This is a genomic window from Pseudomonas sp. HY7a-MNA-CIBAN-0227, assembly GCF_040310325.1.
Taxonomy (GTDB): domain Bacteria; phylum Pseudomonadota; class Gammaproteobacteria; order Pseudomonadales; family Pseudomonadaceae; genus Aquipseudomonas.
Genome location: NZ_JBEOPT010000004.1, coordinates 171,529 through 402,214, shown reverse-complemented (window position 1 = coordinate 402,214; position 230,686 = coordinate 171,529). Strand labels below are relative to the sequence as shown.

Sequence of the window (230,686 nt, the reverse complement as noted above, 5' to 3'; positions counted from 1 at the left end):
GCAATTGGCCGGGCAACAGGTGCTGAACGTCGGTTATTGGGTGTTTTGTCTGAGGCATGCGTCTTCAAGCTCCGATGTCTGGCAGAATTATACGCATCTAACCTGCGGTTTCTCTTGTTCATGCCTGCTATTACTTCCGATCTGCCCGCCCTCGCCCAATCGATCAAAGACTGGGGCCAGGAGCTTGGTTTTCAACAAGTTGGCATCAGCGGCCTGGACCTGGCCGAGGCAGAGCAGCACCTGCAACGCTGGCTCGACGCTGGCTACCACGGCGAGATGGACTACATGGGCGCCCATGGCAGCAAGCGCTCCCACCCCGAAGAGCTGGTGCCCGGCACCTTGCGCGTGGTGTCCCTGCGCATGGATTACCTGCCCGGCGACACCCACATGGCGCATCTACTGGCCCAACCTGAAAAAGCCTATGTCTCCCGCTACGCCCTGGGCCGCGACTACCACAAGCTGATCCGCAAACGCGTCCAGCAACTGGCGGACAGGATTCAGGCGCAGATCGGCCCGTTCGGCTTTCGCGCCTTTGTCGACAGCGCCCCGGTGCTGGAAAAAGCCATTGCTGAACAAGCCGGGCTGGGCTGGATCGGCAAAAACACCTTGGTGCTCAATCGCAAGGCCGGCAGTTACTTCTTCTTGAGCGAACTGTTTGTCGACCTGCCATTGCCGGTCGACCCACCCCACGCCACCGAACACTGCGGTCGCTGCACCGCCTGCCTGGACATCTGCCCTACCAATGCCTTCGTCGGGCCATACGTGCTGGACGCCCGGCGCTGTATTTCCTACCTGACCATCGAGCTGAAAACCGCGATCCCCGAAGACCTGCGCCCCTTGATCGGCAACCGGGTGTTTGGCTGCGATGACTGTCAGATCGTTTGCCCGTGGAATCGTTTCGCACGATCCACAGCCGAAGGCGATTTCAAGCCTCGGCACAATCTGGATAACGCAGAACTGGCCGAACTATTCATGTGGGATGAGGATAAATTTCTCAGCAACACCGAAGGTTCACCCCTGCGCCGCGCCGGTTATGAGCGTTGGCTGCGCAATCTGGCCGTGGGCCTGGGCAATGCGCCTTCTAGCATTCCGGTGTTGGAAGCCTTGAAGGCGCGCCGAGAATACCCTTCGGAGTTGGTGCGCGAACATGTGGAGTGGGCGCTGAAGCAACACGCCGAGCGTCAATGTTCGTCGCTGTAGACGAACTTGGGCATTTCCCAGCGAAAACGGATCGCCAGCAGGCGCAATAGAAAGCCACTGAACAGGGTCAGCAGGATCGCTTGTTCACTGGGCAGTTGCAGGTAGATGCACAGCATGTAGCACCAGGCTGCGAGGAACGACACGCTGGCATACAACTCCCGCCGGAAAATCAGCGGGATGTCGTTGCAGAAGATATCCCGCAGGATGCCGCCGAATACGCCAGTGATCACACCGCTGACCGACGCCACCAACATACCGTGGCCCATTTCCAGGGCGGTCATGCAGCCGATAAGGGTGAACGCCACCAGCCCCACGGCATCCAGCGCCAGGAACAGCGAGCGCAGGTGGCGCATCAGCGGGGCAATGAAGATCGTCACCAGGGCGGCGGCAGAGGTCAGCACCAGGTATTCCGGGTGCTTGACCCAGGTCAGTGGGTAGTGGCCAAGCAACACGTCGCGCACCGAACCACCGCCGAGCGCCGTCACGCAGGCGATCAATACCACGCCAAACCAATCCATGCCACGCCGACCGGCAGACAACGCGCCGGTCATGGCTTCAGCGGTGATGGCGATGAGATAGAGCATCAGCAGCATAAGGGCGATCCTTACAAATTGTGGCGAGGGGGCTTGCCCCCGTTGGGGTGCGAAGCAGCCCCTTTATATATAAAGGCATCGAGGTTTTTCAGGTAGACCGGGATGTCAGGCTTCAGGGCCGCTTCGCAGCCCAACGAGGGCAAGCCACCTCGCCACAACAGCTCACCCGCCCAAATCAGAACTTGATGAAATGCTTGCGGTAATGCTGCAGCTCGGCAATCGACTCGCGAATATCATCCAGCGCCAGGTGGGTGCTGCCTTTGTGGAAGCTGTCCTTCACCTCCGGCGCCCAGCGCGCCGCCAGCTCTTTCAAGGTCGACACATCCAGGTTGCGGTAGTGAAAGTAGCTTTCCAGCGCCTTCATGTGGGTATAAAGAAAACGTCGGTCCTGACAAATGCTATTACCGCAGATCGGCGACTTGCCCTTGGGCACCCATTTTTCCAGAAAGGTGATGGTTTGCGCTTCGGCCTCGGCCATGCTGATACGGCTCTCGCGCACTCGCTGGGTCAGGCCCGTGCCGCCGTGGGTGCGGGTGTTCCACTCATCCATCGTGGCGAGGACTTCGTCGCTGTGGTGGATGGCGATCACCGGGCCTTCAGCCAAGGTATTGAGGTTGCTGTCCGTGACGATGGTCGCCATCTCAATGATGACGTCGGTGTCAGGGTTCAGACCGGTCATTTCCAGATCGATCCAAATCAGGTTCTGTGGGTTTTGCATGTCTTGGTTCCTTGGCACCTTGGCGTAGCTGCGCAGTTTAGCAGGCGAGGCATGCTAGACTCGCGACCGTTTTACCTAACCTTTGCATTATCGACACGGAACACCAATGGCCAAACGCCAGCTCAACCGTCGCCAAAACTGGCGCATCGAAAAGATTCAGGGCGAACGCGCTGCCCGCGCCGCCAAACGTGAATCCTCCGCCGTGGAAGCGCTTGAGGGTGGCGACCTTGGCCCCGAGCAAACGGGCCTGGTGATCGCGCACTTCGGTGTGCAGGTCGAGGTCGAGGCCCAGGACGGCGAACAAGCTGGCAATGTGTTCCGTTGCCACTTGCGCGCCAACCTGCCGGCGTTGGTGACCGGCGACCAAGTGGTCTGGCGTGCCGGCAACCAAGGCATCGGTGTGATCGTGGCGCAACTGCCGCGCACCACCGAACTGCGCCGCCCGGACAGCCGTGGCCAGCTCAAGCCGGTGGCGGCTAACGTCGACATGATCGTCATTGTCTTCGCGCCACTGCCCGAGCCCCATGCCAACCTGATCGACCGCTACCTGGTAGCCGCCGAACATGCGGGCATTCGGCCGTTGCTGCTGCTGAACAAATTCGACCTGATCGACGAGCAGAACGCCCCGGCGCTCAATGCGTTGCTGGCGGTCTACCGCACCCTGGGTTACCCGGTGTTGGAAGTCTCGGCCCATCACGGCAACGGCATGGAGTTGCTCCAGGAGCAGTTGGACGGGCGCATCAGTGTGTTCGTCGGCCAGTCGGGCGTCGGCAAGTCGTCGCTGGTCAACAGCCTGCTGCCGGAAGTCGAAGCCCGTGTCGGCCCGCTGTCGGAGCTGTCCGGCCAGGGTACTCACACCACCACCACCGCGCGGTTGTTCCACTTCCCAGGTGGCGGTGAGCTGATCGACTCCCCAGGGATTCGTGAATTCGGCCTGGGCCACGTCAGCCGCGCCGATGTCGAAGCGGGCTTTATCGAGTTCAACGACTTGATCGGCACCTGCCGCTTTCGCGACTGCAAGCACGACCGCGAGCCGGGCTGCGCTCTGCTCAAGGCCCTGGAAGACGGTCGCGTGCAACAGCAGCGGATGAACAGCTATCGCTCGATCATCGCCAGCTTGCCCGAAACCAGTTACTGACTGGTCGATGCAACATTGTGGTGAGGGGCTTGCCCCCTCGCCACAATTGCGCCCTGCTTATGACCCCGTAGCCGGCTGAGTCGGGTCTTTCACCCCACCGTCATCAAACAGGTTCAGCTTCTGCCGCAACTCATGGGCCGGTAATGGCTGCTGTTCTGGTGGCAGTGCATTCGGGTCCACCGGCACTTCCCCTGGCGCACCCTCACCTTGAGTCGGCACCGCCGGTTGAGGCGCACTTTGCTCACCTTCAATCGCACGCTGGGCCTTTTTGGTCAGCACGACGATATCGATTCGGCGGTTGACCGGGTTGAACGGGTCCTTGGCATCAAACAGTGCAGAGGAAGCAAAACCCACTACCCGTGCCACTTGCGCGTCCGGGTAGCTACCCGCGATCAAGGCACGACGTGCAGCGTTGGCACGGTTGGCCGACAACTCCCAGTTACCAAAATCACCCAGGCCCGAATAAGGTTTGGCATCGGTATGACCACTGACGCTGATCTTGTTCGGCACCGCTTTGATGGTGTCGGCCATGGCCAGCAGAATATCTTCGAAATACGGCTTCAAGCGCGCACTGCCTGAGTCGAACATCGGCCGATTCGCGGCGTCCATGATCTGGATGCGCAAGCCATCCGGAGTGATCTGGAACAGGATCTGGTCCTTGAATTTTTGCAGTTGCGGATTCTCATCGACCTTGTTCTGCAGTTCTTGCAGCAGCAATTCCAGGCGTTCCTGCTCGACCTGTTCGGCCATACTTTCGACGGTTTCACGCTCGATGGGAATATTTTCCTGGGGCGACTCGGTCTTCACTTCCGGGTTGATGGTGCGCTCGGGCGCCAGTTGCGGCGAGCCGCCCAGGTCGATCACAAAAGGTGTGCCGCTCTCGGAAAACCCGATGGGGTCCTTGAAGTAACCGGCGATGGCGATCTTCTGTTCCGGCGTGGCGGTGGACATCAGCCACAGCACCAGGAAGAACGCCATCATTGCCGTGGCAAAGTCAGCGAAGGCGATTTTCCAGGCGCCGCCGTGGTGCCCGGCAGCGAAGCGCTTGACGCGCTTGATGATGATCGGCTGGTTGTTTTCCATGACTTAGCGACCGCGAACCGCTTGTTCCAGCTCGGCAAAGCTCGGACGGTGCTTGGGATAGAGCACTTTGCGGCCGAATTCCACTGCCAGTGACGGCGGCATGCCGGAGGCCGAAGCCACCAGGGAAGCCTTGATCGCCTCGTAAAGATTGATCTCTTCCTTGGCGTCATGGGCCAGGGAGGTGGCCAGCGGACCAAAGAAACCGTAGGCCGCGAGAATACCGAAGAAGGTACCGACCAGGGCCGCACCTACGTGCATGCCGATGGCCGCCTGGTCGCCCTCGCCGAGGGAGGCCATGGTCACCACGATCCCGAGTACCGCTGCCACAATACCGAAACCGGGCATGCCGTCGGCGATGCCAGTCACCGCATGGGAGGGGTGCTCAAGCTCTTCCTTCAAGCTGAACAACTCCATGTCGAACAGGCCTTCCAGCTCATGGGGGGCCATGTTGCCGGAGGACATGATGCGCAGGTAATCGCAGATGTAGGCGGTCATACGCTCATCCTTGAGTACGGCCGGGTACTTGGCGAAAATCGGGCTCGCTGCCGCGTCCTCGATGTCGCCTTCAATGGCCATCATGCCTTCGCGGCGGCTCTTGTTGAGGATCTCGTAGACCAGGCCCAGCACTTCCAGGTAGAAGGTGTGGGAGAAGCGCGAGCTGAACATGCCCAACGACTTCTTGATCACGTGCATGGTCATGTAGCCAGGGTTGGCCTGCAGGAATGCACCAAACGCCGCACCACCGATGATCAGCACTTCGAAAGGCTGGATCAGCGCCGCAATTTTACCGTGGGACAGGACGTATCCGCCGAGCACGCTCGCGATGACGACGATGATGCCGATAATTTTAGCCATAGGGGATGAGTACTTGCGCCGTCGGGTTCATGGACATATTCAGAAGATCTAAAAACTCTTCTTCTACTTATCGGCAAAACTGCGCCAGACTATAGCCCGTTAAGGCGAAAAGCCAGTTCGGCCCGCTCTGGGCGTGTTGACCGCAAGTGATGATCGCGCCCCAATCATGGCAAATGAAACGACAGTCCCAACCTCAAGACCCAACACCATTTCTGGCTGGATAAAGCGCCTGGATGAGGTTCTGCTGCCCGTCCCACAAGCCAGCTATGACGCGGTATGCAAAGCCATCGGCGACAACCGCCGATCGTTGCGAGATATTGCAGATCTGATGCAAAACAGCCCCGCGCTGGTGCTCAGTATGATGCGCGAAGCCAACAACCATGCTCACGGCAGCCTTGCAGAGCCTGCGGAAAACCTTGAGGTGGCGATCAACCGCCTCGGTTTAAAACGCACCGAAGAACTGCTCGCCCGCCTGCCTTCAGTCCCCCTCAATGAAATCCCCGTGGCGCTGCGCCAACTGCAACTGGTCAGCCAGCACGCCTCGCAACAAGCCAGCGGCCTGTTTGCCAGTCGCCTGGCACGGCTATGGCAAGACATCCATTGGGGCAGCCTGTTGTTTCTTTCGCCGCTGTGGCCAATGGCGATTGCCTATCCCAAGCTGCTGGAGGAGTGGGAACTACGAGTGATCCACAAAGGCCAATCGGCACGCAAGGTCGAGCAGGAGTTGTTTGGCGTACGCCTGCTGGATTTGTGCCTGGGACTGACCGAGGCCTGGCGCCTGCCGATCTGGGTCTCCCAGGGCTATCACTTGTTGCAGAATGAACGTCGCCTACTGATCAAGGCGCTGCGCATCGCCCGCAATGAAGATCCGCTGCGTCAACAGCAACAGCTCGATGACGATCCGGCGCTGCGGCGCTGGCTGAACCAGCCGGCCAACACCGTGCTGCTGGCCAACGGCATGGCCCTGGCAGCGCAAGAGTCCTGGAGCTGCCCGCACACCCGGCGCTGGCAATACTTGACCGCGCTGTACCTGCAACACCCCTTGGGCGAGGTACAGCAGCAGGTTCACCAACAAGCAGTGATCAGCGCCCGCAATACGCTGGCGGCCGATCTTTGGCACCCGGCACTTGCGCTGATCTGGCCGTGGAACGTGCAACGGGTCCATCGCGGCCTGCTGCCGGCACCGCCGCCGACCGCCGAAGCCCTGGCTGTTTGGCGCAAACACTGCAGCGAATTGCTGGTGGAGCCGAATCGTTTTGCCAACGCCATGCACCTGACCACCTGCGCCAAGGAGGCCCTGGTGGCCAGCGGTATGCAACGGGTCATGCTGCTGATGGCCGACCGTACCTTGAGCACCTTGCGCGTGCATCAGGTCGACGGCCTGCCCAAGGACGCTGCCCACATGAGCCTGGACGTCGCGCAAAGCACGCTGTTGCAGCGCTTGCTGGAGAAGTCCGCCCAGGTGCGCCTGACGCCCGACAACCATGTACAGTTCTCGGCACTGCTACCCGCCTCGTTGCGCCGCCTGTTTATCGGCGAGCACCTGCTGTTGCGCTCCCTGAGTTGCAATGGACGGGTGGCGATGCTGATGATTGCCGACCAGGGCGGCGGGCCGTTCTCGGAAACCACCGTACAAGCCTTCGGCAAAACCGCTCAATGCATTGAGAAGGCCCTGCACAGCTTTACCAACCGCAGCGCTTGATGCTTGCGCTACAATCGCCCTCCTTTACAGCCCTAAACTTGTGCCCAGGAGACCTCACATGCCTGACTTCTCTGGCTTGCCGCTGGTGATCGAGCCCAGCGACCTGCTCGGTCGCCTCGACGCAGAAACCCTGATTCTGGTGGACCTCACCAGCGCCGAACGCTACGCCACCGGGCATATCCCCGGCGCACGATTCGTCGATCCCAAACGCACCCAACTGGGCCAACTGCCTGCTCCAGGCTTGCTGCCAGCCAAAGCCGCCCTGGAAACGCTGTTCGGTGAACTGGGCCATACGCCGGGCGCCACCTACGTGGTCTATGACGACGAAGGCGGCGGCTGGGCCGGGCGTTTTATCTGGCTGCTCGATGTTATCGGCCACAAGAAGTATCACTACCTCGACGGCGGCCTGCTGGCGTGGCTGGATGAAAAACAGCCTGTTTCCACCAACGTGCTGGCCAGTGCCGGCGGCCCGGTCAGCCTGACGCTGCACGACGAGCCCACCGCCACCCGCGAATACTTGCAAAGTCGTCTGGGCTCCGCCGACCTGGGCATCTGGGATGCCCGTGGCCCGCTGGAGTATTCGGGAGAGAAAGTCCTCGCCGCCAAGGCCGGGCACATCCCCGGCGCGGTGAACTTCGAATGGACCGCTGGCATGGACAAGGCGCGCAACCTGCGCATCCGTCGCGACATGCCGCAGATCCTCGAAGACCTCGGACTTACCCGCGACAAAGAAATCATCACCCACTGCCAGACTCACCACCGTTCTGGCTTCACCTATCTGGTGGCCAAGGCGCTCGGTTATCCGCGAGTCAAAGGTTATGCCGGTTCCTGGGGCGAATGGGGCAACCACCCCGACACCCCCGTTGAGATTTAAGATTTTAAGGACAGTTAATGAAAAAGCGTTTGTTTATCCTCAGCCAGTACCTGCTGCCCCACCACCTGCTGTCACGGCTGGCCGGCTGCATTGCCGAATGCCGCGTGCGCTGGTTCAAGAATGCCTTCACCACCTGGTTCGCCAAGCGCTATCAAGTGGATATGTCCCAGGCCTTGGTGGAGGACGTGACCGCTTACGAGCACTTCAATGCCTTCTTCACCCGCGCCTTGAAAGACGGCGCACGCCCACTGGATCAAACCCCGGGCGCGGTACTGAGCCCGGCCGATGGTGCGGTCAGCCAACTCGGCCCGATTGAGCACGGCCGGGTGTTCCAGGCCAAGGGCCACAGTTTCAGCGTACTGGAATTGCTCGGGGGTGATGCCGCTGTAGCCGCGCCGTTCATGGGCGGCGACTTCGCCACTGTTTATCTGTCGCCGAAGGACTACCACCGGGTGCACATGCCATTGGCCGGCACCCTACGGGAAATGGTCTACATCCCGGGCCGAATCTTCTCGGTGAACCAAACCACGGCAGAAAATGTGCCGGAACTGTTTGCCCGTAACGAGCGTGTTGCCTGCATATTCGACACCGAACGCGGCCCGATGGCCGTGGTTCTGGTAGGCGCGATGATTGTGGCGTCGATTGAAACAGTCTGGGCCGGGCTGGTCACGCCGCCGAAACGTGAGCTGAAAACCGTGCGTTACGACGAAGCGGCACGCGCACCGATTTATCTGGAAAAAGGTGCAGAACTGGGACGCTTCAAGCTGGGTTCGACCGCCATCGTGCTGTTTGGGCCGGATCAGGTGAAATGGTCGGAAGAATTGCTGGCGGGTTCGCCGGTGCAGATGGGTCAAGGCATGGGCTTACCAAAGGCCTGATCGACGCACTACTTGTAGGAGCGAGCAAGGACTAGATACCCCTCGCTCCTACAGTTGTTTTGCGGGGCTAGAGCTGACCGTCGCGGTCACGGAAGCCCAACAGGTACAACACTCCATCCAGCCCCAACGTCGAAATCGCCTGCTTGGCCGATTGCTTGACTAGTGGTTTAGCACGAAACGCCACGCCCAACCCGGCAATCGCCAGCATCGGCAAGTCATTGGCGCCGTCACCGACCGCAATGGTCTGCTCCAGACGCAAACCTTCCTTGTGTGCCAACTCCCGCAGCAGATCGGCTTTACGCTGGGCGTCGACAATCGGCTCCACCGCCACGCCAGTCACCTTGCCGTCCACCACTTCCAGCTCGTTGGCGAACACGTAGTCGATGCCCAGCTTGGCCTGCAATTGCTTGGCGAAGTAGGTGAAGCCACCCGACAGGATGGCGGTCTTGTAGCCCAGGCGTTTGAGTTCGGCGAACAGAGTTTCGGCACCTTCGGTCAGGCGCAGCGACGCACCGATGGAGTCCAGCACGCTGACGTCCAGGCCTTTAAGCAACGCCAGGCGCTCCTTGAAACTAGCACGGAAATCCAGCTCGCCGGACATGGCACGCTCGGTAATGGCCGAGACTTGCTCACCCACGCCAGCAGCCTTGGCCAGTTCGTCGATGACTTCGGCTTCAATTAGCGTGGAGTCCATGTCGAACACCGCCAACCGGCGGTTGCGTCGAAACAGCGAATCTTCCTGGAAGGCGATGTCGACGTTCAGTTCCTGGGCGACGCTCAGAAACTCAGCGCGCAAGGCCTGAGGGTCCGCCGGCTCACCGCGTACGGAAAACTCGATGCAGCCCTTGCCCTGGTCGGCCGGCGTGTCCAACGGCATACGCCCCGACAGACGGTCGATATGGTCGATGTTCAAACCGTATTGAGCGGTGATCGAGCTGACGCGTTGCAATTGCTCAGCCGTCACCTTGCGGGTCAGCAGAGTGACGATATGGCGCTTTTTGCCCTGACCGGCGACCCACTGGCGGTAATCCTCTTCGGACACCGGGGTGAAACGCACCTGCTGATCGAGCTTGTAGGCCGTAAACAGGATGTCCTTGAGCACCGACGACGCTTGCTCGGTACTCGGAATCTCCACCAGGATGCCAAACGACAAAGTGTCGTGGATCACCGCCTGGCCGATGTCGAGAATGTTCACACCACCCTGGGCCAGAACACCGGTAATGGCTGCGGTGAGACCCGGACGGTCCTCACCTGTGATGTTTATCAGGACAATTTCGCGCAAAGCGCACCCCCGAGGTGGAAAAAACCGCATTCTACCCACTTTCAGTGACCATCGGGCACAGCCAGCGCTTTGCCGGTCTTGGGCCTGTCGCTATACTGCGCGTCAACTTCACGGACTAAAGAGCCGAGCTTAAGTGAACCGGCCCACGCCAGTAAAAACCGATAACTTCTTCCTGCTGATCTTCCGGGCACTGCGCCATCGCCGTGTACCGATCGCATTACGCATCGCCAGCCATAACGTGATCCTGGTCGCCCTGGCTCTGGTGATCTACGCCTGCGTGATGGGATTGCAATTCAAGCAGGCCATGCACGAGCAAGCCGACGCTCTGGGCGAAAGCTTGACCACCCAGACCGCCACCTCGGCGACCGAGCTGTTGGTGTCCAACGACATCCTCAGCCTCAACGTGCTGCTCAATAATCTGACCAAGAACCCGCTGGTGGCCCACGCGGCTATCTACAGCGTAGACAACCGGATCATGGCCGAAGCCGGGCAACGCCCGAAAAACGGCCTATTGGGTGAAGCCGAAGGCTTGTACCAGAGCAATATCACCTTTCAGGACGTGAAGGCCGGCCAACTGCGCATCAGCCTGGACATGCAGCAGTTCCAGCAGCCGATGACCATCAGCCTGCAAAGCATGGGCATTTTGAGTGCGATCCTGCTGGCCCTGTCCCTGGCCTTGAGCCTGCGCCTGGGGCGGAATATCTCCACACCCCTGATGCAACTGCGCATTTGGCTGCGGGACATCGACGAACACACCCCGGCCACCGACCGCCAGGATGAAATTGGCGACCTCGCCCGCCAGTTGCACACCAGCTTCGCCCCGGAACCAGTAGTGCCCGAGGTTGAACCAGAGCCTGAGTACGACGACACCGACTACGAAGAAGACAAACCTGCCTTTGGGCGCGACCCTGACTTCGACGAACGCGCGCCGGTGGCCGGGCTCAAGCCGGTATCCCGCCAGACGATCAAGGCAGAAGAAGACGACGAACTGGATGATGAAGACCCGTTCGCCGATCTTCGCGACCAGTCGCAATCAGCGCAGGTAGTCGCACCCAAGCCGGCACCCGCGCAAAACACCGAGCCGCAACACAGCGCCGTACTGGCCGTGCAACTGGGCGCGCAGGATCAACTACGTCGCTTGCCGCGCGCGCGCCTGACCGAACTGCTGGAGCGTTACCGCGACTGCCTCGACCAGGCGGCATCGCTGTACCAGAGCGAACTGCACACCCTGAACGACGGCAGTACCTTGATGCTGTTCCACAGTGAAGACAGCGGCGAAGACTACCTGACCAACGCCATCTGCTGCGGCGAGCTGCTGCGAGCCCTGGGCCATGCACTGCAAATCGAAGTCGCCGACAGCGGCATCACCTTGCAGCTGCAACTGGGGCTGACGGTGGGTGACGACCTGTATGGCATGAGCCAGATTGATCTGCTGCTGACCGAAATCGCCCAGGATGCGCTGGCCTTGTCGCAACACAGCCGCAACTTGCTGCTGGTGGAACGCAAGATCAGTGATGACGCCCTGATCCGCCAACGTGCGCGGATCAGGCCCATCGCCAGCCCAGAGGGCGCCAGTTGTGTGGAGCGCTTGATGGAGCCGTATCCATCGATGCTGGAGCGGCAGTTGGCGCGAATGCATGAGAGGCGGGCGAAGAGCTAAACCCCACTCCTGTGGCGAGCGGGCTTGCCCGCGTTGGGGCGCGAAGCGGCCCTGAAAGCCACTACGGTCTTCCTGGAAAGCTGCGATAACCTTTATCGGGGCTGCTGCGCAGTACAATGCGGGCAAGCCCACTCGCCACAACAGCAACTTTCGCCATAAATACCCCACATACAACAAGGCCCGCTATCAGCGGGCCTTGTCTTGTCTGCGTTCAATTCAGAACCTGAACACTTCCATGTCGGTGCGAATCGGCGAGGCCATCGGGATTTTCGGCTTGTCCTGCACGGCCGGCTTGGCAGGTGCCGGGGCCGACTTGCGCGGTGCTTCGGCGACAGCTGGCTGATTGGCCAACGGCCTGAGTGCTACCGACAACTGCTCAGCCAGACGCTGCAACAACACACCCTGGGCCTGAACCTGGGAGGCGGTGCTGCCGACGTGTTCTTCCTGCAGATGCACGATACGGTTATCCCGCACCTGGCCGCGACGGTCGATCAAGCGCCACTGCGCATCGAGGATTGCCGGTTGCGAAACACCAGAATCCAGGCGCGTGATGGTCAGCAATACCTGCACATCCGGGGCAAAACCTGTGGGGGCAGGTGACAGCACCACCCGCTGACTGTCCAGATGACCGGCTACCTGGCGCAGCATCAACTGATTGATGTCCGATGACAGGCTACCCGCCCAGCGACCATCTGTGGAGCCTTGCAGGCTGCCATCGTTCTGACGTTGCAGCAGGGTCTCGCGTTGCAGGTAGTCAGCCACGACGACCGGGCCGAGCAATACCGCCATACCAGCACTTTGTGCAGGCTGGGCTGGGCTTCCACTGTCCAACTGATACAGCGACACAGGTTGGTGTGTGCTGCAACCCGCCAGGCCCAAAAGGCCAGCAAGCAACAAAATAAAAGGAAGGCGCGGAGCAGTCATCATCCCATCCAAGTGGCGGCCACAAGGCAAACCACAATGTAATACCTAAAAATAACCTGTACGCGCTCAGCCACGCCGGCGCTGGAAAGGCCATATCATCCGTGAATATGCGCCATGACTCCAGCGCGAAAGCGTCGATCTACGGGTTAAATCGTAGATCGAGTGCTCTATATCGCCTTAAGCGGGCGTTTCCACCAGCAATGCGTCCACTCGCTGGAAGCCGCGGGGCAATTTGTTTCCGCGACGGCCGCGCTCGCCCTTGTAGTGTTCCAGGTCGTCAGGGCGCAATGACAGCGTGCGCTTGCCGGCCTGCAGCACCAGGGTAGAGCCTTCCGGGATCACTGCAATATCGGTCACGTACTCTTCGCGACTGGCCACACGCTCACCGGGAATACCGATAATTTTGTTGCCCTTGCCTTTACCCAACTGTGGCAGATCGCTGATCTTGAAGATCAGCAACCGGCCTTCGGTGGTCACCGATGCCAGCCAATTACCTTCACGGTCACTGACCGGGCGCGGCAGGATCACCTTGGCGTTGTTCGGTAAGCTCAGCAAAGCCTTGCCAGCCTTGTTCTTGGCCTGCAGGTCTTCACCCTTGACCACGAATCCATAACCGGCGTCGGAGGCAATGACGTACAGCGAATCATCTTCCGGCACCAACACGCATTCGAAATTCGCCCCTGGCGGCGGCGTCAGACGCCCAGTCAACGGCTCGCCCTGCCCCCGCGCCGAAGGCAAGGTATGAGCCGGTACCGAATAACTGCGACCGGTGGAGTCGATAAACACCGCAAACTGATTGGAACGCCCGGCTGCAGAGGTCTTGAACCCGTCGCCAGCCTTATAGGACAAACCAGTGGCGTCAATATCATGCCCCTTGGCTGAACGAACCCAACCCTTTTCCGACAGAACGACGGTAATTTTCTCGTTGGGCAGCAACTCGGTTTCGGTCAGGGCCTTGGCTTCGGCACGCTGGACAATTGGCGAGCGGCGGTCATCGCCATAGGTTTCGGCGTCTTTTATCAGCTCTGTACGCACCAGCTTCTTCAACTTGGCTTCGCTGCCCAGCAAGGCCTGCAGCTTGGCTTGTTCCTTGAGCAGCGCGTCCTGTTCGTCCCGCAGCTTCATCTCTTCCAGTCGCGCCAACTGACGCAAGCGGGTGTCGAGGATGTAGTCAGCCTGCATCTCGCTCAACTCGAAACGCGCGATCAGCTCGGCCTTCGGATGCTCGGCGGTGCGGATGATATGAATGACTTCATCCAGGTTGAGGTAGGCAATCAGCAAACCGTCCAACAGATGCAGGCGACGCTCGACCTTGTCCAGCCGGTATTGCAGGCGGCGGCGCACGGTCTGCACGCGGAACTCCAGCCATTCCACCAGCAGCGCCCGCAGGTTCTTGAGCTGTGGCTTGCCGTCCAGACCGATGATATTGATGTTGACCCGGTAGCTGGATTCCAACTCGGTGCTGGCAAACAGGTGCTGCATCAGCACTTCGTGGTCAACCCGGTTGTTGGTCGGGATGATCACGATGCGGCATGGGTTTTCGTGGTCGGACTCGTCACGCAGGTCAGCGACTTGCGGCAGCTTCGACGGTTTGGACTGCATCAGCGCGGCGATCTGCTCCAGCACCTTGGCGCCGGACACCTGGTGCGGCAGTGCGGTGACAATAATGTCGCCGTCTTCGATGTGGTACACGGCGCGCATGCGCACCGACCCCTTACCGGTTTCGTACATTTTCAGCAGGTCGGCGCGCGGCGTGATGATTTCCGCTTCGGTCGGGTAGTCTGGGCCCTGGATATGTTCGCAAAGCTGCTCGACCGTGGCCTTGGGTTCATCCAGCAAGCGCACGCAGGCGGTGGCGACTTCCCGCAGGTTGTGCGGCGGCACGTCGGTGGCCATACCCACAGCGATGCCGGTGGTGCCATTGAGCAGGATATTCGGCAAACGCGCTGGCAACACCAGCGGCTCATCGAGGGTTCCGTCGAAGTTCGGGCCCCAGTTGGCAGTGCCCTGGCCCAGCTCGCTGAGCAGCACTTCGGAATAGCGCGACAGCCGCGCTTCGGTATAACGCATGGCAGCGAAGGACTTGGGGTCATCCGGCGCACCCCAGTTGCCCTGGCCGTCTACCAGGGTGTAGCGGTAGCTGAACGGCTGGGCCATCAGCACCATGGCTTCGTAGCACGCCGAGTCGCCGTGGGGGTGGAACTTGCCGAGCACGTCACCGACGGTACGCGCCGACTTCTTGTGCTTGGAGTCGGCGTCCAGGCCCAACTCACTCATGGCGTAGATAATGCGCCGCTGTACAGGCTTCAGGCCGTCGCCGATATGCGGCAAGGCACGGTCCATGATCACGTACATGGAGTAGTTGAGGTAGGCATTTTCGGTGAAGTCAGCCAGCGACCGGCGTTCTACGCCATCTAAGCTGTCTGCAAGGATGTCACTCATGCGGGCCTCATCATTGTTTGGTCTGGCGCAGCAGCAAGGTGCCGCCACGCTGGGTAAATTCAAGTTGTTTCAATGCGCTCATGCCCAACAACACTTGCTCGCCACCCAGCCCCGGCGCCACCAGTGCGCGGACGTCCCGCAGGACGATATCGCCCAACTGCAGGCGATCGAGGTGGGTGCGATAGCCCTGGCTGCGACCGTTGGCAGTGCTCAAGGTCACCGACAAGCCCCGCTTCAACCCCAAGCGCTCAGCCAGTTCGGCCGGCACCGCCACATCAGTGGCGCCGGTGTCGAGCATGAAATTCACCGGCTGGCCGTTGATCTGACCGCTGGCAACGAAATGCCCCTGGCCGTTGCCGACCAGTTTCACTTCTATATAACCCTCATGTTGCTCGGAGGTGACCACGGCATTGGGGTTTTCCTGACGCGCTTCCCACTGCCCAAAAAACCGTGTCGCCAAAAACAGCCCGGCACCCCAGGCCACAAACATCAACACACGTCCGGCACGCTTGCCGGGGGGCTGCTGGCTCATGGCTTGGCACTCCAGCCACCGACAGGGGCGGAAAAACGATAGACCATCGGCCTCTTTTCACCATCGGCGCGGGCGCCGAAATTATTGTCGATGCCAACCCATGCGCCGTCGGCGTCCACCAACAAAGCCTCCGCCAAGCCATAGGCCTGTGCATAACGCCGACTCGGCGTGAGGGCTTCGTCGGCAAACGACCAGCACAACTCGACCTGGGCGGTCACCGCATCCCGGCGGCAGATCTGGAACGCATTGCGCTCCAGGGTAAACAGCTTGCCATTGAACAGCGCCAGGTCGGCAAAGTCCTTAGACACCGCCTTGGCACCCGGGAACTGAGCCGGTTGCATTTCCTGGCCGGCCTCGCTCAACAACACACAAGGCCCATCACAATCCCAAAGGCTTTGCGGGCGCTTGATCGAGATCAAACCCCGGCGCTCACGCTCGGCCGCCAGCCAGATCTGATTGCCTTCGGGGTTAACCGCCAGGCCTTCGAACAACGCATTGAAGTGCAGCAACATACCGCTGGCGCGGGCTTCACGAACCATGCCAGGGGCGATTTTCAACCATTCGGAGGCGCCGCTCGCAGGTACTTGCAGCACCGCCGCATGGGCTTCGCTGACAATGTAGCGATTGCCGGCGGCATCGCAGCTAATGCCTTCAAAATCCAGGTCGCCACCGCGAATGAACGACACGGCCTTGGTACGTGAGCGCAGGCCCCAGGGCAATCCAGATTCGGGCACTGGCGGTACGTCGATCTTTACCGTTTCGGCCTGCCAGACATCGGCGCGGGTATCGAGCCGGTAGATTTGCTCATCGTCGCGATCGGATACCGTCCACAACTCCTGGCCGCACAAGGCCAGGCCCGACAGGTTACCGCCGCGCATGCCCTCCACCGGGTGTTCGGACAACAGTTTGAGCTCAGCCACAGGCGCCGCGACCACCATCGTTGCCGCCAACCCGCTCAACAACAGTATCGCCAGGGCGAAACCGCTGCGCATCAGCCCAGTACCTCGGCGAGGTTGCCCTTGGACTCCAGCCAGCTCTTGCGGTCCGGCGCGCGTTTCTTCGCCAGCAGCATGTCCATCATTTCCGACGTGGCAGCGAAGTCTTCCAGGGTCAACTGCACCAGGCGCCGGGTATTGGGGTCCATGGTGGTTTCCCGCAGTTGCGGCGGGTTCATTTCACCCAAGCCCTTGAATCGGGTGACCTGTGGTTTGCCGCGTTTTTTCTCGGCCACCAGGCGATCAAGGATGCCATCGCGCTCAGATTCGTCCAGCGCGTAGAAAATCTCCTTACCCTGGTCGATGCGGTACAGCGGCGGCATGGCGACATAGATGTGACCGGCATCCACCAGCGGGCGGAAATGCTGGACGAACAGCGCACACAGCAGCGTGGCGATGTGCAGGCCGTCGGAGTCGGCATCGGCGAGGATGCAGATCTTGCCATAGCGCAGTTGGGCAATGTCCGCCGAGCCAGGATCGACACCGATGGCCACGGCAATGTTGTGTACTTCCTGGCTGGCCAGCACTTCGCTGCCGTCGACTTCCCAGGTGTTGAGGATCTTGCCCCGCAGCGGCAGGATCGCCTGGAACTCCTTGTCCCGCGCCTGCTTGGCCGAACCGCCGGCGGAATCACCTTCCACCAGGAACAGCTCGGAACGCATAGGGTCTTGCCCGGCACAATCAGCCAGTTTGCCGGGCAGTGCCGGCCCCTGGGTGATGCGCTTGCGTTCGACCTTTTTGCTGGCCTTGAGACGACGGCCCGCGTTGTTGATCGCCAGTTCCGCCAGGGCCAGGCCCAGTTCCGGGTGCTCGTTGAGCCACAGGCTGAAGGCGTCCTTGACCACACCAGAGACAAACGCTGCGGCTTCACGGGACGACAGACGCTCCTTGGTTTGGCCGGAGAATTGCGGCTCCTGCATTTTCATCGACAGGACGAAAGCGATCCGCTCCCAGACGTCTTCTGGTGCCAGCTTCACGCCCCGCGGCAACAGGCTGCGGTATTCGCAGAACTCGCGCATGGCATCCAGCAGGCCTTGGCGCAAACCATTGACGTGGGTGCCGCCTTGAGCGGTAGGGATCAGGTTGACGTAGCTTTCCTGAACGCTGTCACCGCCTTCGGGCAACCACAGCAAGGCCCAATCCACGGCCTCTTTATTACCAGACAGGCTGCCGCAGAACGGCTCGTTGGGCAGGCGTTCGAACTCGCAGACCGAATCTTCCAGGTAGGAGCGCAGGCCGTCTTCGTAGTGCCACTCGATTTTCTCGCCGGTGCCTTTGTCTTCGAAGCTGACCAGCAGGCCCGGGCACAGAACAGCCTTGGCCTTGAGTACGTGCTTGAGGCGGCTGATAGAGAATTTGGGTGAATCGAAGTATTTCGGGTCCGGAACGAAGTACACGCTGGTCCCGGTGTTGCGCTTGCCGACGGTGCCGATCACTTCCAGGTCGGTGGCCTTGTAGCCATCGGCGAAGGTCATCTGGTATTCGTTGCCGTCGCGCTTGACCTTGACCCGTACGTGATGGGACAGGGCGTTGACCACGGAAATGCCCACACCGTGCAAGCCGCCGGAGAACTGGTAGTTTTTGTTGGAGAACTTGCCGCCAGCATGGAGCTTGGTGAGGATCAGCTCGACGCCCGACACTCCCTCTTCCGGGTGAATGTCCACCGGCATGCCGCGACCATCGTCGCTGACTTCCAGGGAGTGGTCGGCGTGGAGGATGACTTGTACCGACTTGGCGTGCCCGGCCAAGGCTTCGTCGACGCTGTTGTCGATGACTTCCTGGGCAAGGTGGTTCGGCCGACTGGTGTCGGTGTACATACCGGGACGTTTGCGCACCGGGTCGAGGCCCGAGAGGACTTCGATGGCGTCGGCGTTATAAGAGCTAGCGCTGGGAGTGGCCATGGGGTCTCGTAGTGAGTCGTTCGATTAAAAAGTAACCTGCGATTTCAAAGTGCTAAAAAATCGAAGGATTGATACTGATCTGCGCCAATGCCGGCAAAACTCAACAGCGCCGGCAACTGTTGGGCAAAACCCTGGTAACCATGGTCGCCACCGGCCTGGATGCGCAAGGCACAGGCCCGGTAATACTGCTGGGCGTGGCGATAATCCAGAGTTTCGTCGCCGGTCTGCAACCACACCTGATAACGCTGGGCATCCTGGGGCGCCGGGACTTCCAGCTCGGCCAGGGCCGCCACGTGATCGTGGGTCAGTTCCCAGCTCTCATCGGTGTAGAGGTTCTTCTGGGTGCCCAGGTAACCGTCGAACATCCGATGCGGGCTGACGGCCGGGTTGACCAGCAAGGCGTTGAGGCCATGGCGTTCGGCAAGATGGGTTGCATAGTAGCCGCCGAGTGAGCTGCCGACCAGCAGTGGCCGCCCCAGCTCGCTGATCGCCTGCTCCAGCTGGGCGATAGCCTGGCGGGGGTGGTGATGCAGGGCCGGTACCCGCAGCTGATCAGCCAGACCGAGGCTGCCCATTACGGTGATCAGTTGGCTGGCCTTGTTGGACGCAGGCGCGCTATTGAAGCCGTGGATATACAAGATCGAAGCGGGCATGCCAGGCTCTCCATGCTTCAGCCAAAGAGACGCAGTTTACAGGGAAACCTCAGTAGCCGTTGCTACCGTAATCCACCTGAAACTCAAAGCCTTCGACGCGTTCAACGCCGGTTTCAAGCCGTCCGTCGGCATGCAGGCGCAACCAGCGATAGCCTGGCGCCTCTTCGCTGACCTTGAAGTCCTCGCTGCCGGGAGCGAATTGGATACAGGTGGACGGCGACGCCAGCAAGCGCACGCCATTGCGTTCGCGGTCGATTTCCTGATGCACATGACCCCAAAGCAGCGCCTTCACCTGAGGGAAACGGTCCAGCACGGCAAACAGTGCCTCGGGATTACGCAGCCCGATGGGCTCCATCCACGCGCAGCCGATGGACACCGGGTGATGGTGCAAGCACACCAGGTGATGGCGGCTCGGCGCTTCACTCAAGGATCGCGCCAGCAATTGCAGCTGCCGATCCTGCAAGTAACCCGGCACGGAGCCCGGCACCGCCGAGTCCAGCAAGGTGACTCGCCAGTTGCCCACATCCACCACCGGCTCCAGCAACGCGCTGTTCACCGTTGCCTGCAGCATGATGTGCGGCTCGTCGTGATTGCCTGGAATCCAGCGCGCCGGCGCCGAAACCTGCCGGGTCATGTCGCGAAACTGTTGGTAAGACTCCAGTGTGCCGTCCTGGGACAGGTCACCGGTAGCCAGCAACAGATCAATCTGCGGTTGTTGAGCCCGCACCAGGTCGATCACCCGTTGCAGACTGTCGCGGCTGTTCATGCCCAGCAGCGTACTATCGGCCTCGGCAAACAGATGGCTGTCGGACAACTGCACCAGCAACGCCGAAGCGTCAGGATTCAAGGCGGATACGCTCGGCAAGGCGTTCTCCCAGGGCGTGATCACAGGAATGGACATTTGGCGCAATTATGCTGGGGCAGGACACAAAGAGGAAACCCGTGAATAGGGCGCAGTTCACATCTACCGAACGACTTCAAACTCATGGCCCAGGGCTAGGCAGTGGCTCAACCATTCACCGAGGAACACATTGAGCTGTGCTTTCTCATCGGGCTGGTGCATGAACACATTAGGGTAAGGATAGATGCTGCGAAAGCGCCGCGCATGCTCGGCACTGACCACTTCGGCCATTCGCGCATCGTGATACACCTGAACTTCCAGTTGCGGCACCGGCAACCACGGCAGGCTGTGTTCCTGGCGCACCCGCAGGGTGGTGGTGTACGGGCAGGTCAGCAGCACTTCCAGGGCCAGCACGCCGAGCATCTGGTCGCCGTGGGTCACGGCAATGCGCCGCGCCTCGGGGGCGTGACGCATGTCCGGGAGCAGCCGCATCAGCCGTGCATAGTTGGCCTCGCAAGCTGCTTGCAACCCGACCAGGTCAACTCGATAACGTTCTCGTGCCTTTACTGCCATAACCCCCTCACTTCTGCGCGATTAAGCGCAAGCCATTGCAGGGCGATAATGCTGGCTGCATTGGAAATTTTGCCGTCACGTACCGCTTGCAAAGCGTCTTCGAAGGCCCAGACAGTGACGCGGATGTCCTCTGCTTCTTCTTCAAGCCCGTGGACGCCACCGGCCCCAGCACTCTCGCAACGTCCCAGGAACAGGTGAACGTATTCGGTGCTGCCACCCGGCGACGGGAAATATTTAGTGATCGGCCACAGCGCGGAGAAGGTCAACCCAGCTTCCTCCTCGGCTTCGCGGTGCGCAACCTCCTCCGGTTGCTCGTCCTTGTCGATCAGGCCGGCAACCATCTCCACCAGCCACGGGTTGTTGGTCCGACCCATGGCGCCGACACGAAATTGCTCGATCAGTACCACTTCATCGCGCTGCGGATCGTAAGGCAGCACGCACACCGCATCATGACGGACGAAGACTTCACGGCTGATCACCCGGCTCATGCCACCCTCGAATAGCTCATGGCGCAGTTGCACGTGATCAAGCTTGTAGAAGCCCTGGTAGGCATTGTCGCGCTGAACGATCTCTATCTTGCTCGGCGTCGATTTCGCAATGTCCGTCATATCAACCCTCGTTTATAGCCGTGCGGTTTCGAGGCTAGCCTCGGCATCGCGCCATCCTAACGCGCTCGCGCCTATGGGTGCAGCCCCTTTCCGGTTGCCGGGATAGACGGCTGGCGTCAAACTCACTGTATTCAGCTTAGTGGCGAACTGACTGCAATGTTGGCAGTCGAAGCCCCATATCTTTCGCTCTTCTCCGATTTATGAAGGACGCACATGTCGCTTTTAAAAGTCGCCTCCGTGGCCTGTATTGCATTGACCCTCGGCGCTTGCCAGAGCCTGTTCCAGCCCAGCTATCGCGCGCCACTGGAAACCACTCGTGACGCCTCTGAGCAAACCCAACCCGGTTGCGCCACTGCCGACTGCCCGCTGGTGAACATCGACACGGTGCATTTCGCCAAAGAGCCCAAGTTGGATGGATTGATCGAGCAGCGTTTACTGGAGATGACCCGCACCACGCCGGGCGCAGCGCTGCCAACGACCCTTGCGGCCTATCGTGAGCAGTTCCTGCGCACATCCGGCCCACGCAACAGCATGTATTTGCAAGCCAAGGTACGGGAGCAGCATGACGGCTTGGTGATCATCGAGTTGTCCAGTTACCTGGACACCGGCGGCGCCCATGGCGACCCGGGCCGTGGGTTTATCAACTACTCGCGCCAGCAGCAGAAAGCCTTGACCCTGCCGGACATGCTGTTACCCGGCAAGGAAGAGGCGTTCTGGAAGGCCGCACAAGTGGCCCACAACAGCTGGCTGATCAGCACCCGCCTGGGCCTGGAACCGGACTACGTGAAAACCTGGCCATTCCAGAAAACCCCGAACGTGGCGCTGACCTATGGTGGCGTAATCCTCAAGTACCCCACCACCACCATCGCCCCATACGCCATGGGCCATGTCGAACTGCAAATCCCCTACTCGCGCCTGGATGACATCATCAAGCCCGAACTGGTGCCCGTGCGCCACTGAAGGCCCGGCCGAGGATAAATTGCAGCAGCCCTGCCAGCACCAGCGCTGGCAGGGTGGCGCCGATGTCTGGATAGAGATTGGCCAGCAAGTGATAGGTGCTGATACCGCCGAGCCAAGCCAGCAGCGCCGGCCAACGCAGGCTTGCAACCGCCGCTGAGCCTCGGCGACGCAAGATGAAGTGATCCACCAGCACCACGCCAAACAGCGGCGCGAATACCGAGCCGATCAACAGCAGGAAGTTCTGGTACTGGGCCAGCGGCGCGAAGCAGGCGATCAGCGTGCAGATGACGCCGATGGCCAACGCCAGGTGCTCGACTTTCAAGCGCAACAGAATCCCGCTGGACACCGCCGCCGAGTGAATATCAGCGAAGGCATTTTCCGATTCATCCAGAAGAATCAGCAACAGCGGAATCCCCAGGCCTGCCCCGGCCAAGGCCAGCAACAAGGCGTTTACTTCACCACTCGGTGCGAACGCCAGGGTGTAGGCCACGCCCAGGCTCATCAGCCAGAAGTTACCGATAAAAAAGCCCAGGGCCGTACCGCCAAAGACATTTTTCGCCCGCTTGCCGAAACGCGAGTAATCGGCGATCAGCGGCAGCCAGGACAACGGCATGGCGATGGCAATATCAAAGCCCACGGCAAACGGCAGCGAACCGTCGCCGACCTGGGCCCAAAGTGTGGCCAGGTCAGCTTTGGCGAACAGGTTCCAGGTCAGCCACAGGCAGGCGGCCAACAGTAGCCAGATGCCCCACTTGCGCAGGATCTGCCGCACGAAGGTCAGCGGACCGCAGACGGCCAGCAAGGTGGCGAGCCCGCCAAAGAATAGAGTCCAGAGCAACGGGCTAGCCAACAGGCTGCCTTCGCTGAACGCCCGAGTGCCTAACAGACTCGCAGCATCGCGCATCACGATAATTTCAAACGAGCCCCAGCCGATCAGCTGTAGCAGGTTCAACAGCGCCGGAAGGCTTGCGCCTTTTGTGCCCAGGCTGAGTTTGAGAGCGGCCATGGAGGACAGGCCGGTGTCGCTGCCGATCACGCCGACGGCGGCCAGCAACAGCACGCCAACCAGAGTGCCGAGGAAAATGGCCAGCAGCGAACCGGACAATCCCAGGCCCGGCGCCAACAGCGCGCCAGTTTGCAGAACCATCAGGCCGATGCCGAGGGAGAACCATAGGGAAAAGAGATCGCGGGCACCGAAGACGCGCTTGTCAGCCGGCACTGCGATGTCTGGGGAATAGGTGCTGGGTTGAATGCTCAAGGGTGTTATCTCAGAGGGATGATAGCTACAAGCTGCAAGCCTTAAGCTGCAAGCAAAAACGGGTTTGCACCTGCTTCTAACTTGCAGCTTGGCGCTTAAACCTTTTTGTACAGCTGACTACCTTCCTGCTTGAACCGCTCCGCCTGCTCCGCCAACCCTTTGGCGACATCCACATCCACTGCCTCGATCAGTTGGTTAGCTGCGTACTCACGCACTTCCTGGGTGATCTTCATCGAGCAGAATTTCGGCCCACACATCGAGCAGAAATGCGCGACCTTGGCCGAATCCTTCGGCAGGGTTTCATCGTGGTACGAACGCGCGGTGTCCGGGTCCAGGCCCAGGTTGAACTGGTCTTCCCAGCGGAACTCGAAGCGCGCCTTGCTCAACGCGTTATCGCGGATCTGCGCTCCCGGATGCCCCTTGGCCAAGTCCGCCGCGTGGGCCGCGATCTTGTAGGTGATGATCCCTGTCTTGACGTCATCCTTGTTCGGCAAACCCAGGTGTTCCTTGGGCGTGACGTAGCAGAGCATGGCGCAACCGAACCAGCCGATCATCGCCGCACCAATGCCGGAGGTGATGTGGTCATAACCCGGTGCAATGTCGGTGGTCAGCGGGCCGAGGGTGTAGAACGGCGCCTCGTCGCAGCACTCCAGCTGCTTGTCCATGTTCTCCTTGATCAGTTGCATCGGCACGTGGCCGGGGCCTTCGATCATGGTTTGCACGTCGTGCTTCCAGGCGATCTTGGTCAGCTCGCCTAGGGTTTCCAGCTCGCCAAATTGCGCGGCGTCGTTGGCGTCGGCAATCGAGCCCGGACGCAGGCCATCCCCGAGGGAGAAGCTGACGTCGTAGGCCTTCATGATTTCGCAGATTTCGTCGAAATGGGTGTAGGTGAAGTTCTCTTTGTGGTGGGCCAGACACCACTTGGCCATGATCGAACCGCCACGGGAAACAATGCCAGTAACGCGTTTGGCGGTCAGCGGTACATAGCGCAACAAGACGCCTGCGTGGATGGTGAAGTAGTCGACGCCCTGCTCGGCCTGTTCGATCAGGGTGTCGCGAAACAGCTCCCAGGTCAGGTCTTCAGCCGCGCCGCCGACTTTTTCCAGGGCCTGGTAGATCGGCACAGTACCGATCGGCACCGGCGAGTTGCGGATGATCCACTCGCGGGTTTCGTGGATGTGCTTGCCGGTGGACAGGTCCATCACCGTGTCCGAACCCCAGCGAATGCCCCAGGTCAATTTCGCCACTTCTTCTTCGATTGACGAACCCAGAGCGCTGTTGCCGATGTTGCCGTTGATCTTCACCAGGAAGTTACGGCCGATGATCATCGGTTCCAGTTCAGTGTGATTGATGTTCGCCGGAATAATTGCCCGGCCACGGGCGATTTCTTCGCACACAAATTCAGGTGTGATGATTTTCGGCACGCTGGCGCCGAAGCTGTGGCCGGCGTGTTGCTGGTCCAAAAGGCCTGCGGCACGGGCTTCTTCCAGCTTCATGTTTTCGCGGATGGCGACGTATTCCATCTCGGCGGTGATGATGCCTTGGCGGGCGTAGTGCATCTGCGTGACATTGGCCCCGGCCTTGGCCCGGCGCGGGTTCTTCACGTGGGCGAAGCGCAGGGCAGTCAGCTCGGCATCGCTCAGGCGCTGCTGGCCGAAGTTGGAACTCAGGCCGGCCAGGCGCTCGGTGTCGCCACGGGATTCGATCCACGGTGAGCGCACGTCGCACAGGCCTTTGCGCACATCGATGATGACGTTGGGGTCGGTGTAGGGGCCGGAGGTGTCGTAGACCACCACGGGGGCATTGATTTCGCCGCCGAGGTCGGTGGGGGTCACGTCGAGGCTGACTTCGCGCATCGGCACGCGAATGTCCGGGCGTGTGCCCTGGACGTAGATTTTTTGCGAGCGGGTAAACGGCTGTACTGATTGCTGATCGACCTTGGCCGATTCACTCAAATGCACGGTGTTTTTTAGTTTTGTACTCATCACGGGCTCTCCAGACACATCCAGGCAGTGGATTTTTGTCGGAGTGAACCTGTGACGGATGGGCGCACTGTAAATAAGTGCTGTGCTTGGCGCACGAGGGCTGTTCGATTGTCGAACAACATCCCGGACGAAGCACAAGAGGACTCGCCGGGTGACGAGAAATCTTGTTCCCTACGCAGGCGCTAACCTGATCAGGTTCAACGGGATCCGGTATTTACCGATCTCAGCCTCATAGCAAGGCACCCCGACAAGAACGCGGCCAGTCTAGACCATGGAGCAGGCAAATTACCAATAGCGGTGCATTCAGCGTGATGAATGGCGCAATTACAGGATTGTTGCGTGGTGTTGCGACCACTACACTCGGCTACTGTCTCAACGCCTTGACGCTGCGAATCGCTCGTCGTAGCCTTGGGCTCAAAATTATCGCCGTAATATTTACTCTAGGGATCGCCTCATGCTGCGCAAACTCTCACTGGCTCTTGCCGTGTCTTGTGCGACCAATGGAATGGTCTGGGCAGCTGAAGCGCCCTTGTCGACCAAAACCGACCTGGTCAGCGTCTATCAGGAAGCAGTGGACAACAACGCCGACCTGGCCGCCGCCCGCGCCCAATACGGCGCGCAGAAAGAAGTGGTGCCCCAGGCCCGTGCCGGTTTGCTGCCGAACCTGTCGGCCGGCGCCGACATCAATAATGTGCGCACCCAGATCGACCAGCCTGCGACCACCGCCAATCGCGATGCCCACTCCTGGCGGGCAACCCTAAGTCAGCCGCTGTTCCGTGCCGACCGCTGGTTCCAGCTGCAAGCCGCCGAAGCGGTCAACGAACAGGCGGCGCTGCAACTCTCGGCCACCGAACAGAACCTGATCCTGCAAAGCGCCGAAAACTACTTCGCCGTGCTGCGGGCCCAGGACAACCTGGCCTCGACCAAGGCCGAAGAAGCCGCCTTCAAACGTCAACTGGACCAGTCCAACGAGCGCTTCGATGTCGGCCTGTCGGACAAGACCGACGTGCTGCAATCCCAGGCCAGCTACGACACGGCGCGGGCCAACCGGATTCTGGCCCAGCGCCAGGTGGACGACGCCTTTGAAGCGCTGATCACCCTGACCAACCGTCAGTACAACGCCATTCAGGGCATCGTCCATACGCTGCCGGTGTTACCGCCGCTGCCCAACGACGCCAAAGCCTGGGTCGACACCGCAGGCCGACAGAACCTGAATTTGCTGGCCAGCAACTATGCAGTCACCGCCGCTGAAGAAACCCTCAAGCAACGCAAGGCCGGCCACGCGCCGACCCTCGATGCCGTGGCGCAATACGAGAAGGGTGACAACGACGCCCTGGGCCTGAGCAACCCAAACAACCTGCCGACTGCCTACGGCGGCGATGTCTCGCAACGCACCATCGGCCTGCGCCTGAGCATCCCGTTGTACAGCGGCGGCCTCACCAGCTCGCAAGTGCGCGAATCCTATTCGCGCCTTGGCCAGACCGAGCAACAACGCGAAGGCCTGCGCCGCCAGGTAGTAGAAAACACCCGCAACCTGCACCGTGCGGTGAACACCGATGTGGAGCAGGTACAGGCACGCCGCCAGTCGATCATCTCCAACCAGAGCGCGGTGCAAGCTACGGAAATCGGTTACCAGGTGGGCACGCGCAATATCGTTGATGTGCTGGATGCCCAGCGCCAGCTGTACACCTCGGTGCGCAACTACAACAACAGCCGCTATGACTACATCCTCGACAACCTGCGCCTGAAACAGGCGGCAGGGACGTTGAATCCGGGGGACTTGCAGGACCTGGCGCGGTATCTGAAGGCTGACTACAACCCGGACAAGGACTTCTTGCCGCCGGATCTGGCCAAGGCGGCTGCCGAGCAATTGAAGGCTAATCCCGGTTATTGAGCAACTGCCCCTGGAGCGAGCTTGCTCGCGAAGAACTTAAGGACGCCGCGTTTATTCAGACTGAACGCGTAATCGTTAACGTTTATCGCGAGCAAACTCGCTCCTGCAAGGTCAGCGATTGATCAGTCGATCAAGCCCATCGAGCAACCGCTTCAAAGCCCCTTGGTTAGCCTGCATCACCTTGAGTCCCGCTTCCGCCATCCTCTGTGAATCTCGCGGCAACTCAAACAGCCGCTGCACCGCCACCGCCAAACCGTCGGCATCATCCACTTCCTGCAACGCTCCGGCCTCGCGCATCATTGCCCCGATTTCAAGGAAGTTGAACAGGTGCGGGCCACAGATCACAGGCTTGCCCAGCGCCGCCGGTTCCAGCAGATTGTGGCCGCCGTTGGGCATCAGGCTACCGCCGACAAAAGCGCTATCGGCCAACGCGTAAAGAAACAGCAACTCCCCCATGGTGTCGCCGAGCAACACTGAAGTGGCTGCCGTAACAGGCTGATCGCTGGAGCGACGCACCGTGGCTAAGCCTTGCTGCTGGCACAACTCGAACATCGCGTTGAAGCGCTCCGGATGGCGCGGCACCAGGATCAGCAGCGCATCGGGGTGGCTGGCAAGCAATTGGCGATGGGCGGCGAGCACCACTTCATCCTCGCCTTCGTGGGTACTGGCGGCAATCCATACCGGGCGCTCGCTGGTTTGCCATTGCTGGCGCAGTTCTGCGGCGCGAAATAACAGCTGTGGATCGATGGTCAGGTCAAACTTGATCGAGCCGGTGACTTCGACGGTTTGCGGCCGCGCGCCGAGGCTGCGAAAGCGCTCGGCCTCGGTTTCGGTCTGTACGGCGAACAGGCTCATTTCTGCCAGCATCGGCGCAGTCAACTTGGCGAATCGCCCGTAGCCCTTGGCCGAACGGGCCGATAGCCGCGCATTGGCCAATGCCACGGGGATACCGCGCTTGGCACACTGGTGGATATGGTTGGGCCACAACTCGGTTTCCATGATGACTGCCAGCTTGGGCTGGACCCGATCCAGAAACCGCTTTGCGGCGCACGGCAAGTCATAGGGAAGATAGCAATGCTGGATGCGCGGCTCATTGGCAAACAGTGCCTGGATCCGCTCGGAACCGGTGGGCGTCATGCAGGTGACGGTGATCGGCAGCTGTGGATAACGTTGCAGCAGGCCACGGATCATTGGCGCAGCGGCGATGCTCTCGCCCACCGACACCGCGTGCACCCAGATCCCACCGGGTTGCATCGCCGGCAACCCATAGGAAAAGCGTTCACTGACGCGCTTGGCATAGGCCGGGGCCTTGCGCGCCCGCAGCCAAAGACGTAAAGCCACCAACGGCAGCGCCAGGTAAAACAGACAGCTGTAGAGAGTTCTATTCATGGCGGCGGAGTTTATCGGCTTTTTCAGTCGATCGCCTGCAAGCACTCGGTAAAACGTTCGGCGAGAAAGCGTGCGGCGGGGCCAAGGGGCTCGTCGCGGCGCCATACAAGCTCCACAACCAGCGCCGGAGGGGTCCATTCGCCGTCCAGTTCGACCATCTGGTCCTGATACGTCGGATACTGCACCACATGCCGGGGTAGCCAGGCCCAACCCAGGCCACGCACCAGCCATTCGGCGAGGACGTAGAAGCTGTCGGCGCGCCACACTTGAGGACTTGCGGCCTCACTGCCGGGGTAGACACTGGTTTGCGTGGACATCAGCAACTGGCGAAACTGCGCCAGATGCTGGCAAAGCACATGCTTTTGCGTCGCCAGAGGATGTCCGACGCCGCATACAGTGACCATTTCCACGCGGCCTACTACTCGCCGCTCAAGGGCTTCGGGGATTTGGTCGTGGTAGAACAGCAGACCCAGATCCGCCTTGCGCTCAACCAACTTTCGCGCCACGTCACCTTGGGCGACGCTGGACAATTGCACTTCCAGGTTGGGAAATTTTCCCGCCAGGATTTCAAGGCTATCCAGTACCGGTTGATAGAGCATGGCCTCGTCCTGAGCCAGGCGCAGGCACGCTTCTTCCCCGCGCATTAACGACATGGCACGACCATTGAGGCGTTCGCACTGGCGCAACACTTCCCGCGCTTCTTCAAGCAACACCGTTCCGGCTTCGGTCAACCGGGGCTGGCGACCACTGCTGCGATCGAACAGACTGACCCCCAGGTCCGCCTCCAACAGCGCAATCCCATTACTCACCGCCGATTGCGCCTTGCGCTGGTCACGCGCCACCGCCGAAAACGAACGCTGCTCGGCAACGCTGACAAACAGACGCATCTGTTCCAGGCTCCACTGCACACTCATGGCTTAACCCATCTTCAATTCAGATAGGTAATGACTTTACCCCATCTGAAGAGTCTCTAGAATGCCGACCTCATCAAACAAGCCACACACCGAGGATTTACCCATGAACGTCGCCTACTACTATCTGGCCATTGCCATTTGCTCGGAAGTGATCGCTACTGTTTCCATGAAAGCCATCAAGGGCTTCAGCACACCGATCCCGCTGCTGCTAGTGATCGTCGGTTACAGCGTGGCGTTCTGGATGCTGACGCTTGTAGTGCGCACCGTGCCGGTGGGCGTGGCCTATGCGGTGTGGGCCGGGATGGGTATTGTCATGGTCAGCATCGCCGCGCTGTTTATCTACGGGCAGAAACTCGACATTCCGGCGATGCTGGGGATGGCGCTAATTGTACTGGGGGTGGTGGTGATTCAATTGTTTTCGAAAACGGCGGGGCACTGATCTTTCACTTGAGGCTCAAGTGGGTTCGAAATTCGCAGCCTCGTTTCACTCGATAGCTCCTGCGACAGGTCTGCCATTAGAGAGCGTGTTGCATTGATCCCGGGCAAAGATCCATTTCATGAGTCTGTATACTGAGCCTCTTGTCTTGAACACTGAGGTTGCCCCATGCCATCCGTTATTTCCACCGACGTTCTGATTGTCGGCGCCGGAGTTGCCGGCCTCTGGCTCAATGCGCGCCTGCGCAGCCAGGGCTTTTCCACGGTACTGGTGGAGAATGCCACCCTCGGCGGCGGGCAAAGTGTGAAGTCCCAGGGGATTATTCATGGCGGGGCCAAGTACGCCTTGCACGGTGTCCTGACCGGCGCCTCCGAAGCCATCGCCGACATGCCCCGCCGCTGGGGCGAAGCTCTCGCGGGAAATGGCGAGCTGGACCTGTCCGGCGTGCGCCTGCTGTCCCAGGCCCACTATCTATGGTCTCCCGGCACCCTGGCCGGCAATCTCACCAGTTTCTTCGCCAGCAAGGCGGTGCGTGGTCGCGTCAATCAGGTCAAGGGCGACGACCTGCCGCCGGCGCTGCAAGACCGCCGCTTCAAGGGCAAGGTCTATCGCCTGGCCGAGTTGGTGGTGGATGTGCCGAGCCTGATCGAACGCCTGGCGCAATTGGCCGGCGACGGCTTGCTCGCCGGGCAGCAGATCGAACCACTGCTGGAAAATGACGCATTGGTTGGCTTGAAGGTCGATGGCCGCGAAATCCGCGCCCAGCGCATCGTCCTCAGTGCTGGCGCCGGCACCGCCGATCTACTGAGCGCACTGGGACTGAGCCAGCCGGCCATGCAATGCCGCCCGCTGCACATGATCATCGCCAAGGGCCCCGGCCTTAAGCCGCTGTACGCCCACTGCCTGGGCGCCGGCACCAAGCCGCGCGTCACCGTGACCACTCACCCGGCGGCCGATGGCAATTGGGTCTGGTACATAGGCGGTGATATTGCCGAGGCCGAAGGCGTGGCTCGCACGCCCGCCGAACAGATTGCCACTGCGCAAAAAGATCTGGCCCATCTGTTGCCCTGGATCGACATGAGCCAGACCCAATGGGCCACCTTGCGCGTGGACCGCGCCGAACCCTTGCAATCGGGTCTGACCCGGCCGGACAGCGCCTTCCTTGCCGAGCAGGATCGACTGCTGGTGGGCTGGCCGACCAAGCTGGCCCTGGCGCCGGACTTCGCCGATCGCGTGATCGAGGCACTGGACCGTGACGGCATCAAGCCCGGCCCAGCGCAAACACTGCCCGACCTACCGAAACCGACCATCGCCCAACCCGCCTGGGAGCAACTGTTGCCATGACCCTGCCGACCCTGCATGACCTTCACCGCCCGCTGGGCAGCACTGGCCTGCTGGTGTCGCCGCTGGGTCTGGGTACCGTCAAGCTGGGCCGTGACCAAGGCGTGAAATACCCCAACGGCTTTCAAATTCCGAACGACGACGAGGCGCGAATGCTGCTGCGCCAGGCGCGGGAACTGGGCATTAACCTGATCGACACCGCGCCCGCCTACGGGCGCAGCGAAGAGCGCCTGGGGCCGCTGTTACGCGGCCAGCGCCAGGAGTGGGTGATTGTCAGCAAGGTCGGTGAAGAGTTCACCGATGGCGTGTCCAGCCATGACTTCAGCGCCGCCCACACCCGCCTTTCCGTGGAACGTAGCCTGCAACGATTGGAAACGGATTTTATCGATCTGGTACTGGTGCATTCCGACGGCAATGACCTGCACATCCTCAACGACTGTGAGGTCTACCAGACCCTGGCAGACCTCAAGCGCGAGGGCAAGATTCGCGGTTTCGGCTTCTCCGGCAAAACCGTCGAAGGTGGCGTGAAGGCTCTGGAACAGGGTGATTGCGCCATGGTCACCTACAACCTGAACGAACAGGGCGAAAAAGCCGTGATCGATTATGCCGCCGCCCACGGCAAAGGCATCCTGGTAAAAAAGGCCCTGGCCAGTGGTCACGCCTGCCTTGAATCGGGAATGGATCCAATTCACGCCAGTTTCATCTTGTTGTTTGCGCAAACCGGCGTGGCCAGTGCTATTGTCGGGACCATCAATCCGCTGCACCTCGCCCATAACGTGGCGACCGCTGCCAAGGTCATTCGCCAACTCTGATGCCGCCGACGCGGCCGACCCCGACGCAAGGAGGAGCCGACATGCCGCGAACGCTCATAAGAAAAAACCCCAGCAACTTTAAAACACTGCCACTGTTCGTCGAAGCCACCCCCGAAGGCTTGAGTTACCAGAGCGTGGGCATGCCGCTCAACTTCGCCCAGACCCTGCAACGACGCAAGCCGGTGGACGTAGCAGACGCCGAGCGCTTCTCCCTGGAGCTGGCCAACCTTGGCGTGTCGGTACGCCTGACGCTGCATTGGCAGAATCGCAATTACTGGGTGCTGGTGCGCCAGCGTCGGCAGGATCGCGGCGACGTGGTGCTCAAACTGATCTCCGGCTATGTCCCGGCCCACGAACTGAACCTGCCGCTGCACACCGCCATCCAGGAAATCGCCGAAGAATGCCTGCTGGAAACCCCGGAAGGCTGGCTCGGCGGCCGCTTCAACGACACCTGGCTGCCGGCGCCCTACTCATCCGCCCTGCATTACCGCGAAGCGCTGCCGTTTCGCCTCTCGCCCTTGTCCGGCGCCGCCCGCCCAGTGCGTTGCGCCAATATGCAGCTGATCGAACGCCCACAGGCCTATGTGCATCTGCCCACGGCCTCGCTGCAATTGATTTATGACCTGCGCCTGGAAGTGCCGAAAGAGGCCAAGTCCCTGAGCCTGTTTCATGTTGATGAGCGCCTGGAAGGTGATCAACTGGTGGCCCGCCTGGACCGCCAACGCCCCGACCTGTACCTGATGCCCCTCAAGGATGGCCAGCCCTGCGCCGAGCTGTATACCTTGAAAAAGGATCAGCTTTACCCGGCCAGTACGCGGGGTTTGTACCTGGCAGAGAGCTTCGCCCAGCAGGAAGGTTGGCTGGTGCGCGAGGAACGGATCAGGTGGAAGGATTGGCTCAGGCAGCAGGGGCTGAGTGCGCCGGAGAAAGAGTCGAAGCTGAAACAGCTGACTGGCAGGGCGCGGCAGATTTTGCGCAAAATCGTGCCGAAAAAGGCAAACCGGTAACAGGACTACCGAGGTAATGCTATCGCAGCATAGGTATCGACACATCTTGAAGGCAGGAACCGCCGTAGCAGCTACGTCGGCCGCACCACCGCTCTCAGATCAGCCCAGCACCGAGTCACACCTGACGCAGCCCGCCGGGGCTCGACAGCTACGAAAATAGCGGGGCGGCACGATGCATAGATACCCATGGCTATCGCAGGCAAGCCCCACACTAAACCCCTATCAGTTGTTGCGGATCTTCTCGACAATCGCCGTGGTCGAACTGTTTTCCACCAGCCCCAACACTTTGACCTTCCCGCCATAGGCGCTGACGATATCGGCACCGACCACCTGGTCGACCGAGTAATCGCCGCCCTTGACCAGCACGTCCGGCTTGACCTGGGCCAGCAGGCTCTCCGGGGTGCCCTCGGCAAAGCTGATCACCCAGTCCACCGCTCCCAACCCGGCCAGAACCGCCATGCGCCGGTCGACGCTGTTGATCGGCCGACCCGGCCCTTTCAGGCGGCTGACTGATGCATCATCGTTGACCGCAACGATCAAACGATCGCCCTGGGCTCGCGCCTGCTCAAGATAGGTCACATGACCGGCGTGCAGGATGTCAAAGCAACCATTGGTGAAGACGATGCTCTCGTTATGGGCTCGGGCGTCATCAATGGCCAGCAGCAATTGCTCAAGGCTCAACACGCCCCGCTCCGAACCTTCCTCACGCTGGATCGCACGGCGCAGTTCCGGGGCGCTGATGGCCGCGGTACCCAGCTTGCCGACCACGATGCCGGCGGCCAGGTTGGCCAGGGCCACTGCATGGGGCAATTCTTCGCCAGCCGCGATAGCCGCGGCCAAGGTGGAAATCACCGTATCTCCGGCACCGGTGACGTCGAATACTTCACGGGCCCGCGCCGGCAAGTGCATGGCCGGATGGCCGGGGCGCAATAAGGTCATGCCGTGCTCGCCACGGGTCACCAACAAGGCGCCCAGGTCGAGGTCGGCCATGAGGCTGGCACCCTTGGTCACCAACTCGTGCTCATCGGCGCAACCGCCGACGATGGTTTCAAATTCGCTGAGGTTCGGCGTGATCAGGCTGGCGCCTCGATAAATCGAGAAGTCCTTGCCCTTGGGATCGGCCAGCACCGGGATGCCACGGGCCTTGGCGGCCTGGATCAGCATCTGGTGGTTCTTCAGCGCGCCTTTGCCGTAGTCGGATAGCACCAATACCTTGATGCCTTCCAGCAACTCGTCGACCTGCTCACTGAGGGCCAGGGCGTCGGTGGCGAAGGGTTCTTCGAAATCGATACGCAGCAATTGCTGGTGACGACTCATGACCCGCAGCTTGACGATGGTCGGCTGATGGGCAATGCGCTGGAATAGCGCACGCACGCCGGCACCGCGCAGGCTGTTGGCCAGGCTGTCGGCGGCTTCGTCGTCGCCGGTCACACCCACGAGGGAGGCCGGGGCACCGAGCGCAGCAATGTTGAGGGCGACGTTGGCAGCGCCACCTGGGCGGTCTTCGATTTGCTCGACCTTGACTACCGGTACCGGTGCCTCAGGGGAAATCCGTGAGGTACCGCCATGCCAGTAACGGTCGAGCATGACATCGCCGACCACCAAGACAGGGGCTTGATCGAATCGCGGCATGGACAACTTCATGGAGCAACCCACATACAAAATGAACAGGGGCGCGATATTAGCACAGGGTTGTCAAAGGCTTGTGGGGGTCTGCACAGAAGATGTTGCTGATAGAAATGGGCTTAGCCTGGCCCTCACAGGGCCAGGCACAACCACTGGTTCAGGTGATATTCGCCGAAACCGGCGCATCCAGGCCCATGGCATGCAGGCGCGCGTAGTAGCCGTTCTGGGCCAATAGTTCGCTATGGGTGCCGCGCTCGACGATCCGGCCATCATCCATCACCAGGATCAGGTCGGCTTTTTCGATGGTCGACAGGCGGTGAGCAATCACCAGGGTCGTACGGCCCTGCATGACCTTGTCCAGGGCAGCCTGGATATGCCGCTCGGACTCGGTGTCCAGCGCCGAAGTTGCCTCGTCGAGAATCAGCAACGGCGCGTTCTTGAGCAATGCCCGGGCAATCGCCAGGCGCTGGCGTTGGCCACCGGACAGCAGCACACCGTTTTCGCCGATATGGGTATCGAAGCCCTTGGGCAACTGATCGATGAAGTCCTTGGCATAGGCATCGGCCGCGGCAGCTTCAACCGCTTCCCGTGGCGCCCCGGCCAGATCACCGTAGGCAATGTTGTTGGTCACAGTGTCGCTGAACAGGGTCACGTGCTGGGTCACCTGGGCGATATGCCGGCGCAGGTTGAGCAGGCGATAGTCCTCGATCTCCACACCGTCCAGCAGGATCTCGCCACTTTCATGATGGTAGAAGCGCGGGATCAGGCTGGCCAGGGTCGACTTGCCGCTGCCCGAACGCCCCACTAGCGCGACCATCTGCCCAGGCTCAGCAGTAAACGTGATGTCCTTGAGAACATGACGATCGGTGCCCGGATACGTGAAGTTCAGGTTGCGCACTTCCAGGCGACCGCTGACCGCCTCACGCTCAATAGTGCCGCGATCGATTTCAGCGTCTTCATCCAGCTGTTCGAAGATGCTCTCGGCACCGGCCACGCCTTTCTGGATGGTCGAGCTGACTTCCGACAGTTGGCGAATCGGCTTGGGCAACAGGCCAGCCAACGTAATATAGGCGACCATGTCACCGGCCGAGGCATCACCACGAAGATAAAGGACCAGGAACATCAGCACGGCCATGGCGGTGTAGATCACCAGTTGCAGTGCCGGGGTGTAGATCGCGCCGGTACGGGTCATGCGCAATTGCTTGTTGGTGTTGCTCAGGCTGGCCTTCTGGAAGCGCTTCTGCTCGTAGACCTCACCGCCGAAGCTGCGCACCACACGGTAGCCCTGGATGGTTTCCGAGGCTACGTGGGTGACGTCGCCCATCGCCACCTGAATCTTCTTGCTCTGCTTGCGAAATTTCTTGCTCGCCGTGCTGACCATCACCGCAATCAGCGGCAGGATGGCGATCATCACCAGCGTCAGGCGCCAGTTCATATAAAGCAGCGAGGCGAACAGGAAGATCACCGTCATGCCTTCGCGAATCACCACCTTGATGGCATCGGTAGCAGCGCCCGTGACCATCGTCACGTTGAAGGTGATGCGCGAAATCAGGTGCCCGGAGTTGTGATTGTCGAAATAACGGTTGGGCAAGGTCAGCAGGTTGTTGAACAACTGCACCCGCAGGTCGTGAACCAGCCCCAGGGAAACCTTGGCCAGAAAATAGTTACCCAGGAACGAGCCAAGGCCCTGCCAGGCGGCGATCAGGATGATCAGCAGCGGCACTGCCTGCAGCAGTTGCAGGTCACGCAGGAAGGGGACGCTGGGAAACAGCACCGCTTCAGGGTTGGACAGGCCGTCGACAAAGTACTTGAGGATGTACCCCAGCATGGGCTGGGTCGAGGCGAAAATCAGAAAGCCGACGATACTCAGCGCGAACAAGCCGACATAGGGCTTAACATAGCTGAGCAGGCGGAAGTATATTTTCAAGCTCGAAGGGCTTGCGCTCGGACTAGAGTCGGTCATATCACGCGGCGGTTTTGAAAAAGGAGGCTGACTTTAGCACAGCTTCTCTGTTGTACTTGCACCCGGCATTAGCCTAGGCCCGGTTCGCCCCGGCACGCGACATTATTTAGCCACTACTTTAAGATGGTCGGCTTTCTCTATTCCGGAATGGCTTTTCTGTATGCACTCCAAGCGTCTCACCTATGGCTCAAATCGCGTATTTGACTTTCTGTGCCTATGGATCTTGCCTATTGGCTTATTGCTCCTCTTGAGCGCCCTGTTCTTCGTCACCAATCGAAATATCTTACACAAGTTTTATTACGGTCTGTTCAGCGCGCCAACACTGCTGCTCCTGTGCCTGCGCCCGAGTGAACTCAAGCAGGTTTTCAGGGAGCCCCTGGCGATTGCCTTCGCGATGTTCTCAGCCTGGGCATTGATCAGTTTGCTCTGGAGCCCGGAACATCATCCCGATACCGATCTGTTCAAACGCCCTCTGCATACCTTCATGCTGTTTGCCGGCTGCGGCCTGCTGCTGCACTACCGCAATGAACTGTTCAAACCGATCTTCTTCAGTGCAGCAGTGATTGCACTGGTGGTCAGCGCCCTCAACCTGGTGGCATTCGCTAAAGGCTTTGAGCCTGGGATGCGGATGGTCGGCGGCATGGGTGCCCTGGACAATCCACTGCTCAGTTCTCATCTCTTCGGTTTTTTCAGCGTCTACTGGCTGTTCGTTTGCGCCACCAGCAAGCGCCTGCAAGTGCTGTGGTTCGCAGCGCCGGCGCTGGCGATCATGGTTGCCGCAGTCCTGGCCACGGGTTCCAGAACACCACTGGTAGCGTTGGTGCTGTCGGTGCTCTGGCTCAGCTTTACCGCCCGCAACCGGCGCTCGGCACTAATGATTACCGGATTGGCACTGGCCGCAGCAGCCATTTTGCTGTTCTTCCCCGAACAGATTACCCAGCGCGGCTCCTCCTTCCGTTTCGAGTTATGGGGCATGTCGCTGCAACGGATCGCCGAGCACCCATGGATCGGCCACAGCTACGATTCGGAGCTGTACCTGACGCTCGCCGATGGTTATCAACTACGCGAGCCTCACAACTTTGCCCTCGGAGTGCTCTATTACGTCGGCATCATCGGCTTTATTCCGTGGGCCTTCATGCTCGGCTGGGGATTGTATAAAGGCCTCAAGGAACGCGCCCAGCCGCTGTTCATCCTCGCCTCAACCCTGCTGGTCTATGGCATCGGTGCTGGCCTGACCGAAGGGGGCGGCATCCTCTCGCGACCCAAGGAACATTGGTTCCTGCTATGGGTTCCCCTGGCGTTGATCGCCGGCCTGAGCATCGCCCAGCGCCGCCGCAGCCTGTTGCGCATGCCAGTGCACACCCTCAAGCCCCAGGCTTTCGATCAACTGTGCAGCAATGCCCACGTGATTGAAGCCGATGGCCTTGGCCCCAAAGTCCTGCGCCTGGTAGACGGCAGCTTCCTCAAGGTCTTCCGGCCCCGCCGCTGGTACACCTCCGGCAGCTTCAATCCGTATTCCGAACGTTTTGCCAGCAACAGTGAGCAACTGCGGATGCTGGGTATTCCGACCCCCGAGATCCTCAATCTGTATCGCTTGCGTGATGGCAGCAGCGCTGTCACTTACCAGCCGCTGCCCGGCCTGACACTGCGTCAGGCCCTGCAAAGCCTGGACAGCAGCCTGCGCGAATCGCTGATTGAGCGCTTTGGTCGATTCATGGCCCAGCTGCACGAGCGCGGCGTGTACTTCCGCTCCCTGCACCTAGGCAATGTGCTGTTGATGGACGACGGTGAGTTCGGTCTGATTGACCTGGCAGACATGCGCATCCTGCCGTCCTCCCTGAGCAATACCCTCAGGCAGCGCAACCTGCGGCATATGCAACGCTATCCACAGGATCGCAACTGGTTGTTCGAGGTGCATTTCGAACAGTTGGCCAAAGGCTATTCGTCAGTCGCAAGCCCCGCCGCCACGGCAAAAATCCGCGAGCAAGTGCTGAGCCTCTCACAACCAGCCGCATAAAAAAGGCGACTATCACTCACTGATACTCGCCTTCTTCAACAGCCTTCTTGCCTGGCCACTCAGTTCCTGAGTGGCGCCAGGTACAGCCGCACCAACCCACGTAAAGTCTTGCGCCCCCAGAACTTCAACGGGATCTGCTTGAGGACCTCCCGCGCCAGCGGACGGTCGCGGTCGGCGGTCTTGAGGAACATTGAATTCAGGAAGTTGTAACGCACCTGGTCGTAGGCGGGATGATCGCTGAACAAACCGTAGGTCTTGAGGATGTTCTGGATCATGTACCGATGGTTCTTGTACGTATTAGTGGCGTGCTGGCGATAGCGCGCCATCACCACGTTCAGCACGTCGATGGTGTAGCCGGCGTGAGTGATCTTCAGTTCGATCAGCAAGTCTTCCAGCGGGATCAGTGGATCAAAGCCTCCCACCTGCTCCAGCGCTTCACGGCGAATCATCAAGGTCGGTGCAGGCGGGAACGGCTTGCGGTCCAGGAACAGGTCATCAAAATCCAGGCTGCGAAACGGCAAGTCGCGGCGCTGCTTCTTTTCCGGGTACGGCTTGCCGTCACCATCGATCAATTCAATATTGCCGGCGCAGATCCCGACCTTCGGCTTGCCCTCCATGTAGGCAACCTGGGTAGCGATGCGCTCTGGCAGCATGATGTCATCGGAACCGAAAGGCGCAACAAGGCTGCCCTTGGCGCGGGCGATGGCGCCATTGAGGGTGTTGGTCAGGCCCTGGTTCTGCTGTACCTGGAAATCAAAACCGTGCTCGGCCTGCAGACGCTGGATCAGCTCGACGCTGTTGTCCTTGGAGCCGTCGTCGACCACCAGCAACTCGATGTTCGGATACGTTTGGCCGAGCACACTGAGGATGCTCTGTTCGATATACGCAGCGTGGTTGTAGGACGCGATGATCACCGTGACCAGAGGTTGTTGCTGACTCATGCTTTACCTACTTCTCGCAGACCGGTTTCGATCAGGTCCAGATATTTGTGCTGGAACTCGGCCAGGGTGTGGTTTGCTTCCAGGTAGCGGAACACTTGTTCGCCCTTGGCCCGCAACTGTTCGTCGCTCATGGCCAGGTAAGTGTCCAGCGCCGCCGCCAACTGCTCGACATTGCCCGGATCATGGGACAGGCCACCAGCACCTTCCACCAGCGGCAACATGGCCGGACCGTTGGAAGCAATGATCGGCAAGTGCCCGCTCATGCCTTCCAGCAGTGCCAGGCCCAGGCCTTCGAACAGCGACGGCATGGTCCAGATGTCAAAGCCTCGCACATACTTCATGCCATCTTCACGAAAGCCCAGCAGGTGCGCGCGACCAGTCAGGCCGAGACGTTCGATGTCGACACGCAGATCCGCTTCGGCGCGGCCGGAACCGATGATGCCCACCTGAGCCTCAGGATATTTGTCCTTGAGAGAGGCAAAGGCTTGCAGCAAATGGGTGTGGCCCTTGATCGGCACCAAGCGGCCCAAGGCGCCAATCATCCGTGCATCCAGCGGCAAGCCCAGGGCTTTGCGCGCCTCATCACGAGGCAACTGCAAGGCTTCGGCCTGGGGGATGTCGATGGCATTGGTGACAAAGGTGGTGTTTTCACGGGTGAACCCACAGTTGAGGTCCACCAGGTAATCCCTGACCGCTGCCGACACGCCAACAAACCGCCAGGCCGGGCTGACCCAACTCTGGGTCTGGCGCCGACGGTAGCCACGGGCGTATTCACCAAAACCGTGGGAGATGCCGATGCACAGCGGGATCTTCAACCAGCGGTTGAGGGACAGCATCATGTTCACCGACTTGAAACGGTTACAGATGACCACGTCGAATTTTTGTTCGCGGCAATACTTGTAGATCTGCCACATGGCGCCGAAACGGATGCCCTTGAGCGATTTTTCCGGCAGCTCGAAGTAGTGGGAGTGCTCCGCCACGCTCAGAGGCTGGCCGGGTAACGGACGACCACTGAGGTACCCCGATGTCACCTCGAAACGTTCAACCGGCAACGATTTGACGATCTGCTCACCGAGGTCGGCGAAGTCATTGGTCTTGACGTTGTAGTCCGGCTGTAACTGCAAAACCTTGTAACGAGGCTTCATAACTCTCCATGCTGCAATCGGGCTGCGGGCACGCGGCCCGACGAAAAAGGGTTTGGCAAGCGGCTCTCCACTTGCCCTCAATAAGGTCTCAGTCCTGCTTCAGGACCCACAGCAATTCATGGCGACGCACGGCCTTGCGGAAGAACTCGTTCTCTCCGTAAGGCGATGGACCGCGGCCCGCCAGCATTTGCTGCAACAGGCGACGCAATCGGCGCTTGAACGGCGCGCGCGGTTGCAGGTCGTGCATCATGCCCAGGGCCATGGCCTTGTCCTGCTGCTGGCTCAAAGTAAGCTGCAAGCTGCAAGGTACAAGCTCAAGCGCTGAATCAAAACGTGGCGGCAGGGCTACGCCGGCACCGGAGTCGCCCATCGGCCAGCGGTCGTTATCATGCAGGTGATTGGCGTAGCCGAGCAACGTCGTGGGCTGCCAGGCCAGGCCTTGCAAGGCTTCAAGGATCGCCGCGTGAGCGCAGATATGATCCGGGTGCGGATCCAGCAGCGGCGTCGGCAACACAATCACCTCCGGGCGAGCCTTGAGCAACAGCGCCCGCAAGTCGGCAATCAGGTTGCTCCAGGTCGGTGCGCCATCCACATCGCCAGGCAGCGCCAGGGAATTGAATTGGCGGAACAACCGCGTATCGTCCAATTGTGCTTCGCGGGAGTCTTGGGGCTGGTCCGGCGCGGCCTGCATGGCCGACAGCTGCATACAGAAGTACCCCAATTGCACGCAGTGCGCCTCGGGAACACCCGCCCAACGGGGCACAGTGACGCTGTCCCAGGCGCGCAATCGGCCTTTGATACGCGCAGCGTCCGCCTTGGGCAGGCCCATCTGTTGATAGTGCTGGGCCTCAATTTCGCCGGCAGTGAGGGTGACAACCCAGCTTTCATCAGCCTGGCTGTACAGGCTGAATGCGGCCAACTCGGCATCGTCGGCGTGGGGTGCGATGACCATCACCCGCTGCCGACGGTAGTCCGGCTGGCGGAACAGCCACAGCGTCGGCTGTCCCTTGAGACGACAGAAGCGCCCGCGCAAACGCAAAGTTCCGCTCGCCAGCGCCTCTGCCGAACCCGTGAGGTTGAGGTAACGCACACCGGCCACGCCACGCTCGAAGACTTGCCGGTCAGGCGTTTGCGCACCGAGCAACTCCACCGCAGGATCGAAAAACCGTCCAAGCCAATGGCTTTTGAGCTGTACGCCCAGGATCAAGGTTTCATCGCCCGCCAACTCGACTGGAGAATCCAACACCAGCCGCCCCGCATCCAGGCGCACGCCCGGCTGCTCGCTACTGGCCGCAAAGGCGTATTGATAGTCATCGCTGGGCAAGTAGAAAAGATGATCGGCAAACCAGGCTTCATGGGCCGCCCACACCACCACCGCCAGAATCAGCGGCAGCCACCAGGCCACCAGAACGCCTGCGGCTATCAACACCAGCAAGCCAAGCAACAGCGCAATGCGCTTGTTGCGGCGATGGCGCTTGAGCAGTTGTTGCTTGCGACTCATACGCTGAACACCGGCACCGGGTTACACCAGCGCTCCTTGTATTCGCGGTCGGCGCGACCGAAGGAGAAGCGCAGCGGCTTGTCACTGGCCCGCGCCTGTTCCCAGGCGCTTTGCGTGTTGAGGAAACTCAGCACGCTACCAGGGCTGAATGCCTTGGTTTCGGGATCAACACCGCCATTGACGTATTCGGCGCTGACCCACTCCGGGGCCTGCACCTGATACACCAACTGCACAGCAATCGGTGCGTCGTTGAGAAACAGTACCGAGCCTAAGAGGAACTCCTTGAGCAGTTCCAGCACCTCGGCCAGGCGCTCGGCACCGGCTGCCGGAAAACCCCAGCGGCGCTGGAACAGATCGCAATAGATCGCCGCCAGCTCAGTGCTGGAAAACTCGCTGACCGCCCGCACCACGCCGCCCGCTTCTTCCAGCAAACGCAGTTCGCGGCGCTGGTTGTAGCGAAACTTCTTCGACAGGTCTTCAGGGGTACGCGCCATGGCCAACTGCTCGGCCTGGGGCTTGAGGGTGCTGACGCGCCCATCGTTCAGGGCCGACAGGTAGCGGGCACGATGGCGCAACGGCAATTGCGCATCAGCGGCAATCGGCAGAATGATCTCAGCGTTGCCCAGGTCGAACAGGCCTTTTTTGCCTTTGCGCTTGAGCACGTCCTTGGACAGGGCCAGGTCGCGCCCCCAGGTGGCAATCGCCCCCTTGAGTTCACCGTCCTGCTCCCAGCCCAGGTAACGCACCGGAATCTGCGCCAGGTTCGCCAGCCGCTCGACAACCTGCGGATGAGTCGCCACGCTGCCGCCGAAACGCTGCCAGGCCTGGGCGTAAACCTCGGCCTCGACAGGCGTCCAGCCACGTTCACGCCAGCCCTGGAAGCGGTTCAGCATTTAAACCACAGCGTCATAAGGGTCCACGCCGTCCTTGACCACGAGGATGTCTTCCATGATCAGGTACTCAAGGTCGGAACCGAAGAACATGTTCAGCGCATCGGTGGGCGAGCAAATCATCGCTTCGCCACGACGGTTGAGCGAGGTGTTCAGGGACACGCCGTTGCCGGTCAACACTTCAAGCTCTTTCATCATGTCGTAGTAGCGCGGGTTGTATTCGCGCTTGAGCACCTGGGCGCGGGAGGTGCCATCTTCATGGACCACTTCCGGCACGCGGGTTTTCCACTCATCCGACACTTCAAAGGTGAAGGTCATGAACGGCGCCGGGTGATCGACCTTGATCATCTGTGGGGCGACGGTGTCGAGCATCGACGGGCAGAAAGGCCTCCAACGCTCGCGGAACTTGATCTGGTGGTTGATCCGGTCAGCCACGCCGGTGGCGCTTGGGCAACCGATGATCGAACGACCGCCGAGGGCACGCGGACCAAACTCCATGCGGCCCTGGAACCAGGCCACCGGGTTGCCGTCGACCATGATTTTGGCGATGCGTTTCGGGGTGTTTTCGATCTGGCGCCACTTAGGCTTGCTCGGGTGCTTGGCGCAGGCGGCGATCACGTCTTCGTTGCTATAGGACGGGCCGAGAAAGACGTGTTCCATCTTCTCCACCGGTACACCACGGGCGTTGGACACATAGGCGGCCGCACCGACGGCGGTGCCGGCATCGCCGGACGCCGGCTGCACGAACAGCTCCTTGACGTCATCGCGGGCAATGATCTTCTGGTTCAACTTGACGTTCAGCGCACAGCCGCCGGCGTAGGCCAGCTTGCCGGTCTCCTTGAGGATGTCGCCCAGGTAATGGTCGATCATCTGCAAGGACAGTTTCTCGAACAACGCTTGCATGCTGGCGGCGTAATGGATGTAAGGCTCGTCGGCAATATCGCCTTCGCGCTTTGGACCCAGCCACTCGATCAGTTTTGGCGAGAAGTAGAAACCCTTGCCCTTTTCTTTATAGCGGCGCAGGCCGATGACGTTGGCGTAGTCGGTGTTGATCACCAGTTCGCCGTTTTCAAAGGAGGCCAGGCGCGAGAAGTCGTATTTGCTGGCATCGCCATACGGCGCCATGCCCATGACCTTGAACTCACCGTCGAGCATCTCGAAACCGAGGAACTCGGTGATCGCGCCGTACAGGCCGCCCAGGGAATCCGGATCGTAGAATTCCTTGATCTTGTGGATCTTGCCGTTTTCGCCGTAGCCGAAGAACGTAGTGGCGTACTCACCCTTGCCGTCGATCCCGAGGATCGCCGTCTTCTCCTGGAAACCGGAGCAGTGATAGGCGCTGGAGGCGTGAGCCAAGTGGTGTTCGACCGGTTCGATCTTGATTTTCTTCGGATCGAAGCCCAGTTGCTCCAGGCACCAGACGATCTTGTTGCGATAGCGCTTGTAGCGACGGTTGCCCATCAGGATCGCGTCAAGGGCGCGGTCCGGGGCATACCAGTAACGCTTGGCGTAGTGCCAGCGGGCCTCGCCGAACAGGCTGATCGGGGCGAAAGGAATCGCCACCACATCAACGTCGCAAGGCTTGATGCCGGCCTGTTCCAGGCAGAACTTCGCCGACTCATAGGGCATGCGGTTCTTTGCATGTTTGTCGCGTACGAAGCGCTCTTCTTCAGCGGCCGCGATCAGCTTGCCGTCGATATACAAGGCTGCGGAAGGATCATGACTAAGGGCGCCGGACAGGCCAAGAATCGTCAATGCCACAGGGGTCTAGCCTCTTTTAGTCTGCATGCAGGCGCGTGCGCCTGAAAAAAGTGTGCCCCTCGCCTAAGCGAGAAACAGCTAAAGGGCGAGATTATAGCGTAAAGACGTGCCGGGATGATCTAGCGTTTATGGCGACCGGTTGTCACTGCGGGACCAGCGGAAGATCTCGACGCAAGCAGGCCTTTTGGCGTACGACTTATGAAGCACTTCTTTAGACATAAGTGGGGAGGGTTAGCCAAAGGATGGACGATTAGACTGCAGCCTCTTCATGAACGACCTGGCCGCCAATAAATACTGATGTTGCCATCGGCACCCTGCCGATAAATCGTATAAGGCAATACAACTGTATCGACAATGCCCGACACCGTTATATCCACCAGTACCAGCGGCACCAATATTCCAGTGGGATCTGGCGCTGCGTGCAGCGCGCAAAAATCAAAGGCCACGCCGCTGTAAACACGAGGAATCGACTGACAATAGGTTTTTACTTTTCTGAGCTCACGTGCCGCGGCGGCGTCTTCGCGCAGCACTGTGTTGACTGTCCCGCATCCGTTCAAGACCAGCGAGGCAGCGATAAGTGCAGCAGTCATTTTTATCATTAAGGTAAGCCCTCCAAATCGTCAGCCACACTAACATCGGCCTTATTCGCTACCCAGACCCTGAGCACCATCACGCCACGTAGGAATATTCCGAAATGGCAAAAGCTGGCTGAATCGTTAAACTCGCGCACTTTTGCGTGCCCCGGACCCTGGCTTACTCATGAACACACCCGTCCCCTCCCGCTTTGTCCTGTTGTTGCCTGGCCTGCTGGGCCTGTGCAGCGCCGCCCTGGCAGACGGTGCACCGCTGATCCTCGACCCGAGTGTCGTCACCGGCTCACGCAGCGCCAGCCCCAGCTTCGATCTACCGTATTCGGTGGACAGCATCAGCCGCGAGCAGATCAGCGACGGCCAACTGGGCATCAACGCCTCCGAAGTCCTGTCGCGAGTGCCAGGGCTGGTGGTGCAGAACCGCCAGAACTACGCCCAGGACTTGCAGATTTCTTCCCGCGGCTTCGGTGCTCGCTCGGCGTTTGGCGTGCGCGGCATCAAGCTGATTGCCGACGGCATCCCCGCCAGCACCCCGGACGGCCAGGGCCAGGCCGCCACCTTCAACCTCGACACCGCCGAGCGTATCGAGGTACTGCGCGGCCCGGCAGCAACGCTGTATGGCAGCAACGCCGGCGGAGTGATCCAGATGTTCTCCCGTGACGGCGAAGGCCCACCGCGCATCGGCGCCGAAACCCTGTTCGGCAGCGATGGCCTGAACAAGAACCACCTCACCGCCGAAGGCGCGGTGGACGGCGCCGGATTCGTCCTCGACGCCTCGCGCATGGACACCAACGGCTACCGCGACCACAGCAGCGCCCGCCGCGACCAGACCTTCGCCAAGCTCAACTTCGAGCCCGATGAAGACAGCAAAATGGCGCTTATCTACAGCAGCCTGGAGCAGAACGGCACTCAGGACCCGCTGGGGCAAACCTGGGACGCGTACAAGGCCGACCCGCGCTCGGTGAGCAGCAATGCGCTGCAGTACAACACCCGCAAGAGTATCGATCACCAGCAGTTGGGGATGAATTACGAACGGTATTTCGGTGGCGCTACCTTGCAGGCCACTGCCTATACCGGGCGGCGGAGTGTGATTCAGTATTTGTCGATTCCGAAGTTCACGAATACGGGAGAACTTAACCCCGCCAACGAACGTGGTGGCGGGGTGGTGCAATTCGACCGAAAGTTCTACGGCGGCGGCGTGCGCTGGATGCAACCCATCGATAGCGCACCCGGCGAGTTGATGATCATCGCAGGCCTGGACTTCGACCAGAGCGAAGACAGCCGCCACGGCTATCAAAACTACAGCGGTACCACCCTGGGCGTGAAAGGCCAACTGCGCCGCGATGAAATCGATACCGCCCGCAGCCTCGACCCTTACATCCAGACCAACTGGGCCATCGACAACTGGACCCTGCAAGCCGGGCTGCGCCACAGCACCATGGAACTGGACGTCGACGACCAGTTCCTGAGCAAAGGCGATTCCAGCGGTAACAAGACCTACCAGAAAAACACGCCATCGATGAGCGTGATGTACGCCTTCACCCCCGACCTGCACGGCTATGTCAGCGCTGGCAAGGGTTTCGAGACGCCCACTCAGGCGGAGTTGGCGTATGCGCCGGGCAATATCGAAGGCTTCAACTTCGGCCTGAAACCGTCCGAAAGCACTCAATATGAAGTGGGATTGAAGGCGCAGTTGAACAGCAGCACGCGAATCAATGCTGCCGTTTTCCAAATCACCACCGAGGATGAACTGGTGGTACAAGCATCCAAGGATGGCCGTACCAGCTACCAGAACGCTGGCCGTACCTTGCGCCGAGGCTTTGAACTGGGCATCGAAAGCCAGCTTAGCGAACAGTGGAGCACCAACATCGCCTACACCCGCCTGCAGGCCACTTACGACAGCGACTTCGGCGGCGGCGCAAAAGCAGTGGACAAAGGTAACTACCTGCCCGGCGTGCCACAAACCACACTCTTCGCCGAACTGAACTGGAAACCCCGAGATTGGGTGAGCACCGCCATCGAGGGCATGTACCGCAGCAAGGTCTACGTCGAAGACACCAACCAGCAACGCGCCGCGCCGGGCTACAGCGTGTTCAACTGGCGTGCGCGGTTTGAGCAGAAGGTCGAGCACTGGGCCTTTCACCAAACCTTGCGACTGGATAACTTGCTCGATCGCCAGTATGTCGGATCGGTAATTGTCGGGGATGGCAATGATCGCTATTACGAAGCGGCGCCAGGAAGGTCGTGGTTTGCGGGGGCGGGGGCTGAATACCAGTTCTGATCCAGTCTTGCGGTGCTCAATCTGGCGTCATCGTGGCCTAGGTATCTACGCAATTTCTCGTAGCAAGCTGTGGAAGATGTGTAGATACCTATGCCCATCGCGAGCTTACCCGCGATGGGATTCAAGCAGCGCCAACAATCTCCCTGGGCAACCGCTGATCAATCACCCGATACAACGCGCTGCTCTCGGGCCAGTTGCGGATAAACCGCGCACGATCCTTGGCATACGCCTGGGCGAAGCTGCCAATCGAGCCGTGCTGACACATCGAATCCAGGTCAATCAACGCCCAACGATCCCCATGCCAGAACAGGTTGTGCCCCTTGAAATCCCCATGACTGATGCGCTCGCGGATCAACTCGCCGAACAGATGCTCCAACGCCAGCAACTCGGCTTCGGGCGCGTCACCGCTTTCAACATAGGGGGCAAAATGCTCAATGATGTCCGGCCCCGGCAGGTATTCGGTAATCAGGTAGGCGCGGCTGCGCAACCAGAAAAAGCGCTTTTCCAGAAGCGCCAACGGTTTGGGCGTAGCAATCCCCAGAAACGCCAGGCGATTGCCTTCGCGCCAGGAATGCCAGGCCCGGCTCGGCCGCCAGAAGCGCTTGAGCCAATGGGCGAAGCCTTTGATGTTGTAGCGCTTGATCACCAGCGGCCGGCCGGCAACCTCAACTTTGGCCACACTGGCCGCACCGCCGGTCTTGTACAGATGACCCTGGTCGAGCAAAGCATCGGCCTGCTCCAGCACCGGCAACATCGCCGCTTCTTCTTCGCGACGGATCGCGCGCAAGGAAAAAGGCCCGCGCAACACACTAAACAGCGTGCATTCGCGACCAACCTTGCCGAGGAAGTCCTTCAAGCGCCAGACGCTGACTTTATGCACCTGCTTTTGCAGGGCTTCCAGCGGCAAGGCGTGTTCGCCGTTGCTCAGCAGGTAATGCACCAACAGCTCTTCGGTAAACGGTTCGAGGTTTTTCGGCAATTGCGCGAAAAACACCCCGAGGTTTTCCAGTACCCGGTTGCGCGACAGCGGCTTGCCCGCTTGTTCGACGCAGATCCCGGCACCATCAATCAGGTATAGCTTGCCGTCCTGGCGCAGCAAGTTGTCCAGGTGCAGGTCTTCCTGCCACAAGCCCTTGGCGTGCATCGCAGCAATCGCGACCAGCGCTTGGGCCAGAACCGTTTGTTGCTCATCAGCCAACGGCGGTAAGGCTTCGACGCCATGCCAGGCGTCAGCCAGGCTCTCGGCACCCTCCAGGAGCTCGAACAGCAACCAGCCGCCCTCGCCTTCTTGCAGCCCATCGGCCAGCAACAGCGGGGTGGTCAGCCCTTGCTCAGCAAGCAGGCGCACACCCTTGAGTTCACGCTGAAAATGCCGGGCGGCCTTGCTGCCGACCAATAGCTTGGCCAGTACCGGCCGGCTGCGCCAGATCGCCGCACCCACATAGCGCTGGCCCGGTAACACCCGCAGCAGGCTCAACAGTTGCAACTGCCCAGGGCCCGCCGCATCGGCCAGTTCCACACTCAGGGGTAAGCTGGGGGTGCGACCGACACTTTTCAGTTCGGACAAACGCATCAACGGGTCTCCTTGTGACTGCGGCGAGCCGCCAGGCGCTGGGCCCAAGTATCGACCAGCAAACTATCTTCAGGCTGATCGAGATACGCCGCCAACAATTGGCGAACCTGATCTTGTGACCATTGTGGTGCCCGGCGCAACAGCGGCTCCAGGTCCTTGACCCGATCCCGCCAGCCAAACAACAGCGGCCGGGTTTTCTCCAGGTCGATCAACTGCGCGGCATAACCGTCGCCCGTGGCCTGGAGGAAAATATGCTTGGGATAAAAACAGCCGTGAACCTGGCCGACGCTGTGCAGTTGCCGCGCCAATTGGCCGCAGGCCTGCAAGATTGCCCGCTGCTGGTCGTCGCTCAGTGCAGACCATTGTTCCAGCAACGAATCCAGGTCATTCCAGCCATCCAGGGCGCGGGTCAGCAACATCGCCCGATGTTCGCCAGCAACTTTACGCTCGCCAAAAAAGGCCGCCTGTAACGCCGGAATGCCCAACCGCCGATAGCGGCTGATATTACGAAACTCTCGGGCAAAGCTCGGTTCGCCAAAAGGCCGCTGCAAGGTGCGCGTCAGGTAGTTGCTCTGGCGCTTGAGGTAGTAACCGTGACCTTCCAGCTCCAGGCGAAACACGCTACTCCAGCCGCCACGGCTGGTGTTGGGCTCGTCCACTGCGTCCAGTTGTTTGGCCCACAGCGCGTCAAAAGTGCCGAGACCGTTGCGCTCAAGTAGCGCGCGATCTTCAGCCGCCAGGAAGTCACTCATTCGCGGCCCTCGAAAAATTTCACCACATGGCGAATTCTCTGTTTGTCCGACGCACTCAAGTGCTTGCTCTGACGATACTGCATGTAAAACCGCAGGCGCTGAGTGGCCGACAAGTGATACTTGGCGACCTTGTCCAGGCACGCCAGATCCTTGGTGATCCGGTACTTGAGCCAGAAGCCACGCCAGAAAGCGCCGTTGGGACAGTCGATCAGGTACAGGGTTTGCTGGTCGTCGATCAGCAGGTTGCGCCACTTCAAATCGTTGTGGGTAAAGCAGTGGTCGTGCATGGTCCGGGTGTATTCGGCGAGCTGGCGGCTGACCTTGTCGACCCAGACAGGGTCCGACAATTGCGGGTCATTGCGTTCGGCCAACGCCGACAAGTCTTCAGTCTCGGGCAACTCGCGGGTGATCATCGCCCCGCGGTCATAGGCTATGCCTTTGCGTTCCAGACCCCAGGCGATCACGTCAGCGGTGGGAATGCCCCACTTGGCGAAGCGCTTGAGGTTCTGCCACTCGGACTTGACCCGCGGCCTGCCCAGGTAGCGACGCAGGCCCTTGCCGGCGCCGACGTAACGCTTGACGTAATAATTGACCCCGCCGCGCTCGACACGAATGACTTCGGACAGCGGATCGTGGGTCAGCCGCTCACCTTGCAGGGCGAACACCGCGTCGAGGCTACCAAAATCATCCGCCAGGGCGGCGTAAGCGGGTTCCAGGTTCCAACCCGCCATCAGAGCGCATCCCCATAACGTTGTTTACGGGCGTAGAGCTTGGCCGCCTTGCCTTCCAGCCAGTCCAGCAAGGCCGCTTCTTCAGCCAGGATCTGGCGCAGCGGTTGCTGGAAATAGCCCTTGAGGAAGCGAAATTTGTCACGCTGGGTCAGGCCGATATCCAATGCCGAGAAGTACAGCGCCGCCAGGTCCTTGTTGCGCCAGCGCAGCGGGATCTTCGGGCGTACCTGGGCACGGTGCAGGTCGATCACCGAGAGTTTGAAATCGTCGGCCACCAGCGGCTTGTCGGTGTGCAGCAGGAAATGGCAGATGTAGCAGTCACGGTGATTGACCCCGCCGCGATGCATCATGCCGGTCATGCGGGCCACTTCGGCGATCAGCGCGTGCTTGATAACAGGTACGGGCGGCTGCTTGAGCCAGTCCATGCTCAGGTCTTCGAGGCTGACGGTAGGCGCCAGCTCTTCGGTGACGATAAATGAGTGTTGGTCTGCCGGGTTGCTGCCCTTCTCGCCGTAAGCCACGGCGGTCATGGTCGGCACGCCGACTTCCTGCAGGCGCTGGATCGCCAGCCATTCCTGGCCCGCGCCCAATACCGGCAACTTGGCGGTGATCAGGTTCTTGAGGATTTCGACCCAGCCGATCCCCCGATGGACTTTCACAAAAAAACCGTGGCCGTCCACTTCCGTACGCAAGGTACGGCGGGCATCGAGTTCACGGTACACCTGGCCGTCCAGCTTCTCGACTTCGGCGAACGCATCGCGTCCGGCCCACAAGGTTTTGAACGGTTCGGCAAGAATCAACTTCATCGGTTTGGCTCCGCCAGAATCAGGTCCGCAGCGTACTGCGGCATGCTATAGAGGTCGGCCGTCTCAGCGAAGACCAGGCCATTGCAGCTCCAGGCCGCGCGCGCTGCATTGTCGTCGAGCATATCGACCAGGTACTGGTTGAGCTGGGCCTGCTCGAACGGTTCGTCCAACACCCGGCCACTCTGGGCCTTGTCGATGTAGAAGGCGTAACCACAGACCTTGCTCACCAGTACCGGGAGGCCGGCGACCACCGCTTCGATCAGCACCATGCCGGCCGCCTCGTTGTAGGCCGGGTGGATCAACAGGTCCGCCCCCAGCAGGAAACGCGGGATATCGCTGCGCCCCTTGAAGAACTGCACCTGATCACCCAAGCCCAGCGCGGCACTCTGCAATTGGAATACTTTGGGGTCGTCCTGGCCGATTACAAATAGCCGGGTGCGTTTCTTCAAAGCGCACGGCAGTGCGGCCACGGCCTTGAGGCTGCGATCAACACCCTTGGTCTTGAAGCCCGAACCGATTTGCACCAGCAGCAGGTCATCTTCAGCCAGACCGAATTCGCGGCGAAACTCGGCACGAATCTCGGCGGCGTTGGGCGGTGCACGACGGTCACGACTGATGCCTGGCGGCAAGAAGTGAAAGCGGCTGGCCGGAGTGCCGTAATACTTGCTGAACAACGCCTGCTGATGCTCGGAGAGCACCATGACTTGGGTCTTGGCGTCCTTGTCGAACACCGCCCGCTCGTATTCGGCAAAGTGCTTATAGCGGCCGAACCAGCGGTACATCGGGTTGCGCAGGGTTTGCGCCTTGTCTTCAAAGACTCCGTCGGCGGCGAAGTACACGTCCAGCCCCGGCATCTTGTTGAAACCCACCACACGGTCCACCGGGCGCTTGGCCAGGTCGGCCTGAATCCAAGCGTAGAGTTTTTCGTTACGACGATGGTTGAACAGCGCCTTGACCGGCGCCACCAGCACTTCGAAACCCGGCGGCACGTCGCCTTCCCAGATCAGGGTGTAAACACGAATCTTGTGGCCACGCTGCTGGCACTCCAGGGCAATGCGCATGAAGTCGCGCTGCAGGCCACCAAAGGGGAAATACTTGTAGAGGACAAAAGCCAGTTGCATCAGTGTTCCTCAGCCAGTAACAACGTGCTTAACCGATTTGCCACACGCTCAGGGTTCAAGCGAGTAAAGCACAGCGGCCACTCGCGCTTGATATCAAACCGGTGCTGATCTTCGGCAGTCGGTTGATAGGTGCATTTCTTTTGCAGGCACGGCGCGCAAGGGAAGTCGCTGCCCAAATGGATCTGCGCCTTACCGTAGGCGCCTGTCAGGCCTGGATTGGTGGGACCGAACAGGGAAATAGTCGGCACGTCCAGGGCGGCGGCCAAATGGCCGAGGCCGGTATCGACGGCGACACAGGCCTTGGCGCCCGCCAGTACTCGCGCCACCCCCGCCAGGTTCAGCTTGGGCAGCACTTCGGCGTTCTTCAGGCCTTGGGCCAGGCGTTCGGCGCGAGCCTTTTCGGCGGCGTTGCCCCAAGGCAGCTTCACGTCCACGCCCAGGCTACCCATACGCTCGGCCAGTTCGCGCCAATAGACTTCGGGCCAATGTTTGGTGTCCCAGGTGGTGCCATGAAGCAGCAGCACAAACGGCTTCTTCGGCGGCAAACCCAGCAGTTTGTCGACGCTCAGGCCGTAATCTCCCAGCCCCTTGGGCAGGTCATAACCCAAGGCCACGGCGAATAGTTGGCGCAAGCGCTCCACCGCGTGTTGCCCACGGGCCACGGCCAGACGGCGGGAGTAGAAATGCGCCGCGATGGGTTCACGGGCCGACTGCTTGTCGAAACCGGCCACCGGGGCGCGCACGTAGCGGGACAACCAGGCGCTTTTCAGCAGGCCCTGAGCGTCGATCACCAAGTCGTATTTGGTCGACTGGATTTGCTGCTTGAAGCGCCGCCATTCGCCGCTCTTGATGGTCTGCCAGATGTTCTTGCGCCAGCGGCGAATCGCCACAGCAATCACCTTGTCCACCGCCGGATGCCAGGTAGGGATTTCGGCGAAACCTTCTTCCACTACCCAGTCAAAGCGAATCCCCGGAATCGCCCGGGCCGCGTCGGTCAACGCCGGCAAGGCATGAATCACATCGCCCAGGGATGAGGTCTTGATCACCAGTACCCGCAACTCAGCGAACCTCGACCACAGTGCCCTGCAACCGCTGCAAGGCGTCGGCCACAGGCTGCGGCAGCAACTGGCGCAAGCAGTTGTAGTGGCCAAAACGGCAGGTACGGTCAAAGCACGGGCTGCAATCCAGACCCAGCCGCACCACTTCGACCTTGTCGGCCAACGGCGGGGTGAAATCCGGGGAAGTGGAGCCGTACACCGCTACCAGCGGGCGATTCAACGCAGCAGCAACGTGCATCAGGCCGGAATCGTTGGACACCACCGAATCGGCGCAGGACAACAGGTCGATGGCCTCGGCCAGGGACGTGTCGCCGCTGAGGTTGACCGCTTCTTCGCGCAGTCCCGGAATCAAACGCTGACGAATGTCTTCACCCACCGAGTGATCATTTTTCGAGCCGAACAGCCAGACTTGCCAACCTTCGCGAATTTTTATCTCGGCGACCTTGGCGTAGTGCTCCGACGGCCAGCGCTTGGACTCGCCAAACTCGGCGCCAGGGCACAGCGCCAGCACCGGCCGGTCTAGTGTCAAGCCGAATTTGGCCAGGGCCGCGTCGCGGGTAACCGGATCGATTTGCAGGCTGGGGCGCGGGTACGGCGTCGGCAACTCGGCACCGGGCGCGTAGGCCAGGGCCATAAAACGCTCGATCATCAGCGGGTAACGCGCCTTGTCGAGCTTGCGCACGTCGTTGAGCAAGCCGTAACGGAACTCGCCGCGCCAGCCGGTGCGCTTGGGGATGCCGGCGAAGAATGGCACCAACGCCGATTTCATCGAATTGGGCAGCAGGATCGCCTGGTCGTACTGGCCAGCCAGGGACTTGCCGATGCGTCGACGGGTCGCAAGCTCCAGGGCGCCATGGCCGAGCGGAAAGCTCAAGGCCTGACGCACCTCGGGCATACGCTCCAGAATCGGCCGGCTCCACTCGGGGGCGAGCACGTCGATTTCGCAGTCGGGATGACGTTGTTTCAGGCACTGGAACAGTGTCTGCGCCATCACCATGTCACCGACCCAACTGGGCCCAACGATCAGAATATTCATGTAGTTTCCACAAACGATACGGGGAGGCTCATGCCTCCCCGCCTCGATAGTCTGTGCGGGAATGGCACACCCAGCTCCCACATTAAAAAATGTCCCACATTAAAGTTGTTTCAGCTTAACCCCAGTTCCTTCCAGATTCGCTTCACCTGGCGCCGTTCGTCCGCGAACTGGTCACCGCTGACCACCCCGGCCTCATTCTGCAAAGCCTGACGATGAGCGACGGAACGGTAGGCCTTATAGACCTCACGCAGCAGATGGGCATCGGCGGCGGCCATTAGCCCGACCTGCTCCAGGCCTTCCAGGATGCGGATATTGTCGGTGTAGCGTAGCAACGAAGGATGTTGCGCAGACCACGCCAAAGCCGCGTATTGCACCATAAATTCAATATCGACGATACCTCCGGCGTCCTGCTTGAGGTCGAACGAGGCCGTGGGCTCGAAGGCATTGGCCCCGGTGCCGGCCGCCGTGGACCTGGTTCCCAGATTGTCACGCATCTTGGCGCGCATCTCACTGACCTCCTGGCGTAGCTTCGCCAGGTCCTGCGCACGCCCCAATACCTGGGCCCGCACTTGCTCAAAAGCACGACCAACGTCCTGGCTGCCCACCAATACCCGCGCCCGCACCAGAGCCTGATGCTCCCAGGTCCAGGCTTCATTTTCCTGATAACGGGCAAACGCCCCCAGGGAACTGACCAACAGACCGGAAGCGCCTGACGGTCGCAGGCGCATATCCACTTCGTACAGTTGCCCGGAGTTGGTCTGGGTGGTCAGCAGATGAATGATTCGCTGGCCCAATCGGGTAAAAAACTGCGCACCGTCGATGGGTTTGGCGCCGTCGGTTTCGGCTTGCGGGTCACCGTCGTGAATAAACACCAGGTCCAGGTCCGAACCATGCCCCAGTTCGATACCACCCACTTTCCCATAACCGACAATGATGAACCCAGGATCGCACAGGGTGCCGTCCACACGCTGCGGCGAACCGTGGCGAGCGACGGTCTGGCGCCAGGCCAGGGCCAGCACTTGTTCGAGAATCGCTTCGGCGAGCCAGGTCAGGTAGTCACTTACTTTCATCAATGGCAGGCTGCCAGCGATTTCCGAGGCGGCGACCCGTAGGCGGTGGGCCAGCTTGAAATTGCGCAGGGCTTCCATCTGCTGCTCAAGGTCGTCTTCGGGGATCCGCGTCAGGCGCTCGCGCAGTTCGGCAGCCAGTTCCGGCGCCAGAGGCGGCTTGAACAGGCGGCCTTCGTTGAGCAATTCGTCCAGCAGCAACGGGAAGCGGGTGATCTGCTCGGCGATCCACGGGCTGGCAGCGCACAGGGTCAACAGCCTACGCAAGGCGCCAGGGTTTTCCGTCAGCAGTACTAGATACGCGGAACGCCGTGCCACCGCTTCAACCAACGGCAACACGCGTTCCAGCACCAGGTCCGGGCTGGCATGTTCGACCGACTGGGCCAGCAAACGCGGGATAAATGCGTCGAGACGCTCACGGCTCAGACGCTGCATGGCGCGCAATTGCGGGCTGCCGCGCAGTCCGGCCAAGGCCCTCAATGCCTTGGGTCCGTCGACAAAACCGCCTTCGTGCAACTGACGGCAAGCGGCTTCTTCGTCCTGGGACTCTTCCCACAGCGGCAACCACTCTCCGCCCACCACCAGTTCGCTTTCCTCGCCCTCCTCTTCATCCGGATCGGCGATGACTTGGCGAAAGTGCCAGTCCACCCGACCGCGCCAGTACATCAGCCGCTCATGGAACGCCGTCCAGTCCGGGAAGCCCATCATGAAGGCAATCCGCGCCTGATCCTCTAAGCCGTCCGGAAGCATTTGCGTCTGCCGGTCGGCAATCGCCTGGATCGCGTGTTCGGTGTAGCGCAGGAATTCGTAGCCATTGCGCAACTCGGCGACCACCGCCGGCGGAAGGTAACCCTGCCCTTCCAGGGTGCCAAGCACCTTTAACAGTGGGCGCTGCTGCAGGCTCAAATCGCGACCGCCATGGATAAGCTGGAACGCCTGGGCGATAAATTCCACTTCACGAATACCACCAGAGCCCAGCTTGATGTTCTCGGCCATGCCCTTGCGCCGCACTTCCTGCTGAATCAGCTGCTTCATGGTGCGCAGCGCTTCGATGGCGGAAAAATCCAGGTAACGGCGGTAGACAAACGGTCGCAGCATGTCGAGCAGTTGCGCGCCGGCCACCTGATCCCCGGCCACCACCCGCGCCTTGATCATGGCGTAGCGCTCCCAGTCACGGCCCTGGTCCTGGTAGTACTGCTCCAATGCATTGAAGCTGAGCACCAGCGCCCCGGATGAACCGTAGGGCCGCAGGCGCATGTCGACGCGAAATACAAAGCCGTCGACCGTCATCGGGTCAAGGGCCTTGATCAGCTTCTGGCCCAGGCGGATGAAGAACTCCTGGTTGTCCAGGGAGCGCTTGACGCCTACGGTCTCGCCGCCTTCCGGATAGGCAAAGATCAAGTCGATGTCCGACGACAGGTTCAACTCCACCGCGCCGAGCTTGCCCATGCCGAGAATGACCATCGGCTGCGGCTCGCCGCTACGTCGGCCGGTGGGTGTGCCGAACTGGACACAATGGCGCTGGTACAGCCATTGATAGGCCTGGTCGATGCTGGCGTCGGCCATGTCTGACAAATCGCGGCAGGTCTGGACCAGGTCCGCCTGTCGGGTCAGGTCGCGCCAGATGATCCGTACTTGCTGGCGAGTGCGCTGGCGGCGCAGGCAGCGACCCAGCTCATCTTCTGTTTCGGCTTGTTGCACAGCACCCGCGATCTGCCCGCACAGCTCATCGGGTGCAAAACCGCGATCCAGCTCGCCCCAGGCCACCAGTTCCAACAACATCACAGGGTCACGAACGCTCTGTTCACTGACAAAATCACTAGCGGCGCAGACCCGGGCGAAGTCGGCCCAACGTTGCGGCGTCCAGTCGGACAGACCATGGTCGTCGTCCAGTTGCGCCACGGCGGCGCGCAACGATTGCTCGGCACGACTGACAAACGGCAAAAGAATGGCTGGCAGTTCAGCCAGCATTGGAAGGCTCATGGTCTATCCTTGATCGGCATGTGAAAGGCCTGTTGCGGTGATAGCAAGAACCACGCTCGGTGAAGGACTGTCGAACAAAAGTTAGAAATAGCTGAAAACTTTTCGTTTTTGGCAGTCAACATCAATTCTTCACCTTTTCTTGTTCGCAAAAGACCCACAATAACGATTATTCTCACCAACCAGAAGGAGCCAACAGCTCACTCTTCTGTAGTTTTACTACTCGTATATACATTCGAAAGGCTGAAATGGCCGACGATTTGTAGTAAAACTACACAACGCCGGAACAATCTCCGGTCATCCAAGAATTTATGTCGTCTGCCCACAAGGCCAGTCGCAAACTCAGGCAACCGATTCTGGAAGCCTTTCCGCCCTGGAGCAAGCCATGCAAGACCTCGATCCCGTCGAAACCCAGGAATGGCTGGACGCCCTGGAATCGGTTCTCGACAAAGAAGGCGAAGACCGTGCTCACTACCTGATGACCCGTATGGGCGAACTCGCGACCCGCAGCGGCTCGCAACTGCCCTACGCCATCACCACACCGTACCGCAACACCATCCCCGTTACCCACGAAGCACGCATGCCTGGCGACCTGTTCATGGAACGCCGCATTCGCTCGCTGGTACGCTGGAACGCGATGGCCATGGTAATGCGCACGAACTTGAAAGATTCTGACCTGGGCGGTCACATCTCCAGCTTCGCCTCCAGCGCAACCCTGTATGACATCGGCTTCAACTACTTCTTCCAGGCCCCGGCCGAAGAACACGGCGGCGACCTGATCTACTTCCAGGGCCACACCTCGCCAGGCGTTTACGCCCGCGCGTTCATGGAAGGTCGCATCACCGAAGAACAAATGAACAACTTCCGCCAGGAAGTCGACGGTCATGGCCTGTCGTCCTATCCGCACCCTTGGCTGATGCCCGATTTCTGGCAGTTCCCGACTGTATCCATGGGGCTGGGCCCGATCCAGGCGATCTACCAGGCGCGTTTCATGAAGTACCTGGAAGCCCGTGGCTTCATCCCGGAGGGCAAGCAAAAAGTCTGGTGTTTCCTGGGCGACGGCGAGTGCGACGAGCCGGAATCCCTGGGCGCGATCTCCCTGGCTGGCCGCGAAAAGCTGGACAACCTGATCTTCGTCATCAACTGCAACCTGCAGCGCCTCGACGGCCCGGTTCGCGGCAACGGCAAGATCATCCAGGAACTCGAAGGTGTGTTCCGTGGAGCTCAGTGGAACGTCACCAAAGTCATCTGGGGCCGTTTCTGGGACCCACTGCTGGCCAAGGACGTCGACGGTATCCTGCAACGCCGGATGGACGAAGTCATCGACGGCGAGTACCAGAACTACAAGGCCAAAGACGGCGCGTTTGTTCGCGAACACTTCTTCAACACGCCTGAACTCAAGGCGATGGTTGCCGACCTGTCCGACGACGAGATCTGGAAGCTCAACCGTGGTGGCCACGACCCGTACAAGGTCTACGCGGCGTACCACGAAGCGGTCAACCACAAAGAACAACCTACCGTCATCCTGGCCAAGACCATCAAGGGTTATGGCACTGGCGCCGGCGAAGCGAAAAACACCGCGCACAACACCAAGAAGGTTGATGTTGAAAGCCTGAAGCTGTTCCGCGATCGTTTCGACATCCCGGTCAAGGACGAAGAGCTGGAAAACCTGCCGTTCTTCAAACCTGAAGAAGGCAGCGCCGAAGCCCGCTACCTGAGCGAGCGCCGCACTGCACTGGGCGGTTTCGTGCCACAGCGTCGCGCCAAAAGCATCAGCATTCCGACGCCACCACTGGAGACCCTCAAGGCGATCCTGGACGGCTCGGGCGACCGTGAAATCTCCACCACCATGGCCTTCGTGCGAATTCTCGCGCAACTGGTCAAGGACAAGGAAATCGGCCCGCGTATCGTCCCGATCATCCCGGACGAAGCTCGTACCTTCGGTATGGAAGGCATGTTCCGCCAGTTGGGCATCTACTCCTCCGTCGGCCAGCTCTACGAGCCAGTCGATAAAGACCAGGTGATGTTCTACCGCGAAGACAAGAAGGGCCAGATTCTCGAAGAAGGCATCAACGAAGCAGGCGCCATGAGCTCCTTCATCGCTGCCGGTACTTCGTACTCCAGCCACAACCAGCCGATGCTGCCGTTCTACATCTTCTACTCGATGTTCGGTTTCCAGCGTATCGGCGACCTGGCCTGGGCTGCTGGCGACAGCCGTACCCGTGGCTTCCTGATCGGCGGCACCGCTGGCCGGACCACGCTGAACGGCGAAGGCCTGCAACACGAAGACGGTCACAGCCACATCCTGGCGGGCACCATCCCGAACTGCCGCACCTTTGATCCAACCTACGGCTATGAGCTGGCGGTGATCATCCAGGACGGCATGAAGAAGATGACCGAAGAGCAACAGGACGTCTTCTACTACATCACCGTGATGAACGAGTCCTACCAGCAGCCAGCCATGCCGGCCGGTGTCGAGGAAGGCATCATCAAAGGCATGTACCTGCTCGAAGAAGACACCAAGGAAGCGGCGCACCACGTGCAGCTGATGGGCTCCGGCACCATCCTGCGTGAAGTCCGTGAAGCGGCGAAAATCCTGCGTGAAGAGTTCAACATCGGCGCGGACGTGTGGAGCGTTACCAGCTTCAACGAACTGCGTCGCGATGGCCTGGCCGTGGAGCGCAGCAACCGTCTGCACCCAGGTCAGAAGCCTGTGCTGAGCTACGTAGAAGAGTGCCTGACTGGCCGTAAGGGTCCGGTTATCGCCTCCACCGACTACATGAAACTGTTTGCTGAACAAATTCGCCAGTGGGTCCCGTCCAAGGAATTCAAAGTCCTGGGCACCGACGGTTTCGGCCGCAGTGACAGCCGCAAGAAGCTGCGTCACTTCTTCGAAGTTGACCGTCATTTCGTGGTGTTGGCAGCCCTGGAAGCCTTGGCTGACCGTGGTGATATCGAACCTAAGGTGGTGGCTGAAGCTATCGTCAAGTTCGGGATCAACCCGGAAAAACGCAACCCACTGGACTGCTGAGGAGATTTTCTGTGAGCGAACTCATTCGCGTACCTGACATCGGCAGCGGTGAAGGGGAAGTAATTGAACTGTTTGTGAAGGTCGGCGACCGTATCGAAGCCGACCAGAGCATCCTGACCCTGGAATCGGACAAGGCGAGCATGGAAATCCCTGCTCCCAAGGCCGGCGTGGTCAAAAGCCTGAAAGTGAAGCTGGGCGACCGCCTGAAAGAAGGCGACGAACTGCTGGAACTGGAAGTCGAGGGTGCCGCTGCCGCGGCGCCTGAGGCTCCTGCTGCGGCCCCGGCTGCCGCCGAGAAGCCTGCCGCTGTTGCCGAGGCCCCAGCGGCCCCGGCCCCGGCCGCCGCCACAGTCCAGGACATTCATGTTCCGGACATCGGCTCGTCGGGCAAGGCCAAGATCATCGAGCTGCTGGTCAAGGTCGGCGACACCGTCGAAGCCGACCAGTCGCTGATCACCCTGGAATCCGACAAGGCCAGCATGGAAATCCCATCGCCGGCTGCCGGCGTGGTGGAAAGCATTGGCGTCAAGCTGGATGACGAAGTCGGCACGGGTGACTTCATCCTCAAGCTGAAAGTCCAGGGTGCTGCTGCACCTGCTGAAAAAGCTCCTGCCGCCGCGGCCGCACCAGCCGCCAAGGCTGAGGCGACCCCGGCCGCCGCTCCAGCGCCTGCTGCAAAAGCCGAGGCCGCACCGGCCCCTGCTGCTGCGCCTGCGCCAAGCGGTGCCAAGGTTCATGCCGGCCCTGCCGTGCGCCAACTGGCCCGTGAGTTCGGCGTCGAGTTGAACGCGGTAACGGCCAGCGGCCCCCACGGTCGTGTGCTCAAGGAAGACGTGCAGGTCTACGTCAAATCCATGATGCAGAAGGCCAAGGAGGCTCCGGCCGCAGGCGCTACCGGCGGTGCTGGTATTCCGCCGATCCCGGTTGTGGACTTCAGCCGCTTCGGCGAAACCGAAGAAGTGCCGATGACCCGCCTGATGCAAATCGGCGCGTCGAGCCTGCACCGCAGCTGGCTGAACATTCCGCACGTGACTCAGTTCGACCAGGCCGACATTACCGACCTGGAAGCTTTCCGCATCGCGCAGAAAGCCGTGGCCGAAAAAGCCGGCGTCAAACTGACCATCCTGCCACTGCTGCTCAAGTCCTGCGCGCACCTGCTCAAGGAACTACCGGACTTCAACAGCTCGCTGGCACCTAGCGGCAAGGCGATCATTCGCAAGAAGTACGTGAACATCGGCTTCGCGGTCGATACCCCGGACGGCCTGTTGGTGCCTGTGATCAAGAACGTTGATCAGAAGAACCTGCTGCAACTGGCTGCCGAAGCCGCTACGCTGGCTGCCAAGGCCCGTGACAAGAAGCTCACCGCAGACGACATGCAAGGCGCTTGCTTCACCATCTCCAGCCTCGGGCACATTGGCGGCACTGGCTTCACGCCAATCGTCAACGCACCGGAAGTCGCGATCCTCGGCGTTTCCAAGGCCACCATCCAGCCTGTGTGGGACGGCAAAGCCTTCCAGCCCAAGCTGATGTTGCCACTGTCGTTGTCCTACGATCACCGTGTGATCAACGGCGCCGCTGCTGCTCGCTTCACCAAGCGTCTGAGCGACCTGCTGGCGGACATCCGCACCATCCTGCTTTAAGCCACAACGGGCCCTCCTCTGATAGGGAAGGCCTGGTTTCAAGGTTTTCCGAGCGCCACGCTCGTACCTCAACCCCGCCAATTTGGCGGGGCTTTTTTTGCCTGTTTTTTGTAATCCTATTGGAGCTGCCGCGCAGCCCAACGGGGGCGATACGCAGATCCGGCAAACCCCCTCACCACAAACCACCCATCACCCCAATTGCAGAAATCCCCCGCCCTGCCGATAACGCACTTATAGCACTTAGCCTTCATCCTCTCTTGTCAGTCCGTGCTGCATGATGCAACCTTGCCGCAGACAGCAGTAAAGAGGGCGTGAGCCCGGCGCAATGCGCATTTTTCCAAGCGAGTTCCCCCATGAAAAGCCAACCCGATGTCGCCCGAACGGCGGCCGAGGTAGTGACGCAATTACCGGTGCCTTCGCGCCTCGGTATGCTGCGTTTCGAGCGGCTAAATGAGGCAAGCTGGGCACTCTTGTACCTTGATCCCAATTGCGAAAAACAGTTCGGCCTCCCGGCGATGGAACTGTGCTCCCTGATCGGCTCGCCCTACGCCAGCCTGATGGAGCCCCAGGCCCGCTATCAGTTGCATGACGCGATTCAACAGCAACTGACGGCCAGCCCCCATTACCTGGTGCGCTACACCCTGCACACCAGCCACGGCCCCTTGAACCTGCTGGAACTGGGCGAAGCCTACAAACAGCACAATCGCCACCTATTGCGCGGCTACCTGATGGTGGTGGACGGCCTGTTCAGCAACCTGACACCGATGCCCGCCGCCGACCTGGAAGACCAAAACAGCCGTTTGCAGATCGCCCTGGAACTCAACCAACGCACGCAACAGGAACAACTGCAACACCTGGAACGGGTGCGCGCCCAGCAGGAACTGATCCTGCTGTTGGCCCGCCAGCGCTACAGCACCAACAATTCCCTGCAAGAAGCCGCTGAACTGATCACCCGCAGCGCCTGCGATATTTATCAGATCGACTGTGCCAGCATCTGGAACCTGGAAGACCAGCATCTGGTGCCGATCTCCGCCTTCCACCGCGCCGATCAGCAACACCACCTGCCCATGCCCATCGACGCCAGCGGCTTCCCGGATTACCTGGAAGCCCTGCAAACCAGCCGCGCAATTGATGCCGGCAATGCCATGCGCGACCCGCGCACACGGGAGATGGCCGAGAGTCTGCGCCCGCGGGATATCCACGCCATGCTCGACGCCAGTATCCGCATCGATGGCCAAGTGGTGGGCGTATTGTGCCTGGAGCAAAGCGGCACCACCCGAGCCTGGCAGGCTGACGAGATTGCTTTTGCCGGCGAGTTGGCCGACCAGTTCGCCCAGGTGATCAACAACCACAACCGTCGCACCGCCACCAGCGCCCTGCATTTGTTCCAGCGGGCCGTGGAGCAAAGTGCCAACGCATTTCTGCTGGTCAATTGCGATGGCGTGGTGGAGTACGTCAACCCCAGCTTTACGGCGATCACCCAGTACAGCTCCGAAGAAGTCCACGGCCACAAGCTGTCGGAACTGCCGGCCCTGGAGAATCTCAGTGCGCTGTTGTTCGACGCACGATCGAGCCTGGCCAAGAGCAACAGCTGGCAAGGCGAATTCAAGAGCCGACGCAAAAACCTCGAGCCCTACTGGGGGCAGTTGTCGATCTCCAGGGTCTATGGCGACAATCGCGAGCTGACCCACTACATCGGCATCTACGAAGATATCACCCAAACCAAGCTGGCCCAGCAGCGCATCGAGCGTCTGGCCTATACCGACAACCTCACCAACCTGGGCAACCGTCCGGCGTTCATCCGCAACCTCGACGAACGCTTTGCCCGGGACAGCGACACTCCCATCAGCCTGCTGCTGGTGGACATCGACAACTTCAAGCGAATCAACGACAGCCTCGGCCACCAGACCGGCGACAAGCTGCTGATCAGCCTGGCCCGGCGCCTGCGCAACAGCCTGAGCACCGGCGGCAGCCTGGCGCGGTTCGCCAGCAACGAGTTCGCGGTGCTGCTGGACAATACCGACCTTGAGGTCGGCCAGCAGGTGGCATTCCAGTTGCTGATGACCCTCGACAAGCCGATGTTTGTCGACAACCAACTGATCAGCGTCACCGGCTCCGTGGGCCTGGCCTGCGCCCCGCTGCACGGCCGCGACCCGCAAACCCTGATGCGCAACGCAGGCCTGGCGCTGCACAAGGCCAAGGCCAATGGCAAACATCAGGTCCAGGTGTTCACCGAAGCGCTGAACGCCGAGGCCAGCTACAAACTGTTCGTGGAAAACAACCTGCGCCGCGCCCTGACCCAGAACGAGTTGGACGTGTTCTACCAGCCAAAACTGTGCCTGCGCAGCGGCCGCCTGTTGGGGATGGAAGCGCTGTTGCGCTGGAATCACCCGGAAAAAGGCATGATCCGACCGGATCAGTTCATCAGTGTGGCCGAAGAAACCGGGCTGATCATCCCCATCGGCAAGTGGATCGCCCGCCAGGCCTGCCGCATGAGCAAACGACTGAGCGCCGCCGGCATGGGCAACCTGCAGGTAGCGATCAACCTGTCACCCAAGCAGTTCTCCGACCCTGACCTGGTGGCCTCAATTGCCGCCATCCTCAAGGAAGAACAGCTGCCTGCCAATTTGCTGGAGCTGGAGCTGACCGAAGGCCTGCTGCTGGAGGCCACCGAAGACACGCGCCTGCAATTGGACCAGCTGAAGAGTTTCGGCCTGACCCTGGCCATGGACGATTTCGGTACCGGCTACTCGTCGCTCAGCTACTTGAAAAAATTCCCCATCGATATCATCAAGATCGATCGCAGCTTTATCCATGAGATCCCGGACAACCAGGACGATATGGAAATCACCTCAGCGGTGATCGCCATGGCCCATAACCTCAAGCTCAAGGTCGTCGCCGAAGGCATCGAAACCGCCGAGCAACTGGCGTTCCTGCGCCGCCATCGCTGCGACGTCGGCCAGGGCTACCTGTTCGACCGGCCCATCCCCGGTTCCGAGTTGCTGGAAAGACTTAAACGCTATCCTCGCGGGCCAATCGCCTGACAGCGCTGTAACACTCGGGCACACTGGCGGTCTGAATTACTCTGTTAACTCAATCTGACTGAGAGGACTGAACATGGTCTTGCGCTCGGAAATCCTGGTGAACAAAAACGTGCTTCCCACTCAAGAACAAGCTCTGCCTGGCCGTGAAACCCCAATGACCTTGCCCGAGACGCACTTCGTCAATGGCAACCCGCTGCTGGGCCCATTCCTGGACGATGTAGGCTTCGCGATCTTCGGCCTGGGCTGTTTCTGGGGCGCGGAACGCCGTTTCTGGCAGCACGAAGGCGTGGTCAGCACGGTGGCCGGCTATGCTGGCGGCTACACGCCGAACCCGACCTATGAAGAAGTCTGCTCGGGCCTGACCGGCCACAGCGAAGTGGTACTGGTGGTATATGACCAGGCCAAGATCAAGTACGAAGACCTGCTGAAAATGTTTTGGGAACTGCACAACCCAACCCAGGGCATGCGCCAGGGCAATGACATCGGCAGCCAGTATCGTTCCGTGATCTACGCCACTACGCCTGAGCAGTTGGACGCAGCGAAGGCCAGTGCACAGGCTTATCAGAACGAGCTGAGCAAGGCTGGCCTGGGCACAATCACCACGGAAATCGAAGAGGCTCCGACAGTCTACTTCGCCGAGGCGTATCACCAGCAGTACCTGGCAAAAAATCCGGCCGGCTACTGCGGGATTGGCGGCACAGGCGTGACTTGTCCGATCTGAAGATCGGAGCTGCAAGTTTTAAGCTTCAAGCTGCAAGTAAGAGCAGGAACGCGCTTCTTGCAGCTTGAAGCTTTCATTCAGCAATGAGCCAATCCATCTGCCACCCACCCTGGGTTTGCCCAAGTTGCTTGGACAGCCATGGCAGCAGCTCTCGCAATTCTTCCTCCAGCCCCCACGGCGGATTCGCAATCGCCAAGCCCGAGCCGTTCAGGGTATTGGGCGTGTCCAACGGATGCACCAGTAATTCCACCCGCAGCAACTTCGGCGCCCCGGTGCCCGCCAGGTCCTGGTAGAAGCGGCGCAACATGCGCTGGTCCTTGATCGGGTACCAGATCGCCGCGACGGTCTGACGCATACGGCCAATAGCTTCCTTGAGGGAGGCGGCACAGCGCTGCATCTCGTCGAGTTTTTCGAACGGCGGATCAATCAACATCAATGCACGTTTTTCCGGCACCGGCAGCAGTGCCCGCGGTACATGCCAGCCTTCGCCCAGGTGCACCTTGACCCGACGATCACCCTTCATGTTGTCCTTGAGCAACACACCGTCTTCGGGGTGTTTTTCATTGAGCAGCACGCGATCCTGCGGGCGAGTCAGGCGCCGCGCCAGCTCCGGCGAGCCTGGGTAGTAGCGCAACTGGCCATCCGGGTTCATTTCGTGCAGCACGCGCATGTAGTCGGCTGTCAGCGGCGGCAGGTCCGTCGCGTCCCATAGCCGGGCGATGCCTTCCAGGTATTCACCGGTGCGGTTGGCCTGGTCGCCCTGAAGGTCGTACAGACCAATTCCGGCGTGGGTATCAAGATAGGCAAACGGCTGCTCCTTGCGCGACATCAGGGCGATGAGGCGGGTCAAGGTCAGGTGTTTGAAGACATCGGCGTGGTTGCCGGCGTGAAAGGCGTGACGATAATTCATGGTTGCTCCTGCGCAGGGGGCGAAGTTTACCTTTTACGCGGGCAAAGGTGCAGGGTTGCGCGCCAGGTGGTGCTTATATCGCAAACACAGGCGCATCTCTGAAAACAATCTAAATACAGCGCGGCAGCGCGCTTATTGTGGCGAGCCGGCTTGCCCGCGTTAGGCTGCGCAGTAGCCCCCAGTACATAAACCATTTCCAAGGAGGTCAACAACGCTCATGAAAGACGCCACTATCGCCCTGCACCACGGCTTCAAGTCGGACCCGACCACCAAGGCCGTTGCCGTGCCGATCTACCAGAACGTCGCCTTCGAATTCGATAACGCCCAGCACGGCGCCGACCTGTTCAACCTGGATGTTCCCGGCAACATCTACACGCGGATCATGAACCCCACCAATGACGTGCTGGAACAACGCATGGCAGCCCTGGAAGGCGGGATTGCTGCCTTGGCCGTATCGGCTGGCAGCGCGGCGATTCATTATGCGATCCAGACCCTGACCCGCGCCGGCGACAACATTGTCACCACTCCACAGCTTTACGGCGGCACCTATACCCTGTTCGCCCACCTGCTACCGAGTTTCGGTGTCGACGTGCGCTTTGCCCGAGACGATTCGGCCGAGGCCATCGCCGAGCTGATCGATGACAACACCAAGCTGGTGTACTGCGAAAGTATCGGCAACCCGGCGGGCAATATCATCGACATCGAAGCCCTGGCCGACGTCGCCCACGCCCGTGGTGTACCGCTGATGGTGGACAACACCGTGGCTACGCCGATCCTGTGCAAGCCGATCCAGTTCGGCGCCGACATCGTCGTGCACTCGGTGACCAAATACGTTGGCGGCCACGGCAACTCCTTGGGTGGCGTGATCGTCGACAGCGGCACTTTTCCCTGGACGAAATATCCGGAAAAATTCCCCGGCCTGAACCAACCGGAGCCGGCCTATCACGGCGTGGTCTACACCGAAAAATTCGGCCCGGCGGCGTTTATCGCCCGCGCCCGTACCGTACCGCTGCGCAACACCGGTGCGGCATTGGCACCGATGAACGCCTTCTTGCTGCTGCAAGGCCTGGAAACCCTGGCGCTGCGCATGGAGCGCCATACCGAGAACGCGCTGAAGGTTGCGCAGTTCCTGCAAGGTCATGCGCAGGTCGAGTGGGTCAGCTACGCCGGCCTGCCGGATCACCCACACCATCATCTGGCACAGAAATACATGCAGGGCAAACCTTCGGCGATTCTGTCCTTCGGCTTGAAGGGCGGCTTTGATGCCGGCGTGCGCTTCTACGATGCGCTGCAAATTTTCAAGCGCCTGGTGAACATCGGCGACGCCAAGTCCCTGGCTTGCCATCCTGCCTCCACGACCCATCGGCAGATGAATGAGCAGGAACAGGCCAAGGCCGGCGTCAGACCAGAAATGATTCGCCTGTCGGTGGGTATTGAAGCTATTGAAGACCTGATCGAGGACTTGCAGCAGTCGCTCAATGCCTGATCAACCCAGCTCGGCGGTGAGGTAGGCGGCCAACGCCCGCTGATCACCGCCAGGCTTGCGCACAAAATACGCGACCTTGTGCTTCAAGGTCGTGATCGCGAACGCCTGATGCAGGTCCGGTCGCTCCTCTTCCAGCCATTGCAGCAGGTTGTCCACCAGAGGAGCGGTCGAATGCTCGCCCAACTGCTTGAGAACCTGTGGCGGAACCTCCCACCAAGGGCTGGTCCCCACAGCGCCTGCCAATGCTCCGGCAACTGCATGGTGTTGACCATTGATCCAATACCGCCCGAATACGGGAATCACCCCACCCGCCTCAGGCCCGAGCGCCTCCAGGACAGGCAGTAGATACGTCCCGTCCCAAAAGCGAAAAAACACCACCTGCCCCTCTGGCAACAGCACCTTGGTCAGGCTGCGCAGATGATCGACAACGGTTTGTAAAGGGCAGGACGATACGCCCAGCCAGCCCCAGTCGCCGGCCTCGCATTCAGCGACCCAATCAAGAAAGGGACTGTCAGCGACAACCACCGCGACATAGGGCATGACCTCCTCCCACGCCCCATACTCGCTGTTGGCCCAGACGGAACTGGGCAAGCCGCCGCCGGCCAGCCGCCAGGCCTCAACCGGTTTGCATTGGCTGGCATTGCCCAATATGGCGAACAACTGCTCACCGGCCTGCAAAGGTTCGCGGGCCAGCCAATCACGAGGGCTGGTCATAAAGAGGCTCCGCTCAACGGCGCGCCACGATACGGCGGGGAGTTGCACACGCCGCTCTTGCAGCGCTCGCACTCCTCACAAAACGGCGCGCGGCGCTTGAGGCTCACTACCTGTGCCACGCTCAACGGCGCCGCCAGGACGGCCAACAAAGCCTTCTGGACACCTGGCAGCAATGGCGCAGTCACCACCCCTGCCTGGGGCGCACCGCCAATCTGAATCGGCGAGCTGCTGAAAATCCCGCCCGCCGACACCGTAATCCACTGGCCTCCCGCTTGCAGGGTCACGCTGGCGCCCCCGTCGACGACAATCTGCTGCCCGGCACTCAAGTGAATCTTCTGCCCCGCCTGCAGCGAGTGACTGGCCAGTTGCACCTGCTGTGCCCCGGCAATCACCAGATGATCATCCTGCTTGAGTTCAGTCAGGCGATTGCCATGGGTAATGCGCTGTTCCTCACCGTGCAGCTCATGGCGCGATTGGCCACTGACCTTCACGCTGCGCCGGTTATCCACTTGCAGGCGCTGATCGTGCAACACGTGCTGGGTCCAGTCGCGCTGGGCACGCAGGTAGATTTCCTCGGCGCCCTTGCGGTCTTCGATGCGCAGTTCGTTGTAGCCACCGCCACCGGGGCTGCTTTGGCTACGGAAGATGCTGCGGGTTTGGTCTGCCGGCAGATCTAGGGGCACCAGCGTCGCCGCGTTGGCCAGACAGCCAACCACCAGCGGCATATCGGCATCACCATTGATGAAACCGACCAACACCTCCATGCCCACCCGAGGGATCAACACTGCGCCGTAATGCTCATGAGCCCAACCGCTGGCAACCCGCAGCCAACAGCTTGAATGCTCGTCGTATGCACCGCCTCGGTCCCAGGCCAACTGCACCTTGACCCGACCGTATTCATCGCAGTGAATTTCACTGTCCACAGGCCCGGTGACTACCGCGTTCTGGTACCCGCAGATCGGCGCACGAGGTGCCGGCAGAGGCGCACGAAATGGCACATCCCAAGGCGTGGCGGTGAATTGGTTGCGATAACCCTGACACCAACCATCATCCGCCGTATCGGTAACAGACTCCTCCAACACCTGGGGTTGCTTACCCTCATGGGTCACCTGCGTCACCAGCCACAAATCATTCCACTCCTGGCGAGGGTGCCCTGCCAGTTTGAGAAACTGGCCGCTCACCAGCGACGATTGATCACCACTACCATGAGCCAGCCAATAGTCGCTGCGGTGACGCTCCAGGGCGCGTTTCGCCAGGTATTTGCCGTGGGGACGATCGGTAAAGTGGCCTGGATAATCGTGATCTTCCAGAGAAGGAAGCTGCTCACCGAGGACTTCGCTTTCCAGCTCCAGACGCGGTTTTCGAAAGTTGTAATCGCGCAGGTTCACACCCGTTGTCCGGGTCTCCAGACGCACCGAAAAGCGGTTGATCACCGGTGTATCAGCCACCATCCCGGAACCGGGCGCGTATTGGGTTGGCTGGTCACCTTGGGCAAACACAGTCTGGTCATCACCAAACACCAACAGGTGGCCCTCTGGGCGGTGCTGGAAGTGATAGTGAATTCCCGACTCGGCACACAGCCTCTGAACAAACGCCAAGTCGGTTTCATCGAACTGCACGCAGTACTCACGCTCGGGATAAACACCCCCCACCCGGAACTCAAAGGCATCGCTCTGAATCCCCTGCCCCTCCAGCACCAGCGCGATGATCTGTGGCACGCGCTTGTGCTGGAAAATACGCTGGTGGCTGCTGTGTTTCAGATAGGTCAACTGCGGCACCAGGCTGATCTGATAGCGGGTCAGCCGACGGCCCGCGTCACCTTGAGCAACCCGGTAGAGCAGACCATGAATGCCATGCCCCTGAGCGTCGAAGCCAAGGAAAGCCTGACGATGCAGCAGGCTTTCCAGATCAAGGTCTGGCTGTTCGCTGACCAGCTCCAGATCAAAGCAGTAGGGCTGGCTGATGGCTTCCTCCCCTCTGAATTCGAGGACCTTGAGGTCGCTGGGTACACCATCGAGGGTCAGGGTAAAGGCACTTTGATTGGCAGGAGCGAACATCCGGTGTTTCTCTGCGAGTGATAGGCGAGGGATTCTGCACCAGCCATTTACCGAACTGAACGCGCGGCGAGCAATTCAGTAAATCCCTACACTGCGAGCGCCTGAGTCCTCGGATCACCCGCCTGAATCACGCCCATAAAAAACGGCCCGCCATCCAAAGAATGTGGGCCGTTTTTAATTCAGCGGGCAATCAATGCCCCACCAGAACCATTACTTGTTGAGTTTGAAATCCTTCTCGGCCGCATCAAAGCGCTCAACCATGCCAGCACTCGGCGCGCCCATCTTGCTCACGAAGTAGATCGCCAGGCTGGCGAAGATAAAGCCTGGGATGATTTCGTACAGGCCGAGCAACTCAAAGTGCTTCCAGACGATCACGGTGATCGCGCCGACCAGGATACCGGCCAGTGCGCCGTCGCGGGTCATGCCTTTCCACAGGACCGAGATCAGCACCACAGGACCGAACGCAGCGCCGAAACCGGCCCAGGCGTAGCTAACCAGGCCCAGTACACGGTTTTCCGGGTTGGCGGCCATGGCGATGGCGATCAACGCAACCAGCAGCACCATTGCACGACCGACCCACACCAGCTCAACCTGGGAAGCGTTCTTGCGCAGGAAAGTTTTGTAGAAGTCTTCGGTCAGGGCGCTGGAGCACACCAGCAACTGGCAGCTCAAGGTGCTCATCACGGCAGCCAGGATGGCCGACAGCAGCACGCCAGCGATCCATGGGTTGAACAGCAGCTTGGCCAGTTCGATGAACACCCGCTCAGGATTCTCGGTCACGGGACCGGCGACTTCCGGGTGTGCCGAGAAGTAGGCGATACCGAAGAAGCCCACCGCCACGGTGCCGCCCAGGCACAGGATCATCCAGGTCATGGAGATGCGTCGGGCATTGGCAATCGACTTCACCGAATCCGCCGCCATGAAACGCGCCAGGATGTGCGGTTGGCCGAAGTAACCCAGGCCCCAGCCCATCAGCGAGATGACGCCGATGAAGGTGGTGTTTTTCAGCATGTTGAAGTTGTCAGGGTTCTGCGCTTCAATCGCCAGGAACGTGGTATCGACGCCGCCGGTGGCCAGCAGCACGATGACCGGCGTCAGCAACAGCGCGAAGATCATCAGCGTGGCTTGTACGGTGTCAGTCCAGCTCACTGCCAGGAAGCCGCCGACAAAGGTGTAGGCGATGGTCGCAGCAGCACCGGCCCACAGCGCGGTCTCGTAGGACATGCCGAAGGTGCTTTCGAACAGGCGGGCACCGGCAACGATGCCGGAAGCGCAGTAAATGGTGAAGAACACCAGGATCACCACCGCAGAGATGATGCGCAGCAGACCACTTTTATCTTCGAAACGGCTGGAGAAGTAATCCGGCAGCGTCAGCGCGTCGCAGTTGTGCTCGGTCTGTACCCGCAGGCGACCGGCGACAAACAGCCAGTTTAGGTAGGCACCGACGATCAGGCCGATGGCGATCCAGCTTTCCGACAGGCCGGACATATAGATCGCGCCGGGCAAGCCCATCAGCAACCAGCCGCTCATGTCCGAGGCACCGGCCGAGAGCGCGGTAACCACGCTGCCGAGGCTGCGACCGCCAAGAATGTAATCGGAAAGGTTGTTGGTGGAGCGATAGGCCATGAGGCCGATCAGCACCATTGCCGCGATGTAGATCACAAACGTGATCAAGGTGGGATTACTTACACTCATTGAGTTACGCCCTGGCATTGTTTTTATGTAGCGGCGGTCTGTCAGGACGGCTACCAACGATTTAGGTTGGTAGACGAAGCTGCATGCCGCGCATTTATGACTGACGTTTCCCCAGGAAAGCCATCAGCCGATGAACCGAACTTTACAGCTGGTTGCACCTTGGCCGCGAATGCTATTCAACAAAGCAAATAAGGTGCAACCAGTTTTTTGAGAATAAGTTGCACCTCGCTGTTTTTTTCGGCAAACGGCTTGTTCTTGCTCCTTTTCGGAGTAAAAACAGCAAAATCCAGAAGCAAATGCACCAACAAAAGCCGATTTGGTCGAGTTGAGATTTTTTCCTGACGAGCAGCGCTCTTTTCCGAGAAAAAAGGGTTGCACCCGGTTGCACCTCTTTCAGCGCGAAGCTAATCTTGCCGCCAGCTAATGCCGCGCAGTAGTGGCACCCATGAGGATAAAAATATGGCTACGACCACCCTTGGGGTCAAACTTGATGACCCAACCCGCGAACGCCTCAAGGCCGCCGCGACCTCCATTGATCGCACGCCGCACTGGCTGATCAAGCAGGCAATTTTCAATTACCTGGAGAAACTTGAGGGTGGTGCAACCCTGAATGAGCTCAATGGCTTGAGCAGCAAGGACGCCGACGATGCCGGTGAGGTCCAGAACGACCACGCCCATCAGTGCTTCCTGGAGTTCGCCGAGAGCATCCTGCCGCAATCGGTACTGCGCGCCTCGATCACCGCCGCTTACCGCCGCCCTGAGCCGGAAGTGGTGCCGATGCTGATCGAGCAGGCTCGCCTGCCGCTGCAAATGGCTGAAGCCACCAACAAGCTGGCCGCCTCGATTGCCGAGAAACTGCGCAATCAGAAGAGCGCAGGCGGCCGGGCCGGTATCGTGCAAGGCCTGCTGCAAGAATTCTCCCTGTCGTCCCAGGAAGGCGTGGCACTGATGTGCCTGGCCGAAGCGCTGCTGCGCATCCCGGACAAAGGCACTCGCGATGCACTGATCCGCGACAAGATCAGCACCGGCAACTGGCAGCCGCACTTGGGCAACAGCCCGTCGTTGTTCGTCAACGCTGCCACTTGGGGCCTGCTGCTAACCGGCAAACTGGTCGCCACCCACAACGAAACAGGCCTGACTTCGTCCTTGAGCCGCATTATCGGCAAGAGCGGCGAGCCGATGATCCGCAAGGGCGTCGATATGGCCATGCGCCTGATGGGCGAGCAGTTCGTCACCGGCGAAACCATCGCCGAAGCCCTGGCCAACGCCAGCAAGTTCGAAGCCAAAGGCTTCCGTTATTCCTACGACATGCTCGGTGAAGCAGCACTCACCGAACACGACGCGCAGAAGTACCTGGCCTCGTACGAACAAGCCATCCACTCGATCGGCAAAGCCTCCCACGGTCGCGGGATTTATGAAGGCCCGGGCATCTCCATCAAGCTTTCGGCACTGCACCCTCGCTACAGCCGCGCCCAATACGAGCGCGTGATGGACGAACTGTACCCGCGCCTGCTGTCCCTGACCCTGCTGGCCAAGCAATACGACATTGGCCTGAACATCGATGCCGAAGAAGCCGACCGCCTGGAGCTGTCGCTCGACCTGCTGGAACGCCTGTGCTTCGAGCCGCAACTGACCGGCTGGAACGGCATCGGCTTTGTGATCCAGGCTTATCAGAAACGTTGCCCGTATGTGATCGACTACGTGATCGACCTAGCTCGTCGCAGCCGTCATCGCCTGATGATCCGCCTGGTAAAAGGCGCGTACTGGGACAGCGAAATCAAGCGTGCCCAAGTGGAAGGCCTGGAAGGCTACCCGGTATACACCCGCAAGGTGTACACCGACGTTTCCTACATTGCCTGCGCACGCAAACTGCTGTCGGTACCGGAAGTCATCTACCCGCAGTTCGCCACCCACAACGCCCACACCCTATCGGCGATCTACCATCTTGCCGGTCAGAACTATTACCCCGGCCAGTACGAGTTCCAATGCCTGCACGGCATGGGTGAACCGCTGTACGAACAAGTTGTAGGCAAAGTTTCAGAAGGCAAGTTGAACCGTCCGTGCCGCGTGTACGCACCGGTCGGTACTCACGAAACACTGTTGGCGTACCTGGTGCGTCGCCTACTGGAAAACGGCGCGAACACTTCGTTCGTCAACCAGATTGCCGATCAGTCCATCTCGATTCAGGCGCTGGTGGCCGATCCAGTGGCCAGCATCGAGCGGATGGCGACGCAGGAAGGCGGCCTCGGTCTGCCGCACCCGCGTATCCCGCTGCCGCGTGACCTGTATGGTGCCGAGCGCGCCAACTCCGCGGGCATCGACCTGGCCAACGAACACCGTCTGGCGTCGCTGTCCTGCGCCCTGCTGGCTTCCGCGCATAACAACTGGAAAGCCGCACCGATGCTCGGTTGCCCGTCGAGCAACGAAGCTGCTGCTCCGGTGCTGAACCCGTCCGATCACCGTGACGTGGTCGGCCACGTGCAGGAAGCGACCGTCGAAGACGTCGACAACGCCATCCAGTGTGCCCTGAAGGCCGCGCCGATCTGGCAGGCCACTCCGCCCGCCGAACGCGCCGCGATCCTTGAGCGTGCCGCCGACTTGATGGAAGGCGAAATCCAGCCGCTGATGGGCCTGCTGGCCCGCGAAGCCGGCAAGACCTTCGCCAACGCCATCGCCGAAGTGCGCGAAGCCGTGGATTTCCTGCGTTACTACGCGGTGCAGGCACGCAACGATTTCACCAACGATGCCCACCGCCCATTGGGCCCAGTGGTCTGCATCAGCCCGTGGAACTTCCCGCTGGCGATTTTCAGTGGCCAAGTGGCTGCCGCATTGGCCGCCGGCAACCCGGTACTGGCCAAGCCTGCGGAACAAACGCCGCTGGTCGCCGCCCAGGCCGTGCGCCTGTTGTTGGAAGCCGGTATCCCGCAAGGCGTGCTGCAACTGCTGCCGGGCCAGGGCGAAACCGTCGGTGCCCGCCTGGTGGGTGATGATCGCGTCAAGGGCGTGATGTTCACCGGCTCCACCGAAGTCGCGCGCTTGTTGCAACGCAATGTCGCTGGTCGCCTGGATGCCCAGGGCCGTCCGATTCCGCTGATCGCCGAAACCGGTGGTCAGAACGCAATGATCGTCGACTCCTCGGCGCTGACTGAACAAGTGGTCATCGACGTGGTGTCCTCGGCCTTCGACAGTGCCGGTCAACGCTGCTCGGCCCTGCGCGTACTGTGCTTGCAGGAAGATTCGGCAGATCGCGTGATCGAAATGCTCAAAGGCGCGATGGCTGAATGCCGCCTCGGCAACCCTGAGCGCCTATCCGTAGATATCGGCCCGGTGATCGACGCCGAAGCCAAGGCTGGCATCGAGAAGCATATCCAGGCCATGCGCGACAAAGGTCGCACCGTGTACCAGGTAGCGATTGCCGACGGCGAAGAAGTCAAACGCGGCACCTTCGTGATGCCAACCCTGATCGAACTGGAAAGCTTCGACGAGCTGCAACGGGAGATTTTCGGCCCGGTGCTGCACGTGGTGCGCTACAAGCGCAAAGAGATCGACCAACTGATCGCACAGATCAATGCGTCCGGCTACGGCCTGACCCTGGGCGTGCACACCCGTATCGACGAGACCATCGCCAAGGTGATCGACAACGTCCATGCCGGTAACGTCTACGTCAACCGCAACATCGTCGGTGCAGTGGTCGGCGTGCAGCCATTTGGCGGCGAAGGTTTGTCGGGTACGGGACCGAAGGCTGGTGGCCCGCTGTACCTGTACCGTCTGTTGTCGACTCGCCCTACGGACGCGATCGAGCAATCCTTCGTTCGTGGGGATGCACTGGCCGCACCGGATGTTCGCCTGCGCGATGCCATGAGCAAGCCTTTGAGCGCCCTGCAAGCCTGGGCTGACAGCAGCAAACTGGTGGAACTGAGCGCGTTGTGCGTGCAGTTCGCTACGCAATCGCAAAGCGGTATCACCCGCCTGCTAGCTGGCCCGACCGGCGAGCGCAACAGCTACGCCATCCTGCCCCGTGAGCACGTATTGTGCCTGGCGGAAGTGGAAGGCGATTTGCTAACACAACTGGCTGCCGTGCTGGCTGTAGGCAGCTCGGCGGTGTGGCCGGAAGCTGAATTGACCAAGGCACTGTTCGCACGTTTGCCGAAGGAAATTCAAGCGAAGATCAAGCTGGTGGCCGACTGGACCAAGGACGAAACCGTGTTCGATGCCGTCCTGCATCACGGCGACTGCGACCAACTACGCGGGGTTTGCCAGCAAGTGGCCAAGCGGGGCGGGGCGATTGTCGGGGTTCATGGCTTGTCTTCGGGCGAAACCGGGATTGCCCTGGAGCGCCTGGTGATTGAGCGGGCGTTGAGTGTTAACACCGCGGCGGCGGGCGGTAACGCCAGCTTGATGACTATCGGTTAAATAAAGTGCTTGTTGTAGCGAGCGGGCTTGCCCGCGTTGGAGCGCGAAGCGCTCCAAAAACCAGCCATCGAGATCTACCTGAAAACACTCGGTGACTGGTTTTGGGGCTGCTACGCAGCCCAACGCGGGCAAGCCCGCTCGCCACAACGACCCACTCACTATACTGATGTAATCATCGCCTCGTTCTGCCCCTCCATCACCCACATCAATCTTGCTATCCAGCCTCTATTTGCGCACTTAGACTCGGCCCATTCCCACACAGGTAAGCCGCCATGTCCGAGATGCTGCTCAGTTCCCGCAATCTGGCTTTCGAGCTGTACGAAGTCCTCGATGCCGAGGGCCTGACCCAGCGTGAGCGGTTTGCCGAACACAACCGCGAAACCTTCGACGCCGCCATCGGCACCGCCCGCAGCATTGCCGAGAAGTTCTTCGCCCCGCACAACCGCAAGGGTGACGAGAACGAGCCGCGCTATGAGAACGGTCAGGCGATTCTGATTCCCGAAGTGAAATCGGCCGTCGATGCTTTCCTCGAAGCAGGCTTTCTCAACGCCGCCCGCAGTTTCGAAGCCGGTGGCATGCAGTTGCCAACCTTGCTGTCCCAGGCCTGTTTCGCCCACTTCCAGTCGGCCAATGCCGCCTCGACCTCGTATCCATTCCTGACCATGGGCGCAGCCAACCTGATCGAAAGCTTCGGCACCGAGGAGCAGAAACAACGCTTCCTGCAACCCATGATCGAGGGCCGTTTCTTCGGCACCATGGCCTTGACCGAGCCCCACGCCGGCTCATCGCTATCGGATATCCGCACCCGCGCGGAGCCTGTGGCTGACGGCACTTACCGACTCAAGGGCAATAAGATCTTTATCTCCGGCGGCGATCACCCACTGTCGGAAAACATCGTACATATGGTGCTGGCCAAGCTGCCAGACGCGCCAGCCGGAGTGAAGGGTATTTCGCTGTTTATCGTGCCCAAATTCCTGGTCAACGACGACGGCAGCCTGGGCAAACGCAATGACGTGCTGCTGGCCGGGCTGTTCCACAAGATGGGCTGGCGCGGCACCACGTCCACAGCACTGAATTTCGGCGATAACGGCGACTGTGTCGGCTATCTGGTGGGCAAACCCCATCAAGGTCTAAGCTGCATGTTCCAGATGATGAACGAAGCGCGAATCGGTGTCGGCATGGGCGCGGTGATGCTCGGTTACGCCGGCTACCTGTATTCACTGGAGTACGCCCGCGAGCGTCCGCAAGGCCGCCTGCCGGACAGTAAAGACCCGAACACCGCGCCGGTCTCGATCATCCAGCACGCCGATATCAAGCGCATGCTGCTGACGCAAAAGGCTTACGTGGAGGGCGCCTTCGACCTGGGCCTGTACGCGGCGCGGCTGTTTGATGACACCACCACCCTGGCAACCGAAACGGAGCGCAAGCAGGCCCATGAGCTGCTGGACCTGCTGACGCCCATCGTCAAATCGTGGCCATCGGAGTTTTGCCTGAAGGCCAACGAACTGGCGATCCAGATACTCGGCGGCCATGGCTACACCCGTGAGTACCCGGTGGAACAGTACTACCGCGATAACCGCCTGAACCCGATCCATGAAGGTACCCATGGCATTCAGTCCCTGGATTTGCTCGGGCGCAAACTGGCGCAAAACGGCGGCGCGGGTTTGAAGCAACTGATTCGCCTGATCGCCGAGACCGGCGCCAGGACGCAGAAATATCCGTCACTCACAGCCCTGCGCGAACCTTTGGAGCAACTGGTGACGCGCCTGCAGAGCGTTACCCTCGGGTTGTTGACCGACCTCGCCCAGGGCAAGGTCAACAGTAGCCTGGCGAACTCGGCGCTGTACCTGAAAGTATTCGGGCATACGGTGATCGGCTGGCGCTGGCTGGAACAGGCGATTCGTGCCGAGGAAGGACTGGAGAAGGGCAATGCAGCGGATATCGCCTTCTATAAAGGCAAGCTGCAAGCGGCCCGGTACTTCCTGACATGGGAAGTACCGGGCTGCCATCATGAACTGGCGATTCTTGAGGCACGGGATGATACGTGCCTGGGTATGCAGGATGAGTGGTTCTAACCGGGCAAATCAGGGTTGCCCGATGGCCTTGGAAATCACCTCGACCGTGGCGCTGACTTGCTCTTGGTAACGGTCGAGTGCCTGCTGGTGACCCTTTTGCATTTCGATCTGCTCGGCGCACAGGTTCAACGCCGCCAGCACCAGTAATTTGTCACCGATCAGGGTCGGGTACTTTTTCTTGGTGGTGGCCAATGACGCCTTGAGCATCGTCACGGCGCTCATCAGGGTGCTGCCTTCCCCGTCAGGTGCCTTGATCGAATAATCCTCACCGAGAATCGAAACGACCTTTATCCCCTCGGCGCCCTGATTCATGCGCTGACAGGACCTGCGCTCACACGCTCAACCAACGCTTGAATACGCGCGGCGGCGGCGCCCTGCTTTTCTTCCTGTTCCATCAGATTCAGTTGCAGACTGTCGTTCTCATCCTTGATGCGGGCCATTTCTGCCTTGAGGCTTTCATTGGTGCCCAGCAGGTCTTGGTTCTGCTGTACGAGGTCACTGACAAGTTGTTCCAGCTGGCTGAGGGATGCTTCTAACATTTTGATTTCTCGGGCTTTTTAAAAGGGCGGTGACGATAAAGAAAATTCACCTTGGAAGCCAGGGATATCCTGGCGCGGGGCCTTGATTATACGGGTCAAGCCACGCTTTGGAGCCTTAGTGACTGCTTTTGTACCATCTGGTTCCTGAATCCACTCCAACACCCCTCAACTGCGACAAAAACGCACACCCCATCAAGACTTTAGTCGTATGACCGATAGGTCATGGACAACCCGTCTCAAAGCGCGCCGATCGCGCTTTACCCAGGATCACAGCATGTCTCTTCGTAATATGAATATCGCTCCGCGAGCGTTTCTCGGCTTCGCGCTCATTGGTGCGCTCATGTTGTTTCTCGGTGTATTCGCCCTGAACCAGATGAGCAAGATTCGCGCGGTGACCGAAGACATCACCTTGAACAGCGTGCCAAGCATCCGAGCCCTGGATGAGTTCACTCAGTTGACCCTGCGTTTGCGGGTGCTGTCCTACCGCTTGCTGACCAATCGCGAACCGGATGTGCAGCAAAAGACCCTGGAAGCCTTTGAACTGCGCAATCAGCAGATCCGTACTGCCCAGGGTGCCTACGAAAAACTGATTGAGGGCAGCGAAGAGCGTGCGGCGTACGATGAATACATACGCCTGCTGGGGCAGTACCGCCAGATTGAAGAACGGATGAAGAGCCTGTCCCGGACCAATCAGGTAGAAGAGTTGAGCGCACTGCTCAACACCGAGCTGCTGAGCAACTCCGAACAGGTCAATACCGTCCTGACCCGCCTGCTGGACATCAACAACAGGATGGCCATCGACAGCAACCTGCAGGCCGAAGACCAATATGATTCGGCCTTCAACCTAGTGGTAGCCCTGTTGCTCCTGGCCACCACGCTAACCATGCTGTTCGCCTGGCTGTTGACCCGCAGCATCACTCAGCCAATTGCCCAGGCCTTGAGCGCCGCCGAAGACATCGCCGAAGGCAACCTGACGCGACCAATCAAGGTCGATGGCGACGACGAAGCCGGACGCTTGCTGCTCGCCATGTCGAAGATGCAGGAAAAATTGCGCGACACCTTGCAGCGTATTTCCGGCTCGGCCACCCAGTTGGCCTCCGCAGCTGAAGAACTGAATGCCGTCACCGATGAAAGCGCCCGTGGCCTGACCCAGCAGAACAATGAAATCGAACAGGCCGCCACCGCCGTCAACGAAATGACCAGCGCCGTCGAAGAAGTGGCCCGCAATGCGGTGAGCACTTCCGAGGCCTCGAAAAATGCCACGTCCTCCGCCGGTGATGGCCGTGACCTGGTGCAGGAAACCGTCAGTGCCATCGAGCGCATGAGCAGCGATGTGCAGGCAACCGCCATATTGATTGGCAACCTGGCGGAAGAATCCCGGGATATCGGTAAGGTGCTGGACGTCATTCGTGGCCTCGCCGACCAGACCAACCTGCTGGCATTGAACGCAGCGATTGAAGCCGCCCGCGCCGGGGAAGCCGGCCGTGGGTTTGCTGTGGTCGCCGATGAAGTGCGCGCCCTGGCCCATCGCACCCAGCAGTCCACCAGCGAAATCGAGCGTATGATCGGCAGCATTCAGTCTGGCACCGAGCATGCGGTGGATTCGATGCGCAACAGCACCGAACGCGCCGAGTCGACGCTGAACATCGCCAAAGGCGCGGGGATGTCCCTGGACACCATCAACACCGCCATCGTCGAGATCAACGAACGTAACCTGGTGATCGCCAGCGCTGCCGAAGAACAGGCGCAGGTGGCCCGTGAGGTAGATCGCAATCTGGTGAACATTCGTGATTTATCGGTGCAATCGGCTACGGGCGCCAGCCAGACCAGTGCGGCGAGCAGTGAGCTGTCGCGTTTGGCGGTGGATCTGAATGGGATGGTGGGGCGGTTCCGCCTTTAATTGAACTGAACACCCACCCTCAAAACCTTTTTGACAGCGCAGCAATTCAACAGGTTAGAATCACTGGCACGCAGACTGCATGGTCAGTTTGCGCCCAGTTTTTCTTGCTTATGGAGTACTGCCTTTGAATGCGACGACCATCAACAGCCTGTTCTTGATCGGCGCGTTGCTGGTAGGTGCGAGCATTCTGGTGAGTTCTCTTTCGTCCCGCCTGGGTATCCCGATCCTGGTGATCATCCTGGCCGTGGGCATGCTCGCCGGCGTCGATGGCGGCGGCATCATCTTCGATAACTACCCGACCGCCTATCTGGTGGGCAACCTGGCCCTGGCAGTAATCCTGCTGGACGGCGGCTTGCGCACAAGGGTGGCGAGTTTTCGTGTGGCACTGTGGCCGGCCTTGTCGCTGGCGACAGTGGGGGTGTTGATTACCACCGGCCTCACCGGGATGGCCGCCGCTTGGCTGTTCGACCTCAACATCATCCAGGGCCTGCTGATCGGCGCCATCGTCGGCTCAACGGATGCGGCAGCAGTGTTCTCACTGCTGGGCGGCAAGGGCCTGAACGAACGGGTCACCGCCAGCCTGGAAATCGAATCCGGCAGCAACGACCCGATGGCGGTGTTTCTCACCGTAACCCTGATCGACATGCTCGCCAGCGGCCAGACCGGTTTGCACTGGAGCCTGCTGGGCCACCTGATCCGCGAGTTCGGCATTGGCGGCATAATCGGCCTGGGTGGTGGCTGGCTGATGCTGCAGATGGTCAACCGGATCAACCTGGCCAACGGCCTGTACCCAATCCTGGTGATTGCCGGCGGCCTGTTTATCTTCGCCATGACCAACGCCCTGCACGGCAGCGGCTTCCTCGCCGTGTACCTATGCGGCCTAGTGATCGGCAATCGTCCGGTGCGCAGCCGTCATGGCATCCTGCATATGCTCGACGGCATGGCCTGGCTGGCGCAGATCGGCATGTTCCTGGTGCTGGGCCTGCTGGTCACGCCCCATGACTTGCTACCCATCGCCCTGCCGGCCCTGGGCCTGGCGCTGTGGATGATCCTCTTTGCACGGCCGCTGTCGGTGATGGTCGGCCTGCTGCCGTTCAAGGCCTTCCATGATCGCGAGAAAGCCTTTATCGCCTGGGTTGGCCTGCGCGGGGCGGTGCCGATCATTTTGGCGGTGTTCCCGCTGATGGCCGGCCTGCCCCACGCCCAGCTGTACTTCAATCTGGCGTTCTTTATCGTTCTGGTGTCGTTGCTGGTGCAGGGCACCAGCCTGCCGTGGGTCGCCAAGTTGCTGAAAGTGACGGTACCGCCGGAGCCTGCGCCTATTTCCCGGGCAGCCCTGGAAGTGCACGTCACCAGCGAGTGGGAGCTGTTCGTCTACCGTCTCGGTGCGGAGAAATGGTGCATCGGGGCCGCCCTTCGCGAGCTGAAAATGCCCGAAGGTACGCGCATCGCCGCGCTGTTTCGCGGCCAACAACTGCTCCATCCGTCGGGTAGTACGGTGCTGGAAGTCGACGATTTGCTCTGCGTGATCGGCCATGAACACAACCTCGCGGCCCTCGGCAAACTGTTCAGCCAAGCACCGCAACGGGGCCTGGACCTACGCTTCTTCGGCGACTTCGTATTGGAAGGCGACGCCCAGCTGGGCGCGGTTTCGGCACTGTACGGGCTCAAGCTTGAAGGCATCGATCCGGACATGCCGCTGAGCCGCTTCATCACCCAGAAAGTCGGTGGCGCGCCGGTAGTGGGTGACCAGGTGGAGTGGAACAACACCATTTGGACCGTCGCAGTGATGGACGGGAACAAGATCGGCAAAGTCGGCGTCAGATTCCCCGAAGGAAGTCGCACGGGTCCCGGACTCTTCCTCTAAACTCTGCCTGTAAATTTCGGTGCGATGACGCGCATTCGACGTCAGGACACCCCTTATTTTTCACCTAGCTCGACCGGTATCCATGACAACCCTGCGCACTTTTTTAGCTACCGCCCTGTTTGGCTTAAGCCTTTGTGTCAGCGCCGTACACGCCGCCGACCCACCCAGCGTCGACGCTGTCCAGCAAACCCTGGACAAGCTGCCTGACCGCAAGTTGCCCGATGCGGACATGAAGGCCCTGCAAGCGATCCTGCAGCAAACCCTGACGCTGCTCGGCAACAAGCAGGATTACGAGCAGCGCCTGGCCGACCTCAAACGCCAGTTGGCAGACGCCCCGCGCCAGACCACGGAAAACCAGCGCGAGCTGATCCGGCTCAAGGCCACCAAGGTAATTCCGGTCGCCCAGCGTTATGCCACCTTGCCCATCCCGCAACTCGAACAACTGCTGGTGCAGCGCACCACCCAGCAAGGCGACCTGCAAAAGGACCTGGCCGACGCCAACAGCCTGACCATCGCCGCCCAGACTCGCCCCGAGCGCGCCCAGACCGAAATCAGCAGCAGCCAGACGCGCATCCAGCAAATCAACACCATCCTCAAGGCAGGCAAGGACAACGGCAAAAGCCTCAGCGGCGACCAGCGCAATCAGCTGAACGCCGAACTGGCGGCCCTCAACGCCTTGATCCCCCTGCGTCGCCAGGAACTGGCGGGCAACAGCCAATTGCAGGACCTGGGCAACAGCCAGCAGGACCTGGTCCAGGAAAAGACCGCGCGCCTGGAGCAGGAAATCCAGGACCTGCAAACCCTGATCAACCAGAAACGTCTGGCCCAGTCCCAGGAAACCGTCACCCAACAGTCCATCGAAGCGCAGAAGTCCGGCGGCAGCAGCTTGCTGGCGACCGAAAGCTCGGCCAACCTGAAGCTGTCCGACTACCTGCTCAAGAGCACTGACCGCCTCAATGAACTGACCCAGCAGAACCTGCAAATCAAGCAGCAACTGGATACCGTGACCCAAAGCGACTCGGCACTGGATGAGCAGATCAACGTGCTCAAGGGCAGCCTGTTACTGTCGAAGATTCTCTATAAGCAGAAGCAGGCATTACCGCGCCTGAAGGTCGACCGCGACCTGGCGGACGACATCGCCAACATTCGTCTGTATCAGTTTGAGGTCAACCAGCAGCGCGAGTTGATCAACCCGCCCAGCGCCTACGTCGACAACCTGCTGGCGACCCAGCCGGCCGACCAGGTCACCCCGCAACTGCGCCGCACCCTGCTGGAACTGGCCATCACCCGCGCCGACCTGCTGGAACGGCTGAACCGCGAACTGAGCGCCGCCCTCAACGAATCCATCACCCTGCAACTGAACCAGAAGCAGCTGTTCAGCACCGCTTCCAGCCTGCGGGCGACCCTCGACGAACAGATGTTCTGGATCCCCAGCAACAAGCCGCTAGACGTCGAATGGCTGGAAACCGTGCCCAAGCGCCTGGAAAAACAAGTCACCACCCTGCCCTGGGCCTCCAGCATCAGCGAGCTCTACGACGGCCTGACCCAGCGCCCACTGCTGTTCCTGCCGCTGCTGCTGTTGATCGGCGCGCTGCTGTGGCGACGCAGCCACCTGTACGACCGACTGAAAAAGTTCCACCTGGACATCGGCCACTTCAAGCGTGACAGCCAATGGCACACGCCGATGGCGATCCTGGTGAATATCCTGCTGGCAATGCCCGTGGCGCTAGCCTTGGCGCTATGCGGCTATGCCCTGCAAATCGACGCCCGCGGGCAAAACGCCAACCTTGGCGTGGCCCTGTTGCAGATCGCCCAGGCGTGGCTGGTGTTCTACACCGCCTATCGGATCCTGGCGCCGGGCGGCGTGGCCGAGCTACATTTCCGCTGGGAAAAACCCCAGGTTGAATTCCTCCAAGGCTGGATTCGCAAGCTGGGGCTGGTGGTACTGGCGCTGGTGGCCGTGGTGGCCATCGCCGAGCATCAACCGGCGGCGCTGGCTGACGATGTGCTGGGCATCGCCGTGGTACTGACCTGCTACGCGCTGATGGCGTGGCTGCTCAGTCGCCTGCTGCTCAACAGCCCGACCCATGAGAAAGCCTCGCTGTTTCGCAAGGTCGTCGGCGTGCTATTTACCGCACTGCCCGTCGCGCTGTTTATCGCCGTGTGCTTCGGTTACTACTACACCGCCCTCAAGCTCAGCGACCGCCTGATCAACACCCTGTACCTGCTGATGTTTTGGCTGGTGATCGAAGCCACCTTCGTCCGTGGCCTGGGGGTTGCCGCGCGGCGCCTGGCCTATTCACGCGCCTTGGCCAAACGCCAGGCCGCCAAGGAAGCTGGTGACGGCGACGTGGTGATCGAGGAGCCGACCCTGGACATCGAACAGGTCAATGAACAGTCGATGCGACTGATCCGTCTGGCCCTGCTCGGCGGCTTTATCGCCGCGCTGTACTGGGTCTGGTCCGACCTGATCTCGGTGTTTTCCTACCTCGACAACATCACCCTCTACGAATACACCAGCGGCACCGGCGCCAATATCAGCATGGTGCCCATCAGCATCGGCGACTTGTTGGGGGCATCGATCATCATCGGCATCACCTTCGCCCTGGCGCGCAACCTGCCAGGGCTGCTGGAAGTGTTGGTGCTGTCCAAGCTGGACCTGGCCCAGGGCAGCGCCTACGCCACCACCACCCTGCTGTCCTACGTGATTGCCGGTATCGGTTTTGTCTCAACCCTGTCCACCCTTGGGGTGAGCTGGGACAAGTTGCAATGGCTGGTGGCGGCACTGTCGGTGGGCCTGGGCTTCGGCATGCAGGAGATCTTCGCCAACTTCATCTCCGGCATCATGATCCTGTTCGAACGCCCGGTGCGCATCGGCGACACCATCACCATCGGCAACCTGTCGGGCACGGTGAGCAAAATCCGCATCCGCGCCACCACCATCACCGACTTCGACCGCAAAGACATCATTGTCCCGAACAAGACCTTTATCACCGGGCAACTGATCAACTGGTCGCTGACCGACACCATCACCCGGGTCACCCTGAAACTGGGCGTGGACTACGGCTCCGATCTGGATCTGGTGAAAGAACTGCTGCTCAAGGCCGCCAGGGAAAACCCGCGGGTACTGAAGGAACCGGAACCCCTCGTGTACTTCCTGAATTTCGGTGAAAGCACCCTCGACCACGAGTTGCGCATGCACGTGCGTGACCTGGGGGACCGCAACCCGGTGCTCGATGAGGTCAACCGCTTTATCAACCGCGAGTTCAAGAAGCAGCACATCAACATCTCATTCAGGCAGATGGAGGTTTACCTGAAAAACCTCCACGGCCAGGAATACAAGCTGGTGCCGGTGGAAGACGACAACAAGACCATCCTGGCGCCCGTCAGCGACCAGGACGCGCCCAAGCCAACACTCGGCAAAGTTGAAGATGCGCCGCAACCGCCAACCAGTAAACTCGACTAACCGTGCTATCCCCAGCAGAATGCTCGGACATTCTGCTGGAGATGGCCGTTGAAAGCTCTCGACGAACTGACCTTCGACAACCGCTTCGCCCGTCTGGGCGACGGCTTCTCGACCCATGTGCTGCCCGAGCCCATCGACGAGCCGCGCTTGGTCGTGGCGAGCAAGGCCGCCATGGCCCTGCTCGACCTTGACCCCACTATTGCCGAAACCCCGGTGTTCGCCGAACTGTTCAGCGGCCACAAGCTATGGGCCGAGGCGGAACCACGGGCGATGGTCTATTCCGGGCATCAATTTGGCTCCTACAACCCACAACTGGGGGATGGACGGGGCCTGCTGCTTGGCGAGGTCTACAACGAAGCCGGCGAACACTGGGACTTGCACCTCAAGGGCGCCGGGCAGACGCCTTACTCGCGCATGGGCGATGGCCGCGCAGTATTACGCTCGTCGATTCGTGAGTTTCTTGCCTCTGAAGCGCTGCACGCCCTGGGCATTGCCAGTAGCCGCGCCCTGTGCGTGATCGGCTCTACCACCCCGGTATGGCGCGAGAAACAGGAGCGCGCCGCCATGGTTCTGCGCCTGGCGCCGAGCCATGTACGCTTCGGGCATTTCGAATATTTCTACTACACCAAGAAGCCCGAGCTGCAGAAGCAATTGGCTGAACACGTTTTGTCGCTGCACTTCCCCAAGTGCCAGGAACAGCCCGAGCCGTATCTGGCGATGTTCCGCGAGATTGTCGAGCGCAACGCCGAGTTGATCGCCAAGTGGCAGGCCTACGGCTTCTGTCATGGGGTGATGAACACCGACAACATGTCGATCCTTGGCATCACCTTCGACTTCGGACCGTTCGCATTTCTGGATGATTTCGACGCGCAGTTCATCTGCAACCATTCCGACGACCAGGGGCGTTACTCGTTCAGCAATCAAGTGCCGATTGGCCAGTGGAACCTCAGTGCATTGGCCCAGGCATTGACGCCGTTTATCAGCGTCGACGCCTTGCGGGAAACCCTTGGCCTGTACCTGCCGCTGTACCAGGCCCACTACCTGGACCTGATGCGACGTCGACTAGGCTTTACCTGCCCCGAAGAGGATGACCAGACATTGGTGGAGCGCCTGCTGCAACTGATGCAAGGCAGTGGCGTTGACTACACCTTGTTCTTCCGCCGACTGGGGGATGAATCCGCTGCGCTGGCCGTGGCGCGGTTACGGGATGACTTCATGGACCTCAAGGGCTTTGATGCATGGGCTGATCTGTACAAGGCTCGTGTTGCGCGGGAAGCCAATGGCGGTGAAGAACAGCGGCGTGAGCGGATGCACGCAGTGAACCCGCTGTATATCCTGCGCAACTACCTGGCGCAGAAGGCCATCGAGGCTGCTGAATCAGGGGACTACACCGAAGTTCGCCGGCTGCATGAGGTGCTGAGCAAGCCCTTTGAAGAGCAGCCGGGGATGGAGCAATACGCGCAACGACCACCGGATTGGGGCAAGCATTTGGAGATCAGTTGCTCTTCATAACTTCGACTTAATTGACATCCTCACCCAGCGCATGCGTCATTGATACCGCACCTTGATAAAGCCCATGCCTGACTCCAAATAGAACCCAGTGGCCATTTCTACGGAGCCCACCATGTCCGATCCTCTCGTAATCCCCTGCCCGCATTGCAACGGCCTCAACCGCATCCCCAACGAACGCCTGGGCGATGCGCCGAAGTGCGGGCGTTGCAAACAAGCGGTGTTGCTGAGCAAGCCCTTTGAGCTGAAACAGGGCGACTACGCCAACCAGATCAAGGGCGATTTGCCGCTGCTGGTGGATGTGTGGGCCGACTGGTGCGGGCCGTGCAAGTCGTTTGCGCCGGTGTTTGAACAGGCTGCCGGGCAGTTGACGGGAAAATGCCGATTGGCCAAGCTCGATAGCGAGGCCAATCAGCAGCTTTGCGCTCAGCTGGGTATTCGCTCGATTCCCAGTTTGATTTTGTTCAAAAATGGTCGGGAAGTGGCGCGTCAGAGCGGAGCGTTTCCGTTGCCGCAGTTGATGAGTTGGTTGCGCAGTCAGGGCGTGTAGCCCTATTTCAAACCCTGCTCGGTCAGTGTGGGAGCCGGCGGTGCGACGCTTCGACTTGCCCGCGGTGAGCAGGCAAGCAACCTCCCACACTGTTTTATGTCGTCTGCGCGATCAGGCGTTTTCCAGCAGGTTATGCAACGCCACAAACTGCTGCGTCAGCTTATGCCGTGGGTCCAGGTGGATCAGCGGCATATTCGCCTGATGAGACTCACGCATGCGTACCGAGCTGCCCAAGTACACCGGCAATACTGGCAAGCCTTCGGCAATCAACTCATCCAGCATCTGCTGCGGCAGGCTCGCCCGAGCCTGGAACTGGTTGACCACAATCCCTTCCACCTCAAGGCCTTCGTTGTGGTCTTCCTTCAACTCTTCGATTTCTGCCAGAAGACCATACAGCGCCTGACGGGAGAAGCTGTCGCAATCGAAGGGGATCAGCACGCGATCGGCGGCAATCAGCGCAGAAACCGCATAAAAATTCAGCGCCGGCGGGGTATCGAGGTAGATCCGATCGTAATCCTCACTCAACTCATCCAGCAGCTTTCGCAGCTTGTTGATCTTGTGTTTGGCTTCAAGCTTGGGCTGCAAGTCCGCCAGTTCCGCCGTGGCGGTGATCACGTGCAGGTTGTCGAAAGGGGTTTCGTAGATATCCACCTTGCCTTTCTTCGAAAACGGCCCGGAGGACAGGGTTTGCTTGAAGAAATCGGCAATGCCCATGGGGATATCTTCGCCGGTCAGTCCGGTGAGGTACTGGGTCGAGTTAGCTTGGGCATCGAGGTCGACCAACAGGGTTCGATAACCTTCACTGGCGCTGACCGCCGCCAGGTTGCAGGCAATACTGGACTTGCCCACACCGCCTTTCTGATTGAACACCACACGCCGCATGACAAAACCTCCATGTATCAATTAATGCCCGAGTGTAGTGGGCAAAAGCGCCCGTTAGCTACCTTGATCATCCATGCACTACAGCATCGCAGACGGGATCACACACTAAGCGTATTGCGTCACGGCTGTTCGAAAAGGAAAGGTCCGACAAGTCAGGACACCCCCTCATCATCGACAATTCATAAGTCTTTTCAGTAAATCTGTAATGCCCCATGAACAATTCTTTACCAACGTTTGCTAGAACCCCACAGCACCGGGATAATGCGCGCCACTCGGCCATTGCGCCATGTCCCGGTTTTGCGGGCCAATTTCTGCACAAGGAAGCCCGCAGGGGCGGGATATATTCTCAGTGATCAACTTCAACATCGCCCAATGGCGCGCCTGGGCCCCCGGGCTCGACAGCGTGGACAACTGGCGCGCATGGTGCCAGGACCCGGTGTTGCTCGCCCCCAGCGATGCCGCGCCCGATGTGTCGTTCCTGCCCGCCATGCAACGCCGCCGCCTGAGCCGCCTGGCGCGCATGGCTTTCAGCGTCGGCTGGCCCTTGGCGCAAGGCCTGCAAGACTTGCCGCTGGTGTTTGTTTCCCGTCACGGCGAAACCCCGCGCACCCTCGATATTCTCAGCGACCTGGCCAATGACCAACCCTTGTCGCCCACCCAGTTCAGCCTGTCGGTGCACAACGCGGTGATTGGCCTGTGGTCGATCCTGCGCAATGAAACCAGTGAGATGACGGCCCTCGCCGCCGCAGGCGATGGGCTGGAACACGGCATGCTGGAAGCCGCAGCCCTGCTCAACGAAGGCGCACCGGCGGTTCTGCTGGTGATCACCGAAGAGCAGCCGCCTGAGGCTTACGCCAGCTGGATCGACGACGTGCCATTTCCTTATGCCCTCGGCCTGCTGCTGACCCCAGGCGACGAATGGCAGCTGGAGCTACTGCCCGCCACGGTCCAATCCACCACAACGCCTCTCACAAAAGCTCAGTGGCCCCACGCCCTGAACCTGCTGCGCACCCTGCTCACCGAACAGGGCGCCTGCCAACATGCCTGGAAAAACCGAGTATGGAGCTGGCAATGCAAGCGATGACCGGCAAGCCCCGGGATGCCTATTACTGGCGGCTGTTCGCGACGGCGGCCAGCTTTACCCTGTTTGGCGTCGGCGGCCTGTGCCTGCGATTGTTGGTGTTTCCGCTGCTCAGTTGCTTGCCGGGGGACGCTCAACAACATCGCCGGCGTGCCCGCCACACCATTAGTTGGCTGTTCTGGTTCTTTATTCGCCTGATGCATCGTTTGGGCATTCTCACCTACAGCGTCGAAGGCGCCGAGAACCTGGGCCGCCCTGGCCAGATGATCATCGCCAACCACCCGTCGCTGATCGACGTGGTGTTCCTGATCGGCCTTATGCGCCAGACCAACTGCGTGGTCAAACAAAGCCTGTGGCAAAACCCGTTCACTCGCGGGCCGGTGCGCGACGCCGGCTACATCAGCAATGACGGCAGCGCCGACATGCTCGATGCCGCCGCAGGCGCCCTGCGGGAAGGCCAGACCCTGATCATCTTTCCCGAAGGCACCCGCACTTCGCCGGGCCAGATGCCGGCCTTTCATCGCGGGGGTGCCGCCATTGCCCTGCGGGGTGCGACAATCATCACCCCTGTGGTGATCAAGGTCAGCCCCACCACCCTGACCAAGGCCGAACCCTGGTATCGCATCCCTAAACGCCGTTTCCACTTCAGTTTGCGGGTGGGTGCCGATATAGAACCACAGACGTTTGCCGCACAGGGCCCCGCGCCCCAGGCTTCACGCAAGCTCAACGATTACCTACATCAGTATTTTATTAAGGAGCTCGCCGAAGATGAGCGACCAACACAGCCTTGAGCACGACATAAAAACGCTGATCATCGAGGCCCTGGGCCTTGAAGACATCAGCGTGGACGACATTGGCGACGAGCAAACCCTGTTCGGCGAAGGACTGGGCCTGGATTCGGTCGACGCCCTGGAGTTGGGCCTGGCGATCCAGAAAAAGTACGGTATCAAGATTGATGCCGACGCCAAGGACACTCGCAATCACTTCACCAACGTGGCCAGCCTCGCGGCGTTCGTCACGGCCAGACAGGCAGCTTGAGACCGGACCATGCAAACTCGTGACGATATCTTCAACACCCTGCGCGATGCCTTGGTGGAACTGTTTGAACTGGAACCTGAACGCGTCACCCTGGACGCCAACCTGTATCAGGACCTGGAAATCGACAGCATCGATGCGGTCGACCTGATCGACCATATCAAGCGCCAGACCGGCAAGAAAATAGCCGCCGAAGAGTTCAAGGCCGTGCGTACCGTAAGCGACGTGGTCGAGGCGGTCTACCGCCTGGTTCAACCGGCCGCATGAGCCGGCTGATCGGCCTTGGCCTGTTGCTGGCGGGGCTGCTGTACCCTTTTGCGGTGTATTTCGGCACGGAGCATTTTGCACCGTGGCAATTCGGCCTGCTGTTGGCCAGCCTGTGGTTGCTGCGGGCGCTGACGGGCGCACGCAACCCGGGCGCACGATGGATGGCCGTCGTCGCGATTGTGTTCTGCCTGTTGCTGGCCTGGTTCGACAACCCGAAACTGTTGCGCTGGTACCCGAGCCTCGTCAGCGGCTTCATGCTGGCGCTGTTTGGCTTGAGCCTGAAATATGGGCCGCCGATGGTCGAGCGCCTGGCACGCATGAGCGAGCCGCAATTACCTGAGAACGCAATTGTGTATACCCGCCAAGTCACAGTGGTGTGGAGTGTATTTTTCCTGGGTAACGGCCTGCTGGCCGCTGCCCTTACGCTGTGGGCGCCGCTGAGTTGGTGGACGTTGTACAACGGGCTGATCGCTTACGGGCTGATGGGGCTGTTGTTTGCCGTGGAATGGCTGATACGACAAAGGGTTCGAGGCCGCGTATGAATTGGTTGAATCTTGAGCACTTGCTGCTTGAGCCTGTTGCCCAGCGCCCGGTCACTGCCGAGCCTGATCTGAATCACGCACAGTTATGCGAGCAAGCCCTGAGCCTGGCTGCCGGGCTGCAAGCTCGTGGCATCCAGCGTTTAGCCGTGCACCTGGAAGACGCAAGCCTGCTGGCGATTGCTCTCTTGGGAGCCTGGCGCGCCGGGGTCAGTGTATTGCTGCCCGCCGACCTGCAACCCCAGACCCGCCAACGCTCGGCCGATGCCGTCGACGCTTGGCTGACCGAGGCTGCGGATCTGGACGCGCTTTACCAAGCCCCCCTTAGCGCCGCTGCACTGGACCTGGACACGTGCAGCCTGAGCTTGTGTACCTCCGGCTCCAGCGGCGAGCCCAAGCGCATCAACAAAACCCTGCGCCAACTGACCAATGAGGTCCAGGCGCTGGAATCCCTCTGGGGTGCCGGCTTGGGCGAGGCCTGCATCATCGCCAGCGTCGCCACCCAGCACATCTACGGTTTACTGTTCCGAGTGTTGTGGCCGCTGTGCGCCGGGCGAACCTTCGTGCGTCAACAGTTGGCATTCCCGGAAGACTTGCAGCGGGTCAGCCGCCAGCATCCGCACTTTGCCTGGGTCGCCAGCCCGGCGTTGCTCAAGCGCATGGGCGATAACCTCGACTGGCCGGCCTTGAGCGCGGTCAAGCGGGTTTTCTCCTCCGGCGGAGCCCTGCCTTTTGATGCGGCCAGCATCCTGCAACAACGCTTGCAGCAATGGCCAACGGAAATCCTCGGTAGCTCGGAAACCGGCGGCATCGCCTGGCGCCAGGGTCAAACCCTGTGGCAGCCGTTTACCGATGTGCAGTTGAGCCAAGATGCCAACGGCGCCTTGCGCATCGCCTCGCCATACCTGCCAGCCGGCCATATCGAACACACCGCCGACGCCGCGAGGATCCACGCCGACGGCCGCTTCGAACTGCTGGGCCGCCTGGACCGGATCGTCAAGCTGGAAGAAAAACGTATCTCCCTGCCGATGCTGGAACAGGCGTTGATGGACCACCCCTGGGTGACTGAAACCCGCCTGGGCGTGGTCCAGGAAAACCGCGCCTCCCTCGGCGCCCTGGTGGTGCTCAGCGCACAAGGGCTGCATGCCTTGCGCAATCAAGGCCGGCGCACCGTCACCCAAACCCTGCGCCAGCACCTGAGCCAACACTGCGAAGCCCTGGCCCTGCCGCGCCGCTGGCGGTTGCTGCGGCAATTACCGTTCAACTCCCAGGGCAAGTTGCCCCAGGCCGATGTGGAAACCTTGCTGCTGGCACCCCGGCCCAAGACACCGCAAGTACTGGAAAAAGTCGAAACCGACGGTGAGTGGACCCTGCAACTGGCGATCCCGCCGGACTTGGCCTACTTCAGCGGCCACTTCCCGCAAACCCCGGTGCTGCCAGGCGTTGTCCAGGTAGATTGGGCCCTGAGCCTGGGCCAGCAATTGCTCGACCTGCCAAAAAAATTCGTCGGGATGGAAGTGCTCAAGTTCCAGCAACTGGTCCGGCCTGATGACCGGATCGAACTGCACCTGCGCTTCGATCAGCAACGCGGCAAGTTGTACTTTACCTACCGCAATGACACCGCCGCCTGCTCCAGTGGCCGAATTCTCCTGGAGCCCGACCTTGCATAACCCCTGCGCCCTGATCCCGGTCTACAACCATGAAGCCGCCGTGCCCGCCGTGGTCCGTACCCTGCTAGCCAGCGGCCTGCCGTGCCTGCTGGTGGACGATGGCAGCAGCCCGGCCTGCGCTGCCGTGCTGGCGCAGTTGGCGACCCTCGACAATGTCTCCCTGGTCACCTTGCCCGCCAATCAAGGCAAGGGCGGCGCGGTGATGATCGGCTTCCGTGAGGCGGCGCGCCTGGGCTTCACCCATGCGCTGCAAGTAGACGCCGACGGCCAGCATGACCTGCGGGAAGTCGGCACCTTTCTCGACGCCTCGCGCACCCACCCGCGCGCGCTGATCTGTGGCTACCCCGAATACGACGACAGCGTACCCAAGGGCCGTCTGTACGGCCGCTACCTGACCCATGTGTGGGTGTGGATCAACAGCCTGTCGCTGGAGATTCGCGACTCGATGTGTGGCTTTCGCGTGTACCCGCTGGCGCCGGTGCTGGCGCTGATGGACTCGGCCAGGATCGGCAAGCGCATGGATTTCGACTCCGATATCCTGGTGCGCCTGTCATGGCGCAACCAGCCAATGCGCTGGCTGCCCACCAAAGTGCACTACCCCGCCGATGGTCTGTCGCACTTTCGCATGTTCCACGACAACGCCCTGATTTCGTCCATGCACACCCGGTTGTTCTTCGGCATGCTGGTGCGCGCGCCGATGATCCTATGGCGGCGGTGGCAGGCATGACCCAGGGCAGCAAACACTGGGCCGACCGTGAAGAGCGCGGCAGTTTCTGGCTGATGAAACTCACCGCGTTCGGCGCCAAGGTACTCGGGCGCCGAGCATTGGCTCCGGCTCTCTACGGTATAGTCCTGTACTTCTTCCTGTTCGGCCGCACCGCCCGCCAGAGCGCCTGGCAATACCAGCAGCGCCTGGCCGACTGGAGCGGGCGTGACGACTTGCGCCCCACGCGTCGACGGGTATTCGGCCAGTTCATGGCCTTCGCCGACGCCTTGCTGGACAAGCTCGACGTATGGAACGGCAAGCTGCGCCTGGAACAGATCGAGATCATCGACCCGGCCCAACTGCGCCAACAACTACGCGGCGAACGCGGGCAGATGTTGGTGGGCGCGCATCTGGGCAACCTGGAAGTGTGCCGGGCCCTCGCCGAACTGGGCGAAAAAGTCACCATGAACGTGCTGGTGCACACCAAGCACGCCGAGCGTTTCAACCGCCTGCTGGGCGAAGCCGGGGCGACCAATCTGCGGCTGATCCAGGTCAGCGAGCTGGACCCGGCGATCATGCTCCTACTCAGCCAGCGCCTGGACGACGGCGAGTGGCTGGCGATTGCTGGCGACCGTGTGCCGCTGCATGGCGGGCGCACGGCGCGGGTGGATTTCCTCGGCCATAACGCCGCCTTCCCCCAGGGCCCGTGGCTGTTGGCCGGATTGCTGAAATGCCCGGTCAACCTGCTGATGTGCCTGAAACACCAGGGGCGCTATCGCTTGATCATCGAGCCCTTCGCCCAACTGATCGAATGGAAACGCAGCGACCGCCAGCAGGTGATCGCGTTATGGACCGCCCGGTACGCCGAACGCCTGGGCCAGTTCTGCCTGGAAGCGCCCCAACAATGGTTCAACTTTTACCCTTTCTGGAAGACCGATGACGACGCATCTTGAGCCGGTAACCTTCGGCGAACTCCCTTTGCGCATCGAAGACGTGCTGGCCCTCGCCAACCGTCAGGCGCCGACTCGCCTGCAAGACGATGCCGAGTACCGCCAGCGCATCGCCAAAGGCGCGCAGTTCCTCGACTCCCTGCTGGACAAGGAAGGCGTGATCTACGGCGTCACCACCGGCTACGGCGATTCCTGCGTGGTAGCGGTGCCGCTGGAGCATGTCGAAGCGCTGCCCCGTCACCTCTACACCTTCCACGGCTGTGGCCTGGGCAAGTTGCTGGATGCGCAAGCAACCCGTGCGGTGCTGGCGGCGCGTTTGCAGTCGCTGTGCCACGGCGTTTCCGGGGTGCGCGTCGAGCTGCTGGAACGTCTACACGCCTTTCTCGAACACGACGTGCTGCCACTGATTCCGGAAGAAGGTTCGGTGGGCGCCAGCGGTGATCTGACACCGCTGTCCTACGTCGCCGCGACCTTGTCCGGCGAGCGTGAAGTGATGTTCCGTGGCGAGCGCCGCCAGGCTGCCGATGTACACCGCGAACTGGGCTGGGAGCCGCTGGTGCTGCGCCCCAAAGAAGCCCTGGCATTGATGAACGGCACGGCAGTCATGACCGGCCTCGCCTGCCTGGCCTTCGCCCGCGCCGATTACCTGCTGCAACTGGCCACGCGCATCACCGCGCTGAACGTGGTGGCGCTGCAAGGCAACCCGGAGCACTTCGACGAACGCCTGTTCGCCGCCAAGCCGCACCCCGGCCAAATGCAAGTCGCCGCCTGGTTGCGCAAGGACCTGGCCATCGACGCGCCAACCGCGCCGTTGCACCGCTTGCAAGACCGCTATTCCCTGCGCTGCGCACCCCACGTTTTGGGCGTGCTGGCCGACAGCCTGAACTGGCTGCGCTCATTTATCGAGATCGAACTCAACAGCGCCAACGACAACCCGATCATCGACGCCGAAGCCGAACGCGTGCTGCACGGCGGGCATTTCTATGGCGGGCATATCGCCTTTGCCATGGACAGCCTCAAGACACTGGTCGCCAACGTCGCCGACCTGCTGGACCGTCAGCTCGCGCTGCTGGTAGACGTGCGTTACAACCATGGTCTGCCGAGCAATCTGTCCGGTGCCCCTGCTGACCGCGCGATGATCAACCATGGTTTCAAGGCCGTGCAGATTGGCACCAGCGCCTGGACCGCCGAAGCGCTGAAAAACACCATGCCTGCCAGCGTGTTCTCGCGTTCCACCGAGTGCCACAACCAGGACAAGGTGAGCATGGGCACCATCGCCGCCCGCGATGCCATCCGTGTGTTGGAGCTGACCGAACAGGTCGCCGCCGCCACCTTGCTCGCCGCCAACCAGGGCGTGTGGCTGCGGGCCCAGGCCGAAGATGCCCGGCCGCTACCACCAGCGCTGGCCGCCATGCATGAAGAACTTGCCAAGGATTTCCCGCCCGTGATCGAAGACCGCGCCCTAGAAGGTGAACTGCGCCTGTGCCTACAACGCATCGCCGAGCAACACTGGAGGCTGCATGCGTAGCCAGGGCGTATTGCACAGCGACACCGAAATCCTCGTGCCGTTTTTCGACATCGACACCATGAACGTGGTCTGGCACGGCCATTACGTCAAATACCTGGAAGTCGCCCGCTGCGCCTTGCTGGACAAGATCGGCCACAACTACACGGCCATGCTTGAGTCGGGCTACGCTTGGCCGGTAATCGATATGCAGCTGCGCTATGTACGCGGCGCCACCTTTGGCCAGACCATCAATGTGCGCGCCAGCCTGGTGGAGTGGGAGAGCCGCTTGAAGGTCAATTACCTGATCAGCGACGTCACCACCGGCGAACGCCTGACCCGCGCCAGCACCGTGCAAGTGGCAGTGGAGATTGCCAGTCGCGAGATGCAACTGGCGTCGCCGACAGTGTTTGTCGAAGCCGTCGAAAGGGCCCTGAAATGATCTCTCCGTTTTCTGTAGGAGCGAGCTTGCTCGCGAAGGTCGTCAACGATAACGCTGGCATCCTGTTTAAACGCGGTGCCTTGGCGTTTTTCGCGAGCAAGCTCGCTCCTGCAGGAGTGGTGGTGTGTGTGCTGTTGGGGATTCCTGGCTTGGCCCACGCCTTCGACCTGCAACAGCTCAGCGATCAACTGGCAAAGCCCTCTGTGATCCACGGCAACTTCCTCCAGGAAAAACACCTGCGCGCCCTGCCACAGCCTCTGACCAGCAAGGGCTCCTTTGTTCTGGCCAAGGACCACGGTTTGCTTTGGCTGCTGAAAACCCCTCTGCAACAGGACTACCGCATCAGCGCCCAAGGCATTGCCAGGCGCGATGCCAACGGCTGGCAGCCGCTGCCCAACAAGAGCGCCGGGGCCGAGCAGAATCGTTTGTTCCTCGCCGTGTTACAGGGCGACAGCAGCGGCTTGCAGCGCGACTTCGAGTTGCAACTGCAAGGCGAGGCCACACAGTGGAAGCTAACGCTGATTCCGCGCTCGTTATTGCTCAAGCAGGTATTCACCCAGATCAATATCGACGGCGGCGACCTGGTGCAAAAAATCGAACTACTGGAAACCCAGGGCGACAGCACCGTACTGCGCATGCAGGACAGCACCAGCACGCAATCTTTGAGCGACGCGGAGCAACACGACTTTGCCCAGTGAGCGCTGGCTACCGCGCCTGTTCCTGATCCTGCTGGTGGCCGTGTTGGCCCTGGCCGGCTGGCAATGGCGCCAGGGTGCGCCACTGTCGGCCAACCTCATGGAACTGGTGCCCGGCACCGCGCCGGATGCATTGGAGCTGCGCGCCGAACAACGCATGCAGGAGCCACTGAACCGCGAAATGCTGGTGCTGGTGGGCCATGCCGACCGCCAGCAGGCGGTGGCCATGGCCCAACAACTGGGCGCGCGTTGGCAAGCCAGCAGCCTGTTTGAAAAGGTCCAATGGAACCTCCAGGCAGATCTGCCGGCCTTGCGTCAGCAGTTGCTGCAAGGGCGCCTGGCGATGCTCTCGGCCAAGGACCGCGAGCAACTGATCGAGCAGCCACACGCCTTTATTCAGCAACGGGTGCAGGCGCTGTTCGATCCCTTTACCGGTTTCAGCCTGGTGCCGAGCCAGGACGATTGGCTCGGCCTCACCGGACGCATCCAGAACAGCCAGCCGCAACACGGTTCGGTACAGTTGGATATTGGCAGCGGCGCGTTGATCGCCGATGCCGACGGCAAAAGCTGGGTGCTGCTGCGGGCGCGCACCAACGGCAATGCCTTCGACATGAAGTTGCCGCTTCAAGTGGCCGACTTGCTCCAATCCAGCCGCGAACAGGCCAGTAAGCAAGGCGTGCAATTGCTTGCTGCCAGCGGCCTGCTGTACGCGGCCAATGGTCAGCAGCAGGCAACCCGGGAGATGACCTGGGTCGGCGGCGGCGCCACCGTTGGCATCCTTTTGCTGTTGCTGCTGGCGTTCCGCCGCTGGCGGGTATTGTTGGCGTTTGTACCGGTGCTGGTGGGCATGCTGTTTGGTGCGGTGGCCTGTGTCGCGCTGTTCGGCCATATGCATGTGATGACCCTGGTGCTGGGGTCGAGCCTGATTGGCGTGGCGGTGGATTACCCGCTGCATTACCTGTCCAAGAGCTGGAGCCTGCAACCCTGGCGCAGTTGGCCAGCGTTGCGCCTGACCTTGCCGGGTTTGAGCCTGAGCCTGGCCACCAGTTGCATCGGTTACCTGGCGCTGGCCTGGACGCCATTCCCGGCCCTGACCCAGATCGCCGTGTTCTCCGCCGCTGGGCTGGTGGGTGCGTACCTGTCGGCGGTGTGCCTGTTGCCGGCCTTGCTCAAGGGCATGGATCTGCGCCCGGCCCAGTGGCCGCTGCGAATTGCCGAGTTTCTGCTGGGGGTGCGTGAGTCGTTGCTCAAGCGCCTGCCGAGCCCGGTGTTGCTGGTGTTGGTGTTGCTGTTTTGCGCCGGTGGTTTATGGCAGCTGAACAGCAAAAACGATATTCGCCAATGGATCGGCGCGCCGCCGCAATTACTGGAGGAAGCCCAGGCCATTGCGCGGATTACCGGCTATCAACCCACCAGCCAATTCTTCCTGGTGCGTGCGAACAATCAGCAGCAACTGCTGGAGCGTCAGACGGCGCTGAGCCAGCGTCTGGATCAACTGGTGAACATGGATAAGCTTCAGGGTTATCTGGCGCTCAATCAGTTGGTCAACCAGCCAAGCGAGCAACAACAAGTGCGCGAAGCCCTGAACAAGCTGCCGCAATTCTGGCAACCGCTGCTGGACCTAGGCGTACCGGCCAGCGCCCTGCAAGCGGAACTGGCGCAACTGCAAGCCCTGCCCACCGAAGACATCGACGCGGCGCTGATCGGCCCTCTGGCGCAGCCCTGGCGTACGCTGTGGCTCGGTGCAACCGACGATGGCGTGGCAGCCATGGTCAGCCTGCAAGGCCTGAACAACTCGGCGTTGCTGCGGGTGCAGGCCCTGGACTTACCCGGCGTGCAACTGGTGGACCGCCTCGACGACTTGAACCAGGTTTTCGCCGCCACTCAAATCAGCGCTGCCGAATTGAAATTGATGTCCTGCGTGCTGATCGTGTTGCTGCTGATCCTGCCTTTCGGCTTCGGTGGCGCCTTGCGCATTGTTGCCCTGCCGCTGCTCGCTGCGCTGTGCAGCCTGGCCAGCCTCGGTTGGCTGGGGCAACCGCTGACCCTGTTCAGCCTGTTTGGCCTGCTGCTGGTGACCGCCATCAGCGTCGACTACGCGATCCTGATGCGCGAGCAGATCGGCGGCGCCGCCGTGAGCCTGTTGGGCACGCTGTTGGCGGCCGTCACCACGTGGCTGTCATTCGGCCTGCTGGCGATTTCCAGCACGCCAGCGGTGAGTAACTTCGGCCTGTCGGTAAGCCTGGGCCTGGCGTTCAGTTTTATGCTGGCGCCGTGGGCCGGGCGTCAGGAACATGCGCAATGATGACCACCAACACCTTTGAATTGAATTTGATGATTGCCCAACCGGCAAGGAGCCACAGTGTCCACAGTTGAAATGGAACGTCGCCAGGTGGTGGTGATTGGTGCCGGTCCGTCCGGCGCCATTGCTGCCGCTCTGCTTAAACGTAACGGGCATGATGTGTTGATCATCGAGCGCCAGCACTTCCCGCGCTTTTCCATCGGCGAAAGCCTGTTGTCCCACTGCATCGACTTTATCGAAGAAGCTGGCATGCTCGACGCGGTCAACGCTGCCGGTTTCCAGGTGAAAACCGGTGCCGCGTTTGCCTGGGGCGAGCGCTACAGCGCCTTTGATTTTGGCGACACCTTCAGCAACGGCAAACCCACCACCTTCCAGGTGCAGCGCGGCGAGTTCGACAAGCTGCTGGCGGATCAAGCGGCGTTGCAGGGCGTGGAAATTCGTTACGGCCAGACCCTCGTCGGCGTCGACTTTGCCGCAGGCAACCGTTACCTGCACATACGCCGGGAGAACGGCAGCGAGTACCACCTCAAGGCCTGTTTCGTACTGGACGCCAGCGGTTACGGCCGCGTCCTGCCGCGCCTGTTGGACCTGGAGGCGCCGTCGAACTTCCCGTTACGCCAGGCGGTATTTACCCATGTCGAGGACCGTATCGAACATCCGGGCTTCGACCGCAGCAAGATCCTCGTCACCACACACCCGACCAAGCGCGATATCTGGTTCTGGACCATCCCGTTCAGCAACGGCCGTTGCTCGGTAGGCGTGGTGGCGGCCAAGGAGCATTTCGACGGCCGCGATGCAGACCTCGACGCTTGCTTGCGCAGCTTTATCGACGAAACCCCAAGCCTGTCCACAGTGCTGAAAAACGCGGTGTGGGATACCGAGGCCAGGACCATCGGCGGCTATTCGGCCAACGTCAAAGCCTTGCATGGTCCAGGCTTTGCTTTGCTGGGTAACGCGGCGGAATTCCTCGACCCGGTATTTTCCTCCGGCGTGACCATCGCCATGCGGTCGGCGAGCATGGCCGCCGGTTTGCTGCACCGACAATTGCAAGGCGAAACGGTCGACTGGCAAAGCGAGTTTGCCGAGCCGTTGAAGCGTGGAGTCGACACCTTCCGTTGCTACGTCGAGGGCTGGTACGCGGGAACGTTCCAGGATGTGATTTTCCATCCCACCAGCTCACCGGACATTCGTCGGATGATCAGTTCGATCCTCGCCGGATATGCCTGGGATGAGCGCAACCCGTTTGTCAGCGAGCCCAAGCGCCGGCTGCGGATGCTCTCGCAAATCTGCGCGGGAGATGGGGTATGAGCAGCCAATACCTGAGCAAAAACTACGTCGAGGAAACCAGGTTCGGCTTCTGGTTCCTGCGTAGCCACACCTGGCAGCACCATGTGCTGCGGGTAGCAATCAACGACCTGCGCAGTTTGTTCAGCGACCCGTTGCCGGTTGCGCCGGTGCTGCTGGATGCCGGTTGTGGCCAGGGCAAGTCGTTCCAGTATTTGCAGCAAGTGTTCGCCCCCGAGCGCCTGATCGGTCTGGACGCTGATCCCCACAGCCTGGACTTGAGCCGTGCTGAAGCGACGCGCCAGGGCCTCGCCATCGAGTTGATCGGCAGCGACTGCGCAACGCTGGATGTGGCCGATGCCAGTGTCGATATTCTGTTCTGTCACCAGACTTTCCATCACCTGGTGGAGCAGCAGCGCGCACTGAGCGAGTTCTATCGAGTGCTCAAGCCCGGCGGTTATTTGCTGTTTGCCGAGTCCACCGAAGCGTACATCGACACGTGGGTCATTCGCTGGCTGTTCCGCCATCCGATGCATGTGCAGAAAAGCGCTGCCGAGTACCTGGAGATGATTCGCGAACAGGGCTTCGAGTTCGAGCTGAAAAACGTTTCCTATCCGTACCTGTGGTGGAGCCGCTCCACGGATTTCGGCTTGCTGGAACGCTGGGGACTGCGCCGGGCCAAGCCGTTCGGCGAGCGGGAAGAAACCCTGGTTAACGTGGTCGCGCGCAAACCCCTCGCGGGCCCCGAGCAATGATCCGTGCGCTGCTGATGGGCTGTGTTTTATTGCTGAGCGCTTGCGCCAGCCAGCCGCCGTTGCCGGCGAAGAATCCGACCCTGACCTTGCCCCTGCAATTGCATGTAGAGCGCGAGCAGAACGGCCAGCGTCAGGATTGGCTGCTGGTGATCCAGCGTGAAGACGGCGCGATTCGCTGGTCGATGATGGACCCGCTGGGCATTCCCCAGGCCCGGCAAAAGCTGATCGACGGCGCCTGGCAGGCGGACGGTTTGCTGCCGCCCAACCCTCAGGCGCGGGAGTTGTTTGCCGCGTTGCTGTTTGCCCTGACCCCGGCAAATGAAGTGCCCGGCAACTATCCTGGCGCCCGTGAGTTCGACGATATCAGGGTGCTCAAGCCCCATTGGCAGATCATTTACCAATCGCCTCAGGTGTTCACCGTGAACCTGCCCGGCCAGGACCTGAACTACCACATCACCCCGCTGGAGGCTGCCCCATGACCGCCTACCTCAATGCCCTCGGCGTGATCTGCGCCTTGGGCCGTGGCAAGGGTGAAGTCAGCCGCAACCTGTTTGCCGCAGACTGCTCCGGCATGCGCGCGGAAAGTGGCTGGGTGCCCGAGCGCATACTGCCGGTGGCCGGCGTACACGGTGAACTGGCGACGATCCCACCAGAACTGGGCCAGCAGAGCAGCCGTAATAACCAACTGCTGCTGGAAGCCGCGTTGCAGATCTTTGATGAGATCCAACAGGCGATCGAGACTTTTGGTGCGGCGCGCATCGGCATCGTTCTCGGCACCAGCACTTCGGGTATCGACGAAGCCAGCCACGGCATCGCTCATTACCTGCGGGACAAGCAGTTCCCCAGCGACTACGACTACCAGCAACAGGAACTCAGCGCCCCGGCCAACTTCCTCACGGACTGGCTGCAACTGAGCGGCCCGGCCTACGTCATTTCTACCGCCTGCACTTCCAGCGCCCGCGCATTGATGAGTGCCCAGCGCCTGCTGGACCTGGGCATGTGCGATGCGGTGTTGTGCGGTGGCGTCGACAGCCTGTGCAAGCTGACCCTCAATGGTTTTTCATCCCTGGAAGCGGTGTCGGCGCAGCGCTGCAATCCGTTCTCGGTGAACCGCAATGGCATCAACATCGGTGAGGCGGCGGTGCTGTTCCTGATGAGCAAGACCCCGGCGCCCATCGCCCTGCTGGGCAGCGGCGCCAGTTGCGATGCCCACCATATTTCCGCACCGGAGCCCACCGGCAAAGGTGCGCTGCAGGCGATGAGCAAGGCCTTGGCCAGCGCGAAACTGCAACCCAAGCAGATCGGCTACCTGAACCTGCACGGCACCGCGACCCAGCATAACGACGCCATGGAAAGCCTGGCCGTGGCCAGCCTGTTCCCCTTTGGGGTGGCCTGTTCCTCGACCAAACCCATGAGCGGCCATACCCTGGGCGCCGCGGGTGCGCTGGAAGCAGCGTTCTGCTGGCTGAGCCTGTGCGCCGAGAACACCGCCCGCGCCTTGCCGCCTCACATTTGGGACGGTCAGGCCGACCCGGCGCTGCCCGCTTTAAAGTGGGTCGAGCCTGGTGACACCCTGGAAAAACGCTGCCTGATGAGTAACTCCTTCGCCTTCGGCGGCAACAACGTCAGCCTGATTATCGGAGACGCCCCATGATCGATTGGCCGCTCGCCGAACTGCTGCCTCACGCCGGTGACATGATCCTGATCGATCAGGTCCTGGCGTTCGATGAAGAACAAATTCATACCCGCCTCACCGTCACACCAGGCGGCCTGTTCAACCTGGACGACGGCAGCCTGCCCGCCTGGGTTGGCGTCGAACTGATGGCGCAAAGCGTCGCCGCCTGGGCCGGTTGCCGCGCCCGGCAGAACGGTGATGAAGTCGGCTTGGGATTTCTCTTGGGCACCCGAAAATTTGAATGCAATGTGGAGCGTTTTCCGGCTGGCAGCGAACTGACCATCCACGGCCTGTGCTCCCTGGAAGATGACAACGGCATGGGTGTGTTCGAATGCCACCTCACCGGGCCCGGTATCCAGGCCAGTGCGCGCCTGAACGTATTTCGACCGCCACAGGCGGCTACTTATTTAGCTGAATCCGAAGGAGTCCCTTCATGACTGAATCCATACTGGTCACCGGCTCCAGCCGTGGCATCGGCCGCGCCATTGCCCTGCGCCTGGCAAAGGCCGGCCATGACATTGTGCTGCATTGCCGAAGCGGCCGGGCCGAGGCTGACACCGTCCGAGACGAAATCGAGACCTTGGGCCGCAATGCTCGGGTGCTGCAATTCGACGTATCGGATCGCGCCAGCTGCAAGGCGACTCTGGAAGCAGACGTGGAAGAACATGGCGCCTACTACGGCGTCGTGCTGAATGCCGGGCTGACTCGTGATGGCGCGTTTCCCGCCCTGTCGGAAGACGACTGGGACGTGGTGATGCGCACCAATCTCGACGGTTTCTATAACGTGCTGCACCCGGTGATGATGCCGATGATTCGTCGACGCGCAGCGGGGCGGATTGTTTGCATCACGTCGGTTTCCGGGTTGATCGGCAATCGCGGCCAGGTCAACTACAGCGCCTCGAAAGCCGGGTTGATCGGTGCCGCCAAGGCATTGGCCATCGAACTGGGCAAGCGCAAGATCACCGTCAACTGCGTGGCCCCTGGGCTGATTGACACAGCGATGCTCGACGAAAACGTGCCACTGGAAGAACTGATGAAGATGATCCCGGCCCAGCGCATGGGCACCCCGGAAGAAGTCGCCGGCGCAGTGAATTTTCTGATGTCGGCCGAGGCGAGTTACATCACCCGTCAGGTGCTGGCCGTCAACGGAGGCCTGTGTTGATGAAGCGTGTGGTCGTCACCGGCATGGCCGGCATCACGTCCCTGGGTAGGGATTGGGACAGCATCGCGGCGAACTTTCGTGCCAAGCGCAGCGGTATTCGGCGCATGGATGAGTGGGATCGGTTTACCGAGTTGAATACACGGCTGGCGGGGCCGATCGATGATTTCGTGGTGCCGGCCCACTGGACTCGCAAGCAGCTGCGCAGCATGGGCCGGGTCTCGCGCCTGGCGGTGTGGGCAGCGGAACAGGCGTTGCAGGACGCCGGTTTGCTGGGCGACGAGTCGATCAAGGACGGTCGCATGGGTGTGGCTTGCGGCTCATCCACCGGCAGCACCGATGAGATCAAGGCCTTCGGCAATATGCTGCTCAACTCGGTGGCGCAAGGGCTGAATGCCAACTCCTACGTGCGGATGATGCCCCACACCACCGCGGCGAATATCAGCATTTTTTTCGGCCTTACCGGGCGCCTGATTCCCACGTCCAGCGCCTGCACCAGCGGCAGCCAGGGCATCGGCTACGCCTATGAAGCCATCAAGTTCGGCCGCCTGCCGCTGATGCTCGCCGGCGGCGCCGAAGAGCTGTGCCCCACCGAAGCCATGGTGTTCGATGCGCTCTACGCCACCAGCCTGAAAAACGACGCTCCGCAAACCAGCCCGCGTCCTTATGACAGTGGACGCGACGGCCTGGTGATCGGCGAAGGCGGCGGCATGCTGGTACTTGAAGAGCTGGAACACGCCTTGGCACGCGGTGCACACATCCACGCCGAAGTGGTGGGTTTTGGCAGCAACGCCGACGGCCAGCACACCACCCGTCCCGAACAGGTCACCATGCGCCGGGCAATGGAACTGGCGCTGGAAGATGCCGGCCTGGCACCTGACGCCATCGGCTATGTGAACGGCCACGGCACGGCCACGGAACAGGGCGATATCGCCGAAACCCAGGCCACCAGCAACCTGTTCGGCAGCCGCATGCCCATCAGTTCGCAGAAGAGTTTCCTCGGCCACACCCTGGGCGCCTGTGGTGCGCTGGAATCCTGGTTCAGCATCGAAATGATGAATCACGACCTGTACGTGCCCACCTTCAACCTCGATGAAGTGGACCCACGCTGCGGCGAACTGGATTACCTGCGCGGCGAGTTCCGCGAAATGCACAACGACTACGTGATGAACAACAACTTTGCCTTTGGCGGCGTTAACACTTCGCTGATCTTTCGCCGCTGGCAGTAAGCTTTTTTAACTGATTGGAGAAACGGAATGTCTTCCCTGTTACGTGCCACCCTCATCGCCCTGGCCCTGCTGACCGCCGCTGGCTGCACCAGCAAGCCGGTGCTCAACACCCAGACCGACATCCCGGCCAACGTCCAGGCCAGCGACGAAAAGGTCAAACAGGCGATCCTCGCGGCCCTGGAGAAACGCGAATGGACCGTGCAGCGCGCTGATCCGCAACTGATCCAGGCCGAGATCACCGTACGCAACCAGTACCACGCTGAAATCGATATCCGCTACACCCGCACCAGCTACGCCATCACCTACCGCGACAGCCGCGACCTGGGCTACAAGAACGGCAAGATCCATCGCAACTACAACCGTTGGATCAGCATGCTGGATCGGGACATCCTGGCCGGCTTGCGCGCCAATGGGGTGACGGGTGTGAGTGGCAGCAACACGAGCCCGGCAGCGCAGCTGTTCAAGGAGACCGGGACTTCGAAGCAGAATTGAGGCATTTGCTACTTGCCCCTTGAAACGACAAAGGGCGCCTTTCGGCGCCCTCTTCACAAACAGGTTGGCTTGTCATCGCCGCTTCCTGCCTGGCTCTACGATGGCTGGTTGCCCAGGATCCTCAGAGTCTCACAAGCCCCTTTCGGGAACCCGGCCAGTATGCCTGAAAACAGGTAATCGGCAATTGGTGTCATATCGCCGCTCGTCACGTCTGACACTCATCACAACCCCAACGCACTGCGCACCGCCGCTTTCACTGCCAAGAATTGTTCACTGGTAAGTTCGGCTATTTTGTAAATGCGTTTTCCATGCCGATCTTTGCTCTTGATCCGATCAAGCCTGCCTAGATTAACGGTAGCGACGATATCGCATTTCGCCCAACAGACCGGACTCGCTCCTTGCAAATGGCTTTCCAACTGAAAATGGTGCTCAAGCACCGTTCGCGGTTCCGTGGTGCTCAAGGGCACCACTGTTACCAACAACTTATTGGTCCTGTGCTTGCGTATCACAATGACAGGCCTGACCTTGATGATCTCCGGAGCTTCATAGCCCCGAAAATCACAAATCAGCACACTGCCTTCTTTAGGCTGGTAGAGAAGTGCCATCCATGTCACTCGCTTAAAAAGAAGCGATTCTGCGTAAATCCACAACAAACTACTAAGACGGTTCCGTTACTTGAGATGTGATCGTCGCTACACCACTGCCTTACGCCTCAGCAACTCAACAAACGCCTTGGCCATGGGCGATGGCTGGCCCTTGCGCTGTACCAGCCACACCGCCGTCACCGCTTCCTGATCAAGCAGGGTGCGGTAGACCACGCCATCAATACGGATGCGCTGATAGGACGCAGGCAGTACCGAGACGCCCAGGCCGGCGGCGACCAAACCGATGATGGTCATGGCCTCCCCCGCTTCCTGGGCGAAGTGCGGGCTGAAGCCGGCGTCGCGGGCCAGGTTAAGTAACTGGGCGTACAAACCACTGCCATAGGTGCGCGGGAAAAATACAAAAGGCTCGTCTGCCAATTGCGCCAGATGCAAACCGCGCTCGCTACCGTCCACCAGCGGGTGACCTGCGTTAAGTACAGCCACCAGCGGCTCACGCATCAACTCCACAACGCTCAAGGAGTCCGGCAACGGCAACGGCCGCATCAACCCAACCTGGATCGACTCGTCCACCAGCGACTCAGCCACCTCGGTACTGCTCATTTCCTGCAAGCTCAGATGCACCGCCGGGAAGGCCTGGCGAAAGGCGAATATTGCCTGTGGGATGCTGGAGTTGAACGGCGCAGAAGAGGTGAAGCCGATCTTCAGTTCGCCCAACTCCCCCAGTTGCGCACGACGCGCCACGTCCGCCGCTTTACCGACCTGGGCCAGCACCAATCGCGCCTCTTGCAGGAACAGTCGACCCGCTTCGCTCAGTTCGACCCGGCGATTGGTACGTTCAAATAAACGAGCGCCAATCTCTTGTTCCAACGCTTGGATCTGCTGGCTCAGCGGCGGCTGCGAGATGCCCAGCACCTGAGCCGCGCGGCCGAAATGGAGCTCTTCGGCAACGGCAATGAAGTAACGCAGATGGCGCAATTCCATGGAAACCCTATTAGGTCGTAAAAGCTATCAAACAGGTCGAACAATATATTGGAAAGAATCATTAGGCAGCTATATTCTTTTTCCCATTGCCAGCCCTGGCTGCTTTTCCGCCCCGAGGTCCCGCGTGAAATCTGCTGTCGCCCCACTTGCTCAAGAAGTCCCGCCCACCGCCCTGGATGAGGTGGTGGCGCAGCTCAATGAGCAGTACATCGAAAAAGGCACGCCGATGTTCATGCGCACAGTGCTGGCGCTGTTTTCCGGCGGCTTCGCCACCTTCGCCTTGCTCTATTGCGTGCAGCCGATGATGCCCGCGCTGTCCCACGAGTTTTCCATCAATGCCGCGCAGAGCAGCCTGATTCTTTCGGTAGCCACCGGCATGCTGGCCTTTGGTTTGCTGATTACCGGTCCGATTTCCGACACCCTTGGGCGCAAGCGAGTGATGGTTGCCGCGCTATTCTGCGCCGCACTGTGCACCATCGCCAGCGGCCTGATGCCCACTTGGGAGGGTATTTTGCTGATGCGGGCTTTGGTGGGCCTGTCCTTAAGTGGCCTGGCCGCCGTGGCGATGACCTACCTGAGCGAAGAAATACATCCACAACACATCGGCCTGGCCATGGGCTTGTACATCGGTGGCAACGCCATTGGCGGCATGAGCGGGCGCTTGATCATTGGTGTACTGATCGACTTCGTCAGTTGGCACACGGCGATGTTGATCATCGGCGCCCTGGCGCTGATCGCGGCCACGGTGTTCTGGAAAATCCTCCCCGAGTCGCGCAACTTCCGCGCCAGCACCCTGAACCCGCGCAGCCTGCTGGACGGCTTCACCATGCACTTCAAGGACGCCGGCCTGCCGTGGCTATTCCTTGAAGCCTTCCTGTTGATGGGCGCGTTCGTGACGATGTTCAACTACATCGGCTATCGCTTGCTGGCAGATCCGTATGACTTGAGCCAAGCCGTAGTGGGCCTGCTGTCGCTGGTGTACCTGTCGGGCATCTATAGCTCGGCAAAAATCGGTTCACTGGCCGACCGCCTGGGCCGTCGGCGGGTGCTCTGGGCCACCATCGTGCTGATGCTCGCCGGCATCACCCTGACGCTGTTTACCCCGCTGGTGCTGGTGATCGTCGGCATGTTGATGTTCACGTTTGGTTTCTTCGGCGCCCACTCGGTGGCCAGCAGCTGGATCGGCCGGCGCGCGCTGAAAGCCAAGGGCCAGGCCTCGTCGTTGTACCTGTTCAGTTATTACGCCGGGTCGAGCATTGCCGGGACGGCGGGTGGGATTTTCTGGCACTACGCGGGGTGGAGCGGGATCGGCGGCTTTATCACCAGCCTACTGGTGATTGCTTTGCTGGTGGCATTGCACCTGAGCAAACTGCCGGCAAAAAACGAAAAGGGCCGCTAAGCGGCCCTGTGGAGATGTGTGTCAGTGGTCAGTTGATAATTTCCACACGGTCAACATCGATCTCACGGCTCATCAGGCCCTTGTCGACCTCACCGGTCAGCTTGACTTGGGTCTTCTCATTGAAGGGAACGGGTGGCAGGTCCTCATCATCGATTTCCACAGCAATGGTACCGGTGGTGTCCTTGAACTCGTACTTCTCGTGGTCTTTGAGGCGACTGACGATATGACCTTGCAATACCACAGGCGTATCGTCGGATGCAGCTTGGGCGCCAGCAACAGTGACCACCGATTGCGCACCGGGGCCAGTGTAACCAGCACCCGCCAGGGCAGCGGTGCTAAACAAGGGGGCCAACAGGAGAGCTAAGTAACGGGTTTTCATGGGAGTGATCCAATTTGGGTTTCGATGGGGTCAGCATAAACACCGTGCCTGAATTGAAACTTAATGCAAAACGCCCGGCACAGGCCGGGCGTTATTTGTTATCGCAACCTGGTTACTCGTGATATTGCGCCGACAACTCATGCACCGCCCGCATGAATGCGCCAGCGTGCTCCGGGTCAACTTCCGGCGTAATCCCGTGACCAAGGTTGAACACATGGCCGCTGCCTTTGCCGTAGCTGGCGAGGATGCGGCCAACTTCGGTGCGGATCGCTTCCGGCTTGGCGTACAGCACAGTCGGGTCCATGTTGCCTTGCAGCGCCACTTGGCCGCCCACGCGACGGCGGGCTTCGCCGATGTCACAGGTCCAGTCCAGGCCCAGTGCGTCCGCGCCAACATCAGCGATGCTTTCCAGCCACAGGCCGCCGCCCTTGGTGAACAGGATCACCGGCACCTTGCGACCTTCATGTTCGCGGATCAGGCCGCTGACGATTTTGCGCATATAGGCCAGGGAGAACTCCTGGTACGCCGCCGCCGACAGGTTGCCACCCCATGTGTCAAAGATCTGCACCGCTTGGGCGCCTGCCATGATCTGGGCGTTGAGGTAGGAGGTGACCGACTGAGCCAGCTTGTCCAGCAACAGATGCATAGCTTGCGGGTTGTCGTAGAGCATGGCCTTGGTCTTGCGGAAGTCTTTCGACGAGCCGCCTTCGACCATGTAGGTGGCCAGGGTCCACGGGCTGCCGGAGAAGCCGATCAGCGGCACGCGGCCGTTCAGCTCACGGCGAATGGTGCTGACCGCGTCCATGACGTAGCCCAGGTCCTTGTGAGGATCGGGGATCGGCAGGGCTTCGATGTCGGCCAGGGTGCTGACGACTTTCTTGAAACGCGGGCCTTCGCCGGTTTCAAAGTACAGGCCTTGGCCCATGGCGTCAGGGATGGTCAGGATATCGGAGAAGAGGATGGCCGCATCCAGTTGTGGATAACGGTCCAGCGGCTGCATGGTGACTTCGCAGGCGAACTCCGGGTTCATGCACAGGCTCATGAAGTCGCCGGCTTTGGCGCGGCTGGCGCGGTACTCCGGCAGGTAGCGACCGGCTTGACGCATCATCCACACAGGGGTGACGTCAACAGGTTGCTTGAGCAGGGCACGAAGGAAACGGTCGTTCTTGAGGGCAGTCATGTCGGCATCCGCATAAAAAGTGCGGGCATTTTCTCAGAGCGCGACGTAAAAGGCACGGTATGCGCCGTGCCTTTTGTCTATCGGGTCAATTAGTCGCAGAGGAACAGCTGCAAGTTATAAGCTGCAAGCCGCAAGCACCGTGGCTTTGAGCTTGCAGCTAATAGCTTGAAACTTGCAGCTGGCGTCGTCAGACGCCCAGGTAATCCAGGATCCCTTCAGCGGCAGTGCGGCCTTCGAAGATCGCCGTCACCACCAGGTCAGAACCGCGAACCATATCGCCACCGGCGAAGATTTTCGGGTTGCTGGTCTGGTGTTTGTACTGGGCTTGTTCCGGAGCCACGACGCGGCCCTGGCTGTCGGTCTGGATGCTGAACTGCTCAAACCAAGACGCCGGGCTTGGACGGAAGCCGAAGGCGATGACCACGGCGTCAGCCGGGATGATCTCTTCGGAACCCGGGATCGGCTCGGGGCTGCGACGGCCACGGGCATCCGGTTCGCCGAGACGAGTCTCGACCACTTTCACGCCTTCGACGCGATCTTCACCCACAATGGCGATCGGCTGGCGGTTGTAGAGGAATTTCACGCCTTCTTCCTTGGCGTTCTTCACCTCTTTGCGCGAGCCCGGCATGTTGGCTTCGTCACGACGATAAGCACAGGTCACCGACTTGGCGCCCTGGCGAATCGAGGTACGGTTGCAGTCCATCGCCGTGTCGCCACCGCCCAGTACCACGACCTTTTTGCCTTTCATGTCGACGAAGTCTTCCGGCGACTTTTCAAAGCCCAGGTTGCGGTTGACGTTGGCGATCAGGAAGTCCAAAGCGTCGTAGACGCCCGGCAGGTCCTCACCGGCAAAGCCGCCCTTCATGTAGGTGTAGGTGCCCATGCCCATGAACACGGCATCGTATTCTTCGAGCAGTTGCTCCATGGTCACGTCTTTGCCGATCTCGGTGTTGAGACGGAACTCGATGCCCATGCCGGTGAACACTTCGCGACGGTGGCTCAGCACGGTCTTTTCCAGCTTGAATTCAGGGATGCCAAAGGTCAGCAGGCCACCGATTTCCGGGTTCTTATCGAACACCACCGGAGTCACGCCGCCACGCACCAGTACATCGGCACAGCCCAACCCCGCAGGCCCGGCACCGATGATCGCCACACGTTTGCCGGTGGGTTTGACCTTGGACATGTCCGGGCGCCAGCCCATGGCGAACGCGGTGTCGGTGATGTACTTCTCCACCGAACCGATGGTCACCGCCCCAAAACCGTCGTTGAGGGTGCAGGCACCCTCGCACAGACGATCCTGTGGGCACACCCGGCCGCAGACTTCCGGCAAGGTGTTGGTCTGGTGGGACAGCTCGGCGGCGGCGAGGATGTTGCCCTCAGCCACCAATTTGAGCCAGTTGGGAATGAAGTTGTGCACAGGGCACTTCCATTCGCAATACGGGTTACCGCAACCCAGGCAGCGGTGGGCCTGGTCGGCCGAGTGCTGGGGTTTGAAGGGTTCGTAGATTTCCACGAACTCTTTCTTGCGTTGACGCAACAGTTTCTTCTTCGGATCTTTGCGCCCGACATCGATGAACTGGAAGTCGTTATTCAGACGTTCAGCCATGTTAAAACCTCATCAAACTCTTCAGGCGCATATCACTGCGGGTTGGCACGGGTGCTGGAAAGCAACGATTTCAGGTTGGCAGCCTTGGGCTTGACCAGCCAGAAACGACGCAGGTAGTCATCAAGGTTTTCAGCGAGGTTACGGCCCCATTCGCTGTTGGTTTCCTCGACGTATTCGTCCAGCACATGCTGCAAGTGGTTGCGATAGGATTCCATCGCTTCGCCGCTGATCCGCTGGATGTCCACCAGTTCGTGGTTGACCTTGTCGACGAAGGTGTTGTCCTGGTCCAACACGTAGGCGAAACCGCCGGTCATGCCCGAACCGAAGTTGTAGCCGGTCTTGCCCAGAACGGCGACAAAACCACCGGTCATGTACTCGCAGCAGTGATCGCCAGTGCCTTCCACCACGGTGTGAGCACCGGAGTTACGCACCGCGAATCGCTCGCCGGCAGTACCCGCTGCGAACAGTTTGCCGCCGGTCGCGCCATACAGGCAGGTGTTACCGATGATGGCACTGTCCTGCGTCTTGTAGACGCTGCCCACCGGCGGAACGATCACCAGCTTACCGCCGGTCATGCCCTTGCCCACGTAGTCGTTGGCGTCGCCTTCCAGGTACATGTTCAGGCCGCCGGCGTTCCAAACGCCGAAGCTCTGGCCAGCGGTGCCTTTGAAGCGGAAGGTGATCGGCGCCTTGGCCATGCCCTGGTTGCCGTGTTTACGGGCGATTTCACCGGAGATCCGCGCACCGATGGAACGGTCACAGTTGCAGATATCCAGGACAAATTCGCCGCCGCTGGCATCGTTGATCGACGAAGTAGCCATCTCGACCATCTTCTCGGCCAACAGGCCTTTGTCGAACGGCGGGTTGCGTTCCACCTGGCAGAACTGTGGTTTGTCGGCCGGAATGTGATCGCTGCCCAACAGCGGCGTCAGGTCCAGGTGTTGCTGCTTGGCGGTCTGGCCTTCGAGGATTTCCAACAGATCAGTACGGCCGATCAGCTCTTCGAGAGTGCGCACGCCCAGCTTAGCCAACCACTCACGGGTTTCTTCGGCGACGTAGGTGAAGAAATTCACCACCATGTCGACGGTGCCGATGTAGTGATCCTTGCGCAGCTTCTCATTCTGGGTAGCGACGCCGGTGGCGCAGTTGTTCAGGTGGCAGATGCGCAGGTATTTACAGCCCAGGGCGATCATCGGTGCGGTGCCGAAGCCGAAGCTTTCAGCGCCGAGGATTGCGGCCTTGATCACGTCGAGGCCGGTTTTCAGGCCACCGTCGGTTTGCACCCGAACCTTGCCGCGCAGGTCGTTGCCACGCAGGGTTTGGTGAGTTTCGGCAAGCCCCAGTTCCCATGGCGCGCCAGCGTACTTGATGGAGGTCAGCGGCGATGCGCCGGTGCCGCCATCGTAGCCGGAGATGGTGATCAAGTCGGCATAGGCCTTGGCCACACCGGCGGCGATAGTACCGACGCCGGCTTCTGCTACCAGCTTCACCGAGACCAGGGCCTTGGGGTTGACTTGTTTCAAGTCGAAAATCAGCTGCGACAAATCCTCGATGGAGTAGATGTCGTGGTGCGGCGGTGGCGAAATCAGGGTCACGCCAGGCACTGCGTAACGCAGCTTGGCGATCAGGCCGTTGACCTTGCCGCCTGGCAACTGGCCGCCCTCGCCTGGCTTGGCGCCTTGGGCAACCTTGATTTGCAGCACTTCGGCGTTGACCAGGTATTCCGGGGTCACACCGAAACGGCCAGTAGCCACCTGCTTGATTTTCGAGCTCTTGATGGTGCCGTAACGCGCTGGGTCTTCACCACCTTCACCGGAGTTGGAACGCGCACCCAGGCGGTTCATGGCTTCGGCCAGGGCTTCGTGAGCCTCAGGCGACAAGGCGCCCAGGGAAATACCGGCGGAGTCAAAACGCTTGAGGATCGATTCCAGAGGCTCGATCTCGCTGATGGCCAGTGGCGTGTCCAGGGTTTTCACCTTGAACATATCGCGGATCATCGACACCGGGCGGTTATCCACCAGCGCAGTGTATTCCTTGAACTTGGCGTAGTCGCCTTGCTGCACAGCGGCTTGCAAGGTGCTGACCACATCCGGGTTGTAGGCGTGATATTCGCCACCGTGGACGAACTTCAGCAGGCCGCCTTGCTGGATCGGCTTGCGCGCGCTCCAGGCTTCGGCTGCCAGGGCTTTCTGTTCGGCTTCGATGTCGACGAAACGCGCACCCTTGATGCGGCTCGGCACACCACGGAAGCTCATGTCGCAGACTTCTTCCGACAGGCCGATGGCTTCGAACAACTGAGCACCGCGATAAGACGTGATGGTGGAGATGCCCATCTTCGACAGGATCTTCAGCAGGCCCTTGGTGATGCCTTTACGGTAGTTCTTGAACACCTCATAGAGGTCGCCCAGCACTTCACCGGTACGGATCAGGTCGCCCAGCACTTCGTACGCGAGGAACGGGTAGACCGCCGAGGCGCCGAAACCGATCAACACCGCGAAGTGGTGCGGGTCGCGGGCGGTGGCGGTTTCCACGAGGATATTGGAGTCGCAACGCAGGCCTTTTTCAGTCAGGCGGTGATGCACCGCGCCGGTGGCCAGGGAAGCGTGGATCGGCAACTTGCCCGGGGCGATATGACGGTCGGTCAGCACGATCTGGGTACGACCAGCGCGCGCGGCTTCTTCAGCCTGATCGGCGACGTTACGCACCGCAGCTTCCAGGCCGATGCTCTCGTCGTAGTTCAGGTCGATGATCTGCCGGTCGAAGCCTGGACGCTCCAGGGTCATCAACGAACGCCACTTGGCCGGGGAAATGACCGGCGAGCTGAGGATCACGCGGGAGGCGTGCTCTGGCGATTCCTGGAAGATATTGCGCTCGGCGCCGAGGCAGATTTCCAGGGACATGACAATGGCTTCACGCAGCGGGTCGATCGGTGGGTTGGTCACCTGGGCGAACTGCTGGCGGAAATAGTCATACGGCGTGCGCACACGCTGGGACAGCACGGCCATTGGCGTGTCGTCACCCATGGAGCCGACGGCTTCGTAGCCTTGCTCGCCCAGTGGGCGCAGCACCTGGTCGCGCTCTTCGAACGTGACCTGGTACATCTTCATGTACTGCTTGAGTTGGTCGACGTCGTAGAAAGCCGAGCCGTGGTCGTTGTCTTCCATGGTCGCCTGAATGCGCAGAGCGTTCTTGCGCAGCCATTGCTTATACGGATGACGGGACTTCAAGCGGTTGTCGATGGCGTCGGTGTCGAGAACCTGCCCGGTTTCAGTGTCCACAGCCAGGATCTGCCCAGGGCCTACGCGGCCCTTGGCGATGACGTCTTCGGGCTGGTAATTCCAGACGCCGACTTCCGAAGCCAGGGTGATAAAGCCGTTGGTGGTGGTGACCCAACGCGCCGGGCGTAGACCGTTACGGTCCAGCAGGCACACCGCGTAGCGGCCATCAGTCATCACGACACCCGCCGGGCCGTCCCACGGCTCCATGTGCATGGAGTTGTACTCATAGAACGCCCGAAGATCGGGGTCCATGGTCTCGACGTTCTGCCACGCAGGCGGAATGATCATGCGCACGCCACGGAACAGATCGATGCCGCCAGTGACCATCAGTTCCAGCATGTTGTCCATGCTGGAGGAGTCGGAACCCACGCGGTTGACCAGCGGGCCCAGCTCTTCGAGGTCCATCAAATCGTTGGCGAACTTGGTGCGACGGGCTACTGCCCAGTTGCGGTTACCGGTGATGGTGTTGATCTCGCCGTTATGGGCGAGGAACCGGAATGGCTGGGCCAGCGGCCATTTCGGCAGGGTGTTGGTGGAGAAGCGCTGATGGAACACGCAGATTGCGGTTTGCAGGCGCTCGTCGCTCAGGTCTGGATAGAAGGCGGTCAAATCCGCCGGCATCATCAGGCCTTTATAAATAATGGTCTTGTGGGAAAAGCTGCAGATGTAGTGGTCAGTGTCGGCAGCGTTGGCTACGGACGAACGACGACGGGAAGTGAACAGCTTGATCGCCATGTCCTGATCGCTGAAACCGTCGCCGGAGATGAACACTTGTTCGATCTGCGGCAGACGTTCCAGGGCCAGGCGGCCGAGGACGCTGGTGTCGATGGGCACTTTGCGCCAGCCAACGAGTTGCAGGCCGGCAGCCAGGATCTCGCGGTTCATGTTCTCGCGAGCAGCTTGGGCTTTTACCGGGTCCTGATTAAAAAACACCATGCCCACGGCGTACTGCTTGGGCAAGTCGGCACCGAAATGCTCCTTGGCGATTGCGCGCAGGAACTGGTCGGGCTTTTGAATCAGCAAGCCGCAACCGTCACCGGTCTTGCCGTCGGCGTTGATCCCACCGCGGTGGGTCATGCAGGTCAGGGCCTCGATGGCCGTTTGCAGAAGGGTATGACTGGGCTCGCCCTGCATATGGGCAATCAGGCCGAAACCGCAGTTATCCTTGAATTCATCGGGTTGGTACAGACCTGCTTTCATAGACACTTTCTCACCAGGCTGCCTCTTTGATCGAGGCAAATTTCTTTTCAATTCAACCCGTTACCTTCCACGCCGGACGTACGCCGGCTTTGCGGGGGAAAAAGGGAGGTCATTGTACACACCGACACAGACGCTCACAAATTTAGCGACGAAATGTCGCAAATCTATGTCGCATTTATGAAAGGTTTAAAGCGATATGCTGTGCTAGTCAAAACTTTTTTAATTCTGACCGCTACGACTCAAAAGCGACGTGCGCAGACACCACAAAGCGCGCGGCCTGGAAGGCAGCACGCACTTGCGGTTTTTTTGAGGTGCCGGGAGAGGCGGCCTGGGTAAGGCCGCCGAATCTTCAGCGAGTTGCTGCCAGTTCCTGTTGGACGCTGGCGACAGTACGAGGCCAAGGTTTACCAGCCTGAACCTTCGCTGGCAAGGCCTTGATAGCGGTTACAGCTGCATCACGGCTGGCGAAGTTGCCGTAGGTGATCACGTAAAGTGGCTTGCCGTTAAGGTCTTTCTTGAAATAACGGTACTCGCCGCCCTGCTCCTTGACGAAGTTTTGCGCGCTGGCTTCGGAGCTGGTGCCGAGGATCTGCACCACGTAGTTCTTGGCCGGCTGGCTGGTGTACCAGCTGCTGCCAGCGGAGGCCTTGGCTACGGTCGCAGGCTTGGCAACTGGTGCTGGTTTAGCAACTGGCGCCGGGGCAGGCTTGGCGGTCGCCACCTGGACAGGTGCAGGCGCCGGCTTGGCTACTGGAGCCGGAACAGGCGCGGGGCTCGGTGCTACGCCAGCGGGTGGCGCGGTGGTGGTAACAGTCGGCGGAGTGGCGCTGGAGCCTTCCACTGGCACGCCGTCGTCGCCTTCGGAGATGGCGCCAGCTTCTTCCGCCAACGGGCCACGCATGACCGGCTGGCCGACCATCGGCAGGTTGGTAGGCTGGCCGGAGCCGGAAAATTCAACGGCTGGCGCGCCGTTAGTGGTTGGTTTGCCCAATGGCAGCTGTGCCTGTTCGGCAGGCGCGGTTGTCGGTGCCTTGCTGCGGCCTGGAATCAACCAGGCAGCGGCGACGGCAACCACGACAACAGCGGAAATTGCCAATACGTGTTTCTTCGGCATGGTGAACCCCATCTTTGGACGCTTTACCGCTGAGCGGCTGGCAATCATGGCTTCGATCATGGCATCCCGGGCGACCTGGTTGATGGTGCCAGGCCAGCCGTCGGAGCTTTCGTGAATATCAGAGATCTGCGAAGCGGAAAAAAGTTCGATTCCCTGCCCGGCACCTTCAAGACGCTGGGCCAGGTATTCGCGGGTTTCTTCTTCTTCGTAAGGCTGCAGTTCGATGACATGGAAGCGCTCTTCCTCACCGCTCAACTGCTCCAGATCGGCAATCAGCGACGACTCACCGAACAGGAACACATGAGGACGACCTTCAGGCGTACCGGCCGCCAGGGCCAGCAACGCTTCAAGGGCGGATTCGTCGAGCTGCTCGGCATCATCCACCAGCAGGTAGACTTCCTGGCCGGTCAGACCCAGTTGTACCACTTGCTTGAGGATCGCCGTCGGCTCGGCATTGGACACGTCCAGGGCCTGGGCGACCTGGCGCAGCACGCCCGCCGCATCACCGGCGCCACGGGCTGACACCACCACGCTCTGCACTGACTGCTTGTTGGTGCTGGCCACCAGCGCCTGACGCAACAAGGTCTTGCCACTGCCCAACGGGCCCGTGACCACCAGCAGCAGCTGGCTGTAACGCGCCAGGTGGTGCAACTGCCCCAACACCGGCTTGCGTTGGGCAGGGAAGAATTTGAAACCAGGCACCCGTGGAGCAAAAGGGTCGTGATTTAACTGGTAATGGCCAAGAAACGCCTCGTCAGCATGCAAACTAGTCATCGGGATCTTATTAACCTTTAAGCTGAGCCAGGGCGCGGTAGTCCGCTCCCAGCGTGGCCTGTAAAATCTCTTTCGGATAATCGTCGGTCACTACCGCTTCGCCCATTCGGCGCAACAGCACCAGACGCAGACGACCGTCGATCACTTTCTTGTCTATCGCCATGTGTTCGAGAAAATCAGCTTCAGTCATCACCTCGGGAGGAATGACCGGCAACCCGGCGCGCTGGAACAGGCGAATACCGCGATCACGCTCCTGGCTGCTGATCCAGCCCAGGCGTTGCGACATCTCCAATGCCATCACTGTGCCGGCCGCTACGGCCTCTCCATGCAACCACACACCATAGCCCATGTGCGTTTCGATCGCATGGCCGAAGGTGTGACCCAGGTTCAACGTGGCCCGTACACCGGACTCGCGCTCGTCGGCATTGACCACCAGCGCCTTGGCAGCGCACGAGCGGGAAATGGCTTCGGTCAGCGCGACCTGGTCCAGGTCGCGCAGGGCGTCGACATGTTCTTCCAACCAGGTCAGGAACGGCTCGTCGCAGATCAACCCGTACTTGATGACTTCCGCCAGGCCCGCCGACAGCTCACGGGGTGGCAGGGTATTGAGGGTAGCGGTATCGATCAGCACCACGTTGGGCTGATAGAACGCACCGACCATGTTCTTGCCCAGAGGGTGATTGATGCCGGTCTTGCCGCCCACCGACGAATCGACCTGGGACAGCAGCGTGGTCGGCACCTGGATAAAGTCCACGCCGCGCTGGTAACAGGCCGCCGCGAAACCGGCCATGTCGCCGATAACCCCGCCGCCTAGGGCAACCACGGTGGTGCGACGATCATGACGGGCAGTGAGCAGGCCGTCGAAGATCAGTTGCAGGGTTTCCCAGGTCTTGAACGCTTCGCCATCGGGCAGAATCACCGAAATAACCGAATACGCCTCAAGGCTGCGACTCAGACGCTCAAGATAAAGCGGCGCAACCGTCTCGTTGGAGATAATCGCCACTTGTCGCCCGGCAATATGCGGTGCGAACAATTCGGGCTGGTCCAACAAACCTTCGCCAATATGGATCGGGTAGCTGCGCTCGCCAAGATCGACCTTAAGTGTCTGCATGTGTCCCCGCGTTGAAGATGGAAGCAGGCGTCTTGCCCTACATTAACGTTTGTCGGCAACGTAGCGATCTGACGCTGCCTGATGGCTCTACGCCACAACTCAGACGGTCATGACGCGCCGCCGAGGATAGCGCATTTCGCGCCTGGCTTTAACGGGGCGACAGTTGCTGCAAGCGCTCAAGAATGTCGAGAACCACCATTCGTGGCGGCCGCTCATCGGTTTCCACCACCAGATCGGCGATTTCCCGATATAGCGGATCGCGCAGCGTCAGCAAGTCCCGCAGGGTTTTCGCCGGATCGGCCGTACGCAACAGCGGGCGATTGCGATCGCGAGCGGTTCGACCGACCTGCTGCTCGACAGACGCATGCAAATAGACGACTCGACCACCGGCATGCAGTGCCCGGCGATTTTCATCGCGCATCACCGCGCCGCCGCCCGTAGCCAATACCACGCCATCGCAGCCACACAGCTCGGCAATCATCGCCTGCTCGCGGTCGCGAAAGCCCAATTCGCCTTCCTTATCGAAGATCCACGGGATATTGGCGCCCGTGCGCAATTCAATTTCCTTATCGGAGTCTTTGAATGGCAGGCGCAGCTCTTTGGCCAGCAAACGGCCGATGGTGCTTTTTCCAGCCCCCATCGGTCCAACAAGAATCAAATTTCGCACAGAATCAACGACTCACAGCAATCGCCTGGTTATTCATAATACGCGGAGTCAGGAATACCAGCAGCTCGGATTTTTTCTCCGAAACCACATCCCGCCGGAAAAGGCGGCCAAGATACGGCACATCGCCCAAAAATGGCACTTTATCTACCACTTTGCTTTGGGTATTGGAGAAAACGCCGCCAATCACGATGGTCTCGCCATCCCTGACCAACACCTTGGCATTGACCTCGTTTTTCTTGATGGGCGGCACGTCGTTAAGTTTGTTCAGGTAGTCAGGCTCATCCTTGGTAACCCTGACCTCCATGATCACCCAGTCGTCCGGGGTGATTTGCGGTGTTACTTCCAGGGACAGCGAGGCCTCCTTGAACGACACGGAGGTGGCACCCTCGGACGTGGACTCCTGGTAAGGAATCTCGGTACCCTTGAGGATTCGGGCGGTTTCCTTGTCGGAAGTGACCACCTTGGGCTGCGAGACGATCTCTCCGTTGCCGGTTTTCTCCATGGCCGTCAGCTCCAGGTCCAGCAGCACATTGTCGGTAATAAAGGCGATGCCCAGGCCGGCTGTACCGTTGACCGCACCCAAGTCGACAAAAGGCGAACTGGACGAGTTCTCGGGTTGCTCGCCCTCACCCGATGGCGCTTTGTTGATACCGCCGCCACTCCAGTTGCCCTTGTTCTGGATCAAACCACCCCAGCGCACCCCCAGGCTTTTGTCGTAGTCGACATTGGCTTCGACGATCCGCGCCTCGATCATCACCTGGCGCACCGGGATATCCAGTTGCGCGACGATACGACGCAGCTCGTCCAGGCGCTCCTGCGTCTGATAGACGAGAATATTATTGGTCCGATCATCCACCACCACCGAGCCGCGCTCATTGCTCCCACCCTCAAGGCCAGCCGCTGACTGGAACAGCTTGGCCAGTTCAGCCGCCTTGGCGTAATTGACTTGCAGCAACTCGCGACGCAACGGTGCCAGCTCGGTCAACTGCTGGCGCGATTCCAGCGCCAGCAACTCCCGCGCAGCCAGTTCATCGGCAGGCGCGACCAGTAACACATTGTCTTTCAGGCGCTTGTCTAGCCCCTTGGTTTGCAGCACCAGATCCAGGGCCTGATCCCAGGGCACATCCTTGAGGCGCAGGGTAATCGAGCCCTGCACCTCATCACTGGCCACCAGGTTGAGGCCGGCAAAGTCGGCAATCAGTTGCAGGACGGCTCGGACCTCGATGTTCTGGAAGTTGAGAGATAACTTATCGCCGCTGAACGCGCTGCGCTCGGTACTGAGGGGCGCACCACCGGGAGGTGGCAAGTGAATCAGGTCGACCCGATTGGGCACAGCCTTGACCATCGGTGCTGCGAACGCTATCCATAGCGCCACACCGAAGGACGAAAAAGTCCTTTTCATTATTTGAATTCCGTTATGAATGCACGTTCAAGGCAAGGGTTCGCGAGCGTTCCAGCCACGCGCCCTCACCATCAGGAAAGAGTTCGACGATCTCGACTTGATCCTCATGGATGGCCATCACCCGCCCATGGTCCCAACCCAGGTAATCACCGACTGCCAGACGGTGTACCCCCGCAGCGCCCCGCAGCAGGGCAAAGGTCTGCGCTCCACTGGACAGTGTGCCAACCATCTCAAACTCATCGATGGCAAAGCCTTCAAGAAAGTGCCGAGGGCGGTCAGAGTCTGGCTTCAGCCCCGGCCGGCCCGATGGACGACTGACAGGCTGGACCTCATTTGGCAGCTGGAAAGGATCGCGCAGTAACGCTGGATCGTAGACAAAGCGCGGCACCACGACAGCAACCACAGGCTCCTCGACCAGCGCTGGTACCTGCTGACGAATCGCGTGCAAACGGGCTTCCAGCGCTTGCACATCGGTACCATTGCCGCACCCGGCCAGCGACCCCAGGCAAAGGAACCAGCACACACCATTGAGGCACCTCATGGCGATGCCCCCTGGTCGTTGTAGCGATAGGTCTTGGCGAGCAGGTTCAAGCGCAGCGGCGAGTCGTCTTGCACATCGGCAGGCCTGATGACGAAATCGTGCAAGGTAACGATTCGCGACAGCCCCGACACACTACTGACGAAGGTCGCCAGGTCGTGATAAGCCCCGATGAGGCTGATCTGCATCGGCAGTTCGATGTAAAGCGGCTGAACTTGCTCATCCAATAGCCTGATTTCCTCGAGTACTAATCCGCCAGTCAGGCCCAGCCGGGTGATGTCTTCAAGTAGACCAGGCACCTCGGTAGCTGTCGGCAACCGGTGCAGTTGCTCAGCGAAGGCACCCCGCATGACCTCAAGCTGGCGGGCATAGGCCTCCAGATTGGCGGCCGGGCCGACCTTATCGGCAAATTGCTGCTGCAAGGTCACTTCCCGGGCTTCCTGTCGATGCAACTGCTCGCGCGACGCGCTCAAGTAGAGGCTGTCACCCAACATCAGCAACAGGCAGGCGAACGCAACACCCAGCAGAATCTTGCGGGGCAAGGGCCAATGGGCGGCGTTATGGTACAGCGTGGAAAATTCGAGGGTTGTCAGCCTTGGCAGGCTCGACGACAGGCTCATTGCCCCGCCTCGCCGGACTCTCCATGGCCAACCATCAACTGAAAAGCACTGCCGGCCTCTTCGGCCCGTACATGTCGCAAGCTGGGAGTTTGCAGTCCATTGGAGGACTCCAGGCTGCGCATCAAGCGGGCGACGTCATGATTGGATGCTGCAGTTGCGCTGATCTCGACCGAGGTCCCACTCACAGTTATTTCTCGCAACCGCACCCCATCCGGCACAGCACGGGCCAGTTGGTCGAACAGTTGCCCGCCCGCAGAGCGATCACCCTGCAGATCCTCCACGACCTTCATCCGCTCCATCAACTGCCGCCGTTGCTCGCGCAGTTCGTCGATAGTCTTGATCCGCGAATCAAGCACCGTGACTACCTTGCTCAAGTGGTTGTTACGAGCCACCTGCCGATCGATCGCCTGACCGATAATACGATCCGCCAACCACACCGTAGCTAGCGCAATAAGAGCGCTCACCAGCAAAAACACCAAAAAGTATTTGCGCCGCCGCTCAGCCTGTTCTTCGCGCCAGGGCAAAAGGTTGATTCTTGTCATCAATCGAAACTCCTGAGGGCCAAACCGCAAGCGACCCGCAATCTCTGGGCATCAGCAGCCCATTGTGTACCATTGATCCAACTGCCCGGCGTGATGCTGGCAACGACCTGATCGGATGCACGCTCCAGCGCAAACGCCTCGACATCGACTATTTGCGTCGCCAACCCCGCCAGGGCCAGCACCGCCTCACGGGCCTCGACCTGCTCCTTGAGGCAAGCGGCGAGCAGCACATTGATACGCCCCGCCCCCCTGATCGAGGGGCCCTTGACCTGAAAGTCGATTGCCACCTCCTCCAGCGGATAGGGAATGTACTGATCCGCGTCCAGCCGCAGTCGACGCGCAATCTCGTCATCGTCGAGCCCCGCGTCCATCTCCACCAGCCGGGTAATGACCGACGGCCCCGCCACCGCAACGGCTGCCTTCCTGACAGACGTCTGCGACTGGAACAGTGCCTTGGAAAGCGCCTGCCCGACAACCTCCAGATCAACAATATTGCTGTCGATCACTGCATGGCCCGGCAAAGACTGGGTGGCGTAGGTTCGTACTGTGTAACCGACGCTTGAGCGAGCCAATTCCACCAGTCTCACCTGCGCATCATTGATGTCGATACCGAGAACGGTATCGGTTTTTCGCCTGAAAAATCCCTTTACCATAAAACTCCCTAAAGCTTTCCCTGTCTCAGGGCTGGCTACTGCCTGAATTGACGCATTCGGTCGGTTTGATTGAGAGGCGCCCATGACGCCCCAAGCTGAAAAATGCTTTAATGCCCAGCGTTTTTTCCCGCTTTTTATTTGCAGGTCGGGGCGACCCATCGTTTGCCGTGCATGCCCCGACACCTAACTCATTCTTTTCTCTGGAAATCCAAAAGCCTTGATTCGTCTGCTGAAGTTTTTCGGGTACTCCATTGTCGCCATCGTCTGCGGGCTGCTGCTCGTTCTCAGCGGGGCCTATCTCTACCTTAGTCCGGGATTGCCCTCCGTAGAGACCCTGAGAAGTATCCAGTTGCAGATTCCTTTGCGGGTCTACAGCAGCGATGAAAAACTGATCGCGGAGTTCGGCGAAATGCGCCGCACCCCGATCCTTTTCGCCGATATTCCACCCAACTTCATCAACGCCCTTTTGTCGGCCGAAGACGATAACTTCGCCAATCACTATGGCGTGGACCCCGGCAGCCTGGTCCGTGCAGCCACGCAACTGGTAAAAAGTGGTCACATTCAGTCTGGCGGCAGCACCATCACCATGCAGGTGGCGAAGAACTTCTTCCTCACCAGCGAACGCAGTTTTTCCCGCAAGGCCACGGAAATCCTCCTGGCGCTGCAGATCGAACGACAGCTGACCAAGGATGAAATCCTGGAGCTGTACGTCAACAAAATCTATCTGGGCAACCGCGCCTACGGTATCGAAGCGGCGTCACAGGTGTATTACGGCAAGTCGATTCGTGACGCCAGCCTGGCGCAGATGGCAATGATTGCCGGTTTGCCGAAAGCCCCTTCACGCTTCAACCCCCTGGCCAACCCGGCGCGCAGCAAAGAGCGTCGCGATTGGATCCTGGGGCGGATGTACAAGCTGGGCAAGATCGACCAGAGCGCCTATGAAACGGCCGTGGCCGAACAACTGAACGCCAGCTATCACGTGCCGACGCCCGAAGTGAGTGCGCCGTACATTGCCGAGATGGCCCGTGCCGAGATGGTCGGCCGTTATGGCAGCGAGGCCTACACCGAAGGTTTCCGCGTTACCACGACCATTGCGAGCAACTTGCAGGAAGTGGCGAATACCGCCGTCCATGAAGGCCTGATCACCTATGACCAGCGCCATGGCTATCGCGGCCCCGAATCACGCCTGCCGGGCAAGACCCTCAGCGCCTGGACCCTAGAACTGGGTAAACAGCGCGCAATCAGCGGCCTTGAGCCAGCCATCGTCACCCAGGTGAAGAAGGATGGCGTGCAGGTGCTGACCCGCACCGGCGAAGAACACGTGGCCTGGGACAGCATGAAATGGGCACGTCCGTTCCTCAACACCAACAGCATGGGCCCGATGCCCAAGCAGCCGTCGGATGTGGCTCAAGTCGGCGACCTGATCCGCGTGCAGCGCCAGAAGGACGACAGTCTGAAATTCAGCCAGGTCCCGGTGGCACAAGGCGCCCTGGTATCGCTGGACCCACAGAACGGCGCCATCCGCGCCCTGGTCGGCGGTTTTGCCTTCGAACAAAGCAACTACAACCGTGCCACCCAGGCCAAGCGCCAACCGGGCTCCAGCTTCAAGCCGTTCGTCTACAGCGCCGCACTGGACAATGGCTATACCGCCGCCAGTTTGGTCAACGACGCGCCAATCGTGTTTGTCGATGAGTACATGGACAAGGTCTGGCGACCGAAGAACGACACCAACACCTTCCTTGGCCCGATCCGGGTTCGTGAGGCGCTGTACAAGTCACGCAACCTGGTGTCGATCCGCTTGCTGCAAGCGATGGGCGTCGACCGTACCATCGACTACATCAGCAAGTTCGGCTTCAACAAGCAGGACCTGCCGCGCAACCTGTCCCTGGCTTTGGGTACGGCTACCCTCACACCGATGGAAGTCGCCACCGGCTGGAGCACCTTTGCCAACGGCGGCTACAAGATCACGCCGTACCTGATCGACAAGATCGAAAGCCGCAACGGCGAGACGCTGTTCGTCGCCAACCCGCCGAGCGTGCCCAATGGCGTCGCCGCGACGGCTGGTTTGGCAGCGCCAGCCAACGGCGGTATCACCATCGAACCGATGCCGGGCGAAGTCCCAACAGGCGCTGCGCCTGCCCCGCAAACACCGGCAGTGGCCGAGCGCATCGTCGACGGCCGCACCACCTACATCCTCAACAGTATGCTGGAAGATGTGATCAAGCGCGGCACTGGCCGCCGAGCCCTGGCCCTTGGCCGCACGGACCTGGCAGGCAAGACCGGCACCACCAACGAGTCCAAGGATGCCTGGTTCTCCGGCTACAACGCCGACTACATCACCACAGTCTGGACCGGTTACGACCAGCCGGAAAGCCTGGGCCGTCGCGAGTTCGGCGGCACCGTTGCGCTGCCAATCTGGATGAGCTACATGGGCGCAGCCCTCAAGGACAAGCCAGCCCACACCCAGGCCGAGCCGGAAGGCATTCTTAGCCTGCGGATAGACCCGATCAGTGGCCGCGCCGCTGTGCCGGGCACACCGAATGCGTACTTCGAACTATTCAAGAGCGAAGACACGCCACCATCGGTCAATGAGCTGGGCAATGGCACCGCACCAGGCAGCCCGCTGCCGGCGGATGAGGCGGCGCCGATCGACTTATTCTAAGTACCGGCTCTCGGACAGATGAGACCTGTGTGGGAGCTGGCTTGCCTGCGATGCAGACAGCGCGGTGCTTCAGACATACCGAGCTGATGCCATCGCGGGCAAGCCTGGCTCCCACAGGGTTTACCTGAACATCGAAACAGCATTTGAGCCACACAACAAAAAGCCCCGACTCTTGCGAGTCGGGGCTTTTTGTTGGTGCGCTACAACGGCTTAGCCGTTGAACACATCATCCACGCTCTTGAGCGGGTAGTTTTTCGGATACGGCAGAGTCGCCACACCGGTCGCGATCGCGGCCTTGGCCACGGCGTCGGAGATCACGGTGATCAGGCGGGCATCCATTGGTTTCGGGATGATGTACTCACGACCGAACTCCAACTTGATACCGCCGTAGGCGTCGCACACTTCCTGAGGCACCGGCAACTTGGCCAGTTCACGCAGGGCGTTGGCGGCAGCCACTTTCATTTCTTCGTTGATGCGCTTGGCGCGAACGTCCAGGGCACCACGGAAGATGAACGGGAAGCCCAATACGTTGTTGACCTGGTTCGGATAGTCCGAACGACCGGTGGCCATGATCACGTCGTCGCGGGTGGCGTGAGCCAAGGCCGGGGCGATTTCTGGGTCCGGGTTGGAGCAGGCGAACACGATCGGGTTAGCCGCCATCAGCTTCAGGCCTTCGGCGCTCAGCAGGTTCGGGCCGGACAGGCCGACGAATACGTCAGCGCCGTTCAGGGCGTCGTCCAGGGTACGTTTCTCGGACGGATGGGCGAACATCGCCTTGTACTGGTTCAGGTCGGTACGCTCGGACTGGATCACGCCCTTGCTGTCGACCATGTAGATATTTTCCAGCTTGGCACCCATGCTCACGATCAACTTCATGCACGAGATAGCTGCAGCGCCAGCGCCCAGGCAGACGATCTTGGCGTCAGCGAGGTTTTTGCCAACGATTTCCAGCGCGTTGATCATGCCGGCTGCGGTCACGATCGCAGTGCCATGCTGGTCATCGTGGAATACCGGGATGTCGCACTGCTCGATCAGCGCCTTTTCGATTTCAAAGCACTCAGGTGCCTTGATGTCTTCCAGGTTGATGCCACCGAAGGTGATGGAGATGCGCTTGACGGTGTCGATGAAGGCTTGCGGGCTTTCGGCATCGACTTCGATGTCGAACACGTCGATACCGGCGAAACGCTTGAACAGCACGCCCTTGCCTTCCATCACCGGCTTGGAAGCCAATGGGCCGAGGTTACCCAGGCCGAGAATCGCGGTGCCATCAGAAATGACTGCAACCAGATTACCCTTGCCGGTGTATTTGTAGGCCAGTTCAGGATCGCGGGCGATTTCACGCACGGGCTCGGCTACACCGGGGCTGTACGCCAGCGACAGGTCGCGGGCAGTAGCAGTGGCTTTGGTGAGTTCGACACTCAGCTTTCCTGGACGAGGAAAGGCATGATATTCGAGAGCGGCAGTTTTCAAATCAGACATATCGGCATTCCGCTTTTTACTGTTGGACGACGGACCGCCGAGGATACGCGTGTCGCAAAGCCCCTACAAGACTGGGCGGTCACGGGTGTCAAGGGCCCAGCCCTACAACTTTCGGCCAAGAGCCACGGGACACAAGGGCTTAACTGTTCACAATCATACGAAAAAATGTCTACAATTTTTTCTTATTGTGCCAGTTGCAGCATGGCGGGGTCGGTCAATGGCAGGAGCCAGCGGGCCTGGCCGTTTTTCAGGCCGCCACGGCGGGAACGATCCAACACCCAGCCACGGACTTCGATCTGCTGGCCCTGAAGGCGCTTGAGCAGAGCACTGTCAAATTGGCCCGTCAGATTGGGTGCAACGCGCAATACCATGGAGCCCTGCAATTCGATCCAGATTCCGCCACGATTGCGCTCGATCTTGCTCACCCGGCCGCTGACCACTGCGAAACCGGAACGCTCGATCGCTGAGGCTTTCTGCACCGGCGACTGACGCCATAGCCCCAGGCGGGCCTGTCGGGCACTGCGTTCGGCCGCCTGCTGGCAGGCGACCAGATCAACATTAGGTGCGACGGCCACCTGAAAACCCAAGCCTTCGGCGAGCAGTTGCGCCTCCATGTTCGCGCCATTGGCACCATAGAGGTGAGCCAGGGTGCGCCCGTAGTGATCTTTGCTCTCCTGGCCGAGCACCAGGCTAACCCGACCGGCGCTGGCATCTACCAGACCTTGTAAACGCTGACGCGCGGCCACTGCGAAGGGTTCGTCGGAACGACCTTTCTTGCCGGTTTCCGGCGCGTTGACACCGATCATGCGCACGCTGCGGCCGTCTTTGAGCCGAACCGTGTCGCCATCGACCACCCGCTGTACCTCGAAGGTACCGAGAGCCGCCGGCGCGGGGCAAAATACCTCGGCCTGAACGGGCGCCAGCCAAATCGCAGACACAAAAAAGGCGCCCGCAAGGGACGCCTTTTTTATCAACGAGGAGAAGCCCGGCAGGCTTTCCACGTCGTTTGCCTTACTCTGCTGCTGGAGCAGGAGCAACTTTAGCAGCGCCGAAAGCACCGAAACGGGTCTTGAACTTGTCAACACGGCCGCCAATATCCAGAGTCTTCTGCTTACCGGTGTAGAACGGGTGGCACTCGTTGCACACGTCGATTGGCAGAGCTTTGCCGAAGGTCGAACGAGTTTCGAACTTGTTACCGCAGCTGCAGGTAACGTCGATGGCAACGTAATTTGGATGAATATCGGCTTTCATGGTGTATTCCTCAGGCTAGCGTGCCGCCAGTCAACACTATTGTTGAATACCGCACGTAATTAGGCCGCGGATTCTACCAGACCTTTTTAAACGCGCAAGCGGCACCATAAGTCGTTTTCCATCAGAAAGGCCCCTTTCATCAGAAAACCGTGCCATACCCAACACCCTACTCGTCTGCTAGGCTCGCGCCCTTCTTCACCGCCTGTCATATGAGAACCCCCGCGTGCCCGACGCCATTTTGCGCCTCGCCCTGCCCTCGCCCCTGCGCCGCCTGTTCGACTACCGCGCACCTACCGGCGTGCTGCGGTCGCAGCTGCAACCGGGGATGCGCGTGCGGGTGCCATTTGGTCGGCGAGAGATGATCGGCATTCTGGTGGAAGTCGCCGACCACAGCGAAGTACCGGCGGAAAAACTCAAGGCCGCTCTGGCCATGCTGGACGCCACCCCGCCGCTACCACCCTCATTGTTCAAGCTGTGCCTGTGGACTTCCCAGTATTACCAGCACAGCTTGGGCGACACTCTCAGTTGGGCATTGCCGGTGCTGTTGCGCCAGGGCGAACTGGCCGAGGCCCGCCAGGAACGGTTCTGGTCAATGACACCCGGCGCACGCCTGGACGACCCGCGCATCGCCCGCGCCCCACGCCAGCGCGAGGCCCTGGCGACCCTGGCCCAGCACCCACACGGCGTCGCCCATCAGTTACTGAGCAAGCTGCTGTTAAGTAAGGACAGCCTGGACTTGCTGCTGGCCAAGGGTTTGGTCCAAGTAGCAATTCGCAAGCACGCCCCCGGCGAACGCCATGAACACTGGCTGGCCCAGCCGGAACTGCCGCTAAACCCGGAACAGCGCACCGCCTATGAAGCCATTCGTGCAGGATTCGACAGTTTCCATGCCTTCCTGCTGGCAGGCGTCACCGGCAGCGGCAAGACCGAAGTCTATTTGCAACTGATCCGCGAAACCCTGGAAGCCGGTAAACAGGCACTCGTGCTGATCCCCGAGATCAACCTCGGCCCGCAAACCCTGGCGCGTTTCGAGCAGCGCTTCAATGCGCGCATCGCCCTGGTGCACTCGGCGGTCAACGACCGCGAGCGCCTGGAGTCGTGGTTGGCGGCAAGGGATGGCGAGGCCGACATTATTATCGGCACCCGTTCGGCGCTATTCACCCCGATGAAGAATCCCGGGCTGATCATCATCGACGAAGAACACGACGGCTCCTATAAACAGCAGGAAGGTTTGCGCTATCACGCCCGCGACCTGGCCCTGGTGCGAGCGCGCCAGGAGAACATTCCGATTGTGCTGGGCTCGGCCACGCCATCCCTGGAAAGCCTGCACAACGCCTACACCGGGCGTTATGGCCTGCTGCGCCTGAATGAGCGGGCCGGTAGCGCCAAGCAGCCGCGCTTCCTGCGCCTGGATGTGAAAAGTCGTCCGCTGGACAGCGGGATTTCCGGGCCGATGCAGCAAGCCATCGGCCAGACCCTCGCCGCTGGCCAGCAGGTGCTGGTGTTCCTCAATCGCCGAGGCTTTGCGCCGACCTTGCTGTGCCACGACTGCGGCTGGATGTCCGAGTGCAACCGCTGCGATGCGCGCATGACCGTGCACCAACGTTCCGGCGAGTTGCGCTGCCATCACTGCGGCCATGTCGAACGCGTTCCGCGCAATTGCCCGCAGTGCGGCAAAGTCGACCTGCGTCCTGTTGGCGCAGGCACCGAGCGGGCTGAGGAACGCCTGGGGATTCTGTTTCCGGACTATCCGGTGCTGCGCGTCGACCGCGACAGTACGTCGCGCAAGGACGCGATGAATCAGCTGTTCGCCACTATCCAGAAGGGCCAGCCGTGCATTCTTGTGGGTACGCAGATGCTTGCCAAAGGGCACCACTTTCCACGGGTGACCTTGGTGTCGATCCTGGATGCCGATGGCGGGCTGTTTTCCGGGGATTTTCGTGCCAGCGAGCGCATGGCCCAGCTGATCGTCCAGGTCGCCGGGCGTGCCGGGCGTGCTGAGGAGCCGGGTAAAGTGATCATCCAGACCCACCTGGCCGACCATCCGCTGCTGATTCAACTGACCGAACAAGGCTATTTCGCGTTTGCCGAACAGGCCTTGAGCGAACGCCGCTGCGCCGGGCTGCCGCCGTTTTCCCATTTGGCCTTGCTGCGGGCTGAAGCCCATAAACCTGGGCAGGCCGAGGGTTTTCTCGATGAAGCGTGCTGCCTGGCTGAACGTTTGCTCGGTGAGCTGGGGTTGACCGGCATTGAATTACTGGGCCCCGTGCCAGCCCCGATGGAACGCCGCGCCGGTCGCTATCGCGCGCAGCTACTCTTGCAGGCTAACGCCCGCGCGCCGTTGCATCGTTTATTAAGCAGTTGGCTGCTGGCCCTGGAGCAAATGCCCAGCGGGCGGCAAGTACGTTGGTCGCTGGATGTGGACCCGGTAGATTTGTACTAACCCCCTTGCAGGAGCAAGCTTACTCCTTGGGGGTTGGGTTCTCCCGATAGAGCCTGAAGGTCCGCCAACCTGTCTGAGCGGTTGGCAAGCACGCCCTCGCAACGGATAATGTCCAGTTTTTCCACCTGCGCATCGCGCGCCGCTGCTTGCGGTCGAAAGAGAACACCATGAAAGACGCCATCCGCCAGTTGATCCAACAAGCCCTCACCCAACTCGTCAACGAAGGTGTTTTACCTGAAGGCCTGACGCCGGCGATTCAGGTGGAAAACTCCCGAGACAAGACCCACGGTGACTTCGCCAGCAACATCGCCATGATGCTGGCCAAGCCGGCCGGCCTGAAGCCTCGCGACCTGGCGGAAAAAATCATCGCCGCGCTGCCAGCCGACCCGCAAGTCAGCAAGGCCGAAATCGCCGGCCCCGGCTTTATCAATATTTTCCAGAACACCCAAGCCCTGGCTTCGCGCCTGGATGCGAGCCTTGCCGACGCCAAAATCGGCGTGCGCAAGGCTGGTCCCGTGCAGCGTGTGGTCGTCGACCTGTCGGCACCGAACCTCGCCAAGGAAATGCACGTCGGCCACTTGCGCTCGACCATCATTGGCGACGGCGTGTCACGGGTTCTGGAGTTTCTCGGCGACACCGTGATTCGCCAGAACCACGTAGGCGACTGGGGCACCCAGTTCGGCATGCTGATGGCGTACCTGCAGGAAAACCCAATCACCAGCAACGAGCTGGCCGATCTGGAAAACTTTTACCGTGCCGCCAAAAAGCGCTTCGACGAATCCGAAGAATTCGCCGACCGCGCCCGTGGCCTGGTGGTCAAGCTGCAGGCCGGCGACAAGGAATGCCTGGAACTGTGGGCACGCTTTCGCGATATCTCCCTGTCCCACTGCCAGGAAATCTACGAGCGGCTGAACGTCAAGCTGACCATGGCCGACGTGATGGGCGAAAGCGCCTATAACGACGACTTGATCAACGTGGTCAACGACCTCAAGGCCAAGGGCCTGCTGGTGGAAAGCAACGGCGCCCAGTGCGTATTCCTCGACGATTTCAAGACCGCCGACGGCGAGCCGCTGCCGGTAATCATCGTCAAGGCCGATGGCGGCTATCTCTACGCCACCACCGACCTGGCGGCCGTGCGCTACCGCAGCGGTGTTCTGAAGGCTGATCGTGCCCTGTATTTCGTCGACCAGCGCCAGGCCCTGCACTTCCAGCAAGTGTTCGAAGTGGCCCGCCTGGCCGGGTTCGTCACCCACCCGATGCACATGGAGCACATGGGCTTCGGCACCATGAACGGCGCCGATGGCCGTCCGTTCAAGACCCGCGATGGCGGCACCGTGAAGCTGATCGACCTGCTGAACGAAGCCCAGGAACGCGCCTACACCCTGGTGAAGGAAAAGAACCCGGAGCTGGCCGAAGCCGACCTGCGTAACATCGCCAAGGTCGTCGGCATTGGCGCGGTGAAATACGCCGATCTGTCCAAGCACCGCACCAGCGACTACAGCTTTAACTTCGAGTTGATGCTCAACTTCGAAGGCAACACCGCGCCGTACCTGCTGTATGCCTACACTCGGGTCGCCGGTGTGTTTCGCAAGCTGGGCAAGGACTTCAGCGAAGTCGAAGGCCAGATCAACCTGCAGGCGCCTCAGGAACATGAGCTGGCCACCAAGCTCGCTCAATTTGGCGAAGTGCTCAACAACGTCGGCGAGAAAGGCACGCCGCATATGCTCTGCACTTACCTGTACGAAGTTGCAGGGCTGTTCTCCAGTTTCTACGAGAACTGCCCGATCCTGAGCGCAGACGACGAAGCCCAAAAGCAAAGCCGCTTGCGCCTCGCCGCACTGGCTGGACGGACCCTCAAGCAAGGCCTGGAACTGTTGGGCCTGGAAACTCTGGAGCGTATGTAAGTTGGCTGCCAAGAAAAAACCTGCACCCAAGCGTGGCGCCAGCCGCTACCAGGCACCGGCAAAGAAACCGATTCCGGGCTGGATGTGGCTGGCCATCGGCCTGACGGTCGGTGCGTTTATTGTGTTTCTGATGAAGCTGGAGCCGGGCCAGGGCGATGACGTCAAACGGGTCAAGCAGGAGCAACAGAAGGCCAGCAGGATCGCCGAAGCGAACAAGACACCGCCCAGCCCTACTGCGCCAGTGAAGCCTAAATATGACTTCTACACCCTGCTGCCGGAATCGGAAGTGATTGTTCCGCAAGACGCCGTACCGGAAAAAACCCTGCCTACGCCACAAGTTCCAGTAACCCCGGCCGAAGCGGCGAAGATCGACACCGCACGGGCCCAGGCTGCTCTGGCGGGGATCACTCCGCCACCGCCGCCACCGGTCGCTACCACCAAGGCAGCGCCAGTGACCAAGTTCTTCCTGCAGGCGGGTTCATTCCCCAAGCAGGCGGATGCTGATCGTGTGCGGGCGCAAATTATTCTGCTCGGGCAGGCGGTGACAGTGGAATCGGGAACGGTGAAGGATGCGACCTGGTATCGCGTACTGGTAGGTCCGTTCAGCAACCGTGAACAGTTGACCGTGGCTCAGAAACAGCTGGCCGGCGCAGGGTTTAGCAACCTGTTGTTACAGCAACGCCAAAGCCGCTGATCGGAACGCCGATCCTATGGCGAACACCTATTGTGGCGAGGCGGCAAGCCCGCTCGCCACAAGTCCTACGGTTGAAATACTCCCCGCCACCCCCATATGAGTTCCATCAGGGCATTTTCGCCCCGCTGCGTGGAGACTCTCCCCTTGACCACCATCGTTTCAGTTCGCCGCCACGGCAAAGTCGTCATGGGCGGCGACGGCCAGGTTTCCCTTGGCAATACCGTGATGAAAGGCAACGCGAAAAAAGTACGTCGCCTGTACCACGGCCAGGTCATCGCAGGCTTTGCCGGCGCCACCGCTGACGCCTTCACCCTTTTCGAGCGTTTCGAAGGCCAGCTGGAAAAACACCAGGGCCATCTGGTCCGTGCTGCCGTCGAGCTTGCCAAGGAATGGCGCACCGACCGTTCCCTGAGCCGCCTGGAAGCCATGCTCGCCGTCGCCAACAAGGACGCGTCCTTGATCATCACCGGCAACGGCGATGTGGTAGAACCGGAAGACGGCCTGATCGCCATGGGCTCCGGTGGCGGCTACGCCCAGGCCGCAGCCAGCGCACTGTTGAAAAAAACCGATCTGTCGGCCCGTGAAATCGTTGAAACGGCCCTCGGTATCGCTGGCGATATCTGCGTCTTTACCAACCATAACTTCACCATTGAGGAGCAGGACCTCGCCGAATAAGCCGCTGGCTTTTCAGGCTTGAGGACCGTCAATTATTATGTCCATGACTCCCCGCGAAATCGTCCATGAACTCAATCGCCATATCATCGGCCAGGACGATGCCAAGCGCGCCGTTGCCATCGCCCTGCGTAACCGCTGGCGCCGGATGCAACTGCCCGAAGAACTACGCGTTGAAGTAACCCCCAAGAACATCCTGATGATCGGCCCTACAGGTGTCGGTAAAACCGAAATCGCCCGTCGCCTGGCCAAATTGGCCAACGCGCCGTTCATCAAGGTCGAAGCGACCAAGTTCACCGAAGTCGGCTATGTGGGCCGTGACGTCGAGTCGATCATTCGTGATCTGGCCGACGCTGCCCTGAAACTGCTGCGCGAACAGGAAATGACCAAGGTCAGCCACCGCGCCGAAGACGCCGCCGAAGAACGCATCCTCGACGCTCTGCTGCCACCGGCACGCATGGGCTTCAACGAAGATGCCGCGCCAAGCCAGGACTCCAACACCCGCCAGCTGTTCCGCAAGCGTCTGCGTGAAGGCCAGTTGGACGACAAGGAAATCGAGATAGAAGTCGCCGAAATCTCCGGCGTCGACATCTCCGCGCCGCCTGGCATGGAAGAAATGACCAACCAGCTGCAAAACCTGTTCGCCAACATGGGCAAGGGCAAGAAGAAAAGCCGCAAGCTCAAGGTCAAGGACGCGCTGAAACTGGTGCGTGACGAAGAAGCTGGGCGCCTGGTCAACGAGGAGGAACTCAAGGCCAAGGCTCTGGAAGCGGTCGAACAGCACGGCATCGTGTTTATCGACGAGATCGATAAAGTCGCCAAGCGCGGTAACTCCGGTGGCGTCGACGTTTCCCGTGAAGGCGTACAGCGCGATTTGCTGCCGCTGATCGAAGGCTGCACCGTCAACACCAAGCTGGGCATGGTCAAGACCGACCACATTCTGTTTATCGCTTCCGGCGCGTTCCACCTGAGCAAACCAAGCGACCTGGTGCCGGAGCTGCAAGGCCGCCTGCCGATTCGCGTAGAACTCAAGGCGCTGACCCCGGGCGACTTCGAGCGCATTCTCAGCGAGCCGCACGCATCGCTGACCGAGCAATACCGCGAGCTGCTGAAAACCGAAGGCCTGGCCATCGAGTTTTTGCCGGACGGTATCAAGCGCCTGGCGGAGATCGCCTGGCAGGTCAACGAGAAGACCGAGAACATCGGTGCCCGCCGCCTGCACACTTTGCTTGAGCGTTTGCTTGAGGAAGTATCCTTCAGTGCCGGCGACATAGCGGGCACCCAGAATGGCGAGGCCATCAAGATCGACGCCGACTACGTCAACGGCCACCTTGGCGAATTGGCGCAGAACGAAGATCTGTCTCGTTACATTCTGTAAGCTTCAAGCGGCAAGCTATAAGCTGTAAGTTGATTGTGTTCAACTTGCGGCTTGTAGCTTAAAGCTTACCGCCCAAGGCGTTCCCATGACCAAACTACCTACCTCCATCAACCTGCACAAAGCCTCCAAGACCCTGTCCCTGACCTACGGTCCGGATGAGGTCTATCACCTGCCCGCCGAATTACTGCGAGTACATTCGCCTTCCGCCGAGGTCCAGGGCCACGGCAAACCGATCCTGCAATTTGGCAAGCTCAATGTCGGCTTGAGCAAGATTGAACCTGCCGGCCAGTACGCACTGAAATTGACCTTCGACGACGGTCATGACAGCGGACTGTTCACTTGGGATTACCTCTACCAGCTCGCCGTGCGCCAGGATGATCTGTGGACCGAATATCTTGCCGAACTCAAAGTCGCCGGAAAAACCCGCGACCCGAGTCAGTCAGTCGTCAGACTAATGCTCTAGCCCGCACCTCCTGCTCATTAGTGGGCATTTTCTAATTCCATCTGCTTGAATGCCCTGTCTCAGGGTCAGCGATTGGCCTGCTTGCGAAAAAAATTAAACTCGGGTAACCAATGTAACTGGCAAGTTCCCTGCATTTGATGATGCGGTATTAACGGTGACCCGAGCAGCAGTACCAGGCTTGTGTTGTGTGCCGAGAATGGGTGCACAGCGGTACCCGGTACTCGTCTTTCGGACAATGGAGCGTCGTAGATGAGTAACAAGAATAACGATGACTTGAAACGCCAGGCCTCGGAAAACACCTTGGGGCTGAACCCGATCATCGCCTTGCGTAAAAAGGATTTACTGGCTTCTGCTCGAATGGTGCTGACCCAGGCCATCAAGCAACCGTTGCACAGCGTCAAGCACGTCGCCCACTTTGGCGCCGAGTTAAAGAACGTGGTATTTGGCAAATCCGAGCTTGCGCCCGAGAGCGACGACCGTCGATTCAACGACCCGGCGTGGAGCCAGAACCCACTCTACAAACGTTATCTGCAAACCTACCTGGCGTGGCGCAAGGAACTGCACGACTGGATCGGCGACAGCAACCTATCGGAGCAGGACATCAGCCGCGGCCACTTCGTCATCAACCTGATGACCGAAGCCATGGCCCCGACCAACAGCGCCGCCAACCCGGCCGCCGTCAAACGCTTCTTCGAAACCGGCGGCAAAAGCCTGCTGGACGGTCTCTCGCACTTGGCCAAGGACATGGTCCACAACGGCGGTATGCCGAGCCAGGTCAACATGGGTGCCTTTGAAGTGGGCAAGAGCCTGGGCACCACCGAAGGCGCCGTGGTGTTTCGCAACGACGTCCTGGAGTTGATCCAGTACAAGCCAATCACCGAGCAAGTGCACGAACGCCCGCTGCTGGTGGTACCGCCACAGATCAACAAATTCTATGTCTTCGACCTGAGCCCGGATAAGAGCCTGGCGCGCTTCTGCCTGCGCAATAACCAGCAGACTTTTATCGTCAGTTGGCGCAACCCCACCAAGGCCCAGCGCGAGTGGGGCCTGTCGACCTATATCGAAGCGCTGAAAGAAGCGGTCGATGTGGTCACCGCGATCACCGGCAGCAAAGACGTGAACATGCTCGGGGCCTGCTCCGGCGGCATCACCTGCACCGTCCTACTGGGCCACTACGCGGCGCTGGGGGAGAAGAAGGTCAACGCCCTGACTCTGTTGGTGAGCGTGCTGGACACCACCCTGGACACCCAGGTGGCGCTGTTCGTCGACGAACAGACCCTGGAAGCGGCCAAGCGCCACTCCTATCAGGCCGGCGTGCTGGAAGGCCGGGACATGGCCAAGGTGTTCGCCTGGATGCGCCCCAATGATTTGATCTGGAACTACTGGGTCAACAATTACCTGCTGGGCAACGAGCCGCCGGTCTTCGACATCCTGTTCTGGAACAACGACACCACCCGTTTGCCGGCAGCGTTTCATGGCGACCTGATCGAGTTGTTCAAGAACAACCCGCTGATACGCGCCAATGCCCTGGAAGTGTGCGGTACGCCGATTGACTTGAAACAGGTCACCACCGATATCTATTCCCTCGCTGGCACCAACGACCACATCACCCCGTGGCAGTCCTGCTACAAGTCGGCGCAGCTGTTTGGCGGCAAGGTCGAGTTCGTGCTGTCCAGCAGCGGGCATATCCAAAGCATCCTCAACCCGCCGGGCAATCCCAAGTCGCGCTACCAGACCAGCGACACCATGCCGAGCAAAGCACTGGACTGGCAGGAAAATGCCACCAAGCACACTGATTCGTGGTGGCTGCATTGGCAGGTGTGGCAGACAGAACGGTCGGGGAAGTTGAAAAAAGCACCGGCGGCGCTAGGCAATAAAACGTACGCCGCTGCTGAAGCGGCACCCGGAACCTATGTGCACGAACGATAGCGGCAAGCCTCAAATCACAAGCTGCAAGGTGATTGCACTCATCTTGCAGCTTGCGGCCTGAAGCTGCCTCCACTCACCCGCAGGGTAAGCCCATGCCGCAACCGTTCATCTTCCGCACCATCGACCTGAATGGCCAGACCATCCGCACGGCGGTGCGACCGGGCAAGTCTCACTTGACGCCGCTGCTGATTTTCAACGGCATCGGCGCCAACCTTGAGCTAGTGTTTCCGTTCGTCCAGGCCCTGGACCCCGATCTGGAGGTGATTGCCTTTGATGTTCCCGGTGTCGGCGGTTCCTCGACGCCCAGACGACCCTATCGCTTTCCCGGCCTGGCAAAACTCACCGCACGCATGCTCGATTACCTGGACTATGGCCAGGTCAACGTGGTTGGGGTTTCCTGGGGCGGTGCCCTGGCCCAGCAGTTTGCCTATGACTACCCGGAACGCTGCAAGAAACTGATCCTCGCGGCCACCGCCGCCGGTGCGTTCATGGTGCCCGGCAAACCGAAAGTGCTGTGGCTGATGGCAAGCCCACGGCGTTACATCCAACCGTCTCATGTAGTGCGCATTGCCCCGATGATCTATGGCGGCTCGTTCCGCCGAGATTCAAAACTGGCCGCCGAACACGCCAGCAAAGTGCGTTCGGCCGGCAAGTTGGGCTACTACTGGCAACTGTTCGCCGGCCTTGGCTGGACCAGCATCCACTGGCTGCACAAGATCAAGCAGCCGACCCTGGTGCTGGCGGGCGACGACGACCCACTGATCCCGCTGGTCAACATGCGCATGCTGGCTTGGCGTATCCCCAATGCTCAGTTGCACATCATCGACGACGGTCATTTGTTCCTGATTACCCGCGCTGAAGCAGTGGCGCCGATCATCATGAAGTTTCTCCAGGAAGAGCGCCTGCCCGCGGTGATCCACCCGCAACCGGCGCCGTTAAGCAACACCTGAGGCGCATCGGGTCAGGACGATCCTCCGCGCAACTTGGCCAGAACCGACTATGGTTCTGAATTGGCGTGCACGTTAGCGGATTGACGAAGGAGTGTTGACTCATGCGAGACAGACCCGTGACGAGCCCGGTGCCCACACCTGCTGCGTTCATCAATGCACAAAGCGCGATCACTGGCCTGCGTGGTCGGGATTTACTGTCGACCCTGCGCAGCGTTGCAGCCCATGGCCTGCGCAACCCGCTACATAGCGCGCGGCATGCCTTGGCCCTGGGTGGGCAGTTGGGCCGGGCGTTGCTGGGGGAAACCGTGCATGAACCCAACCCCCACGACAGCCGCTTCGCCGACCCCACCTGGCAGCTCAACCCGCTGTACCGGCGCAGCCTGCAAGCCTATTTGAGCTGGCAAAAGCAGACCAAGCGCTGGATCGACGACAGTAACCTGAGCACCGATGATCGGGCGCGAGCGCACTTTGCCTTTTCCCTGATAAACGACGCCGTATCGCCGTCCAACACCCTGCTCAATCCATTGGCGATCAAGGAGCTGCTCAACTCCGGCGGCAACAGCGTGGTGCGCGGCGTCAGTAATTTGTTTGACGACCTGCTGCACAACAACGGCTTGCCTCGGCAAGTCACCAAGCAGGCCTTTGAGGTCGGCAAGACCGTCGCCACCACTCCTGGCTCGGTAGTGTTTCGCAACGAGTTGCTGGAGCTGATCCAGTACAAGCCCATGAGTGAAAAACAGTACGCCAAGCCGCTACTGGTGGTACCGCCGCAAATCAACAAGTACTACATCTTTGACCTGAGCCCGGCCAACAGCTTCGTCCAGTACGCCCTGAAAAATAGCCTGCAAGTGTTTATGGTCAGCTGGCGTAACCCGGACGTGCGGCATCGGGAATGGGGCCTGTCCACCTATGTGGCGGCACTGGAAGAAGCGCTGAACATCTGCCGGGCGATCACCGGCGCCCGCGAAGTCAACCTGATGGGCGCCTGCGCCGGCGGCCTGACCATTGCTGCGTTACAAGGCCATCTGCAAGCCAAGCGGCAGCTGCGGCGCATCTCCAGCGCCAGCTATCTGGTGAGCTTGCTGGATAGCCAGATCGACAGCCCCGCCACGCTGTTCGCCGACGAGCAAACCCTGGAAGCCGCCAAGCGCCACTCCTATCAACAGGGCGTACTGGACGGCCGGGACATGGCCAAGGTGTTTGCCTGGATGCGCCCCAACGACCTGATCTGGAATTACTGGATCAACAACTACCTGCTGGGCAAGGAACCGCCGGCGTTCGACATCCTGTACTGGAACAACGACAACACCCGCCTTCCCGCTGCCCTGCACGGCGACCTGCTGGATTTCTTCAAGCACAACCCACTGAGCCACCCTGGCGGCCTGGAAGTCTGTGGCACACCTATCGACTTGCAGAAGGTCACGGTGGACAGCTTCAGCGTGGCCGGGATCAACGATCACATCACCCCGTGGGACGCGGTCTACCGCTCGACCTTGCTGCTGGGCGGCGAAAAACGCTTCGTGCTGTCCAACAGCGGGCATATCCAGAGCATCCTCAACCCGCCGAGCAACCCCAAGGCTAACTTCGTCGAAAACATCAAGCTGAGCAGCGACCCGCGCGCCTGGTACTACGATGCAAACCACATCGAGGGCAGTTGGTGGCCGCAGTGGCTGGAGTGGATACAGCAACGCTCAGGGGTCCAGCGCGAAACGCTGACTGCTCTGGGCAACCAAAATTACCCACCAATGGAAGCTGCGCCCGGCACCTATGTGCGGGTCCGTTGATAACTTGACTCACCGATTACTTAAGAAGACTGGATGAAAACCCGCGACCGTATCCTTGAATGTGCCTTGCAGTTGTTCAATCACAAGGGCGAGCCGAACGTATCGACCATGGAGGTGGCCAATGAAATGGGGATCAGCCCCGGCAACCTCTACTACCACTTCCACGGCAAGGAGCCCTTGGTGCTCGGCTTGTTTGAGCGCTTTCAGGGTGAGTTGGCACCGCTGCTCGATCCGCCGCCGGATGTGCAACTAGCCGCTGAGGATTACTGGTTGTTCCTGCACCTGATCGTGGAGCGCATGGCCCACTACCGGTTTCTGCTCCAGGACCTGTCGAACCTGGCGGGGCGCTTGCCGAAACTGGCCAAGGGCATCCGTAACCTGCTGAATGCGTTGAAACGAACGCTGGCCTCGCTGCTGGCACGACTCAAGACGGGGGGGCAATTGGTCAGCGATACCCAGGCGTTGGGGCAACTGGTGGAGCAGATCACCATGACCCTGCTGTTTTCCCTGGATTACCAGCGGATTCTCGACCGCGAAGGTGAGGTGCGGGTGGTGGTGTACCAGATCATGATGCTGGTGGCGCCACATCTTCTGTTGCCGGCACGGCTAGCGACAGAGCGGTTGGCACTGCACTACCTGGATGAAGCAGATCTGTGAAAAAGCGCCGGCCAAATGTGGGAGCCGGCTTGCCCTCGATGCAGTCACCTCGCTAACACAGTCAGACTGAGGGTAATGCTATCGCGGGCAAGCCCGGCTCCTACAGGCCTTTGCAGGCCGGGCGTTTTTGCGTGTCCCGTGAAAATCAGGACTGACTGGTAGGCGTCGGGGTTACCGAAGTTGCAGTCGGGGTAGCAGCGGTCTGCGTCGGCGCGGTGGCCGAGTTGGTCGCGGGTGCCGGTTTGGCCGCAATGACTGGCTTTGGAGCGGCTGGCTTCTTGGCTACGGCAGGTTTCTTCGCTGCGGCTGGTTTTGCAGCAGCTTTAGCCGCGACAGGTTTAGCAGCAGGCTTGGCCCCTGCGGTTTTGGCCGCTGGCTTGGCAGCAGGTTTAGCCGCTGTTTTTGCTGGAACCTTGGCCGCTGGCTTGGCTGCCAGTTTGGCGGCGGCTTTGACCAACGGTTTGGCCGGGCTTTTCGCTGCTGGTTTGGCGGCAGCGGTTTTGGCGGCAGGCTTGGCAGCAGGCTTTGCGGCTGCGGTTTTCGCCGCCACTGGAGCCACTTTGGCGCCTGTTAGTTTTTCGATTTGCTTGGTCAAGGTATCGACCTTGCTGTGCAGCGCCTTCACTTCATTGCGGCTGGGTACGCCCAGTCGCGAAATGGCACTGTTCAGACGCTTGTCGAAAGCGCCTTCCAACTCATCCCACTTGCCCATTGCCTGGTTTTTAACCGCATTGATACGAGACTTGGCAGAACCTGCAGTTGCCTTTGCCGCATCTACTTGTTTACCCACTGTGCTCTTGGTCAACTTCTCGGCTTTCTCGCCGTCTTTAACCAAGGTCTCGAAGTATTTACCGCCGTCACTGCTGACCTTCGAGTACACGCCTAAACCAGCAAGCCAGATCTTGCGGGAGTATTTTTCGACTTCCCCAATCCACGAGTTGCCTTCTTTCTCAGTATTCTTTTTACCAGCCATCCCGTTATCTCCTTAATGTTTACGCGCGACACGTTCGAGCAATGCCGTCAGCTCATCGAGCTTAGCAGAGACTGTCTCCACGTCATGTTTAGACGCAATGCCGATTCGATTCAAGGCACTTGCAACACGAGTATCAAAAGCCTTCTCGACTTTATCCAGTTGCACTTCGACACGACCTTTGACGCTGAAGACATTACTTTTGACTTGATCAATCTGACTGTTGGCCGCATCAAGTTGTTCAATCGCAACTTTTTTGCCTTTGCTTTCAACATGTTGACCAGTCTTGATGAGTTCTTTGAAGTACTCGCCGCCCTCACTACCGACCTTGGCATAAGCCCCCAAGCCGGCCAGCCAAATCTTGCGGGCATAGGTTTTAACGTCGCTCAGGGTGTTAGTCGAAGCGTCGATTTTTTTCTTCAAAATAACTTTGGCCATGGTGCACCTCACGCATAAAAGGGTGGAGGAACTGCCCACAGGAGTTGAGGGCTTGGGCACAAAGTAGGCATAAAAATTAGAATCGGCACCCTAAGAACAGCACGAAAGCGCTTATAGCCACAGTCATCAACTGCGACTACACGTCGTGAATCAGGCCAGCGCCTTATCCAGTGCCTTCTCGATTTCAGATTTGATAGTGCCACTCATGGCCGACATCAACAGGCCCAGTTCAACCTCAATCCTGAGGGAATCTTCACCCACTTTCACGGTGCCTTTGACGCCGGAGCGCTTGAGGTTCAGCGTGTCGCCGGACCAGGACGGCTCCAGGCCATATTGTTCCTTGAGTTTGTGCGCCAACTTGTCAGCCTTTTCCCGGGCAGCTTCCTTACCGAGAGTGTGAGCACGCTCAACCTGTATACGGGCCATTTGAATGACTCCTCCTTATAGAGACTTATTGACCACCCATGCGGCAAAAGGTCTCGGTGGCCACCTATCTTACCTTCACCCTTGCCAAGACAAAGCATGCCTTGGGGATTAGAATGTCCCGCATTCTCTTTTGGTGACAGCGATATGACTGATCAGCGCAAAGGCAGCGATGCCGAACCCACCACTCACTTCGGTTTCAAGAACGTCCCGGAAAGCCAGAAAGCGGAAAAAGTCGCTGAGGTGTTCCACTCCGTGGCCGCCAAGTACGACCTGATGAACGACGTGCTGTCCGGCGGCATGCATCGCCTGTGGAAGCGCTTCACCATCGAGCTATCCGGCGTACGCACCGGCAACCGCGTGCTGGACATTGCCGGCGGCACGGGCGATCTGGCGGCAAAGTTCTCCAAACTGGTTGGCCCTACTGGCCAAGTGGTATTGGCCGACATCAACGGTTCGATGCTCAAGGTGGGGCGCGATCGCCTGCTGGATAAAGGCGTGGCCGGCAATGTCGAGTTCGTCCAGGCCGACGCTGAAAAGCTGCCGTTCCCCGACAACCACTTCGACTGCGTGACCATCGCCTTCGGCCTGCGTAACGTCACCCACAAGGAAGACGCCCTGCGCTCCATGCTGCGGGTGCTCAAGCCCGGCGGCCGCCTGTTGGTGCTGGAGTTCTCCAAGCCCACCAACGCGCTAATGTCCAAGGTCTACGACACCTACTCGTTCGCCTTCATGCCGTTGATGGGCAAGCTGATCACCAATGACGCCGAGAGCTACCGCTACCTGGCCGAATCGATCCGCATGCACCCCAACCAGGAAACCCTGAAGTCGATGATGGTAGAAGCCGGTTTCGACCGCGTGACTTACCACAACATGACTTCTGGTATCGTCGCCCTGCACCGCGGCATCAAGCCCTGATGCTGTTCACAGGCCTTCTCGCCAGCGTCGAACACGGCCTCAACCGTGTCCTGCGCCTGGACAGCACCGCCCTGGCGCGACTGGCGCACTTGAACGGCAAGATCATTGCCGTCGACTGCACAAGCCCCGCCTTGCAGCTGTTTATCCTGCCCAGCGATGAAGGCCTGCTGCTGGCATCCCATTGGGCCGCCGATTCCGACTGCACCCTGCGCGCCCCTGCTTCCAGCCTGCTGCGCCTGGCGTTGAGCCGGGACAAGACAGCGATCCTCCACGGCCCTGACGTTGAGCTTGAGGGCGACAGCGCGGTGCTGATGGACCTGGCCGCCGTGCTGCAAGACCTGGAACTGGATTGGGAATACGAGCTGTCCCGCTGGGTCGGCCCGGTGGCCACGCAGTTGATCAGCGGCCACCTGCGCAGCCGCACGCGCTGGTACCAGCAGGGCTTCGCCAGCCTGAACCAGAACCTCGCCGAATACCTGAGCGAAGAATCGCGCACCTTGGTCGGACAACGGGAAGCCGAAGCGCGCTTTCGTGAACTCGATCAGGCCAAACTCGACCTGGAACGTCTTGAGGCGCGCTTCGAGCGCCTGAGCCAATCCCTTGATTCAAGCGATAACGCATGAAGCTGCTCGCCGTCCGCCGTTTGTTTCGTATCCAGCGCGTCGTAATCCGCTACCGCCTCGATGACCTGCTGTTCGCCCTGCCTCTGCCGTGGTTCCTGCTGGCGGTGCGTTATGTGCTGCCGTGGCGCTGGTTCCCGCGCAAGCCCCTTACACTTACCCGTGGCGCCCGCCTGCGCCTGGCGCTGCAGGACCTGGGCCCGATCTTCATCAAGTTCGGACAGATCCTGTCCACCCGCCGCGACCTGCTGCCCGAAGACATCGCCGACGAACTGATGTTATTGCAGGACCGCGTACCGCCGTTTGATTCACAGGTGGCGGTGAAACTGATCGAAGAACAGTTGGGCAAGAAGATCAGCGAAGTGTTCAGCCGTTTCGACATTGAGCCACTGGCCTCGGCCTCGGTAGCCCAGGTTCATGCCGCGCAGCTCAAAAGCGGTGAAGAAGTGGTGGTCAAGGTGATCCGCCCCGGCCTCAAGCCCATCATCGGCCAGGACCTGGCGTGGCTGTTCATCCTCGCCCGCGCCGCCGAGCACTTCTCTGCAGATGCACGCCTGCTGCACCCGGTGGACGTGGTCCAGGACTACGAAAAAACAATCTACGACGAACTCGACCTGCTGCGCGAAGCCGCCAACGCTAGCCAGCTCAAGCGCAACTTCGAAGGCTCACAGCTGTTGTACGTGCCCCAAGTGTATTGGGACTGGTGCCGGCCGAAAGTGCTGGTGATGGAGCGCATCTACGGGATTCAGGTCACCGACCTGGCCACCCTGGCCGACCAGCGCACCGACATGAAAATGCTTGCCGAGCGCGGTGTGGAGATCTTCTTCACCCAGGTGTTCCGCGACAGTTTTTTCCACGCCGACATGCACCCCGGCAACATCTTCGTCAGTACCGTGAACCCGTGGAGCCCGCAGTACATTGCGATCGACTGCGGCATCGTCGGCAGCCTGACCCCGGAAGATCAGGATTACCTGGCCCGCAACCTGTTCGCTTTCTTCAAGCGCGACTACCGCCGTGTGGCGCAACTGCATATCGACTCGGGCTGGGTGCCAGCGGAAACCAAACTCAACGAATTCGAAGCGGCGATCCGCACCGTCTGCGAGCCGATCTTCGAAAAACCGTTAAAAGATATTTCTTTCGGCCAGGTGCTGATGCGCCTGTTCCAGACTGCCCGGCGCTTCAATATGGAAGTGCAACCGCAGTTGGTGCTACTGCAGAAAACCCTGCTGAACATCGAAGGCCTGGGCCGCCAGCTGTACCCGGACCTGGACCTGTGGAACACCGCCCAGCCGTTCCTGGAACGCTGGATGCGCGAGCGGGTCAGCCCGAAAACCCTGCTGGGCAACCTGCAAAGCCAGGTCGAACAGCTGCCGCACCTGGCCAACATGACCCGCGATTTACTGGAGCGCATGTCCCAGCCCCACGCCAAGGACACGGCGGCGCCGTGGCACAAACGCAAGGACGACTGGTTCCTGCGCCTGCTGGGCTCCGGGCACCTGGCCGGTGGCGCAGTGCTGGCAGCCGGCGGTCCATTGAATGAACTAGGTCACTGGCCGGCTGGCATCATGGTCGCCGTGGGTGTGTATCTGATCGTGCGTCGATAGCCAGTCCGGTTATACACTGTTGCAAATTGCCGAGGCGGGTAACGCCCGGTTGTCGGAGTCGAAGATGAAAGACTGGCTGGACGAGATCAAATGGGACAGTGACGGCCTGGTGCCGGCCATTGCCCAGGACTACAAGACCGGGCGCGTACTGATGATGGCCTGGATGAACCGCGAGGCCCTGAGCCTGACTGCCGCCGAGCAGCGTGCCATTTACTGGTCACGTTCCCGTGGCAAACTGTGGCGCAAGGGTGAAGAGTCCGGGCACGTGCAAACCTTGCACGAGATGCGCATCGACTGCGACGCCGACGTGGTGATCCTCAAGGTCGAGCAGATCGGCGACATCGCCTGTCACACCGGCCGTCACAGCTGCTTCTACCGCGTGTTTGAAAACGGCGAGTGGAAGACCGTCGAGCCCGTGCTCAAAGACCCGCACGCTATCTATTCGCCAGGACACTGAACATGACAGATACACTCAACCGTCTGGCCCAGGTGCTGGAAGACCGCAAAGGTGCGGCCGCCGATAGCTCCTACGTTGCCAGCCTGTATCACAAGGGCTTGAACAAGATTCTCGAAAAACTCGGCGAAGAATCCGTCGAGACGATTATTGCTGCCAAGGACGCCCAGATCAGCGGCGACTGCAGCGATGTGATCTACGAAACCGCCGATCTGTGGTTTCACAGCCTGGTGATGCTCGCCCAACTGGGGCAGCATCCGCAGGCCGTGCTTGATGAACTGGACCGTCGCTTCGGCTTGTCCGGACACACCGAAAAGGCCTCGCGCCCGTCCGCCTGAATAATTTTTTGACAGAGGAATTGCAGCATGGGCATTTTTGACTGGAAACACTGGATCGTCATTCTGGTAGTGGTTGTGCTGGTGTTCGGCACCAAGAAACTGAAAAACCTGGGCACCGATGTCGGCGAATCCATCAAGGGCTTTCGCAAGGCCATGAACGACGACGAAAAACCGGCCGACCCTGCCGCCAACCCGGCTCCACCGGCGCAGCCTGTTCACCCACAGGCCACTCAGCCGATCACTGAACGTCGCACCTTCGACGTCCAGGCAGAGAAAGTCGAAGAGCCTATCCGCAAAGACTCGTGAGCACTGACTAATGTTTGGTATCAGCTTCTCTGAACTGTTGCTCGTCGGTCTCATCGCCCTGTTGGTGCTCGGGCCTGAACGCCTGCCCGGCGCCGCACGTACGGCCGGCCTGTGGATCGGGCGCCTGAAACGCAGTTTCAACGCCATCAAACAGGAAGTTGAACGGGAAATAGGCGCCGACGAGATTCGCCGGCAACTGCACAACGAACACATTCTGTCTTTGGAGCAGGAGGCGCGGAAAATTCTCGCGCCGCAACAGCAGGCTGCTACCCCGGTTGAGCCTGTCGCCGAGCAGAGCATCGCGCCACCCGCCGCGCCAATATTGACCACCGTAGTCGATACCGTGCCCGTCGTGGAGCTCACGCCCGCCGCTCCAGCCGTTGCCCCGACAGAACCCGCGCCGACGCCCGCTGCGTCGCCCGCTCCCCACGACCCTACATTGCCGCCGCGAGCCCCATGAGCGCTGATAAACCGGAAAACGACCAGCACATGCCGCTGGTCTCGCACCTCACCGAGTTGCGCACCCGCCTGCTGCGTTGTGTCGCGGCAATCTTCGTGATCTTTGCCGGACTGTTTGCCTTTACCCAGCAGATCTACACCTTCGTCTCGACGCCGCTGCGCGATTACCTGCCGGTGGGCGCGACCATGATCGCCACCGACGTGTCTTCGCCGTTCCTCACGCCGTTGAAGCTGACGATGATGGTTTCGCTGTTCCTGGCGATCCCGGTGATCCTGCACCAGATCTGGGGTTTTATCGCGCCGGGCCTGTACAAGCATGAAAAGCGCATCGCGGTACCGCTGCTGGTATCCAGCATCATGCTGTTCTACACCGGCATGGCCTTCGCCTACTTCCTGGTGTTCCCGCTGATCTTCAAATTCTTCGCTGCTGCCACCCCGGCCGGAGTGGAGATGATGACCGATATCACCAGCTACCTCGACTTCGTGATGACGCTGTTCTTCGCCTTTGGCGTGGCCTTCGAGATCCCGGTGGCGGTGGTGCTACTGGTGTGGATCGGCGTGGTCGACGTCAAATACCTGCGCAAGATCCGCCCGTACGTGATCATCGGCTGCTTCGTGGTCGGCATGATTCTGACGCCACCGGACATCTTCTCGCAAACCTTGCTGGCCGTACCGATGTGGATGCTGTTTGAAATCGGCATCCTGTTTGCCAGCCTGGTGAGCAAACGCGGCGAACACCCGGACGATCAACCCGCCGACGCCGACCAAGGCCCGGACGACCAGCCGCCAGCGACCCAGCCGTGAACCTGCTGCTGCTTGAAGAGGCCGATTTTATCGCGGCCGACCGGGTGATCCTGCGTGATCGGCGCCTGGTGCACATGCAGGAAGTCCACCGCGCTGCGGTGGGCGACAGTCTGCGGGTCGGGCGCATTGGTGGGTTGATGGGCAGTGCCGAGCTGCTGCGCCTGGAATCCCATGAAGCAGAACTGCAAGTCACCCTCGATCAGCCACCACCGGCCAAACTGCCACTGACCCTGCTGTTGGCCTTGCCGCGCCCAAAAATGCTCCGTCGGGTGCTGCAAACTGTAGCGTCCATGGGCGTGCCACGGGTGGTATTGGTCAACAGTTACAGGGTAGAAAAGAGCTTCTGGCAGACGCCATTCCTGGAACCGGAAGCGGTCCGCCAGCAACTGATACTCGGCCTGGAACAGGCACGAGATACTGTGTTGCCTGAGATCATCATCGAAAAACGCTTCAAGCCCTTTGTCGAAGACCGCTTGCCCACCTTGGCGCAAGACACCCTCGGCCTGGTTGGCCACCCCGGCGACTATCCGCCCTGCCCTCGCGGCCTGGATGAGCCGGTAACCTTGGCCATCGGCCCGGAAGGTGGCTGGATTCCTTATGAAGTGGACTTGCTGGCCAAGGCCGGGTTGCAGCCGGTGCAGCTTGGCGCGCGGATATTGCGGGTTGAAACCGCCGTCACCGCCCTGCTCTCACGCCTGTTCTGACCCCGCAACCTCACTGTTACAACTAAGCCCGCTCGCCACAAAACCTTCTCGCCTACAGAATTCGCATTGCGAGCCGATACGCTCTGAATAAGTCCAAGCCTTGTTTCAGGGGAGTTCGCAGCATGTACCGTTGGTTAGCCGAGAAATTGGGGAATGTAAGCGTCAATCGCAAGCTGGGCGTAGGCTTTGGCCTGGTGCTGATCCTGACGTTATTGATCACCTTTACCGGCTGGACCGGGCTGAGTGGCGTGATCAGTCGAGGTGACAAGCTGGGGTTTATTTCCAGCCTCAATGAGCTAACCAAGGATCTGCGTCTGGCGCGTTTGGCCTACGAAATGCGCCATGGCGAACAAGGCCCAGCAGCTGTCAATGACTTACTCGGCCAGCTGGACACAGGGCTGAAAACCGCCCGCACGCTGATCGAACAGCCTGCCGGCATCGCCATGATCGATGAGCAATTGGCCGCAGTAGACCAGTACAAGCGCTCGTTCATCACCATGACCCAGGCCGGTGCCAACCGCGAAGATGCGCGCAGCAAGCTCGGCGATACCGCCGACAATGCCGTGGTCAAGGTCGGCGAAGTCGAGAAGACGCTGCTGCAAGGCGACAGCGTTACCCAGTTCAACAGCGTGGTCGACCTGAGCAAACTGATCCAACAGGCGCGCTTCCAGGTACGCGGCTACACCTACAGTGGCAAGCTTGAAGCGCAACAGCCCGCCCTGGATGCCATTGACAACGCGCTGAAACAGATCACTAACCTCAACGGCCAGTTGCCGGAGCAATACCAGACCAACCTGCAGCAGGCCAGCGTTTCGCTACAAGCCTACCGCGCGGCCGTCAGCCAGTATCGCGACTCCCAGGAGGCCAGTACTGCAGCAGTGAAAACCATGGCCGAGCAAGGCGATATCCTGCTGGACCGCAGTAAGAAGCTGACCACCTCGCAAACCGTAGTCCGCGACATCGATGCCGCGCAGGCCAAGCAACTGCTGCTGTTCGCTACAGCCCTGGCCTTGATCTGCGGCCTGGTGGCAGCCTGGGCCATCACCCGGCAAATCGTCATCCCGCTGAGCCAGACGCTGAAAGTCGCCGAACGCGTCGCCGCTGGCGACCTGACCCACAACCTGATTTCAGAACGACAGGACGAACTGGGCCAACTGCAACGGGCCATGCAAAATATGACCGTCGGCCTGCGTGAACTGATCGGTGGCATCAGCGACGGCGTCACCCAGATCGCCAGCGCAGCCGAGGAACTGTCCGCCGTTACCGAACAGACGAGTGCCGGAGTCAACAGCCAAAAGGTCGAGACCGACCAGGTGGCCACCGCCATGAACGAAATGGCTGCCACCGTACAGGAAGTCGCACGCAACGCCGAGCAAGCCTCAGAAGCGGCCGTTGCCGCTGACCAGCAGGCTCGCGAAGGCGACAAGGTGGTCGGCGAAGCCATCACCCAAATCGAGCGTTTGGCTCACGAAGTCGGCAACTCTACCGAAGCCATGGGCCACCTCAAGCGCGAAAGCGACAAGATCGGCAGCGTGCTGGACGTGATCAAGTCCGTGGCCCAGCAAACCAATCTGCTGGCTCTCAACGCGGCCATCGAAGCCGCTCGCGCCGGGGAAGCTGGACGTGGATTTGCGGTGGTCGCCGATGAGGTACGCAGCCTGGCCCAACGCACCCAGAAGTCCACCGAAGAAATCGAAGAGCTGATCGTTGGCCTGCAAAGCGGCACACAGCAGGTAGCGACCATCATGGACAATAGCCGCAGCCTTACCGACAGTAGCGTCGAGCTAACCCGCCGGGCTGGCACCGCCCTGGAAAACATCACCCGCACGGTCTCGACCATTCAGGCGATGAACCAGCAGATTGCCACTGCCGCTGAGCAACAAAGCGCGGTCGCCGAAGAGATCAACCGCAGCGTGCTGAACGTGCGCGACGTCTCCGAACAAACCTCGGCGGCCAGCGAAGAAACTGCTGCGTCCAGTGCCGAATTGGCGCGCCTTGGGGTTTACCTGCAAACCCTGGTAGGCCGCTTCCGGATCTGACCTTCCCCTGCGGCGGCCAATCATGGCCGTCGCGCTTTGTGAACTTGGGAAAGTTCCTACGCGACTTTCAGCCGGCCAGTGAGCAGGCAGCGGCGGCGAGTATTGAGCTGGCAAGGTTGGGAATCGATTTGCAGATGCGGGTGGGGAAGGTCAAGGTATGAACCGGCAGACCCGCATCCAGATCGCTCCCACGCAGCGCATGGGAACGATCATCGTCTACAAGACCTGGCGCAAAAACGCCTGGGCCCGCGGGTCCTTGGGCGCATCGAAGAATTGCGCCGGAGCGGCATCCTCCAGCAGCTTTCCATGATCGAAAAACAACACCCGATCCGCCACTTCCCGGGCAAAGCCCATTTCGTGGGTCACACAGACCATCGTCATGCCTTCCAGGGCCAGGGTCTTCATGACATCCAACACTTCGCCGACCATTTCCGGGTCCAGCGCCGAGGTGGGTTCATCAAACAGCATTACCTTGGGTTCCATGGCCAGCGCCCGGGCAATTGCCACGCGCTGCTGCTGGCCACCGGACAGCCGCGACGGGAACTCGTTGGCTTTCTGGGCAATACCGACCTTTTCCAGTAGTGCCAAGGCTTTGGCCTCGCGCTCCTTTTTGCCACGCTTGCGCACGACTTTCTGCGCCAGGCACAGGTTTTCCAAAACAGTCATGTGGGGAAACAAGTTGAAGTGCTGGAACACCATACCGACTTCACGCCGGTAGGCGTTCACGTCGGTCTTCGGGTCGGCCAGTTGCAGGCCGTCGATGCTGACCGAACCAGAATCGAACTCTTCCAGGCCGTTGAGGCAACGCAGAAACGTCGACTTGCCAGAGCCGGACGGGCCGATTACCACCAACACTTCGCCCTTGGCCACTTGGGTGGTGACGTTATCCACCGCGCGGACCACGTGCCCACGAGAGTCAAAAACTTTTACCAGATCGCGGACTTCAATCACTTTGCGCGAGCCTCCGCTCAAGCCGGCTGGCGACTTTCGACAGCGGCAGGTTGATCAGTAGGTACAGGCCTGCGACGCAGAACAGGATTTCAAACGGCGAGAACGAGGTGGTGATCACTTCGCGACCGCTCTTGAGCAGCTCGGTAATGGCGATCACCGACACCAGGGACGTGTCCTTGACCAGGCTGATAAATTGCCCGGCCAGGGGCGGCAGCACTCGTTTGAAGGCTTGCGGCAACACCACATGGCGCATCGATTGGCCAGCGCTCAAGCCCAGGGAACGGGCAGCTTCGCCCTGGCCACGGGCAATCGACTGCACCCCGGAGCGAACGATTTCCGCCACATAGGCGCCAGTAAACAGCGACAAGGCGGCGATACCGGCGAATTCCCGGGACAGGTTGAGCACCGTGCCAATAAAGAAGTAGAAAATGAAGATCTGCACTAATAGCGGCGTACCGCGTACCAGTTCGACGTAGATCGTCGACAGATCCCGCAAGGTCGGGTTGTTCGACAGCCGGCACAAGCCGGTTGCCAAGCCAATGGCCAGGCCCAGAATGCCTGACACCAGCGACAGCCACAGGGTGGTCCACAAGCCCCACATCAGCGGGCCCAACGCCCAATGCCGAGTTACGCCGATCACATCGCCCTCGGCCACATCATCGCCGCGAGCCACTTGCACGCTGTTATCTGCAACAGTGAGATGTTGCTCGTCACCGGCGCCATTGCGCAGGGTTACTTCGGCAGTATCGCCTTTGCGCACCAGTTCAACGACTGTGGAAATATCTGCCGCTCGCTGGGATTCCTCGGCCTGGTAGGCGAAGTATTGCGGCACGCGGTTCCAGCGCCATTCGTAGGACATCAGCGAGGTGGCGTAGTACAACGCCCCAGCCAGGCCGACCAGAACCAGCATTGTCAGCAGGTGCCAGGGCCATTGGGCTTTTTTCTGTTTCATTGCTTAACATCCATCAAGATCGGAGGGCATGCCCTTCTGTGGCGAGGGGGCTTGTCCCCCGTTGGGCTGAGAAGCAGCCCTGAAAGCCAGTCACCGCAATATTTCTGAAAACTTCACTGCCTGACTAGGCCTGCTTCGCAGGCCAACGGGGGGCAAGCCCCCTCGCCACAAGTCAGCCTTATTCCATGTCCTTGAGCCAATCACTGCTCTTGAACCACTTGTCATGGATGCGATCGTAGGTGCCGTCGTTGCGGATCTGGTGCAGGAAGTTATTGATGAAGTTGATGCTGTCGTAGTCGCCTTTCTTCAAGCCGAACGCCAGGGGTTCAAAGGTGAACGGCTGGTCGAGGTACACCAGCTTGCCGTTGCCGACCTTTTTCTCTGCTACCACGTTGTAAGGCGCGTCATAGACGAATGCATCGGCCTTACCGTTGACCACGTCGAGCACACCTTCCTGCTCGTTGTCGTAGCCGTGGTACTTGGCCTTGGAGATCAGTTTCTTGGCAACCATCTCGCCAGTCGTACCGAGCTTGGAAGTCAGGCGATATTTCTCGTCATTCAGGTCTTTATAAGACTTGATGGTGCCTTCCAGCTCCTTGCGGATCAGCAGGGTTTGGCCGACGACAATGAAGGGGTCGCTGAAGTTCAGGCGCAGGTTACGCTCCTGAGTCAGGGTCATGCCGCTGCCGATCATATCGAACTTGTTGGTCAGCAGCGCCGGGATGATGCCGTCATAACCGGTGGAGACCGTCTCCAGCTTGACGCCCATGGACTTAGCCATGGCCTTGAGGATGTCGACTTCAAACCCGATGATTTCACCGCGCTTGTTGGTCATCTGGAACGGCATGTAGGTCGGGTCCATCCCGACTTTCAGCGTTCCGCGCTTGACCGCATCATCGATGGCACCGGCCTGGGCAGCATTGACTGCTACCAGCGCCGTAACGCCAAGCAACAGCATCGAGAGATACTTTTTCATCATCAAGTCCCCTGAACTCATTTTATTGTGAGGTCGGTGCGCAAAAGGGCTGCACCATTTCGGGGAGCGATGCTAACCCACTCGCCCACCGGCACATAGGTCTAGGCGGAATTTGTTGGCGGATATGACAGAAAAAACCCATAAAGGCTGCGCGAACAGCACAGGTAGACCGCCTGCTGCGGGAGCCAGGCACTCCTTAGATGTGTAAGCAGTTATGACCTTCACTCAATTCCCACCAACCAGTCCGAGTCCCTGAACCACTTGTCATGCAAGCGATCGTAGGTGCCGTCCTGAGCGATTTGATTGAGGAAGTGATTGATCCAGTTGAGGCTGTCGTAATCACCTTTCTTCAAACCAAACGCCAGGGGTTCGTAGGTAAAGGGTCTTTTGTGTCGAAATAACAAGGCGTTGTCGCAATGTGACAGAAGGGAAAAACACTGCAGGAAGGGCGTTTCAAATGCCCCCGAGACTAGCCTCGGGGGCGTCTAAATCAGGCTGGTTGAGCCTGGGACGACAGCGGTTGCAAAGGCAGCAACGGCGCGTGGGGGTCGGACTTGACCGATTCACGCCAGGCACCTAGCCATTCCGCGTGACCTTCGCTCCAGACCTGCTCATGCAAGCGTCCCAGGGCGACTGGATCACTGAGCAAGGCCAGGCGTTCGCCGTTATTGAGGCCGGCTGGGCCGACGCTCAATGCATGACGAACACGTTCGATACGCAGCAACTCAATCGGCTCCGCGTGACCATGCCGAGAGGTCGCCAGGGCACAGGCCAGAGCGTTCTGCTGAGGATCGACCACGGCCCGCACGAAACCGTCATTGAGCGCGTGCCAACGGTTTTCGTGGGTGTACTGGTCGGTCGACAGCAGTGCCTGGGGCGGATTGTATTCCTCAGGGATCAGGAACAGGCTTTCGTCGCGCGACTTGAGGCCCAGCTTGACCCGGCTTGAAATCACCGAAACCGGGATCGACAGCATCAGCGAACCGACAATCGGCACCAGCCACCACAGGAAGCTTGGGTTCAACCACACCACCAGCAGCGCCCAGAAAAAGCCGAGCAACGTTTGCGGACCGTGACGCTTGACCGCCTCGCTCCACGGTGTGGAGTCGTCGTCACGCTGCGGCGAGTTCCAGGTCGCGGCCCAGCCGAGGAACGCGGCGAGCACGAAGCGGGTGTGGAAAATCATCCGCACCGGCGCCAGCAGCACGGAGAACAGCATCTCCAGCAGCATCGACAGGGTCACCTTGAACTTGCCGCCGAACTCTTTCGCGCCCTTGGCCCAGATCAGGATGATGCTCAACAGCTTGGGCAGGAACAGCAGCACGATGGTGGTGGAGAACAGCGCTACCGCCTTGTCCGGATGCCATTGCGGCCACAGCGGGTACAACTGGCGTGGCGCCATGAAGTACTGCGGCTCCATCAGGGTGTTGACCGCCAGCAGAGCGGTCGACAGCACCAGGAAGAAGAACCACAACGGCGCCGACAGGTACGACATCACGCCGGTAAGGAACACCGCACGGTGCACCGGGTGCATGCCCTTGACCAGGAACAGGCGGAAGTTCATCAGGTTGCCGTGGCACCAGCGACGGTCACGCTTGAGTTCGTCCAGCAGGTTGGGCGGCAATTCTTCGTAGCTGCCGGGCAAATCGTAGGCAATCCACACGCCCCAGCCGGCACGACGCATCAGCGCCGCTTCAACGAAGTCGTGAGAGAGGATGGCACCGGCAAACGCGCCTTTACCGGGCAATGGCGCCAGGGCGCAGTGCTCGATAAACGGCTTCATGCGGATGATTGCGTTGTGACCCCAGTAGTGGGATTCACCCAACTGCCAGAAGTGCAGGCCGGCAGTAAATAGCGGGCCGTAGACGCGGGTAGCGAACTGCTGCATGCGCGCATACAGCGTGTCCATGCCCGACGCCCGTGGCGCGGTCTGGATGATACCGGCGTCCGGCGTGGCTTCCATCAAGCGCACCAGGCTGGTCAGGCATTCGCCGCTCATCACGCTGTCGGCGTCGAGCACCACCATGTACTTGTAGTCACCGCCCCAGCGACGGCAGAAGTCGTCGAGGTTGCCGCTCTTGCGTTTGACGCGACGGCGACGGCGGCGATAGAAAATTTTGCCGAAGCCACCCGCGTCGCGGCACACGTCAAGCCAGGCTTGCTGTTCGGCGATGCAGATATCGGCGTCGTTACTGTCACTGAGGACGAAGAAGTCGAAGCGATCCAGGTCACCGGTCGCGGCAACCGACTCGAAAGTCGCCCGCAGGCCAGCGAATACCCGTGGCACGTCTTCGTTGCAGATCGGCATGACCAGGGCGGTACGAGCTTCCTTGGGAATTGGCTCATCGCCAGCGCTTTTCCCGGAAATACGGTACTTGTCGTGGCCGGTCAGCAGTTCCAGGAAACCCATCAGCGCGGTCCAGAAACCGGCCGAGACCCAGCAAAACAGTATCCCGAACAGAATCAGGATGCTGGTTTGCAGGGCGTAAGGCAGGACCTGGGTAGCGGTCGCCATCAAGGTCTGGTTGCGGATCTCGTCCATATCGACGAAGGACCAGCCCTGATACGGCATGATGCCTTTCATGTACCAGCCGGCGACGATCGTCTGGCCGAGCATCAGTGTCAACAGGATGTAACGACGGATCGAACCGACCGTGCGCCAGCGGGCAGCGGGCAGCACACGCTCGTCCTTCGGCGGTGCCGGAGGATTGGAGCGACCGGTCAGCCGGCGCCAGCCGCGTACCAGGATATTGGTGCGCCAAGGTTCAGGCACCACCTTGGTCCGACGGATCGGCGGCGTGGCCTTGAGGCAGACGCGACCGCTGGCGTCGAGCGCGAGCATCTCAGCATCTTGCAGCTCTTCGGCCGTGTTGAGGGTCAGTCGCCGACCTACCGACGCTTGGGCAGCGTCGGCCGGGGCGTCGAAGGTCGAAGACGAGAGGCGCTCGTGCAGTTCGGCGAAGGAGTTGCAGCCCACGAGTTCGGCGCGCTGCTCATCAGTCATCGGAAGATGCGCCAGATACTCGGCAAGCGTCTCTGGCTGGGCTTGAGAGTTACTCATCGGCAGGCAACTGATAGCTCCAGGTTTCGGTCAGGACTTGTTCAGTTTTGACCGGCTCCGGTGTGGCTGGGGCAGCTTCTGGCTGCTTGGCTTCCTTATCTTTGGCGTCTTTCTTGGCCTGTTTCTCATGTTGCTTGGCCAGTACTTTGTCCGCTTTCAACACTTGGGTCGAAGCCTTTTCCGGTTCCGGCACTGCAACGTCCTGGACCAGGGCCGCACGCATCTCGGTTGGCTTGCCCGCGTCCTTGATCTTCATGCGCAGGGTCAGGCGCCAGCCTTTTGTGTGCGGGTTGTAGCGAACGCTGTTTTCCACCAACTCGGCATTGTCGCCGACGCTGACCTGGCTGCGAACCTGGGCATCTGGCAGCAGGGCCTTGAGGGACGGGCCCTCGAAGTCCACCAGGTAGGCAACGCTGCCATCTGGCTGACGGATCAGGTTGGACTGTTTCACATCACCCGTAGAGCGCAAGGTCTGCTTGACCCAAGCACTGTCAGGGGAATGGAACGGTGCATCATTGAGGGTCCAGTGCAGGCGGTAGCTGACGTCCAGCGGCTGGCCGGGCTCTGGCAGCTTTTCCGGGCTCCAGAAGGCAACGATGTTGTCGTTGGTTTCATCGGCAGTCGGGATCTCTACCAGGTCGACGGAACCCTTGCCCCAGTCGCCCTCAGGCTCGATCCAGGCGCTTGGGCGCTTGTCGTAGTTGTCGTCGAGGTCTTCGTACTGGCTGAAGTTGCGACCGCGTTGCAGCAGGCCGAAACCACGCGGGTTTTCCACGCTGAAGTTGCTGACCGACAGGTGTTTAGGGTTGTTCAGCGGACGCCAGATCCACTCGCCGTTACCGGCATGGATCGACAGGCCGCTGGAGTCGTGCAGCTCACGGCGGTAGTTGAGGACCTTGGACGGCTGATTGGCGCCGAACAGGTACATGCTGGTCAGCGGGGCAATGCCCAGCTTGGTGACTTTGTCGCGCAGGAACATCTGGGATTTGACATCGACGATGGTGTCGGTACCCGGACGCAGGATCAGGCGGTAGGCGCCGGTAGCCCGTGGCGAATCCAGCAGGGCGAAGATCACCAAGTGCTTGTCATCCGGTTTTGGACGCTCAATCCAGAACTCGGTGAAACGCGGGAATTCTTCGCCAGACGGCAGCGCGGTGTCGATGGCCATGCCGCGGGCAGACAAACCGTAGACCTGATCCTTGCCAACGACGCGGAAGTAGCTGGCGCCGAGCATGGTCATGATTTCGTCTTGCTTGTCGTCCTTGTTGATCGGGTACAGGACACGAAAGCCGGCATAACCCAGCTGTTCGGTGGCCTTGGGATCAACCTTGACGTCGCCGAAATCGAAACGAGCCGGGTCGTACTTGATTTCCTGGACGTCAGTGGCGGTGACTTCATTGATCTTTACCGGTGTATCGAAGTGCATACCCTGGTGATAGAAGGACAGCTTGAACGGAGTTTTCTGATCGGCCCACTCGGCTTTTTCATGGCGAAAACGAATTTTCTGGTAATCAGCGAATTTCATTTCGCGAAATTCGTTTGGCAGATTGCTGCGCGGGGCTTGGTATTTCTGCCCGGCCAGCTCTTTTGCCTTGGCCGACACATCATCCAGACTGAATGCCCACAGTTGACCCGCGCCGAGCAGGCAAAACAGGGCGGAGCCCGTTACCAGTGCGTTTCGTAACCGCTTGGCAGACAATTTTGGTGCATTACAGGGACTAACAATCACGAGCAACCCTCGCCGAAAACAGATCAAAAAACCAACGGCCAGCTATCTATATGCCAGGTTGGCGAGCATTGTTCCGACTCCCACGGGGCTAAATGATTCCCCAATGGCTATCGGACAAGTCTCTACCTAAGTCAAAAATGGACCAATTAACGCTGATCCCCGTAGCGCGCGATTATCTAGTAGCCCGCAAGACAACGCATCAGGGGCAACGAAGTATTTGTAGTGAAAACCTGTGTTTTTGGGCATTAAAAGTCGTTTTCAGTACATTCAGGTCTGTAACAGGAAGGTGACCGGCCCGTCATTGACCAAATGCACCTGCATATCCGCGCCAAAACGCCCCGCCGCCACCGTGCCATGCAATTGTTGCGCTTGTAACAACAAGTGCTCAAAAAGCGCCTCTGCCAGCGCCGGAGGGGCCGCCGTGGAGAAGCTGGGGCGCAGGCCACTTTTGGTATCCGCCGCCAGGGTGAACTGTGAAACCAGCAGCAACCCGCCGCCGATGTCCTTCAACGACAGGTTCATCTTGCCCTCGTCGTCGCTGAACACCCGATAGTTAAGCAGCTTATGCAAGAGCTTGTCGGCACTTGCCTGGGTATCTGAAGGCTCGACGGCCACGAGCACCAGCAAACCCTGGCCTATTGCGCCGACTACTTCCCCCGCTACTTCGACCCGGGCGCCTCGCACCCGCTGCAAAAGCCCCTTCATGCTTCTTCTGGAGGTAAATCAAGCAGACGTCGTGCCATTTGGCTCGCCGCACGCACCAACGCGTCAGTAATACCTGGCTCGGAAGCGGCATGGCCAGCATCACGGATCACCTGCAGTTCGCTGTTGGGCCAAGCCTGATGCAACGCCCACGCGTTATCCAGCGGGCAGATCACATCGTAGCGGCCGTGGACGATGACGCCAGGCAGGTGGGCGATCTTGTGCATGTCGCGAATCAGTTGGTTGGGCTCAAGGAAGGCGTTGTTGGTGAAGTAGTGGCATTCAATACGGGCAATGGACAGCGCGCGCTGCGGCTCGCTGAAACGATCAACCACCAACGAATTTGGACGCAGGGTGGCAGTACGGCCTTCCCAGGTCGACCAGGCCTTGGCGGCGTGCATCTGGGCAATCTGGTCGCTGCCGATCAGGCGCTTGTGGAAGGCGGTAAGCAGGTCGTGACGCTCGTCCTGTGGGATCGGCGCAATGTAGTCCTGCCAGTAGTCGGGGAACAGGCGGCTGGCACCGGCCTGATAGAACCATTCGATTTCCTGGGGACGGGCGAGGAAGATGCCCCGCACGATCAAACCGTGGACACGCTCGGGGTGGGTTTGTGCGTAGGCCAGGGCCAGGGTTGAACCCCAGGAACCGCCGAACAGCACCCATTTGTCGATGCCCAGGTGTTGGCGAATCCGCTCAAGGTCGGCCACCAGATCCCAGGTAGTGTTGTTTTCCAGGTTGGCGTGAGGCGTGGAGCGACCGCAGCCGCGCTGGTCGAAAGTAATGATCCGATACATGTTCGGGTCAAAATAACACCGGCTCTGGGCATCGCACCCGGCGCCAGGGCCACCATGGATGAACACAACGGGCAGGCCTTGCGGGGAACCGCTTTCGTCGACGTACAACACATGGGGTTCATCGACGGCCAGATCGTGCCGGGCGTAGGGTTTGATCTGCGGGTACAAAGTCTGCATTGCGCGCTCCGTAAGGGGTCGAGTTCATCCCTGGTGGGACATCTATTATTTTGCCGTCTGGCATCATAAACCCGAATGGTGCAATGAGCATGTCCTTGACGAATCAGACCTCGGTCAACAGAACCTCCCGCAGGTAGCTGAGCAGGTATTCGTACAGGCGATCCACCTCGGCCACCTGGCCCCGCGCCCGCAAACAACCGTGAATCAGGCCTTTGCCCGGGTACAGCGTGGCAGCCACCCCGGCCGCTTGCAGGCGCTCGGCGTAAAGCATGCCGTCATCGCGCAATGGGTCGAACTGCGCCACGGCAATCAGCAACCTCAAGAGCTGTGTAAATACCCATGGCTGCCGCAAGTCACCGATAATGCTTCTGCCCCCACGCCAGGAACCCTTCCAGCAATTCCTTCAACACCACCCGTGTCGGCTCAGCCACGTCCGCCCGATACCGGAACGGCTCAAACTCTTCCATATATGTGCACTGCCCCAACTCCAGCTGCACCGCATGGATATTGTCTGCCGGGTTGCCGTAATGGCGGGTGATATGCCCGCCCTTGAAGCGACCATTAAGCACATGGCTGTACTGTGGATGTGCGGCGCAGATGGCTTCCAGTTGGCTCGCCAGTTGAGGATCGCAGGCGGCGCCGTTGAAGGTGCCGAGGTTGAAATCGGGCAGTTTGCCGTCGAACAGGTGCGCGATCACTGAGCGGATCGAGTGGGCATCAAACAGCAGCGCGTAGCCGAACTCGGCCTTGAGGCGGGCCAACTCTTCTTGCAGGGTGCGGTGATACGGCGTCCAGATCTGTTCCAGATAGGTCGCGCGCTCGGCCTTTGAGGGCTCCAGGCCTTCGCGGAACAACGGCACGCCGTCGAACAGCGTCGCCGGGTACAGGCCGGTGGTGGCGCCGACGTACAGCGGTTTGTCGTCGGACGGCCGGTTGAGGTCGATGACAAAGCGCGAATACTCCGCGGCCAGGGTGCTGGCGCCCAGTTCTTTGGCGAAGTCATAAAGCGTGGGGATATGCCAGTCGGTGTCCGGCAGGCTTTGCGCCTCGGGGATCAACCCGGCCTCGACCACAGGGGTCAGGCGCAAACCAGCGTGGGGCATGCTGATCAGCAGCGGTGTGCTGCCTTGTTTGAAGCTCAAAACCTTATCCACAACGGTGCTCCTTAAACAGTGACGTCGACGCCGTGGCGCACGACGCGTTTATCCAACTCGCCGCCCAGCCAGTAAGCCAGGTCGGCGGGGCGATCGATCTGCCAGGCGACAAAGTCCGCCACCTTGCCCACTTCCAGCGAACCATGGGTATCACCCATGCCCAAAGCGGTAGCCGCATGTTGGGTCGCGCCAGCCAGCGCTTCCTCGGGGGTCATTCGAAACAGGGTGCAAGCCATGTTCAACATCAGCCGCATCGACAACGCTGGCGAGGTGCCTGGGTTTAGATCGCTGGCGATGGCGATCTTCACCCCGTGTTTGCGCAGGGCGTCCATGGGTGGCAGTTGGGTTTCGCGCAAGAAGTAGAACGCTCCCGGCAGCAACACCGCGACGGTGCCCGAGGCGGCCATGGCGATGGCATCGTCTTCGGTCATGAACTCCAGATGGTCCGCCGACAACGCCTGATAACGCGCCGCCAGGCTGGAGCCGTGCAGGGACGACAGTTGCTCGGCGTGCAGTTTCACCGGCAAGCCAAGTTGCTGCGCGGCGATAAACACTCGCTCCACTTGTTCCGGGGAGAACGCCAGGTATTCGCAGAAGGCGTCCACCGCGTCCACCAGCCCTTCGGCCGCCAGGGTCGGGAGCATTTCACTGCAGATGTGTTCGATGTAGGCGTCGGCACGATCGACGTATTCCGGCGGCAAGGCGTGGGCCGCCAGGCAGGTGCTGCGCACACTAACGGGAAGCTCGGTGCCCAGGCGACGGATCACCCGCAGGATCTTGCGTTCGCTGGCCAAATCCAGGCCGTAGCCGGACTTGATCTCCACCGTGGTCACGCCGTCACGCAGCAAGCTGCGCAGACGCTTGTGGGCGCTGGCAAACAGTTCATCTTCCGTGGCTGCGCGGGTGGCGCGCACGGTGCTGGCAATACCGCCACCGGCAGCTGCGATCTCGGCGTAACTCACGCCTTGCAGCCGCTGCTCGAACTCACCGCTGCGATTGCCACCAAACACCGTGTGGGTGTGGCAATCGATCAACCCCGGCGTGACCCATGCGCCTTGCAGGTCATGAGTCTTCGCATAGTCAGCACCCGGCAGTTCGCCGCGAGGGCCGATCCACTCGATGAGCGTGCCTGATGTCACGATGGCGGCGTCCTCGATAATCGAGTACTTGCCCTGGGCCATGGTTGCGACGTGGCAGTGTTGCCAAAGCGTTTTCATTCAACACCTGCGTTGGTTATCAATGAGACAAAGCTGGCTCGTAATGGACCTTGGCTGCTTGCCCGGCGGCGGGTTTTACCCACAACAAATAGGCAACGACCAGCAAGGCGATCCATGCAACACCGACCATAAGGGCTGCCTGAGTGTCCGGGAAATACCCCAGCACGCCGAAAATAAACAGCATGAACACGATGGCTGCTGCCGGCGCGTAGGGCCAGAACGGCACCGGGAACTTCAGTTCGGCTATTTGCTCTTTGGTCATGGAGCGCCGCATCGCCACTTGTGTGATGAGGATCATCAGCCAGACCCAGACCGTGGCGAAGGTGGCAATGGAGGCGATCACCAGGAATACGTTTTCCGGGATCAGGTAGTTCAACACCACGCCGCCCAGCAGCGCCGCGCCCATCACCACCACGGTCATCCACGGCACGCCCTGGCGGGACAGTTGCGCAAAGCCTTTGGGTGCCTGCCCTTGCTGGGCCAGGCCGTACATCATGCGGCCGGCGCCGAAGATGTCGCTATTGATGGCCGAAACGGCTGCCGAGATCACCACGATATTAAGGATGGTCGCCGCCGAGCCGATGCCCAGGTTGCTGAAGATCTGCACGAACGGGCTGCCCTGGCTGCCGATCTGCGGCCATGGGTAGATCGCCATCAGCACAAACAGGGTCAGCACGTAGAACAGCAGGATGCGCAGCGGTACGGCGTTAATCGCCTTGGGAATGACCCGCTGCGGGTCCTTGGCTTCGCCGGCAGTGATGCCGATGATTTCGATGCCGCCAAAGGCGAACATCACCACCGCAAAGGAAGCGATCAAACCACCGACGCCGTTGGGCATAAAGCCACCGTGGGCCCACAAGTTGCTCAGGCCGGTAGCCGGTGCGTCACCCGCTGAGTGAATGCCGAACAGCATGATGCCGAAACCGCCGAGGATCATTGCGACAATGGCGCCGACTTTGAGCAGCGATAGCCAGAACTCCATTTCGCCAAAGACTTTGACGCTGCACAGGTTCAGGCCGCCGATCAGGAGCACGATGCCCAGCACCCAGATCCAGCGCGCCACTTCGGGAAACCAAAAGCCCATATAGATGCCAAAGGCGGTGACGTCGGCCAGGCAGACGATGATCATCTCGAAGGCGTAGGTCCAGCCGAGGACAAAACCGGCCATGGGACCCAGGTAGGTGCTGGCGTACTGGCCGAAGGAGCCGGACACCGGGTTGTGCACAGCCATTTCGCCTAGGGCGCGCATGACCATGAACACCGCGGCGCCACCGATCAGGTAGGCCAGCAGCACGGCGGGGCCGGCCATCTGGATGGCTGAGGCAGAACCGTAAAACAGCCCGGTGCCGATCGCCGACCCCAGTGCCATGAAGCGAATATGGCGGGCGGAGAGCCCGCGTTTCAAACCCGTTTCTTGCTGGTGCATTTCTCGTCCCTAATTGTTCTTGTTTTCTGTAGGAGCGAGCTTGCTCGCGAAGAACCCAAGGACACCGCGTTTCTTCTGGCTCCCTGTGTCATCGTTAACGTCCATCGCGAGCAAGCTCGCTCCTACAGGGGGTATTGCGGGTTACAGGCTCGGCAACAGTTTCGCCGGTACCAACTCATTCAGGCAGCGCGTGGCCAGCAACTCTGTGGCGGCGTTGATGTCCGGTGCAAAGAAGCGGTCCTTCTCATAGAACGGCACTTTGCCGCGCAGGATGCCACGGGCTTTTTCCAGCTTCGGCGAGGTTTTCAGGCCGTCGCGCAGATCCAGCCCCTGGCAGGCCGCCAGCCATTCCACAGCGAGAATGCCGCGCACGTTCTCGGCCATTTCCCACAGGCGCTTGCCCGCAGCCGGGGCCATGGAAACGTGGTCTTCCTGGTTGGCGGACGTCGGCAAGCTGTCAACGCTATGGGGATGGGCCAGCGCCTTGTTCTCACTGGCCAGGGCCGCTGCAGTCACTTGGGCGATCATGAAGCCGGAGTTAACACCACCGTTGGCCACCAAAAACGGCGGCAGTTGCGACATGTGCTTGTCCATCATCAACGAGATGCGGCGCTCGCTCAGGGAGCCGATTTCAGCGATGGCCAAAGCCATGTTGTCAGCGGCCATGGCCACCGGCTCGGCGTGGAAGTTGCCGCCGGAAATCACGTCGCCTTCAGCGGCGAACACCAACGGGTTATCGGACACGGCGTTGGCTTCGACCACCAACACCTCTGCCGCCTGGCGGAGTTGGGTCAAGCAGGCGCCCATGACTTGCGGCTGGCAGCGCAGGGAGTACGGGTCCTGAACCTTGTCGCAGTTCTGGTGGGATTGCGAGACTTCGCTGCTCTCCCCCAACAAATCACGATAGGCCGCAGCCGAATCGATCTGGCCGCGCTGACCGCGAGCGGCATGAATGCGCGCGTCAAACGGCGAGCGCGAGCCCAACACCGCTTCCACCGTCAGGCCGCCACAGGCCAGGGCACCGGCAAACAGATCTTCGCCCTCAAATAGGCCGCGCAAGGCATAAGCAGTGGAAACCTGGGTACCGTTAAGCAGCGCCAAGCCTTCTTTCGCAGCCAGGGTCAGCGGGGTCAGGCCGGCGACTTTCAGCGCTTGCGTCGCCTCCAGCCATTCGCCTTTGTAACGAGCCTTGCCTTCGCCAAGCAGTACCAGGGACATGTGCGCCAATGGCGCCAAGTCACCGGAGGCACCCACCGAGCCTTTCAGTGGAATGTGCGGGTAAACCTCGGCATTGATCAGGGCGATTAACGCGTCGATCACCTGCCGGCGAATCCCGGAGAAACCCCGGCTCAAGCTGTTGACCTTGAGCACCATGACCAACCGCACCAACGCATCACTGATGGGCTTACCCACACCGGCGGCGTGGGACAGCACCAGGGAGCGCTGAAGGTTTTCCAGGTCTTCACTGGCGATACGGGTGGAGGCCAGCAGGCCAAAACCGGTATTGATGCCATAAGCGGTGCGGTTCTCGGCGAGAATCTGCTCCACACAGGCGACGCTGGCTTCGATCTGGGCCGAGGCGCTGTCATCCAGGGTGAGGGTTACCGGCTGCTGGTAGATATCACGCAGTTGGGCAAGGCTCAGTTGGCCTGGAATCAGGTTTAGCGCAGTCACATTCATGCTCCTTTTGAGAGTGTTGTTAACTACCAGTCGCTCCGGATGCTTCCGTTATCCGCCGTTGTCCTCTTTTAGATGACTGACGGCTTGGCACGCTGGTTATTGTTGGGATTTTTTATTACAAATCTGCTCAGCGCAAATTCGGTAGTGCGCTGTGCAGCAAGTCGGCGTTCTTGAGCAGCGTTGCGGCCGCCGTGATGTCCGGCGCCAGCCAGCGGTCCTGGTCGTAGGCCGGAACCTGTTCGCGCAGCAGACGCCAGGCGGTGTGGGTGCCTGCACCGAAGCGTTGCTCCTGGAGAAATTCGAAAGCCTGGGCCGCCAGCAGGTACTCGATGGCGAGAATCTGGGTGACGTTTTCCAGCACTTGGTGCAACTTCAGCGCGGCGTTGGTGCCCATGCTCAGGTGATCTTCCTGCAAGCCGGAGGTGACGAAGTTGTCGAGCACCGCCGGTTGCGCCAGTTGGCGGTTTTGCCCGCAGAGGGACGCGGCGACGTACTGCACGATCATCATCCCCGAATTGACGCCGGGGTTGCTCACCAGAAACGCCGGCAGCCCGCTGACATGGGGGTTGATGAGGCGATCAAGGCGACGCTCGGCGATGGAGCCTATCTCTGCCAGGGCAATGGCCAGCATGTCCGCTGCCAGTGCCACCGATTGCCCATGGGGATTGGCCTGGGACACCACGCGGTAGTTGTCCGGGGTGCCGAGCAGCAATGGGTTGTCGGTGGCGCCGTTGAGTTCGGTTTCGATCTGCCGTGTGGCGTGTTCCAGTTGATCGCGCGCCGCACCGTGGACCTGAGGAATCGAGCGAATGCTCAAGGCATCCTGGGTGCGAATGCCTTTGCTTGCAGCGATCACTTCACTGCCGTCCAGTAGTGCCCGCAGGTTGCTGCCCACTTGCTGCATGCCCGGATGCGGCTTGAGGGCGATGATTTCTTTGTCGAACGCGTCGATCTGACCGCGCTGCGCCTCGAAGCTCATGGCGCCAATCACGTCGGCCCATTGCAGCAGGCGATGGGCATCGGCCAGGGCCAGGCAGCTCAGGCCGCTCATGCACGGCGTGCCGTTGACCAGGCACAACCCGTCCTTGGCACCCAGCACCACCGGCTGCAAGTTTTCGGCGGCCAGGGCCTCGTGCGCCGAGACGATCTGGCCCCGGTAGTTGACGTTGCCGACCCCGAGCAAGGCGATGCTGATATGGGCCATGTGGGTGAGGTAACCCACTGAACCCTGGGACGGCACTTGCGGGGTGATACCGTGGTTGAGCAGGGCCAGCAGCGAATGCACCACCTGCGGATGCAGGCCAGACTTGCCCTGGCTGTAGTTGATAATGGCGGCGCAGATGATCGCGCGGGTTTGCTCGTTGCTCAGCGGCGCACCGACGCCGCAGGCGTGGCTGAGCAAGGTGTTGCGCGACAGTTGGCTCAGTTGCTCGCCTTTGAGGGAAACATTGCACAAGGCGCCCAGGCCGGTGTTGACGCCATAGGCCCGTTCGCCACTGCTGACAATGCACTGGACGATAGCCTGGGCATTATCGATCCGCGCCCAGGCTTGGCCCGACAGTTCGAGGACAGCACCGTGGCGAGCCACGGCGACCACGTCCTGCCAGCGCAATGGGGTGTCGGCGATGATGATTTTTTCAGCCTGGGACATCGTTGACCTCTTCATACAAATCTTGAATTTATGACTATCCCTGTGGCCAGCGGGCTTGCCACAACAAGCGCCCTCACCAAAAAAATCGGATCAAACCACCGCAGCCCGCCGTTTAACAAAGCGGTCCACATACTCATCCGCCGGTGAATGCAGGATCTCCCTGGGCGTGCCGACCTGGATCAGCTTGCCGTCCTTGAGGATCGCAATGCGGTTGCCAATGCGTACGGCCTCGTCGAGGTCGTGGGTGATGAAAACGATGGTCTTGTGCAGGGTCTTTTGCAGTTCCAGCAACTGGTCCTGCATCTCGGCGCGGATCAGCGGGTCGAGGGCGCTGAAGGCTTCGTCCATCAGGATGATGTCGGTGTCGGCCGCCAGTGCGCGGGCCAGGCCCACCCGTTGGCGCATGCCGCCGGATAGCTGGTGCGGATACTTGTTCTCGTAGCCCTTGAGGCCCACGATTTCGATCCAGTGCAGCGCCCGTTCGGCACACACTTGCTTGGTCTCGCCGCGCACTTTCAAACCGTAGGCGACGTTGTCCAGCACGCTCTTGTGGGGCAGCAGGCCGAAGCTCTGGAACACCATGCTGATCTTGTGCCGACGAAATTGGCGCAGGGCTTCCATGTCCAATTGCAGGATGTCTTCGCCGTCCACCAGGATCGCGCCACTGGTAGGGTCGATCAAGCGGTTGAAGTGGCGTACCAGGGTCGACTTGCCGGAACCCGACAGGCCCATGATCACGAAGATCTCGCCAGTGTTGATGCTCAGCGACAGGTCGTTCACACCCACCACGCAACCGGTCTCGGCCAGTACCTGATCCTTGGTCTTACCCTGGCCAATAAGAGCCAGCGCTTCCTTGGAACGGGAACCGAAGATCTTGAATACGTTTTTGACTTCAATCTTGCTGACGGTAGTCATTTGCTCGCCTCATGCCGTGGACGACCATAGGCCTGGGTGATGCGGTCGATGACCACTGCGAGAATCACGATCGCCAGGCCGGCTTCAAGGCCGCGCCCAACGTTGAGGGTCTGGATGCCCACCAGCACGTCTTCACCCAAGCCACGAGCGCCGATCATCGAGGCGATCACCACCATCGACAAGGCCATCATGGTGGTCTGGTTGATCCCGGCCATGATGCTCGGCAGGGCCAGGGGCAATTGCACACCAAACAGTTGCTGCCAGCGGTTTGCACCAAAGGCGTTGATGGCTTCCATGACTTCGCCATCGACCTGGCGAATGCCCAGGTCGGTCAGGCGAATCAGCGGTGGTGCGGCGTAGATCACCGTGGCGAAAATCGCCGGGACCTTGCCCAGGCCGAACAGCATCAGCACCGGAATCAAGTACACGAAGCTGGGCATGGTTTGCATGATGTCCAGCAGCGGCATCAGCACCGAACGCAGGCGATTGCTGCGGGCCGAGAGAATCCCCAGGGGGATGCCAATCAACACCGAGATCACCGTGGCCACCATCATCAGCGCCAGGGTTTGCATCAGCTTGTCCCACAGCCCGACCGCGCCCACCAAAAACAGCAAGCCGACGATCACCGCAGTCATTACGACCTTGCGGGTGGCGTGCCAGGCAATGCCACCGACAATCGCCAGCATCAACCACCAGGGCGCCGCGCGCAGCAACCCTTCCAGGTTGACGATGGCCCATAACAAGGTGTCGGAGATCTGCCGGAACACATCACCGTAGTTGGTCACCAGCGAATCAACCCAACCGTTGACCCAGTCAGCGATGGAAAACGTAAAACTCTCAGGAAACATATCGTGCTCTCGATCCAGTGGGTTGTGGCCAAGCGCCCGGTTGCCTGTTGGGGCAACCGGGAACGCTCAACCTACAAGGCCGCGTCGATTTTTTTGGCTGCGTCGTCGCTCACCCATGCGTGCCAGATTTCAGGATGTTCCTTGAGGAAAATTTTCGCCAGTTTTGGCGATTCGATTCGCTCTTTAGTCATACGGGCCAGGTTCTGGTTGAGCAGGTCGATCGGCAGATTGACCTTCTCCAGTACCGCTACCAATTCCGGCGCTTGCTCGTGGAACACCTTGGACAGGCCTACTTTGATGGTCACGCTTTTATTCACACCCGGTTTTTCTTCCAGCTTCACCAGGTCCACCTGGCCCATGAGCGGGGTAGGCGACCAGTAGTAGAACAGGATCGGCTCGCCACGCTTGTAGCTGGACAACACCGCCGCATCCAGCGCCGGGCCTGTGCCTGGGCGGAAGTTGGTGTAGGTGCTTTCCAGCCCGTAGCTTTTGAGCATTTCGCTGTTATCCAGCTCGCAGGTCCAGCCGGCCGGACAGTTGTAGAAGCGGCCCTTGGCCGGCTCTTCCTGGTCCTTGAACACGGCGGAATACTTGGCCAGGTCGGCGATGGTTTTCAGGTCTGGCGCCTTGGCTTCGAGCTTGCGCTTGGCGTCGCCTTCGATCACATAACGCGGCACGTACCAGCCTTCGATGGCGCCCACTACCGGAGCGCCGACGCCGACGACTTTGCCGGCCTTCTCGGCCTTGTTCCAGACTTCGCTACGGCCTACCCACTCCTCAGCGAAGATCTGAATGTCATTGCTGCCGAGGGCGTTTTCCATGGTGATGGAGTTGCCCGGCAGGCTGTCGGTTTTGCAGTTGTAGCCTTTTTCCAGGACGATTTGCAGGACATCGGTCAGCAACATGCCGCTTTCCCAGTTCAGGCCGGCGAATTTCACCGGCTTGCCCGACTCGCACCAGCCTGCTGCCTGAGTGGCACCAGCGCTGGCCAACAAGCTTGTGGCGAACAACGTGGTCAGCAGGGTCTTATTCATTTTCATTGTGTGACGCTCCCAATCATGAAATGGATTACGGCAGTCAAAAGGCATCCTGCCTTGTCCACGTCCCATCAGGCTTGTGCCAGCAGCCCGCTTGTTGTTGGTGCAGCGCCCTGCTCTACCGGCAGGATCAAGTGTTCAGAAAACGGGCTATGCCACTTTGGTTACTTGATCATCGGCAGGTTCAGGCCCTGCTCCTTGGCGCAATCAATAGCGATCTGGTAACCAGCGTCGGCGTGACGCATCACCCCGGTGGCCGGGTCGTTGTGCAGTACGCGGGCAATACGCTCAGCCGCTTCATCGGTACCGTCACAAACAATCACCATCCCCGAGTGCTGGGAGAAGCCCATGCCGACGCCGCCGCCGTGGTGCAGTGAGACCCAGGTCGCACCGCTGGCGGTGTTGAGCAAAGCGTTGAGCAGTGGCCAGTCGGACACAGCGTCGGAACCGTCCTGCATGGATTCGGTTTCACGGTTCGGGCTTGCAACCGAGCCAGAGTCCAGGTGGTCGCGACCGATTACGACAGGCGCCGACAGCTCACCGCTGCGCACCATTTCGTTGAATGCCAGACCCAACTTGGCACGCTGGCCCAGGCCAACCCAGCAGATACGCGCCGGCAGCCCCTGGAACGCAATGCGCTCGCGGGCCATGTCCAACCAGTTGTGCAGGTGAGCGTCGTCGGGGATCAGCTCTTTTACTTTGGCATCGGTTTTGTAGATGTCTTGCGGATCACCCGACAGTGCAGCCCAACGGAACGGGCCGATGCCACGGCAGAACAGCGGACGGATGTAAGCCGGTACGAAACCCGGGAAGTCGAAAGCGTTTTCCACGCCTTCTTCTTGCGCCATCTGACGGATGTTGTTGCCGTAGTCGAAAGTCGGTACGCCCATTTTCTGGAAGTCCAACATCGCTTTAACGTGCACGGCCATCGATTGCTTGGCGGCTTTGATCACAGCAGCAGGCTCGGTCTTGGCGCGAGCGCGGTATTCGTCCCAAGTCCAGCCAGCCGGCAGGTAACCGTTGAGCGGATCGTGGGCGCTGGTCTGGTCGGTAACCATGTCTGGACGCACGCCACGCTTGACCAGCTCCGGCAGAATTTCAGCCGCGTTGCCGAGCAGGGCAATGGAAATTGCCTTGCCTTCCTTGGTGTATTTGGCGATACGGGCCAGAGCATCGTCGAGGTCAGTGGCTTGCTCGTCGACATAGCGGCTGTTCAAACGGAAATCGATGCTGACCTGCTGGCATTCAATGTTCAGCGAGCAAGCGCCGGCCAGGGTTGCAGCCAGAGGCTGAGCGCCGCCCATGCCACCAAGGCCTGCGGTCAGAACCCAACGACCCTTGAGGTCATTGTTGTAATGCTGGCGACCGGCTTCGACGAAGGTTTCGTAAGTGCCCTGGACGATGCCCTGGCTGCCGATGTAGATCCAGCTGCCCGCAGTCATCTGGCCGTACATGGCCAGACCCTTGGCATCCAGTTCGTTGAAGTGTTCCCAACTGGCCCAGTGCGGCACCAGGTTGGAGTTGGCGATCAGTACGCGTGGGGCGTTGCTGTGGGTCTTGAATACGCCAACCGGTTTGCCGGATTGCACCAGCAGGGTTTCGTCGTCATTGAGGTTGGTCAGGCTTTCGACGATCTGGTCGTAGCATTCCCAGTTGCGCGCCGCACGGCCGATGCCGCCGTATACCACCAGCTCTTTCGGGTTTTCGGCCACTTGCGGGTCAAGGTTATTCATCAGCATGCGCAGCGGCGCTTCGGTCAGCCAGCTTTTGGCGGTGAGCGTGTTACCGCGAGCAGCGCGGATTTCGACGTCACGGTACTTTGTAGGCTTAGCCTCGGAAAAATCAGTCACGAAAAACTCCTCAACGATCAATGCGCGAACATGATTGGTGCGAAGAGGATGTTCATGGACTCTTACGCACACATCTTTACTTGTACATACAAGAATATGCAATCAAGCGGCCAACTTGGATGGGGAGGGTTGTAGATTTTTTTCGAACAGCCGCGCAAGCCTTGGAAAATAAGGCTTGGCGGCTTGATGAAGTTTTTTACAGTGACTTTTTAAAGCGAGGGAGGATTGTTACCAGGGCAGGGCTTTGCGCCATGCTGGGGCATTCGGTAACAAGTTGGTGCGGAGCCTGGAAACAGATCGAGAGACCAACGGAAAGCAACTGTGGGAGCGGGCTTGCTCGCTCCCACATTTTTAACCGCGTGCAGTCAGTTCGATGACGCAGCAGCGGCCGGCGACGCTGACGTCCAACAGGCCAGCGTTACCGTCCAATTGCAGGCAATCGTGCCGGCCCAACACCTCACCAAGCACCGCCACTTCATCCGCCACACTGAACACCAGCACGGTCTGCGCCTCACTAAAGAAGCGCTGCGCCCCATCCATCCACTGCAACCGCGCCTGATAGCGCTGCGGTGAATAGATCAGGTTGAAATCGCGGATCGGCCCGCCCACCAACTTGCAGGACACCTGGCTTTCACCCTTGAACGGGAACGGATCAAGCGGTAACAACCCCCGCGTATCCTGGCCATCCACCGTCAGCACCATGCCGGCTCCTTGCAGCACCGTAATGATCCGCTGATACCCGGCAAAGGTGGAGAACCCGCCCGACTCACCGATATCGGCAATCGACAGGCGCCAGCCAAAACCGTCCAGACCCTCACCCGCATCACGGGTGATCTCTTCGGTGCTACCGCCGCCGTTCTTCCACGGCATGCGTACGTAATCAGTGGCGCGCCAGACTTTCATCGAACTCATTTACTGAAACGTCCTTCCAGGCGGTGACGAGAGCCGGGGTGGATCAAACGGGCGGCGGTCACCGGCTGGCGGCCGGACCAGGTGCGACGGCGGATCAGCAGGCACGGCTCGCCAGCTTCGATCTGCAGCAGCTTGCATTCCTGGGCATCAGCGAGGATCGCTTCGACCACGTGCTCGCCTTCGGTCAGCGGCGCCACCTGGTTGAGGTACGCGTAAGGGGTTTGCAAGGTGAAATCCTGGGCCAGGTAGTCCGGCGCCACCTGGGCGTTGACGAAACGATCTTCGATTTGCACCGGAATATCGTTTTCGTAATGCACGATCAGCGAGTGGAAGACCTTCTGCCCTTCGCGCATATCCAGGGCCACGGCACGTTCGGAACCGGCGGCCTCTTCGCCCAAGGTGATGACCTTGCAGGTGTGGCGGTGGCCGCGGGAGGCGATTTCATCGGCAATGTTGTGCACTTCAAACAAGGCCGACTGGCTCTTGGGCTCGGCGACAAAGGTGCCGACGCCCTGCATGCGCACCAGCAGGCCTTCGACGGTCATTTCCCGCAGGGCACGGTTGATGGTCATGCGGCTGAAACCCAATTGGCTCACCAGCTCGCTTTCAGACGGAACGCGGTAGTGCGGCGGCCAGTTTCCGCTGAGGATCTGTTGGCTGATCATCTGTTTGACGCGGGCATACAAGGGCGCCGGACTTTCGTCCATGTGGGCAGCCAGCGGAGACTTGGCGGGCGGAGTCGGCACAGGAAATCCTTGCAGGTGAAAAAAGAAGCCTAGCTTGCCGGAGTTTACCGAGCAGGCAAACGTCTGTATATGTATATACAAATAACACACGATGGGGTGCTTGAACCATGTCCGCTTTCTTTGCCGAGCGTGCGCTGCTGCCTAATGGATGGGCCAATGATGTACGTCTTGAAGTCAGCACCGATGGCCTGCTGACAAAAGTTGAGGCCAACGCCAGCGCAGACGGCGCCGAGCGGCTCAGAGGCCCGCTGTTGCCGGGCATGCCGAACCTGCACTCCCATGCGTTCCAGCGGGCCATGGCCGGGCTGGCGGAAGTGGCCGGCAACCCCAATGACAGCTTCTGGACCTGGCGCGACCTGATGTATCGGATGGTCGGCAAGATCAGCCCCGATCAGTTGCAGATCATCGCCCGCCAGTTGTATATCGAGATGCTCAAGGCCGGTTACACCTCGGTGGCCGAATTTCATTACGTCCACCACGATGTCGACGGCCGGCCCTACGCCGACCCGGCTGAACTGGCGCTGCAGATCAGCCAGGCAGCGGCAAGCGCGGGCATCGGCCTGACCTTGCTGCCGGTGCTGTACAGCCATTCCGGTTTTGGCGGCCAGGCACCCAATGAAGGCCAGCGCCGTTTTATCAACAGCACCGAGAATTACCTGCAGCTGCAAGCGCGCCTGCAATCGCAACTGGCGGCACAACCGGCGCAGCACCTGGGCCTGTGCTTCCACTCGTTGCGTGCGGTAACACCACAACAAATCAGCGACGTATTGGCCGCCAGCAACAAGGCGTGCCCGGTGCATATCCACATCGCCGAACAGCAGAAGGAAGTCGACGACTGCCTGAGCTGGAGCGGTCGCCGCCCTCTGCAATGGCTGTATGAAAACACCGAAGTCGATCAACGCTGGTGCCTGGTACACGCTACCCACGCCAACCCGGAAGAAGTGACATTGATGGCCAGGAGCCGGGCGATTGCCGGTTTGTGCCTGACTACCGAAGCCAACCTGGGCGATGGGGTTTTTCCGGCGGTGGACTTCCTCGCTCAGGGTGGGCGCATGGGCATTGGCTCCGACAGCCATGTCTCGCTGAGCGTAGTGGAAGAATTGCGTTGGCTGGAATATGGCCAGCGCCTTCGAGATCAGCGGCGTAACCGGCTGTACCGCAGTGATCAGCCGATGGTCGGCCGCACGCTTTACGAGGCCGCGCTGGACGGCGGCGCCGAGGCACTGGGGCAGCCGATTGGCAAACTGCAAGTCGGCAAACGTGCCGATTGGCTGGTGCTGGACGGCAACGACCCGTACCTGGCGACAGCCCATGAAGACGCGATTCTCAATCGTTGGTTGTTTGCCGGCGGTGATCGGCAAGTGCGGGATGTGCTGGTCAACGGCCAGTGGGTGATTCGCGACGGGCGCCATGCTGGCGAAGAAGACAGCAGCCGGGCATTTACCCAGGTGTTGCGGGATTTACTGGGCTGAAAAAAACGCCGCCTGAATCAGGCGGCGTTTTTTTATTTACTGCGAAGTCTTCGCCATCTGCTTGTCCGACGTGCGCCAGATCAAGCGGGTGGTGTCGTAACCCTGTTGCCGTGCCCTGCTCAGCAGGTCTTCACGGGTTTCGGCGCTGACCGTCGGTGTGCGTGACAGCAGCCACATGTAGCGCCGGCTCGGGCTACCGACGATGGCAGTCTTGTAGTCATCGCTGATGTACAGCACCCAGTAATCACCCTTGGCGATGCCCGGTAGCAGTGCGGTAAACCAGTTATTGAACTCGACCCAAAGCTTGTCAGTCTTGCCTTCGACCTGCGGCGTGGCTGTGCCCTTGGCTTCTTCCCACTTCCAGTCTTCGGTCAGGCAACGGTTATACACCGCCATATTGCCGTCGGGCAGCAGGGAGTAACGGGCTTCGGACTGCGCACAGTTACGCTGGAAATACATCGGCAATCGAGCCAGCTCATACCAGGTGCCCTGGTAACGCTTGAGGTTGACGCTGCCAACGGTCTTGGGTTGAAGATCATCGCCAGAATGGCTGGCGCAGCCCGCCAAAAACAGGCTGGCGCAGAGGTATAGAACAAAACGCATCATTGTTTTTCTCCCGCAGGCTTGCGCCCCGGTTTACTTCAGGCCTTGCCCGGAAAACATCAGAGCTTTGTCACCGGCGTATTGCACGCTGATAAAGCTGTTTTTGTCGCCCCATGTGCAGCTGGACATGCCCAGCGCGCCGGAACAATCAGTCGGCTTACCCAGCAGCGATTCCACCTCGGCCTTGGGCATTCCTGCCGACAGCTTCGCGTAATTTTCCTGGGTGACCTTGCTGCAAGCGGCCAGCAGCACGCAAAAACACAACAGGGCGAGACGGCGTAACGACATGGAATAACTCCTGGAGAGACGAAGCAGCGTGGGTATCTGCCAGAAGCTTAGAAGGGAAAAGGGGTATCTGGTTCCCGACAAGCAAAAACAAAAAAGCCCCGAAAACGCTGAAACGTTTCGGGGCTTTTTGTTAGCTCAAGACCGACCTTAAAAATCAGTCCTTGTGGTAACCGGTCACACGTTCCACTTCTTCTTTCGAACCGAGGAATACCGCCACACGCTGGTGCAGGCCCTCCGGCTGGATGTCGAGAATGCGCTGATGGCCGTCGGTGGAGACACCACCAGCCTGCTCGACCAGGAACGACATCGGGTTCGCTTCGTACATCAGGCGCAGTTTGCCTGGCTTGGACGGCTCGCGGCTGTCGCGCGGGTACATAAACAGGCCGCCACGGGTCAGGATACGGTGTACGTCGGCAACCATTGCGGCGACCCAGCGCATGTTGAAGTCCTTTTTCAGTGGGCCAGTTTCGCCTTCCAGCAGCTCCTTGACGTAACGCTGCACCGGCGCTTCCCAATGACGCTGGTTGGACATGTTGATCGCGAATTCCTGGGTGTCTTCTGGAATCTTGATGTCTTCGTGGGTCAGTACGAAGCTACCCATTTCGCGGTCCAGGGTGAAACCTTTGACGCCGTCGCCCAGGGTCAGCACCAGCATCGTCTGCGGGCCGTAGATCGCGTAACCGGCACACACTTGCTGGGTGCCTGGCTGCAGGAAGGCTTTTTCGTTGAGGTTTTCGTTCTGGGTCAGGTATTCGTTCGGGCAACGCAGTACCGAGAAGATGGTGCCGACCGACACGTTGACGTCAATGTTCGACGAGCCGTCCAATGGGTCGAACACCAGCAGGTAGGCGCCTTTCGGGTATTTGCCCGGGATCTGGTAGGCATTGTCCATTTCTTCGGACGCCATGCCGGCCAGGTGACCACCCCATTCGTTGGCTTCAAGCAGGATTTCGTTGGAAATCACGTCGAGCTTCTTCTGCACTTCGCCTTGTACGTTTTCAGTGCCCATGCTGCCCAGGACGCCGTCCAGCGCGCCTTTGGAGACGGCGTGGCTGATTTCCTTGCAAGCACGCGCCACCACTTCGATAAGGAAGCGCAGATCGGCAGGCGTGTTGTTGCTGCGGGTCTGCTCGATCAAATAGCGACTCAGGGTAACGCGGGACATGGACGGCTCCGGAGAATGGGGGGGGCTAAAAACCCGCGCAGTTTAGCGCGAGTCGGGGCGTATTTCCTCCTATCAGACGAGATAACGCCGATAGAGTTCATGCAGAGCCTGCGTCAAGACTTGGCCGGAGGCTTGCGCAACAAACTGTTGGCCATCGCCCCCAGAGCCGCCACGCCCAGCAGCAGCACGGCCCATAAGCCTATCTTCTTCCAGTTCGTCCCCGTTGGCGCAGGTGCGACAGTGGAGTTGACTACCAGCTCCCCAACCATCCTGGCCTGACCCAAACTGGCCAGGCGCTTTGCGCTGTAATCGGGAATCAGCGTCGACAACGGCAAGTTGGCCGCTTTCACTGAAGGGTTGCCCAGCATCAGGGTAAACGGCGGCTCGCCCCGCGCCAGGAACACCAATTGCGTGGCCCTCACCGCAAAGGTCAACGCTGGCGCCTCAGCGCCCAGGCCACCGCCCCGCTCGTCCACTTCAAGCTTGAGCTGTTGAACGGTCTGCCCCGGTAACTGCAACTCGTCCTGCACCACTTCCTGGCCATTCTGCGTCAGCCGGTAGAGCAAGCCGCTGCTCAATGGCTGCCAGGCCTGACTGCTTTCACGGCGCCCGTACAAGGTCACGGGCGCCAGGCTGTTGGACTGACGCAGTTGAATGCGCAAGCGCTCAACGTTCAGCCCGACGGGTAACTGCCAGCTGTATTCGCCCGTCTTCAGGCGGTTGCCCGCCAGAGGCTGGGACCACACCAAGGGCAAGGGCAGGCTGCTGGTGCTTTGCAGTTGGACAGACGTCAACGTCGGCGCCGCCTGGCCTTTCCACAACAGCCGAAGATAACGGGCCGATTGCCCCGGCAAGCCGACTTCATGCTGCTCGACCCGTTCGTCGGCAAACGCCAGCCGTGCCACCTGCCCTTCGCCCCAGGATTGCCAGTGCTGCAAATCATCACTGGCTTCGATGCTGAAACGCTGGAAGCCGTCGCGCTCGCTGGTCCAGTCGAGGATCAATTGCTGCAACGGCCTCTTGATCGCACTGGCGTCGAGCAACCAGCCGCGCAGCACTTCTTCGCCGGCTTCCACCTGGCTCGCGGGTTGCACCTCCACCAGAGTGCCGCTGGCGCTGGACTGCACGCGTACGCTGGGTACCGTTTCGCTGGCATCGGCCAAGGCATACAGCGGGAACCACTTCACATTGGTGAGGCTGCGACTTTCGCTGCGTTGCGCAGACTCCCGTGCCAGGGCGTAGGCCTGGGGTTCGCCGGCAGCGTTGAATACACGCATATCGCTGAGGTCGACCTGCCGGGCGCTCAGTTGCACTGCCAGCGGTAATTCAAGTCGATACCATGGGCCTTCGCCGCTGACGGTTAGCGGCACCTGGGTGGTGAAGTCGGCGGGCGCTTCCCGAGCCCATGCGGATAACGTCATACACAGGCCCAATACCGCCACGCTCAGCTTACCGATCAAGAGGAAGCTCCTTGAGTTTCAATCACAGGTTCGGCGCGCTTGGGCGGCAGCGGTGCGAAATAACCCACCACCAGCAACAGCCCACCCACACCGATAAACGACACGATCCGCGCCAGACCGCCACGGTTGCTCAGTTCGACGAAGAACAATTTGGCGACCACCACGGCAATCAGCGCCGCACCGATCAGCCAGACTTCCCGGCGATGGCGCAGGTGGCCGCCGATCATCAGGCTCAGAGCAATCAGGGTCCAGACAATCGACAAGCCGGCCTGGACCAGCATCGACTCCAGCAACACATCCAGATGGAACGGCACACCGCTCCAATGGTGAGCGGTGCGCATCACCAGCGCGGTGAAGAAGGCGAACAGCGAGACTCCAGCGATTCCCTGGGCAATCTGCTCGCCACGTGGCCCCATGTGTGGAACCGCGCTGCGTGCCCACAGGTAGACGCCCAGCAGCGCAAACAGCAGGCCCAAATCCAGCGGATTGAGCAACGGCACGTAAGGCAGCGGCTCGGCAGTCCCGTCGCTGAAGATATTGGCCAGCCAGAACCAGCCAAGCATCAGCACCGCCAGAGGCAGCGCCGCGTAGAAACGGTATTGGCGAGGATAAGCCGACACCGGCCACGGCCAACTGCGCGGCGCGGCGGCCAGTACCAGATACAGACTCGGCAGGATCGCCCAACCCAGCCAGCGCCAGGCGTTGTACTGCTCGGACAGTAGCAACAGACCGTAACGCAGCTCCAGCGCCAGCACGCCGATCAGCAACCAGCAGCCGAGCACATGAGCAGCGCCCAGGGCTTTTTCCGGCAGTGTCAGCACCAGGCGCCGCAGCGAGACAAAGTGCACGGCGAACACCGCGACCCAGGCAAGCCAGGCAAAATCCGCAGCCGGGTGATAGCGCGAATGCCAGGACGCCAGCAACACCACGCCGGCTGCTGGAATCAGCAGCGTGCACAACCATCCCAGCGAGGCCCATTGCAGACGCAAGGCCAACACCGCCCAGATCGCCACGCTCAGCGCCGCTACAGCCAACAGCAAGGTGCCTTGCAGCGCCAGCGGCGCGAAACGCAGCACTTCGCCGATCAACGCCAACGCCCACCAGGCCGCACCCCACACCAGTAGCAGGTCCGACAGGCGCTGCAACTTCAATGCCTCGAACACCGGCGCATGCAGGCCGCGCTGCAAACGCCAGGCGCCCGCCAGCGCCGCCAGCCCCAACACCATCGGCGTCCAGAAACCGCTATGGCCCAGAGGCCGCAAGCCTTCGCTGGTCAACGGCCCGAGCAGGTCCGGCGCCGCCAACAGAAACGATCCACCGCCAATCACTTGCAGCAACAGCCCGAAGACAAAGCTGACCCGCTGTTGCAGGTACAGGCTCAACCAAATGATCAACAAACCGCTAGCCGCCCACACGCCGCTGGCGGTCTGCCATGGCAACACAAATAGCACCGCCAGATTGATCAGCACCAATCCGGCCAACAGCACCACCGACAAGCCTCGCAACAAACGCACATCGCTGCGCACCCTATCGTCACGCGCCGCCAGCAGCATGCCGCCCACCAGGGCCAGGCCGATCAGCGAGGCCGTGAGTAATCCGCTCCAACCGGCATTGAACACTGCCGCCGAGTCTGCGCTGGCGCCTTGCAGGCGCAGCAAAAACAGTGCGCCGCCCAGCAGTTGCACGGCAAATGCGCTGAACAGGAACGTGCGCGAGCCAATGCGCAGGCCCACAAACAACGTCACCAGGCCGGCCAGCGCCCAACTGATGGCAGTACCGTGGGTCGACAGCAGCAGTGGCGCGAGCAAATACACAAAGCCCAGGCCGACACTGGCCAGTACCGGCAAACCCTGACGCTCCCAACCTGAAGCCTGCTCCAACGGGGCCTTGCGCAGTTGATAGAAACTGAACAACAACGCCGCCCCCAACAGCAATGCACCCAATGGCGCACCGTCCAGTAGGCTGTTGTCGCCGACCCGTAGTTCACTGAGGAACGCCACCGCCGAACCGATCTGCAACAGCAAGCCAAACACCCGCGCCAATGGTCGTTGCTGGCGCAAGCCGAGCCAGAAAATCCCAGCGCCCTCGACAGCCCAAGCCGCTGCCGTCCAACGCGCATCCAGCCCGAGAGGAATCGCCAGGCTGGCAAAGATCACCCCCAGCGCCAGGCAGGTTTGCGCCAGCAGCAAGGCGCGGCCGCCGCTGAGCAGACGCGCCAACCCCATATAAATAATGCCCAACGCCAACGCGCTGAAGGCGGCGGCAAATTCCTGGTGCTGCACCAGCGCAAACTGCAAGCCAAAGCCCACCAGCGGCGGACCAAACAGCATGCTGCCGTCAACATAGTCACCCTTGGCCGCCGACCAACGCAGCAACGCGCCACGGCTTTCATCCTCGGGAGCGTCGGTCATCTCCAGCAATTTGCGCCGGGCGAACAACAGGCCGATGGCCAGGTACATCAGGAAAAATAGAATCAGGAACGGTTCGGTGCTCCACAGCAGCTCAGGCGTATAGGAGCGCATGCCCCAGGCGAAGCCAATGCCGAAGGTGCCGACAAAGCCAATCAGGTTGAGCAAGCGCCAGGCCTTGAACCAGGCAATGGCGAGGATGCCGGCGTTGAGCAGGGCGAAGTAGCTGAACAATGCCACATGGTTGCCGGCGCCGGTCGAGGTGAGGATCGGCGCGGCAAACCCGCCAAGGGCAGCAGCGCAGGCCAGGCCGAGGGCGTCCTGGGTGATTGCCAGAATCGCCGAGAACACGGTCACCGCGACCAGCAAACCGAGTGCGGCACCGGGATCGAGCAGCGGATGCAAACGCATGGCGGCGAACACCGTCAGGTACAACACGGCGATGCCGGTGCCTTGCAGCATCAACCCGTAGTTGCTGTTGCGCAGCCGCAGCCACCAACCCAGGCCGAGCAGGCCCACGGCACAGGCGGCAACCCCGGCGTAGCGCAGCTCCACCGGGACGACCATGCCTTCGGTGGCGTAGCGCAGCAAAAAGGCCAGGCCAAGGAACAACAACACCACGCCGACCCGCAGCACCGTATTGCCGCCAAACAGCCAGCTGCGCGCGCCGCTGATGGCGCGCTCGATCAGGTTGGGGCCACGGGAGATGACGGGCGCAGCAGGTTGCATCGCCGGCGCAGGTTTCCAGGCATCATCCGGCAACGGACGGCTTGGCTCAGCCGCCGCTGAATAGACCGGCTCCAACTCGATGGGCAGTTCCCAGACCAGCTCGGGAGCTGTCGGCAAAGGTGGCGGCTCGGAAATCGAGGGTTCAACCAATACACTGGGTGCAACCAGCACAGCCTCAGGTTTTTCCAACTGCGCCAGGCGTTGTTCCAGAGACTCCAACGCCTTTTGGGAGGTCTCCAACTGACGGCCCTGCTCGTCGGTGCGCGAAGCCAGCATCGACAGGCGAATCGCCTGGCCAATACCCAACCCCAGCAGCGCACCAATGCCCGCATCACTGAACGACTCATCGAGTGTCCAGCCGAGCACCAGGCCAATCAGCATGAAAATCCATTGCATGGTCGATATCCCTAAGCAGCCCGAGGCGGGCAAAGCTGGCGCTTAGTATATCTGTAGGAGCGAGCTTGCTCGCGAAGAACCTGAGGACGACACGTTTATTCAGAATGCACGCATAATCGTTAACGTTTTTCGCGAGCAAGAACTAGGCGTCCCCTCGCTCCACAAGGAGGCTAATCCAACGCTTTCCAGATATCTGTTGCGTACTCCCTGATGGTCCGGTCGGATGAGAACCAGCCCATCCGCGAGGTATTAAGCACCGCCGAGCGCCACCATTCCTTGGAGTCGTGCCAATGGGCCTCGACTCGCGCCTGAGCATCCCAATAGGAATCGAAGTCGGCGCATACCAGGAAGCGGTCGTAGTCGATCAAAGAATCGATCAAGCCGGCATAACGACCCGGATCATCCGGCGAGAATACCCCGCCACGGATCGCTTGCAGCACATCGCTCAAGCGATGGGACGCGGCAATTTCCGGCCCTGCGCTGAACTCGCCGGCGTGTTTGCGCGCTTCTACCTGCTGGGCGCTGAGGCCGAAGATAAACATGTGTTCGGCACCCACACGCTCGTGCATCTCGACGTTGGCACCATCCATCGTGCCGATGGTCAGCGCGCCGTTGAGGCCAAACTTCATGTTACTGGTGCCCGACGCCTCGAAGCCGGCGGTGGATATCTGCTCCGACAGGTCGGCAGCGGGAATGATGCTTTCCGCCAGGCTGACGTTGTAGTTGGGCAGGAACACCACCTTGAGCAGGCCGCGCACGGTCGGGTCGTTGTTGACGGTACGGGCGATGTCGTTGGTCAGCTTGATGATCAACTTGGCCTGGTGATAACTGGCCGCCGCCTTGCCGGCGAAGATCTTCACCCGTGGCACCCAGTCGGTTTCCGGCTCGGCACGGATCGCCTGGTACAGAGCGACGGTGTGCAGCAGGTTCAACAGTTGGCGCTTGTATTCGTGGATGCGCTTGACCTGCACATCGAACATCGCCGCCGGGTTGACCGAAATCCCCAGGCGCTCATGAATGATGTCGGCCAATGCCCTTTTACTGTGCAGGCGCTGTTCGGCGAAGGCTTTGCGAAACGCTTGTTTCTCGGCGAAGGTTTCCAACTCCACCAGGCGCTGCTCGCAAGTGTCGAGAATGTCCGGGCCTAATGCCTCGACCAACATCGCCGTGAGCTTGGGGTTGGCCTGGTACAACCAGCGGCGAAAGGTGATGCCGTTGGTCTTGTTGTTGATCCGGTCCGGGTAAAGCTTGTGCATCTCGGAAAACACCGTGCTGCGCATCAATTGCGTGTGCAAACCGGATACGCCATTAACGCTGTGGGAGCCCAGAAACGCCAGGTTGCCCATGCGCACGCGGCGGCCGTTGTCTTCTTCGATCAGTGAGACAGCGCGCAGCACGTCGAAATCGTGGATGCCCTTGGCCCGCAGCGAGTCGATGTGCTGGGCGTTGATCAGGTAAATGATCTGCATGTGCCGAGGCAGCATGCGTTCCATCAGGCCCACGGGCCAGGTTTCCAGGGCTTCGGGAAGCAAGGTATGGTTGGTGTAAGACAGCGTTTCGACGGTGACCTGCCAGGCCGCATCCCAGGCTATGTCGTGCAAGTCCACCAGTTGGCGCATCAGCTCGGCCACGGCGATGGACGGGTGGGTGTCATTGAGTTGGATCGCCGCGTGTTCGCCCAGGCTCAGTACCGAGCCGTGCATGTTCTTGTGGCGGCGCAGCAGGTCCTGCAGCGAGGCGGAGACGAAAAAGTATTCCTGGCGCAGGCGCAGTTCCTGCCCCGCCTCGGTGCTGTCTGCCGGGTAGAGCACTCGGGAGATGCTTTCGGCCCGCGCCACTTCAGCGACAGCACCCAGGTGGTCGCCCGCGTTGAAGCGCTCAAGGTGCAAATCTTCCACCGCTCGCGCACGCCACAGCCTCAGGGTGTTGACGCTGGCACCACGCCAGCCGACCACTGGCGTGTCGTAAGCCACCGCGCGCACGGTCTCATTGGGCGACCAGACCTGGATCGACTTGCCGGACGCGTCCAGCACCGTTTCCACGCTGCCACCAAAACCAATGGGGTAAATCACTTCCGCCCGCTCGAACTCCCAAGGGTTGCCAAAATCCAGCCAGCGCTCGGTCTGTTCCTGCTGCCAGCCATCGACAATCGCCTGGCGGAACAAGCCGTGTTCATAACGAATGCCATAACCGTGGCCAGCAATGCCCAGGGTCGACATGCTTTCCATAAAGCACGCCGCCAGACGGCCAAGACCACCGTTGCCAAGGGCCGCATCGGGCTCCAGCAGGCGAATGCGCTCCATGTCCACGCCCAACTCGCTCATCGCTTCGCGCGCCACGTCCAGCAGGCCGAGGTTGCTCAGGCTATCGTAGAGCAGGCGGCCGATAAGGAATTCGAGGGAGAGGTAATAGACCCGCTTCTGGCCCTTGCGGTAAATGTTGCGGGTGTGATCCATCCAGTGTTCCACCATATGGTCCCGGGCAGCCAGGGCAATGGCTTCAAACCAGTCATGATCGAACGCGTGATCCGGGTCCTTGCCCACCGCGTAGGTGAGTTTGGTCAAGACAGCATCGCGGAATGCGGCTACCTCTGCTTCTCGTACAAGCGGTTCCTGAGACATTGATGCGACCTCGGGCGAGATAGAAGGAGTTGCTAGAGCCTAGTCGGTCTGACCCACCGCAGACGCTCTGGTTCGGCAGTTTTTTCATTCATTCGCATTTACCGAAAAGGATGCAGGGGCCGTGCCCGAACGCCCTTTGAGCCGAAAGCTTCGAAATATTGTTCAAAAAACCACCAATCCCGGTATGATCCCGCGCCCGGACAAAGCCCCTCTTGGAAACCTGATGAAGCCTCAACTGATTGCCGCCGCCGAACTCGACCGTCTCGAGACTTGGCAGAAGTACTCCAGCCATATGTGCGGCGGCTGCGTGTCCAGCTGCTGCACTCTGCCAGTTGAGGTGAAGATCAAGGATTTGATCCGCATTGGCATCGTCGATGAGTTCGAGCGCGGTGATCCGCCAAAGAACATCGCCAAGCGTTTGCAGAAGGAAGGGATCGTCGAGCGCTATAACCAGAAGTCCGAGATCTTCACCCTGCAGCGCATGAGCAATAACGATTGCCTGTACCTGGATCGTAAAAGCCGCTTTTGTACTATTTATGACAAGCGCCCGGATACTTGCCGCAATCACCCCAAGATTGGCCCGCGGCCTGGGTATTGTGCGTACAAGCCCAAGGAAGTGGTGCGCGATATCAAGGTTCGGGTTCTGGAAAAGTTCTAAACCGATACCTTGTGGCGAGGGAGCAAGGTATTCACCGACCATAAAGCCCAGACAAACAAAAACGCCCCCGACCTTGCGGTCGGGGGCGTTTTTTTGCCCGCTAACTAAATAACTTAGTTACCGGACTTCTTCGCAGCGCGGGTACGCTCGCTTTCGCCCAGGATCTTCTTGCGAAGACGGATGGACTTAGGAGTGACTTCGCACAATTCGTCTTCTTGAACGAATTCCAGAGCCTGCTCCAGGGTGAAGCGGATAGGCGGAACCAGAGCGATGGTTTCGTCTTTACCCGAAGCACGCATGTTGTCGAGCTTCTTGCCTTTGGTTGGGTTAACGCCCAGGTCGTTGTCGCGGCTGTTGATGCCGACGATTTGACCTTCGTACACGTCTTCACCGTGACCCAGGAACAGTTTGCCGCGAGCTTGCAGGGTTTCCAGCGAGTAAGTCAGAGCCTTACCGGTAGCAACCGAAACCAGCACGCCGTTTTGACGGCCAGACATGTCGCCGGACTTCATCACGTCGTAACGGTCGAAGATCGAGGTCAGGATGCCTGCACCGGAGGTCAGGGTCAGGAACTCGTTACGGAAACCGATCAGGCCACGAGCTGGGATGTTGTACTCAAGACGCACACGGCCCTTGCCATCCGGAACCATGTTGGTCAGGTCGCCTTTACGGATACCGATCTGTTCCATGATCGCGCCCTGGGATTCTTCCGGCAGGTCGATGGTCACGTTTTCGTACGGTTCGTGCTTAACGCCGTCAACCAGACGAATGATCACTTCCGGACGACCAACACCCATTTCGAAGCCTTCGCGACGCATGGTTTCGATCAGTACCGAGAGGTGCAGCTCACCACGGCCGGAGACTTTGAACTTGTCGGCGGTATCGCCTTCTTCAACGCGCAGAGCAACGTTGAACAGCAATTCCTTGTCCAGACGTTCCTTGATGTTACGGCTGGTGACGAACTTGCCTTCTTTACCGCAGAAAGGTGAGTCGTTTACCTGGAAGGTCATCGAAACGGTTGGTTCGTCAACGGTCAGCGGCTTCATCGCTTCAACATTCAGTGGGTCGCACAGAGTGTCGGAGATGAACAGCTGGTCGAAGCCGCTGATGCAGACGATGTCGCCGGCAGCTGCTTCTTCAACGTCGATACGGTGCAGACCGTGGTGACCCATCAACTTCAGGATACGACCGTTACGGCGCTTGCCGTCCATGTCGATAGCCACAACTTGAGTGTTCGGCTTGACGCGACCACGAGCGATACGGCCAACGCCGATAACACCCAGGAAGCTGTTGTAGTCCAGTGCCGAGATTTGCATCTGGAACGGGCCGTCACGGTCAACTTGTGGAGCCGGGACGTGGTCAACAATGGCCTGATACAGCGGGGTCATGTCTTCAGCCATGTCGGTGTGTTCCAGACCGGCAATGCCGTTCAGGGCCGAGGCGTAGACAACTTTGAAGTCCAACTGTTCTTCGGTAGCACCAAGGTTGTCGAACAGGTCAAAAATCTGGTCCAGAACCCAGTCCGGACGTGCGCCTGGACGGTCAACCTTGTTGATCACCACGATTGGACGCAGGCCGGCTTCGAAAGCCTTCTTGGTCACGAAACGGGTTTGCGGCATAGGGCCGTCTTGAGCGTCAACCAGCAGCAGAACGGAGTCAACCATCGACATTACGCGTTCAACTTCGCCGCCGAAGTCGGCGTGGCCCGGGGTGTCCACGATGTTGATGTGGTAGCCGTTCCAGTTGATGGCGGTGTTTTTCGCCAAAATGGTAATACCGCGCTCTTTCTCCTGGTCGTTGGAGTCCATCACGCGCTCGTCGTTAAGCTCGTTGCGCTCCAGGGTGCCGGATTGACGCAAGAGTTTGTCTACCAGGGTGGTTTTACCATGGTCAACGTGAGCAATGATGGCGATGTTGCGTAGATTTTCGATCACTTGTGTATCTCGATCAGAGGATTCGGTGTGCTGACAGGTCGTGGCAGCGATTAACAGTAGAGTCAGGCCTTGCCGTTACAGCTTGACGGCAGAGTCGGGGGGCCGGTGACGCAGACCACAGGCGAACAGCCCCGGGCTCTTAGCTCGGTCGATAAACGCGCACATTGGCATGCCCCTCACTGAGCAAATGGTGGGCATGCAGGCGACTCATCACGCCTTTGTCGCAATACAACAGGTACTGACGGCTGTCATCCAGTTCCTTGAAACGTGCGTTCAATGCATAGAACGGCAACGTTTGTACGTCGATGCCAGCGATTTCCAGCGGCTCGTCCTCAGCAGCATCCGGGTGACGGATGTCGATGACGATGTGACCGGCTAGAGCCTCGCTGACTTCTTCGATCTGCAAATCCTGGCCCAACTCGTCGATTACGCGATCGATCGGCACCAGTTTAGCGTTCTCAAGCGCACGCTCGAGAATCGCCATATCAAACTGTTGTTCTTCGTACTCCACGCGGTTGCGCTTGGCGTGGGTCTTGGGGTTCACCGAAATGACCCCGCAGTATTCCGGCATGTGCTTGGCGAAATCCGCCGTGCCGATCTGGGTCGCCAGGTCGATGATGTCCTGCTTGTGACTGGCGATCAGCGGGCGCAACACCAGCTTTTCGGTCACAGAGTCTATCAACGACAGGTTTGGCAGGGTCTGGCTGGACACCTGGGAAATCACTTCACCGGTAACCAGTGCATCGATTTCCAGCCGATCCGCGATTCGGGACGCAGCACGCAACATCATACGCTTCAATACTACGCCCATATGACTGTTATCGACTTTCCCGAGAATTTCTCCCAGGACTTCCTCGAAAGGAACGCTGACAAACAGCACACGCTGGGAGCTGCCGTATTTTTTCCAGATGTAATGCGCGACTTCCATCACGCCCAGTTCATGTGCACGCCCGCCCAGGTTAAAGAAGCAGAAGTGGCTCATAAGCCCGCGCCGCATGATCTGGTAGGCCGCCACCGTGGAATCGAAACCGCCAGACATCAATACCAGGGTCTGTTCCAGGGCGCCCAGCGGGTAACCGCCGATGCTGTCGTGCTGGCTGTGAATCACAAACAACCGTTGGTCGCGAATTTCCATCCGCACTTCGATTTGCGGCTCTTTCAGGGAAATTCCGGCGGCGCCGCACTGACGACGCAGCTGGCTGCCAACGTATTTCTCGACATCCATGGAGCTGAAGGTGTGCTTGCCAGCACGCTTGCAACGCACGGAAAAAACCTTGCCCGCCAACACATCGCCGTAGTGCTGCTTGCACTTGGCCGTGATGTCGTCGAAGTCGCCCAGCGGGTACTCGTCGACCTGCAGGAAATGCGCGATGCCCGGCACACAGCTCAGGCGCTCGGTCATGTCCTTCAAGGCTTTTGGGTCTGTAATGCGGGTTTCCAGTTCGATATTGTCCCACACACCGCTCACCACCACCGCCGGGTCCAGATCGCGGAGCACGGCACGGATATTTTTGGCCAATTGACGGATGAAACGCATCCGTACCGGTCGGCTCTTGATGATGATCTCAGGGAAGACTTTAACGATTAATTTCATGAAAACAGTGCGCGCAGGCCCAGCCGAAAAAGGGGGGCGCGGATTATAGCGGAAATCGCTCAAGGTTTAACCAGTTAATATGCAGCCGGCTTTTAGCGCACCAAATAAGTGCATTTGTGATTTCATGCGCTACATTGCAGTGCGTTATTTCCCCCCGCTTTGGCCCTTTGCACCTTTATAGGGGCCTTTTTGAGGTAAAAAAACCATGGCGGGGCACTGGCATGCAATTTGCTCTCTTGTGAGGCAGGTTGCCTTGGCAGAGTATTCGCGCCGGCATCACCCACATTTAAGGGCTAACTCCACTACCCAGCCCGAAGCCACCCGGAGGACACTATGTCGAAGTCGGTTCAACTCATCAAAGATCATGACGTCAAATGGATTGATCTGCGCTTCACGGACACCAAAGGCACTCAGCACCACGTGACCATGCCGGCTCGCGACGCGCTGGATGACGCCTTCTTCGAAGAAGGCAAAATGTTCGACGGCTCCTCCATTGCTGGCTGGAAAGGCATTGAAGCTTCCGACATGATCCTGATGCCGGACGACAGCACCGCCGTACTCGACCCGTTCACCGAAGAGCCAACCCTGATCCTGGTTTGCGACGTGATCGAGCCTTCGACCATGCAAGGCTATGACCGTGACCCACGTGCGATCGCCAAGCGTGCCGAGGAATACCTGAAGTCGACCGGTATCGGTGACACCGTATTCGTAGGCCCGGAGCCAGAATTCTTCATTTTCGACCAAGTGAAGTTCAAGTCCGACATCTCGGGCTCGATGTTCAAGATCTACTCCGAACAAGGTTCGTGGATGTCCGACCAGGACGTGGAAGGCGGCAACAAAGGCCACCGTCCAGGCGTCAAAGGCGGCTACTTCCCGGTTCCGCCGTTCGACCACGACCACGAAATCCGTACCTCCATGTGCAACGCCATGGAAGAAATGGGCCTGGTCATCGAAGTTCACCACCACGAAGTGGCAACTGCCGGCCAGAACGAAATCGGTGTGAAGTTCAACACCCTGGTTGCCAAGGCTGACGAAGTTCAGACCCTGAAGTACTGCGTACACAACGTGGCTGATGCCTACGGCCGTACCGCTACCTTCATGCCTAAGCCGCTATACGGCGATAACGGTTCGGGTATGCACGTTCACCTGTCCATCGCCAAAGATGGCAAGAACACCTTCGCTGGCGAAGGTTATGCCGGCCTGTCTGACACTGCCCTGTACTTCATCGGCGGCATCATCAAGCACGGTAAGGCCCTGAACGGCTTCACCAACCCGTCGACCAACTCCTACAAGCGTCTGGTCCCAGGTTTCGAAGCTCCAGTAATGCTGGCCTACTCGGCTCGCAACCGTTCCGCTTCGATCCGTATTCCTTACGTGTCCAGCCCTCGCGCTCGCCGTATCGAAGCTCGCTTCCCGGATCCAGCAGCCAACCCATACCTGGCCTTCGCTGCCCTGGTAATGGCCGGCCTGGACGGTATCCAGAACAAGATCCACCCAGGCGACGCCGCCGACAAAAACTTGTACGACCTGCCGCCTGAAGAGGCCAAAGAGATCCCACAAGTGTGCGGCAGCCTGAAAGAAGCCCTGGAAGAGTTGGACAAGGGCCGTGCGTTCCTGACCAAAGGCGGCGTGTTCAGCGACGACTTTATCGATGCCTACATCGCCCTGAAAAGCGAAGAAGAAATCAAGGTCCGTACCTTCGTACACCCACTGGAATATGAGCTGTACTACAGCTGCTGATCCGGTAGCGCTGCTTAACGTGGCGTGACGAAAAAAGGCCTCCTTCGGGAGGTCTTTTTTTTGCCCGAAAACCCTGTGGGAGCAGGCTTGCCCACGAAAAACTCAAGGACGCCGCATTTCTTCAATATTTACGCGTTATCGTTAACGACCATCGCGCCACTGCTCGACAGCATCGCCGAACGTCTGGCGATTGCCGACCAGGTGGCCTTGAGCAAATGGGACAGCCACAAGCCCGTCGAGGACCGTCCACGGGAGCAGGCTACAAACTGGCGCCGGCGCAGGCCGAGCAATTTTTCTCGGCACAGATTGAGGCGAACAAACTGGTGCAGTACGCCCACTTGTCCGATTGGCAGTTGCAGGGCAACGCGCCCAACGCGCCGCGTCCGGACTTGGTCGGGCAGATTCGCCCGCAACTGGATCAACTGCAAAAGCGCCTGCTGCAACAACTGGCAGACTTCACCCCCCAGCGTAGCGATCCACAATGCCCACAGTGGCTGGCAAAGGCTGTTCATCAACCCCTTGATCCATTACGGCAACTGGCAATGATCCGCGCCACCGCGCAATTGTGTATCTACAAAGGATAAGTACCCGTAGACACCTCATGCAGCCCTCACAAAATCGCACTATATTGGTGCGATGCCCTGCACTCTTCCCACATGACCAGCCCATTTTGGTTCGAAACTTCCCGCCTAGGTTGGCAGAACGCTACAGTTTCGCGCCTTAAACCCTTATTTCAGGGCTTTAACGCTTCTTTTCGGAGCCTTGGTTTGGTTTTTGCATTTTCCTTGTATCAGCGCATGCCTCAAGCCTGCGCCTTGCTCCAAAAGAGGTCCTAATGACCATCAGCGACGCACTGCACCGTTTGCTACTCGACAACCTGACCACCGCGACCATCCTGCTCAACGACGAACTGCGTCTTGAGTACATGAACCCCGCGGCAGAGATGCTGCTGGCCATCAGCGGTCAGCGCAGCCATGGGCAGTTCATCAGCGAATTGTTCACTGAGTCGGCTGAGGCCCTGAGTTCCTTGCGTCAGGCCGTGGAGCAGGCGCACCCGTTCACCAAACGCGAAGCGATGCTCACCGCCCTCACCGGCCAGACCCTGACGGTCGACTACGCGGTTACACCCATCCTGAGCAACGGCACTACCTTGCTGCTGCTGGAAGTCCATCCTCGTGACCGCCTGCTGCGGATCACCAAGGAGGAGGCGCAACTGTCCAAGCAGGAAACCAGCAAAATGCTGGTGCGCGGCCTGGCCCATGAGATCAAAAACCCACTGGGCGGGATTCGCGGGGCCGCACAGTTGCTGGCCCGTGAGCTGCCGGACGAGAGCCTCAAGGACTACACCAACGTCATCATCGAAGAGGCTGACCGTCTGCGTAACCTGGTGGACCGCATGCTCGGCTCCAACAAGCTACCGTCGCTTGCGATGACCAACGTCCATGAAGTGCTGGAGCGCGTCTGCCATCTGGTAGAAGCTGAAAGCCAGGGCTGCATCACCTTGGTGCGCGACTATGACCCGAGTATTCCCGACGTCTTGATCGACCGCGAACAGATGATCCAGGCGGTGCTCAATATCGTGCGCAACGCCATGCAGGCCATCAGCAGCCAGAACGAGCTGCGCCTGGGCCGCATCAGCCTGCGCACCCGCGCCCTGCGCCAGTTCACCATCGGCCATGTGCGCCATCGCCTGGTGACCAAGGTCGAGATCATCGACAACGGTCCAGGCATTCCTGCCCAATTGCAGGAAACCATCTTCTTCCCCATGGTCAGCGGCCGCCCGGACGGTACCGGGCTGGGCCTGGCCATTACCCAGAACATCATCAGCCAGCACCAGGGCCTGATCGAATGTGAAAGCCATCCTGGCCACACCACGTTCTCGATCTTCCTGCCACTGGAACAAGGAGCCCCATCGACATGAGCCGTAGTGAAACTGTCTGGATCGTCGATGACGACCGCTCCATCCGCTGGGTCCTTGAGAAAGCCTTGCAACAGGAAGGCATGACCACCCAGAGCTTCGACAGCGCCGACGGGGTGATGAGCCGCCTGGTCCGCCAACAGCCCGACGTGATCATCTCCGACATCCGCATGCCCGGCGCCAGTGGCCTGGACTTGCTGGCGCGAATTCGCGAGCAGCACCCGCGCTTGCCGGTGATCATCATGACCGCGCATTCGGACCTGGACAGCGCTGTCGCCTCCTATCAGGGCGGCGCCTTTGAATACCTGCCCAAGCCGTTTGACGTCGACGAAGCCGTCGCGCTGGTCAAGCGCGCCAACCAGCACGCCCAGGAACAGCAAGGCCAAGAGGTTGTGCCAACCCTGACCCGCACCCCGGAAATCATCGGTGAAGCGCCGGCAATGCAGGAAGTGTTTCGCGCCATCGGGCGCTTGAGCCATTCCAACATCACCGTGCTGATCAACGGCGAGTCCGGTACCGGTAAAGAACTGGTGGCCCACGCCCTGCACCGGCACAGCCCACGGGCGGCTTCGCCGTTCATCGCCTTGAACATGGCGGCGATCCCGAAGGACTTGATGGAGTCCGAGCTGTTCGGCCATGAAAAAGGCGCGTTCACAGGTGCGGCCAACCTGCGTCGTGGCCGTTTTGAACAGGCGGATGGCGGCACGCTGTTTCTCGATGAAATCGGCGACATGCCGGCCGATACCCAGACCCGCTTGCTGCGAGTATTGGCGGACGGCGAGTTCTATCGGGTCGGCGGGCATACGCCGGTCAAGGTCGATGTGCGGATCATCGCCGCGACTCACCAAAACCTGGAAGCCCTGGTGCAGGCCGGGAAATTCCGTGAAGACTTGTTCCACCGCCTCAACGTGATCCGCATCCATATCCCACGGATGTCGGACCGCCGCGAAGACATCCCGACCCTGGCCCGCCACTTCCTCGCCCGCGCCGCGCAGGAGCTGGCAGTCGAACCGAAGCTGCTGAAGACCGAAACCGAGGAATACCTGAAGAACCTGCCATGGCCGGGCAACGTGCGTCAGCTGGAAAACACCTGCCGCTGGATCACGGTGATGGCGTCCGGGCGCGAAGTGCACATCAGCGACCTGCCGCCGGAACTGCTGAGCCTACCGCAGGATTCAGCACCCGTGACCAACTGGGAGCAGGCGCTGCGCCAATGGGCTGACCAGGCGCTGGCACGCGGCCAGTCGAACCTGCTGGACAGTGCCGTGCCGGCCTTTGAGCGGATCATGATCGAAACCGCCCTCAAGCATACTGCCGGCCGCCGTCGCGACGCCGCCGTATTGCTGGGTTGGGGCCGCAATACCTTGACCCGCAAGATCAAGGAGCTGGGGATGAAGGTCGATGGCGGGGATGATGACGAGGGCGACGAGGGCTGATTTGCGCCCTCCAACACACCGAAGATCCAGTGTGGAGCCGGGCTTGCCCGCGATCAAAACGTGCACCGCTTCAATGCACCACGATCCAGCACCGCGCACAAACCCCAGGCGTTAAACGCCTGCACTGCTTAAAAACTCTTAAGCGCTGAAAACGCAAAAGCCCCGTAACCCGGGGCTTTTCGCTTCTTGCTGAGTTTTTTTGGCACACCTGAACAACGTTGGCACGCCCCCTGCAATACCTCTATCACTACCCAGTTTCGGGGACCTTGGTACAGGCAGGCCGAGAATCCCCTTCTTTACATCCGGGGTGCTTGATGCGATCCGCGTCGCGCTTCAAACCGTTTTGGGAGCCCTGGTACAGGCAGGCCGGGAACTCCCTTCTTTACACCCGGGGCTTATGAGGCGACTCGCCCGTAGCCCCAGCCCGTTTTGGGAACCTTGGTACAGGCAGGCCGGGGATTCCCTCTTTTATTGCTCCTGGAGATGGATCTTGAGCCGCCAGCGGCCATCGACCTTCTCTCCCGACCATTCACCGCGCAATGGCCGAGCCGCCACCAGGTTCAGCAGCAAGCCACCGTCGGTCTTGCGTACCCGCCAGTTCACATCCTTGTCGCTGACCTTCAGTTGTCCGCCCTGAGCCTTGCCCAGCGCGTCGAACAACAGCGCCACGGTGCCATCAATGTGTTCGCCATGGAGCTTGGGTTCGCTGTTGAACCATACCAGCAGACCATCGGCCGTCGGCTCCACCTGTTGCAGCTCAACAGGGTCCGCAGTGGTCAAACGACCAATCATCAAACCCACCATCAACCCGACAATCGCCAACGAACCCAAAACCCGTGGCAATAGCTTCGGCCTGGGATCTTCTTCAGGGGTAGAATGCAGCGCATCTTTGCCTTCGGAGCCGTGCATGTTTCACGTCATCCTTTTTCAACCAGAAATTCCGCCGAATACCGGCAACGTTATCAGGCTGTGCGCCAACAGTGGCTGCCACCTGCATTTGATCGAACCCTTGGGCTTTGACATGGACGACAAGCGCCTGCGTCGGGCGGGCCTGGACTACCACGAGTACGCCACCCTGCAACGCCACGCAGACCTCGCCAGCTGCCTGGAAAGCCTGAACCATCCGCGACTGTTCGCCTTCACCACCAAGGGCTCGCGGCCATTTCATGATGCCAGCTTTGCCGAAGGCGATGCCTTCCTGTTCGGCCCGGAAAGCCGGGGCCTGCCGGCGGACGTGCTCGACGCCCTGCCCGATGGCCATCGCCTGCGTCTGCCGATGCGCGAAGGCTGCCGCAGCCTGAACCTGTCCAACACCGTAGCCATCGCCGTCTACGAAGGTTGGCGGCAGTTGGGCTTCAAATAAAAAAAGCGCCGGCAACGGCGCTTTTTTTGGCTGCATCGACGTATTACTGAACCGTCGGCGAGCCTTCCTGTTGCATGCGCTGCAGCTCTTGCGCATACAGGGCATCGAAGTTCACCGGAGCCAGCATCAACGCCGGGAACGAGCCACGGGTGACCAGGCTGTCCAGGGTTTCTCGGGCATACGGGAACAGGATATTCGGGCAGAACGCGCCCAGGGTGTGGCTCATGGATGCTTCGTCCAGACCCTGGATCAGGAAGATACCGGCCTGTTGCACTTCAGCGATGAAGGCTACTTCTTCGCCATTCTTGACGGTGACCGACAGGGTCAGTACGACTTCGTGGAAGTCGCCTTCCAGTGCCTTTTGACGGGTGTTCAGATCCAGGCCGACGCTTGGCGTCCACTCCTGGCGGAAGATCGCCGGGCTTTTTGGCGCTTCGAACGACAAGTCACGCACGTAGATGCGCTGCAGGGAAAATTGTGGGCCTTGAGCCTCTTCTGCTGCCGCTTCGGTGTTCTGTTGGTCAGTCATCGCAGATCCTTCTTGATCTTGGGGTCTTTTAGGGTTTAGGAGTCAGACGTGAAGCAGCGCATCCAATTTACCAGCGCTCTCCAGGGCGAACAGGTCGTCGCATCCACCGATGTGCCGGGCGCCGATCCAGATTTGCGGCACGGACGTGCGTCCCGCTTTCTGGACCATTTCGGCGCGCACCTGTGGCTTGCCATCGACCTTGATCTCTTCGAAGGCAACGCCCTTCTTTTCCAGCAAGGCCTTGGCCCGCATGCAGTAAGGGCACCAATCGCTGGAATACACGACAACCTGGCTCATATCACTTCACCAATGGCAGGTTATCGGCGCGCCAACTGGAGATACCGCCCGACAGCTTGGCGGCGGTGAGACCGGATTTCAGCATCTCGCGGGCGTGACCACCGGAGTGCTGGCCCTGGGCGTCGACCAGGATGATGGTCTTGTCCTTGTGCTTTTGCAGTTCGCCGAGGCGTGCAATCAGCTTGTCCTGGGGAATGTTCAGCGCGCCAACAATGTGACCGGCGGCGAAATCCTTGGCCGGACGAATGTCGACCACAACGCCCTCATCCTTGTTGACCAGCGCGGTCAGCTCAGCAGTACTGAGGCTGCGGCCACCGCGGCTCATTTCGTGAGCGATCAGCAGCGCCAGCAATATGACGAAGGCACCGACGAGCAAATAGTGGGAAGTGGCGAATGCAATCAGGTGATCAACCATCAAGGAGGTTCCAGGGCGTTAAAATGGCGGTAAGTATACACAGCCACCATGGCCGGCCAACCCCCGTAAAGCGGTGACGCCACCGGAACTTCGCTTTAAACTGCCACTCCCTTTTCAATTGCCTTCCTTTAATACCGCCGCGAGAGGATCTATGACTACCACGCCTAAACCTTTGGTCCTGATAATTCTCGATGGCTTCGGACACAGTGAAAGCCACCACGACAACGCCGTGTACTCGGCCAAAAAGCCTGTACTGGACCGTCTGAGCGCCACGGTGCCGAACGGCCTGATCTCGGGTTCGGGCATGGATGTAGGCCTGCCGGACGGTCAAATGGGCAATTCGGAAGTCGGCCATATGAACCTGGGCGCCGGACGAGTGGTATACCAGGACTTCACCCGAGTGACCAAATCCATCCGCGACGGTGAGTTCTTCGAGAACCCGACCATCTGCGCAGCGGTGGATAAAGCCGTCGCTGCCGGTAAAGCCGTGCATTTCATGGGCCTGCTGTCGGACGGTGGCGTACACAGTCATCAGGACCACCTCATCGCCATGGCCGAACTAGCCTTCAAGCGCGGCGCCGAAAAGATCTACCTGCACGCCTTCCTCGACGGCCGCGATACCCCACCGAAAAGCGCGCAATCGTCCATCGAACTGCTGGACGAAGCCTTCAAGACCCTCGGCAAGGGCCGTATTGCCAGCCTGGTAGGCCGTTACTTTGCCATGGACCGTGATAACCGCTGGGATCGCGTCTCCCAGGCTTACAACCTGATTGTCGACGGCAACGCCGAGTTCAACGCCGCCACCGCCCAGGAAGGCCTGGAAGCCGCCTATGCCCGTGGCGAGAGCGACGAGTTCGTCAAGGCCACCACCATCGGTGAGCCGGTCAAAGTGGAAGACGGCGACGCCGTAGTGTTCATGAACTTCCGCGCCGACCGCGCCCGTGAGCTGAGCCATGTGTTTGTCGATGAGCACTTCAAGGACTTCGAGCGCGCCCGTCAGCCAAAAGCCCACTTTGTCATGCTGACCCAATACGCCGCCAACATCCCGGCCCCGTCGGCTTTTGCCCCAGGCAGCCTGGAGAACGTGCTGGGTGATTACCTGGCAAAAAACGGCAAGACCCAACTGCGTATCGCCGAAACCGAGAAATACGCCCACGTGACCTTCTTCTTCTCCGGCGGTCGCGAAGAACCGTTCCCGGGCGAAGAACGCATCCTGATCCCGTCGCCAAAAGTCGCCACCTACGACTTGCAGCCGGAAATGAGCGCACCAGAAGTCACCGACAAGATCGTCGATGCCATCGAGCACCAGCGTTATGACGTGATCGTCGTCAACTACGCCAACGGCGACATGGTCGGCCACAGCGGCAACCTGGAAGCGGCAGTCAAAGCAGTGGAATGCCTGGACCTGTGCGTGGGTCGCATCGTCGAGGCACTGGAAAAAGTCGGCGGCGAAGCGCTGATCACCGCCGACCACGGCAACTGCGAGCAAATGTCCGACGAATCCACCGGCCAGGCACATACCGCCCACACCACCGAGCCAGTACCGTTCATCTACGTCGGCAAGCGCGACCTGAAAGTACGTGAAGGCGGCGTGTTGGCAGACGTGGCACCGACCATGCTGATGTTGATGGGGTTGGAGAAGCCGAAAGAGATGACTGGCACTTCGATATTGGTTTAACCGCAAAACCGACCGATGAAACCGCCATAAACGGCTTTTTATGACGAACGCCTCAAAGCAGTTGGCTTTGAGGCGTTTTTTTTGCAGCGCTTGGCGGGCATACTAGGCCGTCCCTTTCCCTGGTGTCGCCCGCCTCTATGCTTCGCGCCTTGCTTACCCTTGCTCTTGCCTGCCTGCTCCAACCGGCCTTTGCCGACGAGCGCGCGCAAACCCAACAACAGTTGGACGCCACGCGTCAGGACATTACTGAGCTGAAGAAACTCCTCGGCAAACTCCAGGAAGAAAAATCCGGCGTGCAGAAAGACCTGCGCGGTACGGAAACAGAGATGGGCAACCTGGAGAAGCAGGTCCAGGAGTTGCAAAAAGAACTAAAGAAGAGCGAGTCGGAACTGGAGCGGCTCGACGGTGAGAAAAAAAAACTCCAGAGCGCCCGCGTTGAACAGCAACACCTGATCGCGATCCAGGCCCGCGCCGCCTACCAGAACGGCCGCCAGGAATACCTCAAGATGCTGCTCAACCAGCAAAACCCGGAAAAATTCGCCCGCACCCTCACTTACTATGACTATCTGAGCAAGGCCCGCCTGGAGCAGTTGCAAAGCTTCAACGAGACCCTGCGCCAGCTGGCCAATGTCGAGCAGGAAATCGCCCAGCAACAGACGCAATTGCTGGAGCAGAAAAGCAGCCTCGACACCCAGCGCGATGAGCTGGACAAGGTCCGCAAGGAGCGCCAGCAGGCGCTGGCCAAGCTCAACAATGACGTGAAGGCCCGCGATGCCAAGCTACAGGCCCGTCAGCAAGACCAGGCCGACCTGGGTAAAGTACTGAAAACCATCGAGGAAACCCTGGCACGCCAGGCTCGTGAGGCTGAAGAGGCGCGGCAAAAAGCGCTGATCGCCCAGCAGGAAGCAGAAAAAAAGCGCCAGCGTGAGGCCGAGGCGGTCGCCACCGACGCCCCGCGTAAACCGGCGCGCGCAGCCCCTGGCCCACTGGTTTCCAGCGCAGGCGAATCCTTTGGCGGACCTTTTGCTTCAGCTCGCGGCAAACTTCCATGGCCAGTTGATGGTCGATTGCTTGCACGCTTTGGTCAAACCCGTGGCGATGACACCCGCACCAAGTGGGATGGCGTGATGATCAGTGCCTCCGCCGGCAGCCAGGTGCACGCCGTTCACGGTGGCCGCGTGGTGTTTGCCGATTGGCTGCGCGGCGCCGGTTTGCTGGTGATTCTTGACCACGGCAATGGCTATTTGAGCCTTTACGGCCACAATCAGACTTTGCTCAAAGCGGCAGGTGATGTTGTAAAAGCCGGTGAATCCATCTCCACTGTCGGTAACAGTGGTGGCCAGGATACCCCGGCGCTGTACTTCGCTATTCGTCAGCAGGGTCGCCCGAGCGACCCTGCACAATGGTGTCGCGCCCAAGGATAAGGGCCGTACCTACATTAGGAGTTCGTTCGACATGCTGCATTTGTCCCGCCTCACTTCGCTGGCCCTGACGATCGCTCTGGTGATCGGCGCGCCTTTGGCATTCGCCGACCAGACCGCTCAGACAGCCACGGCCGCGACCACCAAGGCACCGTTGCCGCTGGACGAATTGCGCACCTTTGCCGAGGTCATGGACCGGATCAAGGCAGCCTACGTCGAACCCGTGGACGACAAGACCCTGCTGGAAAATGCCATCAAGGGCATGCTCAGCAACCTCGACCCGCACTCCGCCTACCTGGGCCCGGAAGACTTTGCCGAGTTGCAGGAAAGCACCAGCGGCGAATTCGGTGGCCTGGGGATTGAAGTGGGCGCCGAGGACGGCGTCATCAAGGTGGTCTCGCCCATCGACGATACTCCCGCTTCCAAGGCCGGAATCCAGGCCGGCGACCTGATCGTCAAGATCAACGGCCAGCCGACCCGTGGCCAGACCATGACCGAAGCCGTCGACAAAATGCGTGGCAAGATCGGCCAGAAAATCACCCTGACCCTGGTGCGCGACGGCGGCACCCCGTTTGACGTGACCCTGGCGCGGGCGACCATCACGGTCAAGAGCGTGAAGAGCCAGTTGCTGGAATCGGGTTACGGTTACATCCGCATCACCCAGTTCCAAGTCAAGACCGGCGACGAAGTGGCCACGGCCCTGGCGAAGATGCGCAAGGACAACGGCAAGAAACTCAGCGGCATCGTCCTCGACCTGCGCAACAATCCAGGCGGCGTGCTGCAGTCGGCAGTGGAAGTGGTCGACCACTTCATCACCAAGGGCCTGATCGTCTACACCAAGGGCCGTATCGCCAACTCCGAACTGCGCTTCTCGGCCACCGGCAACGACCTGAGCGAAGGCGTGCCAATGGTGGTGCTGATCAACGGCGGCAGTGCCTCGGCTTCGGAAATCGTCGCCGGCGCCCTGCAAGACCAGAAACGCGGCGTACTGATGGGCACCACCAGCTTTGGCAAGGGTTCGGTACAAACCGTGCTGCCGCTGAACAACGAGCGCGCACTAAAGATCACCACGGCGCTGTACTACACGCCGAACGGGCGCTCGATCCAGGCCCAGGGCATCGTGCCGGACATCGAAGTGCGCAGGGCCAAGATCACCAACGAGCAGGACAGCGAGTACTTCAAGGAAGCCGACTTGCAGGGTCACCTGGGCAATGGCAACGGCGGTGCCGACCAGCCAACCGGCAGCGGTACCAAAGCCAAGCCGATGCCACAGGACGATGACTACCAGTTGGCCCAGGCCTTGAGCCTGCTCAAGGGCTTGAGCATCACCCGCAGCCGTTGATATGCGCTGTGGACTGATCATCGCTCTGCTGTGCTGTGTGGGGGTTGCCCAAGGCAACCCTGCCAGCGTTACACCCTCCCCCCACAAAGCCTACCTGACCTTGATCATCGACGACCTGGGCCAGAACCTGCCGCGAGATCGGCGCGTGCTGGCGCTGCCCGGCCCGGTTACCACGGCGATCATGCCCGATACACCCCATGCCGCCGAATTCGCCCGCGAAGCCCACCGTGCCGGCAAGATCGTCATCCTGCACATGCCCATGGACCCCGCCACCGGTCCCTTCGCCTGGCATCCGGAGTTGCCCATCGAAGAGCTGGGCAAGCGCCTGGACGCTGCCTTCAAGGCCGTGCCCTACACCGCTGGCATCAACAACCACATGGGCAGCCGCATGACCGCGCAACCTGAAGCCATGGCCTGGCTAATGGGTGAGTTGCAGCGCCGTCAAAAATTTTTCGTCGACAGCCGCACCAGTGCCAAGACCGTGGCCGCCGCCGAGGCGCAGAAGATCGGCCTGGCCAGCGTTTCGCGGGACGTATTCCTTGATGACGAGCGCACCGAAGCGGCGATTACTACGCAACTGCAGACCGCCATCAAGCTGGCTCATAAACAGGGCTCGGCGGTAATGATCGGCCACCCCTACCCGCAAACCCTGGCGGTGCTTGAGCGCGAACTGCCCAAGCTCAAGGCCCAGGGCATCGAGTGGATTGATATAAAATTGATGATCAGTGTGCGCAGTAATAAGGCCATGGCCGGGCACGGGAAGAATGGGGCTTACCGCTAGAGATACCGCGCCATGATCTCGTCCACCACGCCGTCCTTGCGGAGCTGATCAAGCGCTACCTGCAACTTGGCCACCACCTCATCAGACACGTCCTTATTCAGTGCCAGAAATAGCTCGGCACTGTTGAAGCGCAGCACGGTCTTGAGCCCGGTAATGCCGACCTGCCGCGCCAGGTAACGTCCGGCCGGGTCGCCGGTGGCCCACAGGTCGATCTGGCCATCGCGCAGTTTTTGCGCGTTGTCCTGGTCACGCAGCACAATCACCGGTTTGAGCCCCTGTTTTTCCAAGGTCTGGGCAATGGCATCGCCCTTGTAAGCGCCGATTCTGTAGCGCCGGGCCTGCTCAAGGTCTGTCAGCTGAATCTTGCTGTCGGCCTTGGCCAGCAGCACCCAATCGTCTGGGCCGATGGGGCCAACCCACTTGAACAACGCTTCGCGATCCGGCAGGCGCGCCATCACAAACACACCGTAACCCGGTTTTTCCAGGGCGAGCTTGTAGATTCGCTCCCAAGGGAAGCGCAGGGTCAGGTTGTAGGGAATACCGGCACGCTTGAAGGTCTCGCGGACGATGTCCACGGCAATACCTTCGATGTTCTCGTCCTTGGCGAAGTTCTTGCCGTTTTTCGCCATGTTGTAGGGCGGGAAATTTTCCGTCAGCAGCACCAGGGAGGCGTCAGGCCGCTCTGCGGCTTGGGCCGAACCTGCCAACAAAATCGAGATGCTGGCAAGGGCAAGAAGAAGGTCTTTGAACATGAAGAGTTACCGAAATCCATGGCAAGCCCAAGAGTGCCGCGAGCCTGCCATGGTGTCCAGTGACGTTTAGCGAACGACGATGCCGCGTGCGGCCATGTAGGCCTTGGCCTCGGGCACCGTGTATTCGCCAAAGTGGAAAATACTCGCCGCCAGTACCGCACTGGCGTGGCCTTCGATAACGCCGTCGGCCAGGTGCTGCAGGTTGCCGACACCGCCCGACGCGATCACCGGAATGCCCAGGGCATCACTGATGGCGCGGGTCACACCCAGGTCGAAGCCGTTTTTCATGCCGTCCTGGTCCATGCTGGTCAGCAGGATTTCACCGGCGCCCAGGGCTTCCATCTTCATCGCCCACTCCACCGCGTCCAGCCCGGTAGGTTTGCGACCGCCGTGTGTGAAGATTTCCCAGCGCGGGGGTTCGCCAGGGCCTGAGACTTTTTTGGCGTCGATAGCAACGACGATACATTGCGAGCCAAAGTGCTGCGCCGCTTCGCCGACAAACTCCGGATTGAACACCGCTGCAGTGTTGATCGAGACCTTGTCGGCACCCGCGTTGAGCAAGTTGCGGATGTCCTGCACGGTGCGCACACCGCCGCCGACAGTCAGCGGGATAAACACCTGGCTGGCCATGCGCTCGACGGTATGCAGCGTAGTGTCGCGACCATCGACGCTGGCGGTGATGTCGAGAAAGGTAATCTCGTCGGCGCCCTGTTCGTCGTAACGACGGGCGATTTCCACCGGGTCGCCGGCGTCACGGATGTTCTCGAACTTGACGCCCTTGACCACTCGACCGTTGTCGACGTCCAGGCAAGGGATGATGCGTTTGGCCAGCGCCATGGGCTTATCTCCGATAAGAGTTGCAAGCTTCAAACTACAAGCTGCAAGTAGAAGCAGATTTTCTTTTACTTGCAGCTTGCAGCTTACGACTTGGAGCTGACCGCGTAGCCATCACAAAAGGCTTGGGCTTCGGCCACATCCAGCGTGCCCTCATAAATCGCGCGGCCCGTGATAGCGCCGATAATTCCTGGCGCTTTGGCGTCCAGCAGCGACTTGATATCGCCCAGGTTGTGGATACCGCCGGAAGCGATCACCGGGATCTTCGTTGCTGCGGCCAACGCGGCGGTAAACGGCACGTTGCAGCCCTGCATCATGCCGTCTTTGGCGATGTCGGTATAAACGATGGCAGACACGCCGTCGGCTTCAAAGCGCTTGGCCAGGTCAATGACCTGTACAGTGCTGATTTCAGCCCAGCCGTCGGTGGCGACAAAGCCGTCCTTGGCGTCCAGGCCGACAATGATTTTGCCCGGGAACGCGCGGCAAGCCTCAGCGACAAACGCCGGGTCTTTCACGGCCTTGGTGCCGATGATCACGTAGCTGACGCCCGCTTTCACATAATGCTCGATGGTTTCCAGGGAGCGGATACCGCCACCGATCTGGATCGGCAGGTTCGGGTAGCGCTTGGCGATGGCAGTGACCACTTCGCCGTTGACCGGGCGGCCTTCGAAGGCGCCGTTCAAGTCCACCAGGTGCAGACGGCGGCAACCGCCTTCCACCCACTTGGCAGCCATGCTCACCGGGTCATCGGAGAACACCGTGGAATCTTCCATGCGGCCCTGGCGCAGACGTACGCAGGCGCCGTCCTTGAGATCGATAGCGGGAATAATCAGCATCTGGCAAACCTTATTCGATATTCAGCATTGCTCGGAAAATCAGGGTTTTTCGAGCGCCCACAAGTCGCTTTCGATGCTTTCGAACCTTTCTTTAAGGTGCGTCTGCACATCGAAAATCGCCCTGTTGTAATAGTGCGGAGCAATTTCAGTGGTGAACAGTTCGAGGACTTCCGCCACCTCGAACGAGCCGAGCTTGAGCTCGAAGCGCTCCTCCATGAAACGTTTGATCTTGTCCGTGGCCTCACTCTCCTGCTGGGGAGTGAGGTTGAGGATCGGCGGCTTGGCCTTCTTGGCCATTACCAGCGCCCGTCCCAGGCAGCGAAGTTCTGCAGCAACTGCAGGCCATGGGTATGGCTCTTCTCCGGGTGGAACTGCACCGCAAAGCGCGACCCATCGGCCAGGGCCGCGGCGAAGTCGACGCCGTAGTGTCCGCCACCTACCACCTGGCGCGGGTTACCGGCGGCGATGTAGTAGCTGTGGACGAAGTAGAAGCGCGCAAGGTCAGGGACGTTGTGCCACAGCGGGTGATCCACGGTCTGGCGAACTTCATTCCAGCCCATGTGCGGGACTTTCAGATGCTCGCCGTCTTCATGCAGGTCTTTGCCGAAGAACTTCACCTGCCCAGGGAACAGGCCGATGCAGTCGACGCCGTTATTCTCTTCACTGCTGTCGAGCAAGGCTTGCATGCCCACGCAGATACCAAGAAACGGACGGTCCTGGCTGACTTCGCGCACCAGGGCGTCGAAGCCCAGGCGGCGAATCTCGGCCATGCAGTCGCGAATTGCGCCGACACCGGGAAACACCACCCGGTCGGCTTCGCGAATCACCTCGGCATCGCTGGTGATCAACACCTTGCCAGCGCCTACGTGCTCAAGAGCCTTGGCCACCGAGTGCAGGTTACCCATGCCGTAATCGATAACCGCGACCGTCTGCATTACAGGACGCCCTTGGTCGACGGCATTTGCCCAGCCATGCGCTCATCCAGTTCCACAGCCATGCGCAGGGCACGACCGAAGGCCTTGAACACGGTCTCGATCTGGTGGTGGGTGTTGGTGCCACGCAGGTTATCGATGTGCAGGCTGACGTTGGCGTGGTTGACGAAGCCCTGGAAAAATTCCTGGAACAGGTCAACGTCAAAACCGCCGACGGTGGCGCGGGTATACGCTACGTGCATCTGCAGGCCTGGGCGGCCGGAGAAGTCGATAACCACCCGCGACAGCGCTTCATCCAGCGGCACATAGGCGTGACCGTAGCGACGGATGCCTTTCTTGTCGCCGATGGCTTTGCTGAAGGCCTGACCCAGGGTGATACCGACATCCTCCACGGTGTGGTGGTCGTCGATATGCAGGTCGCCCTTGCTTACGATATCCAGGTCGATCAGCCCGTGACGGGCGATCTGGTCCAGCATGTGCTCAAGAAAAGGAACACCGATATCAAATCGGGCCTTTCCGGTGCCATCCAGGTTGATCGAGGCTTTGATCTGGGTTTCCAGAGTGTCGCGCTCGACTGACGCCTTACGTTCGGCCATCACCAGCTCCGCAAAATCATTGGGCGAAAAAGGCAGCCATTATAGGGGCGCGAGCGCTAAACAGAAACATCGGAGGGGATAAGACTGATGAGTTGAAGCGAAGGGTGTCGGGGATAGACATGTCAGTACAAGCGGGCGCTCCAGGATGGTGCGCCCGCTTGACGGTCTGCTTAGTGGAACAGTACCGCCGTCTTCTGCAGGGTCACCCAAACACCCCACGCCAACGGAATACCTACCGCGAGCCAGGCAGCCACAGCCAACGGCACGCTGCCTGAAGAGGCTTTCCATTCCAGCACTGTGCTGGAATCGGCGCCCTTGTCATGGCCCAGTGCCTGTTCGGCGGCCAGTTCAGCGTCGGTCATGAAGTACTTGTCTGCCACCGGACGTACCAGCATGTTGCAGACAAAGCCCAACACCAGCAGGCCGGCGAGGATGTACAAGGTGATGTCATAGGCTGCAGCGCGCTCCACGCCGATGCTCAACTGATACTCACGCAGGTAGTTGACCAGCACCGGGCCCAACACGCCCGCCGCCGCCCACGCCGTCAGCAGACGGCCATGGATCGCGCCGACCATTTGCGTACCGAACAGGTCCGCCAGGTAGGCCGGGACGGTAGCGAAACCGCCGCCGTACATCGACAGGATGATGCAGAACGCCGCGACGAACAGTGCCACGTTGCCCAGATGGCCCAGGTTCGGGATCAATGCATACAGGGCAAAGCCCAGGGCGAAGAACACGAAGTAGGTATTTTTACGGCCCAGGTAGTCGGAGAACGACGCCCAGAAGAACCGGCCACCGATGTTGAACAGGCTCAGCAGACCCGTGAAACCGGCAGCGATGGCAGCAATGGAAGCCAGTTGCCCTGCATCCAGTTGGCCGAACGCCAGGTCATTACCCAGCAACTTGCCACCAAACACTTCCTGCAGCAGCGGCGAAGCCATGCCAAGGATGCCGATGCCAGCGGACACGTTCAGGCACAGCACCAGCCACACCAGACGAAATTGCGGAGTTTTCCAGGCCACGTTCACGTGCACGTGACGGTGGGTGATCATCGAATTGCTGGCTTTTTTCGCAGGTGCCGTCCAGCCTTCAGGCTTCCAACCGGTGGGCGGAACGCGGTAGGACAAGGCGCCACCGATCATGAACACGAAATAGATCGCAGCCATCACCAGAAAGCTCTGCCAAACGCCAACGCCGGTCGGCGAACCGAAGTGGCCCATCAGGGCTGCCGCCAACGGAGCACCCACCATCGCGCCGCCGCCGAAGCCCATGATCGCCATCCCGGTGGCCATGCCGCGCTTGTCCGGGAACCACTTGATCAGGGTCGAAACGGGCGAGATGTAGCCCAGGCCCAGGCCGATACCGCCAATGACCCCGGAGCCGATCCACATCAGCCATATCTGGTGGGTATAGATCCCCAACGCTGAGATCAGCAGACCGCCACACCAGCACAGCGCCGACACGACGCCAGCCTTGCGCGGCCCGGCATGTTCCAGCCAGCCGCCCCAGATCGCTGCCGAGCAGCCTAGGAAGATGAAGAACAGGGTGTAGATCCAGCCCAACATGGAGATGGGCCAGTCACACTGGGAAGAGAGAATTTGCGCGATAAAACTCATGTCCGGCGTACAAGCGACCGGCGCGGTGACGCCCAGGGCTTTGGACAGCGGCAACCAAAACACCGAGAAGCCATAGGCCATACCGATGCACAAATGGATGGCCAGGGCGGCCGGTGGTACCAGCCAGCGGTTGAACCCCGGCTTGGCGATAATGCGTTCCTTGGACAGGAAAGCAGGCTGTGCGGCAATATGACCTGCCGCAGTGCTAGTGCTCATTGGTGTTTCCCCCAGTTATTAGTATGTGTCCGTCAGGCGCTCTCTCCCTCGGCCTTGCACGCAAAGCGTGGCCGTTTTGTTGAGTGAAGCTCCATTGAAGCGCGACGTTAAGTCGCAGAAGGCGGACGAACGCGCGCAGATTAGCATCTGTGGATGACAGAAAAACCAAACTGACATCACCTTTTTTGGTCTATCTGTTTTTTCTGACGCCAGGATTCCGTTTTACCGTGCCCACGGGGATCAGCAGGGGCCTCTAGATACAATGTAACGATCCGTGCACAGTCGCGGGCCTGCGGGCGTTATACTCTGCGGCTAAATTTTGAAATCGACATACAAGGACTCGCCCATGAAAGCGTTCGGCAAAATCCTGGGTCTGGTACTTCTCGGGCTGTTGCTGATCATTGTGGCTCTAGGCTTTGCCCTGACCCATCTCTTCGATCCCAACGACTACAAAGACGAGATTCGCCAGATTGCCCGCGACAAGGCCCACATCGAGCTGACGCTCAATGGCGATATCGGCTGGAGCCTGTTCCCATGGCTGGGCCTTGAATTGCACGAGGCCAGCGTTGCGACCCTGAGCAACCCGACCCAACCGTTCGCCGACCTGCAGATGCTCGGCCTGTCGGTGCGGGTGCTGCCGCTGCTGCGCCGCGAAGTGCAGATGAGCGATGTGCGTGTCGAAGGCCTGAACCTGCGCCTCAACCGCGACAAGCAGGGCCACGGCAACTGGGAAGACATCGGCAAGGCCGCACCTGCCGCCAGCACCGAAGCGCCAACTGCTGCGGTGCCGGCTACTGCGCCAACCCCGGAAAAACCGGCGCAACCGGTCCGCCTGGACATCGACAGCCTGACGGTCAACAACGCCCGCATCGAATACAACGACGAACAAACCGGCAGGCAGTACAGCGCCGAAAGTATCCAGCTGAGCACCGGCGCAGTGCATGAAGGCACCAGCATCCCGATCAAGCTCACCGCGTTTTTCGGCAGCAACCAGCCGGTCATGCGGGTCAAGAGCGAACTCAGCGGCGCACTGCGCTTTGATCGCGCCCTCAAGCGCTATCAGTTCGAAGACATGAAAGTCGCAGGCGAAGCCACCGGCGAGCCGCTGCAAGGCAAGACCATAACCTTCGCCACCCAGGGCCAGTTGCTGGTGGACATGTCGGCCAACATTGCCGAATGGACCAACCTCAAGTTCTCGGTTAACCAACTGCGCGCCCTTGGCGAACTGAAGGTCAACGACCTGGACAAGACCCCACAGATCAGCGGCGCCCTGTCGGTTGCCCAGTTTGACCTGGCGAAGTTCCTCGACAGCGTCGGCCAACCCCTGCCAGCCATGGCCGAGGGCAGCCTGAGCAAGGTCGAGCTGGTCAGCCGCCTCAAGGGCACGCCTACCAGCATGGCCCTGGAAGACCTGAACCTGAAACTCGACGCCAGCACCTTCACCGGTCGCGTAGCCGTGGACGATTTCACCAAGCAATCCCTGCGGGTACAACTCAAGGCCGACACCTTCAACGCCGACAACTATCTACCGGCCAAGTCCGAGGCTGCCAACAGCGCAGCGGTCGCTCGCCAGGCTGAAGTGCAGAGCAGTGAAGCGGGCGCCATGGCCGCCGGCGGCACCACGCCGCTGCCGGACGCCCCGACCAAGGGCGCCTGGAGCACAGACAAGCTGCTGCCGCTGACCCGCCTGCGCACCCTGGACGTGGATGCCGACCTGTCGTTCGGCCAACTGACCCTGAGCAAACTGCCGATCCAGAACGCCGCCCTGAAAGCCTCCGGCCAAGGCGGCCAGCTCAAGCTTGATACCTTGAGCGGTGGCCTCTATAACGGCACCTTCCAGGCCAACGGCAACCTCGATGTGCGTGAGGATGTGCCGGTACTGGCGCTGCAAACCCACATCAAGCAAGTACCGGTTGAGCGCATCCTGCAAAGCCAGGGGCAGAACCCGCCGGTCAAGGGCCAGATCACCCTCGACAGCAATCTCAGCGGTCGCGGCAACAGCCAGAAAGCGCTGATCGACAGCCTCAATGGCACCGCCAGCTTTGTGATCAACAATGGCGTGCTGCTTAACGCAAACCTTGAGCAACAGCTGTGCACCGGCATTGCCCTGCTCAACCGCAAAACCCTCACCAGCGAGCCACGGGGCAAGGACACGCCATTCCAGGAGCTCAAGGGCAACCTGACATTCCGTAACGGCGTCGCCAGCAACCCGGACCTGAAAGTGCGCATCCCTGGCATGACCGTCAACGGCAACGGTGACGTCGACCTGCGGGTGCTGGGCATGGATTACCGCGTCGGCATCATCGTCGAAGGCGACAAGCGCGACATGCCGGACCCGGCCTGCCAGGTGGGTTCCAACTTCCAAGGCATCGAAGTTCCGTTGCGCTGCCGTGGCCCGCTGGAACTGGGCGCCAAGGCCTGCCGTCTGGACAAGGACGGCCTGGGCCAGGTCGCCGTCAAGGCGGCGGGCAACAAGCTCAGCGAAAAGCTTGAAGAGAAGCTCGACAAGGTCAACCCGAAGCTCAAAGACGCTCTGAAAGGCCTGTTCAATCGATGAGAACCGAGCAATTTTCCACCGCGGTGCTGGATTGGTACGACCGCCACGGTCGCCATGACTTGCCCTGGCAACAGGGCATCACCCCTTACCGGGTGTGGGTCTCGGAAATCATGCTGCAGCAGACCCAGGTCAGCACCGTACTGAACTACTTCGACCGGTTCATGGCATCGCTGCCAACGGTCGAAGCCCTGGCCGCAGCGCCGGAAGACGAAGTACTGCACCTGTGGACAGGGCTGGGTTACTACACCCGGGCCCGTAACCTGCAAAAGACCGCGAAAATCGTGGTTGCCGAATACGGCGGCGAGTTTCCCAAGAATGTCGAGAAACTCATCGAGCTGCCAGGTATCGGCCTGTCCACCGCAGGTGCCATTGCCAGCCTGAGCATGGGCCTGCGGGCGCCAATCCTGGATGGCAACGTCAAGCGGGTGCTGGCGCGCTTTACTGCCCAGGAGGGCTACCCAGGCGAGCCCAAGGTCGCCAAGCAGCTGTGGGCCACCGCCGAGCGCTTCACCCCTCACGACCGCGTCAACGCCTACACCCAGGCGATGATGGACATGGGTGCCACCCTCTGCACCCGCAGTAAACCCAGTTGCCTACTGTGCCCGCTGGAAAAAGGCTGCGAAGCCCACATGCTGGGCCTGGAGACACGCTACCCGATCCCCAAGCCGCGCAAGACCGTGCCACAAAAGCGCACACTGATGCCGCTGCTGGCCAACGGCGAAGGCGCGATCCTGCTTTACCGCCGCCCTTCCACGGGTTTGTGGGGCGGCCTCTGGAGCTTGCCGGAGCTCGATGACCTGAACGACCTGGAACACCTGGCCAACCAGCACTCGCTGGCACTGGGCAGGCACCAGGAGCTACCGAGCTTGATCCACACCTTCAGCCACTTCCAACTGGCTATCGAACCCTGGCTGGTCCAGGTCGAGGAATCCGCTCATCACGTGGCCGAGGCCGACTGGCTCTGGTATAACCTCGCCACCCCGCCGCGCCTGGGCCTTGCCGCCCCGGTGAAAAAACTGCTGAAGCGCGCGGCTGAAGTATTGAACGCAGGAGTTTCGTCATGACCCGCACCATCATCTGCCGCAAGTACCACGAAGAACTGCCCGCCCTAGAACGCGCCCCGTTCCCCGGCGCCAAGGGCCAGGACATCTACGATCACGTCTCCGCCAAAGCCTGGGCCGACTGGCAAAAGCACCAGACCCTGCTGATCAACGAAAAACGCCTGAACATGATGAACGCCGAAGACCGCAAATACCTTCAGGGCGAGATGGACAAGTTCTTTTCCGGCGAGGATTACGCCAAGGCCGACGGCTACGTACCACCTGCTGAATAAGTGATCAAAATGGGGGATTGGCCCGTAAGCGACGGTAATAATTAAATATTTTTTGAAAACTTGCTTGACGACCCCCTGAAAAACCCGTTTAATGCGCCCCGTTGCCCAGATAGCTCAGTCGGTAGAGCAGGGGATTGAAAATCCCCGTGTCGGCGGTTCGATTCCGTCTCTGGGCACCACCTTTCGTTTTCAGGTGATGCCAAGCACACCTGAAAGCACACAAGAAACCCGCCTAGTGCGGGTTTTTTGTTGTCTGCGATTCACTAGCCCATATTCGTTGATAGATCGGGGCTGGGTAAGGATAAAGTTTTCATCAATCGCGCGAACAAAACCTCGTCTCGGGAAAAAGGCTTCATACCAGAGCAACTGGATAGGCCCTATGCATAACCAGGTCTGGGGCAGACTCTCATTGAACGATCCTGAACACTCACCCGCTTACCGACCTGCGGGCCATACCAGCGCCGGAATCAGGCGGATATAGATCAATTCCCCCACCAGCTCCACCAGCGTTTGCATGATCACCGCGGCGGCGGCCAACCCGCGAATGTCTTCAGGCAACGCCAGCGCCAGGGGCAGCACTACCAGGGAGTTGCGGGTCGATGCACTGAACGTCACCGCCCGCGCCGTCACCGAAGGCAACCCGAGCAACCGCGAAGCCAGAGCGCCCATCAGCGGCGCCAGCAACACGAAGCCGATATACACCGGGATCACCGGCGCCAGCAGGCCGATATCGCGCACCACCGAAGTGATCTGCGAACCGATCACCACCAGCAACACCAATGCCATTGCTGGCACCGGCAACCAGGCCCAGGCATCGTTCCAGACGCTGATGGCTTTTGATCCCCGGGCCAAGGAAGTCGTCAGTACCGCCAGCAGCATCGGCGCGGCGATCAGCAACAGGAATGCCTCGACAAACGGCCCCGCTGAAACCACCACGCCCGACTGCGACCCCAGCATCAAACTCAAATACACCGGCAACAGCAGCAGTTGCAGCAGCAACAGAATCGGCGTCGCTGCCAGCATCAAGCGCGAATCGCCCTTGCCTATATGGGTGAACACCACCACGTAATCGATGCACGGCGTCAGCAACACCAGCAACGCCCCCACCAGCATCGCCGGGTGCTCCACCAGCCCACGGGTCAGCGCCCACACCAGCAGCGGAATCAAGATGAAATTAGCCAGAAGCAACGCCGACATGAAGCGCTTGTTGCTCAAGCCCTCGCGCAGGTCCAGAAACGGGATTTGCAGGAACATCGCGTACATCAGCACCGCAATGGCCGGCGTGACCAGCGCGCCCAGGCCTTGAGCCATCGAAGGCACCAGCAGGCCGAGGGCGGCGGCTAGCAGCACGGCGACGAAGTAGACCGGGATCTGGTTTTGTTCGAGGGTGTCGCGGGTCATGGGGCGTCTCGGATGGGGCGAAAGGCTGTCAGCCTATGCATCTGCGGGACCAAGGTCGAGCGTCGTAAAATCTCTACGCCTTTGGCGTGCGAAATTTGTTAGCTTCGATCTCCTATAAAACTGCGCATGGGCTTCTGTAGCCCCAACGAAAGCGCAAGGGATCGAGCCGCCATGAACCTGCCCACCCGACCGCAACCCGAAACATTCAGCGAGCCCGCCACCGACGGTCACCTTATCGGCGGCTTTACCTGGCGCCATATTCGCACCGACATCGAACGCCCCGTAGTGATCATCAACGCCGCCACGTCGGTACGTTGCCGTCACTATTCGCGCTTTGCCGATTACCTGTTCACTCACGGTTTTGACGTGATCACCTACGACTACCGTGGCATCGGCGAATCACGCAGCGGCTCGTTGCGCGGGTTCAAGGCGTCGTGGTCGGATTGGGGCGTGCTGGATTTCGAGGCGATATTGCAGCGAGCGCAGCGGGAGTTTCCAGGGCAACCAATTGATGTGGTCGGCCATAGTTTTGGTGGCTGCGCGGCAGGGCTCGGGGCCTCAGGGGCGGTGATTCGGCGACTGGTGACGGTAGGCGCGCAGTTTGCTTACTGGCGCGACTATGAAGCGAGCGGGCGCTGGTGGATGTTTGGCAAGTGGCATGTGGTGATGCCGCTGGTGACGGCGCTCTGTGGATACTTCCCTGGCAAGCGGCTGGGTTGGCTTGAGGACACGCCTGCAGGCGTAGTGCGCGACTGGAGTACGCCGACGCCAGGTTATGAAGGACGGCCTAGTGGGCGTGCCTTGGGCGAGCTGCCATTCTCACGGGTGAAAGCGCAGATCCTGGCGATCAGCATTACCGATGATCCGTTTGGGACGGTGGCGGCCATCGAGCGTCTGCTGGGTTATTTCAAGGCGGGCGAGCGCACGCATCTGCGGATTGCGCCGCAGGATATTGGCGAAGAGGCAGTCGGGCATTTCGCGTTTTTTCGCAGCCAATATCAGGACCGGTTGTGGCCGATTGCGTTGGCGTGGCTGCGACAAGGCGAACTGGCCGCAGATACACCGGGGCGCCGAGTGATGGATCGTACCTAGAAACCCTTGGGATTTTCGCAGAGCTGCGCTTCAATAGCCCACCCAGATCCTGACCCAAGGACGTGAGCCCATGGCCTCGCCGAACAAACAGCAAAAACGCGCCCACCGGGCAAAAGCCAAGGCCAAGCAGAACCGCACCCAGCGAGCCGGCGCGCCCAAGGATGCCTTTGACGGCGACGACAGCCGCATTGATCTTGAATCGGTGGATTTGACCGAGCTGTTTGTGGAAATGCGCAACGCTGGCGAAACCAGTCAACAGGCGCTGTGCGCGGCGTTCCTGGCACATCCATTGTTGGCACTGGTGTTGGAGCAGGAAGGCGAAGAAGAAGCGACCGACTTTATCATCGCGGCGCTGATCGAGTATCGGCAGTGGGCGACCGATAGCGATGATCAAGCGGCGGCGTTGGCGTGGGTTGAATCGCCGGAGTTTCAGGTCGATTACTTGGCGGCATCCCAGGCACTGACCAACTCAGAGAGTTAACACAAAACAAATGTGGGAGCCCGGCTTGCCCGGCTCCCACAGGTTTTCGCATTGCGCGGCAAAGGGTATTTCAACCCATCAGTTGAGCACTGCAGCCCCCACCTTTTGGCCCCTGCGCCGACGAGACACAAACAGCCCCGCCGCAACCACCAGCAAGCTCAAGATACCGGTGGACATGATCTCCACGCGGTGCGCTTCCTGGAACAGCATGATTGTCAGCACGCCGACGATAAACACGATCACCGCATAGGTCAGGCCCGGGAACAGCCACATCTTGAAGGCAACTTTCTCGCCCGCCGCTATACGCTTCTGACGCATGCGCAGTTGCGACACCGCGATCACCAGATACACCAACAGCGCGATGGCGCCAGAGCTGGCCAGCAGAAATTCAAATACCGCAGCCGGTGCCACGTAGTTGGCAAACACCGCCAGGAACGCCGCACCAGTGGACAACCACACCGCCCAATAAGGCGTGCCGCTCTTGTTGGTGCGCTTGGCCACAGCCGGAGCATCACCGCGACGACTCAGCGAGAACAGCATCCGCGAAGCGGTATACAGCGCCGAGTTCAGGCAACTGGTTACCGCGACCAATACCACCAGGTCGACAATCAGCTTGGCATTCGCAATGCCCATGCGATCCAGCACCGTCTGGTAGGAACCGACAGCCGCCAGCGCCGGATCATTCCACGGCACCAGTGCGACAACGATGAAGATCGACACCAGGTAGAACAGGCCAATCCGCCAGATCACCGAGTTGGTGGCCTTGGAGATTTGCTGGCCAGGGTTCTTCGATTCGGCGGCCGCGATGGTGACGATCTCGGTGCCCATGAACGAGAACATGGTGGTCAGGATCGCTGCCAATACCGCGCCCATGCCGTTAGGCAGGAAACCTTGAGTGTCAAACAGGTGCGAGACACCGCTGACCTGGCTGCCCGGCAAGAAGCCGAAAATCGCCAGAATCCCAAGGATTACAAAACCAATGATCGCCACGACTTTGATCAAGGCGAACCAGAACTCGAACTCGCCATAGTGCTTCACGCTGAACAGGTTGGTGGCGGTCAGCAGCAAGGTGATGATCAGGGTGAATGCCCAAATCGCCACGTCCGGGAACCAGGCATGCAAGATAGTCGCGGCGGCGTTGGCTTCCAGCGGAATCACCAAGACCCAGAACCACCAGTACAGCCAGCCAATGGTGAAGCCCGCCCAGTGACCGATCGCCCGGTCGGCGTACGTGGAAAACGAGCCGGTGTCTGGCGAGGCCACGGCCATCTCGGCGAGCATGCGCATCACCAACACCACCAGCGTCCCGGCAGCAGCATAGGCCAACAGCACCGCTGGGCCCGCTGCGGCAATCGCGTGGCCGGAGCCGACAAACAAACCGGCACCGATCACACCGGCAATCGACAGCATGGTGACATGCCGTGGTTTAAGCCCCTGTTCGAGGTCATTGGAGCTTTGCGTACGACTCATTGACACACCTTTGCGAGGAATTGCGAATACGGTCCACTCGGTCTGCCGTCTTTCTCGTGAAAAGAAACAAACAGAGCGTTCTTTATTTTTTACGCAAGATTTGCGCCAAAATGTAACAAAGCCAAGTTTGTCGCGGGCTGTAAGGAAATTCGTCATCCGCCGCAAGTCATTGAGATTACTGGCAATCCGCCACAACGTTACCCGGCGACTCACTTCAAGAACGAATGAACGCACCAAGAACACACATAAAAAGTACGTGGCGCCCCATTAGAGGGCTGATAGGGACCGTTTGCCCGTTTAACCCTTCCAACACCCGGCCAAAGCTGGCACCATCGCGCCTTTTTTTACGCGAAGCCTTGGGCGAATCGGGTTCAAACGGCTGTTCGGTTGTTGATGGCGCGACACACTGCTGCGCCGATGCGACAACCTGCCGCACACCGCCGATTTACCCCTGGTAACGCTGTTGGCTGTCATCCAGACGCTATGCTAGCTTGGCGCCTCGCCAGGAAGGCGGCCCAACAGCAGGAACGCAACGAACACAATGAGGACCCCACATGGCCGAGGCCACGCCCGCGCTTGAAATCCGCAACTTGCATAAACGCTACGGTGAGCTGGAGGTGCTTAAAGGCATCTCGCTGACCGCTCGCGACGGCGATGTGATCTCGATCCTGGGTTCCTCCGGTTCCGGCAAGTCCACGTTCCTGCGCTGCATCAACCTGCTGGAAAACCCCCATCAAGGGCAAATTCTGGTGGCTGGCGAAGAGCTCAAGCTCAAGGCCGCGAAAAACGGTGAGCTGGTGGCGGCCGACGGTAAACAGATCAACCGCCTGCGCAGCGAAATCGGTTTTGTGTTTCAAAACTTTAACCTGTGGCCGCACATGAGCGTCCTCGACAACATCATCGAGGCCCCGCGCCGGGTGCTCGGCCAGAGCAAAGCCGAAGCCATCGAAGTCGCCGAAGCCCTGCTGGCCAAGGTCGGCATCAGCGACAAGCGCCACGCCTACCCCGCGCAGTTGTCCGGCGGCCAGCAACAACGCGCCGCGATTGCCCGTACCTTGGCGATGCAGCCCAAAGTCATTCTGTTCGATGAGCCTACCTCGGCCCTTGACCCGGAAATGGTCCAGGAAGTACTTAATGTGATCCGCGCGCTGGCCGAAGAAGGCCGCACCATGCTGCTGGTCACTCATGAAATGGGCTTCGCCCGCCAGGTGTCCAGCGAAGTGGTGTTCCTCCACCAGGGCCTGGTCGAAGAGCAAGGATCGCCACAGCAGGTGTTCGACAACCCGCTTTCGGCGCGCTGCAAACAATTCATGTCCAGCAACCGCTAACGGAGCAACATGCATGCAGAACTATAAAAAATTCCTCCTGGCCGCCGCCGTCACCATGGCCTTCAGCGCCACAGCTGCAGCCGAGACGTTGAAAATGGGGATCGAAGCGGCCTACCCGCCCTTCAATAATAAAGACGCCAGCGGCCAGGTTGTCGGCTTCGACAAAGACATCGGCGACGCCCTATGCGCCAAGATGAAAGTCGAGAAATGCGAAGTGTACGTCTCCGATTGGGACGGCATCATCCCGGCCCTGAACGCCAAGAAGTTCGACTTCCTGATCTCTTCGCTGTCGATCACCGACGAGCGTAAGCAAGCCGTCGACTTCACTGACCCGTACTACTCCAACAAGCTGCAGTTCATCGCGCCTAAAACCACGACCGACTTCAAGACCGACAAGGCCTACCTCAAAGGCAAGACCATCGGTGCGCAGCGTGCGACCCTGGCCGGCACCTGGCTGGAAGATAACCTGGGCGACGATATCAAGACCACGCTCTACGACACCCAGGAAAACGCCTACCTCGACCTGACTTCCGGTCGCGTTGACGCGATTCTGGCGGACAAGTACGTGCAATTCGATTGGCTCAAGACCGACGCCGGCAAGGCTTACGAGTTCAAGGGCGAGCCCGTGGTAGAAAGCGACAAGGTCGGTATCGCCGTGCGTAAAGGCGACCCGCTTCGCGAGCGACTGAACAAGGCTCTGGCGGAAATCAAGGCCGACGGTACCTACAAGAAAATCAACGACAAGTACTTCCCTTTCAGTATCGAATGATCCTGAATTGCCTGCCCGGCGCGCTCGCTTGAGCGCGTCGGTCCTTCGCAATGCCTGCCGCGATATGAATAAACACCCATGACTATCGATCTCTACGGATTCGGCCCGGCGCTCGCAGCCGGCGCGCTGATGACCGTCAAACTGGCACTCACGGCCCTGTGCCTGGGGCTGGTACTCGGCCTGGCCGGTGCCTTGGCCAAGACTTCCCCGTACAAGTCGCTGCAATGGCTTGGCGGCACTTACTCGACGCTGGTTCGTGGCATTCCCGAACTGCTGTGGGTACTGCTGATTTATTTCGGCACGGTCAATATGATGCGGGCCCTGGGGGAGTTTTTCGGCAACCCCGACCTTTCCCTCAGCGCCTTCGCCGCCGGGGTGATCGCCCTGGGCCTGTGCTTCGGCGCCTACGCCACTGAAGTGTTTCGTGGCGCGATCCTGGCAATCCCCAAGGGCCACCGTGAAGCCGGTGTTGCATTGGGCCTGTCGAAGCTCCGAATCTTCACCCGTTTGATCATGCCGCAAATGTGGCGCATCGCTCTGCCGGGGCTGGGTAACCTGTTCATGATTTTGATGAAGGACACCGCGCTGGTCTCGGTGATCGGCCTGGAAGAAATCATGCGCCACGCGCAGATCGGCGTGAGCGTTTCCAAACAGCCCTTCACGTTCTATATGGTCGCCGCCTTCATGTACCTGGGCCTCACCGTCCTGGCCATGACCGGCATGTACTTCCTGGAAAAACGCGCCGCTCGCGGCTTTGCGAGGAGCACGCAATGAACGGGGACTACAGCTGGCTGTCGCATTTCGACCTGGGCCTGAACTGGACCGTTATCATCAAATGGCTGCCCAAACTGGCCCAGGGCGCAACCCTGACCATGGAGCTGGTGGCCATTGCCGTAGTCGTCGGCCTGCTGCTGGCGATCCCCCTGGGCATCGCTCGATCGTCGCGCCTGTGGTACGTGCGTGCCCTGCCCTACGGCTACATTTTCTTCTTCCGTGGCACGCCGCTGCTGGTGCAGTTGTTCCTGGTCTATTACGGCCTGGCGCAGTTCGACGCCGTGCGCGCGAGCGCCCTGTGGCCCTATCTGCGCGACCCGTTCTGGTGTGCCACCGCCACCATGACCCTGCACACCGCCGCCTATATCGCCGAGATCCTGCGCGGCGCAATCCAGGCCATTCCACCGGGTGAGATCGAGGCAGCGCGGGCCCTGGGCATGTCCAAGCCCAAGGCGCTGTTCTACATCATCCTGCCTAGGGCGGCGCGCATCGGCCTGCCGGCCTACAGCAACGAAGTGATCCTGATGCTCAAGGCCAGCGCCCTGGCCAGTACCGTGACCTTGCTGGAACTGACCGGCATGGCCCGTACCATCATTGCCCGCACTTACCTGCCGGTGGAGATCTTCTTCGCCGCCGGGCTGTTCTATCTGTTCATGGCTTACATCCTGGTACGCGGCTTCAAGCTGCTGGAAAGCTGGTTGCGGGTCGATGCCTGCCAGGGACGCTGAAACCCGGTTGACGGGTGAGTACCTGCTCGCCCGCTTCCAGGCGCTGGATGCCTTCCTCACCGAACATCAAGGGCTGTGGCAGCCACGGCCCTTTACCCATCTGCAATTGCCGTGGGAAGCCAGGCATCCCGAGCTGGCCCAATGGCTGCGCCGACGCTCCCTGGCCGAGGCCGAGAGCAGCCATAACCAGCCACATACGTTGCCAGCACCCGCACCGTTTCCTCAGTTGGCAGCCCAATCCCGGACGCTTAGTGCTGTGGATAACTTGCCGACGGCTGCCCTTGCTCCTGCGCCACCGCGCTTGAACGTAGACGTTCCCGGCCGCAAGTGGCAGCAGATCGAGGCCTTCGGCGCCGCCCTGCAGTTTGCCGACAGCTCCACACACTGGCTCGATTGGTGCGCGGGCAAAGGCCATCTCGGCCGCAGGCTGCTGCAACCAGGACAACAACTGACGTGCCTGGAATACGACCCCGCCCTGATCGCTGCCGGCATGGCCCTGAGCAAGCATCATCGATTGCCCACGAGCCATTGCCAGCAGGATGTGATGGCCGAGGATGCCGCGCTGCAACTCAACCGCAAACACACACCCGTCGCCCTGCACGCTTGCGGCGACCTGCATGTACGCTTGATGCAACTGGCAAGCACCGCTGGCTGTAATCAAATGGCCGTGGCTCCTTGCTGCTATAACCGCATCAGCGCCGAGCAGTACCAGCCGCTGTCCGACCCCGCCCGACGCTCGGCTTTGCGCCTGTCGGTGGAAGAGCTCGGCTTGCCGTTGAGCGAAACCGTCACCGCCGGCGCCAGGGTCCGCCAGCAACGGGACATCTCAATGGCCAGGCGCCTGGGGTTTGATCAGCTGCAACGGCAACTGCGCGGGCGTGATGACTACCTACCAACACCGTCGCTGCCCAGCAGTTGGCTGGGCAAGCCTTTCGCCGATTACTGCCAGGAACTGGCAGCGCTCAAGGGATTATCCACAGGCGAACAGGACTGGACGACGTTGGAAACGCAGGGCTGGCAACGCCTGGCCGAGGTGCGAAACCTGGAATTGGTGCGCGGCCTGTTTCGGCGCCCGCTGGAAATGTGGCTGGTGCTGGATCTGGCTCTGTTTCTCGCGCAAAACGGCTACAGCGTGCAGGTGGGCCGCTTCTGCGAAACGGCGCTGACCCCGCGCAACCTGATGGTGCTGGCCGAGCGCGATTTAGGGGCAGATTTTCCAGCCGCAGCCTGTGGATAACTCTGTTGATGAAATTCTGGCGAAGGCCGTAGCAGCAAGCGCTACAGAGCAAAATGCTGACTGATCATTTTTTGTTCAACAAATAAAACGCACGCAAAACAGGCAGTTGCAGCCCAATGAGTGCAGCGCTACAAAATGGCTGTTTCAGCCCATTTCCAACCACCAGATTGTGCATAAGCATCTGGCGGTAACGGCATAACCCGGCCACTCAGGGCAAGATTCGTGGGCTGATCAGCAGGCGGCAAAGCTCATGGATATCGTCACAGGCCATGCTGGCGGCCTCGTTATCCAGCGGATCATCGCCAAAAGCCAGCGCCTCGCTGATAGCCGAGTCGCGATGCACTACCTCCAGCAGATTGTCCCCAAGACGCCTCTTGAACACATCGAGCATGTCCAGGCTGAAGGCTGAAGTCTCATCCAGTTGGTTGATCACAAAATGACAACGAAGCGGCGGATTGCGCTCAAGGTGCGGCGCCAGCAACAGGTCCATCTGCTCCAGGGTACCCAAGGACGCAGCATCCGCCTGGGCAATCACCAACACCACATCGGCGACCTCCAATGCCTGGTGCAAATAGACATTATTGCCAGCGGGGGTATCCATGATCACGATGTCTTGCTCGCCCAAGCCCAGGCCTGACAGGTGCTGCGCCAACCAGCCCGGCTCCTGTTTCAACCAACGCAGCAGGTCGTCTTGTTGATGGATATCCGTCTCGCCAAAAGACACCACCCGACAGCCGCAAAAACCCGACTGGACAAGCTGATCCCAACACTCATTGCGCAAGCTGGTGCGACCGATACCGGGCAAGGCGTGATTCAAGCCAAAGTGATGATTCAAGGCATTCTGCGGGTCCAAGTCCAGGGCCAGCACCGACTGCCCCAAACGCTGTAAACCGCTGCTCAATGCCGTCACCAGGGTACTGCGGCCGACACCACCATTGACCGACACCAACGCCACCACTCTGGCGTGGCGCGCAGTGGCATTGGCCGGTTGCGGCTGTTCATTGGCTGAGGGGGCATAACGCGAAAACGACGGACCCCCTCCCATGCCGGGGGCGGTACTCTCGTCGACCGGGACATCTTCGAAAAAGTGCCGCATCGAAGTCGTCTCATGATCATTACTGGCAGTGTTCTTATCGAACAACACAAAAATATCGTCGGCTCGGCTCACGACCTACACTCCCTTGTCACGGCGCATCAAAGACGTGAAAGGTCAGCTGGTACTGCCGCTTACCGAAGGTCTTTTTGTGGGCGCCTTTATTTGGGCATTGTGTGACAGGGTGATGTAGGTGTCATTATTTTGGTGTTTTCGAATTAACACTTTAGACAAGCGGTAAAAAGACAACTTAATGACGCATCAATCGCAAACTTAAACATCCCACAAATACGACTGCTGAAAACCGCCCGTTCGACAAACTCCTTCACCCGACCCCCTTCAACCTGCTCGACCGTGCCGACAAACCGCACATCCGCCCAATACATGCGGCCGTCAGGAAAACCGAAACTCCATGGGACATCCCCACGGCCTTGCGTCCTCCAGTGACTTGCGCTGGCCGAGTTCAGGAGGCCAGCGCGGGGTTGGGAGACTCTCGCGTGATAGCAATTGGCGACCACCCAAAAAATGGATAGCGGGGAATCTGCGGTGCATTGGGAAACCACCTTCGGGCGGTGTCGACGGCGCGTGCGGTGAGGTTGAATCCAAGGGGTTGCTACGAAGCGGATGGGGAAAAAGCTGGGTATCTGAAAAATAGTAAGAATTCAGGGGTTTACAGACGCTTGCCAATCGCTATAATCAGCGCCCTAACACGCCGGTATAGCTCAGTTGGTAGAGCAACTGACTTGTAATCAGTAGGTCCCGAGTTCGACTCTTGGTGCCGGCACCATCCAAGGTTCCAGAGAAGGCTTTCAAAATCTCTGGAACCCCCGAAAAACCCGCCTTCTGGCGGGTTTTTTCGTTTTGGCGTTCCGTCGGATTCCGCCAAAATCTTATGGATACCAGCCGTTTTAAGGATAAAGATAGGGGTAAGGTCATTCGATAAAGGGAGGAGTACCCTTATGTCGCGCACCACTGCCCCACTCTCCGATTCGGCTTGCCGTTCAGCCAAGCCCACCGACCGCGCCTACAAGCTTTTCGACGGCGACGGCCTCTACCTTCTAGTCCAACCCAATGGCCGTAAAGGCTGGCGTCTCAGGTATGTCAAACCTGATGGACGCGAAGGACTGACCTCGTTCGGCAGCTATCCCGTGGTCGGCCTCGCCGATGCGCGCAACAAGCGCCTGGAGGTCAAGCGGATGCTGGCGAAAGGCATCGACCCCATAGAGACCAAACACCAAACCAAGACGCAGGCCGCAATCAAAGGCCGAACCTTTGAAAGCGCCGCACTGGACTGGCACAAAGCGATGTCTGCCAAATGGGCTCCGGGCCATGCCAAGACCGTCCTGAGCCGTCTCAAAACCCATGTCTTCCCGCTGATCGGCGCTCGCTCTATTGTCGATCTGGACACCCATGACCTGATGCAACCTCTGGAAGCGATCCAGAAACGCGGCACGATTGACGTCGCTTTAAGGGTACAAAACTACCTGCAAAGCATCATGCGCGAGGCGAAACGTGCTCGACAGATCGTGGCAAACCCTGCCTCCGACCTTGAAGGTTTGATCAAAGCTCCGAGGGTGATTCACCGCCCTGCTTTATCCTTATCGCGTCTGCCTGAATTGCAGGAGCGTATCGACACCTACAGAGGCCGCGCACTTACCCGGCTGACGGTCATGCTCTCGCTGCATGTGTTCGTCCGCTCCAGCGAACTGCGCTTCGCCCGCTGGAGCGAGTTCGACCTCAAGCGCGGCACCTGGGAGATACCGGACACTCGACCCGCGTTGGACGGAGTACCCTTTTCAACAAGGGGTACGAAGATGGCCGGCGACATCCACCTTGTACCCTTATCGCCGCAAGCCGTGACCCTGCTTGAACAGATCCACGTCCTCACCGGCAAATTCGACTTGGTGTTTGCAGGCGATGCCAAGCCCTGGAAGCCCATGTCTGAAAACACGGTGAACAGCGCACTCAGAAAGATGGGCTACGACACCAAAACTGAAATCTGCGGCCATGGCTTTCGCTCAATGGCCTGTAGTGCGCTGATTGAATCTGGACTGTGGTCCGAGACCGCCATTGAAAGACAGATGAGCCACAAGGAACGCAACAACGTCCGCGCCGCTTACATTCACAAGGCAGAGTTCATCGAGGAGCGTAGGCTGATCATGAACTGGTGGAGCCGGTATCTGGAGGCCAACCGGCAGGAGCACGTCACTCCACATGAATTCGCGAACCAGACCGGAGCGAACGTTACTCGCCTAAAAGCAAAACGTGGCGCAACCGAGTAAGCGCTCGGTCTTCATATCTCAGTGATCCGCTTGTCCACGCGGGTCCATCCAAACAGGGCTGCAAAGCCGCCCTGCTTGGATGGACCTCACTAAAAAAAATATAAAGCCCACGCAACTGTCTGTGGAAAACCACTGATTTCCACCGGTGGATAATTTCATCCACAGCCGCAGAACTCCCGAAAATTCGAGCCTTGACCCAAATTATCCACAAGCGTAGAAAAGATCGGGCAAAGCGCTGTCGTTGACAGCAACCCAGGTAGCCAGAACCTTTAAGGCTACGCCACACCGTGGCGGTTCACCCAAAGTGCGATTAGCGTCCGGCGGCTCGCACGGTCACAGTGATGTGATGGATGCCTACTTTTATCAGTGTGCCCACTGCGGCAACTCATACTCTTTCATAGCTGCCCTGCAGCAACCTATCCGCTTGGCCATTTCATTGCGCCAACCTGCGCCCGTCTCTTTCTCCCGGAAAGAGACGGGCGCTCCTACCGCAGCTGCAGCCCAACTCGTACAAGGCGTTGCGGCATCCCCCCTCGTGACAATCGGCGTGACAAACACCGAAGTCACCAGCAACAGCGATGTAGATGATGGTGCCGCTGCCCAAGGAATGGACTGCACCTGACTGACAGTCAGGCATGCCCCGGTCATCGCATCACTGCTTTTACCTGACTCAGGATCTCGCGGCGTTGGTTTCGTCAGCCGATGCAGCCCCCACCCGCCCGCTTCCTCGGAAGTGTTCAGGAGGCCAGATCATGAGATGCCCAGGCTCCCGGTCGTAAAGAGCCGCCAGTCCCGCGTTAGTGGACAACCCTCACAGGTCGCAGGGGCCTTGATCCCTGATAACACTCAACATTCTTGGCGGGATGACGTGGGGAAGGTTTCAAAGATTTTGGCTTCGAGAGGAGTTTGATCATGGCATCGGTAGGCAGACGGGATGGGCGAAATTTTGGCTATGGCCGACAACTGAGTTATGCCGGGCCGCAGGCGCTACGTGATCTGTTTGGCCGCGGGCATTACGGCACGGTGAAGGCGCACGGTGATCGCTGGCAGGCGTTTGTGCGGTGGTGTCGGTCGGAGGATGGGCCGGGGTTTAACGATGCGCGGCAGATAAATCGGCAGATCTTATTGGACTATGCCGGACATCTGCGGCAGCAAGTTGAACATGGGGCTATAAACATCGCCACCGCACAAAACCGGTTATCCAGCGTGAACCGAACCATGGCTGCGCTTCGCGGTGATCAGTATGTGAAAGTGCCGAGTCCGAGCAAGGCGCTGGGAATGCGGCGTACCAGCGTCCGTCGCTCGGTGCCGCAAGGCCAAGACCGCGAATACGTGAAGTGGATCGTTGACGAACTTTGCGAACATCAGCAGCCGCGCGCTGCGGCCATCGCTCAGTTAGCGCGAGCCACCGGCATGCGCTTGCGTGAGGCGATTTTGGCCGACCTTCCTCGACTGCAACGAGAAGCCGAGCAACTCGGGAGGATCAACATCCAGGACGGCACCAAAGGTGGCCGCGGCGGAGCAACAGCACCTCGCTGGATCATGGTGGATGACCATGTTCGCGAAGCACTCAGATATGCCGAGCAGGTCTTACCGCATGGCAGCCGCAACCTACTGGCACCGAACGAGAGCTACCTCGATTTCCAGCAACGCGTCGTACGCCCCACCCGAGACATCCTCCATACGCACAACCTCAAAGGCTTCCACGAACTGCGCGCGGCCTATGCGTGCGAACGCTATGAGCAAATCACCCACTATCCCGCGCCCATCAATAATGATGGTCGTTGCGACCAGTTTGACCGGCCCCTTGATCGGCAGGCCCGAGACCAACTCAGCTATGAACTCGGGCACGGCCGTATCGACGTGGTATCGGCTTACATCGGTGGTCGAGCATGAGCAAGCCATTCGATATGGAGCTGTTCCTGGTGGGCGTTCTGACCGGATCGCATTCCACCCGCAAGCGTCATCTTCGTCAGTCGAAGGCCATCCAAGAAGCAATTGCTGAGCGTTGGCAACGCGACAATCCCTGGGTTTGGCAGCGAAAGCATCTCCTATGGTTCCTGGATCACTACCTGAACAAACATGCAGGAGCAACGTGCTATTACTACGTTTTAACCATGCAACTGATCACCGTACGCCTAGGAAAACCTTGGCAGTTCAAATGTCACAGCAAGGTCAGCATCTTGCTGCAAAAACGAACAAAAAAAATGGTTGGGTACCCAGTATCGGACTCCATCTGAGACTAGATCGCTCCGCGAATGCCGATTCTGCAGTTGTAGTGGCATAATGACGGGATTGCGCCCAGCACCATGTGCTTAGACATGGCAGGTTCGTACTACAGCGCTGCTCTTGCAAAAAAGGAGTCGAAGA

At 60.1% G+C, this 230,686-nt stretch carries 193 protein-coding genes, 2 tRNA genes, 6 pseudogenes and 1 riboswitch (2 of these 202 running past the window's edge); of the genes and pseudogenes, 96 read left to right on the top strand and 105 right to left on the bottom strand.

The genetic code is table 11. The features are described 5' to 3' along the window. A protein-coding gene (locus AAEZ06_RS09850) for an NAD(P)H-hydrate dehydratase (protein WP_149411159.1) crosses the window boundary here: on the bottom strand, positions 1 to 58 show its beginning. 803 nt of this gene lie to the left of the window's left edge; 58 of the gene's 861 nt are visible here — the first part of the coding sequence; the start codon lies at positions 56 to 58; its stop codon lies off the left edge, out of view. Positions 59 to 120: 62 nt separating this feature from the next. Between AAEZ06_RS09850 and queG the strand changes: the two genes are divergently transcribed. Next, on the top strand, positions 121 to 1,200 hold the full coding sequence (gene queG / locus AAEZ06_RS09845; RefSeq protein ID WP_149411160.1) for a tRNA epoxyqueuosine(34) reductase QueG: 1,080 nt from the start codon (positions 121 to 123) through the stop codon (positions 1,198 to 1,200). Here queG and AAEZ06_RS09840 read toward each other — a convergent pair. Both AAEZ06_RS09840 and orn read right to left on the bottom strand, forming a co-directional pair. Further along, positions 1,182 to 1,793 (bottom strand): trimeric intracellular cation channel family protein, encoded by a 612-nt coding sequence (locus AAEZ06_RS09840; protein ID WP_149411161.1) that lies wholly within the window; start codon positions 1,791 to 1,793, stop codon positions 1,182 to 1,184. The two genes, queG and AAEZ06_RS09840, sit on opposite strands and share 19 nt — an antisense overlap. Positions 1,794 to 1,968: 175 nt before the next feature. After that, on the bottom strand, positions 1,969 to 2,511 hold the full coding sequence (gene orn / locus AAEZ06_RS09835) for an oligoribonuclease (protein WP_133101414.1): 543 nt from the start codon (positions 2,509 to 2,511) through the stop codon (positions 1,969 to 1,971). Between the two features lie 106 nt (positions 2,512 to 2,617). Here orn and rsgA point away from each other — a divergent pair, with 106 nt between their 5' ends. Further along, on the top strand, positions 2,618 to 3,649 hold the full coding sequence (gene rsgA / locus AAEZ06_RS09830; protein WP_149411163.1) for a small ribosomal subunit biogenesis GTPase RsgA: 1,032 nt from the start codon (positions 2,618 to 2,620) through the stop codon (positions 3,647 to 3,649). Between the two features lie 57 nt (positions 3,650 to 3,706). On the opposite strand, the gene motB is transcribed toward rsgA, so the two are convergent. Together motB and motA are read right to left on the bottom strand one after the other, a co-directional pair. Beyond that, positions 3,707 to 4,732, bottom strand: coding sequence for a flagellar motor protein MotB (motB, locus tag AAEZ06_RS09825; protein ID WP_149411164.1), 1,026 nt, complete (start codon positions 4,730 to 4,732; stop codon positions 3,707 to 3,709). 3 nt (positions 4,733 to 4,735) lie between these two features. After that, complete coding sequence (gene motA / locus AAEZ06_RS09820; protein WP_057724293.1) at positions 4,736 to 5,587, bottom strand: flagellar motor stator protein MotA; 852 nt, start codon at positions 5,585 to 5,587, stop codon at positions 4,736 to 4,738. Between the two features lie 166 nt (positions 5,588 to 5,753). Between motA and AAEZ06_RS09815 the strand changes: the two genes are divergently transcribed. From AAEZ06_RS09815 to asd, 3 genes are read left to right on the top strand one after another with little or no spacing between them, the layout of a single operon-like run. Then, positions 5,754 to 7,289, top strand: a complete 1,536-nt coding sequence (locus AAEZ06_RS09815) for an HDOD domain-containing protein (protein WP_149411165.1) — start codon at positions 5,754 to 5,756, stop codon at positions 7,287 to 7,289. Between the two features lie 58 nt (positions 7,290 to 7,347). Next, positions 7,348 to 8,163, top strand: coding sequence for a rhodanese-like domain-containing protein (locus AAEZ06_RS09810; protein ID WP_350614073.1), 816 nt, complete (start codon positions 7,348 to 7,350; stop codon positions 8,161 to 8,163). Positions 8,164 to 8,180: 17 nt separating this feature from the next. Beyond that, the gene (asd, locus tag AAEZ06_RS09805; protein ID WP_149411167.1) at positions 8,181 to 9,041 is read left to right on the top strand and encodes an archaetidylserine decarboxylase; all 861 of its coding nucleotides are present in this window, start codon (positions 8,181 to 8,183) and stop codon (positions 9,039 to 9,041) included. 67 nt (positions 9,042 to 9,108) lie between these two features. Here asd and serB read toward each other — a convergent pair whose 3' ends face one another. Further along, positions 9,109 to 10,323, bottom strand: a complete 1,215-nt coding sequence (gene serB, locus AAEZ06_RS09800) for a phosphoserine phosphatase SerB (RefSeq protein ID WP_149411168.1) — start codon at positions 10,321 to 10,323, stop codon at positions 9,109 to 9,111. Positions 10,324 to 10,456: 133 nt separating this feature from the next. Here serB and AAEZ06_RS09795 point away from each other — a divergent pair, with 133 nt between their 5' ends. Continuing rightward, positions 10,457 to 11,983 (top strand): AhpA/YtjB family protein, encoded by a 1,527-nt coding sequence (locus AAEZ06_RS09795; RefSeq protein ID WP_350614070.1) that lies wholly within the window; start codon positions 10,457 to 10,459, stop codon positions 11,981 to 11,983. A 216-nt stretch (positions 11,984 to 12,199) separates the two neighbouring features. On the opposite strand, the gene AAEZ06_RS09790 is transcribed toward AAEZ06_RS09795, so the two are convergent. The 9 genes from AAEZ06_RS09790 to AAEZ06_RS09750 all read right to left on the bottom strand — a co-directional run bounded on the left by AAEZ06_RS09790 (position 12,200) and on the right by AAEZ06_RS09750 (position 21,452). Next, positions 12,200 to 12,907, bottom strand: a complete 708-nt coding sequence (locus tag AAEZ06_RS09790; RefSeq protein WP_149411170.1) for a PqiC family protein — start codon at positions 12,905 to 12,907, stop codon at positions 12,200 to 12,202. A 177-nt stretch (positions 12,908 to 13,084) separates the two neighbouring features. Further along, positions 13,085 to 15,349, bottom strand: coding sequence for a DNA topoisomerase IV subunit A (gene parC, locus AAEZ06_RS09785; protein WP_350614067.1), 2,265 nt, complete (start codon positions 15,347 to 15,349; stop codon positions 13,085 to 13,087). Positions 15,350 to 15,359: 10 nt separating this feature from the next. Next, on the bottom strand, positions 15,360 to 15,881 hold the full coding sequence (locus tag AAEZ06_RS09780; protein WP_149411172.1) for a retropepsin-like aspartic protease family protein: 522 nt from the start codon (positions 15,879 to 15,881) through the stop codon (positions 15,360 to 15,362). Further along, positions 15,878 to 16,873, bottom strand: coding sequence for an esterase-like activity of phytase family protein (locus AAEZ06_RS09775; protein ID WP_350614065.1), 996 nt, complete (start codon positions 16,871 to 16,873; stop codon positions 15,878 to 15,880). The genes AAEZ06_RS09780 and AAEZ06_RS09775 overlap by 4 nt, the downstream gene beginning before the upstream one ends. Next, positions 16,873 to 18,777 carry a DNA topoisomerase IV subunit B gene (gene parE, locus AAEZ06_RS09770; RefSeq protein ID WP_149411174.1) on the bottom strand — a complete coding sequence of 635 codons (1,905 nt, stop codon included), beginning with the start codon at positions 18,775 to 18,777 and terminating at the stop codon, positions 16,873 to 16,875. The genes AAEZ06_RS09775 and parE overlap by 1 nt, the downstream gene beginning before the upstream one ends. A 44-nt stretch (positions 18,778 to 18,821) precedes the next feature. Continuing rightward, positions 18,822 to 19,430 (bottom strand): YqiA/YcfP family alpha/beta fold hydrolase, encoded by a 609-nt coding sequence (locus AAEZ06_RS09765; protein ID WP_350614062.1) that lies wholly within the window; start codon positions 19,428 to 19,430, stop codon positions 18,822 to 18,824. Positions 19,431 to 19,479: 49 nt separating this feature from the next. Beyond that, on the bottom strand, positions 19,480 to 20,295 hold the full coding sequence (gene cpdA, locus AAEZ06_RS09760) for a 3',5'-cyclic-AMP phosphodiesterase (RefSeq protein ID WP_350614060.1): 816 nt from the start codon (positions 20,293 to 20,295) through the stop codon (positions 19,480 to 19,482). 99 nt (positions 20,296 to 20,394) lie between these two features. Beyond that, positions 20,395 to 20,844, bottom strand: a complete 450-nt coding sequence (locus tag AAEZ06_RS09755; protein WP_133101399.1) for a DUF1249 domain-containing protein — start codon at positions 20,842 to 20,844, stop codon at positions 20,395 to 20,397. Further along, positions 20,835 to 21,452: an NUDIX domain-containing protein gene (locus AAEZ06_RS09750; RefSeq protein ID WP_350614058.1), complete on the bottom strand. Its 618-nt coding sequence runs from the start codon at positions 21,450 to 21,452 to the stop codon at positions 20,835 to 20,837. Before AAEZ06_RS09750 ends, AAEZ06_RS09755 begins: the two co-directional genes overlap by 10 nt. 213 nt (positions 21,453 to 21,665) lie before the next feature. Here AAEZ06_RS09750 and AAEZ06_RS09745 point away from each other — a divergent pair, with 213 nt between their 5' ends. Continuing rightward, positions 21,666 to 22,412: an RsiV family protein gene (locus AAEZ06_RS09745; protein WP_149411178.1), complete on the top strand. Its 747-nt coding sequence runs from the start codon at positions 21,666 to 21,668 to the stop codon at positions 22,410 to 22,412. On the opposite strand, the gene cytX is transcribed toward AAEZ06_RS09745, so the two are convergent. Both cytX and thiC read right to left on the bottom strand, forming a co-directional pair. After that, positions 22,381 to 23,670 carry a putative hydroxymethylpyrimidine transporter CytX gene (gene cytX / locus AAEZ06_RS09740; RefSeq protein ID WP_149411179.1) on the bottom strand — a complete coding sequence of 430 codons (1,290 nt, stop codon included), beginning with the start codon at positions 23,668 to 23,670 and terminating at the stop codon, positions 22,381 to 22,383. The genes AAEZ06_RS09745 and cytX overlap by 32 nt on opposite strands. A 95-nt stretch (positions 23,671 to 23,765) precedes the next feature. Beyond that, entirely contained in the window at positions 23,766 to 25,655 is a 1,890-nt protein-coding gene (thiC, locus tag AAEZ06_RS09735; protein WP_149411180.1) for a phosphomethylpyrimidine synthase ThiC, read from the bottom strand. A gap of 151 nt (positions 25,656 to 25,806) precedes the next feature. After that, a riboswitch (TPP riboswitch) is annotated at positions 25,807 to 25,912 on the bottom strand. A 197-nt stretch (positions 25,913 to 26,109) separates the two neighbouring features. Here thiC and AAEZ06_RS09730 point away from each other — a divergent pair. Further along, a complete protein-coding gene (locus tag AAEZ06_RS09730) occupies positions 26,110 to 27,549 on the top strand; it encodes a TolC family outer membrane protein (RefSeq protein WP_149411181.1) in 1,440 nt (479 codons plus the stop codon). A gap of 111 nt (positions 27,550 to 27,660) precedes the next feature. On the opposite strand, the gene waaA is transcribed toward AAEZ06_RS09730, so the two are convergent. Both waaA and AAEZ06_RS09720 read right to left on the bottom strand, forming a co-directional pair. Beyond that, positions 27,661 to 28,938, bottom strand: a complete 1,278-nt coding sequence (gene waaA, locus AAEZ06_RS09725; protein WP_149411182.1) for a lipid IV(A) 3-deoxy-D-manno-octulosonic acid transferase — start codon at positions 28,936 to 28,938, stop codon at positions 27,661 to 27,663. Positions 28,939 to 28,961: 23 nt separating this feature from the next. Continuing rightward, entirely contained in the window at positions 28,962 to 29,852 is an 891-nt protein-coding gene (locus AAEZ06_RS09720; RefSeq protein WP_149411183.1) for a LysR family transcriptional regulator, read from the bottom strand. A gap of 103 nt (positions 29,853 to 29,955) precedes the next feature. Between AAEZ06_RS09720 and AAEZ06_RS09715 the strand changes: the two genes are divergently transcribed. The 4 genes from AAEZ06_RS09715 to AAEZ06_RS09700 all read left to right on the top strand — a co-directional run bounded on the left by AAEZ06_RS09715 (position 29,956) and on the right by AAEZ06_RS09700 (position 33,448). Continuing rightward, positions 29,956 to 30,291, top strand: coding sequence for a DMT family transporter (locus AAEZ06_RS09715; RefSeq protein ID WP_149411184.1), 336 nt, complete (start codon positions 29,956 to 29,958; stop codon positions 30,289 to 30,291). 165 nt (positions 30,292 to 30,456) lie between these two features. Next, positions 30,457 to 31,632, top strand: a complete 1,176-nt coding sequence (locus AAEZ06_RS09710; protein ID WP_149411185.1) for an NAD(P)/FAD-dependent oxidoreductase — start codon at positions 30,457 to 30,459, stop codon at positions 31,630 to 31,632. Next, positions 31,629 to 32,441 (top strand): aldo/keto reductase, encoded by an 813-nt coding sequence (locus AAEZ06_RS09705; protein ID WP_149411186.1) that lies wholly within the window; start codon positions 31,629 to 31,631, stop codon positions 32,439 to 32,441. Before AAEZ06_RS09710 ends, AAEZ06_RS09705 begins: the two co-directional genes overlap by 4 nt. Positions 32,442 to 32,482: 41 nt before the next feature. Then, the gene (locus AAEZ06_RS09700) at positions 32,483 to 33,448 is read left to right on the top strand and encodes a metal ABC transporter ATPase (RefSeq protein WP_149411187.1); all 966 of its coding nucleotides are present in this window, start codon (positions 32,483 to 32,485) and stop codon (positions 33,446 to 33,448) included. A gap of 222 nt (positions 33,449 to 33,670) precedes the next feature. Here AAEZ06_RS09700 and hldE read toward each other — a convergent pair whose 3' ends face one another. Both hldE and msbA read right to left on the bottom strand, forming a co-directional pair. Next, positions 33,671 to 35,092 (bottom strand): bifunctional D-glycero-beta-D-manno-heptose-7-phosphate kinase/D-glycero-beta-D-manno-heptose 1-phosphate adenylyltransferase HldE, encoded by a 1,422-nt coding sequence (gene hldE, locus AAEZ06_RS09695; protein WP_178114391.1) that lies wholly within the window; start codon positions 35,090 to 35,092, stop codon positions 33,671 to 33,673. 139 nt (positions 35,093 to 35,231) lie between these two features. Next, complete coding sequence (gene msbA, locus AAEZ06_RS09690; protein ID WP_350614057.1) at positions 35,232 to 37,037, bottom strand: lipid A export permease/ATP-binding protein MsbA; 1,806 nt, start codon at positions 37,035 to 37,037, stop codon at positions 35,232 to 35,234. Between the two features lie 160 nt (positions 37,038 to 37,197). Here msbA and AAEZ06_RS09685 point away from each other — a divergent pair, with 160 nt between their 5' ends. Next, positions 37,198 to 39,054: an O-antigen ligase family protein gene (locus tag AAEZ06_RS09685; protein ID WP_350614055.1), complete on the top strand. Its 1,857-nt coding sequence runs from the start codon at positions 37,198 to 37,200 to the stop codon at positions 39,052 to 39,054. A 59-nt stretch (positions 39,055 to 39,113) separates the two neighbouring features. On the opposite strand, the gene AAEZ06_RS09680 is transcribed toward AAEZ06_RS09685, so the two are convergent. The 6 genes from AAEZ06_RS09680 to AAEZ06_RS09655 form a co-directional block, all read right to left on the bottom strand. Next, entirely contained in the window at positions 39,114 to 39,995 is an 882-nt protein-coding gene (locus AAEZ06_RS09680; protein WP_350614053.1) for a glycosyltransferase, read from the bottom strand. Further along, complete coding sequence (locus AAEZ06_RS09675) at positions 39,992 to 41,140, bottom strand: glycosyltransferase family 4 protein (RefSeq protein WP_149411193.1); 1,149 nt, start codon at positions 41,138 to 41,140, stop codon at positions 39,992 to 39,994. Before AAEZ06_RS09675 ends, AAEZ06_RS09680 begins: the two co-directional genes overlap by 4 nt. Before the next feature lie 88 nt (positions 41,141 to 41,228). Then, positions 41,229 to 42,641, bottom strand: coding sequence for a PIG-L deacetylase family protein (locus AAEZ06_RS09670; protein ID WP_149411194.1), 1,413 nt, complete (start codon positions 42,639 to 42,641; stop codon positions 41,229 to 41,231). Further along, positions 42,638 to 43,534, bottom strand: a complete 897-nt coding sequence (locus AAEZ06_RS09665) for an antimicrobial resistance protein Mig-14 (protein WP_149411195.1) — start codon at positions 43,532 to 43,534, stop codon at positions 42,638 to 42,640. The genes AAEZ06_RS09670 and AAEZ06_RS09665 overlap by 4 nt, the downstream gene beginning before the upstream one ends. Beyond that, positions 43,535 to 45,292: a carbamoyltransferase family protein gene (locus tag AAEZ06_RS09660; protein ID WP_149411196.1), complete on the bottom strand. Its 1,758-nt coding sequence runs from the start codon at positions 45,290 to 45,292 to the stop codon at positions 43,535 to 43,537. Between the two features lie 266 nt (positions 45,293 to 45,558). Beyond that, a complete protein-coding gene (locus tag AAEZ06_RS09655; protein ID WP_149411197.1) occupies positions 45,559 to 45,882 on the bottom strand; it encodes a YceK/YidQ family lipoprotein in 324 nt (107 codons plus the stop codon). A 169-nt stretch (positions 45,883 to 46,051) separates the two neighbouring features. Between AAEZ06_RS09655 and AAEZ06_RS09650 the strand changes: the two genes are divergently transcribed. Further along, positions 46,052 to 48,163 (top strand): TonB-dependent receptor family protein, encoded by a 2,112-nt coding sequence (locus AAEZ06_RS09650; RefSeq protein ID WP_149411198.1) that lies wholly within the window; start codon positions 46,052 to 46,054, stop codon positions 48,161 to 48,163. A gap of 121 nt (positions 48,164 to 48,284) precedes the next feature. Here the strand turns inward: AAEZ06_RS09650 and AAEZ06_RS09645 are convergent, their stop codons facing one another. The 8 genes from AAEZ06_RS09645 to glnE form a co-directional block, all read right to left on the bottom strand. Beyond that, the gene (locus AAEZ06_RS09645; protein ID WP_350614049.1) at positions 48,285 to 49,736 is read right to left on the bottom strand and encodes a lipopolysaccharide kinase InaA family protein; all 1,452 of its coding nucleotides are present in this window, start codon (positions 49,734 to 49,736) and stop codon (positions 48,285 to 48,287) included. Next, entirely contained in the window at positions 49,736 to 50,488 is a 753-nt protein-coding gene (locus AAEZ06_RS09640; protein ID WP_350614047.1) for a lipopolysaccharide kinase InaA family protein, read from the bottom strand. Before AAEZ06_RS09640 ends, AAEZ06_RS09645 begins: the two co-directional genes overlap by 1 nt. Next, entirely contained in the window at positions 50,485 to 51,219 is a 735-nt protein-coding gene (locus AAEZ06_RS09635) for a lipopolysaccharide kinase InaA family protein (RefSeq protein WP_149411201.1), read from the bottom strand. The genes AAEZ06_RS09640 and AAEZ06_RS09635 overlap by 4 nt, the downstream gene beginning before the upstream one ends. Continuing rightward, complete coding sequence (gene rfaP, locus AAEZ06_RS09630; protein WP_149411202.1) at positions 51,219 to 52,025, bottom strand: lipopolysaccharide core heptose(I) kinase RfaP; 807 nt, start codon at positions 52,023 to 52,025, stop codon at positions 51,219 to 51,221. Before rfaP ends, AAEZ06_RS09635 begins: the two co-directional genes overlap by 1 nt. Beyond that, positions 52,022 to 53,146 carry a glycosyltransferase family 4 protein gene (locus AAEZ06_RS09625; RefSeq protein ID WP_149411203.1) on the bottom strand — a complete coding sequence of 375 codons (1,125 nt, stop codon included), beginning with the start codon at positions 53,144 to 53,146 and terminating at the stop codon, positions 52,022 to 52,024. The genes rfaP and AAEZ06_RS09625 overlap by 4 nt, the downstream gene beginning before the upstream one ends. Next, on the bottom strand, positions 53,146 to 54,204 hold the full coding sequence (gene waaC, locus AAEZ06_RS09620; protein ID WP_149411204.1) for a lipopolysaccharide heptosyltransferase I: 1,059 nt from the start codon (positions 54,202 to 54,204) through the stop codon (positions 53,146 to 53,148). The genes AAEZ06_RS09625 and waaC overlap by 1 nt, the downstream gene beginning before the upstream one ends. Before the next feature lies 1 nt (position 54,205). Beyond that, positions 54,206 to 55,240 carry a lipopolysaccharide heptosyltransferase II gene (gene waaF / locus AAEZ06_RS09615; RefSeq protein WP_149411205.1) on the bottom strand — a complete coding sequence of 345 codons (1,035 nt, stop codon included), beginning with the start codon at positions 55,238 to 55,240 and terminating at the stop codon, positions 54,206 to 54,208. A gap of 110 nt (positions 55,241 to 55,350) precedes the next feature. Continuing rightward, positions 55,351 to 58,290 carry a bifunctional [glutamate--ammonia ligase]-adenylyl-L-tyrosine phosphorylase/[glutamate--ammonia-ligase] adenylyltransferase gene (gene glnE, locus AAEZ06_RS09610; RefSeq protein WP_350614043.1) on the bottom strand — a complete coding sequence of 980 codons (2,940 nt, stop codon included), beginning with the start codon at positions 58,288 to 58,290 and terminating at the stop codon, positions 55,351 to 55,353. 382 nt (positions 58,291 to 58,672) lie between these two features. On the opposite strand from glnE, the gene aceE reads away from it, so the two are divergent. The 4 genes from aceE to msrA all read left to right on the top strand — a co-directional run bounded on the left by aceE (position 58,673) and on the right by msrA (position 66,723). Continuing rightward, positions 58,673 to 61,318: a pyruvate dehydrogenase (acetyl-transferring), homodimeric type gene (aceE, locus tag AAEZ06_RS09605; RefSeq protein ID WP_149411207.1), complete on the top strand. Its 2,646-nt coding sequence runs from the start codon at positions 58,673 to 58,675 to the stop codon at positions 61,316 to 61,318. Between the two features lie 11 nt (positions 61,319 to 61,329). Next, positions 61,330 to 62,958, top strand: a complete 1,629-nt coding sequence (gene aceF, locus AAEZ06_RS09600) for a dihydrolipoyllysine-residue acetyltransferase (protein ID WP_149411208.1) — start codon at positions 61,330 to 61,332, stop codon at positions 62,956 to 62,958. Between the two features lie 353 nt (positions 62,959 to 63,311). Further along, positions 63,312 to 66,002 (top strand): putative bifunctional diguanylate cyclase/phosphodiesterase, encoded by a 2,691-nt coding sequence (locus AAEZ06_RS09595; RefSeq protein WP_149411209.1) that lies wholly within the window; start codon positions 63,312 to 63,314, stop codon positions 66,000 to 66,002. 73 nt (positions 66,003 to 66,075) lie between these two features. Continuing rightward, complete coding sequence (gene msrA / locus AAEZ06_RS09590; RefSeq protein WP_149411210.1) at positions 66,076 to 66,723, top strand: peptide-methionine (S)-S-oxide reductase MsrA; 648 nt, start codon at positions 66,076 to 66,078, stop codon at positions 66,721 to 66,723. Positions 66,724 to 66,796: 73 nt separating this feature from the next. On the opposite strand, the gene AAEZ06_RS09585 is transcribed toward msrA, so the two are convergent. Continuing rightward, on the bottom strand, positions 66,797 to 67,633 hold the full coding sequence (locus AAEZ06_RS09585) for a 23S rRNA (adenine(2030)-N(6))-methyltransferase RlmJ (protein WP_350614039.1): 837 nt from the start codon (positions 67,631 to 67,633) through the stop codon (positions 66,797 to 66,799). A gap of 217 nt (positions 67,634 to 67,850) precedes the next feature. Between AAEZ06_RS09585 and AAEZ06_RS09580 the strand changes: the two genes are divergently transcribed. Continuing rightward, positions 67,851 to 69,119, top strand: coding sequence for an O-acetylhomoserine aminocarboxypropyltransferase/cysteine synthase family protein (locus tag AAEZ06_RS09580; protein WP_350614037.1), 1,269 nt, complete (start codon positions 67,851 to 67,853; stop codon positions 69,117 to 69,119). Here the strand turns inward: AAEZ06_RS09580 and AAEZ06_RS09575 are convergent, their stop codons facing one another. From AAEZ06_RS09575 to AAEZ06_RS09560, 4 genes are all read right to left on the bottom strand, one after another. Then, the gene (locus tag AAEZ06_RS09575) at positions 69,120 to 69,833 is read right to left on the bottom strand and encodes a DUF4123 domain-containing protein (protein WP_350614035.1); all 714 of its coding nucleotides are present in this window, start codon (positions 69,831 to 69,833) and stop codon (positions 69,120 to 69,122) included. Further along, complete coding sequence (locus tag AAEZ06_RS09570) at positions 69,830 to 71,890, bottom strand: type VI secretion system Vgr family protein (RefSeq protein WP_350614033.1); 2,061 nt, start codon at positions 71,888 to 71,890, stop codon at positions 69,830 to 69,832. The genes AAEZ06_RS09575 and AAEZ06_RS09570 overlap by 4 nt, the downstream gene beginning before the upstream one ends. Positions 71,891 to 72,100: 210 nt before the next feature. Beyond that, the gene (putP, locus tag AAEZ06_RS09565) at positions 72,101 to 73,585 is read right to left on the bottom strand and encodes a sodium/proline symporter PutP (RefSeq protein ID WP_350614031.1); all 1,485 of its coding nucleotides are present in this window, start codon (positions 73,583 to 73,585) and stop codon (positions 72,101 to 72,103) included. 123 nt (positions 73,586 to 73,708) lie between these two features. Beyond that, positions 73,709 to 73,963 carry a hypothetical protein gene (locus AAEZ06_RS09560; protein ID WP_350614029.1) on the bottom strand — a complete coding sequence of 85 codons (255 nt, stop codon included), beginning with the start codon at positions 73,961 to 73,963 and terminating at the stop codon, positions 73,709 to 73,711. 81 nt (positions 73,964 to 74,044) lie between these two features. Here AAEZ06_RS09560 and putA point away from each other — a divergent pair, with 81 nt between their 5' ends. Further along, the gene (gene putA / locus AAEZ06_RS09555; protein WP_350614027.1) at positions 74,045 to 77,998 is read left to right on the top strand and encodes a trifunctional transcriptional regulator/proline dehydrogenase/L-glutamate gamma-semialdehyde dehydrogenase; all 3,954 of its coding nucleotides are present in this window, start codon (positions 74,045 to 74,047) and stop codon (positions 77,996 to 77,998) included. Between the two features lie 272 nt (positions 77,999 to 78,270). Next, positions 78,271 to 80,073 carry an acyl-CoA dehydrogenase gene (locus AAEZ06_RS09550; RefSeq protein ID WP_149411217.1) on the top strand — a complete coding sequence of 601 codons (1,803 nt, stop codon included), beginning with the start codon at positions 78,271 to 78,273 and terminating at the stop codon, positions 80,071 to 80,073. Between the two features lie 9 nt (positions 80,074 to 80,082). Here the strand turns inward: AAEZ06_RS09550 and AAEZ06_RS09545 are convergent, their stop codons facing one another. Then, positions 80,083 to 80,385 carry a cell division protein ZapA gene (locus AAEZ06_RS09545; RefSeq protein WP_149411218.1) on the bottom strand — a complete coding sequence of 101 codons (303 nt, stop codon included), beginning with the start codon at positions 80,383 to 80,385 and terminating at the stop codon, positions 80,083 to 80,085. Further along, positions 80,382 to 80,612 carry a hypothetical protein gene (locus tag AAEZ06_RS09540; protein WP_149411219.1) on the bottom strand — a complete coding sequence of 77 codons (231 nt, stop codon included), beginning with the start codon at positions 80,610 to 80,612 and terminating at the stop codon, positions 80,382 to 80,384. Before AAEZ06_RS09540 ends, AAEZ06_RS09545 begins: the two co-directional genes overlap by 4 nt. Before the next feature lie 208 nt (positions 80,613 to 80,820). Here AAEZ06_RS09540 and AAEZ06_RS28545 point away from each other — a divergent pair. The 6 genes and pseudogenes from AAEZ06_RS28545 to trxC all read left to right on the top strand — a co-directional run. Further along, positions 80,821 to 81,657: pseudogene (locus tag AAEZ06_RS28545) on the top strand (MCP four helix bundle domain-containing protein); the annotation flags it as partial. After that, complete coding sequence (locus AAEZ06_RS28540) at positions 81,640 to 82,512, top strand: methyl-accepting chemotaxis protein (RefSeq protein WP_502948028.1); 873 nt, start codon at positions 81,640 to 81,642, stop codon at positions 82,510 to 82,512. The pseudogene AAEZ06_RS28545 and the gene AAEZ06_RS28540, both read left to right, overlap by 18 nt. A gap of 124 nt (positions 82,513 to 82,636) precedes the next feature. After that, positions 82,637 to 84,379 (top strand): potassium/proton antiporter, encoded by a 1,743-nt coding sequence (locus AAEZ06_RS09530; protein ID WP_149411221.1) that lies wholly within the window; start codon positions 82,637 to 82,639, stop codon positions 84,377 to 84,379. An 82-nt stretch (positions 84,380 to 84,461) separates the two neighbouring features. Beyond that, on the top strand, positions 84,462 to 87,845 hold the full coding sequence (mscK, locus tag AAEZ06_RS09525) for a mechanosensitive channel MscK (protein ID WP_149411222.1): 3,384 nt from the start codon (positions 84,462 to 84,464) through the stop codon (positions 87,843 to 87,845). A 48-nt stretch (positions 87,846 to 87,893) separates the two neighbouring features. Further along, a complete protein-coding gene (gene selO, locus AAEZ06_RS09520) occupies positions 87,894 to 89,357 on the top strand; it encodes a protein adenylyltransferase SelO (protein ID WP_350614021.1) in 1,464 nt (487 codons plus the stop codon). A 112-nt stretch (positions 89,358 to 89,469) separates the two neighbouring features. After that, the gene (gene trxC, locus AAEZ06_RS09515; RefSeq protein WP_149411224.1) at positions 89,470 to 89,904 is read left to right on the top strand and encodes a thioredoxin TrxC; all 435 of its coding nucleotides are present in this window, start codon (positions 89,470 to 89,472) and stop codon (positions 89,902 to 89,904) included. Positions 89,905 to 90,015: 111 nt separating this feature from the next. Here trxC and AAEZ06_RS09510 read toward each other — a convergent pair whose 3' ends face one another. Then, positions 90,016 to 90,786 (bottom strand): ParA family protein, encoded by a 771-nt coding sequence (locus tag AAEZ06_RS09510; RefSeq protein WP_149411225.1) that lies wholly within the window; start codon positions 90,784 to 90,786, stop codon positions 90,016 to 90,018. 349 nt (positions 90,787 to 91,135) lie between these two features. Here AAEZ06_RS09510 and AAEZ06_RS09505 point away from each other — a divergent pair, with 349 nt between their 5' ends. The 20 genes from AAEZ06_RS09505 to AAEZ06_RS09410 are packed head-to-tail and all read left to right on the top strand — an operon-like array spanning position 91,136 to position 108,571. Then, complete coding sequence (locus AAEZ06_RS09505; protein WP_149411226.1) at positions 91,136 to 91,870, top strand: beta-ketoacyl synthase chain length factor; 735 nt, start codon at positions 91,136 to 91,138, stop codon at positions 91,868 to 91,870. Further along, the gene (locus AAEZ06_RS09500; RefSeq protein ID WP_149411227.1) at positions 91,846 to 92,658 is read left to right on the top strand and encodes a lysophospholipid acyltransferase family protein; all 813 of its coding nucleotides are present in this window, start codon (positions 91,846 to 91,848) and stop codon (positions 92,656 to 92,658) included. The genes AAEZ06_RS09505 and AAEZ06_RS09500 overlap by 25 nt, the downstream gene beginning before the upstream one ends. Further along, entirely contained in the window at positions 92,636 to 92,905 is a 270-nt protein-coding gene (locus AAEZ06_RS09495) for a phosphopantetheine-binding protein (RefSeq protein WP_149411228.1), read from the top strand. Before AAEZ06_RS09500 ends, AAEZ06_RS09495 begins: the two co-directional genes overlap by 23 nt. 9 nt (positions 92,906 to 92,914) lie before the next feature. Then, a complete protein-coding gene (locus tag AAEZ06_RS09490) occupies positions 92,915 to 93,169 on the top strand; it encodes an acyl carrier protein (RefSeq protein WP_133101347.1) in 255 nt (84 codons plus the stop codon). Further along, positions 93,166 to 93,711, top strand: coding sequence for a COG4648 family protein (locus AAEZ06_RS09485; RefSeq protein WP_149411229.1), 546 nt, complete (start codon positions 93,166 to 93,168; stop codon positions 93,709 to 93,711). Before AAEZ06_RS09490 ends, AAEZ06_RS09485 begins: the two co-directional genes overlap by 4 nt. Next, a complete protein-coding gene (locus AAEZ06_RS09480) occupies positions 93,708 to 95,378 on the top strand; it encodes an ApeI family dehydratase (RefSeq protein WP_350614013.1) in 1,671 nt (556 codons plus the stop codon). Before AAEZ06_RS09485 ends, AAEZ06_RS09480 begins: the two co-directional genes overlap by 4 nt. After that, positions 95,371 to 96,105, top strand: a complete 735-nt coding sequence (locus AAEZ06_RS09475) for a glycosyltransferase family 2 protein (protein WP_149411231.1) — start codon at positions 95,371 to 95,373, stop codon at positions 96,103 to 96,105. The genes AAEZ06_RS09480 and AAEZ06_RS09475 overlap by 8 nt, the downstream gene beginning before the upstream one ends. After that, the gene (locus AAEZ06_RS09470) at positions 96,102 to 97,037 is read left to right on the top strand and encodes a lysophospholipid acyltransferase family protein (protein ID WP_149411232.1); all 936 of its coding nucleotides are present in this window, start codon (positions 96,102 to 96,104) and stop codon (positions 97,035 to 97,037) included. Before AAEZ06_RS09475 ends, AAEZ06_RS09470 begins: the two co-directional genes overlap by 4 nt. Continuing rightward, the gene (locus tag AAEZ06_RS09465) at positions 97,021 to 98,562 is read left to right on the top strand and encodes an HAL/PAL/TAL family ammonia-lyase (protein WP_149411233.1); all 1,542 of its coding nucleotides are present in this window, start codon (positions 97,021 to 97,023) and stop codon (positions 98,560 to 98,562) included. The genes AAEZ06_RS09470 and AAEZ06_RS09465 overlap by 17 nt, the downstream gene beginning before the upstream one ends. Next, on the top strand, positions 98,555 to 98,980 hold the full coding sequence (locus tag AAEZ06_RS09460; RefSeq protein WP_350614010.1) for an acyl-CoA thioesterase: 426 nt from the start codon (positions 98,555 to 98,557) through the stop codon (positions 98,978 to 98,980). Before AAEZ06_RS09465 ends, AAEZ06_RS09460 begins: the two co-directional genes overlap by 8 nt. Further along, positions 98,977 to 99,678: an outer membrane lipoprotein carrier protein LolA gene (locus tag AAEZ06_RS09455; protein WP_149411235.1), complete on the top strand. Its 702-nt coding sequence runs from the start codon at positions 98,977 to 98,979 to the stop codon at positions 99,676 to 99,678. Before AAEZ06_RS09460 ends, AAEZ06_RS09455 begins: the two co-directional genes overlap by 4 nt. Beyond that, positions 99,668 to 101,980, top strand: coding sequence for an MMPL family transporter (locus AAEZ06_RS09450; protein WP_149411236.1), 2,313 nt, complete (start codon positions 99,668 to 99,670; stop codon positions 101,978 to 101,980). The genes AAEZ06_RS09455 and AAEZ06_RS09450 overlap by 11 nt, the downstream gene beginning before the upstream one ends. Positions 101,981 to 102,037: 57 nt before the next feature. Continuing rightward, positions 102,038 to 103,285 (top strand): NAD(P)/FAD-dependent oxidoreductase, encoded by a 1,248-nt coding sequence (locus tag AAEZ06_RS09445; protein ID WP_149411237.1) that lies wholly within the window; start codon positions 102,038 to 102,040, stop codon positions 103,283 to 103,285. Next, entirely contained in the window at positions 103,282 to 104,016 is a 735-nt protein-coding gene (locus AAEZ06_RS09440) for a class I SAM-dependent methyltransferase (protein WP_149411238.1), read from the top strand. The genes AAEZ06_RS09445 and AAEZ06_RS09440 overlap by 4 nt, the downstream gene beginning before the upstream one ends. Further along, positions 104,013 to 104,495 carry a hypothetical protein gene (locus AAEZ06_RS09435; protein ID WP_149411239.1) on the top strand — a complete coding sequence of 161 codons (483 nt, stop codon included), beginning with the start codon at positions 104,013 to 104,015 and terminating at the stop codon, positions 104,493 to 104,495. The genes AAEZ06_RS09440 and AAEZ06_RS09435 overlap by 4 nt, the downstream gene beginning before the upstream one ends. Next, positions 104,492 to 105,670, top strand: a complete 1,179-nt coding sequence (locus AAEZ06_RS09430; RefSeq protein ID WP_149411240.1) for a beta-ketoacyl-[acyl-carrier-protein] synthase family protein — start codon at positions 104,492 to 104,494, stop codon at positions 105,668 to 105,670. Before AAEZ06_RS09435 ends, AAEZ06_RS09430 begins: the two co-directional genes overlap by 4 nt. Beyond that, positions 105,667 to 106,128, top strand: coding sequence for a hotdog family protein (locus tag AAEZ06_RS09425; protein WP_133101334.1), 462 nt, complete (start codon positions 105,667 to 105,669; stop codon positions 106,126 to 106,128). The genes AAEZ06_RS09430 and AAEZ06_RS09425 overlap by 4 nt, the downstream gene beginning before the upstream one ends. After that, positions 106,125 to 106,853 (top strand): 3-oxoacyl-ACP reductase FabG, encoded by a 729-nt coding sequence (fabG, locus tag AAEZ06_RS09420; protein ID WP_149411241.1) that lies wholly within the window; start codon positions 106,125 to 106,127, stop codon positions 106,851 to 106,853. The genes AAEZ06_RS09425 and fabG overlap by 4 nt, the downstream gene beginning before the upstream one ends. Next, positions 106,853 to 108,079, top strand: coding sequence for a beta-ketoacyl-ACP synthase (locus AAEZ06_RS09415; RefSeq protein ID WP_350614006.1), 1,227 nt, complete (start codon positions 106,853 to 106,855; stop codon positions 108,077 to 108,079). The genes fabG and AAEZ06_RS09415 overlap by 1 nt, the downstream gene beginning before the upstream one ends. A gap of 27 nt (positions 108,080 to 108,106) precedes the next feature. Then, a complete protein-coding gene (locus tag AAEZ06_RS09410) occupies positions 108,107 to 108,571 on the top strand; it encodes a hypothetical protein (protein ID WP_149411242.1) in 465 nt (154 codons plus the stop codon). Between the two features lie 221 nt (positions 108,572 to 108,792). Here the strand turns inward: AAEZ06_RS09410 and AAEZ06_RS09405 are convergent, their stop codons facing one another. Both AAEZ06_RS09405 and AAEZ06_RS09400 read right to left on the bottom strand, forming a co-directional pair. Next, the gene (locus AAEZ06_RS09405; protein ID WP_149411243.1) at positions 108,793 to 109,176 is read right to left on the bottom strand and encodes a type II toxin-antitoxin system PemK/MazF family toxin; all 384 of its coding nucleotides are present in this window, start codon (positions 109,174 to 109,176) and stop codon (positions 108,793 to 108,795) included. An 87-nt stretch (positions 109,177 to 109,263) separates the two neighbouring features. Then, positions 109,264 to 110,157, bottom strand: a complete 894-nt coding sequence (locus AAEZ06_RS09400; protein ID WP_149411244.1) for a LysR family transcriptional regulator — start codon at positions 110,155 to 110,157, stop codon at positions 109,264 to 109,266. Positions 110,158 to 110,281: 124 nt separating this feature from the next. On the opposite strand from AAEZ06_RS09400, the gene AAEZ06_RS09395 reads away from it, so the two are divergent. Beyond that, complete coding sequence (locus AAEZ06_RS09395; protein WP_149411245.1) at positions 110,282 to 111,556, top strand: MFS transporter; 1,275 nt, start codon at positions 110,282 to 110,284, stop codon at positions 111,554 to 111,556. Positions 111,557 to 111,584: 28 nt separating this feature from the next. On the opposite strand, the gene AAEZ06_RS09390 is transcribed toward AAEZ06_RS09395, so the two are convergent. The 12 genes and pseudogenes from AAEZ06_RS09390 to pilM form a co-directional block, all read right to left on the bottom strand. Beyond that, on the bottom strand, positions 111,585 to 111,935 hold the full coding sequence (locus AAEZ06_RS09390; protein ID WP_149411246.1) for a YgiW/YdeI family stress tolerance OB fold protein: 351 nt from the start codon (positions 111,933 to 111,935) through the stop codon (positions 111,585 to 111,587). 112 nt (positions 111,936 to 112,047) lie between these two features. Then, positions 112,048 to 113,115 (bottom strand): uroporphyrinogen decarboxylase, encoded by a 1,068-nt coding sequence (hemE, locus tag AAEZ06_RS09385; RefSeq protein WP_350614002.1) that lies wholly within the window; start codon positions 113,113 to 113,115, stop codon positions 112,048 to 112,050. A 187-nt stretch (positions 113,116 to 113,302) separates the two neighbouring features. Then, on the bottom strand, positions 113,303 to 114,721 hold the full coding sequence (locus AAEZ06_RS09380) for a glutamate synthase small subunit GltD family protein (protein ID WP_149411248.1): 1,419 nt from the start codon (positions 114,719 to 114,721) through the stop codon (positions 113,303 to 113,305). 32 nt (positions 114,722 to 114,753) lie between these two features. Next, complete coding sequence (gltB, locus tag AAEZ06_RS09375; protein WP_149411249.1) at positions 114,754 to 119,199, bottom strand: glutamate synthase large subunit; 4,446 nt, start codon at positions 119,197 to 119,199, stop codon at positions 114,754 to 114,756. A gap of 349 nt (positions 119,200 to 119,548) precedes the next feature. Beyond that, entirely contained in the window at positions 119,549 to 121,087 is a 1,539-nt protein-coding gene (locus tag AAEZ06_RS09370) for an SPOR domain-containing protein (protein WP_149411250.1), read from the bottom strand. Between the two features lie 10 nt (positions 121,088 to 121,097). Further along, positions 121,098 to 122,198, bottom strand: a complete 1,101-nt coding sequence (gene aroB, locus AAEZ06_RS09365; protein ID WP_149411251.1) for a 3-dehydroquinate synthase — start codon at positions 122,196 to 122,198, stop codon at positions 121,098 to 121,100. Between the two features lie 148 nt (positions 122,199 to 122,346). Then, positions 122,347 to 122,865, bottom strand: a complete 519-nt coding sequence (gene aroK / locus AAEZ06_RS09360) for a shikimate kinase AroK (RefSeq protein ID WP_149411252.1) — start codon at positions 122,863 to 122,865, stop codon at positions 122,347 to 122,349. Positions 122,866 to 122,869: 4 nt separating this feature from the next. Then, positions 122,870 to 124,129: pseudogene (locus tag AAEZ06_RS09355) on the bottom strand (type IV pilus secretin PilQ); the annotation flags it as partial. Between the two features lie 151 nt (positions 124,130 to 124,280). After that, the gene (locus AAEZ06_RS09350) at positions 124,281 to 124,808 is read right to left on the bottom strand and encodes a pilus assembly protein PilP (protein ID WP_350613998.1); all 528 of its coding nucleotides are present in this window, start codon (positions 124,806 to 124,808) and stop codon (positions 124,281 to 124,283) included. Then, complete coding sequence (locus AAEZ06_RS09345; protein ID WP_350613996.1) at positions 124,805 to 125,425, bottom strand: type IV pilus inner membrane component PilO; 621 nt, start codon at positions 125,423 to 125,425, stop codon at positions 124,805 to 124,807. Before AAEZ06_RS09345 ends, AAEZ06_RS09350 begins: the two co-directional genes overlap by 4 nt. Then, positions 125,422 to 125,967: a PilN domain-containing protein gene (locus tag AAEZ06_RS09340; RefSeq protein ID WP_149411255.1), complete on the bottom strand. Its 546-nt coding sequence runs from the start codon at positions 125,965 to 125,967 to the stop codon at positions 125,422 to 125,424. Before AAEZ06_RS09340 ends, AAEZ06_RS09345 begins: the two co-directional genes overlap by 4 nt. After that, a complete protein-coding gene (gene pilM, locus AAEZ06_RS09335) occupies positions 125,967 to 126,620 on the bottom strand; it encodes a type IV pilus biogenesis protein PilM (RefSeq protein ID WP_149411368.1) in 654 nt (217 codons plus the stop codon). The genes AAEZ06_RS09340 and pilM overlap by 1 nt, the downstream gene beginning before the upstream one ends. A 220-nt stretch (positions 126,621 to 126,840) precedes the next feature. Between pilM and AAEZ06_RS09330 the strand changes: the two genes are divergently transcribed. Further along, positions 126,841 to 129,282, top strand: coding sequence for a penicillin-binding protein 1A (locus tag AAEZ06_RS09330; RefSeq protein WP_371923853.1), 2,442 nt, complete (start codon positions 126,841 to 126,843; stop codon positions 129,280 to 129,282). A gap of 210 nt (positions 129,283 to 129,492) precedes the next feature. On the opposite strand, the gene AAEZ06_RS09325 is transcribed toward AAEZ06_RS09330, so the two are convergent. The 3 genes from AAEZ06_RS09325 to rpmE form a co-directional block, all read right to left on the bottom strand. After that, positions 129,493 to 130,761, bottom strand: coding sequence for a malic enzyme-like NAD(P)-binding protein (locus AAEZ06_RS09325; RefSeq protein ID WP_149411257.1), 1,269 nt, complete (start codon positions 130,759 to 130,761; stop codon positions 129,493 to 129,495). Between the two features lie 182 nt (positions 130,762 to 130,943). After that, positions 130,944 to 131,762 (bottom strand): thermonuclease family protein, encoded by an 819-nt coding sequence (locus AAEZ06_RS09320; RefSeq protein ID WP_149411258.1) that lies wholly within the window; start codon positions 131,760 to 131,762, stop codon positions 130,944 to 130,946. 10 nt (positions 131,763 to 131,772) lie between these two features. After that, complete coding sequence (rpmE, locus tag AAEZ06_RS09315) at positions 131,773 to 132,012, bottom strand: 50S ribosomal protein L31 (protein WP_133101315.1); 240 nt, start codon at positions 132,010 to 132,012, stop codon at positions 131,773 to 131,775. Positions 132,013 to 132,235: 223 nt separating this feature from the next. Between rpmE and AAEZ06_RS09310 the strand changes: the two genes are divergently transcribed. From AAEZ06_RS09310 to AAEZ06_RS09265, 10 genes are all read left to right on the top strand, one after another. Then, on the top strand, positions 132,236 to 134,455 hold the full coding sequence (locus tag AAEZ06_RS09310) for a primosomal protein N' (protein ID WP_350613992.1): 2,220 nt from the start codon (positions 132,236 to 132,238) through the stop codon (positions 134,453 to 134,455). A gap of 167 nt (positions 134,456 to 134,622) precedes the next feature. Beyond that, the gene (gene argS / locus AAEZ06_RS09305; protein WP_149411260.1) at positions 134,623 to 136,359 is read left to right on the top strand and encodes an arginine--tRNA ligase; all 1,737 of its coding nucleotides are present in this window, start codon (positions 134,623 to 134,625) and stop codon (positions 136,357 to 136,359) included. 1 nt (position 136,360) lies between these two features. Then, a complete protein-coding gene (locus AAEZ06_RS09300) occupies positions 136,361 to 137,053 on the top strand; it encodes an SPOR domain-containing protein (protein ID WP_149411261.1) in 693 nt (230 codons plus the stop codon). A gap of 144 nt (positions 137,054 to 137,197) precedes the next feature. Next, the gene (gene hslV, locus AAEZ06_RS09295) at positions 137,198 to 137,728 is read left to right on the top strand and encodes an ATP-dependent protease subunit HslV (protein ID WP_133101311.1); all 531 of its coding nucleotides are present in this window, start codon (positions 137,198 to 137,200) and stop codon (positions 137,726 to 137,728) included. Between the two features lie 37 nt (positions 137,729 to 137,765). Then, positions 137,766 to 139,103 (top strand): ATP-dependent protease ATPase subunit HslU, encoded by a 1,338-nt coding sequence (gene hslU / locus AAEZ06_RS09290; protein ID WP_149411262.1) that lies wholly within the window; start codon positions 137,766 to 137,768, stop codon positions 139,101 to 139,103. Positions 139,104 to 139,188: 85 nt separating this feature from the next. Next, positions 139,189 to 139,566 carry a gamma-butyrobetaine hydroxylase family protein gene (locus tag AAEZ06_RS09285; protein ID WP_149411263.1) on the top strand — a complete coding sequence of 126 codons (378 nt, stop codon included), beginning with the start codon at positions 139,189 to 139,191 and terminating at the stop codon, positions 139,564 to 139,566. 249 nt (positions 139,567 to 139,815) lie between these two features. After that, complete coding sequence (gene phaC / locus AAEZ06_RS09280; RefSeq protein WP_350613988.1) at positions 139,816 to 141,495, top strand: class II poly(R)-hydroxyalkanoic acid synthase; 1,680 nt, start codon at positions 139,816 to 139,818, stop codon at positions 141,493 to 141,495. A 92-nt stretch (positions 141,496 to 141,587) separates the two neighbouring features. Next, positions 141,588 to 142,445: a poly(3-hydroxyalkanoate) depolymerase gene (phaZ, locus tag AAEZ06_RS09275; RefSeq protein WP_149411265.1), complete on the top strand. Its 858-nt coding sequence runs from the start codon at positions 141,588 to 141,590 to the stop codon at positions 142,443 to 142,445. A 101-nt stretch (positions 142,446 to 142,546) separates the two neighbouring features. Further along, positions 142,547 to 144,229 carry a class II poly(R)-hydroxyalkanoic acid synthase gene (phaC, locus tag AAEZ06_RS09270; protein ID WP_149411266.1) on the top strand — a complete coding sequence of 561 codons (1,683 nt, stop codon included), beginning with the start codon at positions 142,547 to 142,549 and terminating at the stop codon, positions 144,227 to 144,229. A gap of 33 nt (positions 144,230 to 144,262) precedes the next feature. Then, positions 144,263 to 144,886: a TetR/AcrR family transcriptional regulator gene (locus AAEZ06_RS09265; RefSeq protein ID WP_149411267.1), complete on the top strand. Its 624-nt coding sequence runs from the start codon at positions 144,263 to 144,265 to the stop codon at positions 144,884 to 144,886. A 145-nt stretch (positions 144,887 to 145,031) separates the two neighbouring features. Here AAEZ06_RS09265 and AAEZ06_RS09260 read toward each other — a convergent pair whose 3' ends face one another. From AAEZ06_RS09260 to AAEZ06_RS09250, 3 genes are all read right to left on the bottom strand, one after another. After that, a complete protein-coding gene (locus AAEZ06_RS09260; protein ID WP_350613985.1) occupies positions 145,032 to 145,859 on the bottom strand; it encodes a phasin family protein in 828 nt (275 codons plus the stop codon). A gap of 12 nt (positions 145,860 to 145,871) precedes the next feature. After that, the gene (locus tag AAEZ06_RS09255; protein WP_149411269.1) at positions 145,872 to 146,294 is read right to left on the bottom strand and encodes a phasin family protein; all 423 of its coding nucleotides are present in this window, start codon (positions 146,292 to 146,294) and stop codon (positions 145,872 to 145,874) included. A 150-nt stretch (positions 146,295 to 146,444) separates the two neighbouring features. Next, the gene (locus AAEZ06_RS09250) at positions 146,445 to 146,720 is read right to left on the bottom strand and encodes a polyhydroxyalkanoic acid system family protein (protein ID WP_149411270.1); all 276 of its coding nucleotides are present in this window, start codon (positions 146,718 to 146,720) and stop codon (positions 146,445 to 146,447) included. 144 nt (positions 146,721 to 146,864) lie between these two features. Between AAEZ06_RS09250 and ubiE the strand changes: the two genes are divergently transcribed. The 10 genes from ubiE to AAEZ06_RS09200 all read left to right on the top strand — a co-directional run bounded on the left by ubiE (position 146,865) and on the right by AAEZ06_RS09200 (position 154,963). After that, positions 146,865 to 147,635, top strand: coding sequence for a bifunctional demethylmenaquinone methyltransferase/2-methoxy-6-polyprenyl-1,4-benzoquinol methylase UbiE (gene ubiE, locus AAEZ06_RS09245; protein ID WP_133101302.1), 771 nt, complete (start codon positions 146,865 to 146,867; stop codon positions 147,633 to 147,635). Next, entirely contained in the window at positions 147,635 to 148,258 is a 624-nt protein-coding gene (locus tag AAEZ06_RS09240) for a ubiquinone biosynthesis accessory factor UbiJ (protein WP_149411271.1), read from the top strand. The genes ubiE and AAEZ06_RS09240 overlap by 1 nt, the downstream gene beginning before the upstream one ends. Then, positions 148,255 to 149,859 (top strand): ubiquinone biosynthesis regulatory protein kinase UbiB, encoded by a 1,605-nt coding sequence (gene ubiB / locus AAEZ06_RS09235; RefSeq protein WP_149411272.1) that lies wholly within the window; start codon positions 148,255 to 148,257, stop codon positions 149,857 to 149,859. Before AAEZ06_RS09240 ends, ubiB begins: the two co-directional genes overlap by 4 nt. Before the next feature lie 64 nt (positions 149,860 to 149,923). Next, the gene (gene hisI, locus AAEZ06_RS09230; RefSeq protein WP_149411273.1) at positions 149,924 to 150,316 is read left to right on the top strand and encodes a phosphoribosyl-AMP cyclohydrolase; all 393 of its coding nucleotides are present in this window, start codon (positions 149,924 to 149,926) and stop codon (positions 150,314 to 150,316) included. 2 nt (positions 150,317 to 150,318) lie between these two features. Beyond that, the gene (locus AAEZ06_RS09225; protein ID WP_149411274.1) at positions 150,319 to 150,651 is read left to right on the top strand and encodes a phosphoribosyl-ATP diphosphatase; all 333 of its coding nucleotides are present in this window, start codon (positions 150,319 to 150,321) and stop codon (positions 150,649 to 150,651) included. 27 nt (positions 150,652 to 150,678) lie between these two features. Further along, a complete protein-coding gene (locus AAEZ06_RS09220) occupies positions 150,679 to 150,957 on the top strand; it encodes a twin-arginine translocase TatA/TatE family subunit (RefSeq protein WP_149411275.1) in 279 nt (92 codons plus the stop codon). Between the two features lie 10 nt (positions 150,958 to 150,967). Next, complete coding sequence (gene tatB / locus AAEZ06_RS09215) at positions 150,968 to 151,417, top strand: Sec-independent protein translocase protein TatB (RefSeq protein WP_149411276.1); 450 nt, start codon at positions 150,968 to 150,970, stop codon at positions 151,415 to 151,417. Then, on the top strand, positions 151,414 to 152,220 hold the full coding sequence (tatC, locus tag AAEZ06_RS09210; RefSeq protein ID WP_149493974.1) for a twin-arginine translocase subunit TatC: 807 nt from the start codon (positions 151,414 to 151,416) through the stop codon (positions 152,218 to 152,220). Before tatB ends, tatC begins: the two co-directional genes overlap by 4 nt. Beyond that, positions 152,217 to 152,924 (top strand): 16S rRNA (uracil(1498)-N(3))-methyltransferase, encoded by a 708-nt coding sequence (locus tag AAEZ06_RS09205; protein ID WP_149411278.1) that lies wholly within the window; start codon positions 152,217 to 152,219, stop codon positions 152,922 to 152,924. Before tatC ends, AAEZ06_RS09205 begins: the two co-directional genes overlap by 4 nt. Before the next feature lie 122 nt (positions 152,925 to 153,046). Then, on the top strand, positions 153,047 to 154,963 hold the full coding sequence (locus AAEZ06_RS09200) for a methyl-accepting chemotaxis protein (RefSeq protein WP_149411279.1): 1,917 nt from the start codon (positions 153,047 to 153,049) through the stop codon (positions 154,961 to 154,963). Positions 154,964 to 155,179: 216 nt separating this feature from the next. On the opposite strand, the gene AAEZ06_RS09195 is transcribed toward AAEZ06_RS09200, so the two are convergent. From AAEZ06_RS09195 to hutC, 20 genes and pseudogenes are all read right to left on the bottom strand, one after another. Beyond that, complete coding sequence (locus AAEZ06_RS09195; protein ID WP_149411280.1) at positions 155,180 to 155,914, bottom strand: amino acid ABC transporter ATP-binding protein; 735 nt, start codon at positions 155,912 to 155,914, stop codon at positions 155,180 to 155,182. Then, entirely contained in the window at positions 155,907 to 156,866 is a 960-nt protein-coding gene (locus AAEZ06_RS09190; RefSeq protein ID WP_149411281.1) for an amino acid ABC transporter permease, read from the bottom strand. Before AAEZ06_RS09190 ends, AAEZ06_RS09195 begins: the two co-directional genes overlap by 8 nt. Positions 156,867 to 157,044: 178 nt before the next feature. Then, a complete protein-coding gene (locus tag AAEZ06_RS09185) occupies positions 157,045 to 157,842 on the bottom strand; it encodes a transporter substrate-binding domain-containing protein (protein ID WP_350613978.1) in 798 nt (265 codons plus the stop codon). Positions 157,843 to 158,063: 221 nt separating this feature from the next. Next, positions 158,064 to 158,255 (bottom strand): annotated as a pseudogene (locus AAEZ06_RS09180) (transporter substrate-binding domain-containing protein); the annotation flags it as partial. 72 nt (positions 158,256 to 158,327) lie between these two features. Further along, a pseudogene (gene mdoH, locus AAEZ06_RS09175) lies at positions 158,328 to 160,903 on the bottom strand (glucans biosynthesis glucosyltransferase MdoH). Continuing rightward, positions 160,896 to 162,632 carry a glucan biosynthesis protein G gene (locus AAEZ06_RS09170; RefSeq protein ID WP_149411283.1) on the bottom strand — a complete coding sequence of 579 codons (1,737 nt, stop codon included), beginning with the start codon at positions 162,630 to 162,632 and terminating at the stop codon, positions 160,896 to 160,898. The pseudogene mdoH and the gene AAEZ06_RS09170 overlap by 8 nt, the downstream one beginning before the upstream one ends. 267 nt (positions 162,633 to 162,899) lie before the next feature. Then, positions 162,900 to 163,337 carry a D-aminoacyl-tRNA deacylase gene (dtd, locus tag AAEZ06_RS09165; protein WP_149411284.1) on the bottom strand — a complete coding sequence of 146 codons (438 nt, stop codon included), beginning with the start codon at positions 163,335 to 163,337 and terminating at the stop codon, positions 162,900 to 162,902. Further along, entirely contained in the window at positions 163,334 to 164,305 is a 972-nt protein-coding gene (gene pip / locus AAEZ06_RS09160; protein ID WP_149411285.1) for a prolyl aminopeptidase, read from the bottom strand. The genes dtd and pip overlap by 4 nt, the downstream gene beginning before the upstream one ends. A 103-nt stretch (positions 164,306 to 164,408) precedes the next feature. Beyond that, positions 164,409 to 164,639 (bottom strand): annotated as a pseudogene (locus AAEZ06_RS09155) (alpha/beta hydrolase fold domain-containing protein); the annotation flags it as partial. A gap of 19 nt (positions 164,640 to 164,658) precedes the next feature. Continuing rightward, a complete protein-coding gene (hutG, locus tag AAEZ06_RS09150) occupies positions 164,659 to 165,459 on the bottom strand; it encodes an N-formylglutamate deformylase (protein ID WP_350613975.1) in 801 nt (266 codons plus the stop codon). A gap of 11 nt (positions 165,460 to 165,470) precedes the next feature. Next, entirely contained in the window at positions 165,471 to 166,676 is a 1,206-nt protein-coding gene (hutI, locus tag AAEZ06_RS09145) for an imidazolonepropionase (protein ID WP_350613973.1), read from the bottom strand. Positions 166,677 to 166,695: 19 nt separating this feature from the next. Beyond that, complete coding sequence (locus AAEZ06_RS09140) at positions 166,696 to 168,102, bottom strand: L-histidine transporter HutT (protein ID WP_350613971.1); 1,407 nt, start codon at positions 168,100 to 168,102, stop codon at positions 166,696 to 166,698. Positions 168,103 to 168,243: 141 nt separating this feature from the next. Continuing rightward, complete coding sequence (gene hutH / locus AAEZ06_RS09135) at positions 168,244 to 169,782, bottom strand: histidine ammonia-lyase (RefSeq protein ID WP_149411289.1); 1,539 nt, start codon at positions 169,780 to 169,782, stop codon at positions 168,244 to 168,246. A gap of 127 nt (positions 169,783 to 169,909) precedes the next feature. Next, a complete protein-coding gene (hutH, locus tag AAEZ06_RS09130; protein ID WP_350613969.1) occupies positions 169,910 to 171,433 on the bottom strand; it encodes a histidine ammonia-lyase in 1,524 nt (507 codons plus the stop codon). A gap of 90 nt (positions 171,434 to 171,523) precedes the next feature. Further along, on the bottom strand, positions 171,524 to 172,348 hold the full coding sequence (locus AAEZ06_RS09125) for a quaternary amine ABC transporter ATP-binding protein (RefSeq protein ID WP_149411291.1): 825 nt from the start codon (positions 172,346 to 172,348) through the stop codon (positions 171,524 to 171,526). Continuing rightward, complete coding sequence (locus AAEZ06_RS09120) at positions 172,345 to 173,196, bottom strand: ABC transporter permease (RefSeq protein ID WP_350613967.1); 852 nt, start codon at positions 173,194 to 173,196, stop codon at positions 172,345 to 172,347. The genes AAEZ06_RS09125 and AAEZ06_RS09120 overlap by 4 nt, the downstream gene beginning before the upstream one ends. A 71-nt stretch (positions 173,197 to 173,267) precedes the next feature. Further along, positions 173,268 to 174,236 (bottom strand): ABC transporter substrate-binding protein, encoded by a 969-nt coding sequence (locus tag AAEZ06_RS09115; protein WP_149411293.1) that lies wholly within the window; start codon positions 174,234 to 174,236, stop codon positions 173,268 to 173,270. Positions 174,237 to 174,397: 161 nt separating this feature from the next. Then, positions 174,398 to 176,083 carry a urocanate hydratase gene (hutU, locus tag AAEZ06_RS09110; protein ID WP_149411294.1) on the bottom strand — a complete coding sequence of 562 codons (1,686 nt, stop codon included), beginning with the start codon at positions 176,081 to 176,083 and terminating at the stop codon, positions 174,398 to 174,400. 351 nt (positions 176,084 to 176,434) lie between these two features. After that, on the bottom strand, positions 176,435 to 176,995 hold the full coding sequence (locus AAEZ06_RS09105) for a HutD/Ves family protein (RefSeq protein WP_350613964.1): 561 nt from the start codon (positions 176,993 to 176,995) through the stop codon (positions 176,435 to 176,437). Beyond that, positions 176,992 to 177,702, bottom strand: coding sequence for a histidine utilization transcriptional repressor HutC (gene hutC / locus AAEZ06_RS09100; RefSeq protein WP_178114394.1), 711 nt, complete (start codon positions 177,700 to 177,702; stop codon positions 176,992 to 176,994). The genes AAEZ06_RS09105 and hutC overlap by 4 nt, the downstream gene beginning before the upstream one ends. A gap of 146 nt (positions 177,703 to 177,848) precedes the next feature. On the opposite strand from hutC, the gene AAEZ06_RS09095 reads away from it, so the two are divergent. Then, the gene (locus AAEZ06_RS09095; protein WP_149411297.1) at positions 177,849 to 179,213 is read left to right on the top strand and encodes a formimidoylglutamate deiminase; all 1,365 of its coding nucleotides are present in this window, start codon (positions 177,849 to 177,851) and stop codon (positions 179,211 to 179,213) included. Between the two features lie 36 nt (positions 179,214 to 179,249). On the opposite strand, the gene AAEZ06_RS09090 is transcribed toward AAEZ06_RS09095, so the two are convergent. The 6 genes from AAEZ06_RS09090 to AAEZ06_RS09065 form a co-directional block, all read right to left on the bottom strand. Then, positions 179,250 to 179,819 (bottom strand): lipocalin family protein, encoded by a 570-nt coding sequence (locus AAEZ06_RS09090; protein WP_149411298.1) that lies wholly within the window; start codon positions 179,817 to 179,819, stop codon positions 179,250 to 179,252. A 30-nt stretch (positions 179,820 to 179,849) separates the two neighbouring features. Beyond that, positions 179,850 to 180,104, bottom strand: coding sequence for an outer membrane protein assembly factor BamE (locus tag AAEZ06_RS09085; protein ID WP_149411299.1), 255 nt, complete (start codon positions 180,102 to 180,104; stop codon positions 179,850 to 179,852). Positions 180,105 to 180,258: 154 nt separating this feature from the next. Then, a complete protein-coding gene (locus tag AAEZ06_RS09080) occupies positions 180,259 to 181,269 on the bottom strand; it encodes a class 1 fructose-bisphosphatase (protein WP_149411300.1) in 1,011 nt (336 codons plus the stop codon). A gap of 113 nt (positions 181,270 to 181,382) precedes the next feature. Further along, a complete protein-coding gene (locus AAEZ06_RS09075) occupies positions 181,383 to 182,690 on the bottom strand; it encodes a DUF3999 domain-containing protein (RefSeq protein WP_350614092.1) in 1,308 nt (435 codons plus the stop codon). 35 nt (positions 182,691 to 182,725) lie between these two features. Beyond that, complete coding sequence (locus tag AAEZ06_RS09070; protein WP_350613960.1) at positions 182,726 to 186,262, bottom strand: DUF2339 domain-containing protein; 3,537 nt, start codon at positions 186,260 to 186,262, stop codon at positions 182,726 to 182,728. A 170-nt stretch (positions 186,263 to 186,432) separates the two neighbouring features. Further along, on the bottom strand, positions 186,433 to 188,883 hold the full coding sequence (locus tag AAEZ06_RS09065) for a glycogen/starch/alpha-glucan phosphorylase (protein ID WP_149411303.1): 2,451 nt from the start codon (positions 188,881 to 188,883) through the stop codon (positions 186,433 to 186,435). Positions 188,884 to 189,106: 223 nt separating this feature from the next. Between AAEZ06_RS09065 and AAEZ06_RS09060 the strand changes: the two genes are divergently transcribed. Then, a complete protein-coding gene (locus AAEZ06_RS09060) occupies positions 189,107 to 189,541 on the top strand; it encodes a YkgJ family cysteine cluster protein (RefSeq protein ID WP_350613958.1) in 435 nt (144 codons plus the stop codon). 113 nt (positions 189,542 to 189,654) lie between these two features. On the opposite strand, the gene typA is transcribed toward AAEZ06_RS09060, so the two are convergent. Together typA and thiI are read right to left on the bottom strand one after the other, a co-directional pair. Further along, a complete protein-coding gene (gene typA / locus AAEZ06_RS09055) occupies positions 189,655 to 191,475 on the bottom strand; it encodes a translational GTPase TypA (RefSeq protein WP_133101267.1) in 1,821 nt (606 codons plus the stop codon). 139 nt (positions 191,476 to 191,614) lie between these two features. Further along, positions 191,615 to 193,069: a tRNA uracil 4-sulfurtransferase ThiI gene (thiI, locus tag AAEZ06_RS09050; RefSeq protein ID WP_149411304.1), complete on the bottom strand. Its 1,455-nt coding sequence runs from the start codon at positions 193,067 to 193,069 to the stop codon at positions 191,615 to 191,617. 333 nt (positions 193,070 to 193,402) lie between these two features. Here thiI and glnA point away from each other — a divergent pair, with 333 nt between their 5' ends. From glnA to ntrC, 4 genes and pseudogenes are all read left to right on the top strand, one after another. Next, entirely contained in the window at positions 193,403 to 194,809 is a 1,407-nt protein-coding gene (gene glnA, locus AAEZ06_RS09045) for a glutamate--ammonia ligase (RefSeq protein WP_149411305.1), read from the top strand. A gap of 147 nt (positions 194,810 to 194,956) precedes the next feature. Further along, positions 194,957 to 195,393, top strand: a pseudogene (locus AAEZ06_RS09040) (chorismate mutase); the annotation flags it as partial. Positions 195,394 to 195,644: 251 nt separating this feature from the next. Next, positions 195,645 to 196,730, top strand: coding sequence for a nitrogen regulation protein NR(II) (glnL, locus tag AAEZ06_RS09035; RefSeq protein WP_149411306.1), 1,086 nt, complete (start codon positions 195,645 to 195,647; stop codon positions 196,728 to 196,730). Then, positions 196,727 to 198,163, top strand: a complete 1,437-nt coding sequence (gene ntrC, locus AAEZ06_RS09030; RefSeq protein WP_149411307.1) for a nitrogen regulation protein NR(I) — start codon at positions 196,727 to 196,729, stop codon at positions 198,161 to 198,163. The genes glnL and ntrC overlap by 4 nt, the downstream gene beginning before the upstream one ends. 468 nt (positions 198,164 to 198,631) lie before the next feature. Here ntrC and AAEZ06_RS09025 read toward each other — a convergent pair whose 3' ends face one another. Beyond that, the gene (locus AAEZ06_RS09025) at positions 198,632 to 199,072 is read right to left on the bottom strand and encodes a hypothetical protein (protein WP_149411308.1); all 441 of its coding nucleotides are present in this window, start codon (positions 199,070 to 199,072) and stop codon (positions 198,632 to 198,634) included. Between AAEZ06_RS09025 and AAEZ06_RS09020 the strand changes: the two genes are divergently transcribed. Next, complete coding sequence (locus AAEZ06_RS09020; RefSeq protein ID WP_149411309.1) at positions 199,071 to 199,526, top strand: tRNA (cytidine(34)-2'-O)-methyltransferase; 456 nt, start codon at positions 199,071 to 199,073, stop codon at positions 199,524 to 199,526. The two genes, AAEZ06_RS09025 and AAEZ06_RS09020, sit on opposite strands and share 2 nt — an antisense overlap. A gap of 43 nt (positions 199,527 to 199,569) precedes the next feature. On the opposite strand, the gene secB is transcribed toward AAEZ06_RS09020, so the two are convergent. From secB to AAEZ06_RS09005, 3 genes are read right to left on the bottom strand one after another with little or no spacing between them, the layout of a single operon-like run. Further along, positions 199,570 to 200,055 (bottom strand): protein-export chaperone SecB, encoded by a 486-nt coding sequence (gene secB, locus AAEZ06_RS09015; protein WP_133101259.1) that lies wholly within the window; start codon positions 200,053 to 200,055, stop codon positions 199,570 to 199,572. A 42-nt stretch (positions 200,056 to 200,097) separates the two neighbouring features. Further along, positions 200,098 to 200,352 carry a glutaredoxin 3 gene (gene grxC / locus AAEZ06_RS09010; RefSeq protein ID WP_133101258.1) on the bottom strand — a complete coding sequence of 85 codons (255 nt, stop codon included), beginning with the start codon at positions 200,350 to 200,352 and terminating at the stop codon, positions 200,098 to 200,100. 1 nt (position 200,353) lies between these two features. Continuing rightward, entirely contained in the window at positions 200,354 to 200,767 is a 414-nt protein-coding gene (locus AAEZ06_RS09005; protein WP_149411310.1) for a rhodanese-like domain-containing protein, read from the bottom strand. A gap of 151 nt (positions 200,768 to 200,918) precedes the next feature. On the opposite strand from AAEZ06_RS09005, the gene gpmI reads away from it, so the two are divergent. From gpmI to AAEZ06_RS08985, 4 genes are all read left to right on the top strand, one after another. Then, positions 200,919 to 202,445: a 2,3-bisphosphoglycerate-independent phosphoglycerate mutase gene (gene gpmI / locus AAEZ06_RS09000; RefSeq protein WP_350613952.1), complete on the top strand. Its 1,527-nt coding sequence runs from the start codon at positions 200,919 to 200,921 to the stop codon at positions 202,443 to 202,445. 137 nt (positions 202,446 to 202,582) lie between these two features. Beyond that, entirely contained in the window at positions 202,583 to 203,869 is a 1,287-nt protein-coding gene (locus tag AAEZ06_RS08995; protein WP_350613951.1) for a murein hydrolase activator EnvC family protein, read from the top strand. Between the two features lie 31 nt (positions 203,870 to 203,900). After that, a complete protein-coding gene (locus AAEZ06_RS08990; RefSeq protein ID WP_149411313.1) occupies positions 203,901 to 205,208 on the top strand; it encodes a S41 family peptidase in 1,308 nt (435 codons plus the stop codon). Position 205,209: 1 nt separating this feature from the next. Next, positions 205,210 to 205,989, top strand: coding sequence for a divergent polysaccharide deacetylase family protein (locus AAEZ06_RS08985; protein ID WP_149411314.1), 780 nt, complete (start codon positions 205,210 to 205,212; stop codon positions 205,987 to 205,989). Here the strand turns inward: AAEZ06_RS08985 and AAEZ06_RS08980 are convergent. From AAEZ06_RS08980 to AAEZ06_RS08950, 7 genes are all read right to left on the bottom strand, one after another. Further along, on the bottom strand, positions 205,986 to 206,741 hold the full coding sequence (locus AAEZ06_RS08980) for a substrate-binding periplasmic protein (protein ID WP_149411315.1): 756 nt from the start codon (positions 206,739 to 206,741) through the stop codon (positions 205,986 to 205,988). The two genes, AAEZ06_RS08985 and AAEZ06_RS08980, sit on opposite strands and share 4 nt — an antisense overlap. A gap of 66 nt (positions 206,742 to 206,807) precedes the next feature. Next, positions 206,808 to 207,578 (bottom strand): imidazole glycerol phosphate synthase subunit HisF, encoded by a 771-nt coding sequence (hisF, locus tag AAEZ06_RS08975; RefSeq protein ID WP_133101251.1) that lies wholly within the window; start codon positions 207,576 to 207,578, stop codon positions 206,808 to 206,810. 83 nt (positions 207,579 to 207,661) lie between these two features. Further along, entirely contained in the window at positions 207,662 to 208,411 is a 750-nt protein-coding gene (gene hisA, locus AAEZ06_RS08970) for a 1-(5-phosphoribosyl)-5-[(5-phosphoribosylamino)methylideneamino]imidazole-4-carboxamide isomerase (protein ID WP_149411316.1), read from the bottom strand. Between the two features lie 39 nt (positions 208,412 to 208,450). Then, positions 208,451 to 208,708: a DUF2164 domain-containing protein gene (locus AAEZ06_RS08965; RefSeq protein ID WP_149411317.1), complete on the bottom strand. Its 258-nt coding sequence runs from the start codon at positions 208,706 to 208,708 to the stop codon at positions 208,451 to 208,453. Further along, positions 208,708 to 209,346 carry an imidazole glycerol phosphate synthase subunit HisH gene (gene hisH / locus AAEZ06_RS08960; RefSeq protein ID WP_133101249.1) on the bottom strand — a complete coding sequence of 213 codons (639 nt, stop codon included), beginning with the start codon at positions 209,344 to 209,346 and terminating at the stop codon, positions 208,708 to 208,710. The genes AAEZ06_RS08965 and hisH overlap by 1 nt, the downstream gene beginning before the upstream one ends. After that, positions 209,346 to 209,939 carry an imidazoleglycerol-phosphate dehydratase HisB gene (gene hisB / locus AAEZ06_RS08955; RefSeq protein ID WP_350613946.1) on the bottom strand — a complete coding sequence of 198 codons (594 nt, stop codon included), beginning with the start codon at positions 209,937 to 209,939 and terminating at the stop codon, positions 209,346 to 209,348. Before hisB ends, hisH begins: the two co-directional genes overlap by 1 nt. A gap of 170 nt (positions 209,940 to 210,109) precedes the next feature. Further along, entirely contained in the window at positions 210,110 to 211,771 is a 1,662-nt protein-coding gene (locus AAEZ06_RS08950) for an OFA family MFS transporter (protein WP_350613944.1), read from the bottom strand. Positions 211,772 to 212,117: 346 nt separating this feature from the next. On the opposite strand from AAEZ06_RS08950, the gene AAEZ06_RS08945 reads away from it, so the two are divergent. The 4 genes from AAEZ06_RS08945 to AAEZ06_RS08930 all read left to right on the top strand — a co-directional run bounded on the left by AAEZ06_RS08945 (position 212,118) and on the right by AAEZ06_RS08930 (position 215,840). Continuing rightward, complete coding sequence (locus AAEZ06_RS08945) at positions 212,118 to 214,328, top strand: AsmA family protein (RefSeq protein WP_350613942.1); 2,211 nt, start codon at positions 212,118 to 212,120, stop codon at positions 214,326 to 214,328. Further along, a complete protein-coding gene (mutY, locus tag AAEZ06_RS08940) occupies positions 214,325 to 215,392 on the top strand; it encodes an A/G-specific adenine glycosylase (protein WP_350613940.1) in 1,068 nt (355 codons plus the stop codon). Before AAEZ06_RS08945 ends, mutY begins: the two co-directional genes overlap by 4 nt. Further along, positions 215,389 to 215,661 (top strand): oxidative damage protection protein, encoded by a 273-nt coding sequence (locus tag AAEZ06_RS08935; protein WP_133101244.1) that lies wholly within the window; start codon positions 215,389 to 215,391, stop codon positions 215,659 to 215,661. Before mutY ends, AAEZ06_RS08935 begins: the two co-directional genes overlap by 4 nt. A 103-nt stretch (positions 215,662 to 215,764) precedes the next feature. After that, positions 215,765 to 215,840, top strand: a tRNA-Phe gene (locus AAEZ06_RS08930). 256 nt (positions 215,841 to 216,096) lie between these two features. Here the strand turns inward: AAEZ06_RS08930 and AAEZ06_RS08925 are convergent. Next, positions 216,097 to 217,062: an arsenic resistance protein gene (locus AAEZ06_RS08925; RefSeq protein WP_149411343.1), complete on the bottom strand. Its 966-nt coding sequence runs from the start codon at positions 217,060 to 217,062 to the stop codon at positions 216,097 to 216,099. 171 nt (positions 217,063 to 217,233) lie between these two features. Between AAEZ06_RS08925 and AAEZ06_RS08920 the strand changes: the two genes are divergently transcribed. Both AAEZ06_RS08920 and AAEZ06_RS08915 read left to right on the top strand, forming a co-directional pair. After that, positions 217,234 to 218,154: an alpha/beta hydrolase family protein gene (locus tag AAEZ06_RS08920; protein WP_149411344.1), complete on the top strand. Its 921-nt coding sequence runs from the start codon at positions 217,234 to 217,236 to the stop codon at positions 218,152 to 218,154. 70 nt (positions 218,155 to 218,224) lie between these two features. Next, entirely contained in the window at positions 218,225 to 218,635 is a 411-nt protein-coding gene (locus tag AAEZ06_RS08915; protein WP_149411345.1) for a hypothetical protein, read from the top strand. A 78-nt stretch (positions 218,636 to 218,713) separates the two neighbouring features. On the opposite strand, the gene gabP is transcribed toward AAEZ06_RS08915, so the two are convergent. Further along, entirely contained in the window at positions 218,714 to 220,105 is a 1,392-nt protein-coding gene (gabP, locus tag AAEZ06_RS08910) for a GABA permease (protein ID WP_149411346.1), read from the bottom strand. A gap of 554 nt (positions 220,106 to 220,659) precedes the next feature. Between gabP and AAEZ06_RS08905 the strand changes: the two genes are divergently transcribed. The 5 genes from AAEZ06_RS08905 (at position 220,660) to AAEZ06_RS08885 (ending at position 224,941) form a co-directional block, all read left to right on the top strand. Continuing rightward, positions 220,660 to 221,433 carry an ABC transporter ATP-binding protein gene (locus AAEZ06_RS08905; protein WP_149411347.1) on the top strand — a complete coding sequence of 258 codons (774 nt, stop codon included), beginning with the start codon at positions 220,660 to 220,662 and terminating at the stop codon, positions 221,431 to 221,433. A 13-nt stretch (positions 221,434 to 221,446) separates the two neighbouring features. After that, complete coding sequence (locus AAEZ06_RS08900) at positions 221,447 to 222,202, top strand: ABC transporter substrate-binding protein (RefSeq protein ID WP_133103118.1); 756 nt, start codon at positions 221,447 to 221,449, stop codon at positions 222,200 to 222,202. Between the two features lie 78 nt (positions 222,203 to 222,280). Next, a complete protein-coding gene (locus AAEZ06_RS08895) occupies positions 222,281 to 222,976 on the top strand; it encodes an ABC transporter permease (RefSeq protein WP_149411348.1) in 696 nt (231 codons plus the stop codon). Between the two features lie 38 nt (positions 222,977 to 223,014). Beyond that, positions 223,015 to 223,704, top strand: a complete 690-nt coding sequence (locus tag AAEZ06_RS08890; protein ID WP_149411370.1) for an ABC transporter permease — start codon at positions 223,015 to 223,017, stop codon at positions 223,702 to 223,704. Then, complete coding sequence (locus AAEZ06_RS08885) at positions 223,685 to 224,941, top strand: methyltransferase (protein WP_149411349.1); 1,257 nt, start codon at positions 223,685 to 223,687, stop codon at positions 224,939 to 224,941. The genes AAEZ06_RS08890 and AAEZ06_RS08885 overlap by 20 nt, the downstream gene beginning before the upstream one ends. Before the next feature lie 208 nt (positions 224,942 to 225,149). Here the strand turns inward: AAEZ06_RS08885 and bcsQ are convergent, their stop codons facing one another. Continuing rightward, positions 225,150 to 226,109 (bottom strand): cellulose biosynthesis protein BcsQ, encoded by a 960-nt coding sequence (gene bcsQ / locus AAEZ06_RS08880; RefSeq protein ID WP_149411350.1) that lies wholly within the window; start codon positions 226,107 to 226,109, stop codon positions 225,150 to 225,152. Positions 226,110 to 226,745: 636 nt separating this feature from the next. On the opposite strand from bcsQ, the gene AAEZ06_RS08875 reads away from it, so the two are divergent. The 5 genes from AAEZ06_RS08875 to AAEZ06_RS08855 form a co-directional block, all read left to right on the top strand. Next, positions 226,746 to 226,821 (top strand) — tRNA-Thr (locus AAEZ06_RS08875). Between the two features lie 172 nt (positions 226,822 to 226,993). Next, positions 226,994 to 228,316: a tyrosine-type recombinase/integrase gene (locus AAEZ06_RS08870; protein ID WP_350613934.1), complete on the top strand. Its 1,323-nt coding sequence runs from the start codon at positions 226,994 to 226,996 to the stop codon at positions 228,314 to 228,316. A 912-nt stretch (positions 228,317 to 229,228) separates the two neighbouring features. Next, the gene (locus AAEZ06_RS08865) at positions 229,229 to 230,212 is read left to right on the top strand and encodes an integrase domain-containing protein (protein WP_350613932.1); all 984 of its coding nucleotides are present in this window, start codon (positions 229,229 to 229,231) and stop codon (positions 230,210 to 230,212) included. Beyond that, positions 230,209 to 230,556: a hypothetical protein gene (locus tag AAEZ06_RS08860; protein ID WP_350613930.1), complete on the top strand. Its 348-nt coding sequence runs from the start codon at positions 230,209 to 230,211 to the stop codon at positions 230,554 to 230,556. The genes AAEZ06_RS08865 and AAEZ06_RS08860 overlap by 4 nt, the downstream gene beginning before the upstream one ends. Positions 230,557 to 230,685: 129 nt before the next feature. Continuing rightward, position 230,686 carries a 1-nt sliver of a ComEC/Rec2 family competence protein gene (locus AAEZ06_RS08855; protein WP_350613928.1) on the top strand. It continues 1,064 nt past the right edge of the window, so just 1 of its 1,065 coding nucleotides falls inside the window; its start codon straddles the right edge of the window (only 1 of its three bases is visible, at position 230,686); its stop codon lies beyond the right edge, outside the window.

Coding starts and splice junctions, on each gene's coding strand:
- queG (WP_149411160.1), top strand. CDS start 121: ATGCCTGCTATTACTTCCGATCTGCCCGCCCTCGCCCAATCGATCAAA.
- AAEZ06_RS09840 (WP_149411161.1), bottom strand. CDS start 1,793: ATGCTGCTGATGCTCTATCTCATCGCCATCACCGCTGAAGCCATGACC.
- orn (WP_133101414.1), bottom strand. CDS start 2,511: ATGCAAAACCCACAGAACCTGATTTGGATCGATCTGGAAATGACCGGT.
- rsgA (WP_149411163.1), top strand. CDS start 2,618: ATGGCCAAACGCCAGCTCAACCGTCGCCAAAACTGGCGCATCGAAAAG.
- motB (WP_149411164.1), bottom strand. CDS start 4,732: ATGGAAAACAACCAGCCGATCATCATCAAGCGCGTCAAGCGCTTCGCT.
- motA (WP_057724293.1), bottom strand. CDS start 5,587: ATGGCTAAAATTATCGGCATCATCGTCGTCATCGCGAGCGTGCTCGGC.
- AAEZ06_RS09815 (WP_149411165.1), top strand. CDS start 5,754: ATGGCAAATGAAACGACAGTCCCAACCTCAAGACCCAACACCATTTCT.
- AAEZ06_RS09810 (WP_350614073.1), top strand. CDS start 7,348: ATGCCTGACTTCTCTGGCTTGCCGCTGGTGATCGAGCCCAGCGACCTG.
- asd (WP_149411167.1), top strand. CDS start 8,181: ATGAAAAAGCGTTTGTTTATCCTCAGCCAGTACCTGCTGCCCCACCAC.
- AAEZ06_RS09790 (WP_149411170.1), bottom strand. CDS start 12,907: ATGACTGCTCCGCGCCTTCCTTTTATTTTGTTGCTTGCTGGCCTTTTG.
- parC (WP_350614067.1), bottom strand. CDS start 15,349: ATGAGTGACATCCTTGCAGACAGCTTAGATGGCGTAGAACGCCGGTCG.
- AAEZ06_RS09780 (WP_149411172.1), bottom strand. CDS start 15,881: ATGAGCCAGCAGCCCCCCGGCAAGCGTGCCGGACGTGTGTTGATGTTT.
- AAEZ06_RS09775 (WP_350614065.1), bottom strand. CDS start 16,873: ATGCGCAGCGGTTTCGCCCTGGCGATACTGTTGTTGAGCGGGTTGGCG.
- parE (WP_149411174.1), bottom strand. CDS start 18,777: ATGGCCACTCCCAGCGCTAGCTCTTATAACGCCGACGCCATCGAAGTC.
- AAEZ06_RS09765 (WP_350614062.1), bottom strand. CDS start 19,430: ATGCCCGCTTCGATCTTGTATATCCACGGCTTCAATAGCGCGCCTGCG.
- AAEZ06_RS09755 (WP_133101399.1), bottom strand. CDS start 20,844: ATGGCAGTAAAGGCACGAGAACGTTATCGAGTTGACCTGGTCGGGTTG.
- AAEZ06_RS09750 (WP_350614058.1), bottom strand. CDS start 21,452: ATGACGGACATTGCGAAATCGACGCCGAGCAAGATAGAGATCGTTCAG.
- AAEZ06_RS09745 (WP_149411178.1), top strand. CDS start 21,666: ATGTCGCTTTTAAAAGTCGCCTCCGTGGCCTGTATTGCATTGACCCTC.
- thiC (WP_149411180.1), bottom strand. CDS start 25,655: ATGAGTACAAAACTAAAAAACACCGTGCATTTGAGTGAATCGGCCAAG.
- AAEZ06_RS09730 (WP_149411181.1), top strand. CDS start 26,110: ATGCTGCGCAAACTCTCACTGGCTCTTGCCGTGTCTTGTGCGACCAAT.
- waaA (WP_149411182.1), bottom strand. CDS start 28,938: ATGAATAGAACTCTCTACAGCTGTCTGTTTTACCTGGCGCTGCCGTTG.
- AAEZ06_RS09720 (WP_149411183.1), bottom strand. CDS start 29,852: ATGAGTGTGCAGTGGAGCCTGGAACAGATGCGTCTGTTTGTCAGCGTT.
- AAEZ06_RS09715 (WP_149411184.1), top strand. CDS start 29,956: ATGAACGTCGCCTACTACTATCTGGCCATTGCCATTTGCTCGGAAGTG.
- AAEZ06_RS09710 (WP_149411185.1), top strand. CDS start 30,457: ATGCCATCCGTTATTTCCACCGACGTTCTGATTGTCGGCGCCGGAGTT.
- AAEZ06_RS09705 (WP_149411186.1), top strand. CDS start 31,629: ATGACCCTGCCGACCCTGCATGACCTTCACCGCCCGCTGGGCAGCACT.
- AAEZ06_RS09700 (WP_149411187.1), top strand. CDS start 32,483: ATGCCGCGAACGCTCATAAGAAAAAACCCCAGCAACTTTAAAACACTG.
- hldE (WP_178114391.1), bottom strand. CDS start 35,092: ATGAAGTTGTCCATGCCGCGATTCGATCAAGCCCCTGTCTTGGTGGTC.
- msbA (WP_350614057.1), bottom strand. CDS start 37,037: ATGACCGACTCTAGTCCGAGCGCAAGCCCTTCGAGCTTGAAAATATAC.
- AAEZ06_RS09685 (WP_350614055.1), top strand. CDS start 37,198: ATGCACTCCAAGCGTCTCACCTATGGCTCAAATCGCGTATTTGACTTT.
- AAEZ06_RS09680 (WP_350614053.1), bottom strand. CDS start 39,995: ATGAGTCAGCAACAACCTCTGGTCACGGTGATCATCGCGTCCTACAAC.
- AAEZ06_RS09675 (WP_149411193.1), bottom strand. CDS start 41,140: ATGAAGCCTCGTTACAAGGTTTTGCAGTTACAGCCGGACTACAACGTC.
- AAEZ06_RS09670 (WP_149411194.1), bottom strand. CDS start 42,641: ATGAGTCGCAAGCAACAACTGCTCAAGCGCCATCGCCGCAACAAGCGC.
- AAEZ06_RS09665 (WP_149411195.1), bottom strand. CDS start 43,534: ATGCTGAACCGCTTCCAGGGCTGGCGTGAACGTGGCTGGACGCCTGTC.
- AAEZ06_RS09655 (WP_149411197.1), bottom strand. CDS start 45,882: ATGACTGCTGCACTTATCGCTGCCTCGCTGGTCTTGAACGGATGCGGG.
- AAEZ06_RS09650 (WP_149411198.1), top strand. CDS start 46,052: ATGAACACACCCGTCCCCTCCCGCTTTGTCCTGTTGTTGCCTGGCCTG.
- AAEZ06_RS09645 (WP_350614049.1), bottom strand. CDS start 49,736: ATGCGTTTGTCCGAACTGAAAAGTGTCGGTCGCACCCCCAGCTTACCC.
- AAEZ06_RS09640 (WP_350614047.1), bottom strand. CDS start 50,488: ATGAGTGACTTCCTGGCGGCTGAAGATCGCGCGCTACTTGAGCGCAAC.
- AAEZ06_RS09635 (WP_149411201.1), bottom strand. CDS start 51,219: ATGGCGGGTTGGAACCTGGAACCCGCTTACGCCGCCCTGGCGGATGAT.
- rfaP (WP_149411202.1), bottom strand. CDS start 52,025: ATGAAGTTGATTCTTGCCGAACCGTTCAAAACCTTGTGGGCCGGACGC.
- AAEZ06_RS09625 (WP_149411203.1), bottom strand. CDS start 53,146: ATGCAACTGGCTTTTGTCCTCTACAAGTATTTCCCCTTTGGTGGCCTG.
- waaF (WP_149411205.1), bottom strand. CDS start 55,240: ATGAATATTCTGATCGTTGGGCCCAGTTGGGTCGGTGACATGGTGATG.
- glnE (WP_350614043.1), bottom strand. CDS start 58,290: ATGAGCCTTCCAATGCTGGCTGAACTGCCAGCCATTCTTTTGCCGTTT.
- aceE (WP_149411207.1), top strand. CDS start 58,673: ATGCAAGACCTCGATCCCGTCGAAACCCAGGAATGGCTGGACGCCCTG.
- AAEZ06_RS09595 (WP_149411209.1), top strand. CDS start 63,312: ATGAAAAGCCAACCCGATGTCGCCCGAACGGCGGCCGAGGTAGTGACG.
- msrA (WP_149411210.1), top strand. CDS start 66,076: ATGGTCTTGCGCTCGGAAATCCTGGTGAACAAAAACGTGCTTCCCACT.
- AAEZ06_RS09585 (WP_350614039.1), bottom strand. CDS start 67,633: ATGAATTATCGTCACGCCTTTCACGCCGGCAACCACGCCGATGTCTTC.
- AAEZ06_RS09580 (WP_350614037.1), top strand. CDS start 67,851: ATGAAAGACGCCACTATCGCCCTGCACCACGGCTTCAAGTCGGACCCG.
- AAEZ06_RS09575 (WP_350614035.1), bottom strand. CDS start 69,833: ATGACCAGCCCTCGTGATTGGCTGGCCCGCGAACCTTTGCAGGCCGGT.
- AAEZ06_RS09570 (WP_350614033.1), bottom strand. CDS start 71,890: ATGTTCGCTCCTGCCAATCAAAGTGCCTTTACCCTGACCCTCGATGGT.
- putP (WP_350614031.1), bottom strand. CDS start 73,585: ATGAGTGTAAGTAATCCCACCTTGATCACGTTTGTGATCTACATCGCG.
- putA (WP_350614027.1), top strand. CDS start 74,045: ATGGCTACGACCACCCTTGGGGTCAAACTTGATGACCCAACCCGCGAA.
- AAEZ06_RS09550 (WP_149411217.1), top strand. CDS start 78,271: ATGTCCGAGATGCTGCTCAGTTCCCGCAATCTGGCTTTCGAGCTGTAC.
- AAEZ06_RS09545 (WP_149411218.1), bottom strand. CDS start 80,385: ATGAATCAGGGCGCCGAGGGGATAAAGGTCGTTTCGATTCTCGGTGAG.
- AAEZ06_RS09540 (WP_149411219.1), bottom strand. CDS start 80,612: ATGTTAGAAGCATCCCTCAGCCAGCTGGAACAACTTGTCAGTGACCTC.
- AAEZ06_RS28540 (WP_502948028.1), top strand. CDS start 81,640: ATGTCGAAGATGCAGGAAAAATTGCGCGACACCTTGCAGCGTATTTCC.
- mscK (WP_149411222.1), top strand. CDS start 84,462: ATGACAACCCTGCGCACTTTTTTAGCTACCGCCCTGTTTGGCTTAAGC.
- trxC (WP_149411224.1), top strand. CDS start 89,470: ATGTCCGATCCTCTCGTAATCCCCTGCCCGCATTGCAACGGCCTCAAC.
- AAEZ06_RS09510 (WP_149411225.1), bottom strand. CDS start 90,786: ATGCGGCGTGTGGTGTTCAATCAGAAAGGCGGTGTGGGCAAGTCCAGT.
- AAEZ06_RS09500 (WP_149411227.1), top strand. CDS start 91,846: ATGGAGCTGGCAATGCAAGCGATGACCGGCAAGCCCCGGGATGCCTAT.
- AAEZ06_RS09495 (WP_149411228.1), top strand. CDS start 92,636: ATGAGCGACCAACACAGCCTTGAGCACGACATAAAAACGCTGATCATC.
- AAEZ06_RS09490 (WP_133101347.1), top strand. CDS start 92,915: ATGCAAACTCGTGACGATATCTTCAACACCCTGCGCGATGCCTTGGTG.
- AAEZ06_RS09485 (WP_149411229.1), top strand. CDS start 93,166: ATGAGCCGGCTGATCGGCCTTGGCCTGTTGCTGGCGGGGCTGCTGTAC.
- AAEZ06_RS09480 (WP_350614013.1), top strand. CDS start 93,708: ATGAATTGGTTGAATCTTGAGCACTTGCTGCTTGAGCCTGTTGCCCAG.
- AAEZ06_RS09470 (WP_149411232.1), top strand. CDS start 96,102: ATGACCCAGGGCAGCAAACACTGGGCCGACCGTGAAGAGCGCGGCAGT.
- AAEZ06_RS09465 (WP_149411233.1), top strand. CDS start 97,021: ATGACGACGCATCTTGAGCCGGTAACCTTCGGCGAACTCCCTTTGCGC.
- AAEZ06_RS09460 (WP_350614010.1), top strand. CDS start 98,555: ATGCGTAGCCAGGGCGTATTGCACAGCGACACCGAAATCCTCGTGCCG.
- AAEZ06_RS09455 (WP_149411235.1), top strand. CDS start 98,977: ATGATCTCTCCGTTTTCTGTAGGAGCGAGCTTGCTCGCGAAGGTCGTC.
- AAEZ06_RS09440 (WP_149411238.1), top strand. CDS start 103,282: ATGAGCAGCCAATACCTGAGCAAAAACTACGTCGAGGAAACCAGGTTC.
- AAEZ06_RS09435 (WP_149411239.1), top strand. CDS start 104,013: ATGATCCGTGCGCTGCTGATGGGCTGTGTTTTATTGCTGAGCGCTTGC.
- AAEZ06_RS09430 (WP_149411240.1), top strand. CDS start 104,492: ATGACCGCCTACCTCAATGCCCTCGGCGTGATCTGCGCCTTGGGCCGT.
- AAEZ06_RS09425 (WP_133101334.1), top strand. CDS start 105,667: ATGATCGATTGGCCGCTCGCCGAACTGCTGCCTCACGCCGGTGACATG.
- fabG (WP_149411241.1), top strand. CDS start 106,125: ATGACTGAATCCATACTGGTCACCGGCTCCAGCCGTGGCATCGGCCGC.
- AAEZ06_RS09415 (WP_350614006.1), top strand. CDS start 106,853: ATGAAGCGTGTGGTCGTCACCGGCATGGCCGGCATCACGTCCCTGGGT.
- AAEZ06_RS09410 (WP_149411242.1), top strand. CDS start 108,107: ATGTCTTCCCTGTTACGTGCCACCCTCATCGCCCTGGCCCTGCTGACC.
- AAEZ06_RS09405 (WP_149411243.1), bottom strand. CDS start 109,176: ATGGCACTTCTCTACCAGCCTAAAGAAGGCAGTGTGCTGATTTGTGAT.
- AAEZ06_RS09400 (WP_149411244.1), bottom strand. CDS start 110,157: ATGGAATTGCGCCATCTGCGTTACTTCATTGCCGTTGCCGAAGAGCTC.
- AAEZ06_RS09390 (WP_149411246.1), bottom strand. CDS start 111,935: ATGAAAACCCGTTACTTAGCTCTCCTGTTGGCCCCCTTGTTTAGCACC.
- hemE (WP_350614002.1), bottom strand. CDS start 113,115: ATGACTGCCCTCAAGAACGACCGTTTCCTTCGTGCCCTGCTCAAGCAA.
- AAEZ06_RS09380 (WP_149411248.1), bottom strand. CDS start 114,721: ATGGCTGAACGTCTGAATAACGACTTCCAGTTCATCGATGTCGGGCGC.
- gltB (WP_149411249.1), bottom strand. CDS start 119,199: ATGAAAGCAGGTCTGTACCAACCCGATGAATTCAAGGATAACTGCGGT.
- AAEZ06_RS09370 (WP_149411250.1), bottom strand. CDS start 121,087: ATGACTAGTTTGCATGCTGACGAGGCGTTTCTTGGCCATTACCAGTTA.
- aroB (WP_149411251.1), bottom strand. CDS start 122,198: ATGCAGACACTTAAGGTCGATCTTGGCGAGCGCAGCTACCCGATCCAT.
- AAEZ06_RS09350 (WP_350613998.1), bottom strand. CDS start 124,808: ATGAGGTGCCTCAATGGTGTGTGCTGGTTCCTTTGCCTGGGGTCGCTG.
- AAEZ06_RS09345 (WP_350613996.1), bottom strand. CDS start 125,425: ATGAGCCTGTCGTCGAGCCTGCCAAGGCTGACAACCCTCGAATTTTCC.
- AAEZ06_RS09340 (WP_149411255.1), bottom strand. CDS start 125,967: ATGACAAGAATCAACCTTTTGCCCTGGCGCGAAGAACAGGCTGAGCGG.
- pilM (WP_149411368.1), bottom strand. CDS start 126,620: ATGGTAAAGGGATTTTTCAGGCGAAAAACCGATACCGTTCTCGGTATC.
- AAEZ06_RS09325 (WP_149411257.1), bottom strand. CDS start 130,761: ATGTCTGATTTGAAAACTGCCGCTCTCGAATATCATGCCTTTCCTCGT.
- rpmE (WP_133101315.1), bottom strand. CDS start 132,012: ATGAAAGCCGATATTCATCCAAATTACGTTGCCATCGACGTTACCTGC.
- argS (WP_149411260.1), top strand. CDS start 134,623: ATGAAAGACGCCATCCGCCAGTTGATCCAACAAGCCCTCACCCAACTC.
- hslU (WP_149411262.1), top strand. CDS start 137,766: ATGTCCATGACTCCCCGCGAAATCGTCCATGAACTCAATCGCCATATC.
- AAEZ06_RS09285 (WP_149411263.1), top strand. CDS start 139,189: ATGACCAAACTACCTACCTCCATCAACCTGCACAAAGCCTCCAAGACC.
- phaC (WP_350613988.1), top strand. CDS start 139,816: ATGAGTAACAAGAATAACGATGACTTGAAACGCCAGGCCTCGGAAAAC.
- phaZ (WP_149411265.1), top strand. CDS start 141,588: ATGCCGCAACCGTTCATCTTCCGCACCATCGACCTGAATGGCCAGACC.
- phaC (WP_149411266.1), top strand. CDS start 142,547: ATGCGAGACAGACCCGTGACGAGCCCGGTGCCCACACCTGCTGCGTTC.
- AAEZ06_RS09265 (WP_149411267.1), top strand. CDS start 144,263: ATGAAAACCCGCGACCGTATCCTTGAATGTGCCTTGCAGTTGTTCAAT.
- AAEZ06_RS09260 (WP_350613985.1), bottom strand. CDS start 145,859: ATGGCTGGTAAAAAGAATACTGAGAAAGAAGGCAACTCGTGGATTGGG.
- AAEZ06_RS09255 (WP_149411269.1), bottom strand. CDS start 146,294: ATGGCCAAAGTTATTTTGAAGAAAAAAATCGACGCTTCGACTAACACC.
- AAEZ06_RS09250 (WP_149411270.1), bottom strand. CDS start 146,720: ATGGCCCGTATACAGGTTGAGCGTGCTCACACTCTCGGTAAGGAAGCT.
- ubiE (WP_133101302.1), top strand. CDS start 146,865: ATGACTGATCAGCGCAAAGGCAGCGATGCCGAACCCACCACTCACTTC.
- AAEZ06_RS09240 (WP_149411271.1), top strand. CDS start 147,635: ATGCTGTTCACAGGCCTTCTCGCCAGCGTCGAACACGGCCTCAACCGT.
- ubiB (WP_149411272.1), top strand. CDS start 148,255: ATGAAGCTGCTCGCCGTCCGCCGTTTGTTTCGTATCCAGCGCGTCGTA.
- hisI (WP_149411273.1), top strand. CDS start 149,924: ATGAAAGACTGGCTGGACGAGATCAAATGGGACAGTGACGGCCTGGTG.
- AAEZ06_RS09225 (WP_149411274.1), top strand. CDS start 150,319: ATGACAGATACACTCAACCGTCTGGCCCAGGTGCTGGAAGACCGCAAA.
- AAEZ06_RS09220 (WP_149411275.1), top strand. CDS start 150,679: ATGGGCATTTTTGACTGGAAACACTGGATCGTCATTCTGGTAGTGGTT.
- tatB (WP_149411276.1), top strand. CDS start 150,968: ATGTTTGGTATCAGCTTCTCTGAACTGTTGCTCGTCGGTCTCATCGCC.
- tatC (WP_149493974.1), top strand. CDS start 151,414: ATGAGCGCTGATAAACCGGAAAACGACCAGCACATGCCGCTGGTCTCG.
- AAEZ06_RS09200 (WP_149411279.1), top strand. CDS start 153,047: ATGTACCGTTGGTTAGCCGAGAAATTGGGGAATGTAAGCGTCAATCGC.
- AAEZ06_RS09190 (WP_149411281.1), bottom strand. CDS start 156,866: ATGAAACAGAAAAAAGCCCAATGGCCCTGGCACCTGCTGACAATGCTG.
- AAEZ06_RS09185 (WP_350613978.1), bottom strand. CDS start 157,842: ATGAAAAAGTATCTCTCGATGCTGTTGCTTGGCGTTACGGCGCTGGTA.
- dtd (WP_149411284.1), bottom strand. CDS start 163,337: ATGAAGGGGCTTTTGCAGCGGGTGCGAGGCGCCCGGGTCGAAGTAGCG.
- pip (WP_149411285.1), bottom strand. CDS start 164,305: ATGCAGACTTTGTACCCGCAGATCAAACCCTACGCCCGGCACGATCTG.
- hutI (WP_350613973.1), bottom strand. CDS start 166,676: ATGAAAACGCTTTGGCAACACTGCCACGTCGCAACCATGGCCCAGGGC.
- AAEZ06_RS09140 (WP_350613971.1), bottom strand. CDS start 168,102: ATGCACCAGCAAGAAACGGGTTTGAAACGCGGGCTCTCCGCCCGCCAT.
- hutH (WP_149411289.1), bottom strand. CDS start 169,782: ATGAATGTGACTGCGCTAAACCTGATTCCAGGCCAACTGAGCCTTGCC.
- hutH (WP_350613969.1), bottom strand. CDS start 171,433: ATGTCCCAGGCTGAAAAAATCATCATCGCCGACACCCCATTGCGCTGG.
- AAEZ06_RS09125 (WP_149411291.1), bottom strand. CDS start 172,348: ATGACTACCGTCAGCAAGATTGAAGTCAAAAACGTATTCAAGATCTTC.
- AAEZ06_RS09120 (WP_350613967.1), bottom strand. CDS start 173,196: ATGTTTCCTGAGAGTTTTACGTTTTCCATCGCTGACTGGGTCAACGGT.
- AAEZ06_RS09115 (WP_149411293.1), bottom strand. CDS start 174,236: ATGAAAATGAATAAGACCCTGCTGACCACGTTGTTCGCCACAAGCTTG.
- AAEZ06_RS09105 (WP_350613964.1), bottom strand. CDS start 176,995: ATGAGTTCGATGAAAGTCTGGCGCGCCACTGATTACGTACGCATGCCG.
- hutC (WP_178114394.1), bottom strand. CDS start 177,702: ATGGACGAAAGTCCGGCGCCCTTGTATGCCCGCGTCAAACAGATGATC.
- AAEZ06_RS09095 (WP_149411297.1), top strand. CDS start 177,849: ATGTCCGCTTTCTTTGCCGAGCGTGCGCTGCTGCCTAATGGATGGGCC.
- AAEZ06_RS09090 (WP_149411298.1), bottom strand. CDS start 179,819: ATGATGCGTTTTGTTCTATACCTCTGCGCCAGCCTGTTTTTGGCGGGC.
- AAEZ06_RS09085 (WP_149411299.1), bottom strand. CDS start 180,104: ATGTCGTTACGCCGTCTCGCCCTGTTGTGTTTTTGCGTGCTGCTGGCC.
- AAEZ06_RS09080 (WP_149411300.1), bottom strand. CDS start 181,269: ATGTCCCGCGTTACCCTGAGTCGCTATTTGATCGAGCAGACCCGCAGC.
- AAEZ06_RS09075 (WP_350614092.1), bottom strand. CDS start 182,690: ATGACGTTATCCGCATGGGCTCGGGAAGCGCCCGCCGACTTCACCACC.
- AAEZ06_RS09070 (WP_350613960.1), bottom strand. CDS start 186,262: ATGCAATGGATTTTCATGCTGATTGGCCTGGTGCTCGGCTGGACACTC.
- AAEZ06_RS09065 (WP_149411303.1), bottom strand. CDS start 188,883: ATGTCTCAGGAACCGCTTGTACGAGAAGCAGAGGTAGCCGCATTCCGC.
- AAEZ06_RS09060 (WP_350613958.1), top strand. CDS start 189,107: ATGAAGCCTCAACTGATTGCCGCCGCCGAACTCGACCGTCTCGAGACT.
- thiI (WP_149411304.1), bottom strand. CDS start 193,069: ATGAAATTAATCGTTAAAGTCTTCCCTGAGATCATCATCAAGAGCCGA.
- glnA (WP_149411305.1), top strand. CDS start 193,403: ATGTCGAAGTCGGTTCAACTCATCAAAGATCATGACGTCAAATGGATT.
- glnL (WP_149411306.1), top strand. CDS start 195,645: ATGACCATCAGCGACGCACTGCACCGTTTGCTACTCGACAACCTGACC.
- ntrC (WP_149411307.1), top strand. CDS start 196,727: ATGAGCCGTAGTGAAACTGTCTGGATCGTCGATGACGACCGCTCCATC.
- AAEZ06_RS09020 (WP_149411309.1), top strand. CDS start 199,071: ATGTTTCACGTCATCCTTTTTCAACCAGAAATTCCGCCGAATACCGGC.
- AAEZ06_RS09025 (WP_149411308.1), bottom strand. CDS start 199,072: ATGCACGGCTCCGAAGGCAAAGATGCGCTGCATTCTACCCCTGAAGAA.
- secB (WP_133101259.1), bottom strand. CDS start 200,055: ATGACTGACCAACAGAACACCGAAGCGGCAGCAGAAGAGGCTCAAGGC.
- grxC (WP_133101258.1), bottom strand. CDS start 200,352: ATGAGCCAGGTTGTCGTGTATTCCAGCGATTGGTGCCCTTACTGCATG.
- AAEZ06_RS09005 (WP_149411310.1), bottom strand. CDS start 200,767: ATGGTTGATCACCTGATTGCATTCGCCACTTCCCACTATTTGCTCGTC.
- gpmI (WP_350613952.1), top strand. CDS start 200,919: ATGACTACCACGCCTAAACCTTTGGTCCTGATAATTCTCGATGGCTTC.
- AAEZ06_RS08995 (WP_350613951.1), top strand. CDS start 202,583: ATGCTTCGCGCCTTGCTTACCCTTGCTCTTGCCTGCCTGCTCCAACCG.
- AAEZ06_RS08990 (WP_149411313.1), top strand. CDS start 203,901: ATGCTGCATTTGTCCCGCCTCACTTCGCTGGCCCTGACGATCGCTCTG.
- AAEZ06_RS08985 (WP_149411314.1), top strand. CDS start 205,210: ATGCGCTGTGGACTGATCATCGCTCTGCTGTGCTGTGTGGGGGTTGCC.
- AAEZ06_RS08980 (WP_149411315.1), bottom strand. CDS start 206,741: ATGTTCAAAGACCTTCTTCTTGCCCTTGCCAGCATCTCGATTTTGTTG.
- hisF (WP_133101251.1), bottom strand. CDS start 207,578: ATGGCGCTGGCCAAACGCATCATCCCTTGCCTGGACGTCGACAACGGT.
- hisA (WP_149411316.1), bottom strand. CDS start 208,411: ATGCTGATTATTCCCGCTATCGATCTCAAGGACGGCGCCTGCGTACGT.
- AAEZ06_RS08965 (WP_149411317.1), bottom strand. CDS start 208,708: ATGGCCAAGAAGGCCAAGCCGCCGATCCTCAACCTCACTCCCCAGCAG.
- hisH (WP_133101249.1), bottom strand. CDS start 209,346: ATGCAGACGGTCGCGGTTATCGATTACGGCATGGGTAACCTGCACTCG.
- hisB (WP_350613946.1), bottom strand. CDS start 209,939: ATGGCCGAACGTAAGGCGTCAGTCGAGCGCGACACTCTGGAAACCCAG.
- AAEZ06_RS08950 (WP_350613944.1), bottom strand. CDS start 211,771: ATGAGCACTAGCACTGCGGCAGGTCATATTGCCGCACAGCCTGCTTTC.
- AAEZ06_RS08945 (WP_350613942.1), top strand. CDS start 212,118: ATGAAAGCGTTCGGCAAAATCCTGGGTCTGGTACTTCTCGGGCTGTTG.
- mutY (WP_350613940.1), top strand. CDS start 214,325: ATGAGAACCGAGCAATTTTCCACCGCGGTGCTGGATTGGTACGACCGC.
- AAEZ06_RS08935 (WP_133101244.1), top strand. CDS start 215,389: ATGACCCGCACCATCATCTGCCGCAAGTACCACGAAGAACTGCCCGCC.
- AAEZ06_RS08925 (WP_149411343.1), bottom strand. CDS start 217,062: ATGACCCGCGACACCCTCGAACAAAACCAGATCCCGGTCTACTTCGTC.
- AAEZ06_RS08920 (WP_149411344.1), top strand. CDS start 217,234: ATGAACCTGCCCACCCGACCGCAACCCGAAACATTCAGCGAGCCCGCC.
- AAEZ06_RS08915 (WP_149411345.1), top strand. CDS start 218,225: ATGGCCTCGCCGAACAAACAGCAAAAACGCGCCCACCGGGCAAAAGCC.
- gabP (WP_149411346.1), bottom strand. CDS start 220,105: ATGAGTCGTACGCAAAGCTCCAATGACCTCGAACAGGGGCTTAAACCA.
- AAEZ06_RS08905 (WP_149411347.1), top strand. CDS start 220,660: ATGGCCGAGGCCACGCCCGCGCTTGAAATCCGCAACTTGCATAAACGC.
- AAEZ06_RS08900 (WP_133103118.1), top strand. CDS start 221,447: ATGCAGAACTATAAAAAATTCCTCCTGGCCGCCGCCGTCACCATGGCC.
- AAEZ06_RS08895 (WP_149411348.1), top strand. CDS start 222,281: ATGACTATCGATCTCTACGGATTCGGCCCGGCGCTCGCAGCCGGCGCG.
- AAEZ06_RS08885 (WP_149411349.1), top strand. CDS start 223,685: ATGCCTGCCAGGGACGCTGAAACCCGGTTGACGGGTGAGTACCTGCTC.
- AAEZ06_RS08870 (WP_350613934.1), top strand. CDS start 226,994: ATGTCGCGCACCACTGCCCCACTCTCCGATTCGGCTTGCCGTTCAGCC.
- AAEZ06_RS08865 (WP_350613932.1), top strand. CDS start 229,229: ATGGCATCGGTAGGCAGACGGGATGGGCGAAATTTTGGCTATGGCCGA.
- AAEZ06_RS08860 (WP_350613930.1), top strand. CDS start 230,209: ATGAGCAAGCCATTCGATATGGAGCTGTTCCTGGTGGGCGTTCTGACC.